This window comes from Roseibium sediminis (assembly GCF_008711325.1).
GTDB classification, from domain to species: Bacteria; Pseudomonadota; Alphaproteobacteria; order Rhizobiales; family Stappiaceae; genus Roseibium; species Roseibium sediminis.
The window spans coordinates 1-219427 of the sequence record NZ_VXDB01000008.1; the positions used below are offsets into that span (position 1 = coordinate 1).

The 219427-nt window shown below is 58.1% G+C and carries 199 protein-coding genes, 3 tRNA genes, 2 pseudogenes and 1 riboswitch; of the genes and pseudogenes, 94 read left to right on the forward strand and 110 right to left on the reverse strand.

The genetic code is table 11. From position 1 onward, the window contains the following. Nucleotides 1-252 (forward strand): hypothetical protein (locus F0155_RS23645; protein ID WP_204934426.1); only part of this gene is annotated, 252 nt, incomplete at its 5' end. Between the two features lie 171 nt (nucleotides 253-423). Here F0155_RS23645 and F0155_RS09490 read toward each other — a convergent pair. The 12 genes from F0155_RS09490 to F0155_RS09545 all read right to left on the reverse strand — a co-directional run bounded on the left by F0155_RS09490 (nucleotide 424) and on the right by F0155_RS09545 (nucleotide 9214). Beyond that, nucleotides 424-499: transfer RNA gene (locus tag F0155_RS09490), tRNA-Phe, on the reverse strand. 414 nt (nucleotides 500-913) lie between these two features. Continuing rightward, nucleotides 914-2524: a bifunctional metallophosphatase/5'-nucleotidase gene (locus F0155_RS09495; protein ID WP_150524273.1), complete on the reverse strand. Its 1611-nt coding sequence runs from the start codon at nucleotides 2522-2524 to the stop codon at nucleotides 914-916. A 263-nt stretch (nucleotides 2525-2787) separates the two neighbouring features. Then, complete coding sequence (gene yacG / locus F0155_RS09500; RefSeq protein ID WP_150524274.1) at nucleotides 2788-3006, reverse strand: DNA gyrase inhibitor YacG; 219 nt, start codon at nucleotides 3004-3006, stop codon at nucleotides 2788-2790. 50 nt (nucleotides 3007-3056) lie between these two features. Then, nucleotides 3057-3683, reverse strand: coding sequence for a Maf-like protein (locus tag F0155_RS09505; RefSeq protein WP_150524275.1), 627 nt, complete (start codon nucleotides 3681-3683; stop codon nucleotides 3057-3059). A gap of 44 nt (nucleotides 3684-3727) precedes the next feature. Then, nucleotides 3728-3946 (reverse strand): translation initiation factor IF-1, encoded by a 219-nt coding sequence (infA, locus tag F0155_RS09510; protein WP_006939340.1) that lies wholly within the window; start codon nucleotides 3944-3946, stop codon nucleotides 3728-3730. Nucleotides 3947-4060: 114 nt separating this feature from the next. Then, entirely contained in the window at nucleotides 4061-4513 is a 453-nt protein-coding gene (locus F0155_RS09515) for an arsenate-mycothiol transferase ArsC (protein WP_150524276.1), read from the reverse strand. Between the two features lie 6 nt (nucleotides 4514-4519). Continuing rightward, nucleotides 4520-5023, reverse strand: coding sequence for a UPF0262 family protein (locus F0155_RS09520; protein ID WP_150524277.1), 504 nt, complete (start codon nucleotides 5021-5023; stop codon nucleotides 4520-4522). A 13-nt stretch (nucleotides 5024-5036) separates the two neighbouring features. Further along, the gene (gene hisD / locus F0155_RS09525) at nucleotides 5037-6332 is read right to left on the reverse strand and encodes a histidinol dehydrogenase (protein ID WP_150524278.1); all 1296 of its coding nucleotides are present in this window, start codon (nucleotides 6330-6332) and stop codon (nucleotides 5037-5039) included. A 77-nt stretch (nucleotides 6333-6409) separates the two neighbouring features. Next, on the reverse strand, nucleotides 6410-6784 hold the full coding sequence (locus F0155_RS09530; RefSeq protein WP_150524279.1) for a hypothetical protein: 375 nt from the start codon (nucleotides 6782-6784) through the stop codon (nucleotides 6410-6412). A 91-nt stretch (nucleotides 6785-6875) separates the two neighbouring features. Beyond that, the gene (locus F0155_RS09535) at nucleotides 6876-7313 is read right to left on the reverse strand and encodes a DUF2948 family protein (protein WP_150524280.1); all 438 of its coding nucleotides are present in this window, start codon (nucleotides 7311-7313) and stop codon (nucleotides 6876-6878) included. A gap of 162 nt (nucleotides 7314-7475) precedes the next feature. Next, nucleotides 7476-8765, reverse strand: a complete 1290-nt coding sequence (gene murA / locus F0155_RS09540; RefSeq protein WP_150524281.1) for a UDP-N-acetylglucosamine 1-carboxyvinyltransferase — start codon at nucleotides 8763-8765, stop codon at nucleotides 7476-7478. Nucleotides 8766-8977: 212 nt separating this feature from the next. After that, nucleotides 8978-9214, reverse strand: coding sequence for a hypothetical protein (locus tag F0155_RS09545; protein ID WP_150524282.1), 237 nt, complete (start codon nucleotides 9212-9214; stop codon nucleotides 8978-8980). A gap of 314 nt (nucleotides 9215-9528) precedes the next feature. Between F0155_RS09545 and F0155_RS09550 the strand changes: the two genes are divergently transcribed. Next, nucleotides 9529-9603 (forward strand) — tRNA-Thr (locus F0155_RS09550). A 566-nt stretch (nucleotides 9604-10169) separates the two neighbouring features. On the opposite strand, the gene F0155_RS09555 is transcribed toward F0155_RS09550, so the two are convergent. From F0155_RS09555 to cuyA, 3 genes are all read right to left on the reverse strand, one after another. Further along, nucleotides 10170-11387 (reverse strand): hypothetical protein, encoded by a 1218-nt coding sequence (locus F0155_RS09555; RefSeq protein ID WP_150524283.1) that lies wholly within the window; start codon nucleotides 11385-11387, stop codon nucleotides 10170-10172. 434 nt (nucleotides 11388-11821) lie between these two features. Further along, complete coding sequence (locus tag F0155_RS09560) at nucleotides 11822-12424, reverse strand: DUF2799 domain-containing protein (RefSeq protein ID WP_150524284.1); 603 nt, start codon at nucleotides 12422-12424, stop codon at nucleotides 11822-11824. Nucleotides 12425-12651: 227 nt separating this feature from the next. Further along, the gene (gene cuyA / locus F0155_RS09565) at nucleotides 12652-13671 is read right to left on the reverse strand and encodes a D-cysteate sulfo-lyase (protein ID WP_150524285.1); all 1020 of its coding nucleotides are present in this window, start codon (nucleotides 13669-13671) and stop codon (nucleotides 12652-12654) included. 118 nt (nucleotides 13672-13789) lie between these two features. Between cuyA and F0155_RS09570 the strand changes: the two genes are divergently transcribed. Further along, nucleotides 13790-14689 carry a LysR family transcriptional regulator gene (locus F0155_RS09570; RefSeq protein WP_150524286.1) on the forward strand — a complete coding sequence of 300 codons (900 nt, stop codon included), beginning with the start codon at nucleotides 13790-13792 and terminating at the stop codon, nucleotides 14687-14689. An 11-nt stretch (nucleotides 14690-14700) separates the two neighbouring features. On the opposite strand, the gene F0155_RS09575 is transcribed toward F0155_RS09570, so the two are convergent. Further along, on the reverse strand, nucleotides 14701-15585 hold the full coding sequence (locus F0155_RS09575; RefSeq protein ID WP_150524287.1) for a LysR family transcriptional regulator: 885 nt from the start codon (nucleotides 15583-15585) through the stop codon (nucleotides 14701-14703). A 243-nt stretch (nucleotides 15586-15828) separates the two neighbouring features. Between F0155_RS09575 and F0155_RS09580 the strand changes: the two genes are divergently transcribed. The 5 genes from F0155_RS09580 (at nucleotide 15829) to mtnA (ending at nucleotide 20720) form a co-directional block, all read left to right on the forward strand. Further along, nucleotides 15829-16812, forward strand: a complete 984-nt coding sequence (locus F0155_RS09580) for a type 2 periplasmic-binding domain-containing protein (RefSeq protein ID WP_150524288.1) — start codon at nucleotides 15829-15831, stop codon at nucleotides 16810-16812. Nucleotides 16813-16893: 81 nt separating this feature from the next. Beyond that, nucleotides 16894-17400 (forward strand): TRAP transporter small permease, encoded by a 507-nt coding sequence (locus F0155_RS09585; RefSeq protein ID WP_150524289.1) that lies wholly within the window; start codon nucleotides 16894-16896, stop codon nucleotides 17398-17400. Between the two features lie 2 nt (nucleotides 17401-17402). Next, nucleotides 17403-18704 (forward strand): TRAP transporter large permease, encoded by a 1302-nt coding sequence (locus F0155_RS09590; RefSeq protein WP_150524290.1) that lies wholly within the window; start codon nucleotides 17403-17405, stop codon nucleotides 18702-18704. Next, nucleotides 18704-19492, forward strand: a complete 789-nt coding sequence (locus tag F0155_RS09595) for an alpha/beta fold hydrolase (protein WP_150524291.1) — start codon at nucleotides 18704-18706, stop codon at nucleotides 19490-19492. The genes F0155_RS09590 and F0155_RS09595 overlap by 1 nt, the downstream gene beginning before the upstream one ends. Before the next feature lie 130 nt (nucleotides 19493-19622). After that, nucleotides 19623-20720 (forward strand): S-methyl-5-thioribose-1-phosphate isomerase, encoded by a 1098-nt coding sequence (gene mtnA / locus F0155_RS09600; protein WP_150524292.1) that lies wholly within the window; start codon nucleotides 19623-19625, stop codon nucleotides 20718-20720. An 11-nt stretch (nucleotides 20721-20731) separates the two neighbouring features. Here mtnA and F0155_RS24115 read toward each other — a convergent pair. The 4 genes and pseudogenes from F0155_RS24115 to dld form a co-directional block, all read right to left on the reverse strand. Next, a pseudogene (locus F0155_RS24115) lies at nucleotides 20732-20791 on the reverse strand (hypothetical protein); the annotation flags it as partial. Between the two features lie 74 nt (nucleotides 20792-20865). Further along, a pseudogene (locus F0155_RS09605) lies at nucleotides 20866-21975 on the reverse strand (flavin monoamine oxidase family protein); the annotation flags it as partial. A 139-nt stretch (nucleotides 21976-22114) separates the two neighbouring features. After that, nucleotides 22115-22777, reverse strand: coding sequence for a L,D-transpeptidase (locus F0155_RS09610; RefSeq protein ID WP_150524294.1), 663 nt, complete (start codon nucleotides 22775-22777; stop codon nucleotides 22115-22117). A gap of 208 nt (nucleotides 22778-22985) precedes the next feature. Further along, a complete protein-coding gene (gene dld, locus F0155_RS09615; RefSeq protein ID WP_150524295.1) occupies nucleotides 22986-24692 on the reverse strand; it encodes a D-lactate dehydrogenase in 1707 nt (568 codons plus the stop codon). A gap of 359 nt (nucleotides 24693-25051) precedes the next feature. Between dld and F0155_RS09620 the strand changes: the two genes are divergently transcribed. From F0155_RS09620 to F0155_RS09640, 5 genes are all read left to right on the forward strand, one after another. Further along, the gene (locus tag F0155_RS09620) at nucleotides 25052-26059 is read left to right on the forward strand and encodes a BMP family protein (RefSeq protein WP_150524296.1); all 1008 of its coding nucleotides are present in this window, start codon (nucleotides 25052-25054) and stop codon (nucleotides 26057-26059) included. A gap of 80 nt (nucleotides 26060-26139) precedes the next feature. Then, nucleotides 26140-27687: an ABC transporter ATP-binding protein gene (locus tag F0155_RS09625; protein WP_150524297.1), complete on the forward strand. Its 1548-nt coding sequence runs from the start codon at nucleotides 26140-26142 to the stop codon at nucleotides 27685-27687. Then, nucleotides 27684-28766 carry an ABC transporter permease gene (locus tag F0155_RS09630; protein ID WP_150524298.1) on the forward strand — a complete coding sequence of 361 codons (1083 nt, stop codon included), beginning with the start codon at nucleotides 27684-27686 and terminating at the stop codon, nucleotides 28764-28766. The genes F0155_RS09625 and F0155_RS09630 overlap by 4 nt, the downstream gene beginning before the upstream one ends. Next, entirely contained in the window at nucleotides 28763-29707 is a 945-nt protein-coding gene (locus F0155_RS09635; protein WP_150524299.1) for an ABC transporter permease, read from the forward strand. Before F0155_RS09630 ends, F0155_RS09635 begins: the two co-directional genes overlap by 4 nt. Before the next feature lie 15 nt (nucleotides 29708-29722). After that, nucleotides 29723-31015 carry an amidohydrolase family protein gene (locus F0155_RS09640; RefSeq protein WP_150524300.1) on the forward strand — a complete coding sequence of 431 codons (1293 nt, stop codon included), beginning with the start codon at nucleotides 29723-29725 and terminating at the stop codon, nucleotides 31013-31015. A 6-nt stretch (nucleotides 31016-31021) separates the two neighbouring features. Here the strand turns inward: F0155_RS09640 and F0155_RS09645 are convergent, their stop codons facing one another. Then, the gene (locus F0155_RS09645; RefSeq protein WP_150524301.1) at nucleotides 31022-32311 is read right to left on the reverse strand and encodes an amidase family protein; all 1290 of its coding nucleotides are present in this window, start codon (nucleotides 32309-32311) and stop codon (nucleotides 31022-31024) included. Between the two features lie 225 nt (nucleotides 32312-32536). Here F0155_RS09645 and F0155_RS09650 point away from each other — a divergent pair, with 225 nt between their 5' ends. After that, nucleotides 32537-33844 (forward strand): UDP-glucose dehydrogenase family protein, encoded by a 1308-nt coding sequence (locus F0155_RS09650; RefSeq protein WP_150524302.1) that lies wholly within the window; start codon nucleotides 32537-32539, stop codon nucleotides 33842-33844. A gap of 225 nt (nucleotides 33845-34069) precedes the next feature. Further along, nucleotides 34070-34819 (forward strand): sugar transferase, encoded by a 750-nt coding sequence (locus tag F0155_RS09655; protein ID WP_150524303.1) that lies wholly within the window; start codon nucleotides 34070-34072, stop codon nucleotides 34817-34819. Nucleotides 34820-34946: 127 nt separating this feature from the next. Here F0155_RS09655 and aroQ read toward each other — a convergent pair whose 3' ends face one another. After that, nucleotides 34947-35396: a type II 3-dehydroquinate dehydratase gene (aroQ, locus tag F0155_RS09660; protein WP_150524304.1), complete on the reverse strand. Its 450-nt coding sequence runs from the start codon at nucleotides 35394-35396 to the stop codon at nucleotides 34947-34949. Nucleotides 35397-35605: 209 nt separating this feature from the next. Here aroQ and F0155_RS09665 point away from each other — a divergent pair, with 209 nt between their 5' ends. Further along, on the forward strand, nucleotides 35606-35815 hold the full coding sequence (locus F0155_RS09665; RefSeq protein ID WP_150524305.1) for a hypothetical protein: 210 nt from the start codon (nucleotides 35606-35608) through the stop codon (nucleotides 35813-35815). Between the two features lie 37 nt (nucleotides 35816-35852). Here the strand turns inward: F0155_RS09665 and F0155_RS09670 are convergent, their stop codons facing one another. From F0155_RS09670 to F0155_RS09720, 11 genes are all read right to left on the reverse strand, one after another. Then, nucleotides 35853-36404 carry a response regulator gene (locus F0155_RS09670; RefSeq protein WP_150524306.1) on the reverse strand — a complete coding sequence of 184 codons (552 nt, stop codon included), beginning with the start codon at nucleotides 36402-36404 and terminating at the stop codon, nucleotides 35853-35855. A 366-nt stretch (nucleotides 36405-36770) separates the two neighbouring features. Next, entirely contained in the window at nucleotides 36771-36914 is a 144-nt protein-coding gene (ccoS, locus tag F0155_RS09675; protein WP_150524307.1) for a cbb3-type cytochrome oxidase assembly protein CcoS, read from the reverse strand. A 40-nt stretch (nucleotides 36915-36954) separates the two neighbouring features. Then, nucleotides 36955-39159, reverse strand: a complete 2205-nt coding sequence (locus F0155_RS09680; RefSeq protein WP_150524308.1) for a heavy metal translocating P-type ATPase — start codon at nucleotides 39157-39159, stop codon at nucleotides 36955-36957. Nucleotides 39160-39167: 8 nt separating this feature from the next. Then, entirely contained in the window at nucleotides 39168-39680 is a 513-nt protein-coding gene (locus F0155_RS09685; RefSeq protein WP_150524309.1) for a FixH family protein, read from the reverse strand. 110 nt (nucleotides 39681-39790) lie between these two features. Further along, on the reverse strand, nucleotides 39791-41245 hold the full coding sequence (ccoG, locus tag F0155_RS09690) for a cytochrome c oxidase accessory protein CcoG (protein WP_192913797.1): 1455 nt from the start codon (nucleotides 41243-41245) through the stop codon (nucleotides 39791-39793). Between the two features lie 284 nt (nucleotides 41246-41529). Continuing rightward, the gene (ccoP, locus tag F0155_RS09695) at nucleotides 41530-42408 is read right to left on the reverse strand and encodes a cytochrome-c oxidase, cbb3-type subunit III (protein WP_150524310.1); all 879 of its coding nucleotides are present in this window, start codon (nucleotides 42406-42408) and stop codon (nucleotides 41530-41532) included. 3 nt (nucleotides 42409-42411) lie between these two features. After that, a complete protein-coding gene (locus F0155_RS09700) occupies nucleotides 42412-42567 on the reverse strand; it encodes a cbb3-type cytochrome c oxidase subunit 3 (protein ID WP_150524311.1) in 156 nt (51 codons plus the stop codon). Between the two features lie 6 nt (nucleotides 42568-42573). After that, the gene (ccoO, locus tag F0155_RS09705) at nucleotides 42574-43308 is read right to left on the reverse strand and encodes a cytochrome-c oxidase, cbb3-type subunit II (protein ID WP_150524312.1); all 735 of its coding nucleotides are present in this window, start codon (nucleotides 43306-43308) and stop codon (nucleotides 42574-42576) included. Between the two features lie 12 nt (nucleotides 43309-43320). Then, nucleotides 43321-44976 carry a cytochrome-c oxidase, cbb3-type subunit I gene (gene ccoN, locus F0155_RS09710; protein WP_204934428.1) on the reverse strand — a complete coding sequence of 552 codons (1656 nt, stop codon included), beginning with the start codon at nucleotides 44974-44976 and terminating at the stop codon, nucleotides 43321-43323. A 193-nt stretch (nucleotides 44977-45169) separates the two neighbouring features. Next, nucleotides 45170-46234: an AbrB family transcriptional regulator gene (locus F0155_RS09715; RefSeq protein ID WP_208999214.1), complete on the reverse strand. Its 1065-nt coding sequence runs from the start codon at nucleotides 46232-46234 to the stop codon at nucleotides 45170-45172. A gap of 137 nt (nucleotides 46235-46371) precedes the next feature. After that, nucleotides 46372-47082, reverse strand: coding sequence for a glutathione S-transferase family protein (locus tag F0155_RS09720; protein ID WP_161599784.1), 711 nt, complete (start codon nucleotides 47080-47082; stop codon nucleotides 46372-46374). Nucleotides 47083-47169: 87 nt separating this feature from the next. Between F0155_RS09720 and hemN the strand changes: the two genes are divergently transcribed. Then, nucleotides 47170-48546: an oxygen-independent coproporphyrinogen III oxidase gene (gene hemN, locus F0155_RS09725; protein WP_150524314.1), complete on the forward strand. Its 1377-nt coding sequence runs from the start codon at nucleotides 47170-47172 to the stop codon at nucleotides 48544-48546. A gap of 84 nt (nucleotides 48547-48630) precedes the next feature. Here the strand turns inward: hemN and F0155_RS09730 are convergent, their stop codons facing one another. From F0155_RS09730 to F0155_RS09750, 5 genes are all read right to left on the reverse strand, one after another. After that, nucleotides 48631-49344, reverse strand: a complete 714-nt coding sequence (locus F0155_RS09730; protein ID WP_150524315.1) for a Crp/Fnr family transcriptional regulator — start codon at nucleotides 49342-49344, stop codon at nucleotides 48631-48633. Between the two features lie 273 nt (nucleotides 49345-49617). Next, entirely contained in the window at nucleotides 49618-49959 is a 342-nt protein-coding gene (locus F0155_RS09735; RefSeq protein ID WP_150524316.1) for a response regulator, read from the reverse strand. 233 nt (nucleotides 49960-50192) lie between these two features. Further along, nucleotides 50193-50786: a response regulator transcription factor gene (locus F0155_RS09740; protein ID WP_150524317.1), complete on the reverse strand. Its 594-nt coding sequence runs from the start codon at nucleotides 50784-50786 to the stop codon at nucleotides 50193-50195. A 50-nt stretch (nucleotides 50787-50836) separates the two neighbouring features. Beyond that, nucleotides 50837-51991, reverse strand: a complete 1155-nt coding sequence (locus tag F0155_RS09745) for a two-component system sensor histidine kinase NtrB (RefSeq protein ID WP_150524318.1) — start codon at nucleotides 51989-51991, stop codon at nucleotides 50837-50839. A 175-nt stretch (nucleotides 51992-52166) separates the two neighbouring features. Beyond that, nucleotides 52167-53342: a pyridoxal phosphate-dependent aminotransferase gene (locus tag F0155_RS09750; RefSeq protein ID WP_244303500.1), complete on the reverse strand. Its 1176-nt coding sequence runs from the start codon at nucleotides 53340-53342 to the stop codon at nucleotides 52167-52169. Nucleotides 53343-53516: 174 nt separating this feature from the next. Between F0155_RS09750 and F0155_RS09755 the strand changes: the two genes are divergently transcribed. Beyond that, the gene (locus F0155_RS09755) at nucleotides 53517-57041 is read left to right on the forward strand and encodes a PAS domain-containing hybrid sensor histidine kinase/response regulator (RefSeq protein ID WP_150524320.1); all 3525 of its coding nucleotides are present in this window, start codon (nucleotides 53517-53519) and stop codon (nucleotides 57039-57041) included. A 73-nt stretch (nucleotides 57042-57114) separates the two neighbouring features. Here the strand turns inward: F0155_RS09755 and F0155_RS09760 are convergent, their stop codons facing one another. After that, nucleotides 57115-57789, reverse strand: coding sequence for a response regulator transcription factor (locus F0155_RS09760; protein WP_150524321.1), 675 nt, complete (start codon nucleotides 57787-57789; stop codon nucleotides 57115-57117). Between the two features lie 456 nt (nucleotides 57790-58245). On the opposite strand from F0155_RS09760, the gene F0155_RS09765 reads away from it, so the two are divergent. Further along, complete coding sequence (locus F0155_RS09765; protein ID WP_150524322.1) at nucleotides 58246-59118, forward strand: acyl-CoA thioesterase; 873 nt, start codon at nucleotides 58246-58248, stop codon at nucleotides 59116-59118. 68 nt (nucleotides 59119-59186) lie between these two features. On the opposite strand, the gene F0155_RS09770 is transcribed toward F0155_RS09765, so the two are convergent. Both F0155_RS09770 and F0155_RS09775 read right to left on the reverse strand, forming a co-directional pair. Beyond that, nucleotides 59187-60053 (reverse strand): hypothetical protein, encoded by an 867-nt coding sequence (locus F0155_RS09770; protein ID WP_150524323.1) that lies wholly within the window; start codon nucleotides 60051-60053, stop codon nucleotides 59187-59189. A 171-nt stretch (nucleotides 60054-60224) separates the two neighbouring features. Next, on the reverse strand, nucleotides 60225-61907 hold the full coding sequence (locus F0155_RS09775) for a cisplatin damage response ATP-dependent DNA ligase (protein WP_150524324.1): 1683 nt from the start codon (nucleotides 61905-61907) through the stop codon (nucleotides 60225-60227). 224 nt (nucleotides 61908-62131) lie between these two features. On the opposite strand from F0155_RS09775, the gene F0155_RS09780 reads away from it, so the two are divergent. After that, nucleotides 62132-64294 carry a DEAD/DEAH box helicase gene (locus F0155_RS09780; protein WP_150524325.1) on the forward strand — a complete coding sequence of 721 codons (2163 nt, stop codon included), beginning with the start codon at nucleotides 62132-62134 and terminating at the stop codon, nucleotides 64292-64294. A 27-nt stretch (nucleotides 64295-64321) separates the two neighbouring features. Here the strand turns inward: F0155_RS09780 and F0155_RS09785 are convergent, their stop codons facing one another. After that, on the reverse strand, nucleotides 64322-64765 hold the full coding sequence (locus tag F0155_RS09785) for a hypothetical protein (protein ID WP_150524326.1): 444 nt from the start codon (nucleotides 64763-64765) through the stop codon (nucleotides 64322-64324). Beyond that, nucleotides 64765-65769 (reverse strand): ligase-associated DNA damage response exonuclease, encoded by a 1005-nt coding sequence (locus tag F0155_RS09790; protein WP_150524327.1) that lies wholly within the window; start codon nucleotides 65767-65769, stop codon nucleotides 64765-64767. The genes F0155_RS09785 and F0155_RS09790 overlap by 1 nt, the downstream gene beginning before the upstream one ends. A 130-nt stretch (nucleotides 65770-65899) precedes the next feature. On the opposite strand from F0155_RS09790, the gene F0155_RS09795 reads away from it, so the two are divergent. Together F0155_RS09795 and pdeM are read left to right on the forward strand one after the other, a co-directional pair. Then, on the forward strand, nucleotides 65900-68407 hold the full coding sequence (locus F0155_RS09795) for a ligase-associated DNA damage response DEXH box helicase (protein ID WP_150524328.1): 2508 nt from the start codon (nucleotides 65900-65902) through the stop codon (nucleotides 68405-68407). Beyond that, entirely contained in the window at nucleotides 68404-69141 is a 738-nt protein-coding gene (gene pdeM, locus F0155_RS09800; protein ID WP_150524329.1) for a ligase-associated DNA damage response endonuclease PdeM, read from the forward strand. The genes F0155_RS09795 and pdeM overlap by 4 nt, the downstream gene beginning before the upstream one ends. Before the next feature lie 103 nt (nucleotides 69142-69244). Here pdeM and F0155_RS09805 read toward each other — a convergent pair whose 3' ends face one another. From F0155_RS09805 to F0155_RS09815, 3 genes are all read right to left on the reverse strand, one after another. Beyond that, nucleotides 69245-70021 (reverse strand): TIGR02186 family protein, encoded by a 777-nt coding sequence (locus F0155_RS09805; RefSeq protein ID WP_150524330.1) that lies wholly within the window; start codon nucleotides 70019-70021, stop codon nucleotides 69245-69247. Continuing rightward, nucleotides 70018-70947 (reverse strand): sulfite exporter TauE/SafE family protein, encoded by a 930-nt coding sequence (locus F0155_RS09810; RefSeq protein WP_150524331.1) that lies wholly within the window; start codon nucleotides 70945-70947, stop codon nucleotides 70018-70020. The genes F0155_RS09805 and F0155_RS09810 overlap by 4 nt, the downstream gene beginning before the upstream one ends. A 160-nt stretch (nucleotides 70948-71107) precedes the next feature. Further along, the gene (locus F0155_RS09815; protein ID WP_150524332.1) at nucleotides 71108-75373 is read right to left on the reverse strand and encodes a peptidoglycan-binding protein; all 4266 of its coding nucleotides are present in this window, start codon (nucleotides 75371-75373) and stop codon (nucleotides 71108-71110) included. Nucleotides 75374-75779: 406 nt separating this feature from the next. On the opposite strand from F0155_RS09815, the gene F0155_RS09820 reads away from it, so the two are divergent. The 8 genes from F0155_RS09820 to F0155_RS09855 all read left to right on the forward strand — a co-directional run bounded on the left by F0155_RS09820 (nucleotide 75780) and on the right by F0155_RS09855 (nucleotide 85063). Further along, nucleotides 75780-76250 carry a MerR family transcriptional regulator gene (locus F0155_RS09820; protein WP_150524333.1) on the forward strand — a complete coding sequence of 157 codons (471 nt, stop codon included), beginning with the start codon at nucleotides 75780-75782 and terminating at the stop codon, nucleotides 76248-76250. Nucleotides 76251-76558: 308 nt separating this feature from the next. Further along, on the forward strand, nucleotides 76559-78355 hold the full coding sequence (locus tag F0155_RS09825) for an acyl-CoA dehydrogenase C-terminal domain-containing protein (RefSeq protein WP_150524334.1): 1797 nt from the start codon (nucleotides 76559-76561) through the stop codon (nucleotides 78353-78355). A 107-nt stretch (nucleotides 78356-78462) separates the two neighbouring features. After that, nucleotides 78463-79101 carry a glutathione S-transferase family protein gene (locus F0155_RS09830; protein ID WP_150524335.1) on the forward strand — a complete coding sequence of 213 codons (639 nt, stop codon included), beginning with the start codon at nucleotides 78463-78465 and terminating at the stop codon, nucleotides 79099-79101. Nucleotides 79102-79128: 27 nt separating this feature from the next. Continuing rightward, nucleotides 79129-80337 (forward strand): acetyl-CoA C-acetyltransferase, encoded by a 1209-nt coding sequence (locus tag F0155_RS09835; protein WP_150524336.1) that lies wholly within the window; start codon nucleotides 79129-79131, stop codon nucleotides 80335-80337. A 3-nt stretch (nucleotides 80338-80340) separates the two neighbouring features. Then, a complete protein-coding gene (locus tag F0155_RS09840; RefSeq protein WP_150524337.1) occupies nucleotides 80341-80724 on the forward strand; it encodes a cupin domain-containing protein in 384 nt (127 codons plus the stop codon). A 15-nt stretch (nucleotides 80725-80739) separates the two neighbouring features. Further along, on the forward strand, nucleotides 80740-82956 hold the full coding sequence (locus F0155_RS09845) for a 3-hydroxyacyl-CoA dehydrogenase NAD-binding domain-containing protein (RefSeq protein ID WP_150524338.1): 2217 nt from the start codon (nucleotides 80740-80742) through the stop codon (nucleotides 82954-82956). Between the two features lie 160 nt (nucleotides 82957-83116). Then, complete coding sequence (locus F0155_RS09850) at nucleotides 83117-84154, forward strand: AraC family transcriptional regulator (RefSeq protein WP_161599785.1); 1038 nt, start codon at nucleotides 83117-83119, stop codon at nucleotides 84152-84154. A gap of 630 nt (nucleotides 84155-84784) precedes the next feature. Next, nucleotides 84785-85063 (forward strand): DUF6460 domain-containing protein, encoded by a 279-nt coding sequence (locus F0155_RS09855; protein WP_150524340.1) that lies wholly within the window; start codon nucleotides 84785-84787, stop codon nucleotides 85061-85063. A gap of 17 nt (nucleotides 85064-85080) precedes the next feature. On the opposite strand, the gene F0155_RS09860 is transcribed toward F0155_RS09855, so the two are convergent. After that, the gene (locus F0155_RS09860; RefSeq protein ID WP_150524341.1) at nucleotides 85081-86001 is read right to left on the reverse strand and encodes a histone deacetylase family protein; all 921 of its coding nucleotides are present in this window, start codon (nucleotides 85999-86001) and stop codon (nucleotides 85081-85083) included. Between the two features lie 112 nt (nucleotides 86002-86113). Here F0155_RS09860 and F0155_RS09865 point away from each other — a divergent pair, with 112 nt between their 5' ends. After that, complete coding sequence (locus F0155_RS09865; RefSeq protein ID WP_150524342.1) at nucleotides 86114-87478, forward strand: MATE family efflux transporter; 1365 nt, start codon at nucleotides 86114-86116, stop codon at nucleotides 87476-87478. An 8-nt stretch (nucleotides 87479-87486) separates the two neighbouring features. Here F0155_RS09865 and F0155_RS09870 read toward each other — a convergent pair whose 3' ends face one another. Continuing rightward, complete coding sequence (locus F0155_RS09870; protein WP_150524343.1) at nucleotides 87487-88581, reverse strand: quinone-dependent dihydroorotate dehydrogenase; 1095 nt, start codon at nucleotides 88579-88581, stop codon at nucleotides 87487-87489. After that, complete coding sequence (locus tag F0155_RS09875; RefSeq protein WP_150524344.1) at nucleotides 88578-88922, reverse strand: DUF952 domain-containing protein; 345 nt, start codon at nucleotides 88920-88922, stop codon at nucleotides 88578-88580. The genes F0155_RS09870 and F0155_RS09875 overlap by 4 nt, the downstream gene beginning before the upstream one ends. Nucleotides 88923-89121: 199 nt before the next feature. On the opposite strand from F0155_RS09875, the gene F0155_RS09880 reads away from it, so the two are divergent. The 5 genes from F0155_RS09880 (at nucleotide 89122) to F0155_RS09900 (ending at nucleotide 93410) form a co-directional block, all read left to right on the forward strand. Next, nucleotides 89122-89778, forward strand: a complete 657-nt coding sequence (locus F0155_RS09880) for a S24 family peptidase (protein ID WP_150524345.1) — start codon at nucleotides 89122-89124, stop codon at nucleotides 89776-89778. Between the two features lie 31 nt (nucleotides 89779-89809). Next, nucleotides 89810-90649 carry a thermonuclease family protein gene (locus F0155_RS09885; protein ID WP_161599786.1) on the forward strand — a complete coding sequence of 280 codons (840 nt, stop codon included), beginning with the start codon at nucleotides 89810-89812 and terminating at the stop codon, nucleotides 90647-90649. Nucleotides 90650-90882: 233 nt separating this feature from the next. Next, nucleotides 90883-92766 carry a vWA domain-containing protein gene (locus F0155_RS09890; RefSeq protein ID WP_150524347.1) on the forward strand — a complete coding sequence of 628 codons (1884 nt, stop codon included), beginning with the start codon at nucleotides 90883-90885 and terminating at the stop codon, nucleotides 92764-92766. Nucleotides 92767-92882: 116 nt separating this feature from the next. Next, on the forward strand, nucleotides 92883-93104 hold the full coding sequence (locus F0155_RS09895; protein WP_150524348.1) for a type II toxin-antitoxin system CcdA family antitoxin: 222 nt from the start codon (nucleotides 92883-92885) through the stop codon (nucleotides 93102-93104). Nucleotides 93105-93116: 12 nt separating this feature from the next. Then, nucleotides 93117-93410 carry a CcdB family protein gene (locus F0155_RS09900; RefSeq protein WP_150524349.1) on the forward strand — a complete coding sequence of 98 codons (294 nt, stop codon included), beginning with the start codon at nucleotides 93117-93119 and terminating at the stop codon, nucleotides 93408-93410. 80 nt (nucleotides 93411-93490) lie between these two features. Here the strand turns inward: F0155_RS09900 and F0155_RS09905 are convergent, their stop codons facing one another. Next, nucleotides 93491-95149, reverse strand: coding sequence for a lysine--tRNA ligase (locus tag F0155_RS09905; RefSeq protein WP_150524350.1), 1659 nt, complete (start codon nucleotides 95147-95149; stop codon nucleotides 93491-93493). A gap of 209 nt (nucleotides 95150-95358) precedes the next feature. Here F0155_RS09905 and F0155_RS09910 point away from each other — a divergent pair, with 209 nt between their 5' ends. After that, a complete protein-coding gene (locus tag F0155_RS09910) occupies nucleotides 95359-95772 on the forward strand; it encodes a tellurite resistance TerB family protein (RefSeq protein ID WP_150524351.1) in 414 nt (137 codons plus the stop codon). Between the two features lie 19 nt (nucleotides 95773-95791). Beyond that, complete coding sequence (locus F0155_RS09915; protein ID WP_150524352.1) at nucleotides 95792-96865, forward strand: alpha/beta hydrolase family protein; 1074 nt, start codon at nucleotides 95792-95794, stop codon at nucleotides 96863-96865. A gap of 9 nt (nucleotides 96866-96874) precedes the next feature. Here F0155_RS09915 and apaG read toward each other — a convergent pair whose 3' ends face one another. Then, nucleotides 96875-97267, reverse strand: a complete 393-nt coding sequence (gene apaG / locus F0155_RS09920; protein ID WP_150524353.1) for a Co2+/Mg2+ efflux protein ApaG — start codon at nucleotides 97265-97267, stop codon at nucleotides 96875-96877. Nucleotides 97268-97462: 195 nt separating this feature from the next. Here apaG and F0155_RS09925 point away from each other — a divergent pair, with 195 nt between their 5' ends. Continuing rightward, nucleotides 97463-98074 carry a CDP-alcohol phosphatidyltransferase family protein gene (locus tag F0155_RS09925; RefSeq protein WP_150524354.1) on the forward strand — a complete coding sequence of 204 codons (612 nt, stop codon included), beginning with the start codon at nucleotides 97463-97465 and terminating at the stop codon, nucleotides 98072-98074. Nucleotides 98075-98091: 17 nt separating this feature from the next. Here F0155_RS09925 and F0155_RS09930 read toward each other — a convergent pair whose 3' ends face one another. Next, nucleotides 98092-99288: an O-succinylhomoserine sulfhydrylase gene (locus tag F0155_RS09930; protein ID WP_150524355.1), complete on the reverse strand. Its 1197-nt coding sequence runs from the start codon at nucleotides 99286-99288 to the stop codon at nucleotides 98092-98094. A gap of 39 nt (nucleotides 99289-99327) precedes the next feature. After that, nucleotides 99328-99407, reverse strand: a riboswitch (SAM riboswitch). A gap of 163 nt (nucleotides 99408-99570) precedes the next feature. Between F0155_RS09930 and F0155_RS09935 the strand changes: the two genes are divergently transcribed. Together F0155_RS09935 and F0155_RS09940 are read left to right on the forward strand one after the other, a co-directional pair. Further along, nucleotides 99571-100671 carry a 2'-deoxycytidine 5'-triphosphate deaminase gene (locus F0155_RS09935; protein WP_150524356.1) on the forward strand — a complete coding sequence of 367 codons (1101 nt, stop codon included), beginning with the start codon at nucleotides 99571-99573 and terminating at the stop codon, nucleotides 100669-100671. A 5-nt stretch (nucleotides 100672-100676) separates the two neighbouring features. After that, entirely contained in the window at nucleotides 100677-101225 is a 549-nt protein-coding gene (locus F0155_RS09940; protein ID WP_150524357.1) for an IMPACT family protein, read from the forward strand. A 116-nt stretch (nucleotides 101226-101341) separates the two neighbouring features. Here the strand turns inward: F0155_RS09940 and F0155_RS09945 are convergent, their stop codons facing one another. Continuing rightward, complete coding sequence (locus F0155_RS09945; RefSeq protein ID WP_150524358.1) at nucleotides 101342-102133, reverse strand: ion transporter; 792 nt, start codon at nucleotides 102131-102133, stop codon at nucleotides 101342-101344. A 201-nt stretch (nucleotides 102134-102334) separates the two neighbouring features. Between F0155_RS09945 and F0155_RS09950 the strand changes: the two genes are divergently transcribed. The 3 genes from F0155_RS09950 (at nucleotide 102335) to F0155_RS09960 (ending at nucleotide 105116) form a co-directional block, all read left to right on the forward strand. Continuing rightward, nucleotides 102335-102408 (forward strand) — tRNA-Gly (locus F0155_RS09950). Between the two features lie 366 nt (nucleotides 102409-102774). Further along, a complete protein-coding gene (locus tag F0155_RS09955) occupies nucleotides 102775-103572 on the forward strand; it encodes an ABC transporter ATP-binding protein (protein ID WP_150524359.1) in 798 nt (265 codons plus the stop codon). Then, on the forward strand, nucleotides 103569-105116 hold the full coding sequence (locus F0155_RS09960) for a permease (RefSeq protein WP_150524360.1): 1548 nt from the start codon (nucleotides 103569-103571) through the stop codon (nucleotides 105114-105116). The genes F0155_RS09955 and F0155_RS09960 overlap by 4 nt, the downstream gene beginning before the upstream one ends. Before the next feature lie 23 nt (nucleotides 105117-105139). Here F0155_RS09960 and F0155_RS09965 read toward each other — a convergent pair whose 3' ends face one another. Beyond that, nucleotides 105140-106852, reverse strand: a complete 1713-nt coding sequence (locus F0155_RS09965) for a glycosyltransferase family 2 protein (RefSeq protein WP_208999216.1) — start codon at nucleotides 106850-106852, stop codon at nucleotides 105140-105142. Between the two features lie 270 nt (nucleotides 106853-107122). Between F0155_RS09965 and F0155_RS09970 the strand changes: the two genes are divergently transcribed. Both F0155_RS09970 and F0155_RS09975 read left to right on the forward strand, forming a co-directional pair. After that, nucleotides 107123-107923 carry a transporter substrate-binding domain-containing protein gene (locus F0155_RS09970; protein WP_208999217.1) on the forward strand — a complete coding sequence of 267 codons (801 nt, stop codon included), beginning with the start codon at nucleotides 107123-107125 and terminating at the stop codon, nucleotides 107921-107923. Nucleotides 107924-108001: 78 nt separating this feature from the next. Then, on the forward strand, nucleotides 108002-108652 hold the full coding sequence (locus F0155_RS09975; protein WP_150524363.1) for an alpha/beta family hydrolase: 651 nt from the start codon (nucleotides 108002-108004) through the stop codon (nucleotides 108650-108652). A gap of 3 nt (nucleotides 108653-108655) precedes the next feature. On the opposite strand, the gene F0155_RS09980 is transcribed toward F0155_RS09975, so the two are convergent. From F0155_RS09980 to F0155_RS10000, 5 genes are all read right to left on the reverse strand, one after another. Next, on the reverse strand, nucleotides 108656-112054 hold the full coding sequence (locus F0155_RS09980; protein WP_150524364.1) for an efflux RND transporter permease subunit: 3399 nt from the start codon (nucleotides 112052-112054) through the stop codon (nucleotides 108656-108658). Between the two features lie 12 nt (nucleotides 112055-112066). Beyond that, nucleotides 112067-113464 (reverse strand): efflux RND transporter periplasmic adaptor subunit, encoded by a 1398-nt coding sequence (locus F0155_RS09985; protein ID WP_150524365.1) that lies wholly within the window; start codon nucleotides 113462-113464, stop codon nucleotides 112067-112069. Nucleotides 113465-113662: 198 nt separating this feature from the next. Then, complete coding sequence (locus F0155_RS09990; protein WP_150524366.1) at nucleotides 113663-114631, reverse strand: Hsp33 family molecular chaperone; 969 nt, start codon at nucleotides 114629-114631, stop codon at nucleotides 113663-113665. A 26-nt stretch (nucleotides 114632-114657) separates the two neighbouring features. Next, on the reverse strand, nucleotides 114658-115587 hold the full coding sequence (gene argF, locus F0155_RS09995; protein ID WP_150524367.1) for an ornithine carbamoyltransferase: 930 nt from the start codon (nucleotides 115585-115587) through the stop codon (nucleotides 114658-114660). Beyond that, the gene (locus F0155_RS10000; protein WP_150524368.1) at nucleotides 115584-116792 is read right to left on the reverse strand and encodes an aspartate aminotransferase family protein; all 1209 of its coding nucleotides are present in this window, start codon (nucleotides 116790-116792) and stop codon (nucleotides 115584-115586) included. Before F0155_RS10000 ends, argF begins: the two co-directional genes overlap by 4 nt. A gap of 419 nt (nucleotides 116793-117211) precedes the next feature. Between F0155_RS10000 and F0155_RS10005 the strand changes: the two genes are divergently transcribed. Further along, nucleotides 117212-117763 carry a GcrA family cell cycle regulator gene (locus F0155_RS10005; RefSeq protein WP_150524369.1) on the forward strand — a complete coding sequence of 184 codons (552 nt, stop codon included), beginning with the start codon at nucleotides 117212-117214 and terminating at the stop codon, nucleotides 117761-117763. 145 nt (nucleotides 117764-117908) lie between these two features. On the opposite strand, the gene phoB is transcribed toward F0155_RS10005, so the two are convergent. The 6 genes from phoB to F0155_RS10035 form a co-directional block, all read right to left on the reverse strand. After that, nucleotides 117909-118601, reverse strand: a complete 693-nt coding sequence (gene phoB / locus F0155_RS10010; RefSeq protein ID WP_150524370.1) for a phosphate regulon transcriptional regulator PhoB — start codon at nucleotides 118599-118601, stop codon at nucleotides 117909-117911. Between the two features lie 50 nt (nucleotides 118602-118651). Beyond that, nucleotides 118652-119353, reverse strand: coding sequence for a phosphate signaling complex protein PhoU (phoU, locus tag F0155_RS10015; RefSeq protein WP_150524371.1), 702 nt, complete (start codon nucleotides 119351-119353; stop codon nucleotides 118652-118654). A gap of 38 nt (nucleotides 119354-119391) precedes the next feature. Further along, nucleotides 119392-120189 carry a phosphate ABC transporter ATP-binding protein PstB gene (pstB, locus tag F0155_RS10020; RefSeq protein ID WP_150524372.1) on the reverse strand — a complete coding sequence of 266 codons (798 nt, stop codon included), beginning with the start codon at nucleotides 120187-120189 and terminating at the stop codon, nucleotides 119392-119394. Nucleotides 120190-120200: 11 nt separating this feature from the next. Continuing rightward, nucleotides 120201-121556 (reverse strand): phosphate ABC transporter permease PstA, encoded by a 1356-nt coding sequence (pstA, locus tag F0155_RS10025; protein ID WP_150524373.1) that lies wholly within the window; start codon nucleotides 121554-121556, stop codon nucleotides 120201-120203. Next, nucleotides 121556-123025 (reverse strand): phosphate ABC transporter permease subunit PstC, encoded by a 1470-nt coding sequence (gene pstC, locus F0155_RS10030; RefSeq protein WP_150524374.1) that lies wholly within the window; start codon nucleotides 123023-123025, stop codon nucleotides 121556-121558. Before pstC ends, pstA begins: the two co-directional genes overlap by 1 nt. Before the next feature lie 62 nt (nucleotides 123026-123087). Then, on the reverse strand, nucleotides 123088-124128 hold the full coding sequence (locus tag F0155_RS10035; RefSeq protein WP_150524375.1) for a substrate-binding domain-containing protein: 1041 nt from the start codon (nucleotides 124126-124128) through the stop codon (nucleotides 123088-123090). A gap of 470 nt (nucleotides 124129-124598) precedes the next feature. On the opposite strand from F0155_RS10035, the gene F0155_RS10040 reads away from it, so the two are divergent. Next, nucleotides 124599-125054, forward strand: a complete 456-nt coding sequence (locus F0155_RS10040; protein WP_150524376.1) for a hypothetical protein — start codon at nucleotides 124599-124601, stop codon at nucleotides 125052-125054. Between the two features lie 98 nt (nucleotides 125055-125152). Here F0155_RS10040 and F0155_RS10045 read toward each other — a convergent pair whose 3' ends face one another. Both F0155_RS10045 and F0155_RS10050 read right to left on the reverse strand, forming a co-directional pair. Continuing rightward, nucleotides 125153-126466: an ATP-binding protein gene (locus tag F0155_RS10045; protein WP_150524377.1), complete on the reverse strand. Its 1314-nt coding sequence runs from the start codon at nucleotides 126464-126466 to the stop codon at nucleotides 125153-125155. A 180-nt stretch (nucleotides 126467-126646) separates the two neighbouring features. Beyond that, nucleotides 126647-127135: an SRPBCC domain-containing protein gene (locus F0155_RS10050; RefSeq protein WP_150524378.1), complete on the reverse strand. Its 489-nt coding sequence runs from the start codon at nucleotides 127133-127135 to the stop codon at nucleotides 126647-126649. Between the two features lie 256 nt (nucleotides 127136-127391). Here F0155_RS10050 and F0155_RS10055 point away from each other — a divergent pair, with 256 nt between their 5' ends. Beyond that, nucleotides 127392-128288, forward strand: a complete 897-nt coding sequence (locus tag F0155_RS10055; RefSeq protein ID WP_244303501.1) for an MBL fold metallo-hydrolase — start codon at nucleotides 127392-127394, stop codon at nucleotides 128286-128288. Nucleotides 128289-128343: 55 nt separating this feature from the next. Here F0155_RS10055 and F0155_RS10060 read toward each other — a convergent pair whose 3' ends face one another. Further along, nucleotides 128344-129303, reverse strand: a complete 960-nt coding sequence (locus F0155_RS10060; protein WP_150524380.1) for a DUF1499 domain-containing protein — start codon at nucleotides 129301-129303, stop codon at nucleotides 128344-128346. Nucleotides 129304-129649: 346 nt separating this feature from the next. Between F0155_RS10060 and F0155_RS23590 the strand changes: the two genes are divergently transcribed. After that, nucleotides 129650-129787, forward strand: coding sequence for a hypothetical protein (locus F0155_RS23590; protein WP_192913798.1), 138 nt, complete (start codon nucleotides 129650-129652; stop codon nucleotides 129785-129787). A gap of 216 nt (nucleotides 129788-130003) precedes the next feature. On the opposite strand, the gene pdxH is transcribed toward F0155_RS23590, so the two are convergent. After that, entirely contained in the window at nucleotides 130004-130639 is a 636-nt protein-coding gene (pdxH, locus tag F0155_RS10065; RefSeq protein WP_150524381.1) for a pyridoxamine 5'-phosphate oxidase, read from the reverse strand. Nucleotides 130640-130822: 183 nt separating this feature from the next. On the opposite strand from pdxH, the gene F0155_RS10070 reads away from it, so the two are divergent. Together F0155_RS10070 and F0155_RS10075 are read left to right on the forward strand one after the other, a co-directional pair. Further along, a complete protein-coding gene (locus tag F0155_RS10070) occupies nucleotides 130823-131185 on the forward strand; it encodes an RT0821/Lpp0805 family surface protein (protein ID WP_208999218.1) in 363 nt (120 codons plus the stop codon). A gap of 187 nt (nucleotides 131186-131372) precedes the next feature. Continuing rightward, on the forward strand, nucleotides 131373-132338 hold the full coding sequence (locus F0155_RS10075; protein ID WP_150524383.1) for a DnaJ C-terminal domain-containing protein: 966 nt from the start codon (nucleotides 131373-131375) through the stop codon (nucleotides 132336-132338). 80 nt (nucleotides 132339-132418) lie between these two features. Here the strand turns inward: F0155_RS10075 and F0155_RS10080 are convergent, their stop codons facing one another. The 3 genes from F0155_RS10080 to F0155_RS10090 are packed head-to-tail and all read right to left on the reverse strand — an operon-like array spanning nucleotide 132419 to nucleotide 135845. Continuing rightward, complete coding sequence (locus F0155_RS10080) at nucleotides 132419-133285, reverse strand: SDR family oxidoreductase (RefSeq protein ID WP_150524384.1); 867 nt, start codon at nucleotides 133283-133285, stop codon at nucleotides 132419-132421. A 19-nt stretch (nucleotides 133286-133304) separates the two neighbouring features. Continuing rightward, a complete protein-coding gene (locus F0155_RS10085; protein WP_150524385.1) occupies nucleotides 133305-134045 on the reverse strand; it encodes a crotonase/enoyl-CoA hydratase family protein in 741 nt (246 codons plus the stop codon). Between the two features lie 18 nt (nucleotides 134046-134063). Then, a complete protein-coding gene (locus tag F0155_RS10090; protein WP_150524386.1) occupies nucleotides 134064-135845 on the reverse strand; it encodes an acyl-CoA dehydrogenase family protein in 1782 nt (593 codons plus the stop codon). Between the two features lie 245 nt (nucleotides 135846-136090). Here F0155_RS10090 and F0155_RS10095 point away from each other — a divergent pair, with 245 nt between their 5' ends. The 17 genes from F0155_RS10095 (at nucleotide 136091) to F0155_RS10170 (ending at nucleotide 153915) form a co-directional block, all read left to right on the forward strand. Continuing rightward, nucleotides 136091-137080 (forward strand): L-threonylcarbamoyladenylate synthase, encoded by a 990-nt coding sequence (locus F0155_RS10095; protein ID WP_150524387.1) that lies wholly within the window; start codon nucleotides 136091-136093, stop codon nucleotides 137078-137080. A 513-nt stretch (nucleotides 137081-137593) separates the two neighbouring features. Further along, nucleotides 137594-138523, forward strand: a complete 930-nt coding sequence (locus F0155_RS10100) for a histone deacetylase family protein (protein ID WP_150524388.1) — start codon at nucleotides 137594-137596, stop codon at nucleotides 138521-138523. A 118-nt stretch (nucleotides 138524-138641) separates the two neighbouring features. Next, nucleotides 138642-138902, forward strand: coding sequence for an exodeoxyribonuclease VII small subunit (locus F0155_RS10105; RefSeq protein WP_150524389.1), 261 nt, complete (start codon nucleotides 138642-138644; stop codon nucleotides 138900-138902). Between the two features lie 193 nt (nucleotides 138903-139095). After that, a complete protein-coding gene (locus F0155_RS10110; RefSeq protein ID WP_150524390.1) occupies nucleotides 139096-140250 on the forward strand; it encodes a helix-turn-helix transcriptional regulator in 1155 nt (384 codons plus the stop codon). Between the two features lie 309 nt (nucleotides 140251-140559). Then, entirely contained in the window at nucleotides 140560-142479 is a 1920-nt protein-coding gene (dxs, locus tag F0155_RS10115; RefSeq protein WP_150524391.1) for a 1-deoxy-D-xylulose-5-phosphate synthase, read from the forward strand. A gap of 158 nt (nucleotides 142480-142637) precedes the next feature. Further along, complete coding sequence (locus F0155_RS10120; RefSeq protein WP_150524392.1) at nucleotides 142638-143993, forward strand: MFS transporter; 1356 nt, start codon at nucleotides 142638-142640, stop codon at nucleotides 143991-143993. 110 nt (nucleotides 143994-144103) lie between these two features. Next, on the forward strand, nucleotides 144104-144466 hold the full coding sequence (locus F0155_RS10125) for a hypothetical protein (protein ID WP_150524393.1): 363 nt from the start codon (nucleotides 144104-144106) through the stop codon (nucleotides 144464-144466). A gap of 78 nt (nucleotides 144467-144544) precedes the next feature. Then, nucleotides 144545-145063, forward strand: coding sequence for a copper chaperone PCu(A)C (locus F0155_RS10130; RefSeq protein WP_150524394.1), 519 nt, complete (start codon nucleotides 144545-144547; stop codon nucleotides 145061-145063). A 7-nt stretch (nucleotides 145064-145070) separates the two neighbouring features. Next, nucleotides 145071-145691 carry an SCO family protein gene (locus F0155_RS10135; protein WP_150524395.1) on the forward strand — a complete coding sequence of 207 codons (621 nt, stop codon included), beginning with the start codon at nucleotides 145071-145073 and terminating at the stop codon, nucleotides 145689-145691. 21 nt (nucleotides 145692-145712) lie between these two features. Continuing rightward, a complete protein-coding gene (locus tag F0155_RS24040; protein WP_280176998.1) occupies nucleotides 145713-145841 on the forward strand; it encodes a hypothetical protein in 129 nt (42 codons plus the stop codon). Between the two features lie 12 nt (nucleotides 145842-145853). Next, a complete protein-coding gene (locus F0155_RS10140; RefSeq protein ID WP_150524396.1) occupies nucleotides 145854-146594 on the forward strand; it encodes a TlyA family RNA methyltransferase in 741 nt (246 codons plus the stop codon). A gap of 48 nt (nucleotides 146595-146642) precedes the next feature. Continuing rightward, on the forward strand, nucleotides 146643-147911 hold the full coding sequence (locus F0155_RS10145) for a class I SAM-dependent RNA methyltransferase (RefSeq protein WP_150524397.1): 1269 nt from the start codon (nucleotides 146643-146645) through the stop codon (nucleotides 147909-147911). Further along, entirely contained in the window at nucleotides 147880-148989 is a 1110-nt protein-coding gene (locus F0155_RS10150) for a class I SAM-dependent methyltransferase (RefSeq protein ID WP_150524398.1), read from the forward strand. The genes F0155_RS10145 and F0155_RS10150 overlap by 32 nt, the downstream gene beginning before the upstream one ends. A gap of 71 nt (nucleotides 148990-149060) precedes the next feature. Further along, nucleotides 149061-150380 carry a 3,4-dihydroxy-2-butanone-4-phosphate synthase gene (ribB, locus tag F0155_RS10155; protein WP_150524399.1) on the forward strand — a complete coding sequence of 440 codons (1320 nt, stop codon included), beginning with the start codon at nucleotides 149061-149063 and terminating at the stop codon, nucleotides 150378-150380. A gap of 46 nt (nucleotides 150381-150426) precedes the next feature. Beyond that, nucleotides 150427-150972, forward strand: coding sequence for a hypothetical protein (locus F0155_RS10160; RefSeq protein WP_150524400.1), 546 nt, complete (start codon nucleotides 150427-150429; stop codon nucleotides 150970-150972). Nucleotides 150973-151107: 135 nt separating this feature from the next. After that, a complete protein-coding gene (locus F0155_RS10165) occupies nucleotides 151108-152067 on the forward strand; it encodes a TAXI family TRAP transporter solute-binding subunit (protein ID WP_150524401.1) in 960 nt (319 codons plus the stop codon). A gap of 69 nt (nucleotides 152068-152136) precedes the next feature. Continuing rightward, complete coding sequence (locus F0155_RS10170; protein WP_150524402.1) at nucleotides 152137-153915, forward strand: TRAP transporter permease; 1779 nt, start codon at nucleotides 152137-152139, stop codon at nucleotides 153913-153915. 52 nt (nucleotides 153916-153967) lie between these two features. On the opposite strand, the gene yghX is transcribed toward F0155_RS10170, so the two are convergent. Continuing rightward, nucleotides 153968-154873 (reverse strand): YghX family hydrolase, encoded by a 906-nt coding sequence (gene yghX / locus F0155_RS10175; protein WP_150524403.1) that lies wholly within the window; start codon nucleotides 154871-154873, stop codon nucleotides 153968-153970. Between the two features lie 143 nt (nucleotides 154874-155016). Here yghX and F0155_RS10180 point away from each other — a divergent pair, with 143 nt between their 5' ends. Continuing rightward, nucleotides 155017-155223 (forward strand): hypothetical protein, encoded by a 207-nt coding sequence (locus tag F0155_RS10180; protein WP_150524404.1) that lies wholly within the window; start codon nucleotides 155017-155019, stop codon nucleotides 155221-155223. Nucleotides 155224-155238: 15 nt separating this feature from the next. On the opposite strand, the gene aroC is transcribed toward F0155_RS10180, so the two are convergent. From aroC to fabI, 4 genes are all read right to left on the reverse strand, one after another. Further along, nucleotides 155239-156324, reverse strand: coding sequence for a chorismate synthase (gene aroC, locus F0155_RS10185; RefSeq protein ID WP_150524405.1), 1086 nt, complete (start codon nucleotides 156322-156324; stop codon nucleotides 155239-155241). A 110-nt stretch (nucleotides 156325-156434) separates the two neighbouring features. Then, nucleotides 156435-157616 carry a DUF3095 family protein gene (locus F0155_RS10190; protein WP_150524406.1) on the reverse strand — a complete coding sequence of 394 codons (1182 nt, stop codon included), beginning with the start codon at nucleotides 157614-157616 and terminating at the stop codon, nucleotides 156435-156437. 95 nt (nucleotides 157617-157711) lie between these two features. Continuing rightward, nucleotides 157712-158356: a histidine phosphatase family protein gene (locus tag F0155_RS10195; RefSeq protein ID WP_150524407.1), complete on the reverse strand. Its 645-nt coding sequence runs from the start codon at nucleotides 158354-158356 to the stop codon at nucleotides 157712-157714. A 103-nt stretch (nucleotides 158357-158459) separates the two neighbouring features. Next, nucleotides 158460-159278 carry an enoyl-ACP reductase FabI gene (gene fabI, locus F0155_RS10200; protein ID WP_150524408.1) on the reverse strand — a complete coding sequence of 273 codons (819 nt, stop codon included), beginning with the start codon at nucleotides 159276-159278 and terminating at the stop codon, nucleotides 158460-158462. Between the two features lie 165 nt (nucleotides 159279-159443). On the opposite strand from fabI, the gene F0155_RS10205 reads away from it, so the two are divergent. From F0155_RS10205 to F0155_RS10215, 3 genes are all read left to right on the forward strand, one after another. After that, nucleotides 159444-160862, forward strand: coding sequence for an FAD-binding oxidoreductase (locus F0155_RS10205; RefSeq protein ID WP_150524409.1), 1419 nt, complete (start codon nucleotides 159444-159446; stop codon nucleotides 160860-160862). Between the two features lie 649 nt (nucleotides 160863-161511). Then, nucleotides 161512-162975, forward strand: a complete 1464-nt coding sequence (dnaA, locus tag F0155_RS10210; protein WP_150524410.1) for a chromosomal replication initiator protein DnaA — start codon at nucleotides 161512-161514, stop codon at nucleotides 162973-162975. A 204-nt stretch (nucleotides 162976-163179) separates the two neighbouring features. Further along, complete coding sequence (locus tag F0155_RS10215; RefSeq protein ID WP_150524411.1) at nucleotides 163180-163656, forward strand: glyoxalase superfamily protein; 477 nt, start codon at nucleotides 163180-163182, stop codon at nucleotides 163654-163656. A 3-nt stretch (nucleotides 163657-163659) separates the two neighbouring features. Here the strand turns inward: F0155_RS10215 and F0155_RS10220 are convergent, their stop codons facing one another. Both F0155_RS10220 and F0155_RS10225 read right to left on the reverse strand, forming a co-directional pair. Next, a complete protein-coding gene (locus tag F0155_RS10220) occupies nucleotides 163660-164484 on the reverse strand; it encodes a class I SAM-dependent methyltransferase (protein WP_150524412.1) in 825 nt (274 codons plus the stop codon). Nucleotides 164485-164582: 98 nt separating this feature from the next. Further along, the gene (locus F0155_RS10225) at nucleotides 164583-165326 is read right to left on the reverse strand and encodes an SOS response-associated peptidase (RefSeq protein WP_150524413.1); all 744 of its coding nucleotides are present in this window, start codon (nucleotides 165324-165326) and stop codon (nucleotides 164583-164585) included. A 141-nt stretch (nucleotides 165327-165467) separates the two neighbouring features. On the opposite strand from F0155_RS10225, the gene F0155_RS10230 reads away from it, so the two are divergent. The 4 genes from F0155_RS10230 to F0155_RS10245 all read left to right on the forward strand — a co-directional run bounded on the left by F0155_RS10230 (nucleotide 165468) and on the right by F0155_RS10245 (nucleotide 167465). Continuing rightward, nucleotides 165468-165980 (forward strand): hypothetical protein, encoded by a 513-nt coding sequence (locus tag F0155_RS10230; RefSeq protein WP_150524414.1) that lies wholly within the window; start codon nucleotides 165468-165470, stop codon nucleotides 165978-165980. Nucleotides 165981-166052: 72 nt separating this feature from the next. Further along, the gene (locus tag F0155_RS10235; protein WP_150524415.1) at nucleotides 166053-166493 is read left to right on the forward strand and encodes an NUDIX hydrolase; all 441 of its coding nucleotides are present in this window, start codon (nucleotides 166053-166055) and stop codon (nucleotides 166491-166493) included. Nucleotides 166494-166597: 104 nt separating this feature from the next. After that, a complete protein-coding gene (locus F0155_RS10240; protein WP_208999219.1) occupies nucleotides 166598-166996 on the forward strand; it encodes a TIGR02301 family protein in 399 nt (132 codons plus the stop codon). A gap of 196 nt (nucleotides 166997-167192) precedes the next feature. After that, nucleotides 167193-167465, forward strand: a complete 273-nt coding sequence (locus tag F0155_RS10245) for a hypothetical protein (RefSeq protein WP_150524416.1) — start codon at nucleotides 167193-167195, stop codon at nucleotides 167463-167465. A gap of 53 nt (nucleotides 167466-167518) precedes the next feature. Here the strand turns inward: F0155_RS10245 and F0155_RS10250 are convergent, their stop codons facing one another. Next, complete coding sequence (locus F0155_RS10250; RefSeq protein WP_150524417.1) at nucleotides 167519-168160, reverse strand: LysE family translocator; 642 nt, start codon at nucleotides 168158-168160, stop codon at nucleotides 167519-167521. A 159-nt stretch (nucleotides 168161-168319) separates the two neighbouring features. Here F0155_RS10250 and F0155_RS10255 point away from each other — a divergent pair, with 159 nt between their 5' ends. Continuing rightward, entirely contained in the window at nucleotides 168320-169039 is a 720-nt protein-coding gene (locus F0155_RS10255; protein ID WP_150524418.1) for a hypothetical protein, read from the forward strand. A gap of 34 nt (nucleotides 169040-169073) precedes the next feature. Here the strand turns inward: F0155_RS10255 and F0155_RS10260 are convergent, their stop codons facing one another. From F0155_RS10260 to F0155_RS10275, 4 genes are all read right to left on the reverse strand, one after another. Continuing rightward, nucleotides 169074-169727, reverse strand: coding sequence for a class I SAM-dependent methyltransferase (locus tag F0155_RS10260; protein ID WP_150524419.1), 654 nt, complete (start codon nucleotides 169725-169727; stop codon nucleotides 169074-169076). A gap of 3 nt (nucleotides 169728-169730) precedes the next feature. Beyond that, entirely contained in the window at nucleotides 169731-170990 is a 1260-nt protein-coding gene (locus F0155_RS10265) for a BtaA family protein (protein WP_208999220.1), read from the reverse strand. A 164-nt stretch (nucleotides 170991-171154) separates the two neighbouring features. Continuing rightward, nucleotides 171155-172399, reverse strand: coding sequence for a L,D-transpeptidase (locus tag F0155_RS10270; protein WP_150524421.1), 1245 nt, complete (start codon nucleotides 172397-172399; stop codon nucleotides 171155-171157). 188 nt (nucleotides 172400-172587) lie between these two features. After that, nucleotides 172588-173436, reverse strand: a complete 849-nt coding sequence (locus tag F0155_RS10275) for a helix-turn-helix domain-containing protein (protein ID WP_192913799.1) — start codon at nucleotides 173434-173436, stop codon at nucleotides 172588-172590. A gap of 148 nt (nucleotides 173437-173584) precedes the next feature. On the opposite strand from F0155_RS10275, the gene F0155_RS10280 reads away from it, so the two are divergent. Further along, nucleotides 173585-173818, forward strand: a complete 234-nt coding sequence (locus F0155_RS10280) for a DUF2061 domain-containing protein (RefSeq protein ID WP_208999221.1) — start codon at nucleotides 173585-173587, stop codon at nucleotides 173816-173818. 52 nt (nucleotides 173819-173870) lie between these two features. Here the strand turns inward: F0155_RS10280 and F0155_RS10285 are convergent, their stop codons facing one another. Continuing rightward, nucleotides 173871-175205, reverse strand: a complete 1335-nt coding sequence (locus tag F0155_RS10285) for a dihydroorotase (RefSeq protein ID WP_150524423.1) — start codon at nucleotides 175203-175205, stop codon at nucleotides 173871-173873. Between the two features lie 151 nt (nucleotides 175206-175356). Here F0155_RS10285 and ygfZ point away from each other — a divergent pair, with 151 nt between their 5' ends. From ygfZ to F0155_RS10310, 5 genes are all read left to right on the forward strand, one after another. Next, nucleotides 175357-176259: a CAF17-like 4Fe-4S cluster assembly/insertion protein YgfZ gene (gene ygfZ, locus F0155_RS10290; RefSeq protein ID WP_150524424.1), complete on the forward strand. Its 903-nt coding sequence runs from the start codon at nucleotides 175357-175359 to the stop codon at nucleotides 176257-176259. Nucleotides 176260-176287: 28 nt separating this feature from the next. Continuing rightward, nucleotides 176288-176944: a YfbR-like 5'-deoxynucleotidase gene (locus F0155_RS10295; protein WP_150524425.1), complete on the forward strand. Its 657-nt coding sequence runs from the start codon at nucleotides 176288-176290 to the stop codon at nucleotides 176942-176944. Between the two features lie 60 nt (nucleotides 176945-177004). After that, nucleotides 177005-177511, forward strand: a complete 507-nt coding sequence (locus tag F0155_RS10300) for a tyrosine phosphatase family protein (RefSeq protein ID WP_150524426.1) — start codon at nucleotides 177005-177007, stop codon at nucleotides 177509-177511. Between the two features lie 33 nt (nucleotides 177512-177544). After that, entirely contained in the window at nucleotides 177545-178540 is a 996-nt protein-coding gene (locus F0155_RS10305) for an NUDIX hydrolase (protein WP_150524427.1), read from the forward strand. Between the two features lie 175 nt (nucleotides 178541-178715). Beyond that, nucleotides 178716-179942, forward strand: coding sequence for a cell wall hydrolase (locus tag F0155_RS10310; RefSeq protein WP_150524428.1), 1227 nt, complete (start codon nucleotides 178716-178718; stop codon nucleotides 179940-179942). Nucleotides 179943-179959: 17 nt separating this feature from the next. Here the strand turns inward: F0155_RS10310 and F0155_RS10315 are convergent, their stop codons facing one another. The 5 genes from F0155_RS10315 to nadA form a co-directional block, all read right to left on the reverse strand. Further along, nucleotides 179960-180481: a YqhA family protein gene (locus F0155_RS10315; protein WP_208999222.1), complete on the reverse strand. Its 522-nt coding sequence runs from the start codon at nucleotides 180479-180481 to the stop codon at nucleotides 179960-179962. A 194-nt stretch (nucleotides 180482-180675) separates the two neighbouring features. Further along, complete coding sequence (locus F0155_RS10320; protein WP_150524429.1) at nucleotides 180676-181593, reverse strand: GGDEF domain-containing protein; 918 nt, start codon at nucleotides 181591-181593, stop codon at nucleotides 180676-180678. Nucleotides 181594-181750: 157 nt separating this feature from the next. Continuing rightward, on the reverse strand, nucleotides 181751-182608 hold the full coding sequence (nadC, locus tag F0155_RS10325; RefSeq protein WP_150524430.1) for a carboxylating nicotinate-nucleotide diphosphorylase: 858 nt from the start codon (nucleotides 182606-182608) through the stop codon (nucleotides 181751-181753). 25 nt (nucleotides 182609-182633) lie between these two features. Beyond that, on the reverse strand, nucleotides 182634-184238 hold the full coding sequence (locus F0155_RS10330) for an L-aspartate oxidase (protein WP_150524431.1): 1605 nt from the start codon (nucleotides 184236-184238) through the stop codon (nucleotides 182634-182636). A 74-nt stretch (nucleotides 184239-184312) separates the two neighbouring features. Further along, on the reverse strand, nucleotides 184313-185395 hold the full coding sequence (nadA, locus tag F0155_RS10335; protein WP_150524432.1) for a quinolinate synthase NadA: 1083 nt from the start codon (nucleotides 185393-185395) through the stop codon (nucleotides 184313-184315). Between the two features lie 338 nt (nucleotides 185396-185733). Here nadA and F0155_RS10340 point away from each other — a divergent pair, with 338 nt between their 5' ends. Beyond that, on the forward strand, nucleotides 185734-186960 hold the full coding sequence (locus F0155_RS10340; protein ID WP_150524433.1) for an MFS transporter: 1227 nt from the start codon (nucleotides 185734-185736) through the stop codon (nucleotides 186958-186960). Nucleotides 186961-187373: 413 nt separating this feature from the next. Here F0155_RS10340 and F0155_RS23405 read toward each other — a convergent pair whose 3' ends face one another. Beyond that, nucleotides 187374-187538, reverse strand: a complete 165-nt coding sequence (locus F0155_RS23405; protein WP_161599787.1) for a hypothetical protein — start codon at nucleotides 187536-187538, stop codon at nucleotides 187374-187376. A gap of 76 nt (nucleotides 187539-187614) precedes the next feature. Next, on the reverse strand, nucleotides 187615-189708 hold the full coding sequence (gene glyS, locus F0155_RS10345) for a glycine--tRNA ligase subunit beta (protein WP_150524434.1): 2094 nt from the start codon (nucleotides 189706-189708) through the stop codon (nucleotides 187615-187617). A 461-nt stretch (nucleotides 189709-190169) separates the two neighbouring features. On the opposite strand from glyS, the gene F0155_RS10350 reads away from it, so the two are divergent. Continuing rightward, entirely contained in the window at nucleotides 190170-191495 is a 1326-nt protein-coding gene (locus F0155_RS10350) for a putative bifunctional diguanylate cyclase/phosphodiesterase (RefSeq protein WP_208999223.1), read from the forward strand. 54 nt (nucleotides 191496-191549) lie between these two features. Here F0155_RS10350 and F0155_RS10355 read toward each other — a convergent pair whose 3' ends face one another. The 4 genes from F0155_RS10355 to F0155_RS10370 form a co-directional block, all read right to left on the reverse strand. After that, on the reverse strand, nucleotides 191550-192515 hold the full coding sequence (locus tag F0155_RS10355) for a glycine--tRNA ligase subunit alpha (protein WP_150524436.1): 966 nt from the start codon (nucleotides 192513-192515) through the stop codon (nucleotides 191550-191552). Between the two features lie 128 nt (nucleotides 192516-192643). Beyond that, nucleotides 192644-192832, reverse strand: a complete 189-nt coding sequence (locus F0155_RS10360) for a hypothetical protein (RefSeq protein ID WP_150524437.1) — start codon at nucleotides 192830-192832, stop codon at nucleotides 192644-192646. Nucleotides 192833-192856: 24 nt separating this feature from the next. Continuing rightward, on the reverse strand, nucleotides 192857-193714 hold the full coding sequence (locus F0155_RS10365) for a S49 family peptidase (RefSeq protein WP_150524438.1): 858 nt from the start codon (nucleotides 193712-193714) through the stop codon (nucleotides 192857-192859). A 91-nt stretch (nucleotides 193715-193805) separates the two neighbouring features. Then, nucleotides 193806-194669: a uracil-DNA glycosylase gene (locus F0155_RS10370; RefSeq protein ID WP_150524465.1), complete on the reverse strand. Its 864-nt coding sequence runs from the start codon at nucleotides 194667-194669 to the stop codon at nucleotides 193806-193808. Nucleotides 194670-195018: 349 nt separating this feature from the next. Between F0155_RS10370 and F0155_RS10375 the strand changes: the two genes are divergently transcribed. Further along, on the forward strand, nucleotides 195019-196698 hold the full coding sequence (locus tag F0155_RS10375; RefSeq protein ID WP_150524439.1) for an electron transfer flavoprotein-ubiquinone oxidoreductase: 1680 nt from the start codon (nucleotides 195019-195021) through the stop codon (nucleotides 196696-196698). Between the two features lie 522 nt (nucleotides 196699-197220). Then, the gene (locus F0155_RS10380) at nucleotides 197221-197622 is read left to right on the forward strand and encodes a cysteine rich repeat-containing protein (protein ID WP_161599788.1); all 402 of its coding nucleotides are present in this window, start codon (nucleotides 197221-197223) and stop codon (nucleotides 197620-197622) included. Between the two features lie 338 nt (nucleotides 197623-197960). Here the strand turns inward: F0155_RS10380 and F0155_RS10385 are convergent, their stop codons facing one another. Next, nucleotides 197961-199247 carry a DEAD/DEAH box helicase gene (locus tag F0155_RS10385; protein ID WP_150524441.1) on the reverse strand — a complete coding sequence of 429 codons (1287 nt, stop codon included), beginning with the start codon at nucleotides 199245-199247 and terminating at the stop codon, nucleotides 197961-197963. A gap of 376 nt (nucleotides 199248-199623) precedes the next feature. Between F0155_RS10385 and F0155_RS10390 the strand changes: the two genes are divergently transcribed. Further along, nucleotides 199624-201207 carry a putative bifunctional diguanylate cyclase/phosphodiesterase gene (locus F0155_RS10390; protein WP_161599789.1) on the forward strand — a complete coding sequence of 528 codons (1584 nt, stop codon included), beginning with the start codon at nucleotides 199624-199626 and terminating at the stop codon, nucleotides 201205-201207. 35 nt (nucleotides 201208-201242) lie between these two features. On the opposite strand, the gene F0155_RS10395 is transcribed toward F0155_RS10390, so the two are convergent. The 4 genes from F0155_RS10395 to F0155_RS10410 form a co-directional block, all read right to left on the reverse strand. Next, nucleotides 201243-202370 carry a PQQ-dependent sugar dehydrogenase gene (locus tag F0155_RS10395; protein ID WP_208999224.1) on the reverse strand — a complete coding sequence of 376 codons (1128 nt, stop codon included), beginning with the start codon at nucleotides 202368-202370 and terminating at the stop codon, nucleotides 201243-201245. Between the two features lie 84 nt (nucleotides 202371-202454). Further along, nucleotides 202455-202811 carry a chorismate mutase gene (locus F0155_RS10400; RefSeq protein WP_150524443.1) on the reverse strand — a complete coding sequence of 119 codons (357 nt, stop codon included), beginning with the start codon at nucleotides 202809-202811 and terminating at the stop codon, nucleotides 202455-202457. Nucleotides 202812-203015: 204 nt separating this feature from the next. Further along, nucleotides 203016-205313: an NADP-dependent malic enzyme gene (locus tag F0155_RS10405; RefSeq protein WP_150524444.1), complete on the reverse strand. Its 2298-nt coding sequence runs from the start codon at nucleotides 205311-205313 to the stop codon at nucleotides 203016-203018. A gap of 59 nt (nucleotides 205314-205372) precedes the next feature. Next, nucleotides 205373-206038, reverse strand: a complete 666-nt coding sequence (locus tag F0155_RS10410) for a ceramidase domain-containing protein (protein ID WP_150524445.1) — start codon at nucleotides 206036-206038, stop codon at nucleotides 205373-205375. Between the two features lie 299 nt (nucleotides 206039-206337). Between F0155_RS10410 and moaB the strand changes: the two genes are divergently transcribed. Beyond that, nucleotides 206338-206895 carry a molybdenum cofactor biosynthesis protein B gene (moaB, locus tag F0155_RS10415; RefSeq protein ID WP_150524446.1) on the forward strand — a complete coding sequence of 186 codons (558 nt, stop codon included), beginning with the start codon at nucleotides 206338-206340 and terminating at the stop codon, nucleotides 206893-206895. A gap of 8 nt (nucleotides 206896-206903) precedes the next feature. Here moaB and F0155_RS10420 read toward each other — a convergent pair whose 3' ends face one another. Beyond that, on the reverse strand, nucleotides 206904-207503 hold the full coding sequence (locus F0155_RS10420) for a glycosyltransferase (RefSeq protein ID WP_150524447.1): 600 nt from the start codon (nucleotides 207501-207503) through the stop codon (nucleotides 206904-206906). Between the two features lie 102 nt (nucleotides 207504-207605). On the opposite strand from F0155_RS10420, the gene F0155_RS10425 reads away from it, so the two are divergent. Together F0155_RS10425 and F0155_RS10430 are read left to right on the forward strand one after the other, a co-directional pair. Next, a complete protein-coding gene (locus F0155_RS10425; RefSeq protein WP_150524448.1) occupies nucleotides 207606-208742 on the forward strand; it encodes a PA0069 family radical SAM protein in 1137 nt (378 codons plus the stop codon). Nucleotides 208743-208779: 37 nt separating this feature from the next. Further along, complete coding sequence (locus F0155_RS10430) at nucleotides 208780-209433, forward strand: ribonuclease HII (protein WP_150524449.1); 654 nt, start codon at nucleotides 208780-208782, stop codon at nucleotides 209431-209433. Nucleotides 209434-209500: 67 nt separating this feature from the next. Here F0155_RS10430 and F0155_RS10435 read toward each other — a convergent pair whose 3' ends face one another. The 8 genes from F0155_RS10435 to F0155_RS10470 form a co-directional block, all read right to left on the reverse strand. Continuing rightward, entirely contained in the window at nucleotides 209501-209980 is a 480-nt protein-coding gene (locus F0155_RS10435; RefSeq protein WP_150524450.1) for a F0F1 ATP synthase subunit B, read from the reverse strand. A gap of 10 nt (nucleotides 209981-209990) precedes the next feature. Then, nucleotides 209991-210548: a F0F1 ATP synthase subunit B gene (locus tag F0155_RS10440; protein ID WP_150524451.1), complete on the reverse strand. Its 558-nt coding sequence runs from the start codon at nucleotides 210546-210548 to the stop codon at nucleotides 209991-209993. Between the two features lie 78 nt (nucleotides 210549-210626). Continuing rightward, nucleotides 210627-210854 (reverse strand): F0F1 ATP synthase subunit C, encoded by a 228-nt coding sequence (locus F0155_RS10445; RefSeq protein WP_008191441.1) that lies wholly within the window; start codon nucleotides 210852-210854, stop codon nucleotides 210627-210629. A gap of 75 nt (nucleotides 210855-210929) precedes the next feature. Further along, the gene (locus F0155_RS10450; RefSeq protein WP_150524452.1) at nucleotides 210930-211679 is read right to left on the reverse strand and encodes a F0F1 ATP synthase subunit A; all 750 of its coding nucleotides are present in this window, start codon (nucleotides 211677-211679) and stop codon (nucleotides 210930-210932) included. A 50-nt stretch (nucleotides 211680-211729) separates the two neighbouring features. Beyond that, the gene (locus F0155_RS10455) at nucleotides 211730-212119 is read right to left on the reverse strand and encodes an AtpZ/AtpI family protein (RefSeq protein ID WP_150524453.1); all 390 of its coding nucleotides are present in this window, start codon (nucleotides 212117-212119) and stop codon (nucleotides 211730-211732) included. Nucleotides 212120-212328: 209 nt separating this feature from the next. Beyond that, nucleotides 212329-215787 carry a chromosome segregation protein SMC gene (gene smc / locus F0155_RS10460; protein ID WP_150524454.1) on the reverse strand — a complete coding sequence of 1153 codons (3459 nt, stop codon included), beginning with the start codon at nucleotides 215785-215787 and terminating at the stop codon, nucleotides 212329-212331. Between the two features lie 90 nt (nucleotides 215788-215877). Continuing rightward, a complete protein-coding gene (locus F0155_RS10465) occupies nucleotides 215878-216516 on the reverse strand; it encodes a thioredoxin domain-containing protein (RefSeq protein ID WP_150524455.1) in 639 nt (212 codons plus the stop codon). Between the two features lie 150 nt (nucleotides 216517-216666). After that, nucleotides 216667-217197, reverse strand: a complete 531-nt coding sequence (locus F0155_RS10470; protein ID WP_150524456.1) for a DUF721 domain-containing protein — start codon at nucleotides 217195-217197, stop codon at nucleotides 216667-216669. A gap of 207 nt (nucleotides 217198-217404) precedes the next feature. Between F0155_RS10470 and mutY the strand changes: the two genes are divergently transcribed. Next, nucleotides 217405-218472 carry an A/G-specific adenine glycosylase gene (gene mutY / locus F0155_RS10475; RefSeq protein ID WP_150524457.1) on the forward strand — a complete coding sequence of 356 codons (1068 nt, stop codon included), beginning with the start codon at nucleotides 217405-217407 and terminating at the stop codon, nucleotides 218470-218472. A gap of 230 nt (nucleotides 218473-218702) precedes the next feature. Next, nucleotides 218703-219188 (forward strand): bacterioferritin, encoded by a 486-nt coding sequence (gene bfr, locus F0155_RS10480; protein ID WP_150524458.1) that lies wholly within the window; start codon nucleotides 218703-218705, stop codon nucleotides 219186-219188. Nucleotides 219189-219427: the final 239 nt, after the last annotated feature.

Genomic DNA, 219427 nt, shown 5'->3' on the forward strand with positions numbered 1-219427 from the left:
CCGGAAACACCTTCTTCAAATGATCGGCCAGCAATCGCCGGGCCGTGCCAACACAATTACAATCCCCGTGCCAAACGGCTCACGCAGGGTCAGAAAAATAACAAGACATTGAAATATATGTCTTTGTCGGATCGAGCTGACGCAAAGGCAGCCAAAACTGACAGCCGACACACGACCATCCCCTTGGCAAAACTGGCCATAAACGGCCAGCCCATCCAGAAAAAGGCACCAAAAAATCGACTAACGTATTGATCTAATGAACAGAACACCCTCTGGCCAAATTTGGCCAGGGCTGGCCATTTTTGGCCAGCGGCGGAAATACGCGGAGAATCGGCGTAGGTGAAGCGCGCAGAACGCCGATAGAATGCAAAGCGCACACTACAAGTGATCGCAAAACACGTTCGAATTTTTCAGGAAGAAGAGTGGTGCCCAGAGCCGGAATCGAACCAGCGACACGCGGATTTTCAATCCGCTGCTCTACCAACTGAGCTATCTGGGCATCTGGCGCTGAACCATGTTGTCCTCGCGCCGGAGTGACGCCCTTATAGTGGGTGGTTTCGGGCTTGTCCAGCACCCCGGCGAAGTTTTTCCAATGCCCCTGCACTTTTTTCACAAGCTGGCGCAACTCTTCTGTAAGCCTCTGTTCCAAAAGGAAAAAGTTTCCCCTTTGCGACCGGGATAACCTGCGGGGCGGTCTGCAATATTTGGGGCAGCGAGCTGATCATTGCTCCGTACAGACGGAGCATTCAGGAGCATGGTTCAGCGGCTTTGTTCAGGGGCTCAGTTCAGGGTCCCGTTCCGCGGACGGTTCTGCCCGGCTGATGCGACGAAGCGGAACGCCATGCATCCCTGCAAATGAAAAACGCGCCGGAGAGACTCCGGCGCGTCGGTATTTCTGCGGTTTTGACCCGGCTTATTGCTCGACGATACGACCGTCGGTGAACGGGGCGTAGCCGGTGTTTTCGGCAAGGTAGTCGGCCACAACGGTTTCAAGACCCGGACCGAAGTCATAGGCGTTCATGCCGTTGGTTGCGAAGACCTTGTAGCCGTCGCCGCCGGAGCGCATGTAGTTGTTGGTTGCGACCGTGTAGACCTTTTCCTGATCGATCGGCACCCACTGGTCGCCTTCCTTGACTTCAACAACAAGGATACGGCCTTGCCCAGCCGGCTTCTTACGGGTCCAGGAGTATTTCATGCCGGCGACCTGCGGGAAGCGGCCTGCGCCTTCCTCAACTTCAGAGACCCCGTTTTCCAGAGCCGCGACCACGTCGGCGCCCTTCAGCTGGAACGTGGCCAGCGTGTTCTGGAACGGAAGAACGGTCAGGACTTCGCCCATGGTGATCTCGCCTTCATCGATGGACGCGCGAAGGCCGCCACCGTTCTGGATCACGATCTGGACGCCCTGCTCCCTGGCGCGAGCGAGCATGGCTTCGGCAACAAGGTTGCCCATGGCGCATTCGCCAGCGCGGCAGGTGTCACGGCTGCCGTCGATCATGCCAGCCGCAGAGGAAACGACCTGTGCCTTGAGAGCCTCGATCGGCGCACCCAGCTCGGCAACGCGGGCCAGAACCTTTTCGTTCGGCGTGACGGAGTTGTCGAGCAGGATCGGGTCACCGGCGACCTTGGTCACGTTGCCCGCATCATCAAAGGTGACTTCCACTTCACCCAGATACTTGCCGTAGGCATAGGCCTGCACGATCGGCACGTCCTTGCCTTCCGGGTTCTTCACCAGAACCGGATACGGGCCCTTGGCCTTCTCGTCGATGTTGGACAGAAGCGTGTGGGAGTGGCCACCAACGATCAGGTCGATACCCGGAACAGCTGCAGCGATTTCCATGTCGCGCGGCAGGCCCATGTGGGTCACGGCGATGATCTTGTTGACGCCTGCAGCTTCCAGGCCTTCAACGGCGCCCTTCAGGTAGTCTTCGCCCTGAATGAAACGCACGCCAGCGCCCGGAGACGAGGTTTCGCCGGTGTCTTCAGCCAGTGCGGACACGATGCCGACCTTCTGGCCGCCCTTTTCAAGGATGATCACGCCCGGAACCTTGCCCTTCAGGAGCGGCTCGCCGGACACGTCGATATTGCCGGAAATGACCGGGAAATTCACTTTGCCGAGGAAGTTGGCAAGACCTGCCGGACCGTCGTCAAACTCGTGATTGCCGACTGCCATCACGTCAAAGCCCATGCCGTTCATGAACTCGGCTGCCGCGTCCCCCTTGTAGGTGGTGTAGAACAGCGAACCCTGGAACTGGTCGCCGGCATCCAGCAGGAGGACGTTCTTGCCTTCGCCTTCCAATGCGGCGCGGCGCTCGTCAATCTTGGACTGGATACGGGCAACGCCGCCGAAGCACTTGCCTTCGGTCTCGGACTCTGCGTCGCAGGTGGAATCGTACTTGTTGATCGATTCAATGCGCGAATGAAGGTCGTTGATGTGCAGCACAGTCAACGAAAAGTCGGCAAATGCCGCGGTGCTCATTGAAGTTGTTAGGGCCAGCGCAGCTGCGCCGAACAGTGTCTTTTTCATAAAAGCCTCGCCAGTCAAGACGGGGTTCGAGGGGCCGGTTTCCGGCTTCGCTCCCTGATATATCCTCTGGAAGAGTGTCATCCCAAATGTGGTTGCAACCATGCGCCCGGCAGAGTGGCAATCTCTCCCCGGCACCTCGTAGCATACAAATCGGATCAGCTCCCCATGGAACCGTCTAGTGCGGTTCCAAGACGCTATTATGACCGTGAAAATTTTTTCACGACAAGCAAAATAATTTAAAAAATTGCCGACGAAGCGTCTGCCTAGCCAGCGGACGGGTCTTCGTCTTCCACGTCATCGGTTTCAACGGCGGGAATGGAGTAGCCCTCGGAAAACCAGCGGTGCAGATCGACCTGATTGCAGCGCTCGGAGCAGAACGGGTAGTCTTCCGGACTGGACAGCTTTGAGCATATCGGACACGGCCGCATGCGCCGCCCGGGGCTGCTGCCCGCGTCCTTTCCGGATGTGCTGTCTTCGGTCATGTCGACCTCCGTATTCTGCATGAAAACCGGTGATTGGGGACAATGGCGCGTCAGCTGACCGCGTCGGCCCAGCCCTTGCGCACGGGATAGCCGGCACCGGCCAGCAATGTGGCGGTTTCAGCCAGGGGCAACCCGACAACCGCGGGATAGGACCCGACCAGCTTCACGACAAAGCTTCCGGCCAGTCCCTGAATGGCGTAGCCACCCGCCTTGCCGCGCCACTCGCCCGACTGCAGGTAGTCATCCATTTCCTGACGCGACAACCGCTTGAAGCGCACCCGTGCCTCGACCAGCTTGGTCCGCAGCTTTCCATCCGGCGCGGAAACGGCAACACCGGTGTAGACGCGGTGGCCGCGCCCGGACAGAAGCGACAGGCACGAAATAGCCTGATCGGTGAGTTCTGCCTTCGGCAGAACACGCCGCCCAACTGCGACCACCGTATCAGCCGCAAGGATGATGCCGGATTTCAGCTCGTCACTCTGGTTGGCAAGGGCACGAACGGATTCGGCCTTTTCCCGCGCAAGGCGCACCGCTAGCGCGCGCGGCGACTCATGCTTTTTCGGCGTCTCGTCGAGATCGGCCGGCATCAGGTGATCCGGATCAAGACCGATCTGCTGCAGCAAGGCCAGACGGCGGGGCGAAGCAGAGGCCAGAATAAGGGGCGGAGCCGATGCCATTTCAGAACAAACCCTCTGCGTCCGCGATAAGTGCGGTCACGAACCTACTTGAAACGATAGGTGATTCGACCCTTGGTGAGGTCGTAAGGGGTCATTTCAACCAGAACCTTGTCGCCTGCAAGCACGCGAATGCGGTTCTTGCGCATGCGTCCTGCGGTGTGAGCGATGATTTCGTGGTCATTTTCCAGTTTGACCCGGAATGTTGCATTCGGAAGCAATTCCGTCACAACGCCCGGAAACTCCAGTGCTTCTTCTTTAGCCATATGTATCCCTGAGATAAGGCTTCTAAACGAGCCGGGAACCTAACGGATCACGTGATGAAAGGGAACCGCTGATTTTCGCTGTTTTGGCGAATTATGCGTCCTGCACCACAGAATTCAGCCGCTCGGGGCAGAAGACCATGCCAAACGCTTCTTGATCTTCATCATCAGCTGGTCGCGCACGGTCCGATAGCTGTCCATGATCTGCTCCCGGCTGCCGGTCGCCAGGGTCGGATCGAAGGTCGGCCAATACTCCACATCAACCGAATCCACGCGAGACATGTCCAGCGCCTTGTGGTGCGCTTCGGGGGCAAGTGTGATGATCAGGTCAAAGCCGGATTCGTCCAGCTGCTCGAACGTCTTGGGCCGATGGCTGGCCATGTCGATGCCGATTTCGGCCATGACCGCATCCACGAACGGGTCCAGCTCACCCTGCCGCACACCGGCGGAGCGGACATAGATCTGGCGCGGGAACAGCGTCCGCGTGATGGCAGAGGCCATCGGCGAGCGGACGGAGTTCATGCCGCACGCAAACAGGATTGCGGATGGACGCTCGGCCGGCCCGTCCACTCTTCGTCAGCCCTTCCAGTGCAGGGCGTAAACGAGGGTGAACAGCCGCCGGGCTGTTTGCATATCGACCGTGATCTTACCCTCCAGACGTTCCATGAGGATCGAGGATCCTTCGTTGTGAACACCGCGCCGCCCCATGTCGATCGCCTCGATCTGGCTTGGGGTCGCGCGCCGAATGGCTTCATAGTAGCTCTGGCAGATCAGGTCGTAGTCCTTCACGACCTTGCGCAGCGGCGTAAGCGACAAAACATGGGTGACCACCTGTTCGCCGCCGTCGGTCTTGATATCGAAGACCAGCTTTTTCTCGACAACCGAGAGGTTCAGGACAAACCTGCCCTCCGGCTGACCGGCTGGCTGAAAGACATTCTCGTCGATGAGATCGTAGATCGCGACGGCCCGATCATGCTCGACATCGGGGGTCGAACGGCTGATCGACGCCTCATCCAATACCACTTCGACAAGCTTTCCGCCTGCCGCCTGTGTGGACTCCTGATCTTCGATCTCAGCCATGCGTCATGTCCGTCTAGAGATTCAGCCTGATGGAAACAGACCGTGCGTGCGCCGACAAACCTTCGGCCTCCCCCAAAGTAATGGCGGCGGGCCCGAGTTCGCGCAAGGCTTCCGGCGTACATTTCAGGATGGAGGTGCGTTTTACGAAATCCAGCACCGAAAGACCGGAGGAAAACCGTGCCGAACGGGCAGTTGGCAGGACGTGGTTGCAGCCACCCACATAATCCCCGATGGCTTCCGGCGTGTGCCGTCCAAGAAACACAGAGCCGGCATTGCGCACCTTTTCAAGCATCGCATCGGGATCTTCAACGGCGAGTTCCAGATGCTCGGCGGCAATCCGGTTGATGAGCGGCAGCGCGCCCTCAAGGCTGTTCACGAGGATCACGGCACCGAAATCTGTCCAGCTGGCGCGCGCCACCTCTTCCTTCGGCAATGTTGTCAGCTGGCGTTCCACCGCCTTTTCGACGTCCGCAGCCAGGCTTGGCGTGTCGGTGATCAGGATCGACTGGGCGACAGGATCATGCTCGGCCTGCGCCAGAAGGTCGGCAGCAAGCCAGTCGGGATTGTTCTCGCCATCGGCCACCACCAGCACTTCGGACGGACCGGCGATCATGTCGATGCCAACCGTGCCGAAAACGCGGCGCTTGGCAGCGGCCACAAAGGCATTTCCGGGTCCGACAATCTTGGCAACAGGGGCAATCGTCTCGGTGCCATAGGCAAGTGCGGCAACAGCCTGCGCCCCGCCGATGCGATAGATTTCGGTGATACCGGCAATCTTTGCAGCGGCCAGAACCTGCGGGTTCAGCACCCCGTCCGGGCTCGGAACGACCATCGCGATGCGCTCAACCCCTGCCACCTTGGCCGGGACGGCGTTCATCAGAACCGAACTTGGATAACTGGCCAGTCCGCCGGGCACATAAAGACCGACCGATTCAACAGCTGTCCACTTTGACCCGAGCTCAACCCCGACAGCATCCACATAGCGGTCGTCTTTGGGGAGCTGGCGCTTGTGATGGGAGGCAATGCGATCATGCGCAAGCTGAAGCGCGTCCAGAACGTCCTGCGGCACCTGCCCGACAGCCGCCTCGATCTCCGCTTGCGAAACCTTCAGCTCGGACATCTTTTCAACTGTCAGCCGGTCGAACCGCGCCGTGTATTCAACGACTGCCGTGTCCCCGCGATGTCGGACATCTTCCAGAATGGTGCGGACCACCTGATCCACATCTTCAGACACTTCCCGCTTGCTTGCCAGCAGTTCGGCAAAGCGGGCTTCAAAATCAGCATCATTCTGGTTGAGGCGGGTGACCAAGTTCGGCTCCTTCATGAGCGATTTGTGCGTTTTCGATTGAAGCGGATAACCTGATATACTCATTTAACAGAGACTGGCTAGTTTTTGAGCAAATCACGCATTTCTGCTTCGTGTCTGATCCAGTGAAAAGCCATCCCAAGTGCCCCATGTATTCGTGCTGGCAATTCGCCTGAAAGGCCATATTGGGGTTCAGCGCTTTCATATTTGTGCGCCCACAAGAACACCTTTGAATCTACGTATTTCACCAATCTGTCACTCAAAACTCCACAATCTGAAACCAATCTGGCTACATGTTTATTATGATCAGCAAGTGAGCCGGGCGTGTACCCGATCACAGCGATTTCGATCAAACATCTAACCTGCCTAGTCTCACTCTCGGAAAGTTCAGAAACGTCGCCAAAAATCGCTTGAATGAGACCACCAATGCGGTCGTGACCTTCCGGAAACATCATTTCATTTGCTCATCAAACTTGGGTGCCAGCTGACTCGGATAATTATCCACGCTTCCCCCTGCGAGTTCCTGCATTTTTAACGGTGTGCCGGTCAGGCGAGATCGTGGCTTGGCTTGTTCGGGGTCGACCAGGCCGCGCCGAGATCGGCAAGCTGAGCCTCGATGCACTCGACCTCCAGAAGAATGGAGGGGCCACCTGCAAAATCAAGACGGACACTGCCAGACGGCTCTTCCCCGGCCTCAAAGGTGATTGCAAGAAGTTCCAGCACCGCGTCCTTGGCATTCTGCCGCAGCTGGTTGGCCTTCATCGAACGAACCTGCGAGAAGGACAGCGCTGAACGGCGGCGTTCATGCGCCTTGGTCCGGCGATCTGCTTCCTTGTCCCAGACAAAACGGTTCATCACGAAGACGGCCCGGTTCTCCTTTGGCAGATAACGAATATCGCCCACGAGGAGAACGGCATCCTGAACATGCGCCGAAAGCACCTGAAGGTCTTCGGCATCAAGGGCGGCAAGCTTCAATTGGTCCATGCTGGTCAAGTCAAACCCGGTTCATTGACGGGGCGCGGAAATCCGCTGCCCCTATGCTCTATCCAAGCCGTTGACCTAACGGGGATTGGCCGATTTGGCAATGCGCAATTCGGCAGAGCTGTCATGCCTTCGGCTGCCGGCGCACTCCTGCGCCCGGCTGGATCAGCCCGAGATGCGCTCGATCTTCGCGCCGCAGCGGTTCAGCTTGTCTTCCAGCCGCTCAAAGCCGCGATCCAGATGATAGACGCGGTTGACCGTGGTCTCGCCTTCGGCCACCAGACCGGCAATGACGAGCGACACGGATGCGCGCAGGTCCGTTGCCATCACCGGCGCACCACGAAGGGTGGAGACGCCGTCAATGGTTGCCGTGCGCCCATCGATATGGATCTGAGCCCCGAGACGAGCCAGCTCCTGAACGTGCATGAAGCGGTTCTCAAAGATCGTCTCGGTAATCCGGCTGGTCCCACCGGCCTTGGTCATCAGCGCCATGAACTGCGCCTGAAGGTCCGTCGGGAAGCCCGGGAACGGCTCGGTGGTGATGTCCACCGGCTGAATGCCGTTGCCATTGCGATAGACGCGGATACCTTCCGACGTTTCGGTGATTTCCGCACCAGCCTGGCGCAATGTCTCCAGCGCATTTTCCAGAAGGTCGGCGCGCGCACCCTTCAGCAGCACTTCGCCGCCGGTCATTGCGACCGCCATGGCGTAGGTGCCCGTTTCAATCCGGTCCGGCAGAACGGCGTGATGGGCGCCATGCAGGCGCTTGACGCCCTGAATGCGAATGGTGGATGTGCCCTCGCCCTCGATCTTCGCACCCATGGCCTTCAGGCACTTGGCAAGATCGGTGACTTCCGGCTCGCGGGCCGCATTGACGATTTCGGTCTCGCCTTCGGCCAGCGTTGCCGCCATCATGATCGTGTGGGTCGCACCGACGGAGACCTTCGGGAACTCGACACGAGCACCCTTCAGGCCGCCCGGAGCCTTCACGACCACATAGCCGCCCTGAATGTCGATCTCGGCACCCAGTGCTTCCAGACCGTCGATAAAGAAATCGACGGGACGCGTGCCAATGGCGCAGCCACCGGGAAGCGATACGCGCGCCTCATGCATGCGGGCAACCAGCGGGCCAATGACCCAGAAGCTGGCGCGCATCTTCGACACCAGCTCATACGGCGCGGTGGTATCCACGATTTCGCGGGCGGTCAGGGCAACGGTCTGGCCTTCCAGATCATCCTGACCGTTGCGCTTGCCGTTGACGGCATAATCAACGCCGTGGTTCGACAGGATCTGGGTCAACTGGGCCACGTCGCGCAGGCGCGGAACATTGGTCAGCGTCAGGGTTTCATCGGTCAGCAGGGAGGCAATCATCAGCGGCAAGGTCGCGTTTTTCGCGCCCGAGATCGGAATGACGCCATTCAGTTGTGCGCCGCCGGTTACCTTGATGCTGTCCATTGTTTTCCAACCCACCCGATGTGTGTGTCCGCCCATCCCGGCAGACTGTCATTTCTTGCAGAACCTAAAGCAGTTGACGGGGTCTACACGCAAGTTTGGGCGCACGCAAGACGAGGCCTTGGCAAGAATGGGGCAATTCGCGGCCTTTTTCTGCCGTTTTGGCTAACGCGGGACCTGTTCTGCGCGCGCAGCATCATCAAGCCCCCGGTTGCTCAAGCTTTTTTGGCAGCCGCCTTCCGCCGACGAAGATTTGCCCGCAAGGCCTCAGCCAGTCTTTCTTCGCGGGACTTCGGGGCTTCCTTGTCACCCTTCGCGCCGGAGCCCTTATCTGAAGCCTCAACCTGCGTCGCCGGCTTTTCCCTGTCGCTCACCCTTGCTCGTCCCCTTGAAGATTTCGCGTCTTCTCCTTCATACTCCTTACCTGTAAGGACCGGAAGCCTCCTTCCCATGGTATCACCTCCCTCACCTCCCCCTTTTTCCACAAGCGGACCTGCAGGCGTCTGCGCCGTCGATGGCGTCAGGATTCCTGCTGTTCAGGCGCAAAATGCCGGGGAACCATACGTCCGCCTGTCCTTGCTCGGGACAGTATCAAGAGCGCCGGGAGCCAGATTGCCGCCTCCAATCAACGCATTCACAAAAAAACCGGAAAACGCCGCTTGCACCCCGGGGCCAGTTGTGGCAAAAGCCGCGTCATTCCGGACGACGGCGTCGGACGGAGACCCCGGTTTGTTGCCAATCACCGCGCAACCCAACCACCGGCTCAGCTGCCGTAGCTCAGGGGTAGAGCACTCCCTTGGTAAGGGAGAGGTCGAGAGTTCAAATCTCTCCGGCAGCACCATATTAAATGCTCCCCAAGCACTTGATTTAAATAGAATATGCAGCCAATCGCGCAATTTGTCATTTTGCGTATTGCGCCTGCCCCTTGCAGTTTCATGCAGGAACATGCAGAGAACAAACAAGGAAGTGCTGCAACATTTCTGCAAAACCCCGACAATTTCGTTCTTGAGCCCTTCATCATGCCCGCAGATAAGGACACATCATTCAAACCCGTCACAATCGTCCGGGCGAAAGATCACTGCACCTGAACCGAGATGCACTGCATGAAATGCGCCTACATGGAGATTGTGGGATATGATGTTTATAGGGACAGCGAAACGATCTCCGATCTGCCGAAGAGCTGGACTTACCGCTGTCCGCGTTGCACATCAACTGAGATCCAGACACACCCGCGCTATCCGCAGGCGCTGGGGACTTGAAGTTGTTCCTATTTGATCATGTTGCTGTAGCCAGGATCATCATTGCGACGATTAGAAATCCAAGACGCATAATCGACCACTGCAACCACTTACAATTGACGCCTTGAAGCCGCCACACATCATAAGGTAAATACTCGCAATTCCTTGCTCAGATTTCAGAAGCTGGATATTTTAACAACTCTTTGCGCTCGACAATATGATTAAGTACATTAAGTATCCACTCTAGATTTCGCATAACCTTTAACTTATCCGCATCGCGCATACGCCGAATTGCTTCTTGGGTACTTTTCACTTCAAAATGGAAGTCGTCTATTAATATACATATTTCATCCAGATGACTTTCAAGCTCGAATATCTCGCAAAAATTCCATAAGGCTAGATTTTGGCGCTCGCCGTTTGCAGCAAGGCGAGTGTAATTCCGAAGAGTATTTGGGGCTGCATCCTTCCCCCCCCCGATCACGCTCGAGTAACACACAAGTATCCCAGAACAGATGTGATTAAAACACTCGTTTGCCAATCGCCAAAATTGAAGATCAGTCTGCTGAGAAGGCATCAAATTTTGCAAATGCTCGACTGCCCGATCAAGATCATGCTTTAACGTCGCCAGCTGGTTGCTTGGATTTACGAACCAAGGATGCGGCAATTGAAGAGCCAAATCTTCTGATATTGCGCATAACGTTTCGTATCGGATCTCATAAATACCCATTCTTCTAACAGAAGAGAGTACCTCCCTTGACATATGGTCGATGTTGCCTCGGGAGAATGCTACATCCCCCCCGCGGTTGCTCACAACCGCCCCACGATACCCTGTCAGCCTCTCTGCAAGGTCTGGAATGAATGTTTTTTCCAAAAACTCATAATTCAGAGGCGTAACGTCGCCACCCTTAAATGCTACCATGATCGCATGGGATGGATTTCCGTAATTTCGAGCATATTTATTCGCTAGATCTCTCCTCTCTTGACGACTAATTTTCAAGGCGTCTGAATGCAATATTGCATTTGACACGCTCCGCCTAATATGTGCTGTCGAGAATGAATTGGTCTCTAACTTCATTTCCTCCGAAATATACTCGCCAATATTGAAAACAAGCCTGTAAGCATACTCTGCACTAATTCCAATATGCACGAGAGACGAAAATAATTTTGCTGATGAGTAAACTACACTCTTTCCACCGGCCGTTGGAGACACTGGATCTCCAACGGCCATTCTAATCTGATTATCTATTTGGGAAAATACTTCTGAAAGATCAATATTCGCTGGGAGAGTTCCGTAATTATGGACGATGTCACGACCTGCTTGTTTGTTATTGCTCCCGACTACCGATTGTGACTTTGGAAGAAGGCTAGGAAGCTTGGTAAAACGCAAAAAAAACCGAAGGATCCGTTTCCGCCTACTAACCATTAATATCGCGCCCTGCTTGTGCGTTGTCTCTCCCGGTTGTGTTTTGGGTGATATTATCTCGCATATTCACGTTGATCTTCATAACCAGCCCAAGCGTAAGCAACGAAATCAGAAGTGAAATGATTGAACAGATGGTTCCAATCGCAGTCAAGTCGATCAACTTCCCCTCCCTTTCCCCGTACCAAAGAACTAGAATCCATCCAAGAGATCGAAATTGTCTTTGTCAACTCGGATTGCACACTAAATTGGAGCCTACTAAGAATGCTCGAAGTGTCCCAATAACTGCACAAGTAGTGTTACCAGACTTTCAGTCTTTGCGCACAAGCCAGATCACCCCGCCCAACCCGTGATCGACTTCAAGTCCGGCAACGGCCGCCTAAGCAAAAAAGGGCAAGTTTTCACCGACCGGCATTGGCGGAGAACAAGTTTATGTCCTCCTCGATCCCGTCCAGTTCGAACCTCAGGCGGTCAATATCGCGCCTGTAATCGCCAATGCGCCGCTCGTTGCTGCGGATGTCGTTGTAGATCTGTTCGAGCCGAAGGCGGTCGCTTTCCTTGCGGGCGTCTTTTTCAAGGCGGGAAATCTCGTATTCGAGGGACCGGATCGAGCTTTCGATCCGCCGGATCTCGTCTTCCTTGGCATAGGCGGACTTGCCAAGATTATAGCCGCGCAGAAAGCCTTCGGAGCTGTTGCCCGGACAGACATTCGCATAGCTCTTTCCGGCGCGGCCAGCTGCCAGACCATTCATCGGTGTGCAATAGTTCCGCAGCCCCTGATCAAACCCGCGTTGCCACAAGGTCTGATCCGGCGCAACGCCAATGCGCGAACAGGCCTTCACATGCCCTGCAAACCGGTCCTGAGGGTTGTAGCCGGCAGCACCGTCATTGCGCCCGATCACTTCCCAATCCGCGATCTGGCATTCTTCCTTGGAAAGGGTCTGGCAGGATGCCACAGCGCCCGTCATGAGGAGGAGCAGGCCAAGGCGGGCAAATCGGGTCATAAAGGTCAGTCCGTTTCGTGCGCAAGTTGTCCATCCAACTTGCGGCAGCGAGGCCGACAAGCAGAATGAGCCGAGATTATCGGCAGGGTGCCGACAAAAAAATGTATGAATCCATACCCCTTCGCGGATCTAGGAACCAGAGTGAAAACCCTGAACTGAAACAAAATTAAAAAACCCGCGCACTGGCCTGTGCGCGGGTCGAATTCTTTCAAGTTGGTCAGAACCGATCAGACGGTCTGCCAGCTTCCGGTGAAGTCGAAGGCCTTGTCGTAACCAAACAGGGCTGCGGAGCCGCCGGTATGCAGGAAGACAACGCGCTCGCCCTTCTTGAAGTGCCCCTTGCGGATCAGGTCAATGAAGCCTGCCGCGCCCTTTGCCGAATAGACCGGGTCCAGCAGGATGCTCTCCAGTGAGGCAAACATCTGAATGGCTTCCATGCCGCTTTCGGTCGGAATGCCATAACCTTCGCCAACATAGTCGGTGTTTGCAACAACGTCTTCGCGTGCAACGACATCGGCGCAGCCGAGCTTTTCAGCCGTGGCGCGCGCCAGTTTGAAGACGTTCTCTTCCTGCGTCGGCTTGGGAGCGCGAACGCCGATGCCCAGGAGCGGGATCTGCGCGTTCATGGCCTTGAGGCCGACAATGAGGCCTGCCTGCGTGCCAGCGCTGCCTGTTGCGTGAACGATGTGATCGATCTTCAGGCCGCGGTCGTTGGCCTGTCCGACCAGTTCGAACGCGCAATTGACATAGCCCAGCGCGCCGGTCGGGTTCGAACCGCCACCCGGGATCGTGTAGACCTTCTTGCCCGTGGCGCGCAGACGATCAGCCGCCTGTTCCAGTTCGGCATTCATATCGCCGCCGCCCGGACGGATTTCGGTGGTCGCCCCATGCAGGTGATCAAGCAGAACGTTGCCGTTGTTGATGTAGTTCTTGTCCTGCGAGCCGGTCCGGTTTTCCAGAAGGATGTGGCAGCCCATGCCGAGCTTGGCAGCGAAGGCTGCCGTCTGGCGGGCATGGTTGGACTGGATGGCGCCCTGCGTCATGACGATGTCCGCCTTCTGCAGCTCGGCTTCCGCCATCAGGAATTCCAGCTTGCGGGTCTTGTTGCCACCGGTGGAAAGGCCGGTGCAGTCGTCGCGCTTGATCCAGATTTCCGGACCACCGAGCTCGGCGGACAGGCGGTCAAGCCGCTCCAGCGGGGTCGGCAGGTGGGCGATGAAACGGCGGGGGAAGCGGGCAAGATGCATGGCACTCTCCAAATTTTGCTTTGCGACAAGTTACGCTGCGAAAATTCACCGCGCCAATTCGAATTTCTTCGCCTAATATGCATTCTCTGCATTTTATAAACCCAAGCTGACGGCGCATATGCGACTGGAATGGATCGAGGATATTCTGGCAGTTCTGGACAGCGGCTCTCTTGTGAGGGCCGCCGAACAACGGTTTGTCACCCAATCTGCCTTCACCCGGCGCGTGCGGATGATCGAGGAAAGTCTTGGTGTCGAGCTGTTTGACCGACGCCGCAAGCCGATCACCCTGCTGCCGGGCATTGCCACTCTTGAGCCGGAACTCCGGGACCTCGGTGCCCGACTGCGCAAGCTGCGTCAGGAACTGCGCATGTCGGCAGGCATGAGTGGCAGACCGGTCACCTTCGTGTGCCAACACGCCATTACGGCAACCGTCTCGCCCGCGATTGTTCGCCTGCTGGCAGATATCAATGAAGACGGCGTGCGCGTCCGCTCTGCCAATCTGGATGAATGCCTCATGCAGTTGCTGGCCAACGAGGTGGACTTTGCCGTCAGCTACGAGGCAGCGGGCACGCCGGTCATCACACCGCCGGAGAGTTTTGACACGGTGACCCTTGCAAGTGACCGGCTGATCCCGGTCTGCACGCCCCGCATTCAGCCATTGGCCTCAGGGTCGGATGTTCCCGTCATTGGTTATCCCTCTGACGTCTTCCTCGGCCGCGTCTTTGACCAGATGATTTCCCCGCAACTTCCCTCTGGCCTGCATCTCGTCACCAAGGCGGAAACGGCCCTGACGCTCGCCATGCAGCAACTCGTCATGAGCGATATCGGGGTCGCCTGGCTGCCCGAGACGCTCGTCTCCTCCCACCTGAAAACCGGGCACCTCGTATCGGTGGAGACAATGCTCCCGAGCCAGAAGCTGGACGTCAAGATGATGCGCGTGAAAGACCGCTCGACCGCCAGAAGCGAAGCCATCTGGGCCCATGTCGTGGACCGGTTCGAGCCACAGTCACTGGCCTGAGGGTTTCGCCTCTACAGGATTTCCCAGACCTTGCGGCCGGTCTCGTCCAACCGGTCCAGCGAACAGAACAGCGAGAGGGTCATTTGCGCGTGCCATTCCTTGCCGCCGGCAAGGGCCAGATCACCGGCAGCGATCTCCTTTGCGACCGAGCTTTCCGGCAACCAGGCAACACCGCTTCCCGCCAGAGTCCGGCGCTTGATGGCTTCTGTCAGCGCATCCATGTAGCGCAAGTTCAAAGGCGGCTTGCGATTGCCGATGGTCTGGTCCACCACGGTTCCAAGAAAACTGGTCGGGTCATAGCCGAGATAGGGAATATCCCGTGCTGCCGTGTCCGACAGGTTCCAGCCATGGTTCTGCACCTTGTCTGCAGCCGCGACCGGGATCAGCCAGTCGATGCCGATGTCCTTTCTCGCGAACTGGGCCTCGTTGAACACCGGTTCGACCTGCTGATGGCGGTAATAGAGCAGGAAATCGCATGTGCCTTCCGACAGAAGCTGACAACAGATGCGCAGGTTGTCGGAATAGACCCGGACCCTGAGATTGGGGATCGATTGCTCGAAAGAGGCGATGCGTTCGGACAGGTAGTTGACCGAAATCGTGTGCAGCACTGCAAAGCGCTGAAAGGCCGTACTGCCCCTCTCCTCCTCACGGATCACCTGCCGGATATCCAGAAGGTTCACGACTGCCTCTTGCGCCACAGGCAGGAACTGCACCCCGGCATCAGACAATTGAACCGGATAGGTGGTTCTCTTGATCAGGGGAACACCTATCCAGAGCTCCAGAGACCTTATCCTGCGACTGAACGCTGGCTGGGATATATTTCGCTCCTCTGCGGCACGTGTGAAGTTCAGCGTTCGCCCCAGACACACGAAATCTTGCAGCCAGTTCAGGTCCAAGCGCCCCTCCCGTTACGATCAACTTATTGATATTTATACGTCATGCAAATCTTGCATATATTTATGATATGTTTCGATTGGCATGATCGCAAGTAGTTCGCCTAGCGTAACTTCGCAGATTGGGAGGTCGACGGGATCCGAAACTGATCGAGTTTTCCCGAAAGCCAGCGGCGATGCCGCACACCGAACGCCGGCGAGGAGGAGTTTGTCGGAGCCCGTTCGGTCAGCACTGGGAGGTGAATTATGAAGAATACCTGGAAAGCAACGGCAAGCGCACTGGCGCTGATTGCATCCTTTGGCGTCGCACAGGCAGAAACGACACTGCGCCTGTCGACCTATGTCAACGAAGCCGATATCCGTTATGAAGGCTTCAAGCATTTTGCGGATCTGGTCGCAGAGAAGACCAAGGGCAGCGTAAACGTTCAGCTGTTCCCGTCCTCGACGATCCACGGCTGGTCCGAAGGCGTCGATTCCGTGCAGGGCGGCGTGTCCGACATCAGCTGGATCAATGCAGACAACCGCCTGCCTTGCTATGCAGTCACGTCTCTCTATCCGGCAATGGTCAGCCTCGACAACCAGCCAGCGCTGGACGCAGCCTATGCGGATTTGATCCGCGAAGAAGCTGCCAACGTCAATCTCGTTCCGCTGATCAACTCCAACTACTCCTATGATCAGGAGTGGTGGTTCCACGATGCCAATATCGATCTTGGCAAGCTGGACGGCAAACTGGTCCGCTCCATCGGCCCGCTCGTCAGCGCAATGATTGAAACCTGGGGCGGCGAGCCGGTTTTCGTTGCACCGAAGGAAGTGTTCCAGGCCAGCGAGCGCGGCGTGGTCGACGGCATCAACATGGGCGTCGCCACCTACAGCTCCTGGAAGCTGTGGGACGTGATGCCTCACATGATCAATGCCAACCTGTTCTACGGCAACATCATCTACATGATGAACAAGTCGAAGTTCGATGGACTGACGCCGGAAGAACAGACTGCCCTGCAGCAGGCTGCCCAGGAAACCGAAATCTGGTTGCAGCCGCGCTACGAAGGCTGGGTTGACGAGCAGGTTGCTGCTGCTGTTGCCGCAGGTGGCACGGAAGTGAACATGCCGAAGGAAAAGAGCCTCGAGCTGATTTCCAGCGTGAAGGGCAAGTGGGACGAAACGGTTGACGCAGCTTGCGGCGCCGATCTTGCTGGCAAGATCCGCTCCCTGCTGGACAGCCACGCCCAGTAAGCCGGACGAACAGACGTTCAGCCTGAAACGAAAAACTTTCAGGCTGAACCATCGCTGGCACCATTTCTTTCGGGGTTTGTCATGGACGAGTTTCTCGACCGGTCCATTCGTCACGTTGAGCGCGCCGTGGTGTGGGCTGCAGGTGTCGGTGGCATCATTGTTCTGATCCAGATGGTCTGGATCTCCTACGGGGTATTTGCCCGCTACGGTTTGGGTCGTCCCGACCGGATGGTGACAGAAGCGACCGCGCTTCTTCTGTTTCCGGTGGCCTTTTTCGGCCTCGCTTTCGCGCTTCGCGAAGACGCCTATCCGAAGGTCACAATGGTGATCGACCATTTCGGCGCCGGCGCACGAAAAATCGTCGACATCATCAATCTCGGCCTAATGCTCACCATCGGCCTCTTCTTTTCCTATGCAGGCATCAGCGCGACCATCCGGTCCTTCAACTCCGGGGTTTCCTCGGAAATCCTGCACTGGCCCCGGTATCTGTTCTGGGCGCCGGGAGCGTTGGCCCTCGCCCTTTTTACAATTTATGCAGCGCTGCGTCTGATCCGTGAGATCCGCACGCCTGCCGGACAAGGACGCTGATCATGGAGTGGTACGTCGTTGGCCTCGGCCTTCTGGGACTCCTGATGTTCTTCATTGTCATCGGTCTTCCCATTCCTTTCGCCCTGGCGGCTGCTTCCTTGCCGTTTCTTTTTCAGATCCAGGGCTTTGATACGTCCATTGTCTCTGCCGAACTGAAGCTCTGGGGCGTGTGGATCGACTATATCCTGCTCGCCGTTCCATTGTTCGTCTTCCTCGGCGAGCTGATCGGAAAGTCGAATATAGGGCCCAATCTCTATCAGTTCCTGCATCAGGGCGTGCGCATCAAGGGTTCCGCTGCTTATGGCTCGATCGGCGCCAGCGCCGGGTTCGGCGCGGTGTGTGGCTCGTCCATGGTCGGTGCGCTGACCATTGGCGGCGTGGCCCTGCCGGAAATGCTGCGCCTTGGTTATGGCAAGCGTCTGTCCAGCGGCGTTCTGGCTGCAGGTGGCACGCTGTCCGTTCTCATTCCGCCGAGCCTGATCCTTCTGTTCTACGGGATCGTGACCGACCAGAGCATTGGCGACCTGTTCATTGCAGGCGTAATCCCCGGTCTTATCCTTGTCTCCAGCTTTGTCGTCGTGGTGCTGGTGTGGGGCATGCTGAAGCCGGAGGATATTCCAGGCAGTGAAGATGCCGAAAAGATGCCCCTTGCCATGATCGCAAGCACGCTTGGTCCCATTTTCCTGATCGGCCTCGTCATCACGGTTGCCATCTATGCCGGCATTGCAACACCGACAGAAGCTGCCGCCGTTGCCTCGTTGCTCACCGTCATTCTGGCCTTCACCGTGGGCGGGCTGACATGGCGCGGGTTCTGGGACTCCCTTTACGCGACCATGCGGACCATGGGCTATCTTGGTCTTCTCCTGTCCGCCGGTGTGCTGTTCGGCTTCGTGCTGACCTATTACCGCGTGCCGCAGCAGTTCACCGAACTATTCCTGTCCTTCGATCTGTCGCCGACGATGGTGCTGATGATCGTGCTGCTGTTCTACATCATCCTCGGCATGTTCCTTGAGCCGGTGTCGATGACCTTCATCACCCTGCCGACCATCTATCCGCTGATGAGCGCTGCCGGGTTCGACCTGATCTGGTTCGGCGTCGTCTACACGATCACCATGGAAATCGCGGTTCTCACCCCGCCTGTTGGTCTCAATCTCTACGTGATACAGGCTATCAGCCGGGAACAAGTGACCATCGGTGACGTGATCATCGGGTGTCTTCCCTTCATCGCTGCAATGGTCCTGCTGATCGCACTTTTGATCGGCTTGCCGGAGATTGCGCTGTGGCTGCCGGAGCAGATGGGCTGATGACTGACGCTCCCCTTCCCTTCCGCAGAGCCGGACAAGGCACGCCGCTTGTCTTTGTGCATGGCTATCTGGGCGGCTCCGCCCAGTGGCAGGCTGAAATCGATCACTTCAGCGACCGCTTCGACGTGATCGCACCGGATCTTCCCGGCTTTGGCGACGCAACACATCTTGAAAGCTGCAACACCATCCACTGCATGGCGACACGTATCATCGCCTTGCTGGACCATCTGGGTGTTGGAACCTTCATCCTGCTCGGCCATTCCATGGGCGGCATGATCGCCCAGGAAATCGCTGCCATCGTTGGAGACCGGATCGACCGGCTGGTGCTCTATGGCACAGGCCCGCTGGGCATCATGCCGGACCGCTTCGAGCCGATCAAACTCTCCCGCGAACGGCTGGAGAGCGATGGAGTTGCCCGGACCATTTCAAGGATCGGCGCCACATGGTTCTATCACGGGGCAGCCGCCCCCGGTTTTGCCCTCGTCGAGAAAATCGGCACGGGCGCAAACCCGAATGCGGCGCTCAATGCCCTTGATGCAATGGAAAGCTGGGACGGACGGGCAGCCCTTCCGACCTTGACCATGCCGACGCTGGTTCTGTGGGGCCACGAAGACCGGTCCTACCGCTGGCCGCAGGTGGAAACCCTCTGGAAGACCCTGCCCAACGCCACGCTCTCTGTCGTGCCGGGCACCTCCCACGCTGCGCATCTGGAAAAACCGAAGCTCTTCCACGCCATTCTGGACGACTTTTTGGGAGACTGCGCCGTCAGCACGGCTCAGGCATCATGACCCTTGTCGGCATTTTCCCTGCAGATCATTGACTGCAGGGCTTTCGTCTGTAGTCCAACTCTGGCATGGGAAGGCATGAGATCGGTTCAACCGGAACCGCCTGCACCCTGATCCAGTCTGGGGAGACGACATGAAGGTCAATGGTCAGCACTATCGCTCGCTGTGGTGGGACGAAGGGGCAAAGGCCCTGCAAATCATCGACCAGCGGTGGTTGCCACATGACTTCAGGGTCCAGCAGGTTGACAGCTTGCAGGACTTTGCCGATGCCATCGTGGAAATGCGGGTACGTGGTGCGCCGCTGATCGGGGCGACAGCCGCTTATGGCATGGCGCTGGCAGCCCGGCTTGATCCGTCCGATGCCCATCTCAACTCGGCGTGGGAGCAGTTCAACAAGACGCGCCCCACGGCCATCAACCTGCGCTGGGCGCTCAACCGCTGCCGCGATTACCTTCTGCCACTGCCAGAAGCGGCGCGGGCGGATGCGGCATTGAAACTGGCGCATGAAATTGCTGACGAGGATGTCGAGATCAACCGCAATATCGGTTTGAACGGGCTGAAGCTGATCCGGGAAATTTCGGCCCGCAAACCGGCCGGTGAGCCGGTGCGCATCTTGACCCATTGCAACGCAGGCTGGATTGCCACCGTGGACTGGGGCACGGCAACCAGCCCGATGTACCATGCCCATGACGAAGGCATTGCGATCCACATCTGGGTGGACGAGACCCGCCCGCGCAATCAGGGCGCGCTGACCGCGTGGGAGCTTGGCAGCCACGGCATTCCGCACACCTACATCACCGACAATGCCGGTGGGCACTTGATGCAGCACAGCCTCGTGGATCTGGTGATAACCGGCACCGACCGAACCACCCGGCGCGGCGATGTGTGCAACAAGATCGGCACTTATCTGAAGGCGCTTGCGGCGAAGGACAATGGCGTGCCGTTCTACGTGGCCTTGCCCTCCCCCACGATTGACTGGACCGTGGATGACGGCGTTGCCGAAATCCCGATCGAGGAACGCAGCACGAGCGAAGTCACGCACATCATGGGCCGGGATCAGGCTGGCGCAATCGGCACGGTTCAGGTGACCCCGGATGGAAGCTCAGGCGGCAATCCGGCCTTTGACGTGACTCCGAACCGGCTCGTCACCGGCCTTATCACCGAGCGCGGCATCTGCGACGCCTCGCCGGAAGGACTGGCTGGTCTTTTCCCGGAATTTGCAAAAGCCTAAACAGGCCGCGCTCATTTCAAGGTTTCGGCTGCGGTCAGACCCGACAGAAACGCCCCATGTGCGGTGCCGGGATATGCATCATGGCAGGCCTCGCCTGCAAAGACGAGCCGCCCGTTCCAGTCTGCGCCGGAAAGCTCGAACCGAACATGGCTTTCAACGCACCATCGGCTCGTGCCATGATCTCCTTGTCGGACAGAGCTTCGATGTGCCTGGCTTCATCGCCGCCATGAAAGGCCAGCAACACAGGAACCTGCTTTATTCTCGCAAGGCTCAGCCATTGCGACCAGTAACCGGGCTGCGGGCCGACCCATTCGATCCAGTCAACGTCATCTGGCCAGGCGATTTCATCAAAGAAAAACCAGACCTTCGATAGAAGGCCCATTCCAATTGCCTCAATGGCCTTTTGCCGGGCAATTGACAGTGGTTCAGCAAAAAGCAGTCCGCCTGCCTTGAGCACGCCAAGCGGAACTGTCACCACCGCATGATCAGCGCTTAGCACCTCGCCCCCGGCAAGCGTTGTTGCGACACCCTCGCCATCAGGAGAGAGCGCTGTTACCGGCGCATTGGTACGTATGTCCAGACCTTTTGCCAGATAGGAGATGATCTGGTCATACCCGCCGGGAAACACTGCATCATTGCCGCCGAAAACATCCCCTTCATCATAATGCCAGGCCGAGGTTTCAGCCCAGCTGCTGCCAAATTCGGTCGTGATCTCGCCATCGATCACATGCCGAACCAGCCGACGTTGTGCCTCGTTTGCAGAAGACCAGCCTCTGCTTGCCTCAATCGCAGCCTGAAGTGACAAATCGTGGTTCTGTCTCTCGGACGTCCTGCGGGCCGACTCCATGATTTTCTCGGCCAGGTCATAAGCTTCATCGAGATCGATGGCCGAGCCGGAGGCATCCAGCGCCATGTCTGCGTCGAAGCTTGTTTCGACATAGTCGGCCCCGGCTTGACGCGCCAATTCGGTTATCGGGTTGCCGTTCAGACCATGTATCCAGCTCGCCCCCATATCCATGGGCAAACCGGTCCATGCACGCGAGGTCCAGACACGCCCGCCAATCCGCTCACGTCCTTCAAGCACTGTCACGCTGGCGCCTGCAGACGCAAGAGCCCGGGCGGCAGCAAGTCCTGCAAGCCCGGCTCCGACAACCACGATCTTCCGCCCGCCGGAGTTGGCATGCACCGGCTGCGCGATCAATGTTGATAGACTGGCCATCAGGGCGGCCAATGTGCTGCGGCGTGTGATCTTCATAATGCCAACCTGTTCGGGCACACCTTCAGATCATGGTGTCAGGCAGATCATGGTGTCAGGATCGCAACAAGCCGGGATCATGAAGCAATACGGGCGCTTCAGTTTCCTAACGCCCGACTGCTCCACATTTGAAGCTTCGTTACCCCAGAACGATGACCTTCGTGCCGACCGGGACCCGGTCATAGAGGTCGATAATGTCCTGATGCCACATGCGGATACAGCCGCTGGACGCGTTCGTGCCGATGCTGCTTGGCGCGTTGGTACTGTGAATGCGGTAGAGCGTGTCCTTGTTGCCCTGCCACAGATAAAGACCGCGTGCGCCGATCGGATTGGACGGACCGCCGGGCTGGCCGTCCTTCCACTTGGCGAGTTTCGGGTCACGCTCGATCATTTCCGCAGGCGGGAACCATTTCGGCCACTCCTGCTTGACCTTGATGACCGCCTCGCCATTCCAGGCAAAGCCGGCGCGACCAACGCCAATGCCATAGCGGATGGCGCGACCACCGGGTTGGATCAGGTAGAGGAACTTCTTCTTCGGATCGACGACAATCGTCCCAGACGGATAGCGCGAGGGATAGAACACGGTCTGACGCAAGTATTTCGGATCGAAATTCTGGTACTTGATGGCTGGCAGTGAGAACCCGCCGTCCCGAACCGGCGCATAGGCGGTTGCATAATCCGGCGTACCGTCTTCAAGCGGTTTCAGTCCCGCCTGCAAAGTCGCTCCGGACTGGCTCTGGCAGGCTGCCAGAAACAGGGGCATTCCCAACAAGAAACCGCGTCGGCTCAGATTTCCGGCCATTCGTACCTTCTCCCCAATGACGACTTTGCGTCGCCCCTCCCGGCTATCTGCCCCAGAGGATCAAAACCAATAAACAATTCCCATTCGGGTTGTCGGCACTAAACACGCCGAATCTGATCGATGGCAACTCATTTTATGGCAAATATTCGCCCAAGTGAGCAGGCAGTTTCACTCTGAGGCGAAAAGAACACACACGCCCCGAACGGGCTCAGGCATAGTCCTTCCGCTTCGACATCTTCCCGATGCCCGGATTGAAGGAGTTGGTCGGATCGCAGCAGCGGTAGTGCTCGGCAAGAGCCGGTTTTGCCGGATAAAGGTGACCGACATTGTGTTCAGCCGGATATTCCGCGCCGCGCTGATCCAGGATCTTCAGCATGTCTGCCTTCAGAGCCTTCGGGTCATTGCCCTTTTTCACGATATAGTCCTGATGCAGGACATGGCACATGAAATGGCCGTAGTAGAGTTTGGAGACGAGCTTGTCCTCGATCTCCTTCGGCAGGCGCTCGTACCATTCCCGATCATTGCGGCGCAAAGCGATATCGAGGGCCAGAATGTCCTCCACCTCGTTTCTGTGGATCGCCATGTAGCGCACGGCGGCCCCGGCTGCCGCAAAGCGGTGAAGACCAGCGATCTTGGCCTCCCGGTCCGTGCATTCAAAGAAGTCACCGTCCCGGCCCTCGAAGTGGGTTTTCAGATAGCTGGACGCTTCCTCGATGCCGCCATCCCGCATCTTCAGGATCAGATGATGCCGGTATCTACCGCGAAAGTCGCGCATGCGTCTGGGCAGGATGTTTGGCGTGATCCGCGAGACCAGCTGCATCACCCGGTCTGTCAGGTTCGACAGACCCGGCACATTGCGCAGATAGGCATCGACAGCCCCTTTCAGCGCAAAGAACATCGGCAGGCGGTCCGTTCCCAGCCAGTCGATCATCATCACCGTGTCCTTGCCATAGCGCTCGGTGATGTCGAACACCTCACGTTCCATGTATTCTGCCGAAACGGGAAGGGTTTCGAAGTTGGCGAGGATATCGCGGCGAAGCTCTGTCAGGTCCGCTTCGCTGTTGGTTCCGATGTAAAAGGTCTTTTGCGCGGCAGGTTTTTTGTAGGTGTCCAGCCGGACTGCAAACACACCGAGTTTGCCCGCACAGCCCGATGCCTCATACAAACGTTTCTTGTCGGCATTGAACCGCGCTGGTGTCTGCGCATCGACATTGCGAACTTCACCGGCATAGTCGGTCGCGGAAGCCTTGCGGTTCGTGTCGGGGGCTGCTCGTTCGAATGTACCCTTTTCCAGATTGGAGAGGATTTCTTCCGGCGTTTCTCCAAGCTCCAGCCCAAGATGATTGACGAGCTTCAGGCTGCCGTCTGCCTGCTTTTGGGCAAAGAGCGCCAGCTCCGTATAAGACGGGCCGCGTTCCACCAGAGAGCCGCCGGAGTTGTTGCAAACACCACCGATGATCGAAGCCCCGATGCAGGACGAGCCGATGACCGAGTGAGGTTCGCGGCCAAGCGGGGCAAGCAACTTTTCGAGCCCGAACAGAGTCGCACCCGGAAAGGCCAGCACCTGCGCTCCGTCATTCAGCGGCACGATCTTGTCCATCCTGCGCGTGTTGATCAGCACGACATCGCGGTCATAGGTTCCCGACGGCGTAGAGCCCTCGGTGAGCCCGGTATTGGCTGCCTGCATGATGACGATCTTGTCTGCTGCAACACAGGCTTCAAGCACCTTCCACTGCTCCAGCAAGGTGCCGGGCTGGATGACACATAACGCCTCCCCCTCACCGGACCTGAAACCGCGGCGAAAGCGCTCCGTGGCGCGGGCGCCGGTCAGGACATGGCCTTTGCCAACAATGTCGCGAAAGCGGTCGATCAGATCGGCATCAGACAGGGGAACCGGGTGTGCGGAGGATGACATGAGGATATCCGGGATCTCTTCCAAAATCGCTGCCTTTTAGCCAATTTGCAGGCCCCTGTACCCGGTAGTACTACCTAATTAGACGAAAAGACCAAGCGTTACCCTCTGTGCATGCTCTATTCGTCGGACACCTGTGCTGTGCTGTTTTTTTCACCGCCAGCACAAATTTTCAAATACCCTATCAAAGGCTGCATTTTCAGTGGTTGCATGAACGCAAGAGATGGATGTGACCATTTCCTGATCAAAAAATTTTTCCAATTGTTCAAAATTTTAGCCGTAACGTGGGCTGACCAACTTGTGAGCACGTTGGAACTGTGATCCTCTTGAAGGTGTAAAAAATCACACTCCAGGGGATTCCAATGGCGCATATCAAACAGGGTTCCTGGCACCGCCGGGCCTTTCTGACGGCGGCCGTGGCCGCGACCACCGCATTTGGACTTTCACTCCAGCCCAGCTTCGCAGCGGACCCTATCAAGGTCGCAGCGATCTACACGGTGCCTGTTGAGCAGCAATGGGTCAGCCGCATCGACAAGGCGCTGAAAGCTGCCGAGGCACGGGGCGAGATCACCTACACGTTCTCCGAAAACGTTGCCAACACCGACTATGAGCGTGTCATGCGCGAATATGCCGAACAGGGCATGAACCTGGTTGTCGGTGAAGCCTTTGCCGTGGAGCGGGCGGCGCGCAAGGTGGCTGCGGAATATCCTGACACCGCATTTTTGATGGGGTCGTCCTTCGGGGCTGCCAAGCCGAACTTCTCTGTCTTCGACAACTGGATCCACGAGCCGAGCTATCTCTCTGGCATGATCGCGGGCAGCACCACCAAGTCCAACGTGATCGGCATGGTTGGCGGCTACGCCATTCCGGAAGTGAACCGCTTGATGCATGCCTTCATGGACGGGGCACGCGAGGTCAATCCGGATGTGAAGTTCCTCGTGACCTTCATCAACTCCTGGTATGACCCGCCCAAGGCCAAGGAATCCGCCTTTGCAATGATCGACAAGGGTGCGGACATTCTCTACGCCGAGCGTTTCGGCGTGTCTGACGCGGCCAAGGAAAAGGGCATTCTGGCCATCGGCAACGTGATCGACACGGCCGGTGACTATCCGGGCACCATCCTGTCTTCCGCCCTGTGGCACATGGAACCGACAATCGACAAGGCAATTGCAGCCGTCAAGGCCGGGAACTTCGAGCCTGCCGATTACGGCCCCTACAGCTTCATGGGCTATGGCGGCGGCAGCTTCGTCGTCGACGAAAGCCTTGCATCCGCTGAAGCTGTTGCTGCGGCCAAGGCCAAGGAGCAGGACATTCTTGGCGGCCTCTTCCGGGTGAACGTGAACGACACGGAACCCAAGTCGACCATGTAACGACTGCAAGAGACCCTGTGATCGGCGGCCTGTGCTGCCGATCCACCTCTCCTGATATTTCCGACATTGCGGAGACCCTGATGGCTTCCGACGCCTCTACTCGTCCTGTTGTCCTGCAACTGACCGGCATTACAAAACGCTTCGGCTCACTCACCGCGAATGAAGACGTCTGCCTCGACCTTCGCCAGGGCGAAATCCTTGCGCTGCTGGGCGAAAACGGTGCCGGTAAGACAACGCTCATGAACATTCTCTTCGGGCACTACGTGGCAGACGAGGGAACGGTTCAAGTTGGAGACGGAAACGGCGGGCTTGTTGCGCTGGAACCCGGCTCTCCCCATGCGGCGCTGGAAGCCGGCATTGGCATGGTGCACCAGCATTTTACGCTGGCCGAGAACCTGTCGGCCTTTGACAACATCATTCTGGGCACCGAGCCCTTGTTCGCCGCCCGTGTTAGCCGCAGGCAAGCCCGCTCAAAGCTTGAGAGCCTGATGGAGCGCTCAGGCCTCACCGTCAATCTCGATATCCGCATATCGAGCCTCTCGGTGGGTGAAAAACAGCGCGTGGAAATCCTGAAGGCGCTTTACCGGGATGCACGCGTTCTGGTGCTCGATGAACCCACGGCAGTTCTGACGCCGCAGGAATCCGATACACTATTCCAGACCTTGAAGAAGCTCTCCGACAGCGGCCTCGGCATCATCTTCATATCGCACAAGCTGGCAGAGGTTTTGGCCTCTTCCCACCGGATTGCCGTGCTGCGTTTGGGCAAAAAGGTCGCCGATCTGCCCACAGGCGGTTGCGACCAGCGCCAGCTTGCCGAACTGATGGTTGGTGCCAAGGTCAGCGAGACAATCCGCCCCCCTCAAGAGCCGGGCGCGCCGTTGTTTGTCCTCAACGGCATTTGGGCAGGCCAGGGCCGTAATGCCATTGAAGGCGTCTCCCTGACGCTCAAGAGCGGCGAAATTCTCGGTATCGCCGGTGTCTCCGGCAACGGCCAGACGATGCTGGCGAAGGTGATTTCCGGTGTGGAACGTCCCGAGCGAGGAACCATCAAACTTGGTTCCGTTGATCTCAGCCATGCCAATGCACGGGTGATGATCGATAACGGCATCGCCCGCATCCCTGAGGACCGGCATCATGATGGCATTGTCGGCACCATGACCGTCTGGGAAAATCTGGCATCAGAAAGCGTTCGAAAGCCGGAGAACCAGCGGTTCGGGCTGCTGCGCTTTGCTGCCATGAAGGAGCGGGCACGAGCGGCGATCAAAGCCTACGACATTCGCTGCCAAAGCGAGGAAAGCCCTGCCCGGCTCCTGTCAGGCGGAAACATTCAAAAGATCGTGCTTGCCCGAACCCTCGACGGCGCACCTCAAGTGGTGCTCGCTGCCCAGCCCTCGCGTGGCCTTGATGTCGGTGCGACAGCCGACGTTCACCGCCGCCTTCTGGAAGCGCGCGCACGCGGCGCGGGTGTCATCCTGATTTCTGAAGACCTTGATGAACTGATGCGACTTTCCGACCGGATTGCGGTGATCCATCGCGGCCATCTGTCGGAAGCTGATCCCACTGAAACCCTCGATCGCAGCACATTGGGCCTTCGCATGGCCGGACACAGCGGGGCAGATGCAGCATGATCCGTTTTGAACCCAGAGAACCGGCCTCCCTTGGTCGCCTTGTCCTGTTGCCGGTTATCGCTGCCGTTGCCGCGCTTCTGCTGGCCGCTATTCCCATGGCCTTTGCGGGCCTCAACGTCTTTTCCGCCTATGGATTGATGATCAAGGGCGCCTTCGGTTCGCCCTTTGCCTTTACCGAGATGCTGACCCGGGCCACGCCGCTCATCCTCACCGGTCTGGCGGCAGCGGTGGCCTTCAAGGCCAAGCTGTGGAACATCGGCGCGGAAGGTCAGCTTTATGCGGGCGCTCTGGCGGCGGTCGCAGTTGGCACCGGCCTTATCGGTGGCCCCGCTTTCATTCAGATCCCGGCTGTGGTCCTTGCCGGGGCGCTGGCGGGTGGTCTTGTCATGCTCGGACCGACCCTTTTGAAGACACGGCTTGGTGTCGATGAAGTGGTAACGACGCTGCTCTTGAATTTTGTCATCATCCTGTTTGTCCAGATGATGCTGGAAGGCCCGATGAAGGATCCGATGGGCATGGGCTGGCCGCAGTCCGAACCCATTACGGATGAAGCTGCGTTGCCAAAGCTCATGGCGCGCATGCGCATCCATGCCGGTCTCATCATTGCGCTGGTGGCCGCACTTGGCGTCTATTTCCTGATGAAACGCACCGTCTGGGGATTTGAAATCCGGGCGGTTGGCGAAAACGCGGCCGCTGCCCGGCACGCAGGTATGCCGGTCACCGCCACCTTCATCCGTGTCGGCCTGCTTTCAGGCGCACTGGCGGGTCTTGCCGGCGTTGGCGAAGTTGCAGGTCTGAAAGGCTATCTCACCGCCGATATTTCTCCCGGGTTTGGCTACACGGGCATCGTCGTTGCCATGCTTGCCGGTCTCTCGCCGATTGGCGTGATCTTCGCAGCGCTTTTCATCGCCAGCATTTTTGTCGGTGCGGATTCCATGTCGCGGGCGACCGGCGTTTCGAACTATCTGGCGGATCTGATCGTGGCCATGGCGCTGTTATGTGTGTTGGTTTCCGGTCTCTTTCTCAGGTTCAAGGTGCGCTTTGTCGGCGTGAAAACAGTGCAGGAGGCCGCCGAATGAGCGACATTCTCGACATCCTCCTGGCAGCCAATTTCTGGGCTGCAGCGCTTCGCATCGCGACCCCGCTCATCTTCGGCGTGATCGGTGCCCTGATCTGCGAACGCGCCGGGGTCTTGAACCTTGGCATTGAGGGCATCTTCACCGCAGGTGCCATGGCGGGCTGGATGGCCGTCTGGCTTGGTGCCGGGCTCTGGGGCGGCGTGATGGTCGCTGCACTTGCCGGAGCCTTTTTCGGGCTCATCCATGCCATCCTGACCGTCCCCCTCGGCCTGTCGCAGCATGTGTCGGGGGTCGGCGTCACCCTCTTTGCGACGTCGCTGAGTTATTTCATCTACCGGACAGCGCTGCCGGAAGTGTCCTCCCCTCCCCGGATCGAGGCGTTTCAGCCGCTGAATATTCCAGGGCTCTCAGATCTTCCGTTCATCGGCACCGTCCTGTTTCAGCAGACCGCGCTGACGATCCTTGCGCTCCTGTTGGTCGGCGTGACCGGCTATGTGCTCTACCGCACGCCCCTCGGCCTTGCGATCCGCGCCGTGGGCGACAATCCGTCTGCGGTCGAATCGCAGGGGCTTTCGGTCTACGGCCTTCGCATTGGCGCAGTTGTTGTCGGCTCGGCCATCATGGCGCTGGGCGGAGCGTTTTTGACCATGTCCGCCTTTGACGCTTTCTTCTTCGGCATGGTCAACGGACGCGGCTGGATCTGCATTGCGCTGACCGTGTTCGCCTCCTGGCGACCGGGCAAGGCGCTGATCGGCGCGCTTCTGTTTGGGGCGTTCGACGCCTTTCAAGTGCGCCTGCAAACGGAAGTTGGCAGTTTCATTCCGGGGCAAGTGTTCCTGATGATGCCGTATATCCTCTCCATCCTCGCGTTGATCATCGTGGCCCGAAAGGCCGACTATCCGCGCGCCATGCTTGTTCCCTATTTCCGCGGCCAGCGATAACCCCGTGAGGCACTCATGAGTTTTGATCTGATCGTCAAGAACGCAAACCTGCCGGATGGGCGCACAGGGATTGATATCGCCTGCCTGAACGGGCGGATCGAGGCTGTGGAGGCCGGGATCACGGCTGAGGCTGGCAAGGTGATTGATGCCGCCGGGCAACTTGTGTCGCCCCCCTTTGTCGACAGCCACTTCCATATGGATGCAACTCTCTCGCTTGGCCTGCCGCGCATGAACAAGAGCGGCACCCTGCTGGAAGGCATCGCGCTGTGGGGTGAGCTGAAGGAGATCCTCACCGTTGAGGCCGTTGTCGAACGGGCGCTGAGATATTGCGATCTGGCCGTTTCACAGGGACTGCTCGCCATCCGCACCCATGTGGATGTCTGTGATGATCGTCTCACGGGCGTGAAGGGCCTTCTGGAAGTGCGCGAGAAGGTGAAGGACTACATTGACCTTCAGTTGGTCGCCTTTCCGCAGGACGGCCTCTATCGCTCACCCAATGCGGAGAAGAACCTTCTCACCGCGCTCGACATGGGCGTCGATATTGTCGGCGGGATTCCGCATTTCGAGCGCAGCATGGAAGACGGGGCACGCTCTGTCAAAAGACTGTGCGAGATTGCTGCCGAACGCGGCCTGATGGTCGACATGCATTGCGATGAGACCGACGATCCAATGTCCCGGCATATCGAGACGCTGGCCTATGAAACACAACGCCTTGGACTGCATGGCCGTGTGGCTGGCTCGCATCTCACTTCCATGCACTCCATGGACAATTATTATGTCTCCAAGCTCCTGCCACTGATTGCCGAAGCCGAGGTGCATGCGATTGCCAACCCCTTGATCAACATCACCTTGCAGGGGCGGCACGACACTTACCCCAAGCGCCGGGGACAGACACGGGTTCCTGAACTCAGATCCTATGGGGTCAACGTTGCCTTCGGCCATGACTGCGTGATGGACCCTTGGTACTCGATGGGCTCCGGCGACATGCTGGAGGTCGCCAGCATGGGGCTGCATGTGGCGCAAATGACCAGCCGCGATGACATCCGCTATTGTTTCGAGTGCGTGACTTCGCATCCGGCAAAAGCCATGAGGCTGGACGGATACGGGGTGAAAAAGGGCGGCAAGGCGGACTTCGTTCTGCTGCAGGCCCGCGACAGCATCGAGGCCATCCGCCTGAAGGCAACACGGCTTAGCGTTGTGAAAGGCGGCAAGGTGATCTCGGAAATCGCCCCTCGCAAGGCAAGGCTCTCCCTCACCGGTCGGCCAGAAATGGTCGATCCGGCGAGCTATGCCCCAAACGAGGGATAAGAAGCGTCACTCAGCCTGAGGGAGCGCTGCTTCAACGGTTTTGGCAACGGCCAGAAGCTTCTGGTCCGAACCACCCTTGGCGACCAGCATCACGCTGAGCGTGTGGCCATCGTTCTTGTAGGGCATGGCAATCGAACAGGCGTCGGTCACGTTTGCGAGCGAAGGATTGCGCAGGGCCAGAAGGTTGAGGCGGTTGAAATCCGCATCGTCCGTCACCGCCTCCAGTCTTGGTGGCAGGATCGGCGTTGTGGGCAGGATCAGGAGATCATCCCCCAGCTCCTCACGGAATGCTGCAATCAATTTCTGGCGACGATTGATCGTCTGGCGATATTCGACGGCCGAGATTTCATTTGCTCGCGCCATTCTGGAATGGACACGGCGATCCATCTGGTCGGCTGCGGTCTGAAAGAGGGCCTCATAATGCGCCCGTGATTCTACGGATGTCATGTGCCAGGGCGGCACCTGCTCATAGAGCGAAATGCACTCAAGATCGCGCTCCACGATCTCAAAGCCGACATCGCGCAGCTGAACCAGCAGATCCTCAAAGCCATCGGCGATGACCTCATCCATCTCGGAGAAGCCGAAATTGCGCGGGACAACAAGACGGGCCTTGGCAGGTTCTGAAGGTACGACAGGTTGACCTGCCATCATCTGCCAGACGAGTTCACACTCGGCAACAGTCCTCGCCATCGGACCGAAACTGTCCAGACTGTCGGACAAGGGCTTGCCGCCTTCCCTCGAAACCGAGGCTTGCGTTGGCTTGAACCCGGTAATCCCGCAAAAGGCCGCCGGAATGCGCAAGGATCCGCCGGTGTCGCTGCCAATGGCGATATCGACAAGCCCCTGAGCTACGGACGCTGCTCCGCCACTTGTCGATCCGCCGGGCACGCATCCAGGATAGGTCGGATTGTGCGGCGTCCCGTAATGGGGATTGAGGCCGAGGCCAGAATAGGCAAATTCAGACATGTTGGTGATGCCAACAAAAACGCCTCCGGCATCATCCAAACGGGCAATGGCAGGCGCATCCGCACTGGCCGGTGCTTCGTTCTGCAGCACCTTGGCCGCGGCTGTCGTCGTTTCCCCCTTCACGTCAAACAACGCCTTCACGCTGATCAGGGCGCCAGACAAGGGTGAGGCCTTGGCAGCTGCTGCCTTGGCTTGCGTGCGGGCACGATCCGGCAGGGCTTTCGTGAAGACCGCAGACGCGGTTGCTTCTGCCTCCAGACGGGCAAGGCTCGCCTCAAGGCGAGTTTCGCTGTTCTGGCCTGACCATGGGAAGCGGGGAGCGTGCGACATGCTGACCTCGGGAAGAATGCAATATGCGTCAGTTCTGCCAAGTGCCTTTCGGTTTTGCAAGCCGCGTTCCCGCCGCCCCCGGAGCCTCTCGCAACCCTTTGTCCTGACCGTAACATCGCCTTGAGGTGGTGCGCGTCATTTGCCTGTGTTATGGGCACGGCATGAAGTGAGTGAGGTGAGTCCGTTTTTCCGTTGGCTCGCCATCAGGAATTGGGATTTGAATCCATGCGCGTTGCAATGATTGGCACCGGATATGTCGGCCTTGTTTCAGGAGCCTGCTTTGCCGATTTCGGCCATACTGTCACCTGTATCGACAAGGCAGTCGACAAGATCGACGCTCTCAATGCCGGAGATATCCCGATCTACGAGCCGGGCCTCCAGCAGCTGGTTGCCAAGAACGTTGCCGAAGAACGCCTGTTCTTCACCACAGACCCGACCGAGGCAGTGAAAAACGCCGATGCGGTTTTCATCGCCGTCGGCACACCGACACGGCGCGGTGATGGCCATGCGGACCTCACTTATGTCTATGCGGCTGCCGAGGAAATTGCGGGCCTGATCGAGGGCTTCACGGTCATCGTCAACAAGTCCACCGTTCCGGTCGGCACGGGGGATGAAGTCGAAGCCATCATTGCCCGGACGAACCCGGACGCGAAGTTCGCGGTTGTCTCCAATCCGGAGTTCCTGCGCGAAGGCGCTGCCATCAACGACTTCAAACGCCCGGATCGCGTTGTCGTCGGCACGGACAGCGATGCCGCCGTCAAGGTGATGCGAGAGCTTTACCGCCCGCTTTATCTCAACGAAACGCCGATCATCGTCACCAAGCGCCGCACGTCCGAGCTGATCAAATACGCGGCCAACGCCTTCCTTGCCGTGAAGATCACCTTCATAAATGAAATCGCCGACCTTTGCGAAAAGGTGGGCGCCAATGTGCAGGAAGTCTCGCGCGGGATCGGCCTCGACAACCGGATCGGCGCAAAGTTCCTGCATGCCGGACCGGGCTATGGCGGCTCGTGTTTCCCGAAAGACACGCTGGCGCTTGCCAGGATCGGTGCGGACGCAAATGTCGATCTGGATATCGTCAATTCGGTGATTGAGGTCAACAACCGGCGCAAGGGCCGCATGGCTGACAAGGTGATCGAGTTCCTCGGTGGCGATGTCTCCGGCAAGACGATTGCCCTTCTTGGTCTGGCATTCAAGCCAAACACGGACGACATGCGCGAGGCCCCTTCCATCGAGATCGTTTCAAGGCTGCAGAAGGCTGGTGCCAGGATCCGCGCCTATGATCCGGCAAGCATGAAAGAAGCCGAACAAGTGATGTCGGACGTCCTCTTCTGTGATGGTCCTTACCACGCAATCGAGAACTCCGATGCGGTTGTGATCGTGACCGAATGGGATCAGTTCCGCGCTCTCGACCTTGACCGGATGAAGTCGTCGCTCAAGCAGCCGAACGTCATTGATCTCCGCAATATCTATGAACCGGACTACATGATCGAGCGCGGCTTCAACTACACCAGCATCGGGCGCGCATACTGACGTTTCTGACTTGCGCATATTTACGCAACGTCATCCCTGTTCTTCAAACTTACTATACAAACTTCTCCCCGGCGCAGCTGCTTGCGTTGGGGAATTTTTCAATCATTTGTATACATATCGTCAAACCTCCCCTATTAACCCTTTGTAAACTAATCCTTGGCGTCGACCACCCAGTCCGGTGTATAGAGGTTGCAGGGACGAGTGAGGCTCTGACGAGACCAGTAAATGTCGGACGAGTATTTGACATATGAAAAGAAGACACCTGGCATTTCTGCCAGTGGGCATCTTTTGAAATTGTGGGACTCGTCACCGACCCCCCTCGGCTATCGGGACTTTCAGGTGCAGCGGGCTGGCAGCCTTGGTCGCAGAAGCCAGCGCAGACCTTTCAAGCGGACTTTCGATCTCGTTCTGGCCCTGTTCGGCACGGCACTCTTGATGCCACTGCTGCTGGGCATTGCCATTGCCATCAAGCTGACAAGCAAGGGCCCTGTTCTCTTTCACCAGCATCGCTACGGCCTGTTCGGACGCACCTTCCGGACCTACAAGTTCCGGACAATGTATCTGGATGCCTGCGATGAAAGCGGGCGCCAGCAGACAACGAAGGATGATCCCCGCGTCACCCCCGTTGGACGGTTCCTGAGACGAACGAATTTTGACGAACTGCCGCAGCTCCTGAACGTCATACGAGGCGACATGTCGCTCGTCGGGCCACGCCCGCACGTCCCAGGAATGCTGGCCGCAGGTGTTCCCTATGAGGAATTTGACCAGCGCTACATGGCCCGCCATCGGGTTCTGCCGGGCATTACAGGCCTGGCTCAGGTCAAGGGTTGGCGCGGTGAGACAACAGACCCGCATGCCGCCAAGATGCGTCTCGAATATGACCTGGAGTATATCGAGAACCAGTCCATGCTTCTGGACGTGAAGATACTGGCGAAGACGGTGGTTAGCGAATTTGTTCGCGGCTCTGGATACTGATCCCAACCTCAAAAGATCATCGTGACCAGCGCATTATTTGGCGCTGGCCACCTGGAGCATTTCCAAACGGCGAACCGGTATCCCCTTTGTCGGGAAATAGCCTAATCGGTGAACAGGAGCCCTTGGTTCAGGCCCCGGACCTGTTCAGCAGTCGGGCAAGCCGCAACAAGGCCAGTTCATATCCTTGCGTGCCGAAGCCTGCAATGACGCCTTCTGCACGCGCAGACACGAAAGAATGATGACGGAACGCTTCGCGGGCATGGATGTTGGAGATATGAACCTCCAGAACAATGCCATCAAAGGTGTTCAACGCATCAAAGATCGCAACAGATGTGTGAGAATAGGCTGCAGGGTTGATCACAATGGCCGCAGCTTCATGGCGGGCCTTGTGGATCAGGTCGATGATCTCATGCTCCGCGTTGCTCTGGAAGAATTTGGGCGCCAACCCAAGATCTTTTGAAAGCTTAACGCAACGCTCTTCCACATCAGCCAGCGTTTCCGAACCATAGATTTCGGGTTGCCGCAGGCCAAGCAGGTTCAAATTCGGTCCGTTTATGACAAAAACAGTCTGACTCATGGCCTCTCTACACGCCTTCGCTCATTCTTGAAGCTTCCATCGGCTTCGACTCGTATCGTGAATACGAGCGGCAAACAATAAACACTGAATAATGTGGATTTCAACTTGCGTTCCGCCGCAGGTGAAGGGAAAACTCATTTAGTTAAAATTAACCATAATCCGTGATGTTTCGGCATAGCCAAAACAGTTCGGAAGGATGGCGTGTGGAAATGGTCAAGGTTCGTAAATCACTCACAAGTCTGGACGAATTTCTTGCGGCCATTGAAGGGTACGAGCATCTGGACAGTAACCTGCTGATCCAGTTCCTGATCGACAATTATACCCTGGACCTCGATCTTGTTCCCGAATTCGTATCCGCTCTGGCCGGAATGGCTAGCCAGATGCAGGACACGCGTCATCAGGACACTCTCGCCGCCTGATGTGGCTGGGTCGGTCAATCGGTGAATTGGCAGGTGCCTAGCCTGCCGAGGCTTCCGAATTCTCTTCCTTGCCCTTTTGCCCGGGCGCTCCCTGCCAGATCTTCTGACGGTTGCGGATTTCACGCGGAGCCGGACCAAAATAAGAGCCGGTCTTGATGAAGTCCCGCGGCTGCAGGATCACGCTGGAAACACGCTGATAAAGCGCCTTTGCCGAGATAGGTTTGGACAGAAGCTCGTGAACACCCAGTCGGCGGGCTTCCACGATGCGGCTGCGCTCTGTATGCGCAGTCACCATGATGATCGGGATATAGGCGAACGGATTGTTGGGTGAGCGTATCATGCGCACCATATCCGCGCCGTCCAGAATGGGCATAACCCAGTCGAGGATTAGAATATCGGGATTTGCGCGATCCATGGCCTCAAGACCGGACGCACCATCTTCTGCCTCAACAATCCGGCGTGCGCCGAACCCCTGAAGCATCGTACGAATGATCGTACGCATGTATGCGCTGTCTTCCACCAACAAAAATGTCAGTGAGGCCAAGTCCAAACTCACAAATCCCTCCTTGTTTCGTCTTATTAGTGTCATGAACTTCTAAAAAGAGGGTTAGTGTTTCCACGGTATTTAATTGTAACTTCTACCAAATAACCGTCTTCTTCTTCCCTTTCTAAATAAAACAAAATGACCCACAAAGCGTGCTGTCTCAGCTATTTAATCCGAAAACGTAAAAGAAACAGTAAATCGTCACTACGGTAATTTTACCGAACGAAATTGCCCGCATTTCGGCGAGAAACTCGGAAATAATCACGAAAAGATTGGATTTCTGAAATATGCACTTTTTGATTGAAATCGATATCTAACGTATCATCGCCCAGACGAAAAAGGGGCACTCGACATGCCCCTCACTTCATCTTCAATCATCCGGCAGGTCCCTTTGTCAGAACCCTTGCCTGTCTAGAGATCGTCATCCTGCAGGATACGCCACTTCGCGCCCTCCAGATCATCATACTGACCTGTCTTGAGCGACCAGAGGAAGGCCACGAGACCGAGGAGCCCCAGCAGCAATGCGATCGGGATGAGGTAGAGCAGTACGTCCATGTGCCAAGTTTCCAAACCTGGGCCAATTGCCCGTGAGGTCCTATATAACAGATTTCGAGGTATCACCCCAACGCAATCGCAGGGCATTGGCTGTGACAGCGACCGACGACAGCGACATGGCCACCGCAGCAACAAGCGGCGTCACGAAGCCCGCGACGGCAATCGGCACGGCGATGACATTGTAGATCGCCGAAATCCAGAGGTTCTGTTCAATCGCATTGCGCGCCCGGATCGAAATCCGCAAGGCATCGGCCACAGGTGACAACTTGTTTCCGAGGAAGACGGCATCTGCGGCGGCCTGACTGAGATGCACAGCGGTGACCGGTGACAGCGACACATAGGCACCAGCAAGCGCCGGTGCGTCGTTGAGGCCATCGCCGACCATCAGGACCTTGCGCCCTTCGGCTTTCAGCTCCTCAAGGCGGGCGATCTTGTCGGCAGGCTTGACCCCGGCTGTCCAAGCATCAATTCCAAGCTCGCGCGCGACACTCTCGACCGCGCCGGTCTGGTCGCCGGAGAGGATTTCAATCCCGTAGCCACGCGCCTTCAGATCCGCGACCACATTCTTGGCATCCGGGCGGATTTGCTGGCGCAAGGGCAAGAGGCGCAGATCCTCACCATAGCGGACCCCGAGCAAGGACGCGCCCGGGTGAGCCGCCAGCGCTGTCTCAAGCATCTTGTCATCCGCGCCGCAAAAGGCAGGGCTGCCAAGACGCAGGACCTTGCCATCAACTTCGGCCTCGATCCCTGCCCCACTGACTTCCTGGACCATATCGAATGGCACCATTGCATGGGTGGCCTTCACCATGGCCTGCGACAGCGGATGGCGGCTTGAGAGCGCCAGACGACCGGCGAGAGCCACTGCCGGATCCTTGAGGTCCAACGCCTCGCAGAACTCGGCTTCCGCCGATGTCAGGGTTCCTGTCTTGTCGAACACGATCATGTCCGCATCCGAAAGACGCTCGATGGCATCGCCCGAGTTGAGCAGGATGCCTGCCCGGAACAATTGACCGGAGGCGACCACCTGAACAGCAGGAACAGCAAGGCCAAGCGCGCAGGGACAGGTGATGATGAGAACGGAAATGGCGATGACAAGCGATGGCTGCCAACCAAGGCCCCAAAGTGTCCAGCCAAGGAACGTAAGTGCTGCGGCCGTGTGGACCAGCGGCGCATACATTTGCGCGGCCCGATCAGCCAGCCGGACATAAAGCGACTTTGCCTGAGCAGCGGTCTCCAGCAGACGGTTGACCTCGTCCAGAAGGGTTGCGCCGGTTTCTGCCGAGACCCGAACCTTCAGCGGCCCGTCACCATTGACGGTCCCTGCATAGACCCGTTCACCGGCGGTTACCGGAACAAGTACGCTTTCACCGGTGACAAGGCTCTGGTCGATCTCGGATCGACCATCCTCGACCACGCCATCGACAGGAACGCGCTCGCCCGCGGCGACCAGAACGAGATCGCCGGTGACGATCTTGGACAAGGGCACTTCCCGAACAAGGCCATCATCGCCAATTCGGGCGGCTACTTCCGCCTTCAATGCGGCGATATTCTCCGCAAAGGAACGGGTCTTGCCGCGCATGTTGTGATCAAGGTAGCGCCCGACAAGAAGGAAGAACAGCAGCATCACTGCCGATTCAAAATAGGCATGGCTGTGGTGCTGGATCGTCTGGACCAGCGACAGGATAACCGCCAGAGAAACGCCGATGGTGATCGGCACATCCATGTTCAGGCGGCCAGACCGGATGGCCTTGAACGCGCTATAGGCGAAGGGACGGCCGGCATAGACGACGGTGGGAAGCGCAATGAGCGCAGATACCCAGTGAAACAGATCCCGGGTCTCGGGTGTGATGTCGGTGACATTGCCAGACCAGACCGAAATGGACAGGAGCATGATGTTCATACTGGCAAAGCCGGAAACGGCCATGGCCCGCAGCAACATCTGGCCGGTCTTGTCCTTGCGCTCGCGGGCGCTGGCCGGGTCAAAGGGATGCGCGGTATAACCGAGGCGCGATAATTCGCTGACAATGTCATCGGCGGCCGTTGCAGACTGATCCCAGTCGACTGCAAGCCGGTGCGAGGTCAGATTGACACGGGCCTTGGCGATTCCCGGCAAGCGGGACAGGCCGCGTTCGATCTCACCCATGCAGGCAGCACAGGTAATCCCCTCCACGGCCAGATCCATATGGGCGTTGCCATCCTTGCCGGGAGTGATAAAGGCATCCCAATCGCGCATATGCACGGTCATAACACACCCTATTGCGCGAGATAAACGCGGTTTTGCGAGCGGAACACCCGTTCCGATCCGGAATTGGCCTCAAGGCTCAGCGTCCAGTTTCCCGCATCAATGCCGGAAATAAGCCCGCTGTACTTGCCTGCCTCGCCTTCCAGAAGACGAACGGTCTTGTCGAGGTTTTCGGTGGCCGGACGCTCAAGGGTCGCGGCGAAATCGAGCCCGGAAATCGGCCGCCCGGTCTTGTCGAGCGCATTGACGGAGATCTCGGCACTGCCATCTGCGAGACGTTCAACATGTGTTGCCACATCCCACGCACGGGCGCCTTGGGCCTTGGCTGCCGCAATATCCTCGTTATAGGCCTGCCCCGCCTTGTAGGAGCTTTCGACAGCCACACCGGGGAACGTGCCGAGCGCGAAATAGAGGAACACGCCATTTGCCGCAAAGATGACAGCAAAGAAAGACACGAGGTAAAGCAGCACCCTCTTGCCGGTGAGGGGTTTGGGGCTGTGCATGTCCGGATGGGTCATGGCCATCTTGAGCTCCTAGCGGAATTGGTGTCAGGGTTCGGTCCATCCGGGACCTGTCCCCGCTGTTGTTCTGGACGGGGGCGGACTTGGGGCCCGCCCTCCGGTTATCAGCTCCCTCAGGGAGCCTTGAAGAAGTCCTTGGTCGTGACGACCTCCCCCATCACGGAATCGGTGATGCGGAAGATCACCGGCGTGCTGGGGTCCATCTTCGCCCCGACAGGGGATGTCACCAGAACCCGGACTTCCCGGGTTGTGTCCGGTCCGACCGGAATGATCGGGCGACCGGCTATGACCATCTCGACACCAACGACCTCTACCTTTGCATTCGGCGGCATGCCTTCGACATGCAGGATGAAATTGCGAAGGTGATGGCGCTTGTTGGACAGGCGCACGGCATAGCCGTTACGCACCGTGCCATCGCTCTGGGTGACAAAGATCGGATTGCGATCATGCACCACGCTGATATTCGCGAAGCTCCGTGTCAGCAGGGCATAGAGCATGATGGCACCGACAATCGCGATCACCGCCGCGTAGATCACCGTTCTCGGGCGAACGATGCTGTAGATCGGCTCCTTGCCCTCAACCCTACGCTGGATATTCTCGTCCGTGTCATATCCGATCAGGCCCGTCGGTTTTCCAACCTTGGTCATGATGTTGTCGCAGGCATCGATGCAAAGGCCGCACTGGATGCAGTCTAGCTGCAGGCCATTTCGGATATCGACCCCGGTCGGGCAGACCTGAAAGCACTGATAACAGTCTACACAATCGCCAGCTGGCATCCCCTTCGCTTCCAGCGCCTTGTTCTGCTTCAGCGAACCACGCGGCTCCCCCCGATCCCAGCGATAGGTGACGTTGAGGGCCTTTTCATCGGTCAAGGCGGCCTGAATGCGCGGCCACGGGCACATGTATATGCACAGCTGCTCGCGCATGAAACCGGCAAGCAGATAGGTGGTCGCTGTCAGAATGCCGATCCAGATATAGGCAATCATCGGCGCCTGAAACGTTGCCAACTGATAGACCAGCGTCGGGGCGTCGTTGAAATAGAGCACCCAGGCGCCGCCGGTCCACCAGGCGATCATGATCCAGAGGAAGTGCTTTGTGGCGCGTTTGGCGACCTTGCCCGCCGTCCAGGGCTGCTTGTCCAGGGCAATACGCTCGCGGCGGTCACCTTCGACCTTGCGCTCGACCCACAGATAAAGGTCCGTCCAGACGGTTTGAGGGCACAGATAACCGCACCACAAGCGCCCGGCGATGGCGTTCATCAGGAACAGCGCCAGTGCAGCAATGATCAAAAGACCGGTGAGGTAATAAACTTCCTGCGGCCAGATTTCGATGAAGAAGAAATAGGCACGCCGACCTTCCAGATCGACGAGCACAGCCTGTCCGGGCGCGTCCGGGCCCCGGTCATAGCGAATGAATGGCAGGAAATAGTAGATACCCAGAGTGAAGAACAGCAGTCCCCACTTGATCCTGCGAAACAGCCCATGGGTTGCCATGGGATAGATCTTCTTGGCAGACTGGAACCACTCTTCCGGGTGTTCACCTGATCCGGCTTCGGTTTGCGAACCCATGCCGTCCGTCCTTATCTCTGGCGGACCCTGCCCCAATAGGATCCTGAAACATCTCAGGGCCGGTCTCCTTCCCCGGTCCTGTCGAATTCTCTTGTTTAGAGCACGTCTCGTTTTTACTGAATTGCTCGACGCGCCCTAATTATTTGATGTGCCGCGTTTCCTGACGGCGAACCGGTATCCACTTCGCCTGGATACGCTTCTAGCGATACCGGCCTTAAAGCCATAAGGCATTGCGCCGCATCAAATCGGCGCCGGGAAATTGCTTCCCCGACGCCGGTTGTCAGTTACTGACCGCCACCGAACGAATGGACGTAGACAGTCAGGGACTTGATGGTTGCCGGATCAAGACGCGCTTCCCAGGCAGGCATGACGCCGTTGCGCGGGTTGCGGATCTGGGCCGTGATGGCATCCAGCGTCTTGCCATAGAGATAGTTGGCAGAGACAAGGCTCGGCGCACCAACATCCTGAATGCCCTTCAGGTCATCGCCATGGCAGGCCGCGCAGTTGTCCGCATAGAGCGTTTCACCTGCAGCAAGGTCAATGCCTTCCTTGGGCTCAAGACCAGCCTTTTGAGCCACGAAGCTTGCAACCTGATCAATCTCTTCGCGAGACAGAAGTTCGTCCCGACCGAAGGCCGGCATGTCACCGACATGGGCTTCGTCATGACCAGAGCGGATACCATACAGGATCGATGTCTGGATCTTGTCCAGCGAACCACCCCAGATCCAGGTGTCATCCTGAAGGTTCGGGTAGCCTTCGAACCCGGTGGCACCCGTGCCATGGCACGGGGCACAGTTGTCACCGAAGGCCGCTGCGCCGTTGGCCGATGCGAACTCAAGGAGGCTCTGGTCCGCCTTGATTTCCTCCAGCGAGGCCGCAACGATCTTGTCGGCAAACTCCGAGCGGGCCTCGATGCCGGCTTCATAGGCGGCAATTGCATCCGCGCGCTGGCTGTTGCCCAGTACACCGCTGGTGTAGCCGCTGATCATCGGCCAGGACGGGTAGAGAACCCAATAGCCGATTGCCCACACGATGCAGATATAGAAGCTGTACAACCACCATTTCGGCAGCGGATTGTTCAGTTCTTTCAGCCCGTCCCATTCATGACCGGTGGTTTCCACCCCGGACAGCTTGTCGACTTCCTTGTTGTGAATGTCAGCCATTGATCATTCCTCCCGAAACGGGATCTGTGCGGCATCGTCGAACTTCTCGCCGTTTTTCGGCCAGAGAGCATACGCAAGGACAATGCCAAAGAGAGTCATGAAGTAGAGAAGACCCCAGGTCTGCGCGAAACCTGCCACGGCCATATATGTCTCGTTCATCGCCGCCTACCTCAAGTTTGCCTTGTTGTCGTAGATCGAGAAGTCCACGAGAGTGCCGAGCATCTGCAGATAGGCGACGAGTGCGTCCATCTCGGTGACGGCTTTCGGGTTCCCGTCGAAGTCGCGGATCGCGATCTCCGGCCAACGCTCTTCAAAGCCGTCGGCTGCATCGGTATCCGGCGAGGCCTGACCCATAATGTCTTTGGCCGCTTCTGCGATCTGCTCTTCCGTGTAAGGCACACCCACGATGGAGTTGGCCTTCAGCAGGGACGAGATCTCACGCGTGTCCAGCTTGGTCTCCGCAAGGAACGGATAGCCGGGCATGATCGAGGTCGGAACAACCGAGCGCGGATCTACAAGGTGAGCCACGTGCCAGTCGTCGGAGTATTTTCCGCCGACACGAGCCAGATCCGGACCGGTCCGCTTGGACCCCCACTGGAACGGGTGGTCGTACATGGATTCAGCCGCCAGCGAGAAGTGACCGTAGCGCTCCAGTTCGTCGCGCATCGGACGCACCATCTGGGAGTGACAGGTGTAGCACCCTTCCCGGATGTAGATCTCGCGGCCGGCCAGCTCCAGCGGAGTGTACGGACGCATGCCTTCGGTCTTTTCGATCGTGCTCTTGAGGTAATAGAGCGGAGCGATCTCCACCAGGCCGCCGATGGCGACCATCACGAGGATGCCGACGAGAAGAACAAGCGAGTTCTTCTCGAAGACTTCATGTTTTGCCCAAAGTGACATTCTTAGTCTCCCTTATTCGGCAGCGGCCAGGGAGCCGGCAGGCACAGTGTCAGCTTCTTCAGCTTCGCCATGACGAACCGTCATCCAGAGGTTGTAAGCCATGATCAGAGCGCCAACGACGAACAGTGCGCCACCCAATGCCCGGATCACATAGAACGGGTACATCGCATCTACGGATTCGATGAACGAGTACTCAAGGAAGCCAAGAGCGTCATAGGCACGCCACATCAGGCCCTGCATGATACCGGACACCCACATCGCGGTGATGTAGAGAACGATACCGATCGTGGACAGCCAGAAGTGCCAGTCGACCAGCTTCAGCGAGTACAGGCTCTTCTTGTTCCACAGCCACGGGATCAGGCAGTACAGAGCTCCGAAGGAGATGTAGCCAACCCAGCCCAGGGCACCGGAGTGAACGTGACCGATGGTCCAGTCCGTGTAGTGTGACAGCGAGTTCACGGCGCGAAGGCTCATCAAGGGACCTTCGAAGGTGGACATGCCGTAGAAGGCAACGGACACCACCATCATGCGCAGAACCGGATCGGTCCGCAGCTTGTCCCATGCACCCGAGAGGGTCATCAGGCCGTTGATCATGCCACCCCAGGACGGCATCCACAGGATGATCGAGAAGGTCGCACCCAGCGTTGACGCCCACTGCGGCAGAGCCGTGTAGTGCAGGTGGTGAGGACCAGCCCAGATGTAGATGAAGATCAGCGCCCAGAAGTGCACGATGGACAGGCGGTAGGAGTAAACCGGCCGGTCAGCGCGCTTGGGAACGAAGTAGTACATGATGGCAAGGAAGCCGGCGGTCAGGAAGAAGCCCACCGCGTTGTGGCCGTACCACCACTGCACCATTGCGTCCTGAACACCGGACCAGACAATGACCGATTGGGTCGAGAAGATCGACACCGGAATGGTCAGGTTGTTGGTGATGTGCAGCATTGCCACGGTGACGATGAACGCAAGATAGAACCAGTTCGCCACATAGATATGCGGCTCCTTGCGCTTCCAGAGCGTGCCGAGGAACAGGAGAAGGTAAGCGACCCATACAATCGTCAGCCAAAGGTCAGCATACCATTCCGGCTCGGCATATTCCTTGCCCTGCGTCGCGCCCAGCAGGTAACCGGTACCTGCGATCACGATGAAGGCGTTGTAGCCCAGCACCACGAACCACGGCAGAACACCACCCGGCATCCGCGCACGGCAGGTACGCTGGACGACATACATGGACGTTGCCAGAAGGACGTTACCGCCAAACGCAAAAATCACCGCGGAGGTGTGCAGCGGGCGCATACGGCCGAAATTGGTCCAGGGAAGGTCGAAGTTCAATGCAGGCCATGCCAGCTGGCTTGCAATGATCAGTCCGACCAGGAAGCCTGCGACACCCCAGAACATCGCCGCCACGGAGGCGAACTTGATCGGTCCCAGGTTGTAATTCGGCTTTCCGTCGATCTCCTGCGGAACCGCTTGCTGGTCCCCCTCGAAATAGTTCTTGAAGATGTAAAACACGCCGGCAGCCGCGAAAAGCGCCCCAATCCCGGTGTGAAATGCCATCACTTGGTCAAATGTTTTGCCTGCAATGATCAGGCAGACGAATGCAATTACGGTCAGGAACAGGGCAAAGAACCCCTCCTCGATCGTAATCATTCTGGCATGTGATTTTGCCATTTTCAGCGCCCCAGTTCTTTCAATCGTTACAAGGTGCCAACGATATGAGAGACCATGTGCACGCCCCCCGGCGCGGTGCGTTGATTCAAATCAAGAATCGACCAAAGGCCGGGGAGGAACAGGGCAAAAGCGGCCTGTGATTTGTGATTTTGGCATTATTGTCGCAGGCATCGCCCGAAATGCGGCTGACAAATCAGAGGATGGGGTCAGACTGCTTGCGTCCAAGCACGATGATCGTGACCCAGGGCAGCAAAAGGATCATGGTGACGAATCGGAAGATCTGGTGAACGGCGACATAAACCGGGTCCAGTTCCAGCATGAAGGACAGGAGCGTCATGACCTCAAGTCCGCCGGGCGCATAGGCCAGAAGTGCCTGACCAAAGGGGACGTCGAGCCAGTAAGTCGTGATCGACGCTCCGGCCACAGCCACGGTCGTCCCGGCCAGAAAGGCAGCCAGCGAGATCTTTGACAGCTGAACGAGATCGCGAAGCGTGATGTTCTCGAACCGGCTGCCGATCATTGCGCCAAGGAGGACAAAGGCCGGAATTTGTGCGTTTCCGGACAGGCTCAGCGGCAGGTATCCGCTTGCATTGCCAACCAGACTGACCAGAAAACTGCCGACCATCCAGCCAGCCGGAATCCCGGCACGGTTGGCCAGATATCCGCCAAGCGCACACAGGACCAGCCCCAGCATCAGATGCTCGGGTGACGAGGTGGGTACGGCAAGCCCTGCCTCAGCGGAAAGTTCTGTTGTTCCGGCCACCAATGTTGGCAGGACCGCCACGAGAATGAGAAGGCGTATTGTCTGGGTGGTCGCAATGCGCGCCAGATCGACGCCGCGTTCGGATGCAAGGGCCAGCACAAAGGACAAGGCGCCGGGGATCGCGCCGTAAAACGCGCTGTCCTTGCTCCACCCCCCGAGATATCTCAGGACAGCAAAACTGGCTGCGGTAATCCCGACGACGGTGATGGCCAAAATGGCGATCGATAGCGGCCAGTGCATGACCTGCTGCAGGAAGTCCGGCTGGACACCCGCCCCCATTGTCAGGCCTAGAAGAACAAAGATGCCGTTTCTTACCGAGTTGGGGATGCCGGTGGGAACTCCGCCGAGCGTCGCAAGAGCCACAAACACCATCGCGCCCGACAGCCAGCCAGCCGGAAGCCCGAGGGCCGTGAATACGCCGCCACCAAGTGTTCCAATCGCTGCCGAGACCGCAATCTTGCGAACGGCGTCCCAATGTCCGTGCATCATCGCCATGGACCGTTTCCTGCTGACCAGTGCCTGCAGCCAGCCTGCAGGGCGCGATCAACTGCTATGTCATGTTGAAAGCAAAGGCATGATTGATTGATGCAATCAACATGTCATGCCGTTTTGGACATGAGAAAGGGCAGTTGTCAGTCGGTAATTCCCGGCAAGTCCGGCCTTGAAGGGTGAGTAAACGGCTCCGGCCCAAGCCCTTCCAGCGCGGTTGCCCGAAGGACTTCCGGCATTGCTTGGAGCCTTTCGCACAAGGCCTTGATGCCGGGAAGGACACCAATATTCATGGTTCCTCCGCGCATATAGAGCTGTGCCCAGCGGGCGCAGGATGCAAGATAGGGATCAAGGACCGTGATCTTCGAACCAAGGAGGAACGGACCACCGCTGCGCGCGATCTCCTGCTCCAGAAGCTCGAAGTGGCGCTGCACGCGGGCGGCGACCACCAGACCGACTTCATCAGAAGCACTGGCAGTGTGCGTATAACGTTCAGGGCGGAAGGAAATACGTAGATCCGATTGGACCGTGTTTGAGAGAAACAACAGCCATTTCAGGAACCTGCCGCGAGCAGGAGCGGCAACATCCGGCGCAAGCCCTCCATGTTTGTCGGCCAGATGAAGCAGGATCGCAGCCGTCTCGAACAAGGGAGCGTCCTGATCCGGATCGACAAGAACAGGCAACAGGCCTTGCGGGTTCATGGCCAGGTAGGCCTTCGACTTGTGTGCCTGTGTGCTGCGGTCGACCGCCACGTACTCATAAGGCACATGCAGGATTTCCAGCACAAGGCGGATGACAAGGTTCGCGCTGTCCGGAGACCCGTACAGCTGATACGTCATATTCACCTGTGTCATGCCTTCTGCCTCCCCTTTCCTTCCTGCATGAAAGGCGGATTGAGAAAAATCAAGGCGCGTCAGACCGGAAATGACGATTGTTCGGGCATGAGCAAGATCGATCTTTCCTATGCGATGCGGACCGTCCCACGATACACCAGCTATCCGACGGCCCCGCATTTTCATGATGGCCTGACCGCCGACACCTATGCGCAGTGGCTTGAAAGCCTTGGCGCCGATGACAGCCTGTCGCTTTATCTTCACGTGCCTTATTGCCGGGAGATCTGTCATTATTGCGGCTGCCACACGAAGGCGACGCGCAAAGACGCTCCGCTTGTTGCCTATGCAAAGACCTTGCGCGAAGAGATCGATCTGGTTGCCGGGCATCTGTCGAAGGCAGGACCGGTCAGGCACATTCATTGGGGAGGCGGCACTCCGAGCCTGCTTCCGGCATCAGAGCTGCGCGCGATCGCCGAAGAGCTGAAGTCCCGGTTCCGGTTCAGCGACGCCATAGAGCACGCCATTGAACTTGATCCGCGCAATGTCACGGCGGAACTGGCGCGAACCCTGGCCGAGATCGGCATCAACCGTGCCAGCCTTGGCGTGCAGGATTTCGATCTGACCGTGCAGAAGGCCATTGGCCGTGTGCAGCCTTTCGAGCTGGTTGCCAAGGCCGTCGCGGACCTGCGCACAGCCGGGCTGACGGAACTCAATTTTGATCTGATGTACGGACTTCCCGAACAGACATCACAGACCATTCTCGACACGATTTCCAAGACGCTTGAGCTGAATCCCGGGCGTATTGCCCTCTTCGGCTATGCCCATGTTCCCTGGATGCGCAAGCACCAGACCCTGATGGACGAAAGCCGACTGCCGAATGCAGCCGAGCGGCTGGAAATGGCCGATCTTGCGCGCACAACGCTGCAGCAGGCGGGCTATATTCCGATTGGCCTCGATCACTTCGCAAGGCCCGATGACAGCATGGCAATCCATCTTGCCAACGGAACCCTGCGCCGGAATTTTCAAGGCTACACCACCGATCAGGGCGAACAGCTTATCGGGTTTGGCGTTTCCTCAATTGGCCGTCTGACTCAGGGCTATGTTCAGAACCTGCCGGATGTCGGCAACTGGAAACGGCAGATAGAAGCCGGAAACCTGCCAGTCAGCAAGGGATTGGCCTTGTCGACAGACGATCTGGTCAGGGGCCGGATCATTGAGCAGTTGATGACCGAATACCGGTGCGACGTGGCTGCCGCTTGCGCTGCCCATGACGTTTGCACATCCACCCTCTCCGGCAGTTTTGACACCTTGAGCGAGCTTGTCGAGAACGGACTGGTTGAGCTATCGCCCTCCGGAAGCGGCGATTTTCTGGTGACCATAACCGAGGCAGGCACACCCTATGTTCGCCTCGCGGCTGCGGCCTTTGACGCCTATCTGCAAGACAGCCTGTCGTCCGGCAAGGCGCGGCATTCAACAGCGGTTTGATCGATCGCCAAAAACCAAAAAAGCCGACAGATCCTGTCGGCTTTTTCGGCTTGGGAGGAGCATCGCCAAGGGCGAAATGAGCTGTCAGTGCATGCCTGTCATCTGGCAGAGACTGCAAACCTTGCGCAGGTGGATCTGGTCCGACCGATCGACCCGGATGACCCCGCGGCGCTTGAGATCGGAAACAACCCGGCTGACGGTTTCGATGGTCAAGCCGAGATAGTCCGCGATTTCCTGCCGGGTCATGTGCAGCTTGAGGTCATAACCATCGTCGTCTTCATTTTCCGGACCCAGACAGCCAACGCCACCTCTGTTCGGAATGAGATACATGAGGAAGCTGGCAACCCGCTCAACGGCAGACTTACGGCCCAGAAGGACAGCATGTTCGTGCAGAATGCGCATCTGGTTCGCAAGGCACTTGGCCAGCTTGCGCTGGACATCCAGATTGGAGTCCACAAGGCGAAGGTCGAGTTCGTGGATCGATGCATCGGTCAAGGTTTCTGCCGTGCACTCGTATTCATTGCTTCCGGCCAGACCGAAAATCTCGCCCGGACGAAGAACTTCAACAACCTGACGACGTCCGTCGGGAAGCAGCTTGAAGAGCATTACAGTGCCCGACGCGACTTCAAACAGGCGCTGGGCTGCATCACCTTCATAATAGATCACATTATGGGCAGAATACGCGGAAGTCTTCGCGCCAAAATCGGCGAACGTGTCGCCGGTATCTTGAACGCCCGGACGAACCGGACGCACCCGACGTGCAAACCTGATGCTTTCTTGAGTATCAAGATAAGCCATATTCCCTCCTTGGCCCAAACGGACCGCGCCCAACGGGCAACATGTTTAAAAGCAGGGCATTCAAGACACTGAGGGAGAGAATTTCAGACGCGTAACAAGCGGAAAGCCAACAAACCCCGTCGTGTGAGCAGCTGTCCCGTCCGACAGCTACGCCCTTCAACACAACCAAGGTAACCGCATGACTTAAATCAATAAATTCGTTCGAATGCGTAAGTCGTACTACTTAGCGGCGTATTGTCTCATGCGTCACTAATGCCATTAGCCCATTTGGCCTTACGAAAAATGCTCAGCCAGAGCGGTGAAGGAAATGGGTTTGCGCAGAACTGTAAGTTCTGAAAATCCTTCAATGATTTTCTTCAGCTGGTTTTTCGGCTTGCCGGAAATGACAATAACCTTTGGCGGCGTGACCATGGCCACCATCTGACTGATAACCGAGGTCCCTGCCTGTCCGGGCAATCCAAGATCGACAACAACGGTGTCGTTTGGCTGTGGCAAGGCGGTTTCAAAGAAGATTTCGGCTGTGGAATACGCAGCAACCTCGTGACCCAGTTCACTCAAGAGCATGGTCAACGCATCGCAGACAGCGTAGTCATCCTCTACGATATGAACGGTCAAACGGGTTTACTCCGGCTGCGGACAGTTTTGGTGGTGTAATAAATACCGAAAAAACAGATGCAGACCAGTACGCAAAAACCCTACTTCTCAGGCAGATTTTAACCGATTCTTGGCCGCAGAAGCAGAACTTCTGCTGTCGATAAATCTTTAAGTTGAATCTATTCACAAAACACGCAATCCGATCGTCAGTTTGAACGCCACGGCAAGCCCAATCCGACACCGGGAAATTGCGATTAATGCCCCAGCACGATCCTCACGAGATCAGCGGCATTTCGCGCACCCAACTTTTCCATGATGCGCGCACGGTGGACTTCTACAGTCCGCGGGCTGATGCCCAATTTGCGCCCGGCTTCCTTGTTGGAAGCACCGCCCGTGATTTCGGTCAGGACTTCGCGCTCGCGCCGTGTCAGATGCTCTGCGCCCTGGAAGGTTCCGGAAACATCGAGTGTTGTGCGATTGCTTGCGGATATGCCCTCTTCCACCCGCTGCACAACAGCGTCGGCCGTGAAGGGCTTCTCGATGAAATCATAGGCGCCGTTACGGATCGCCTCCACGGCCATGGGAATATCCCCTTGACCGGAAATGATGAAAATCGGCGCCGGATAGTCTTCCGCATTCAGCGCCTTGAGGATCTCGATGCCGGATCGTCCGGGCATGTGAACGTCCAGAAGAACGCAGGCAGGATGTTTGCGGCTGGCAGATTCGATGAACTTGTCGCCGTCCGAAAATGACTCGACAGTGAAACCTTCGGCCTCGAACACAACGGACAGGGCATCCCGTACTGCGGGGTCGTCATCGACAATGTAGAGTGTCTTGTCCTGTGCCATCTTACTGCTCGATCCTCATACCCATTCCAATAATTACCTGATCGCAAAGATCAATCGTTTTCCGCGTTTTTCGGTCGATTTATGGGGAGTTTCAGCACGAATGTCGCTCCCGCGCCTTCGTTGTCCTGATCAAGGTAAAGGTCTCCACCGTGGTTCTGGGCAATCGAGCGGGATATTGCCAAGCCAAGGCCAAGCCCCTTTTTCTTGCCGCCACTAAAGGCGCGGAAGAGTTCCGACCGCAAGTGGTCGGGCACACCGGGCCCTGTGTCATGTATCCGGTACAGGGTCACCTCGTTGTCCTGGACAAGGTCCACCGTCACCAGCTTCTCGTCCGACTTTCCGACCGCCTCGCGAGCGTTGCGCAGAAGGTTCACCAGAACCTGCCGTATCTGAACCGGATCGACATGCAGGCTTGCAAGGTCAGCTCCTGTGTTCAGGGCGAAGGTAACCCGATCTTCCGATGCACCAAGTTTCACAAGCTCAATGCACTCCCGGCACAATTCGGCGGCATCGACCTCTTCGCGCTCGGGCTCCTTCTTCTCCACGAAGTATCGCATCCGCTGGATGATGTCGCCTGCGCGCTCCACTTCACCGATTGCCTTGTCGATGATCGTAACGACGGGCGCATCCGTGTCGCTGGCGCGAATCTTTTTCGAGATCGTTTGCAGGTACAGCATCATTGCCGTCAGTGGCTGGTTCAGCTCATGCGCAATTGCCGCCCCCATCTCGTCGAGGGCGCTGATGCGGGTCATGTTGACGAGCTGTGCCTGAGCTTCGGCGAGCTTTGTTTCTACCGCCTTCTTGGCACGCAGATCCCGCAGGATACCAATGAACTGGCGCCCTTCGGCTGTCGCGGCCTCGCCGACTGACAGTTCGATCGGAAACTCGGTGCCGTCCTTGTGCCTGCCTTCAACCTCGCGCCCGATCCCGATGATCCTGCGCTCGCCGGTTTCCCGGTAGTTGTTGATGTAGCCATCATGGGCAGTGGCATATCTCTGCGGCATAATCTTGTTGACGTTGCGCCCGAGCAGCTCGGCAGCCTTGTAGCCAAACAGGGTCTCGCAGGCCTGATTGAAGGCCAGCACCTGTCCCTTTTCGTTGATGACAATGATGCCATCCACGGCCGTTCCGAAGACGCTCGCCAATCGCGCTTCGGAAACGGTTGAGGCGACCTCGTGAAGATCGGCATGATCGTTTTGATCCATGTCCTCTCCCTGACTGCCCCCGCCTTCACTTGAACGGGAACAGGATGTTCCGGCGCTTCGGTATCGATCAGACTTGAGATCGTCGATCGGTTCCAAATGATGATCCGATGATGCAGATCCCTAGTTTTCCCAACCTTTAAGGGTATTTACTTAGGACAGCAAGCCTAACGATCCACTATCCACGCTTGAGGAATTCACGGATCCGATCAACCGCCATTTCAAGGTGGTCGTGCCGCCGCGCAAAACACAGCCGAACGAAATTGCTCCCCGCATCGCCAAATGCGGTGCCCGGTGCCAGGCCCACTCCCGTCTGCTCAAGCAGGTCGAGCGCGAACCGGCGTGTGTCCGTCACCCCGTCAACGGAGAAGAAATAATAGAATGCGCCAGCAGGGGCCGATGCCTGGATACTGTCGGCAGATGCAAACCCGTTCAGCAGAATCTCGCGACCCTTCGCCGCCTTGGCGATCTGTTCCTCCAGAAAGTCCTGTCCGTTCTGGAGCGCGGCGACTGCAGCACGCTGGTTGAAGGCCGGAACTCCGGACGTCGAATATTGCACGAGGTTCTCCAGCACCTGCCCCAGCTGGGCGGGCGCTGCAATCCACCCCAGACGCCAACCCGTCATGGCCCAGTTCTTGGACATCGTGTTCACGTAAATGACCGGGTCATCCGGCGTGCTGATTGTCAGGAAGGACGGCGCGGTTTTGGCATTGCCATAGTGAAACTGACCGTAGATTTCGTCCGCGATGATCCAGACGCCGCGCTCGCGGGCAATCTGAAGAACATCCTTCAGGAACTCTTCGCTCGCAACCCAACCTGTCGGATTGCAGGGCGAATTGAGGAAGATCGCGCGGGTGCGCGGCGTTATCGCCGCTTCCAGCCGAGCCTTGTCCAGCTGCCACCCGGTCGCTTCGAAGGACATCGGCACAGTGACGGCCTTTGCTCCCCGCAACTCGACAGCTGCGGCCATGTTGGGCCAGGCAGGGGTCGGGACAATGACTTCATCTCCCGCACTGGTGACAGCGGCAACCGCCAGCTGGATCGCCTGCATTCCCGATCCGGTCACGCAGATACGGTCCACTCCGACCGGCACATTGTAGGTCTGTGAATAGTAGTCTGAAATCGCCTGCCGCAGTTCGGGGATGCCCCGCTGCCAGGTGTAGAAGGTCTCGCCCTCTTTCAGGGATTTGATGGCGGCCTCGCAGATGAAGTCCGGCGTCGGAAGGTCTGCCTCTCCGGCCCAGAGCGGGATCAGATCCTTGCGCAACCGTCCTGCATTCACGATCTCGATAATTCCGCTCAGCGGCGCATTGCGGGCTTCATGGCTCAATGCATTGATCAAATCAGTACTCACCAGCGTCCTCGTGATCAGCGTGTCGGAGAATGCGTGGCAGACCAGCACACGCGGCTTATCTGATGGCATGAATGGACAAGGCTTGCCAACTATGATCCGATTGCAGCGAAGAAAAACGGCAATATAACCGGTAGTCGCAATCGGACAGACCGGTGGGGGCTTCAGCGCGATCACATGATGTATGAGTGGCTATTCGTTTTCGCGGCAATTGCCTACATCCTGCTTCTGTTCGCCATCGCAAGTTATGGCGACCGCATGTCGGGCAATGCCTTGCGGCGCGGCCACAGCAGACCGCTCATCTATGCCCTTTCGCTGTCAGTCTATTGCACCTCGTGGACCTTCTTCGGCTCGGTCGGCAATGCCAGTCGAACCGGCTTTGAATTCCTGACGATCTATATCGGGCCATTTCTGGTCTTCGCGCTCGGATATCCCCTGCTTCGCCGGGTTGTCCGGCTGGCCAAGGCCGAGCGCATCACCTCGATCGCCGACTTCATCGGTGCGCGTTACGGAAAGAGCCAGTCCGTTGCCGCGGTCGCAACGATGATCGCCGTGATCGGCATCATTCCCTATATTGCCCTGCAGCTCAAAGCCGTTTCCCAGTCGATCACTGCCCTTGTCGGTCCGCCGGACCTGCCCGCCGTCCTGTCGCTTGTCGGATTTGATGACATTGCCTTTGTCATTGCCCTGAGCATGGCGGTATTTGCATGGGCCTTCGGCACCCGCCACGTGGACACGACCGAACATCAGGACGGGCTCATGCTGGCGGTTGCCGCCGAAGCCGTGATCAAACTCGTTGCGTTCATGGCAGTGGGGATCTGGGTCTGTTTCGAGCTCTATGACGGACCGGTTGATCTGGTGCGGGCCATCGTCGCAGCCCCGGAAGTGTCCCGCGTCTTCGAGCAACCGATCAATACCGGCAACTGGATGATCATGATCATCCTGTCCACCTTCGCGGTTCTGCTTCTGCCTCGCCAGTTCCATGTCACTGTCACCGAGAACAACACGGAATCGGAGCTGAAACGCGCGGTCTGGCTGTTCCCGCTCTATCTGGTCCTGATCAACCTGTTTGTCGTGCCGATTGCGGCAGCAGGCCTGCTGCGGTTCGGACAGGACGTCAATCCGGACACGTTCGTTCTCGCTCTGCCGGTTGATGCGGGCCAATACTGGCTGGCCCTCTTTGCCTTTATCGGCGGCCTGTCGGCAGCAACGGCGATGGTGATCGTGGCAACGGTCGCCCTGTCGGTGATGATCTCCAATGACATCGTGATCCCGCTCATCCTGCGGCGGCGCAAGGATGGCGAAATCCTTGCTGCCAGCCAGCAGGACATGAGCCGCCACCTGCTCACGATCCGGCGACTTTCGATCTTCGGCATCCTGCTGCTGGCCTATGCCTATTACCGGGCAGCGGGCGACACCGCCGCGCTGGTCTCCATTGGGCTTTTGTCCTTTGCCGCAATCGCCCAGTTCGCCCCCTCGTTCATTGGCGCCCTTGTCTGGCGGCGGGCAACCGCACGCGGCGCGATCTGGGGGATGGTCGCCGGGTTTGGCTGCTGGTTCTACACCCTCCTGCTGCCGACATTTGCGGAATCCGGCATCATCTCCGGCGCCATTTTGGAGGTCGGCCCCTTCGGCATTGCCATGCTGAAGCCGCAGGCCCTTTTCGGGCTTGAATTGGACCCTTTCATTCAGGGCAACATGTGGAGCCTTGTCGCCAACGTTGCGTTCTTCATTCTCGGGTCCCTGTCCCGCCAGCCGCATGCTGCTGAAACGCTTCAGGCCAACATCTTCGTACCGGCTGCGTTCAAAGCGACGCCCAGCCTGCGCCTGTGGCGGACCTCGGCGACGGTTGGCGACCTGCAGACAACCGTTGCCCGCTATCTGGGTGAAGCCCGAACCGAGCGGTCCTTCCAGCGCTATGCCCGCGAACGCGGTGTGGAGTTGTCGCAAACGGACTCCGCGGATGCCGGGCTGCTCCGCTTCTCCGAACAGCTTCTGGCGAGCGCCATCGGCGCGGCCTCCTCGAGGCTGGTTCTGTCGCTGATGCTCAAGCGGCATACCCTGTCCACCAAAGGCGCGGTGAAACTGCTCGACGATGCATCGGCTGCCTTGCAATATAACCGCGACCTGCTGCAAACCGCGCTTGATCAGGTGCGTCAGGGCATTGGCGTGTTTGATCGGGACTTGCGCTTGATCTGCTGGAACCGCCAGTTCCGCGAGCTTTTGGGCCTTCCCCCCGAATTCGGACAGGTCGGCATTGCACTCGACAATATCATCCGCTTTTCCGCCGAACAGGGCGAATACGGGGGCGGTAATATCGACGAGATAGTCGAAAGCCGTATCGATCTCATGGCCAATCGCTATGAGACCTTTCAGGAGCGGTTGGCATCAACCGGCACGGTTCTGGAAGTTCGCGTGAGCCCGATGCCTGCCGGTGGCATCGTGACGACCTATACCGACATCACGGAGCGGGTGATGGCGGAAGAGGCTCTGGCGCGGGCCAATGAGACGCTGGAACGCAGGGTTCGCGAGAGAACCGAAGAGCTGACCGAGGTCAACAAGCAGCTTCGCGAAGCCACCAGAGCGGCCGAAGACGCAAATATCGGCAAGACACGCTTTGTTGCCGCTGCCGGCCATGACATTCTCCAGCCCCTCAATGCCGCACGGCTTTATTCCTCCATTCTCGTTGGCAAGCTGAATGAGGGCGAAAACGGCGAACTCGTTCGCAATGTCGAGGCGGCGCTTGAATCGGTCGAGGACATTATCGGCGCGGTTCTCGATATCTCGCGCCTCGACACAGGGGCCCTGAAGCCGGAAATCAGCGAGTTTGCCCTTGATGACATTCTCTCGCCGCTGATCCGCGAATTCGAACCGATTGCAAAGGAAAAAGGCCTGAAGCTGCGGATGGTGCCGACCAGCCTGACCGTGCGTTCAGATCGCCGCCTGCTGCGCCGCCTCATTCAAAACCTTGTCTCCAATGCGCTGAAATACACCGCAAAAGGCAAGGTTCTGGTTGGCGTGCGCCGCAAGGGCAACGTACTGCATCTGGAAACCTACGACACCGGCATGGGCATCCCGCCGCGCCAGCAGAAACTGATCTTTCACGAGTTCCAGAGACTGGAAGAAGGCATGCGGGCGGCCAAGGGTCTTGGTCTGGGCCTTTCCATCGTGGATCGCATCAGCCACGTTCTGGATCATCCGGTCACCTTGCGCTCACGCGTGCAAAAGGGGTCTTGTTTTTCCGTCTCCATTCCAACGGCAAAACGTGTCGAGAAGGCAGCCCCTGCGCCGGTCATCAGCGCCCCGCTTGGCCAGCTGCAGGGCTTGTGCGTCGTTGCAATCGACAACGAACCGGACATCCTCAATGCGATGCGGCATCTGCTGCAGGGATGGCAATGCACCGTCATCACCGCACCCGACGATATCACTGCGCGCGAACTGCTGGACGATGCTGGGCTGCTCCCGGACATCTTCCTTGCGGACTACCATCTGGACGATGGAACGGGGATTGAAGCGATCGGACGCCTGAGAACCACTTATGGTGACGGCATCCCGGCCATTCTGATCACTGCAGACAGAAGCCGCCCGGTTCGGGCCGACGCAGAATCAAGGTCGATACATGTCCTGAACAAGCCTCTGAAACCGGCGGCTCTCAGAGCTCATCTTACCCGCTGCAAGGCAGAGCAAACCGCCGCGGAGTAACACCAACCTCAAAAAGACAATCGGCGCCTGACGGCGCCGAAAAACAATGGATGGTAAGCTCAGCGCACCTGGTTTAGGCGGACGCCTGATCTTCTTCACTGAGCTGCCACTGCCCAATCTCGATCTTGGAGGCGGCAATGACCGCCTGGGTTCGGCTTTCGACGCCAAGCTTTTGCAGGATCGCAGACACGTGCGCCTTGACGGTAGCCTCCGAGACAGACAGCTCATAGGCGATCTGCTTGTTCAGCAAGCCTTCGGACAGCATCATCAGCACCCGCACCTGCTGCGGGGTCAGAGTGGACAGGCGTTGCACAAGATCGCCAATGCCGTCGTCCGCTGTCAGCTCGATTTCCGGCGGGGTCCACAGATCCCCGGCCATGACGGCGGAGATTGCATCGCGGATCACGTCGATGCCGTGAGACTTCGGTATGAAGCCCGAAGCACCAAACTCGATGCAGCGACGAATGACCTGCGGCTCCTCGTTGGCCGAGACGATGACCACCGGAACACTAGCGTGCTGAGCACGCAAATACATCAAGCCGGAAAAACCGCGCATGCCGGGCATCGTCAGATCAAGAAGCACGAGGTCCGCCTCGCCGCTTTCGTCCAGCCGTGCAGTTACATCTTCAAGCGCACCTGCCTCGAGGATTTCTGCACCGGGATAGAGCGCTTCAAGTGTCTGCCGCAGCGCCCCGCGAAACAAAGGATGATCATCCGCAATTACAAACCGGTAGTTTGTTTCAGCCACGCCCAATAACCTCCCTCACCCGTATTACCAGTTCGGCACTCGTGACGATCTGTGCGCAGACAAAAGGCAGCTCCGCCCGCCGACAGGGTGTTTTACTTTTCACGAAAGTATGTTCGCTGAACCTAAAAAGCGCAAGCGCGAGTGCAGATAAAACCCAATTGCAATCACAGGGGAGACAATGTATGCATTATTTCACATCAGTAATACTGACGTGAAAATGAATGGCGACTACCTATAATTAGAGAAGCAAGCAATTAACGCCCGATTTTGAACAGAAAAAAGCCACATTCCAGAAAAACACAGAAAATAAAACCCGTATTTTCAACAATCTTTCAATACCACATATGAATATGTTATTGAATATTTTTCTAGACCTACTATTTCTTCGATCCAATCATTAATTCTTCCGTTACGCCATTACAAATAAAACACGCGAATGAAGGCCAATACATTATAATGCCGAAACCGATAGTCACACTATATTCTTTTGTAAACAGATGGGAATGCGATGAGAATGATCATCTCAACGTTCAGTTTTATTTTTCCAGATTCGAGGAAGCCGACCGCCAATTCCGCCTGACGACGGGCCTGAGTGAAACGCTCGTCGGCGCACGCCGTGTCCGCCATGTCCGCTATCACAAGGAACTGCGCACCGGCGACCTGATCCACGTTACCTCTTATGTTGCCTTCGACGGCCCGCACATGCTGACCGTTGTTCATCAGATGCACAATGCGACAACCGACGTGCTGGCTGCGACGGCGATTGACGGATATGAGCCAAACAGCAGTTCGGTGAAGTCTCTTCGCACACGGTTCAAGGACTTTCATCGCCCGATCCCGGATGAGGCAACCCCGCGCGGACTTCCGGCCTCCCCGACCCAGTTCCGCTCCACCATGGAAGCCCTGATCCAGTCCGGCGGGGATATCTGCTTCCGCGGCACCGTGCTTCCGCGTCATCTGGGCGCAGACCAGAAAGCGGACGACGGCTTTGCTCTTTCCTGCTTTACCGACGGCGTTGCCCATATCTGGCAGCGCACGCCAATGACCCACGCCTACCTGACGAACAATCAGTTTGGCCGGGTCGCAGCTGAAATGAAGCTGACATGGTTCAGCCCGTTGAAAGTGGGCGATGCGGTTACCGTGGTTAGCGGCGTGACGAACATGGCGGAAAAGGTTTTCACGCTTCGCCATCACCTGTTCGAGACACGCACTCAAAGGCTTGCGGCCATATGTGACGTCGTCGCCCTGATGATAGACTTGAAGGAACGCAGGGCTGTGCCGCTCCCGACCGATGCATTGAAGGAAACAGAACGGCTGGTTGCCGACTGAACAGTTAGAACATACCGGAAGCATAATTGATCACAGTTGGGCCTGTACACGTACAGGCCCAACTGTTTTTACTTGTCGCCCTTGCCTTCAAGCTCGGATTTCAGATCCTGCATAAGGCCGAAGAAGCGGCGCATTGCGCTTTCACTGAACTGCAGCATTTCCTCCAGCTCTTTCTCTTCGGCAGCAAACTTGGAACCTGGAGCCTTGTCGGGAGCATCTGAAGGCGCTGAGGTTTGATCCTGCTCAGGCTCTTGCCTTTCCGGCTCGTCGGACTTGTCGTCCTTTCCGGATTGATCGGGTATTTCTGTTTCGCTTTGCTGCGGCTCGGCAGAAGTCTCAGGCACCGCTTGAGGTCCCGTCTGCGAAGGCGAACCGGCTGCCGCAGCTTCCAGCTCATCCACCCGCTCCTGCAAACGATCAATCTCGGCGGAAAGGTCCTCGATCTCCTGAAGATAGGCGTCTTCGGCCATAGGCGCCGGCACACATCTCCAGGCGCCGTTTGCAGTCTTGCAGAAATTGATTGTACCGCTTTCGCGGTCCACGCGCAGGATGTCCTCACCCGCTTTCAGCAGGACGTACCGGCCATCCATATTGTCCGGCAAGACGTCTGCCTTTTCAGCAACGGTTTCCGTTTCCGCTGCTTTTTCCGGGGGAGACGACGGCACAGCTTCGGCAGTCTTTTCAGCCACGAACTTGGCACGCGGTGTTTCGCTCACAACAAGAGGTCTGCGCGCAGGAACCTTGGCCACGGCGGCAACCACCTTGGCAGCAGCTCGCGGCTTCACCGCAACTGCCTTTTTCAGGTCAGCCATGTGAACGATACTCGACCACTGCACGACGTTCTGGCTGAACCCGGCAGCCTGTCCTGGCGCAGCGAGTGCGAGCATCCCGGACGCTGCGATCCCGATGGCGAGCGGGGCATGGCGAAATGTCATGGCGGCCTATCTCCTTGGGAAGTTTCCGCACCAATCAAATTGCTTCAATAAATTACGTGACACAGTTCCATGGCCAAAGCACGGCCAAGCGGAAAATAATCGCCCGTCATGCACAGGCGACCCGATTTCCGATGCCCGCAAGATTACGTTACGTCATTTTTTTTCGATGTTTCAGGCTTTTCCAGAAGTCTTCTGAGAAGCAGTGTCAACGCCCTGAAGCAGGGATTCAAGAAGTTCAAGCTTGTCTGCATCGACCGGCTTCTTGTCCCATCTCAACCGCGAGATTCTTGGAAACCGCATGGCCACGCCTGACTTGTGCCGTGTGGACCGGTTCAGCCCTTCAAAGGCCACTTCCAGCACCAGTCCATTGTCAGGGGCATGGGCGACCTCACGAACCGGGCCGAATCGATTGATCGTGTTGGCCCTCACGAAGCGGTCAATTTCGCGCAGCTCGTCGTCGGTGAAACCGAAATAGGCCTTGCCGACAGGCACCAGCTCCTCTTCTGCCCCGGCCTGTTTCCAGACGCCAAATGTATAGTCCGAATAGAAGGACGAGCGCTTGCCATGGCCGCGCTGCGCATACATGAGCACCGCATCGACGATGAACGGCTCCCGCTTCCATTTGAACCATTCTCCCTTCGGCCTGCCCGGAAGATAGGGGCTCAAACGACGCTTGAGCATCAGGCCTTCAACGGCCCCGGCGTCCTTGGGCTCAAGCAATGTGTGCGGGTTCTTGCGGGCATCCGCCCACGCCGTCCATCCCGAGACGTCCAGCTGCGGCGACAAGTCGATGCGCGGGTCCTTGAGGTCAGTCACGAGACTCTCGAGTTTCTTTCGCCGCTCGACAAAAGGTTCGGCGCGCAGGTCCTCTCCCTTTATTGCCAGAACATCATAGGCGCGGATTACAGCCGGAAAGTCGCGCATCAGCTTTGGCCCTGCCTTCTTTCGGTTCAACCGCTTCTGCAGATCGGAAAAAGGCTGGATCGCGCCGTCGCGGCGGATCAGCAACTCTCCGTCGATGGCTGCATCAAAGGTGAGGCTTTCCAGCACATCGGGAAAGGCTGCGGAGATGTCTTCTCCGGTTCGGCTGAACAGCTTTCGTTGCTGCTGCCCGTTTTCATCAACCGCCCCGACAGCCTGCACGCGGATGCCATCCCATTTCCATTCAGCGACGAAATCGGCGGCATCCAAGGAGGCTTGATCCTTCTGCTCATCCAGCGGATGGGCCAGCATGACGGGCCTGAACGGAACCGGGTCGCTAACCTCGGGTCGTCCCGATTTTCCCTCAACCCAGGCAAAGAGATCCGTGTAGGGAATATCCAACCCGTGCCAGATTTCTTCCAGATCGTTGGGCTCCACATCTCCCATACGGGCAATGGCCGTCTTGGCGAGACGGGCGGAAACGCCAACACGCAAGCCACCGGTCACGAGCTTCAACAATGCCCATCGCCCCGTTTCATCAAGCCGGTCCAGCCAGTCGGACAAAGTTCCCGGAACATCCTGCTTGCCAAGTTTCTTCAGGGTTTCGACGACAGTGGCCAGTTCCGGGGCGGGTGTTTGCGTTCCCGCCGGGTCACAGCCCGCCTCAGGCCACATCAGGGCAATCGTCTCGGAGAGATCCCCGACAAAGTCATAGGACAACGCAAAGAGAACCGGATCTGCCTTTTCACTGATCAACCCGCGCAACAGGGCCGGTTTGGCATGGCGAAACGTCAGGCTTCCGGTCAGTGCCGCGAGGGCGTAACCGCGATCCGGGTCGGGCGTACGGCCGAAATAGTCCCGCAGCAGTGCTTCCTTTGCAGACCTGCGCGGCTCAAAGGACAATCTGTCGAGAAGGCAGGCAAAGGCATGCATGGGCGGCGGTTTACATTGATGAAATTGCAGATCTTGACCAGTCTAACGCAACTTGATGCAGTGTGCCGGGATTTCAAGCCCTTCGAAAACCGGTGAACTGCCATGCGTGAATGCTCTGGACGCAATCCCAAAGGACGCCTATACAGGGCGCAACTTACACGCAAATCCTATCATTGGGCCAGACGTGCAGCCCGGATCTGCGTTTCCTTTCATGAAAGTAGACTATGACAGACGTGAGCTCTCTCCCGCAGCCGCTTCAGGCCGCGTTGGAGAAACGGGGATATGAAACCCTTACACCGGTTCAGGAAACCATCCTGAAGGACGCCCCTGCGGAGGCCGACCTTCTGGTTTCCGCACAAACAGGATCGGGAAAGACCGTTGCCTTTGGTCTGGCGCTTGCCCCAACCCTGATGGGTGACAGCGACAACCTGGGCCCTGCGGATGCACCGGTTGCACTGGCCATTGCGCCGACCCGAGAACTTGCCCTGCAGGTGAAGGAAGAACTGTCCTGGCTTTACAAGGAAGCCGGAGCAACACTGACTTCCTGTGTTGGCGGCATGGACCCGCGCACCGAACGCCGGGCCCTTGAACGCGGCGCTCATATTGTAGTGGGCACGCCCGGCCGTCTTCGCGACCACCTTGAGCGCGGCGCTCTTGATCTTTCCCGCATCAAGGCAATCGTTCTTGATGAAGCGGATGAAATGCTGGACATGGGCTTTAGGGAAGATCTGGAATTCATTCTGGATGCTGCCCCCGCCAGCCGGCGGACGCTGCTCTTCTCCGCCACGGTTCCCAAATCGATCGCCGAACTGGCGAAGCGCTATCAGCGGGATGCCCTGCGCCTTTCGACGATCTCCGCGCGCGAACAACATGGCGATATCGAATATATCGCCCATCCGGTTGTTCCTAATGAACGCGAGAACGCGATCATCAACGTGCTGCGTTGGTACGAAGCTGAAAAATCCATCATCTTCTGTTCGACACGCGAAGCCGTCAAACGTTTGACGGCGCGCCTCGGCAATCGTGGGTTTTCCATCGTTTCACTTTCCGGCGAACTGAGTCAGGAGCAGCGCTCTGCGGCGCTTGCGGCAATGAAGAACGGCACAGCCCGCGTCTGTGTTGCAACCGACGTTGCTGCCCGTGGTATCGACCTGCCGAACCTTGATCTGGTGATCCATGCCGACCTGCCGACAGGCAAGGCCGCCCTTCTGCACCGCTCGGGCAGAACGGGCCGTGCGGGGCGCAAGGGCACCTGTGTGCTCATGGTCCCGTTCCCGCGCCGCCGGGCTGCCGAACGCACGATGCAGTTTGCCGGCGTCAGCGTGAAGTGGACCGGCGCTCCGACGGCCGATGACATTCGCGCGAAGGACAAGGAACGCCTGTTTCATGCGCCTGTCCTCACGGCGGAATACGAGCCGGAAGAACTGGCGATGGCCCGTGAGCTACTGGAAAAGCATGATCCGGAAAAGCTGGCAGCTGCATTCGTGAAGCTTCATCATGATCGCCTTCCGCCGCCGGAAGATGTCAGCGAAACAAACGACGATTATGTGCGTGGCCGCGATCCCGGCTCCCGCGGTGGCCGCGTTGCGGAAATTCAGGGCAAGTTCGACGAGGGCGTCTGGTTCCGCCTGTCGCTCGGTCACAAGCATCGTGCGGACCCGCGCTGGCTGTTGCCGATGATCTGCCGCGCTGGTCATGTGACCAAGGGCGAAGTGGGTGCCATCAAGATCTTCCAGACCGAAACCCGGTTCGAGATCGCAGGTGATCACGCAGAACGCTACGCAGCCAAGCTGAAGCGCGACGGGTCGGGCGAGGAAAACGTCACCATCGAGCTTCTGGACGCACGCAAGGGCAAGATTCCGCCTCCCCCACGCTCGGAAGGCGGCGGATGGAAGAAACCCCGCCGGGGCCCAGGCACTCCTGACTATGAAAACCTTGGCCCGGAAGACCGGCTGGACGGCGACAAGCCTCGCCGGGGGCGGCCAAATGACCGTTTCAGTGACAAGAAGCCGCCGAAAGGGAAGAAGCGTGGCAAGTTCGGCGATGATGAGGCCGCTCCGCATCATCCGGCCTATGAACCGCTGGACATGAAGGCACTTGCCGGTGACCGTCCGCAGCGGGAAGACCGTCCGCAGCGCGAAGAGCGCCCGAGACGGGATGACCGCCCGCAACGGGATGATCGCCCCCAACGGGACGACCGCAAGCCGCGCGATGGAGACGACCGTCCTGCGTTCAAAGGCAAGAAGCCTCCTCGTGGCAAGGCGCCTGCCGGCAAGGCGTTCGGCGGAAAGCCCTTCGGCGACAAGCCGGCTCCGGGCAAGGGAAAGCCGAAGAAGGCCAAACCTTCCAGAGCCGCCCGCAAGGAAGCTCGTACAAAGACAAGTTAAGGGATATTGGGCCGGAGTTTCCGGCCCTTATTCGTTGATGATCAGCGCAATCGACCAGTCTTCACCGTCATGGATGAGATGGTAATGGCAGGTGAAGTCGCGCACGACTTCGCCGTCATCGTTTTCCTGGCTCCAATCCAGTGTGATCATGGCTGAATTGCCGCTGATATGACTGGACGACACATGGAAGTCGGACTGGGTGATCCCCTCCTTGTCCATGCTGAGCAGAAGCGCCTCGATATTGTCGATGAGATCTTCCTCGTCGACAAAGACATGCCCGTCATCGTTCTGCCAGATCGTCACCGGCAGAGCGAAACAATCACAAATCCGATCGCCCTCGTAGTTGTTGAAGCCGGCCTGATAATCATCGAACAGTCGCGCAATTGCAGCTTCCGCTTCCATTTCGGCCTCTGACGCGGTTGCCCGCGACTGGCCGTTTCCGTTGGACACGGAGTGATTGTCATCCGACATCAACTGGCTCCCTCTTCGCCGTCGTCATAGCCGATCATATTGAGCGGACGCGCGGTTCGTCCATTCATTTCGCACCAGTGAACCAGTGCTTCTTCCGCTCCATGAGTGACCCAGATATTCCGGGCACCCGTTTCCAGAATGGTGCGGCACAGGTCATCCCAGTCGGCATGGTCGGAAATGATCAGCGGCAACTCTGCGCCCCGCTGCCGGGCCCGGGCGCGAACACGCATCCATCCGGAGGCCATCGCGGTTACCGGATCGCCAAACCGCCGCGCCCAGCGGTCGGTCAGCTGTCCCGGCGGACAGAGAACCAGTTCGCCCTGAAGCTCCTTGCCGCGCGATCCAACCGCCTCGACCGGTCCAAGCTCGACACCTTGCGATTGATAATAGTCCGTCAGGCGCTCCAGTGCCCCGTGCAGATAGATGGTCCGCTCAAATCCGGCAGCTCGCAGTTCCGCAATCACCCGCTGTGCCTTGCCAAGCGCATAGGCTCCCACCAGATGGGTCTGTTCAGGAAAGAGCGCCATGGAGGTCAACAGCTTTTCCATTTCGCTTCGCGCAGGCGGGTGACGAAACACCGGCAGACCAAATGTCGCCTCGGTTACGAAAGTGTCGCAGGGCACAAGCTCGAATGGTGCGCAGGTCGGGTCCTCCTGGCGCTTGTAGTCGCCTGAGATGACGGTGCGTTGGCCGTCCGCTTCCAGAAGGATTTGTGCTGACCCAAGAACGTGTCCCGCCGGATGCAGCGATATGGCGACAGGACCAAGGTTCACCGCCTCACCATAGGATATCTCCTGCGCCCGGCCGCAGAAATTCTCGCCATAACGGATTGCCATGATGTCGAGTGTCTGGCGCGTTGCCAGAACAGCTCCATGTCCGGCACGCGCATGGTCCGCATGGCCATGCGTGATCACCGCGCGCTCCACCGGCCTGACAGGATCAATATGAACCTCGGCTTGCGGACAGTAGAGACCCTCGGGCGAAAGCGTCAGAAGACTGGACATTTTGAATAGCTAAGCATCCCCACGGCAATGTCCAGCCCCGAGCGGATTGAAACAAACCGTGTTGAGGTCAAAAGACTACCACCACCTTGCCCCCTCGCCTTTTTGACAAATGCGACCTAAAACTTGGGGCATGGATTCTGCGGTTCTGCCCCTCCGGTTTCAAGATTGGTTTTCCTCCAGAGGATGGTCGCCGCGGCCGCATCAGCTTGCCCTGGTCGATCATCTGGGACGCGGGGACTCGACCCTGCTGATTGCTCCGACCGGGGCAGGCAAGACACTGGCCGGCTTTCTGCCGAGCCTTGTCGAGCTGGAGGCACGGGCGAAACTGCCGCCCGATTCTCCCGGTTCCAAGGGACTACACACACTGTACATCTCGCCGCTGAAGGCCCTTGCGGTTGATATTGCCCGCAATCTGGAGGCTCCGGTCAGCGAAATGGGCCTGCCCGTCACGCTGGAAACCCGCACCGGTGACACGCCTTCCCACAAGCGCCAGAGGCAAAAGCGCAACCCGCCGGATATCCTGCTGACAACCCCGGAGCAGATCGCACTGCTCTTGTCCGACCCTGTTTCCATGGAGATGTTCCGGACACTGAAGACGGTTGTTCTTGATGAACTTCATGCGCTGGTCACGTCCAAGCGCGGCGACCTTCTGGCTCTCGGGCTGGCACGACTTCGGCAGATTTGCCCGAACCTTCGCACCATCGGTCTTTCGGCAACGGTGGCCGAGCCGGATGATCTTCGCGCCTATCTGGTCGCTCAGGACGTCTGCGGAGAAAGGCAACTTTCCAAGGTTGTCCAGATCGCGGGCGGGGCTGAGCCCGACATTGCCATTCTGGATACGCAGGAGCGCCTGCCATGGTCCGGACATTCCTCGCGCCACGCCATCGGCGAGATCTACGAGCTGATCAAGCAGCACAATGTGTCGCTGATTTTCGTCAACACCCGCAGTCAGGCCGAAGTGATCTTTCAGGAGCTGTGGCGGATCAACGACGACACGCTGCCGATCGCGCTTCACCATGGCTCGCTCGACGTCGGCCAGCGCCGCAAGGTGGAAGCGGCCATGGCATCGGGCGTGTTGCGCGCTGTCGTTGCCACCTCGTCACTCGACATGGGCATCGACTGGGGTGACATCGATCTGGTGATTAATGTCGGTGCACCGAAGGGGGCAAGCCGCCTTGCCCAGCGGATCGGCCGCGCCAATCACCGCATGGACGAGCCGTCCAAGGCCATCCTCGTTCCTGCGAACCGGTTCGAGGTCTTGGAATGTCAGGCCGCGCTTGCTGCCTCGCGGCGGGGGGAGCAGGACACGCCTCCCCTTCGCAAGGGCGCGCTGGATGTTCTTGCCCAGCACGTGCTTGGACTTGCCTGCGCCGCCCCATTTGATCCGGTGAGTGTCTTTGATGAAATCCGGTCCAGCGAGACCTATCGCCATTTGACTTGGGAGACGTTCGAGAAGGTCCTGAATTTCGTTGCAACCGGCGGGTATGCGCTGAAGACCTATGAGCAATATGCCAAGCTGCGAAAGGGTCCGGACGGGCTTTGGCGGATTGCCCACCCCAAGATTGCCCAACAGTACCGGCTCAATGTCGGCACCATTGTGGAAGCGCCGATGCTGAAGGTTCGGCTGGTCAAGTCGAAGGCCGATGGCCGCCGCAATCCGATCGGGCGCGGGGGCCGGGTGCTCGGTGAAATCGAGGAATGGTTCATCGAGCAGCTGTCACAGGGCGACACGTTTCTCTTTGGCGGTGAAATCCTGCGGTTCGAGGGATTGAGGGAAAACGAGGCCTTTGCCTCGCGCTCCAAAAGCGAAACCCCGATGATCCCTTCCTATCAGGGCGGCAAGTTTCCCCTATCCACTTATCTCGCTGAAAGCGTTCGGGCGATGCTGGCCGACCCGGCCAGCTGGCAGCACCTGCCGGATCAGGTGCGCGACTGGCTGCAGTTGCAGCAGACCAAGTCAAAGCTCCCGCCTCGCGATGGCCTTCTGGTCGAGACGTTCCCGCGCTCGCGCTACAACTACATGGTCTGTTATCCGTTCGAGGGACGGCTTGCCCACCAGACCCTCGGCATGTTGCTGACCAAGCGGCTAGAGCGGCTGGGCGCAAAGCCCATGGGATTTGTCGCCAACGACTATGCCCTGTCCATCTGGGGACTGGGCGATCTCTCGCTTTTGTTCGAAACCGGCAGGATCGATCTGGATGCATTGTTCGAGGAAGACATTCTGGGTGACGACCTTGACGCGTGGCTGGCAGAATCCTCGCTGCTCAAGCGCACCTTCCGAAACTGTGCCGTCATCGCCGGCCTTATAGAACGGCGGCATCCGGGCAAGGAAAAGTCCGGACGGCAAGTCACCGTTTCTTCCGATCTCATCTACGATGTACTGCGCTCGCACGAGCCGGATCATATCCTGCTGCAGGCCACCTGGAATGACGCAGCTGAAGGACTTCTGGATATTTCGAGATTAAGCGAACTTCTTGCACGCATTAAGGGCAGAATCACGCATACTCGCCTTACGAAAGTTTCGCCTCTGGCCGTACCTATCCTGTTGGAAATTGGAAAGGAACCGGTCTACGGCGAGGCTATTGATGATATCCTTGCCGAAGCAGCGGACGATTTGATTCTGGAGGCCATGGAATGAGTGCACTGACGTCGTATCTGGACGACTTCGCAATTGCGCCGGTGTGCCATGACATCCAAATCAACGGAGAAACGGTCGGACTTCACGAAAGCGGTATTCTGTGGTGGCCGGACCAGTCGGTCATGGTCGTGTCCGACATGCATCTTGAAAAGGCGTCGTCCTACGCGCGGCGCGGCGTGATGCTGCCGCCCTATGACACCGGAATCACGCTTGAACGCCTTGCAGCTGCAATCGAGACCTTTGATCCGGCCTGCGTGATCTCGCTTGGAGACAGTTTTCATGATCCCGATGGCTCGGACCGGTTGCCGCCAGTCTACCGGGCCATGCTGACCTCCCTGCAGCTCAATCGGGACTGGATCTGGGTGACCGGAAACCATGATCCGATTGCGCCGGTGCGCCTGTGCGGCGAAACAGTGGACGAGATCTCCATCGGTCCACTGACCTTCCGCCACGAACCGCTGCAAAAAACCGACAGGGACGTGATTGCGGGCGAAATCTGCGGACACTTGCATCCGGCCGCCCGCGTACGCCGCTATGGCCGCTCTATCCGCCGCTCCTGCTTTGCAACGGACGGCTACCGCCTCGTCATGCCCGCCTTCGGCGCCCTGACCGGAGGCCTCAACGTCAATGACCCGGCCTTCCATCTGGTTTTCCGCCGCAGGCAGTTTTCGGTCTTCATGCTCGGAAATGACCGACTTTATCCGTTCACGGCCTCTCGCCTGATCGAAGACTGACACCGATTAGCTTTGGCGAATGACAAGACATGGGTTGCCCCGTGCGCGGCCCTTGGCATATGCACGGCCCTTGGCATTTCGGCCTCATCGACACCCTGAAAAATCAGTCTTTCTTGAAGATCACCCCGGCCAGCCAGCCGGTGAGAATGGCCAGAACAACGGCAATCAGTCCGTAGACGAGCGAATAGCTGCGCGACATCTCGAAGGTGAACTGCTCAAAACCCGTTTTCGCCACCGACAGCTCTTCTTCCGTCTCAGACAGCATGACACCATCCTGAAAGAGATAGCTCTTGATCTTGTAGGCGCCGACCGGAATGTTCGCCGGGAGCGGGACATTGGTCCGGAACATTGTGTCGGTCAGAAAATGGATCGCTTCCGCGCGCTCCGAATACAGCCCCTGTTGGGTGCGCAGCCGCAGGAAAGCCTGTCGGAAATCATCCCGGTCAGACAAGGGAACATCGGATTTGCCGGAGACGGCGAGATTCAGGTGATTCAGCCCGATCTCGTATTCATCCAGAAGGTTCCGGTGCGCCAACTCATTGATGTTTGACGTGCTGGCCGCTGCATAGAAGGACGGAACGCCCAGGAACCTTTCATAGTAGCGGTTGACCCACACACCCAGGAAACGCCCCTTGCGACGGGTGGTAATGTCCTGCGTCGGGCCTTCAACAATGATCGCGATATCGTAATTGCCCCGGCGGCTGATCGTATTGTTGTCGCGTGTCACCTGACCGAAAATGACAATCTCGGTTCCCGTGAAGTTCGACTTGATCGAGACCTTGTCCGATGACAGGGACGTCACCAGATCCTCGGCCAACGCGGCACCACTGGCGAGCGCGAGCATGATTGCCATCCAGCAGGGAAGCGCGCGACGGATCATGCCCCTGCTCCCTTGGTGATGGCGATCGAATAGAAATCGCTCGGGGTCAGCAGAAGATCGATGGCAAAGCGCATACCGACCGACAGAACCAGCAACCCGAGCAACAGGCGCAGTTGGTCACCGCGCAGTTTCTGCCCCATCCGGGCGCCGAGCTGCGCGCCGATAACGCCGCCCACCATCAGCGTCAGTGCCAGAACGATATCAACCGTCTGGGTGGAGACCGCGTGGAAGATCGTGGCAGCCGCCATGGTGAAAAGGATCTGGAACAGGGACGTCCCGATAACGATGCCGGTCGGCACCCGAAGAAGATAAATAAGCGCGGGAACCATCATGAACCCGCCGCCAATGCCCAGAACGGTTCCCAGAAAGCCGATGGCAGCGCCCAGGCCAAGTACCGGGATCACGCTGACATAGAGTTTGGAGCGGCGAAACCGCACCTTGAAGGGCAGCCCGTGGATCCAGTTGTGCTGGCCGGGACGTTTGGCACTGACCACAACGCCTGATTTTCTGCGCCGGATCGCCTTGATGGATTCCACCAGCATCAACGTGCCAACGGTTCCAAGGAACGTGACGTAGGACAGCGAAATCACGACGTCCAGCTGGCCGAGTGATTGCAGGATGTCAAACAGAATGACACCTGCCAGCGAGCCGGCAACACCGCCAGCCAGAAGATAGCTGGCGAGCTTCAGGTCAATTGCCTTGCGGCGCAGATAGGTGACGACCGCGGATGCGGAAGACGCAACAACCTGTGTCGTGACCGTGGCCACTGAAACCGCTGGCGGAATACCGGAAAAGATCAGAAGTGGTGTCAGCAGAAACCCGCCGCCGATCCCGAAGAGACCGGACAAGAAGCCGACAGCGCCCCCCATTCCCAGAATCAGGAATATGTTGACCGGTATCTCGGCGATAGGCAGGTACAGTTGCACGATGTTTACCGAATAGAAGCGGACGCCACTGGGGGCGTCCGTTGTCGCAAAGGATCAGCGAGTGTTCCTTAGGTTAATCCCCCGGTGTCGCCGTAGTGTCAACCGGGGGTTAGTCTTGTTTTACCGAGTGTTGCATGCATGCCTCGGCATTTCCACACGCCTAGATTGATTGACCGTTAAGTTCCTCAACCAAACGTGCGTCAATGTTTCCTGTTTCAGGCAATCCGAGGCTCTTCTGGAACTCGCGAACTGCATTGCGGGTGCGCGGTCCGGCCTGCCCGTCCGGTGATCCGGCATCAAACCCGAGTGCATTGAGCTTCGACTGGGCCTCGCGAATGAGACCGGAGTAATCAACAACACTTTCCAGCGACGAGGACGCATTGGTCGACAGGGACGGAGCCGTAACCCATTCGGGGTTGGTGATGACCTTGTTGGCTGCCGGGTCCGGCGTCAGGACACGGAAGTTCTCGACGGCAAGACGTGCTGCGGCCAGATCTGCCGGGCTCATAGTGTTGGCAACATCATCGCGGCGCTGTGCAGCATCCCGGTCGCCCTGATCAGCGGCAATTGCAAACCACTTGTAGCTTTCGATCAGGTTCTTTTCGACGCCGAGACCCTGAGCGTAAAGGATGCCGAGGTTGAACAGGCTGTCCTGAACGCCGTGGGTGGCGGCTTGCTGGAACCAGTGCGCAGCCTGACCAAAGTCCGGCGAACCATTCTGGCCTTCTGCATAGAGAACCGCCAGATTGTGCATGGCCTTGGAGTTGCCTGCAGAAGCGGCCTTCTCGTACCAGGCGCGGGCCTTTTCGAGATCCTTTTCAACGCCCCGGCCCTTTTCATACAGGCTGGCAAGACGATATTGCGCGGGCGGTAAACCACGATCCGCCGCAATCTGATACCAGCGGGCGGCTTCCGCCAGATCTGCCTCGATGCCGCTTCCTTCGGTGTATTTCACACCAACAAGAAAAGCTGCTTCCGGATTGCCACCGGCCGCCGCGCTGCGCAGGGCAATCGGTCCAATTTCTTCCGGCGGCATGCTTGCGATCAGGTTCGCCGGCTGTGAGAGCGGAGTGGTCACTGCGTTGGCAGCTGCCTTGAATCCTTCGGCAACAGTTGCTGCCTGCTCGGCAAAGCCGTTGGCAACACCGGCCGGAGGTGCGAAGGCGACATTCGGAGCCAGATCACCTGGCGCTTCCAGTTGCGGCTGGCCTTCAATTGCTGTCAGGTCCATCGGCAGACCGTCTGCCGGACCGTCAAAGCTCTCATCGAGGGTCACGGTTCCGTCGCCGGACCCGTCCATCATGTCCTGGGCGCCCATACCATCGATGGGGCCGTCAACCAGCGCGACATCACCCTGCACATCACCGGGGACTTCAACTGTCTCGTCGGAGGTCACATCGGTGTAGGTGCCATCGATGACGTTTCCATCCGGACCGATCATTTCCTCGGTGTTCACCGAAATCTGGTCCTCGGCAACATCAGACGGAGAGACCATCTTGAAGACCTGCAGGGTGCCGATCGCAAGAACGACAGCTGCGGCGGCATAGACAAGGGCCTTGCGGCGTCCACCACCTGAAGCCTGCTCTTCCGGCTCGGCGGTCGGACGGTCACCGGCAAGAACCGGTGCGACCGTGTCTTCCGCGTCCATGGCAACAGAAGCGAGTTCGGCTTCGGCCTCACCCTTCTTGCCACGGCCCAGAACCTTGCGGAACCAGCCGGCACGTTCCTTGGTGCGCTCGCCTTCATCGTCAACAAGGTTGACCATCGGCTCCGGCGCATGATGTCCCATGCGGGCAGCTTCCACCGAGGCGGCCTGTGCGGCGCGGCGTGCGGCGGCGATAAAGTCGGCCTTGCGATCACGACCGCGATCGCCCTGGTCTGCCTTCTCGCGCATCAGGGGATGGCCTTCTGCACGCCAGGGCTTGCGACCCTCATCCATAGCAGGCTCGTCCAGCGGCTCTGGCTCAAGGTCGGGCTGCGGGATGCGTGTGGTGGCAACAGCCTGTGAGGGACGCGCAACCGAAGACCGCTCCAGGCTTTCCAGCCGCTCGGTCAGAGAACCGAGTACGGACTGAACACCGCTAAACGTGTTGCGTGTGCGCTCCTCACTGCCTTCAGCAGCATCAAGCAGGCGCTTCAGGTCGGATTGCAGACCCTCGATCGCCTTGTCGTATTCCCCGGTCGGGGCTGCAGCAACGGCCTTCGGCTGCTCGGCCAGAACTTCCTTGGCCGCATTGCGGGCGATGTCTACGACATCACTACGCGTATCCTGCAGGCCCTTTTCGATCCGCTCGAGCGCAGTAGCGACCTTTTCCATTTCGCCAGCATGGCTGGAGGCATTCTCCATCTGCTCGGCGAGCGCAGCCACCTTCATGCCGATCTGCTCGATCCGGCCATCGTCAAGGTCGTCACCACCGCGGGTAACAGCTTCGGCGAGTTCGTTGATGCGTTGCTCGAGAGCTGCAGTGGACCGCGGCTCCTCAACGGCAGCCCGCATCGCACCAATTTCGGCGCGAAGGCGGTCAAGATCTGCGGTCGTCACACCGCCCCTCGGCGCGTCAAGGCGGTTGCTCAGATCGTCCATGCGGTTCTGGAGCTGGGTGAACAGCATCTTGTCCGCGTCGGAGACTTCGAACTTGCCGTCCGCAACGATCGGCTGACGATCTGCCTTTTTCTCGATCACTTCGATCTTGTCGGAAATCGCCTCAAGACGGCGCTCCAGCGAGTTGAAGGCTGCCTTATCCGAAGACGCGGGAGCAATACGCTCCATCCGCTCCAGACGATTGACGATCTCGTCAAGGCGCGTATCCATCATGCCAAACTGGTCGGCCTGCACATTGGCCGCACGATCATCCGACATCATGCCGACGATGTCTTCCAGACGCCCCTGAAGACGAGAAATCGTCTCGGGCTCCGGCATGCGCTGTTCCATGGCACTCAGACGGCTGTCGAGGCCACGCTGCTCGCGGGCAAGCACTTCCAGATCGTCCAGACGACCGGAAACGAACTTCATGCGGTCATCGATGCCTTCGACAAGACCTGCCACGTCGATATGCTCGACTGCCTGGCGAACTTCACGCAGTTCTGCGCGCAGCGGCTCGATTTCCGTGTGGTTCTTGCGATGCAGCAGCTCTTCCATGCGCTCGGAAATGCTGCCGATCCGCTCATCGAGAATCAACAGGTGTTCCGACTTCGGCAGGGATGCAAACGCATCCTCGATCTCGTTCAGACGAACGGTCACGCCGCGCAGCACACGTGGATCAATCGAGCCACGGCTGAGCTCATCGAGACGCTGCAGAATATGGGCATAGCCATGCTCAAGTGTCTGCAGGGCACCTTCCACATTGGAGCGTCCGACAATCGACTTCAGCTCGGCAACTTCCCGGCGCACGTCCTTGGCAAACTGATCGTTGGACTTGTCAGCCCGCAGACGGTCAACCATGTCGGCCAGTCGGCGCAGTTCCGCATTCTGGCGTGTGACACGATCCTGCGTCCCCTTGGACAAGCCGCCAAGCGCGTTGCGCAGGGAGCCCAGCTCCTCGCGAACATGCTCGAATGCTTCTTCCTGAGGTTTTCTCAGGGCGTCGATCCGGCGACCAAGTTCCTTGTAGAGCTGCAATGAGGGATCGGCCGATGCCTTGCGGGCCGGGCGGGCACGCGGCGGACGGATTTCCTCATACTCATCTTCATCGTGGTAGTCGCCGGCGAAGTCGTCATACTCCTGACCACGATCAAACCGGGCAACCTCGGTGAAATAGGCATCGCTTCTGCGGCGAGGTGCCGGACGCGGCGGTTGGCGGAACTCTTCCTGACGATACTCTTCGCGAGCACGCGGTGCAGGTGCGACCGCACGGGGTGCTGGTGCCGGTGCCGGAGCCCGCCGCGGCCGATCATACTCGGCCTCATATTGGGGTTCGTCAATATAATCGTCGTCTACTGGACGTAGCCTTCTGCCTGACATGTCCTGAACCTGCTGATCCAACCTGTCGAGCGCTCCCATCACCTCGTCGACACGCTGATCGTCTTGCGGTGCATAGGCGGGCTCGTCATCATAATAGTCTTCGGCATGTGCCTGGGCGCGTGCAGCCGGACGAGATGCTGCGCGTGGCGGTGCCTTGCGGGAAGGTGCACGTGAAGACCGGTCGCTCCGCTCCGAAAGCAGGCGATCCAGTTCGTCAGCAACTGCTTCCAGATCGTCTTCGTCGCCATCATATGCCATGGCAGGTGCCCGTCCTGCAGGCGGCGCCGCATGTATCGGGCGCTCAGCACGCATGTCGGGATGTTCGTTGGCCTTGCGTACATGACCTCGGGATGGTCCACGCCGACGCCCTTCCGGTTCGTCCATGTAGCGATCCTCATCATATTCATGAGGTTCGTGTCGGTCGCGACCGCGGCGTCCTGCCTCGCGGTTTTTCCAAGCCGGCATTTCTTGACCCTGACTTTACGGTCTGATGACCGCGGTAAAATTTGGCCTGCAAGGGTCCCCACGAAATACACCCGGTCCTGCAGTATTTTGAAAATCTTTGTCCAGTCAGGGTAAACAGCACGTTAATTCAGTTTGCGTTTTGCATTTTTCCTTTGAAATCGTGACTCTTCGCGCTCCGGATTTGACACATTACTTTAACACTTTGGAAAGTTTTTCAGGGGTTTTCCATCCGTCTACTAGACGTTTACGCGAACGTTAGCTAAACATACAATCAAGTTCAGGCGGACCGCATTTCGCCTGTAAGCACTTGCGACCTTGGCAGAAATACTGCACTTACCACCCATAGCAGACGCAATGACGTGGTAAACAAAATCAAAATCCTGCCACCCAGAACGAGCCAGACAGAATGAGTGAAGCGTTATCCATATTGAACGAACAGGAACTTGTGGATGTCGTAGCGGCACGCGACGAAAGCACAAAGAAAACCCAGTTCACTATTGGAGAACTTGCAAAGGAATTCGACTGCACGTTGCGTACCTTGCGGTTTTACGAGGACAAGGGCCTGATCAACCCGAAGCGCGATGGCCTGAATCGGGTCTATACCCGCAGGGATCGTGCGCGGTTGAAGCTTGTCCTGATGGGCAAGCGCGTCGGCTTTTCCCTCAGCGCCATTCGCGACATGCTTGATCTTTATGACCTTCGGGACGGTCAGGTGACGCAACTGCGAGTCGCCCTGAACAAGTTCAATGAGCAGATCGATGTGCTCAAGGTTCAGCAAAACGACATCCAACAGGCTATCGATGAGCTGAGCCGGACGGTCGAGATCGTTTCCGGCATGCTCAAGCAGAAAGAAGCCGAAGAGGCAGCCGAGCAATAGGCTGCTCTCCTCTTTCAACCTTCCAGATTGCCGCTAACACGAACCCCGAGGCTTGCTTCGGGGTTTTGTCGTTTTTGCGCCAAACCTCCCAAAACAAGCTAATTTGATCAAAAAACGGCTTCTCAGCATCGCGATTGGTGCTACCATCAGCCCAAATTTCAAGAAAAACACGCCAATTCGACATTTTTTGAACGGGTTCCCCAACGACACCACTTGCCGCAAGCGTAACCTGGTCGTATATAGCTTGCAGTTGACGTTTACGGAAACGTCAGGTCACATCTCTCAATGGCAGATCTGGGAGGATACGGATGCCGAGTTACAGTGCCCCAGTCGAAGACACGCTTTTCCTGTTGAAGGACGTTCTTGGGTTCGAGAAGCTTTCCACCCTCCCCGGCCTTGAAGAGGCGACACCGGATCTCATTGAAGCCGTGATCCGCGAAGGCGCCAAGTTTGCCGAGGAAATCGTCCATCCCCTGAACCAGTCTGGCGATCTTGAAGGCTGCAAGCGCCATGACGATGGCCGCGTCACCACGCCCAAGGGCTACAAGGAAGCCTATGACGCCTTCTGCGAAGCTGGCTGGGGTACGATCTCCGCCGACCCGAACTACGGTGGTCAGGGCTTGCCGCACACGGTCGGGACGCTTTTGAACGAGTATCTGTCCTCCGCCAACATGGCGTTTTCCATGTATCCGGGACTGACGGCAGGCGCTGTTGCAGCCCTGACGATCCATGGCACCGACGAGCAGAAGCAGACCTATCTGCCAAACATGATCGCCGGCAAATGGTCCGGCACCATGAACCTGACCGAGCCCCATTGCGGCACGGACCTCGGACTTATCCGCACCAAGGCGGCACCTCAGGGCGATGGCAGTTACAAGATTTCCGGCACCAAGATCTTCATCTCCGCCGGAGAGCACGACCTTTCGGAAAACATCATCCATCTCGTTCTCGCCCGCATCGAAGGGGCGCCTGAGGGTGTGAAGGGCATCTCGCTGTTTGTCGTTCCGAAATATTCGATCAAGGAAGACGGATCGAACGGCGAGCCGAACGGTGTTTCCTGTGGCTCCATCGAACACAAGATGGGCATTCACAGCAACGCGACCTGCGTCATGAACTATGACGAGGCAACCGGCTGGCTGATTGGCGAGGAGAACAAGGGCCTCAAGGCCATGTTCGTCATGATGAACGAAGCCCGCCTTGGCGTTGCCGTTCAGGGTCTGGCCCAGTCGGAAATCGCCTATCAGAACGCAGTTGCCTATGCCAAGGACCGTCTGCAAGGCCGCTCGCTCAGCGGGCCGAAGAACCCTGAAAAGGCAGCAGACCCGATCATCGTGCATCCGGATGTACGCCGCGTACTGATGTCCATTCGATCCTTCAACGAGGCTGCCCGCGCATTGGTCCTTTGGACCGCCATGCATGGCGACATTTCCCATCATGCGGAAGATGCCAAGGAACGCGAAGCTGCCGACGACATCATGGGCCTGATGACCCCGGTGCTGAAAGGCGTCCTGACCGACACCGGCTTTGCCAACACGGTCAACGCCCAGCAGTTGTTCGGTGGCCACGGCTACATTCAGGAATGGGGCATGGAGCAGTTCGTCCGCGATGCCCGCATTGCCATGATCTACGAGGGAGCCAACGGCATTCAGGCGCTCGACCTTGTCGGCCGCAAACTGCCGGCAAACGGTGGCCGCGCGGTCATGGCCTTCTTCAAGGAAGTCGGTGACTTCCTGAAGGCGAACAAGGAAAATGCAGATCTTGCCCCGTTCACCGGACCGCTGAAGAAGGGTCTTGATGACCTTCAGGCTGCGACCATGTGGTTCATGAACAACGCCATGGCCAAACCGGACAACGCCGGTGCGGGCTCGGTCGACTACATGCATCTCTTCGGGCTCGTCGGGCTTGGCTACATGTGGGCGAAAATCGCCAAGACCGCGCAGGACCAATTGGCTGCAGGTGCTGGAGAGAAGGCCGACTGGCTCTCCAACAAGGTAGCCTTCGGCACGTTCTTCATGGAACGCCTCATGCCGGAAACATCTGCGCATCTGGCCCGGATTTCTGCCGGTTCCGATACGCTTATGAACATCTCCGCCGACGCGTTCTAGGATCACCGCGGCCCGGTTTCGACCGGGCCTTCTCCACCCGCGCATTTCTGCATGGATGCGGCTAAGCTCGCCTTCCTTTCAGATGAAATGCCAGGGAGAATCATGAAATGGCAGACTACATCCTTCACTGCATGGCCGAGTCAGGACACTCCTACAAGGTTGCCCTGATGCTGCAGCTGTGCGGGGCGGACTGGAAACCGCGCTGGGTGGATTTCTTCAACGGCGAGACCCGGACGGACGAATTCCGCACCACCTATAACGAACTGGGTGAAGTGCCCGTTCTGGAAACCGGCGGACAGATGATGACGCAGTCAGGCGTCATTCTCGACTTTCTGGCAGAAAAGCTGGGCCGCTTCGGTTGGGAAAATGAAACCGAGCGCCGGGAGATCCTGCGCTGGACCCTGTTCGACAACCACAAGATCTCGTCCCAGCTTGGCGTTCTCCGGTTCCTCAGAACCTTTGCCAAGACCGGCGAAACCGACACGACGAAATGGCTCGAAACCCGGTGCCGGAGCGCGCTCGCCATTTTGAACAAGCATCTGGCACGCAACGCGTTTGCCATCGGCGACAAGCCGACAATCGCCGACTTTTCCCTCTGCGGCTACATGTTCTACGAGGGCGAGCTCGGCATTGACCTGAACGAATACGGCAATGTTGCCGCCTGGCTGGAGCGGATCAAGTCCCTTCCCGGCTGGGACCATCCGAACAACCTCATGCCTCGGCAGGCGACGCCGGGAGCAAGTTGAGGTCACCCGTTTCTTGAGGAGGATCTGATGCCTGAAGCCTATATTTATGATCACGTCCGCACCCCGCGCGGACGCGGCAAAAAGGACGGAGCCCTGCATGAGGTTCCCGCCGTTCGCCTTGCTGCGACCGCGCTGGAAGCCATCCGGGACCGCAATGGTCTGGACACCAAGACAGTTGATGACGTGGTTCTGGGCTGTGTTGACCCTGTCGGCGAAGCGGGCGGCGACATCGCGCGCGCTGCCGTGTTTGCAGCTGGCTACGACACTGCCGTTCCAGGCATGCAGATCAACCGTTTCTGTGCGTCCGGCCTTGATGCGGTAAACATGGCTTCTGCACAGGTCATGTCCGGTCAGCACAAACTGGTGATCGCAGGCGGTGTGGAAAGCATGAGCCGCGTCGGCATCGGTGCGTCGGGCGGTGCCTGGCCGATCGAGCCTCAGGTCGCGATCCCGTCCTACTTCATGCCACAGGGTGTTTCCGCCGACCTTATCGCCAGCAAGTACGGCTTCACCCGCGACGACTGCGACGCCTATGCCGTGGAAAGCCAGAAGCGCGCCGCGCAGTCCTGGAAGGAAGGCAAGTTCAAGAACTCCGTGGTTCCGGTGAAGGACATCAACGGTATCACCATTCTTGACCACGACGAGCACATGCGCCCGCAAACGGACATGCAATCGTTGGCTTCCCTGAATGCTTCTTTTGAACTGATGGGCAACATGGGAGGCTTTGATGCTGTCGGCATTCAGGCGCATCCGGAACTGGAGAAGGTTCGCCACGTCCACCACGCAGGCAACTCTTCCGGCATTGTTGACGGTGCGGCGGCTGTCCTGATCGGTTCGCGTACGGCAGGTCGCTCTGCCGGTCTTAAGCCGCGCGCGCGCGTCAAGGCCTTTGCCAATATCGGCTCGGACGCCGCACTCATGCTGACCGGCCCGGTCGATGTGACCAAGAAGCTCCTGAAAAACGCCAAGATGGAGCTGAAGGACATTGATCTCTTCGAAATCAATGAAGCCTTTGCGTCTGTTGTCCTGCGGTTCGAGCAGGCCTTCGATCTTGATCCCAAGGTCGTCAACGTCAATGGCGGTGCCATTGCCATGGGCCATCCGCTGGGCGCGACCGGTGCGATGATCCTCGGCACAGTTCTGGACGAGCTGGAGCGCCGTGACCTCAACACCGCTCTTGTGACGCTGTGCATTGGCGCGGGCATGGGCACGGCTACCATCATCGAGCGGGTCTGATCGATGATCGCCAATATCGAACAGGAATTTGCGCAGATCACAGACTACTGGTCGCCTCGGGTCGTTGCTGACGTGAACGACCAGTGCGTGAAACTGGCCAAGCTGAAGGGCGAGTTTGTCTGGCACGACCATGCCAACGAGGACGAACTTTTCTTCGTCTACAAGGGCTCGCTGACAATCCGCTATCGGGACCGGGACGACGTCGTCCTGTCCGCTGGCGAGATGTACGTTGTTCCCAAGGGCGTTGAGCACAACCCCTTAGCAGGCGACGAGTGCTGGGTGATCCTGTTCGAACCATCCGAGACCAAACACACGGGCGATGTGGTTGTCGCCGGAACGAAATCGCTTGCCGAACAACGCGCCCATCAGGGCAGCGCATCGGCTTGAGCGGGAGGAATTGTGATGAGCTATACAAACTTCAAGATTGAAACTGACGCCGACGGCATTGCTGTCATCACCTGGGACATGCCGGAAAAGTCCCTGAATGTCATCGACATGAGCGTGATGGACGAACTGAGCCAGATCGTTGATCAGGTTGCCGGTGACGAGGCCATCAAGGGCGCCATTATCACGTCCGGCAAATCCGGTTTTTCCGGTGGTGCAGACCTGACCATGCTGGAAGGCCTGCTCAAGGAATACCACGTCAAGAAGGGATCTGATCCGGAAGGCGCTGCGAAGATCGTCTTTGAAGGCTCCCGGAAACTCTCCCTTGTCTATCGCAAGCTGGAAACTTGCGGGAAGCCGTTTGTTGCAACATTGACCGGCGTTTGCATGGGGGGCGGCACGGAACTCGCCCTTGCCTGCCATGCGCGCATCGCCGCCGATGACGACAGCTTCAAGATGGGTCTTCCGGAAGTGAAGGTTGGCCTCTTCCCGGGTGCCGGTGGCACGCAACGTGTCATGCGTATGGCCGATGGCCAGCAAGGCATGCAGTTCCTGCTGCAGGGCAAGACGCTGCGCACGAAGCAGGCCAAGTCCATGGGTCTGGTGGATGACGTCGTTCCGGCCAAGAAGTTGATGGAAGCAGCCAAGAAGCTGCTCAAGGACGGCCTGGACCCTGTGAAGGCCTGGGACAAGAAGGGCTACAAGCTGCCGAATGGCAAGATCTATTCGCCGCAAGGCTTCCAGTTCTGGCCAGCCGCCAATGCGATCTATCGCCGTGAAACCCATGACAACTACCCCGGCGCCCGCTATCTGTTGCATGCGGTCGTTGAAGGGCTTCAGCTGCCGATGGACCTCGCGCTTCAGGTAGAAAGCCGCTACTTCGCCAAGGTGCTGCAGACACCGGAAGCCGCCAACATGATCCGCTCCCTGTTCATCTCCATGCAGGAGTTGAACAAGCTGGCGCGCCGTCCGCTTGACCAGCGTCCGAACAAGATCAAGAAGCTTGGTGTTCTCGGTGCCGGTTTCATGGGCGCGGGCATTGCCAATGTCTCCGCGCAGGCAGGCCTTAGCGTTGTTCTGATCGATCGCGATCAGGAAGCTGCCGACAAGGGCAAGGCGCATGCTGACAGCATCCTGAGCAAGTCGGTTCAGCGCGGCCACATGAGCGAAGACCAGAAGGCAAAGGTTCTGGAGCGCATTACGCCGACCACCGATTACGACCAGTTGGCAGAGTGCGACCTTGTGATCGAGGCCGTGTTCGAAGACCGCGAAGTCAAGCGTCAGGTGACCCAGAAGGCGGAAGCGGCGATGAAGAGCCGGGCCGTTTATGCCTCCAACACCTCCACTCTCCCGATCTCATCTCTGGCCGAAGCTTCCGAACGCCCGAAGAACTTCATCGGCATTCACTTCTTCTCACCGGTAGAGAAGATGATGCTGGTCGAGGTGATCATGGGCAAGAAGACGTCCGATCGTGCGCTGGCTGTTGCCCTCGACTACATCAAGACGATCAAGAAGACGCCGATCGTCGTCAACGACAGCCGTGGATTCTACACATCGCGCGTTGTCATGACTTATATCCGCGAAGGCCTGATGATGCTGGCCGACGGTGTTCCGGCAGCGATGATCGAAAACGCGGGCAAGATGGCCGGCATGCCGGTTGGACCGCTGTCGCTCGGCGATGAAGTTGCGCTTGATCTGGCATGGAAGATCGTCTCGGCAACCCGCAAGGACCTTGGCGTGAAGTATGTCGAGGGTCCGCTGGACAACATCCTTGAAGAACTGGTGGTCAAGCGCGAACGCTTTGGCCGCAAGAACGGCAAGGGATTCTATGACTACAAGGGCAAGGACAAGAGCCTCTGGCCCGGCATCACCGATGTAACCGGCCAGCCCAAGCCTGCTGAAAGCTTCAACATCGAGGAACTCAAGCAGCGCCTTCTGGTCATGCAGGCCCTCGAGACCGCCCGCATCTTTGAGGAGAAGTGCCTCACCGATGTGCGCGAAGCGGATGTCGGCTCGATCCTCGGTTTTGGCTTTGCGCCTTATACCGGTGGCACGCTCAGCTATATCGACATGATGGGCACTGCGGAATTTGTCGAGCTTTGCAAGAAGTTCACCCGCAAGTGGGGCCCAAGGTTCAAGCCGAACAAGCTTCTGCGTGACATGGCGAAAAACAACGAATCCTTCTACGGCAAGTTTGCTCCTGAGAACAATTCAGCGACCTCTCAAGCCGCCTGACGCAGTGGTATTTATATCTATCACCAATAAAACCGCCGCTTTCGAGCGGCGGTTCTCGCATATTTTCTGATTTTTTTGCAGTTTACGCCGCAAATTTGATACGAAGCGCCAACTTTTGCATGATATGCATGCACTTATATGTTGTGCCGGAGCCAATTTGATGCGGTCTATGAAATTCTGGGTGCGTTCCGACTTCATAAAGTTCCTCAAGACACAACCGTACACACGTACACTTGATTGGAAACAAATCGAGGATCGCCACAGCCTGACCGAGGAAGCGACGGACAATCCGCTCGGCATCGTGGCAGCTGACATCTATTTTTCCATCTTCGAGGAAACCGCCAAATCCCTTGGCAGCGACGCGCTCTATTTCGATCTGATGTATGAAGCGCCGGTCGGCCCGTTTTCCGCTTCCGACTATCTCTTTGTTTGCGCACCGGATTTGCGTACATCCCTGCAGTCGATGGTCGACTATGCCCCTGCCCGTACAAACGCGGTCGACTTCATTTTCGAAGAGAATGAAAACTACGGCGTGTTCGAGTGGCGGATGATCGAGGGACTTGGGGAATGGCGCCAGAGCATGTTCGGGCAGATGGCCATCACTGTTCGGCATATCGAGCTGGTGCTTGGAGACGACAAGCCCCCACTGACAATGGAGCTTGCGGCAGAACCGCCCATTTCCAAATCAGCGTTCTTGGCCAAATACGAGAACCGGGTCACCTTCAACACGCTCAGAAACAGAATTCTTATTCCGCGGCATATGCTTAGCAGGCCGAACAACCGGCACGAGGAAAACCTCTACCAGATTATTCTGCGCGCATCGGCACAGGATCTGGAGACGTTCCGGGAGTACGATTCCGACATTTCGCGCGTCACGACCCAGATTGTCGAGAACCTGAAAGCCGGAAACTGCACCCTTCCGGAAGTCTCCAAGGCGCTTGGCATGTCCCAGAGAACCCTGCAGCGCGTGCTGGAAACGGAAGGCTCCTCCTTCCGCACCCTGGTGGACAAGGTTCGCAAATCGGCTGCACGCCGCTACATCGTGAACAGCAATTTGCCCTTCAAGGAGATCGCCTATCTGCTTGGGTTTTCCGAACTGAGCACTTTTTCAAGGGCTGTAAAGGCCTGGTACGGCGTGTCACCGCGCGGCCTCAGGGACAAGAAGAAAACCGAATTGAGCAGGAAGCTCAACAGGTAATCTACCCGCAAAACAGACTGAATTAATTCACCTTTTTACAAAAATAAAAGTCCCGGCCTTGCCGCCCCTGAAGGCGGCAAAACCGGGATCTCGAAAGTCTATTCGCTAAATTTCAAAAAAAAGCACGGGACCGGCAAAACCGCTTTCCCGTGCAATTACATCCGAAACCTTTTGGAAGCACGTGGGATGCTCCGATCGGGTACTCATGCGGCCCGGATGCCGGACCAAGCCTTTGTTCTATTATCACAACCATGTGTTCCGATGCGCAACGCTCCAACCAATTTGGGGCTGATTGAAGCGCTCTGCAGAGTACCGGGACACCCAGTTGCAGGCTTAGGACCTGAGGCTCAGAATCGAAGTTAGGTGGGAACAACCGCAACCCTGAGGCACACAACCTGTGTCTACGGTATAAATACCCCATTGTAATTGGCAGGATTTGATTAAATTTATCACTTTACGCCATTCTTTACCGTAACGTAGCTTTAAATGCGGACAGTACCCGTAAAGATTGCGGATGCCAGCTACGCATCTTTTCAATTGATGTTACGTAGTCAGGGCATTGTAAGTGCCAGTTTCCTGTACTACCTAAGAATCAACAACTGGATACATTGAACAACCGGGAAAAATGACATGACACAACAAGGCCTGACCCGTCTTCTGGGCGGCTCCCCCGGGCAGGTGGTTCTTCGGCTGGTGTTTCTGTCCTTCGTGGTTGGTGTCATCCTCTCGGCGCTGGATCTGAACCCCCTTGATATCTTTGACATGATCCAGACGTTCTTCTCGCGCCTGTGGCACATGGGCTTTGATGCTCTGGGGTCAATCGGGCGGTATTTCCTGCTCGGCGCAGCAGTGGTTCTGCCAATTTGGCTGATTTCCCGGCTACTTAGCGTTTTCGGACGCTCTTCCTGACACCTTTGCCGGCTCGCTCAACCAGCAGCACAGTCGTTGCCGACTGCGAGCGCCGCGCGATGGAGCGTCAAATGGCGATCCGCCAGTTCGTCAATATCCTCGCCGTATCCGCCGCCGAGCACACCGGCGAGCGGTATCCCGAGTTTGCGCACAGTCCCTATCACGAAAAGATCCCGGCGCTTCAGCCCGTTTCTTGACAGACCAAGTCGGCCAAGCCGGTCGCCCTCCCAAGGATCAACGCCCGCATTGTAAAAGACGATATCCGGTCTGCTTGCCTCCAGGATCGACCTCAGACGCGCCTCCAACAGGGCGAGATAACTGTTATCTGGCATGCCGTCGGGCAGCTCTGCGTCATGGTTGGAAGGCACCTTTCGGACAGGGTAGTTCTTGCGGGCGTGCATGGAGAAGGTGAAAACGCTTTCATCCCGTCGGAAGATATCCGCAGTGCCATCCCCCTGATGCACATCGAGATCAATCACCAGCGCCCGCTTGATGACACCGTCCGCCTGCATGACGCGAATGGCAACAGCCACGTCGTTAAAGACACAAAAGCCGGCGCCATGCGCCCATCTTGCGTGATGGCTGCCGCCTGCGGTGTTGCAGGCCAGACCATGTTCCAGCGCAAGATATCCGGTTAGTACCGTTCCCCCCGTCGCATAACGGGCACGAGCTGCAATATCCTCAAGAATATCGAAACCGATCTCCCGTGAAACGGCCTTTGGAACACTTAAGGAAAACACCTGATCGACATAACGGGGGTCATGCGCCAGCGCGACCCACTCAAACGGGGCTGCACGCGGTTTGTGGAACGGCCTACCCTGCAACAGGTCTTCCTGCAAAATGAAGTCTGCCACCGCCCGAAACTTGTCCATCGGGAAGCGGTGATTGGCGGGCAGGACGGCGCAGTACCCCGGATGGTGCACAATCGGAACAGTCATGGGATCAGTTATAGCGGGCGCTGCCTGCGTGGAAAGCTCCGCTGCACCCTTTGATGCGCTTGACGAACGGGCACATTGAGCCCAAAGACAGGGTTTGAGAAAGTCTCCCTCCATGAATGCCCCGACACGACCGACCCTTCCTTTTGACGTCACTTGGCGCACGGTGCTGACGATTGCCCTGCCGATGACGATCGCCTATCTGTCCACCCCGCTGCTGGGACTGGTGGATACGGCCGTGATCGGCCAGCTGGGAGACCCTGTTCTTGTCGGCGGCATTGCAATTGGCGGCATCATTTTCGACCTTGCCTTCACCACTTTCAATTTCCTGAGGTCCGGCACAACGGGGCTGACTGCGCAGGCCGTTGGCGCGAACAACAGCCGCGAAATTCCAGCCATCCTGATGCGGTCCCTCTGCATTGCCCTGATTGCAGGCATTGCGATCATTCTTCTACAGGTGCCGATCCGCGATGCAGGGCTGTTCTTCCTTGGCGGCAGTGATGCGGTTCAGGCCGCCACGGCAAGCTATTTCGATATCCGCGTCTACAGTGCGCCCTTCCTGTTGGCGAATTACGCCATTCTTGGCTGGTATATCGGCCTCGGGCGTGCGGGCGCAGGTCTTGCCCTGCAATTGTTTCTGAACGGATTGAACATTGCCCTCAGCCTCTGGTTCGTCATGGGGCTTTCCCTGGGCGTGGAAGGCGTTGCCGCAGCCACCGTCATCAGTGAAGCCGCAACCACTCTCCTTGGCGGTGCTGCTGTGCTGTGGACCCTAAAAGGGTCGCCATGGCCCAGCCGGGCACATGTCTTTGACCGCGAGCAATTTCTCAAGACGATGGCGTTGAACCGGGACATCATGATCCGATCCTTCACCCTGCTGATCGCGTTTTCCTATTTTGTTGCCCGCTCAGCCGATCAGGGCGAGGTCATTCTGGCGACAAACACCATTCTTGAAAAGTTCATCATGACCGCCGCCTTCTTTCTGGACGGGCTGGCGACTGCGGCAGAACAGCTGGTGGGCCGGGCTGTCGGGGGAAACTATCGTCCCGCTTTCCGCAAGACCGTTCGTCTGACTGTTTTCTGGAGTTTTGTTATCTGCGGGCTGCTTTCAATCCTGATTGCCCTGTTCGGGCCGCAGCTTCTGGATCTCATGACCACCTCCGATGAAATCCGAGCCACCGGGCGCGAGTATCTGGTCTGGGTGATCATCGCGCCAGTCTTCGGCGTTCTGGCCTATGTGATGGACGGTGTGTTCATCGGCGCAACATGGTCGAGAGACATGCGGAACATGATGCTGGTGTCGCTGGCTGCCTTTCTGGCAGCCTATCACCTGTTCTTCCCGATCTGGGGCAATGACGGACTCTGGCTGGCCCTGACCATCTTTCTTGGCATCCGCGGCCTGTCGCTCAGCGTCATGTGTCGCTGGCGTGCAGACCGCACCTTTTCGCCTGACCCCATCGCCCTTTCGAACAGAGCCTGATTAGCGTTTTACGGATTTGCGGAGGCCCAGGCGGACATTTCCGTATCGCGAACCTCACGCAGGGACGCAATGCCCTCGCGGTCAAGGCGGGCAATCAGGCCCTTGACGATGGTGTTGGCAAGGCGCGGTCCCTTGTAGACCATGGAAGAATAGAGCTGCAGCAGGTCCGCACCCGCCGTGATCTTCGTCCACGCGGTTTCCGCGCTATCGATCCCGCCAACGCCAATCAGGGGCAAATCCGGCCCGACGCGCTTGCGGGTCTTGGCCAGCATGATCGTTGATTTCAGAAACACCGGGCGTCCCGAAAGACCGCCCGTCTCATTGGCAACGGCTCCGGACCGCAATCCTTCGCGGCTGATCGTCGTGTTGGAGACGATCATGCCGTCGACTTTCTTGGCCAGCACCACTTCACAGACATCGTCGAGCGTGACCTCGTCCACATCCGGAGCAATCTTCAGCAGAACCGGCACCATGCGGCCAACCCGGTTGGTGGCGGCATCGCGTGCTGCCATCACGCCGCTGAGCAGCTCTTCCAGCGAGGCGCGTGCCTGCAGGTCGCGCAGTCCCGGTGTGTTGGGCGACGAGATGTTCACGGTGAAATAGGACGCGTGATCGGCGAAGGTCTCAATGCCCTTCACATAGTCGGCGATGCGGTCGCTCGCATCCTTGTTGGCACCCACATTAATGCCGACAATGCCCGGACGCCCTGCCCTTGCCTGCAGTTTGGCAAGCAAGGCCTGGTGGCCCTTGTTGTTGAAGCCGAAGCGGTTGATGACACCCTCATCGGCGGCAAGGCGAAACACGCGCGGCTTGGGGTTTCCCGCCTGCGGCAGTGGTGTGACGGAGCCGATTTCGGTGAAGCCGAAACCAAGTCGCAGAACCTCGTCGGGAACATCGCCGTCCTTGTCGAAGCCTGCGGCCATTCCAACCGGGTTTTCGAAGTCCAGATCCCATAGGGTCTGCTTCAGGCGTGCATCCCTCGGGCTGTCACAGGCCGGAAGAAGACCGGATTTCAGCGCCTTGATTGTCACACCATGGGCGGTTTCCGCGTCCAGTTTGTGGAGAGCGGCCAGACCAAACTGATCGATGAGGGACAGGATCATTGGGAAAGTTCCGGAAATTGGTGCACACCGTCATCCCCCAGCGGCAGGTCCTTGACCCACAGGGCAGTATCGACGGGCATGGTGTCAAAAAGATGCGGGAACAGCGCGCCGCCGCGGGACGTTTCCCACTTCATCGCCGGTCCGAAGGCATCGGCATCGCAGGCAATCAAGACAAGGTCCGTTTGCCCTGCAAAGTGCTTGGCAGCCGTTTCCTTCACCTGATCTCCCGCCGAAAAATGGATGAAGCCGTCGGCGAGATCGACCGGCGCGCCCTTGAACTCTCCGTCCCGGACGGCGATATCCCACATGGATTTCGGCATTATCTTGAAAATCAGCGACATCACCCGCTCCCGGTGGCATTTCAGGCGGACCAGCTCCACCAGCAAGAAACTCGGCGCGGACCCTATAGGCACCGACCGGGCAAGACAACCACCGGGATGCGCAATCCCCACGCCTAGGAATATTTTGACAGGATTCCCGGGCCGGAACATAGTGAACAGGCGACAGCTCCCCCTGTCGCCGGCACATTCGGAGAACAGCATGCTGTCGCATGAACAAATCTGGACGGCGATTGACACCTTGGCCGCAAGAAACGGGATGTCTCCTTCCGGATTGGCGCGGCGGGCAGGTCTTGATCCGACAACGTTCAATCCGTCGAAGCGCTTCGGCGGCGATGGCAGGCCACGCTGGCCCTCTACCGAATCCCTTGCGAAAATCCTTGAGGCGACCGGGGAAAGCCTCGACACGCTGCTGGATGTCCTGAAGGGTCGCCTGCCCGGGAACACCCGCTCCGCCCCCTATGCCGATCAGGTTCAGATGGTGCCCGTTGCCGGGTTTTCCGAAGCCAGCCAGCAGGCGGCTTTTGACAAGGATGGTCGCCCGTCCAGCAAGATGTGGGACCAGATGCAGTTTCCCGATCCCAAGGCGAAGGGGCTGTTCGCACTGGAGATCAGCAATTCGGAGCTCAGCCCGTTTTATCGGCAGGGCGACATTCTGATCGTTGACCGCCAGCAGGCCATTCGCCGTGGAGACAGGGTTCTCGTTCGTCTTGCAGACGGCAATCTCAAACTCTTTGTCATGGCGCGACAGAACCCGTCTGATTTCGAGTTTCATTCCCTGTCACCGCCCGTCACACAAACCAGCATCAAGCGCTCTTCGATCGCCTGGGTCGCCCGGATCCTTTGGGCAAGCCAATAGACCGATGTATTGCCGAACTCTCGCTCGCCTGATGTTGACCCTCGCCGCGCTGGCCCTGGTGCCTCTTGTGGCATCAATCGGCCAGAGCAGTGCCCAAACAACCAGTCAGGCAACCGGCCACGGCCCGGCCCCCGATCCGTCACGTATTCGCAATGTGTCGCCGGAAGGCGTCACGCCGCCCCCCGTCACAGGCCCCTTGAAGCGGATCGAGCCATCCAGGAGGTATCAGGAGCTGGTTAATCCCCCGGTGGAACCGGTTCCGGACGGTCCTCTTGTTCTGCGCCGTGTCCATGTCCTGAGCGCGGCCGATCTGGCGACGGATGAGCTCAAGGTCCGTCTTGCGCATGTTCAGCCGCTTGTCGGCGATGCGACTTGCGAGATATCCGGCTCGACCAGCTGGCCATGTGGAGCAAGAGCCCGAACCTTCCTGCGTGGGTTGGTGCGCCAGTTCCAGATCACCTGCACTAAGGAAGCGGATGCGGGACCCAAGGCGATTATCGCCAACTGCCAGCGCGGCACGATGGATCTCTCCGAGGCGCTGATCCGCAATGGCTGGGCGGATGTGTCAGAAGCAGCGCCCCCGGCACTGGTTGCCCTTCGAGACGAGGCCAAAGCCGAAAAGCTCGGCATCTGGCGGCAGGAATGGTCCTCCCCCTATTCTGCAGTTACGACAGACCCCGAGCCGGGAACGGAGGTCACCTCTCCTGCTGCGAGCCTGACGGTTGAGGAAAGCGGGTTGATTGACCTTGGCATTCCTGGCCTCGACCCGGCCAGTTCCGATCCGGTCAATCCGTTCGACTTTCCCTCAGGTGTTGCCACCGACACCGAGGACACACTCTTGTCAAATTCGAGTGAAAACCCGCGCCCCTGACCACATTTGCGCCGCGGAATCATCCGTTTATCACCCTTCTGCGCTCACAAGATGCCCCAACTCCTGCGCCGTAATGACCCATGGGCACATGCGCGAAACGCCTCTGCCCGATCACTTAGATCAGCGGGCGCTAAATCGGGATCGATTGAGCGCCCGAAGCTGATCGATTCAACAGTGAACGAGCATCGGGCGTTTCTAGCAAAACGCCCGATGCTCTTGGGCAGGAGTTGATCATGATACATAAATCGAAGAACTGGTTTGTAGCAGGGTTCCTTTCCCTGCTGGTCCTGGTGGGCCTTGTGTGGAGCTATGTCGGCGACAGGTTGGGTACTTCCCATATGTTCGGGCAACCCAAGGAGACGGCCGATGCCTCACAAGACGCTTCGGAAAAAGCTGAAAATCGAAACCCGACAATTTTGACACAGACCGGGCAACCTCAATCTCCCACCAAACCATCCGATACGACGACGGCTCAGACACCTGCGCATCCACCTGTCGAGCCCGAAGCTGCTTCGGAGAGCATGCAGATGGCAGATCAGGCTGTTCAGGAAAACCCAGTCATCAGGATGTACAGCGGGGGGGAGCCGGGTGGACTGTCGGCACCAGCAGCACCCCTTGGGAAAACCAGAATGCTCTTGCAGCCCAGCGGTGCCTCGGTTTCGGTCTCCCCCCAACTACCGAACACCGAACGTTTTCCGGAAGCTGAGAGCAATCCGCTGAAACAGGTCAAGGCGGACCCGGTTTCGACCTTCTCGGTCGATGTGGACACCGCCTCCTACGCCTTTATCCGCTCCGAGCTGGTCAATGGCCGCAAGCCGAACCCCGAAGCAGTGCGCATCGAGGAAATGATCAATTATTTCCAGTATGATTATGCAACGCCGGACAGCCGCGAGGCCCCGTTCTCGACCAATGTATCCGTCGTCGAAACGCCGTGGAATGCGGATACCAAACTCCTTCACATTGGCCTCAAGGGCTACACGGTTCCCCTTGCAGATCTTCCGCCGCAGAACCTTGTCTTCCTGATCGACACGTCCGGTTCCATGCAGGATGAAACCAAGCTGCCGCTTCTGCAGCAGGCCTTCCGCCTGCTTCTGTCGACGCTGCGCAGCGATGACACGGTTGCCATCGTCACCTATGCGGGCAATGCCGGTGTGCTGTTGGAGCCGACCGCTCTTGCCGACAAGAGCAAGATTGCAGAGGCCATAAACTCGCTGACCTCCGGCGGCAGCACGGCTGGCCACGCAGGTCTGAAGGAGGCCTACAAGCTTGCCGAAACGATGCAGGGCGACGATGCCAAGACGCGCATCATTCTGGCAACCGATGGCGATTTCAACGTCGGCCTGTCCAGCGCGGATGAAATGAAGCAGTTCGTGAAGGAAAAGCGCGAGAGTGGCATCACCCTCTCCGTCCTCGGCTTCGGCCGCGGCAATTACAATGACGAGCTGATGCAAGCGCTGGCCCAGAACGGCAACGGCGTTGCGGCCTATATCGATACGCTTTCAGAGGCCCGCAAGGTTCTGGTCGATCAGATCGTCAGTTCGATTTCCACCATCGCCCAGGATGTGAAGATCCAGGTGGAGTTCAACCCGGCAACCGTCGCCGAATACCGGTTGGTCGGCTATGAGACCCGCGCGCTGAAAACAGAGGACTTCAATAACGACAAGGTTGATGCTGGTGACATCGGTGCTGGCCACACCGTGACAGCGCTCTACGAGGTGACGCCTGTTGGCTCGCCCGCTGTGCGGATCGATGACCTTCGCTACGCCGCCCCTTCCCCTTCCGAGGGTGACGAGGCACCGGCGGAGTTTTCCGACGAACTGGCCTTCGTGAAGCTGCGCTACAAACTGCCGGGTGAAGCCAAGAGCACGCTGATCTCAACGCCCGTCACGCTTTCGACGTCTGCCATCCCGCAAGGTGAAACGGAGTTTGCAGCGGCTGTCGCAGGGTTCGGCCAACTCTTGAAAGGGACGGATTATCTCGGCGCTTGGACGGCAGCCGATGCACTGAAATTGGCTGAAGCCAATGTCGGTGATGATCCCTTCAACTACCGAAACGAGTTCCTCTCCCTCCTGCGCCTGTCTTCCATCGCGCAGACATCAAGAGGCACCAGATTTTAAATGAAAAGGGACGGCTCCCGATGGGGCCGTCCCATTATTTCGAGTTCGAGCGAAGTTGAGCGCTTCATACTCCTTTGATATACTCCTGTATGATAGGGATATATAAAGAGGACACTATGGCCCGGATAAAGGTGAACCTGACCATTGACTCCGAGGTCGCTGAAGCGGCTCGTTCGCTTGGCCTGAACATGTCCCGGCTTGCAGAAACGGCGATCGCAGAGGCGACAAAAGCTGAACGCAATCGGCTGTGGCGTGAGGAAAACAAGTCTAAGATTTCGTCCTATGCAGAAGAGGTCGAACGGGAAGGCTTGGCCCTCGCAAAGTACAGAAGCTTCTGAGTGCCGTAGGCCATGGCCCAGTTCGACCTCTATCGCCTCAAAGGCGGGCAACTCGTTGTCGATTTGCAGACAGATCTGATCGGTATCGATGCGTCCCGCATCGTCGCGCCCCTTCGGGAAGCCGGCGCTTATACATCCTTTCCCGGACTGACCCCGGAAGTCGAATTTGACGACCGTGTGTGGATTGTCAGAGTGCAGGAACTGGCTGCTGTCCCGGGGCGCGAGCTGGAGGATCGCGTTGGCTCACTTGCAGCGCATCGCGACATGTTGAAACGGGCGCTGGACATTCTGATCGACGGTTTTTAAGGCTGGAGCAGGCAGATAAAAAAGGGACGGCTCCCGACGGGGCCGTCCCTTGGTGTTTTTGGAGCAAAGACTGGAGTTGATTAAGCTGCCAGTTCTCCGGAAAGGGCCTTCCTGATCAGCTCCCGGGTCTCCGTGATGCCGTAAAGCGCCACGAAAGAGCCGAAGCGCGGGCCCTTTTCCTGACCGATCAACAACTGATAGAGCGCGGAGAACCAGGCAACAGAAACGCCCGGGCCGCCATCAGGGCCCTTCTTCTTTTCGTCCTGATACCGCTCGATCGGGCGGGCAACATCCAGAACCGCGTCCTGAATGGTGTTGCCGTCCGCATCCGCCGGAAGCGCTGCAAGGCTGGCATCAAGGGCCTCAAGCGCAGCACGTTCGACATCGTCCGGGGTCTTGAACGACTTGGTCGGTTTGACGAAGTCATCAAAGTAGCGGATCGCAAAGCCGACAAGTGCATCCAGATGCGGATGGGTCTCGGCCGTTACTCCCGGCGCGTAGCGGGAAATGAATGCCCACAAAACGTCCTTGTTTTCCGCGTTGGAGGCCGACACGAGGTTCAGCAGCATCGCGAATGGAACAGGCATATCGATGGCCGGAACAGCACCGGTATGAATGTGCCAGGCCGGATTCATCAGCTTCTGCTCAACCGGCATTGCCGCGTATTTTTCCGCAAAGGTGTAGTATTCGTCGACTGCTTTCGGGATCACGTCGAAATACAACTTCTTTGCCGTCTTGGGCTTCTGGAACATGTAGAGCGCAAGGCTTTCGGTCGGAGCGTAGGTCAGCCACTCGTCGATGGTCAGGCCATTGCCCTTGGACTTGGAGATCTTGGAGCCATCGTCTGCAAGGAACAGCTCGTAGACGAAATGCTCCGGCGGCTTGCCGCCCAGAACCTTGCAGATCTTGTCATAGAGTTCCATGTTCGGGCCGTGGTCCTTGCCGAACATTTCAAAGTCGACATTCAGGGCTGCCCAGCGCGCACCGAAATCCGGCTTCCACTGCAGCTTCACATTGCCACCCGTAACCGGAAGCGTGACATCCGTCCCGTCTTCATCGGCGAAGGTGATCGCGCCGTCCTTGGCATTCACATCCTTCATAGGGACATAGAGAACCCGGCCGGAAATCGGGGAGATCGGCAGGAACGGCGAATAGGTCGCCTGACGCTCTTCACCCAGTGTCGGCAGCATGACCTTCATCAGGTCATCGTATTTCTCGACCGCCTTCAAAAGAATGTCGTCGAACTTGCCGGACTTGTAGTACTCGGTCGCGCTGGCAAACTCGTAGTCGAAGCCGAACGTGTCGAGGAAGCGGCGGAGCATGGCGTTGTTGTGATGGCCAAAGCTTTCGTAATCGCCGCCGAACGGGTTCGGCACGACGGTCAGCGGCATCTGCAGATACGGCTTCAGCGCTTCCATGTCCGGCACGTTTTCCGGAATCTTGCGCATGCCGTCCATGTCATCGGAGAAGCAGAGCAGCCGGGTCGGGATCTTGTCTTCGGTCAGCAAACGGAACGCCGTGCGCACCATTGTGGTGCGGGCCACTTCGCCGAAGGTGCCGATATGCGGCAGGCCGGACGGGCCATATCCGGTTTCAAACAGAACCGGCACCGACGGATCCCGTTTCTCGACACGTTTGACCAGTTTGCGTGCTTCTTCAAAGGGCCAGGCTTTGGAAGTCCGGGCCGCCTCAACGAAGTCAGACGAGAGGTCAAGCGGTGGCAAAGATCGTTCGGTCATGATGATTGGTTCGGTTCTGTTCTTGTTAGAGAAAGTCGCAAAGGCGGGCTCAAAAGAAGTTCAAAAGCCTGCAGCGAGCGGCGCGACACTAGAAAAGCAAGCGGCCCGCGTCAACGAAATGTCGCACTGCACGGCTTGAAGACTGGGCCTTGAGCGGATATCCCTCGTTTTATTGTCAATCCGCGTCGACCGAGAGGCCCATCGAGAAGATGAAAAAAGACGTCAGCATCCAGGAAGCCCTTATCTATGTCATGGTGATCATGTCGGCCGCCGACAGCAGCATGACGGACAGCGAACTGGCCTCGATGGGAGACATCGTGAAATCCCTGCCGGTCTTCAAGGGCTACAACGAAGACGACATCATCAGCGCTGCCCAGCGCTGTGGCCTCGTGCTGCAAGAGCCGAACGGACTGGATTCCGTTCTGACGCTGATTGCAGACACCCTGCCCTCCAAGCTCTATGACACCGCCTATGCAGTCGCAGTGGAAGTTGCGGCGGCAGACCTGAACCTGCGTCAGGAAGAACTGCGCCTGCTGCAAATGCTGCGCGACCGCTTCAATCTGGACAAGCTGACCGTTGCTGCGATCGAGCGCGGCGCGCAGGCCCGTTACCGCACCATCTGATCTCGCAAATCGAGACTTGATGTTCAAAACCCTCTTCAAGCGCCCGATCCGTTGGGCGCTTTTTTCTCTTGGTATTTTATCGGCAATAGGCCTTGGCCTTGTTGCCCTCTCCGGACTTGCGGATTTTGATTTATCGACACGCTCCGGACAGGAAGTCACTTTCGAACATGCCGGATCGCAAATTTCCGGAAGCCTTCATGTTCCGGACGGTTCCGCCAACCCACCGCTTGTCATCCTGATTCACGGCGATGGACCCCAAGACCGATATTCTGGCGGCGCTTTCCTGCCCTTGATCAGCTTCCTGCTGGATCAGGGCATTGCGGTCTTTTCCTGGGACAAACCCGGCGTCGGCAAAAGCACGGGCGATTGGCTCGCTCAATCCATGGATGACCGGGCTCGACTCGCGATCAAAGCCCTAAATACGCTGCGAAAAGTCGATGGCTTCTCAAATGCAATCATGGGCTTCGTCGGATTTTCCCAGGCCGGGTGGGTTGTCCCTCAGATAGCGCTTCAGGATGGCTCTGCGGATTTTCATGTTCTCGTCGGGCCTGCGGTCGACTGGATCAATCAAGGTCGATACTTCACACGAACACGCCTGAAACTGGAGGGCATTGACGAAAACCGGATTGATATCGAGCTGGCGGAGTTTGAACGGGAGGTCGCCCTGCTTCTCGAGCCTGAACTTACCCATGAAGCCTATGTCGATGCTTTTCCCTCATCGGCCGACTTGACACGCGAGCGGTTTGACTTCATCCGCAAGAACATCGCATCAAATTCGACAGCTGCGCTATCCCGAACGCCAGCACCCTTTCTCGTTCTGCATGGCGCGGAGGATCTGAATGTTGATGCGAGAGGTGAGAACAGACGTTTTAAAGAGCTGTTGGGCCAGCGGCATCCAGCGACAGAACTCCACCTGATTGACAACGCCACCCATGCCCTGCTGGACGCGCGCTTCTTCAATCACCAAACCCCGGATGGAGCTCCCCTCTGGACGGGCTGGATGTTTATGTCGCTTGGGCGTGAGGCCTATGCGCAAGACGCTCTTGAGCGAATGGCTGATTGGATCAAGGCGAGAGCGCTGGCAGTTCAATAATACCTATGATCAATTCAAGCTGCGTTTGCCGTCCGGCAGGTCGAGTGAGAACGCAGGAATGTCGACATCAAACATGCTGCCGTCCGGGCGCTCCATTCGATAGGACCCGACCATGAAGCCGGAATCCGTCTTAAGCGGGCAACCGGAAGAATATTCATAGGATTCACCGGGCTGAATGATCGGTTCTTCACCGATCACCCCCGGACCGGAGATTTCCTCGACGCGGCCGAGCGCGTCCGTGATCTTCCAGTAGCGCGTGCGCAGCTGCACGGGCCCTTCGCTCTCGTTGCGGATTTCGACCATGTAGGCCCAGATGAACTGGCTGTCCTCGGGACTGGATTCGTCGTCGAGGTAGAAGGGTTCCACCGTTACCTGGATGCCATTTGTTATTGCGCGATACATTCTGCGGTATCCTGTTGACTATCGGTATCGTAGCAACACCCAAAGGCGGCTCGATCCGCCAAGGGTGTTGTTCTGCCCTGAACCTGTTTATAGGCCCAATAACGCAAGCTTGAAAGAGTTTGGGTTGCCCTGTGTAACGTCGTGTTCCATTTATGAATCAATGCCCAAGTCGGGAACCTCTTAAAAAGTGCAAGAATGTTCGACGCCCAGATCCGTCCCTATATAGATCCACCCCTTGATCGGGCCGGACGACTTGTGGCGCAGGCGGGCATCTCCGCCGACACGGTGACGCTTGTCGGATTTGCACTTGGCATGGGTGCTGCGGTGGCCATTGCAACCGGTCTCCTGCTTCTCGGCCTTGTGCTGATAGCGCTCAACCGGATTGCGGATGGATTGGATGGCGCTGTCGCCCGTGCGACCCACAAGTCCGACCGAGGCGGCTATCTGGACATCGTGCTGGATTTTGTCTTTTACGGCTCGATCCCCATGGCGTTCGCCATTCTCGATCCAGCGCAAAACGCCTTGCCCGCGGCAGCCCTGCTTCTCAGCTTCTATGCCAATGGTTCGGCGTTTCTGGCCTATGCGATCATGGCGGAGAAGCGTCGGATCACCACGACCTCGCAGGGCATCAAGTCGCTCTATTATGTGGCTGGCATCGCAGAAGGGGCCGAAACAATAGCCCTCTTCGCGGTCATGTGCCTCTGGCCAGCCGGTTTCCCGATCCTGGCCTGGGGTTTTGCGGCGGTGTGCTTCGTATCAGCTGCCGCACGCATCATCGGCGCGGCAGCCAGCCTGAAAGGCAATTGATACTGGTATAACCTCAATCAGATCACGGTCAGCGCCTGCTCGATGTCTTCCAGAAGATCAAGCGGGTCTTCCAGTCCAACAGACAGACGCAGCATGCCGCCGGAAATATCCAGCTCGGCGCGTGCTTCCTCGGTCATCGACTGGTGTGTCGTGGTCGCCGGATGGGTGATCAGGGTCTTTGCATCACCAAGGTTGTTGGAAAGCTTGATGATTTCCAGCGCATTCAGGAAACGGAAAGCCGCATCCTTGCCGTCGCCGATTTCGAACGCGACCATGGTGGACCCACCGCGCATCTGGCGCTTGGCGACTTCTGCCTGAGGATGATCGTCGCGGCCCGGATAGATCAGGCGCGAGACCTTGGACTGTTCGGCAAGGAAATCAGCGATCTTCGAGGCGCTTGACGTCTGCTGGGCAACGCGCAGCGGCAGGGTTTCCAGACCTTTCAGAAGAACCCAGGCATTGAACGGGCTCATGTGCGGGCCGGTATGCTTGACGAAGGGCATCACTTCATCGGTGATCCATTCCTGATCGGAGAGAACCACACCGCCGAGGCAGCGCCCCTGCCCGTCAATGTGCTTCGTGGCGGAATAAACGACCACATCCGCGCCCAGTTCGAGCGGCGACTGATACATCGGCGTTGCAAAGACGTTGTCGACGATCAGGCGTGCGCCAACTGATTTTGCGATCTCCGCAACGGCGGCAATGTCGATGATTTCCAGCGTCGGGTTGGTCGGGCTTTCCAGAAACAGCGCCTTGGTGTTCGGCTTGACCGCAGCTTTCCACTGCTCGATGTCCGTGCCGTCCACCAGCGTGCTTTCAACGCCAAAGCGCGGCAGCAGGATTTCGCAGATATAGCGACAAGAGCCAAACAGCGCCTTGGCCGCCACAACATGGTCCCCCGCACGCACAGACGCCATCAGAGCAAGATTGACAGCCGCCATGCCGCTGGCGGTGGCCCGTGCAGCTTCCGCCCCTTCAAGCGCCTTGATGCGATCCTCGAACATGGCCGTCGTCGGATTGGCGTAGCGGGAATAGACGAAACCGGGATCCTCGCCGTTAAAACGCGCTTCTGCCGCCTCGGCGGAGCTGTACACAAAACCCTGTGTCAGGAACATTGCCTCGGAAGTTTCCCCATATTGGGAACGGGTTCCGCCGCCATGGACGAGCGTTGTTGCCGGGCGCAGTTTCTTCTGAGTTTTTGTGTCGGTCGTCATTTCCTGTAACTCCAAATGCAAAACCCCGGCCTGAGCCGGGGTTTTCGCAACCCGGCCTTTTTAGCGACTTCTTTAACGTGGCTGCAAGCCGGCCGGCTCAAATCACCACGGAGTTGACGCTCATTTATTCCAAAACCGGACCGCCGTCAAATCGTGGAAATACCATATATCCAACGAACCTTGACGGAATGCCCAAGTGCAAAAGGCACGAATTGCGGTTGGCGTTCGAATATCAATCCGCTAAGCACAAGGGAACAGTGAATTTTATCCAGGGACAGGCGCATGAGTAACCGGCAGACCGGCATTTTGCCCGCGCATATGATTGAAACCATGTTCGAGCATGGCTCCATCGCGGCAGAGCGCCCTCCGGTCGACGGCCAGATTCAACCCGCCAGCCTTGACCTCAGGCTGGGGCGTACGGCGTTTCGTGTGCGGGCAAGTTTTCTTCCCGGGCCAGATGTGACAGTTGCGGCCAAACTGGACGCGCTGGAACTTCATACGGTTGATCTGAAGGAAGGCGCGGTTCTGGAAACGGGGTGCGTCTATATCGTGCCGCTGCAGGAGAGCCTTGACCTGCCGGACGACATATCCGCAACCGCAAATCCGAAAAGCTCGACCGGGCGCCTCGATGTCTTCACCCGTGTGATCACCGATGGTGGCATTGCCTTTGACACGGTGCCTGCGGGATATCAGGGGCCGCTTTACGCGGAAATTTCTCCCCTCACCTTCCCGATCCTCGTGCGTACCGGCTCGCGTCTCAGCCAGATCCGCTTCCGGCGCGGCGTGTCTCTCATTCCCGATGCCGAACTGGAGCAGGTCCACAAGAACTACACGCTTGTCAGCGGCGGCAACGAGCGCATTGGCGGCGGCGTCCAGCTTTCCATCGATCTGGAAGGTGACGGCCCGGGGGCTCTGGTCGGTTATCGCGCCAAGCACCATTCCGGCCTGATTGACGTTGATCTGGTGAATGCCCGCGATCCGCTGGACTTCTGGGAACCGATCTACCGGCGCAATGCCGCCGAGCTTATTCTGGACCCGAACGAGTTCTACATTCTGGTCAGCCAGGAAGCGGTGCATGTTCCGCCGGATTTTGCTGCGGAAATGGTGCCGTTCGATCCGCTGGTTGGCGAGTTCCGTGTCCATTACGCAGGCTTCTTCGATCCGGGCTTCGGCCATGAGCATGCCGGCGGCATCGGCTCACGCGCTGTTCTGGAAGTCCGCTCGCACGACGTTCCCTTCATCGTGGAACATGGCCAAACGGTTGGCCGCCTTGTCTATGAGCGCATGGCAGAACGCCCGAAGACGCTTTATGGCGAGGGCATTGGCTCCAACTATCAGGGTCAGGCGCTCAAACTCTCCAAACACTTCAAGGTGCCAAGCTAACCGGCATGGGGTTCAAGACGGTCACGCGGGAGTTTGAAGGCTATCTGGAGGACCGGAAATCCCGCTTCCTGAGCTTTCTTGTTCCCGTTGACCTGTTCGACCAGCGCCTCGGCGAGTTGAAGGCCGAACACAAGAAGGCGGCCCATGTGGTGACCGCCCATCGCCGCCTGCTGGACGATGGCCGGGTCGAGGAAAGCGGCAAGGATGACGGTGAGCCCGCCGGAACCTCGGGCATGCCGACCTTGCGTGTCCTGCAAGGGGCGGAGCTGATCAACTGCGCTGTCTTGATCGTGCGCTATTTCGGCGGAACAAAGCTGGGTGGTGGCGGGCTCGCTCGGGCCTATTCCGGGGCTGCGCAAGATGCCATCAATTCCGCCGAACTGGTGCCTTTCCAACAACTTAGGCAAAAGACGCTCACGATGGATTTCGCCAAAAGCTCCGAGCTGGAGCGCCGTATAGCCGAGCTTGGCCTTGTGGTGATCGCCCGGGATTTCTCCGAAGCCGGGGTCCAGCTGATCGTCGAGGGGCCAGAAGACGGAATCGACGCCCTCTAGAGCACCTCTTGCGTTAGCTGACTCACCAGACGTGCTCTAACTATCTGATTTATCTCGTTTCCTGACGACGAACCGGTATCCACTTCGTCTGAAAGCGCTCTGGCGCGTCTTGCTGTCTATTTCCCGACCTGATCGCGAAGTTCCTTCAGTTCCTTCCTGAGGGCCTTGACCTCTTCAAGGATCAGGCCCGTATCGTCATGGATCGCCTGCCGGTTTGCATCCGCTTCGGCTTCATGTTCCTCCTGCATGGCTGAGACGATGATACCGATGAAGAGGTTCAGGACCGTGAAGGCCGTGCACAGGATGAAGGGCACGAAGAACAGCCACGCCCAGGGGTAGACTTCCATAACGGGGCGCACGATGCCCATGGACCAGCTTTCCAGCGTCATCACCTGAAACAGCGTGTAGACAGACAGGCCGATATTCCCGAACCATTCTGGGAACGCTGAACCGTAGAGCTTGGTCGCCATCACGGAGAAAACGTAGAAGACCAGTGCCATCAGCACGACGATGGACCCCATGCCCGGCAGGGCGGCAATAAGGCCACCAATCACGCGGCGAAGCGAAGGGATCACCGAGATCAGGCGCAACACGCGCAGGATACGAAGGGCACGCATCACCGCAAACGGCCCGCTTGCCGGAACAAGGGCGATGGCCACAATGGTGAAGTCGAAGATGCTCCAGGGATCGCGGAAGAACTTCAGCCCGTGTGCATAGAGCCGCAAGATGATCTCGATCACGAAGACGGCGAGGATGAGGTTGTCGAAGGCAACCAGAAATCCGCCGATATGCGCCATTGCTGTCTGGCTTGTCTCCAGACCGAGCGTAACCGCATTGATGACGATCAGGCCGATGATCGCCATTTCCCAGCGTTTGGATGTGACCAGTGCCTTGATGGTGTCGCGCATGGTTCCCCGCGTGCAGTAAATCTCCACTACAGGCTGCAGTGGCAGGTGTGCTGGCGGGAAAATGGCTGTTCACTTGCCCATTCGCAAGATGCGGACCCCAACCTTTTTCACCCCTTTGCCCAGTTGCTCACATCCTTCAACGCCAGACGTCCGGGAAGCCTCTTGACAGTCCCCGGGACCGGGAGCAGAAGTGACAGTATCGCGGGTGTAGCTCAATGGTAGAGCAGAAGCTTCCCAAGCTTAAGACGAGGGTTCGATTCCCTTCACCCGCTCCAATCCCCCAACAGCCAGTCTGAAATTCGGTTTTCCTTCCATTTGTCGGGAAGGCGTGTGGCCGCGTTTTGCCAGCTGCTATCGCCCATACTATTCGCCCGAAACCGGGTCAGGGGCTCCCCTCCGACGCTGTTGGAGACGATCCACCTCCCCCTCCCCCTTACGATCACCCAATGTCAGTTTGTCATTGCTGTTTCGAGGGATCGGGAGTTCAGCGAAGTGCCCAAACGCCCTATTCTAAGGTTTCGATCAGCCGCGCGAAGGCCTTATGCGCTCAAGATGCCTCGGCACAGGACCCTTGACCAATTTTACACTAACTAAACATCCCATACGTAAGGTGCCCCAAACGTCTTTGAAACGAGTGACTGATGCCGCCCTCCAGCCCCGCCGCCCTCGATATTCTCAATCTTCGCAAGCACTTCACAGAGCCCGCAGTAGACGGACTCTCGTTGACTGTGCGGGCGGGCGAGTTTTATGCCCTGCTGGGGCCAAACGGGGCGGGAAAGACAACGACCCTTCGTATGGTCGCGGGGTTGCTTGAGGCCGACGCAGGCTCGGTGAGGATCTGCGGCATCGATGCCTTCGCAGAGCCGATTGCGGCAAAACAGGTCTTGGCCTGGGTTCCGGACGAACCAATGGTCTATGACAAGCTGACACCGCTTGAATACCTTGAATTCGTATCAGGCCTTTGGAGCATGGACGTGGATTTCGCACGTCATAAGGCCGATACCCTGCTCGATGCTTTCGGCCTTGCCCCCCACGCAAACGAGCGATGCGGCGGGTTCTCGAAAGGCATGCGGCAGAAAGTGGCGCTTGCGGGTGCCTTGATCCATGAACCGCGCCTGATCATCCTTGATGAGCCGCTCACTGGACTTGATGCAGGATCCGCCCGACAAGTGAAACGGGTGTTGACCGACCTCGTGGCACAAGGCGTGACGGTCATCATGACAACGCACATCCTCGAAGTTGCAGAGCGCATGGCCGACCGGATCGGGATCATCGCTCGCGGACAGCTCGTTGCCGAAGGGACGTTGGAGGAATTGCGTGCGCGGGCCAGCGCTGATGGCAATTCCCTGGAAGATATCTTTCTTGAAATCGTTGGTGGCGGCTCAAAAGGTGAACTGCTGACGGGAGCTCCCCTGCACATTGACGAGAAAGTGGCATGAGCCAGACAATGGCACTGCCTGCCCTGATGCGCTTTACGCGGCATGAACTAAGGCTCGCCTGGCGCGACTGGGCCTGGATATTCTCGGGATGGCGCAAGACAGGTCTGCGGCGGACACTCATCGGCATGGGCGCGTTCTACGCGATCCTGCATTTTGTCGCTTACGCCGTGTTGTCACCCCATTTTGCCGACGGGTTTGTATTCGACCAAACCGCGCTGGCCGTGATTTCGGTCACTGTGGTGCTCAGCTTCACCATGATGCTGTCGCAGATGATCGAGTCCGTGACGCGTGCATTTTACGCCCGCGATGACCTTGATCTGATCCTGTCCTCGCCTGCGCCTTCCCGAGACTTGTTTCTCGTCCGTATCGCCATGATGGCCGCAACCAATTGGGTGATGTCTGCGCTGGTCATTTCGCCATTCCTGAACGTTGCAGCATCGCTCGGCGGGGAACGGTGGCTTGCAGGCTATCTGGTCATCCTCGCCGCTTCGCTGACCGCCACCGGTTCGGGCGTGTTGATGACACTCGCATTATTCAGAACGGCTGGGGCCCGGCGCACGCGGCTCTATGCGCAGATCCTGGCTGCGGTCGTCGGCGCGGCCTTCCTGATCGGAATGCAGGTGGTTGCAATCCTGTCCTTCGGGTCAATGTCGCGGTTCGCGCTGTTTGATGCAGACTTTCTGGCCGTTCATGTGCCAGCCGCAAACTCGATCTGGTGGTTCCCGGCTCACGCAGTGGCCGGACAAGCGGATATCGTGGTGATGATGCTCGGAGCATCCCTTGCGTTTTTTGCTGCGGCTGCCTGGTGTGGCGCAGTCCAGTTCCCACGCATTGTCGTGATGGCGCTCGGCGTTTCTGAAAATACACCTCACAAACGCGCAGCGGAGCAACCCTTTCGCCGCCGCCCGGTGCTCGGCACGCTCATTCACAAGGAACTTAAACTGATCACTCGCGATCCCTGGCTTGTTTCCCAGACGCTGATGCAGGTTCTCTATCTCATCCCGCCTGCCGTGATGCTTTGGATCAGTTTCGGCGAAACTGCCGAGATTTCCGTCCTCGTCGCACCCGTTGTCGTCATGGCAGTTGGCCAGCTTGCGGGCGGTTTGGCCTGGCTCACGATCTCGGGTGAGGACGCCCCCGATCTTATCGCGACGGCCCCCATCTCTGCATTCACGCGCCTTTGTGCGAAAGCGCTGGCTGCTCTGGCTCTCATCGCAGCAGTGCTGCTGCCAATTACCGTCGGGATGGCAGTCGTTTCTCTTGCGGGCGCAGTCGTGACCTTCATCGGGGCAATGATCGCCGCAGGAAGCGCGATCCTGATTCAACTCTGGTTCCGTGCGCAAGCCAAACGCACGACCTTTCGCAGGCGTCAGGTCGCCTCAAAAGCCTCGACATTTGCCGAGGCTGGAGCGTCTATCGCCTGCGCAGGCGGGACAGCACTCGTGGCGGCGGGTAGCCCGTTGGCGCTATTGCCTCTCGCCCTGCTTTTTATCGTGCTTGGAATTTCATGGAGCATCAGGCCGAAGCATAACGCAACAAACTGAGGCGCTCATTGCGAAGGCTTGTCTTACGTCCTTACCCGAACGCGGTGGCGCGCCTGACCGTGGCTTGTCTTGTTCCAGCGGTAGGGATGCGCGAATAGTTCCCAGACCGCGCGATAGAACGCGATGCCGGTGAAGAACCAGTAGAGCGGCAAGCTAACCATGTCGAAAAGCTGTGGCCCAAACTGTCGACGGTCTCCGGCCTTCCAGATCGCAATAACCGACCCGAGATAGCCGATGGCTGAACCGCCGAAGGACAGGCCCAGCATGACGATCTCGACGCCGGTCTCCGGGCCTGGCAGCTGCACCAGACCGATGAGATAGGCAAACAGCAGAACAAAGAACACCGGATGAAGGGCGATAAGCGATAGCGCCCCGGCAAAAAGCGCGGCCAGCGCCAGAAAGTTTCTCGGTCCGACATCGCGCAGCAAGTCTGCGGGCTGGCGCATATGCACCCCGATTGTCTGGAGCCATCCCTTGTACCAGCGGGTCCTTTGGGCCAACCAGCCGGACAGGGTTACGGGCGCTTCCTCGTAGGTTGAGCTGGTCATCACCCCCAGCCGCAACCCGAAGCGGGCAAGACGAACGCCCAGATCCGCATCCTCGGTGACATTGAACCGGTCCCAGCCGCCGACTTGATCGAGCGCCCGCTTGCGGAAATGGTTCGACGTGCCGCCGAGCGGAAACGGGATGCCGAGGCGAAACAGCCACGGGAGCATTTGATCGAACAGGCAGGCATATTCGAACGCAAACTGGCGGGAAAGGAACCCGTCATTTGCATTGTCGATGGTGAGCCGCGCCTGAAGACAGGCAACCGTTTCTGGGGTCTGGGCGAACATCACGGCCGCCTTCTTCAGTTGGTCCGGCTCGGGCCGGTCCTCGGCATCGAAAACGGTGATGTAGTCGCCGGTAGCTTCGGCCAGCCCATAAGACAGCGCCCGAGGCTTTGTTCGCGGATAACCATCGGGAACAACGAGGATATCCATGGCTGACGAGAGGCGCTCGCCCCGCAAGGCATTGAGCGTCTCGCGATCGTCGGATTCAACGAGAAAGAGGACCTGAAGGCTTTCCATCGGGTAGTCGAGCTGGGCGAGCGAGGTCACCAGCTCGGGCACGACATTTGCCTCGCGGTAGAGCGGCACGAGAACCGTATAACCCGGCCAGATGATGTTCCGGCTGGCGAGCGATCCGGGCAATTTGTACTCCATCGGATCGTGCCAAGTGGACACCGCACTGGCGATCCGCGCGCCGCCCATCATCAGGCAGGCAAGAGCCATGAACATCATGAACGTCCAGAACCAGGCCATCACCGGCAGGTTCATTCCGACGAGCGCGGTCGTGAGCCCGAGAGCAAACCCGCCCCATCGCAGGCCGCGCCCTTCTTTACGCGCAGATAGGCGCGGATAGCGACACTCGAGGTCTGACGCCGGTGAGTTCATGATTTCCGCCGCCAAGGCCATGGCTGACGGCTCGACAATCCGGATTTGGCGCCTGATTTCCGGATGACGGTCGAGATGATCCTTGACCAGCTCGAACCGGTTGTAGTCCGGAGAGATGACGTAAACAGGTTTGCCCGAATGAATTCCGACAAGGATCGGACCACAATTGAAGGACCCGAGATGAACCGGTACGTCATTGACGGTGCTGACCCGAAAACTCCCCTTGGGCAGAAACAGAACGTCACAATGTTCGGCAAAGGCGCTGTAGACCGCCGCTTCCGACAAGAGGTTTCGCTGCACGAGATACTCGCATGCAGACACACCCTGAGAGGGTGCGTATCGCATTGCGGTTGTGACTAATGACTTTGATATTCCCCGTGCTAAAAGTACCTGTAGTTCACCGGAAATCTGGATCGTCATGCAACTGTCCCCCACTGTGCAAGACTTGAAAAATTCTGGTGGGCGCATTGGCGCCGAAAAACTTTGAAGATTACCCTGCGGCGGGAAGTTAGGCATAAAACGAAGATGCACTCAATGGTTGTATTTCAAAAGTTTTCAGTATTGTTAATTTTGACAATCTCGAGTGCATTTCTTGGGGCTCCTCTGGGGCAGGCCGAAACCATTCCCAATTTCTGGGACCCAAAGGCAGTCGTCGACAAACCCGCGAACATTCCGGACAAGATCCAGTTCGTCTCCACCGATGAACATCCCCCATTTGTATTTCGGGATACCGATGGCCGCTTGACCGGTTTTCACATCGATCTGGCGCGAGCGCTGTGCAATGTGCTGGAAAGCTCGTGTTCGCTGCGGATCAAGCCGTTCTCCGAATTGATCCCGGCCCTTGAGGAAGAAGAGGCGGATGCCGTCATCGCAGGGCTCGCCCAAACGCAGGAACGTGCAATCGTCCTGTCCTTTTCCGACCCCTATTTGAAGCTTCCCGCAAGATTTGCAGTGCGCGAGGATCCTTCTTCCACCTTCAATCCCGCCTTTCCGGAAGGCCGAAAGATTGCAGTTGAAACCGGGTCCCGGCATGAAGCTTTCATCCGCAGGTTCTGGCCCGGAGCTGACATCGTGACATTCGATCAGGTTTCAGATGCCCGTCAGGCCCTGAAGGATGGCACGGTCGACGCGCATTTCGGCGACGGATTGTCGCTTTCCTTCTGGCTGCGCGGAGAAGAATCTGCCGGTTGCTGCACCTTTGTCGGCGGTCCGTGGCTGGAGCCCGGTTTCTTTGACGAAGGCCTGTCCATTGCGCTGCGCAAGGACGACCGGGACAGGTTGGAAGCAATCAATTACGCGCTTCGGCAGGTTTACCAGAACGGCACCTATCGCGAGCTTTACCTGCGTTATTTTCCGCTGAGTTTTTTCTGAAACTCCATTGCGCCGGGCGGTTCCAACCTTTAACCGCACACCTGTGCCTACCCTCAAACCATGAACGGCCTATCCTCCATGACCGACTTCCTCTGGACACGACCTGACGCGGACCCTGTTGCCACGGTTCTTCTGGCCCATGGAGCGGGTGCGCCCATGGACTCCACCTTCATGGAGAAATTGGCTGGCGCTCTGGCCAAGGAAGGAATGGCCGTTGCCCGTTTTGAATTCGGCTACATGGCCCAGCGCCGCAAGGGCGGCGGCAAGCGCCCCCCGCCAAAGGCCGAAAAGCTGATCGGCGAATTCCAGACGGCCTTGCAGACCCTGATGAAAGAGGCCGATGGACCGATCCTTATCGGCGGAAAATCCATGGGCGGTCGCGTTTCGGCCATGCTGGCGGGTGGAGCCTCCCTGCCCGGCCGGGTCAAGGGCGTTGCCTGTTATGGCTATCCCTTTCACCCGACAGGCAAGGCAGATGCCCCGTGGCGGATGGAACCGCTTGAAGGGGCTCAGCGCCCTGTCCTCATCCAGCAGGGCGAACGCGATCCGTTCGGCTCACAGGAGGAACTGGGGTCGCTTACTCTGCCGAGCCATGTAACCATTTCCTATCTGGGCGACGGCAACCACGACTTCGGCCCGCGAGGCAACCACCCGGCGACGCTGGACGGCAATATCCACATTGCCGCCCGTAACACCGTGGAGTTCGCCAATCGGTTGCTGTCCGTGTGACCCTTATTCGGCGGGTGTCAGCTGACGCCCGTCGGACCTTGGCTCGCCGACACCTGTTCGCCGCAGCAAGACAAGACCGGATATATCGTCGGAAATTGCCAGAAGCGCCGGAACCAGGACGAGCACGAGAACAGTGGCCGTTGCCAGACCGAACACGATCGTAATAGCCATCGGCAGCAGGAACTGGGCCTGAAGACTGGTCTCGAACATCAGCGGCAATAGCCCGCCAATCGTGGTCAGGGATGTCAGGAACACCGCCCGCAGACGATCACAGCTCGCTTCAACTGCCGCCTGCCTGAGACCTTCTCCAAGCGCCTGCCGCTCTTCGAAACGGGCGACCAGAATGATCGAGTTGTTCACCAGGATCCCCGCCAGGCCCAAAAGACCGATCATGCTCAGGATGGTCAAGTTGTAGTCCATCACATAATGCCCGACGATGGCCCCCACCACTCCGAAGGGGATGATCGACATGACGATGATCGGCCTGAAATAGCTTGAGAAAATCCCCGCCAGAATGATGTAGATCCCGGCAACGGCCATGATCACGCCGGTGAGCAGATCGGAGAAGGCATTGGCCTGTTCTTCGGCCTTACCTGCGAAGGAATAGGTGAAGCCATATTGCTCTGCCAGATCAGGCAGGAATGCTTCCTTGAGATTGGCGATGATCTCGCTGTTGGAGGTCACCGTGCTGTCCACGTCGGCCACCACGGAGACGACCGTTTTGCCGTCGCGCCGCAGAATGACGGAGAAACCTTGCGCATCGCGAAGGTTCACCACCTCTGTCAGCGGCACGAACTCGCCGCCCGGTGTCCGAAGAGAGAGCTGACGAAGTGCCGCGGTGCCGCCGCCCTCGAAAACCTGCCGCACACGGACGGTCACTTCCTCATCGCCTTCAGCAAAGCGCCGGGCGATGTTGCCCTCAAAGGCATCACGGATCTGGCGCGCCGCGCTTTGCACGGTGAAGCCCAGCGCCCGACCGCGCGGCGTCAGTTCAACCAGAAGCTCCGGCTTGCCAAACGGCAAGTCGTCGGTCACGCCACTGGTGCCCGGATAGGAGGCCAGCTCATCCTGCAGCTTCATCGCCGCGGCCTTCAGGTCACGAAGAGACGGGCCGGTCAGACGAATATCGAGATCGCGCCCCGGAGGGCCGCCACGTCTTTCGGAAATGGCCACGCGGGACGCACCGGGAATATCCGGCACTGCCTTGCGCCAGGCACGAACGATATCAGGCGTGCGCACATGGCGCACTTCCGAGCGGGTCAGCTGGACATTGATGTTGGCAACGTTGTCGCCTCGATTGTTCCCGGCCTGTCCCAAGGTCGCATAGGCCGAGACAACAACGCCTTCTCCGGTTTCCCTGGCAAAACGATCCGACACATCCCAAAGCGCCTGCTCGATCTGGCGGATGCCCTCAATCGCCTGTTCTTCCGGCAGACCGGCATGGAAGAAGATCGATGCGGACAGGTTTTCCGCTTCCGGCGACGGGAAGAATGTGAACCCGACCCGGCCACCACGCATCAGGCCCACCGCCAAAATCATTGCGGCGACCGCGAGGGCAAGTGTCACATAGCGCCAGTTGACCGCGAGACGGACGGTGCCGTGGAAGGGATTGTCGCGAACCCAGTCAAAACCGGCATCAAAGCGCTGGCGGAACCAGCTTGGCTGGCCGGACATGCCCAGCTTCTCGTTGCGATGCCGACGTCGCTGGAAGAGGATTTCAAGTCCAACCGCCAAAAGGAAGCAGCCAAGGACAACGACGCCCTGGAAGGCGATCGGGCCCAGCATTTCCAGCGCCGTTCTTGCGGGAACAGCCACGCCATCAAGATAGGGCGGAACGGACGCATCCGGCTGATGGGCCAGCGCACTGACAAAGACGGCCGGAGACGCGGCCAGAAGCACCACACGCCACCAGTTCCAGGCAGGTTGCTTTCCAAGGGAATGCGCCAGATGGCCCGGAAGGATAAAGAAGCATTCGACCAGAGAGGCGATAACCACAGCCACAACAACCACGGGCAAGGTGCCCATGATCTGGCCAAGCACATCGCCGATCATCAGGATCGGAACAAAAGCGGCAACGGTGGTCGCGCCTGCTGCCAGAATGGGGGCGAGCATGAACTTCGCGCCATTGATCGCCGCCTCGTCGGGAGTATCCCCCATGGCCTGACGTGTCGCCGTATGCTCTCCCACCACAATGGCATCATCCACGATCACGCCGAGCATCATGATCAACGCGAACATGGAGATCATGTTGATGCTCTCCCCCATCAGCCACATGATCCCGAGTGTTGCCATCATGGCAACGGGAATACCTGCGGCAACCCAGAAGGCAATGCGGACATTGAGGAACAGGAACAGGATCGCGACGACGAGGATGAGGCCCGTCAGGCCGTTTTCGACCAGAAGCGAAATGCGGTCCTGCACCAGCTTGGCACCAACGTCATATTGCAGCAGCTCCAATGTGGGCGGCAGCTGCGGACGCAATTCATCCAGATAGGTGTTGAGGATTTCGGCCGCCTTGAGGGTGTCGGTCGCTTCCACGCGCAGCACCTCGATCTCGATGGCGCGGGTGCCCTTCGAAAAGCCCTGATTGTCTCCGTCATTATAGTCGCGGAAGACCGTGCCGATGTCGGAGATCGTGGTCTTTTCGCCGCTTGCAAGAGACTTGACCTCAACCCGGCCAATGGACCCGGAAGAGCGTTCTTCCGCGATCGCGCGGATCTGGCGTTCCACACCGCCGTCCAGCGTGCCAGCGGGAAGATCCGCCGTATTCCCGGAAACGGCGCGGGCAATATCTGAAACTGTCAGGTCGAGCCGGCGCAGCTCGCGCTCCGGCACTTCGACAACGTATTCAGGCGAGCGGTATCCCTTGAGCGAGACCTTGTCGATGCCGCGTTCCAGAAGGTCATCGCGGATCTTCTTTGCAAATTGCTTCAGCGCTTCCTCGGAGAATGGGCCCCGCAGGGCAAGCTTGGCGACACCATCGGTGAAGGTGACCGCCGAAATCGTCGGCGTTTCACTGTCCTCCGGCAGGGTCGTGATGCCCGCCATGGCCTGTTCGGCATCCGACAGGGCCTTTTGCAGATCTGTTCCCTCAATATATTCCAGCACCACCGTGCCGCTGCCTTCTCGGCCATAGGAGGTGACTTGATCGAGATTGTCGAGGAACCGCAGCTCAGGCTCGATGACTTCCAGAATATTGGCGGTCACATCTTCCGCGCTGGCCCCGGGCCAGGGCACCGTGACGGTGATCGTGTCGATCTTCACCGTGGGGAAGAACTGGGTGTTCAGCTTTGCAAGACCATACACACCAAACAGGACCATGAGCACCATGATCAGGTTGGCCACATTGGCGTGATGAACGATGACCTCGATGAGGTTTCGGGAGGACTTACCGGCGATCATGGCAGCCTCCCCTTACTTCGTGCCTGAGGATTGGGCGTCGGACGGTTGGGCAGCGCCCGCTTCCGGCGTTCCTGCCGGACGAACCAGCAGACCGGCCCCGGCCTCGGGAATGCGGGTCGACAACAAGCTCTCACCGTTGGCAAGGTCACCGCTCACGATGATTTCGGCCCCGTCAAAGGCAAGCGGCGTGACAGTTCGGGGGACCAGACGCTCCTCGACCACGACATAGACCGTGTCATTGCCGTAGATCGAGGTTTCGGGAATGCTGAAGGACTGGACATAGGTCTGGTCCGGAACCAGCACCTCGACAAAGGCACCCGGACGCAGTGGCGTCTGCCCCTCCCCCTTGCGGATCTTGGCAAAGACATCGACCCCACCTCGGGTGCTGGCAACATCGGCGCCGATCCGGTCGATGACGGCATCATATCGGACAGTCTTGTTTCCAAGCTGCCACTGCACCTTAACCTTGCGGCCAACGACAGTGCCTGCTTCGGAGACCAGACGGCCATATTGCTCGTCCGACAGGGTGAAGCGGACTTCCAGCTCGTCGCTGGCAAAGATCGAGGCAACCACATCATTGACGTTGATCAGTCGCCCAACCTGCGCCCCCTCGGAGCGGACAACCGCATCAAACGGGGCTTTCAGCACTGTGTCATCCAGCTGGCGGCGGGCATTTTCGAGCCGCCATTTCAGGCGATCGATCACGGCTTCCTGCTGGTCGACCTTGGCGCTTTCAAGGGTCAGGGCATTCTGGCGTTGCTCAAGGTTCTGCTGGCGCTGCGAGACAAGCAGGCGACGTTCGTCAACGGTTCGCTCGGTCATCGAGCCGCGTTTCAGAAGGTCTTCTGCCCGCTCCAGATCCTTCTGGGCAAATTCCAGTTGCTCGCGGGCACGGATGACATTGGCGGTCTCCAGCTCGACCCGCCCCTTGCGCTCGACAAGAGTTGCCTGAGCTTCAACAAGGCTTGCCCGGGCTTCGGTCACTGCCCCTTCATAGTCGAACCGGTCGATGGAGATAATCACGTCGCCCTTGGCGATCTGCCCACCTGCCTTCAGTTCCGGATGGACGGAAACAACTTCACCGGCAACAAGCGAGCGCAGGTCAACGGTGCGGCCTGCTGTTGCCTCGCCATAGACAAGGATGGTCGGCGTATGATCGGCCTGACGAACGGCAACAACGTCAACGGGATAGGATTTTTCGCTGAAGGCACGCTTTGGAACATCGGGTTTCGTCGCCACGAGATAGTTCATGCCCTGCACCGCGAGGAACAGGACCAAGAGCGCGATGAGGGTCTGCAATCCCGCCTTTGCAACGAGTTGCACAGGGCTGGTTTTACGGCGCTCGGAGGGCAAGTCATACTCAACCGGAGGCGAAGCTTCACTGCGCGGTTGATCTACAGACTTCAACATCAATCCCCCTTGGCCATTTCCGGCATGCATTCTTACCGGAGACCTATACGGATCAAAGAGGAAATTGGCTCACTTGAACCTGCCACCGGCATTGGGAAATGTATGGTTATTCCCGTGGGGTAATACAACCAAGGAAATTGTATCAGACTGTATCGCTCGAGCCGGAAAACGTGCCGAAATCCGCGCTGATCCAGAAGATCAGAATTCGTAGCGGGTGCTGCAGAATTCGCAGGTTACAACGACCTTGCCGTCTTCCTTCATGTCTTCAAGCTCTTCCTCGCCAAAGCTGGACAAAATGCCCTCGACCTTTTCACGCGAGCACTGGCACTTGTCCGCAATCACCTGGGGTTCATAGAGGCGAACGCCGCGCTCATGGAAGAGGCGATAGAGCAAGGTTTCGACGGACACTTGCGGATCGGTCAGTTCCACGTCCTTGACCGTCTCGACAAGCGCCTTGGCTTCGACCCAGGCATCGTCCTCATCCAGCTCATGTGTCGATGTCCCGTCCGGCGCGTCTCCGGGGTCCATGTCGGCCTTCTTCATGCGATCCGGTGCTTCCGGCAGGAATTGCACGATGATGCCACCGGCTTGCCAGCTGTGTCGCGGCTCATGCCCTTCTTCACGGGTGAAAAGCTCGCTCACCGCAAGACGAATTTGGGTGGGGATCTGCTCGGAGCGATCAAAATAGCGACGGGCAACCTCCTCCAGGGAGACGCCGTCGAGTTCGACAAGCCCCTGATAGCGCTGCATGTGGCGCCCCTGATCAATTGTCAGGGCAAGATGGCCACGGCCAAGCAGGTTTTCCGGAGAGGCGGTTCCGTCTGCAACCAGAGCCTCGACCGAGGCCTGATCATAGGCGGCATAGGCGCGCAGCGCGTCGGGAGAAGAGAAATCCACGACCAGCATGTTGACCGGACCATCGGTCTTGGTCTGAAGCGTGAAACGGCCGGAGAACTTCAGGGACGTTCCAAGCAGGCTGGTCAGGACCATTGCCTCGGCAAGGAGGCGGGAGACCGCCTCCGGATACTTGTGCCGGGACAGGATCCGGTCAATGACCGGACCAAGGGAAACTGCGCGACCGCGAACATCAAGGCCTTCCACCGAAAAAGGACGAACCGCATCCGGTCCGGCGGGTGTCACGCCAAATTCCTCGAGATTCACTGCCACGCAAGTATCCTATTGTTGTTTCGCCATCAGGCCGCGTTGAAGCACCAGGCGAGAATGCCTTTTTGTGCGTGTAGCCTATTTTCGGCCTCGTCGAAAACCACTGAATGCGGGCCATCCATAACTTCCGACGTTACTTCCTCTCCGCGATGCGCTGGCAGGCAGTGCATGAAGAGGCTGTCCGACTTGGCTTCCTTCATCAGGCGTCCATTGACCTGATAGGCACCAAGCAGGTTGTGACGCTGCTCCTCGTCGTCATCTCCCATGGAGACCCAGCAGTCGGTGACGACACAATCCACGCCCTTGACGGCTTCAAACGGATCATCGGTTACGATGATCTCGCCACCAGCAGCGCGTGCCTTTTCGATGAGGTCCATCGGCGGGGCGAGTTCCTTCGGGGTCGCGATGCGCATTTCAAAGTCGAAACGCGGGGCGGCATGCACCCACGACGCCAGCACATTGTTGCTGTCGCCGGTCCAGGCAACCTTCTTGCCGGCAATCGACCCGCGATGCTCTTCGTAGGTCATGATGTCGGCCATGATCTGGCATGGATGGGAAAGCTTGGTGAGGCCGTTGATGACCGGCACAGTAGCTGCATCCGCCAGTTCCTTCAGATCATTGTGATCAAGGATGCGGATCATGATCGCATCGACGAAGCGGGACAGAACACGCGCGGTGTCAGCGATGGTCTCGCCGCGACCAAGCTGCATTTCCGCGCCCGTCAGCATCAGGGTTTCACCGCCAAGCTCACGCATGCCGACATCAAAAGAGATACGGGTCCGGGTGGAGGGCTGTTCAAACACCATGGCCAGCACCTTGCCAGCCAGAGGGCCCTGACCGCGATGCACACCGTTGCGTGTTTTCTTGATTTGCTTTCCAAGATCCAGAATGGCGCGAAGTTCATCGCCGCCAAATTCTGTCAGATCCAGAAAATGCCGAAGTTCGCCGTTTGCGTTCATCCTGCGGCTCCTCCCACGGATATTGTTTTTTCTTCAAGGGTGGAAGCGGCTGCATCAAGGCGGTTCACCACCTCGTCCAATTCCTCTTCCGTGATTGTAAGCGGCGGCAGGATACGGGCTACGTTGTCGCCTGCCGGGACAATCAAAAGCCCTGCCTCGCGCGCAGCAGAAACAAGGTCACCTACGGGCGCAGCGCATTTCAGGCCCAGCAACAAGCCCTTGCCACGCACTTCCGCGAAAATCGCCGGATGGCTGTCGACCAGCCCCGCCAGTTTCTGCTTCAGCAACAGGCCCTTCTTTTCAACGCTGTCGAGGAAGCCCTCCTCCAGCACAACGTCGAGAACGGCATTTCCGACGGCCATGGCCAACGGATTGCCGCCAAAGGTCGTTCCGTGTGTTCCCGGCGTCAGGCAGGCTGCAACTTCCTCGGTTGCAAGGCACGCCCCCATCGGGAAACCACCACCGATGCCCTTGGCGATGGCCATGAGATCCGGGTTCACACCGGACCACTCGTGAGCAAAGAACTTGCCTGTGCGGCCAACACCGGTCTGGATCTCGTCGAAGATCAACAAGATGCCATTGTCGTCGCACAGCTTGCGCAGATGGCGCAGGAAATCTGCCCCCTGCTCGCGAATGCCGCCTTCACCCTGAATGGGCTCGATGGCGATGGCAGCTGTTTGCGGGCCGATGACGGCAGCAAGCGCTTCCAGATCCCCGGCAGGCACCTGATCAAAGCCCGGAGCCTTGGGTCCGAAGCCTTCCAGATATTTTGCCTGACCGCCTGCAGCAATCGTTGCAATCGTCCGGCCATGGAACGCCCCTTCAAAGGTGACGACATGGAACCGGTCCGGGTTGCCATTGTTGTAATGATACCGCCGTGCGGCCTTGATGCAGGCCTCCATGGCTTCCGCCCCGGAGTTCACCATCAGGACCTTGTCGGCAAACGTGGCCTTGGCCAGCCGCTCGCCAAGTTTTTCCTGCCCCGGCACCGTGTGCAGGTTGGAGACATGCCAGAGCTTTTCAGCCTGCGCCTTCAGCGCCTCAACCAGATGCGGATGCGAATGACCCAGCGAATTGACCGCAATCCCGGACCCGCAATCGAGGAATCGTCGGCCGTCTCGCGTCACGAGCCAGACCCCATTCCCGTGATCGAACTGCAAATTCGATCTTGCGTAGTTCCCAAATAGCGATGACGCCGATGTCATGTCATAAACTTTCCGTCGGTTTGAGTAATTGAGGGTCGGGTTGCCCGGCCTTGGCCGCAAAAAGAAAACCCGGGGCTGAAACGCAGCGTGCCGCCCCGAAGAGGCGGCACACGCATCGGCGGACATATAGAGCGTTTTGACAGGCATCTGTCAATTGAAATGGCGCATTCCCGAGAGATTCGGAAAGTTACTCATCCGTTTACATTTGATGGGGAAAAGTCATTTCATCCCCAACTGCTTTTGGCCCACTTATTGCCCTTGCATTTCCCACTATTGTAATCTTCATCCAGTCAGACACGATATCTCGTGCAGGAAGTCACTTGTAGGCACAACATATGCCACAGTGGGGCGCGCCTTTAGTGCCCTAGCGAAGAAATACTGCCTGATGACCGTTAGGTCACAGACTAGAGGTGCGGCAAATGAGTTGGACGACAGAACGCGTGGAGCTTCTCAAGAAGCTCTGGAGTGAGGGACACAGCGCAAGCCAGATCGCCGGTGAACTGGGCGGTGTGACCCGCAACGCAGTTATCGGCAAGGTTCACCGTCTTGGACTGTCCGGACGGGCAAAGACGACGACAACCGCTGCGCCCAAGGCCAAGCGCACGCGGACAGCATCTGCACCTGCACAATCTGCAAAGACCCCATCACCAAAGTCCCATCAGCCGACAACGCAGGGCGCCACCGCTCTGAAGATGGACATTGAAGCAGCCCCGATGGCTGTTCCGACCCCGCGCGTCGAGCCGATTGCGGAACTCGTGCCGATTTCCGAGCGTGCCTCGATCCTCACCTTGACCGAGCGTACCTGCAAATGGCCGATCGGTGACCCGAGCACCGACGACTTCTACTTCTGCGGCCGCCAGTCGGATGCAGGCGTTCCCTATTGCGCACATCACTGCAAGATCGCGTATCAGCCGGTCAACGACCGTCGCCGTGATCGCCGGGCCGCCCCGCAGATCCGGGCTGCCTCCTGATCCGGAATTCCAATTTGCTGCTTGACTTCAAACCCGGCTCCTACGCCGGGTTTTCTTTTTTCAGATCAAGATGTGCAGAAATGCAAATGGCCGCGAAGCCAATCCGCCATGCGGTTTGAACTCGCAGCCATTCAGATATTGAAAATCAGCACGCGAACTGGTCGTTGAAGGCGTAACCGGCACCGCGAACTGTGCGGATCGGATCCTTGTCCTTGCCGCGATTGAGCGCCTTGCGCAGGCGGCCGACATGCACGTCGACAGTTCGTTCGTCGACATAGACATCATGTCCCCAGACGCCGTCCAGAAGCTGCTCGCGCGAGTAGACCCGTCCGGGTGATGTCATGAGGAATTCCAGAAGGCGGAACTCGGTGGGCCCAAGGTGAATTTCCTTGGCGCTGCGACGAACGCGGTGGGTCTCGCGGTCGAGTTCGATATCTCCGGATTTCAGCAGTGTGGAAACCACTTCCGGGCTGGCACGGCGTAGGATCGCCCTGACGCGGGCCATGAGCTCCGGCACCGAAAACGGCTTGACCACATAATCATCGGCCCCGGTCGAAAGACCCCGAATGCGTTCTGCCTCCTCACCGCGCGCCGTCAGCATGATGACAGGCAGCTGGGCTGTTTCCTCGCGCCCGCGGATGCGACGGCAAAGCTCGATGCCGGAGAGGCCCGGCAACATCCAATCGAGCAGCAGCAGGTCAGGCAGGGTTTCCTTCAAGCGCAGGTCGGCCTCATCGCCCCTTGCGCAAACTTCAACCTGATATCCTTCCGCTTCCAAGTTGTACTTCAAAAGTAGGCTGATGGGTTCTTCGTCTTCTACGATCAGTACCTTGGGCATTCCAGTTGGCTCCAGAAAAATGAGCGGGACGGGTTCTAGAGACCCGTTGCTTAACTGACCTTGTCGCCTAGCTCGTCCACTTTCGGACGGTCTTCACTGAGACGGTCGCCGGAGACCATGTAGTAGACGTTCTCGGCGATGTTGGTGGCATGGTCGCCAATGCGCTCGATGTTCTTTGCGCAAAAGAGAAGATGCGCGCATTGAGTAATGTTGCGCGGGTCTTCCATCATGTAGGTCAGCAACTCGCGGAACAGGGAGGTGTAAACGGCATCCACTTCCGCATCGTCTTCCTGAACCTTCGCTGCCATGTCTGCGTTCTGGCTGGCATAGGCATCCAGAACGCGCTTCAGCTGGTTCAGGGCCAGTTCGGTGAGGTGCTCCAGACCGATGGCCAGCTGCTTGGAATTGAGGCCTGCATCAATTGCAATGACCCGCTTGGCGATGTTCTTCGCCATGTCGCCAACGCGCTCCAGATCGTTGGCAATGCGGCCTGCAGAAACGATCTCGCGCAGATCCTTGCCCAGCGGCTGACGGCGCGCGATGATCTCGATCAGGCGCATCTCGATTTCCTGAAGCAGGTCATCGATCCGCTTGTCCTGCGCAATCGTCTGGCGCGCCAGCTCCAGATCCTGGGTCACCAGTGCAGAGACGGAGTTGTTCACGATCACTTCCGCCAGACCACCCATTTCGGCAATCTTGCCGGCAAGGGCGGACAGTTCTTCGTCATATGACTTAACAATATGGTCAGCCATTCCAGTTCCTTCGTTAAATTCACCCGCCGCGCGAATGCTCAGCCAAAGCGGCCGGTGATGTAATCCTCTGTCCGCTTGTCGCGCGGACTGGTGAAAATATCCTGCGTCAAACCCTCTTCCACGAGAACCCCGAGATGGAAGAATGCGGTGCGCTGCGACACGCGTGCCGCCTGCTGCATAGAGTGGGTCACGATGACGATCGTGTAGTTCTCGCGCAGCTCGTCGATCAGTTCTTCGACCTTTGCCGTTGCAATCGGGTCCAGCGCGGAACAGGGCTCATCCATCAGGATCACTTCCGGGCTGACTGCAATGGCGCGGGCAATGCACAGGCGCTGCTGCTGACCACCGGACAGGCCCGTGCCGGGCGCATGCAAGCGATCCTTCACTTCCGCCCAAAGTCCGGCCTTCTGCAGGCTGGACTCGATGATCTCGTCCAGCTCCGACTTGTTGCGGGCAAGGCCGTGAATGCGCGGACCATATGCGACGTTATCGTAGATCGACTTCGGGAACGGGTTCGGCTTCTGGAACACCATCCCGACTTTGGCACGCAGCTGGACCGGGTCGACTTTTGGATCGTAGATGTCCTCGTCGTCGATCAGGATCTTGCCCTCGACACGGCAGATATCGATCGTGTCGTTCATGCGATTGATCGTGCGCAGGAAGGTCGACTTGCCACAGCCGGACGGGCCGATGAAGGCTGTCACCGCTTGTGGCTTGATGTTGATGCTCACGTCCTTGATGGCATGGGTGTCGCCATAATAGACCTGAACGTTGCGGGCGGTGATCTTGCTGTCGGTCATATCGTTCGTTTCGTCGAAACTGGAAATCTTGTTCATCGGTTACGTCCTTACCAGCGGCGCTCGAAGCGACGGCGCAAGAGGATGGCCAGAATGTTCATGGTCAGGAGGAACACGAGCAGGACAATGATACCGCCCCAGGCGCGTTCGTAAAATGCCGGGTCCGCCCGCTTGGCCCATTCGTAGATCTGGGCCGGCATTGCAGAATTCGGAGAGAAGAACCCGTCCGCCAGACCATCGGGATAGTTGGAGGCAATGAAGCCCACCATGCCGATGAGAAGCAGCGGAGCCGTTTCACCAAGCGCCTGTGCAAGGCCGATGATGGTGCCGGTGAGAATACCCGGCATGGCAAGCGGCAGGACGTGGTGAAAGGTTGCCTGCATCTTGGAAGCACCGATCCCCAGAGCGGCATCACGAATGCTCGGCGGAACCGCCTTGAGCGACGCACGGGTGGAGATGATGATGGTCGGCAGGGTCATCAGCGTCAGCACCAGACCGCCGACAATCGGCGCGGATTGCGGCAGGTGCATGAACTGGATGAACACAGCCAGACCAAGGATACCAAACACGATGGACGGAACCGCGGCGAGGTTGGAGATATTCACCTCGATCAGGTCGGTAAACCGGTTCTTCGGGGCGAATTCTTCCAGATAGATCGAAGCTGCAACCCCAATCGGCAGGGCAAGAAACAGCACCACCAGCATCATGTAGAAGGAGCCGAGCATGGAGGCGCCGATACCGGCCTGTTCCGGGCGATTGTCCGACGCGTCCGTGCCGAGGATGAAGTCCCAGTTGAACGACTTGACCATCGTGCCCTTGGCGACGAGCTGATCAACGATATCAAGATGGGCTGCGTCCAGGTTCTTGTCGCGCGCAAGGGCTTCACGGGTAACACGGCCCTTGAGGTAACCATCGACGCGGGAAGACGCGAGCACGTCATACTGCATCACCTGACCGTCGCGGGCCTTGATGGCGTCCCAGTTGGCCAGAACATCATCGCGGATCGTGGCGGCTGCGCCCGATGACAGCATCTTGCGCAGGTCCTTGCCTGACATTTCCGTCTCGACACCCGCATCCTTCATCTTGGCAATCAGCGCCTCATCGATGATGGCGTTGTATTTGGATGTCTTGACGATGGACTTTTCGGCGGCTTCAAGTCGCGCAACATCAATTGTGATGTTCAGCGAGACGACCGTCTGCTGGAAGGCGGACATCCCGTTCGAAAGGATCGCCCACAGGAGTGCGGCAAGGAAGAACACGCCGATTGAAATCGCCACGACGCCATAGGCCTTGAAGCGGGTCTCGGCTGCATTGCGTTTCCGGGTCAGGGCATCGACCGTGAGGAGGGATGTCTTTTTCCGGGAGGCCGGGGTTTCCGACGCCGGATTGGTCGTTACGTCGGTCATCAGTCGTACTGCTCCCGATATTTGCGCACGATGTAGAGCGCAATGATGTTCAGGCCGAGGGTTATGACAAAAAGGGTCATGCCGAGTGCGAAGGCAACGAGAGCTTCAGGTGAAGCAAAGTCGGCATCACCGGTCAGCTGGCTCACGATTTTCGCGGTCACCGTCGTCATCGCCTCGAACGGATTGACGCTGAGCCGGGCAGCTGCCCCTGCCCCGAGCACCACAATCATGGTCTCGCCAATGGCGCGGGAAGCGGCCAGCAGGATGGCGCCCACAATGCCGGGAAGTGCGGCGGGCAGGATCACCTGCTTGACGGTTTCGGAATGGGTTGCCCCAAGGCCGAGCGACCCGTCACGCATTGCTTGCGGCACGGCGTTGATGATGTCATCGGAAAGCGAGCTGACGAACGGGATCAACATGATGCCCATGACGAACCCGGCAGTGAAGACAGAAGATGCACCCTGCATCCAGCCAACACCCAGCAGACCATCATTTCCGAGCACATCCACCAGCAACGGACCAACTGTCAAAAGGGCAAACAGGCCGTAGACGATGGTCGGGATACCGGCAAGCACTTCCAGAAGCGGCTTTGCAATGGCGCGCACGGCAGGCGTTGCGTATTCGGACAGATAAATCGCCGCGAAAAGGCCAATGGGAACCGCGACAGCCAGCGCGATGAAGGAAATGTAGAGGGTTGCCCAGATCAGCGGAAGGATACCAAGTTCAGATCCGCCGCCGAAGCTGGGGCTCCAGACGGTTCCGAAGAAGAACTCGGAAGCGGGATAAATCTTGAAAAACTCGACCGTGTTGAAGATCAGCGACAGGATGATCCCCAGCGTCGTGAGGATCGCAATCGAGGCCGCAGCTATCAGGATCCACTTGATGGCCTGCTCGACAACGTTTCGGGCCCGGAAATCCTTGTGCGTCCTCGCGATGGCAAGGGCGAACCCCGCAATGGCCACGGCAAGAACGAGGATTGCGCGATAAAACTCCCCGCTCGCGTTGATATCGCGATAGGCCTGAGCGGCATGCAGGATTTCATCGGTCACCTCGGAGGCGAGCGCCACCCCCAGATCGCCAAGAAGCGCCCTGACATCAACCGATCCGGCAGACAGGGCTTGCGCTTTTTCCTGGGAAAGTGCGCCGCTTTCAACGGCAACATCAAGACCATCGGCAACCCGCAGAACATCGCTCAGAACGAGGTCGAGCGAGCTCTTGGCAACCGTTTCCTGCGAAATGAGAGAGGCAACCTGCGTGTTGATATAGGCCGGCTGAACGAACAGCCACACGACAAGCACCAGCAGTGATGGTGCAAGAGTGGCCAGGACGACGTTCCAGCCATAGTAACCGGGCAACGAGTGCAACCGGCGACCGTCACCTCCGGCTGAACTGACAGCCTTGCTGCGACCCAGCACATAGCCGATGACGGACAGGACGAGCAGCGCGAGCAGGATATATCCAAGGGACATGAAAAGGTCCTGAAACAAAAGGAAAGAAGGGGTGGCAGCACCACCCCTTCGACTGGGCAAGATCAGTTGCCGAGGGTCTGTTCAGCTTCGACAGCGGCCTGGACGTCTGCCAGAGCCGGGTCGGAAACGAGACCGTACTGGGCCAGCGGACCTTCAGAACCTGCAATTTCGTCAGAGACGAAGAACTGAGCGTATTCCTTCAGACCCGGGATCACGCCGATATGTGCCTTCTTGATGTAGAAGTACAGCGGACGGGAAACCGGATACTCGCCCGAAGCGATGGTCTCGGTGGACGGGGTTACGCCAGACATGGTCGCGACCTGCAGCTTGTCGGTGTTGCCTTCGTAGAAAGCCAGACCGAACACGCCGATGCCGTTCTTGTTGCTGTCGATGCGAGCAAGGGTCTCAGTGTAGTCGCCGTCGATGTCAACGGAAACACCGTCGGTGCGAAGGGCCATGCAAGCCTTTTCAGCGGCCTTCTTGTCATCGCCGTTTGCAGCCTTGATGACATCGAAGTCGCCGGATGCTTCACAGCCTGCGAGGATAACCTTTTCCTCGAACACTTCACGGGTGCCGTGCTTGGTGCCCGGAATGAAGGCTGCAAGTGGCTGCGCCGGGAATTCCGGATTGACGTCGGCCCAGGTCTTGTTCGGGTTGGCAACGAGCTTGCCGTCGACAACGATCTGATCGGAGAGTGCGCGGTACCAGTCAGCCGGGGTGAACTGGAAGGAGGTGCCGTTGATGTCGGAGGCAAACACGATCCCGTCGTAACCGATGCGGACTTCGATGATGTCCTTCACACCGTTTTCGGCGCAGGTTGCGATTTCCTTGTCCTTGATCTTGCGCGAAGCGTTGGCAACATCAATCGTGTTCTCGCCAACACCGGCGCAGAACTTCTTCAGACCAGCGGAAGACCCACCGGATTCAACAACCGGTGTCGGGAAGTCGGTGTTTTCGCCGAAGGCTTCGGCAACGATGGAAGCGTAAGGCAGCACGGTGGAGGAACCGGCGATCTGGACCTGATCACGGGCCTGAGCGGCGCCAACGAAGGAGACAGAAGCAGCAACGATGGCAGTTGCACTAACGAGGGTCGTAAATTTCACTTGACCACTCCCTTTGAATGTCAAGGTTTGAACATCAATCGTCGGACTGTTCTGTCCGTTCGATGGCGCGACCGTATTTCCTGCGCATGAGACTTCTATGACAGTTAGATATCAGTTTTATGACAATTTATGCCTTTGTATTTGCTCATACTTTTTAAGGAGCACCGGCCACTCTACCGGTCATGGGCTGAGTCCCGTCATATTTGATGGACGAAATCTTTCTGCGGGATGCCCGCGCTCCCGACTCTCTCGTCTATTCTTGCTGCGACATTCAAGCAGCCAATACATTGCCGAGGATCAGAAACCGGCCCGGTCCGGACATCACCGCCTCGACACTTTCATAGTAAACAAATAATAAATCATATTTTCTAAATTGCACTCATTCGACCAACGAGCTGTTTTCTACTTTCCCTAACGTAATTTATACATGTCACTGCTAGTTTTACCCTGTATTTCTTTTGGAGGGTAATATGTTTGGTCGTCTTGTAACAAAAGCAGTCGTTTTCGGTGGCGTCACTATCGGTGCATATGGATTGAACGCCTACGATAATCACGACTTGAATACCAATTACACGCTCGTTGAAGCCAAGGTCGTTTCCGTGAAGAAAGACTGCTTCATCAAGGCAGGTAAGAGCAAGGTCGTCTACAAGGATACAAGTGACCTTGCCTACATGCCGTGTGAAATTGCGCCAGCGGTTGCTGCCGACAATGGCTTTTCCAAGACGGCTATTACCGAACATGCGGTGGTGACCTATTCCTACCGTTCACCGGTGGACAAGCGCAGTTACCAGGGGACGCTCGAACGTTCCGGAGACATCAAAGCAATCAAGAACGGCAAAAAGTTCCAAGTTCACGCCCACAAGACTGATGCCGACAAGTCCAGAGCCCCTAAGGGCAATCCATTCTCCGGGAAAGCCGGAGTCTGACCTTTTCTTCCTGAGTTTTTTCCCACCCATCACAAGAACGGACCTCGCCGGGCACCACCCGGCGGGGTTCAAACCTGCTTTTTCTTGACGTTCAGCGCCTAAAACACCACCGAGAACACAGATCCCTCACCCACCTTGCTTTCAACGGTGAGTTTCGCTCTGTGGCGGGCAAGGATGTGCTTCACAATCGCCAGACCAAGACCCGTTCCCTTCTGGCTTCGGCTAGTCTCCACATCCACCCGATAGAACCGCTCGGTCAATCTGGGTATGTGTTCGTCGGCTATCCCCTGCCCGTAATCTCGCACTTTCATGGCAAAGCCTTGCGCGTCGCCATTTGGCACCTGCTCCACGATCAGCTCGACCTTCTTGCCTGAGCTTCCATATTTGAGAGCATTCTCGACGAGATTTTCGGCCACCTGGATGAGTTCATCGCGGTCCCCCTTGATGAGCGCGGGAGTGTCGGGAACAACGATCTCGATGTCCACTTCCAGGTCACGTGCGAGAGGTGCCAGCGCATCGGCGGTGTGGCGGACAATCTCGATCAAATCGACATCCTTGTCCGGACGGACATGGGCCTTCAGCTCAATCCGCGAGAGCGACAGGATGTCGTCAATCAGGCGGCGCATCCTGCCGGCCTGTTCAAACATGATGGCAAGGAACCGCTCCCGCGCCTCCGGGTCATTCTTCGCCGGTCCCTGGAGGGTTTCGATGAACCCGGCCAAAGATGCGAGCGGCGTGCGCAGCTCATGGCTGGCATTTGCCACAAAGTCGGTGCGCATACGCTCCAGGCGCCGCTGCTCGGTCATGTCGGTGATCGTGACGAGCACGAAATCCGGCCTCGGTCGGCGCGGCAACGCTCTGGATGTTCCCGGCAAGTAGATCGGTGCCAGACTGGCTTCATACCAGGCCTCGGTCGGCACCTTTTCCATCCAGACAATGCGCTCGAAGGATGCCGATGACGTTGCCCGGTCGAACGCTTCCAGAAGGCTGGGAGCCCGCAAGGAGAAGGAAAGCGGATCGCCGACGCGTCCATGTCCGAACGCTTTTTCGGCAGCGTCATTCATGTAGCGGATCGCACCTTTGCCATCTGCGAGAAAGCAGGGCGAGGCTAGCGCATCCACGGTGACTTTCATGCCTGTGCTCGGCCAAACGCGCCCCTTTTCCTGAAGCTGCGACACCTTCCGCTGACCAGGCTGCACGTCTTCCGGGGCATAAAGCAGCGCAGCCGCCAGCACTCCTGCGGCCAGCAGAACGTGGATGATCGGGACGTCGTAGAAGGTGACGGCAAGGATCGCCAGAGCCGCAACGACAACAAGCGCAGGCCTAGCCGTTCGCAATCTGCTCGTTAGACCGGACTGCAGACCGTCTTGTGACACAGACCCGGCAATTTCGCCGTTCTCGGAACTCGACATCTGGAAAACAGCTCCCTTTACCGGGTCAGGATCCCGCTCGTTCGCCGACTAAGCAATAACCTTCAGAACACAATCACAATATCGAAATGGAATCGAGTGACTCCCCTATCATGATTTGCGTGTCAGGTAGATGACAGGCCTGCGGATGGCCGCCTGACCCACCAAGGGAGTTTCACCGGATCAGGCGCGCACGCACTCCCGCGCTGTGTGGGAGAGATTTGCAAGCATCAGGGGCCAGCCATGTTCGCTTGCCATGAAGTCGCGAAACTGATCACCGGCAGGTCCGTGGCGAATGAATTCGCCATGGGTGACTTCAAGCCGCGTTACTTCGCCCGCCTCACGAAACTGGATCACCACCCGGCTCGCCGCGCCCGGATCGGCGATGCGATCGCAATTCGGGGCAACCTGCCAGGCAATACGGATGTAGAGCGGCTTCTCGATGGACAGGATCGTGCCCCAGATCCGGCGGCTTCCGTCCATGCCGATTTCGTAGCAGACCCCACCGGGATAAGGCTCGATAGCCACTTCCCGAACCGGGTCCGGTGTAGCCGGATTGCGACTGAAAGGGCTCGTCCACCAGCGATCAAGCTGATCCACGACGAGGCCAAACGCCATCTCGCGAGGAACAGGTAGAAAACACTCGAAATGACAATTGTCTCCGCCGGACATGAATACCCTTGTTGCCTGCAGCAATTTTGAAAACGATCAATGCGAACCGAAGCCGTCACTACTCTAAATCGATTTAACACCTACAGCAGCAATGTTGCCGCTTTCAGTTGCAATTTTGTGTCGATTGCGGCGTTTTCAACTTAAATCTGAACATACCTCACTGCCTTGCTCGAAAGAGGATAAGGAATTCGGGGGTGACAAATTCCGGAAGTCACGCGATAGAAAAAGCGCATCGGACAAACATGAAGGCAGCGCCTTGAAGCACGACCGCGAATTTGATCCCAATTATGGTTTGGCCACCGAGGTTGCGGACGGCATTCGTCGCCTGACTGCCAACAATCCGAGCCCGTTCACTTTTCACGGGACCAACACCTATCTTGTGGGACAGAAATCCGTCGTGGTCATCGATCCGGGCCCGGCCGACGCGCAGCATCTGGAAGCGATACTAACCGCCACAAAAGGCCAGACGGTTGAGGCCATTGTCGTGTCCCACACCCATGTGGACCACTCGCCGGGAGCGGCTCTTTTGAAAGAGCGGACCGGAGCTCCCGTGATTGGCTGTACGCCCCATCGACCCGCACGCGCCCTCGTTGATGGAGAGATCAATGCTCTGGATGCGAGCGGCGACAAAGCCTTCCGCGCAGACAGGGAGCTGGAAAACGGAACAGTCGCGCGGTTTGGAGAATTCAGCCTCGAAGCCATCGCGACGCCGGGCCATACGGAAAACCATCTGTGCTTTGCGCTTGAGGGCAGCGCGTATCTCTTTTCCGCTGACCATGTGATGGCTTGGTCGACATCCATTGTCGCGCCTCCTGACGGAAACATGCGGGCCTACATGGTGTCTCTCGACAAGATGCTCGAGCGCTCGGAGACGATCTATTTCCCGGGTCATGGCGGACCTGTCGGGGATGCCGCGACCTATGTTGGCGACCTGAAACACCATCGCCTGCAGCGTGAAGCGGCCATTTTGGCCAGGCTCGGTTCAGAGCCGATCTCCATTCCGGAACTGGTCGACGCCATATACGAAGGACTGCCGCCGATGCTGAAACCGGCGGCGGCGCTCTCCGTCTTTGCGCAGCTTGAGGATTTGGTGGACCGGAGACTTGCAAAGGCAGATCCGGTCATCGGACTGAATGCGTTTTACACCCGCTGACAGGGTATGAGCCCCATCTTAAGGTCCACACAGCCTAGCCATCGAGGGCTGCCGGCTACAGATCCTGTTCCGGTTCGATCGTATCTTCCCCTTCGAAATAGGGCTTGAATCCCGGCACCGGGAGTGCGTCCTGGGCATCCTGCGATCCGTCCGCCGCTTCGGGTTCGGGCTCCAGATCGCCACCTTCCAGAACAGTCAGCTGTTCAAGGTCGCCATAGGTCGACAACAACACGCCGTCGATGCGAGCAAGGAGCTTTCGTATCCGTCCAGCATTGCCGGTCAGGTCCGGCAAATGCCCGCGCGACACAGCCCGTACATCCATGAGGGAACCAACAGCATCGGGCCTGATACGCACGGCAATATCGGAGACAAAGCCAAGGACAGGCGACCGGCTTGCCACCTGCAGGCGGGTCGCATCATCCAGAAGATCCGGCGGTGTTTCGCCCGTCAACTCCCACCCTTCCAGTTTCACCGCTTCAAGGACAGCGGCGTGCAGGCGTGCGGGCGGGATGCGGTAACGCCTCGGCACAATGTCAGGATAGGCCTGCCGTTGCAGGGTCAGGCGGTCTTCCGCCGCGGCTGGTTGCAGTGCCAGTTTGTCGATAATGCCCGCGAGCGCAGCTTCAAGCGGATGAACGCCGTCGTTCCCAACGCCTTCAATTTCGGGCGGGTTTTCCGGATTGGTCGCCAGATCCTGCACGGGCGGTGCGATGCGGAACAAGATGATGATGGCGATGACCGGGGCCAAAGCCAATAGTCCGGCCAGACTGCCCCAGATTGCAGATGCCCATCCGGTGCCCCCTTTCACCCAGAGGCGATAATAGGCCCAAACGGCAAGGGCGATGGCGATCACGCCAAACAGACCACCTGCCAATATCGAGAGCGCGGTGGTGCTTGTTTCAGTTGCACCCAATCGCTGGAGAAGGATTGCAAGAATCACAACGGGGACAGCAAGGTTGCCCATAGCCCTGCTGTAGGAGGCTGCCGATGACCGATAGACGGGATAGCGCTTCATGTGCCGTTTTCACGTCCTTCATTCCATGCCATCTCGTAGCATCTGCAGCGGAAATTCCGAAGGCAATTTTGAACAGGATCGGTATTTTGGCACCGCCCCGCAGAAGCCCCGAAGCTACCCTTACGGAAACATAGCTCGCCAAACTTCAAGGAATCCATGCAAGTGTATGCAATCGAGTAACAAACCGTTATCGGAATTGACTGGCATTGTTTTCCTCAACGCTGCATTTTTAACGACGTTAGATGGCAACAGTCTAACCGGACTTTTTTTCTCGGCTGCCACAGGAAGGTCGTAATCGGGGAGCAAAAGCCCGTCCACCCGAAACCAGTATCAGGCAAAAAAGTCGATGTCTGCAAAAGCAAACCAGTCCTCTCAAGCGGTTTCCACCGCCAACTCGCTTCTCAATCTGTACAAGCCGGTTGGTATTCAGGCCATCACCGCTGCAAGCCTTTGCAAGAAGGGCGCGGCAGTAGCTGGCAAGTAAGACATCGATCTTTCCGGCGCGGTTATTTTAGGTGCAGGAAAGACCGTGATGCGGGCGATATGCACCGCATCCTCATTGCCAAACTGTTTGACGGCTCCACCTTTTTTCGGAGCCATTTGAGAGCCGCAGCTGCGTTTCAGCGTTTGCCGTCTTGCAGCTGCCTCTCCCAAAACTCTCTCACATCACGGCTGGCACCTAGATCCGCGACAAACACGATCACGGATAAAGCCGATCCTTGCTCCAGTCATCCGTGACATTGGCGCGGCTGAACACGATTCGGTCGTGCAGGCGGAACGGACGGTCATGCCAGAACTCGATCTGCAGCGGTTCCAGACGGAAGCCTGACCAATGCTCGGGACGAGGGATTTCACCGATGGCGAATTTCGCCGTGTATCGCGCCACTTCTTTTTCCAGCGCAAAACGGCTTTCCAGTGACCGGGATTGCTTGGACGCCCAGGCCCCGATCCGGCTGCCTCGCGGGCGTGACTGGTAATACTCGTCGGCCTCGTCATTCTCCACGACGGTTATAATGCCGCGAATGCGAACCTGCCGGCGCAGGCTCTTCCAGTGGAAGCACATGGCCGCCTTGGGGGTCGCCAGCAGCTCCCTGCCCTTGGCACTTTCGAAGTTCGTGTAGAAGACGAACCCGCGCTCATCGAACCCTTTCAGCAAGACCATCCGCACATTTGGCATTCCGTCAGGGTCAACTGTGGACAGCGCTAACGCATTCGGATCGTTGATTTCTTTGCCCTTTGCATCCTCAAGCCATTCTTCAAAAAGGAGAAATGGCTTCGATGCTTCGGTGAAATCACCATTTGTTAACTCTTTTGCCGAAAGATCATTTGTTGTCATGGGAAACCTGTCGAAGGACTCGATGGCAGAGGCCTCGCCAGTATGGCGGGCACGAAAGGTCAGTCTATGTTTCGTAGTCAGTCATATACTGCGGCACTCCGAAAGATCCAGTGGTCTTCGGGCACAATCCTCGGCGCAGCACTTCTAATAGCACCCGTCATCGCGGGCTGCAGCAGTGCGCCCTTGGGCAGCAATGATGTGGACACGCCCACCATCCTGACCGGTTCCATTCCGTCAAATACCGATGTTGCCTATGCCGACGTGGATGAGCGAGATCGCGAGATCCTTGCGCTCACCCTCGATTCGGCGTCCGTTGACCCCGCTGACCAGATCAAGCCGGACCAGACCCTTGCATGGACAAACCCGGAAAGCGGCAACTCCGGCACGATATCGAACGTCAATCTTTCGGCCCTGACAGACACGGGCTGTCTCGAGTTCGACACGACCGCGAATACCATCGCAGGCATCAAGATTTATCATGGGACCGCCTGCCGGGATATTTCCCAGCGCATGGTGATCACCGCTCTTGCTGCCAACAACGCTTGAACCTCACCGCAATACCGGTAAAAGGGCTCAAGGAGCTTGAAACTCCGCATGGACGCGGGTGGTCTGGAATTTTTTCCTAGCAATCCCGATATATGGTTCAAGTAAGTCTCGGCACACCGGTCCTGACGATCTGCCAGTGTGGCAAGACCGAGGGACTGGCGGCCCAAACCGATTTTGGTGACACAACATGCGTGACCCATATTCAGTTCTTGGTGTCTCCAAGGGCGCAAGCGAAGGCGAAATCAAAAAGGCCTTTCGCAAAATGGCCATGAAATATCACCCGGATCACAACAAGGACGATCCGGGAGCACAGGCTCGCTTTGCCGAAGTGAACCAGGCCTACGAGATCGTTGGCGACAAAACGAAACGCGCGCAGTTCGACCGCGGCGAGATCGACGCTGAAGGAAAGCAGAAGTTTCAGGGCTTCGAAGGGTTCGGCGGCTTTCGCGATGCAGGCAATGCCCGTAGCGGGTTCGGCCAGCAGGGCGCGGGCATGGGCGGCGGCGCGTTTGATGATATTCTGAGCGACATTCTCGGTGGCTTTGGCGGGCGCGGGTCCCGTGGCAGCAAATCCGGCTTTGGCGGCAGTGGCGGTGCGCGCACCCAGAGCGCTCCGGTCAAAGGCAACAATGCCGACATCGTTGCACATGTGACGCTTGAGGATCTGGTCCGCGACGCCAAGGCGCAAGTCACCCTTCCCTCAGGCAAGACCGTCAGCGTCAACATTCCGGCAGGAACCGTGGAAGGCGAAAAGATCCGCCTGCGCGGACAGGGCCATCCCTCTGCCAATGGCGGTCAGGCAGGCGATGCCATGGTGGAAATCCGCCTGAAGCCGCACAAGCTGTTCGAGGTTCGCAGCGCGGACCTGCACCTTGACCTGCCGATCACGCTGTATGAGGCGGTTTTGGGTGCCAAGGTGCGGACCCCGACCCTGACGGGTGCCGTAAACCTGACCATTCCGGCGGGCAGCTCCAGCGGCAAGGTGATGCGCCTGAAGGGCAAGGGCTTGCCGACCAAGGCAGGCGGCCATGGCGATCTTCTGGTCAAGTTGCAGATCGCGCTGCCTCCGCATGAAGACCGGGAGCTTTCCACCCTGATGAAGGCCTGGCAGGAAGTGACGCCTTATCGGGCGCGCGGACCGGAATTCGATTAAATCACTCTGGTCTTTTGAATTGAAAAAGGCGCGGGAATTCCTCCCGCGCCTTTTTTTTGTTTCGCTTGAGCGGCTCAGCCTCAGCTGTTTTCTAGAGCCTTCAGGCTGGCTGGAGCAACACTGTCATCGGGGACAAAGAAATCCGGTGCCAGTGCCTCGGACGGATCCATCCGATACTGGTCGAAATCAGTCACGCCGCGACTTGCGAGGAACGTGTCATCGATCAGGAACTGACCAGTCAGTTCCTTTGAGGGAGACGTGAAGATCTCATAGGCCGCGTCCGCCAGGATCTCCGGCGAGCGGCTCTGGCGCATCAGCTTGTCACCACCAATGATGTTCTTGATGGCGGCAGTGGCGATTGTGGTGCGGGGCCACAAGGCGTTGACCGCAATTCCCTTTGGCCGCAACTCGCCTGCAAGGCCAAGGACCACAAGGCTCATGCCGTATTTGGCGATTGAGTAGGGAGTGAAGGGCGCAAACCACTTTTCCTGCATGTCGAGCGGCGGTGACAGCATGAGGATATGCGGGTTCCCGGATTTGGCCAGATGGGGAGCAGCATACTTGCTGCACATCAGCGTGCCGCGCGTATTGATCTGGTGCATCAGATCAAACCGCTTCATGTCGGTTTGTGCGAGCGGCGTTAGCTGGATTGCGCTTGCATTGTTCACCAGAATGTCGAGGCCGCCAAAGGTCTCAACGGTCTTGTCGATGGCCGACTTGACGGAGTCCTCTTCGCGCACGTCGACAATCAGCGGCAGCGCCTTGCCGCCTGCAGCTTCGATTTCCTCGGCTGCCGTGTAGATCGTGCCTTCCAGTTTCGGGTGCGGCTCTGCCGTCTTTGCGGCAACGGCAATGTTCGCGCCGTCACGGGCCGCACGAAGTGCGATGGCTTTGCCGATCCCACGGGAGGCGCCGGTAATGAACAGGGTTTTTCCTGCAAGTGTCATGAAATCTCTCCCGAAGGCGTTATTTGCTTTTCTTCATCATGAAGGCCTGAAAGGCCGCAATGGTTTCCGGAGCGGTCAGGCGGCTTGCGAAGATTGCCGCTTCTTCCTCAACCCGATCTTCCAGATGCTGTGTGTTTCCGCGCAGCAGCTTGCGCGACAGGCGCATGGCCTCTGGCGGCTTGGCAGCGATCTCCTCAGCGCATTGACGGGCTGCCGCTTCAGCGTCTTCGACAACCTCGTTCACCAGCCCAGCCTGCAACGCCTTTTCGGCAGAAAAGGTGCGGCCAAGGCACAGAAGCTCGAATGCACGGGCATGGCCCATGATCATCGGCCCCAGCAAGCTGGACCCTGCCTCCGGCACCAACCCCAGATCAACAAACGGAGAGCGAATGACCGCGTTTGGAGCTGCGAACACCATGTCGCAATGCATCAGGAGTGTGGTGCCGATACCGATCGCAACACCGTCGACAGCGGCGACAAGTGGCTTCTCGTTGCGTGCAAGGGCGCGCAGGAACCGGATCACCGGCGTCTTGCCCATTTCCACCTTGCCGGCATAGGACAGGAAATCGCCAATGTCGTTGCCGCCAGTGAACGCGCCGGGGTGCCCGCAAAGAAGCTGGCAGCGAACCTCAGGATCATCATTGGCAGTCTCGAACGCTTCGGCAAGCGCGGTGTACATGTCGCCGGTCAAGGCGTTCTTCTTGTCAGGCCGGTCCATGCGGAGAATGCGAACGCCGTTCTCCAGTGATTGACTGATCATACTTTCATCCTTGCCCGTTCAGGAGGCGAGTGCTTCTGGATCAAAATCCAAAATGGTGCTGGCGGCGCCCTCAATGTCCTGTTTGAGACCTGACACTTCGCCAAGCAGTGTGCTGCAATAATTGCGTGTCATGAGAGCGCGCAGATCCCGAGCCTTCGGATTGTCCATTCCCGAGCGCAGTGCTCCCTTGGCCAGCAGCGCTGCCCCGAGGGTGACACCGGCGAGGCGCAGATAGGGCGTTGCACCAGCGAGGGCGTCATCGACCCGGCCTTCGGATTGCGCCTTGAGCATCCACTCGGTCGCGTCTTCAAGATCGGACAGAGCTGCGTTCAACCGGTTGCCCGCATCGCCAAGGTCAGCGCGGTTGGACTGGATCACTTCATTTGCAATCTCGCGAAGTTCCGCGATGAAGCCGCGCACATGCTCGCCGCCTGACAAGGGCAGCTTGCGCATCACCAGATCGATGGACTGGATGCCGTTGGTGCCCTCGTAGATCGGAGCGATACGCGCATCGCGCAGATGCTGGGCCACACCGGTTTCCTCGATATAGCCCATGCCACCATGGATCTGGACGCCGATAGAGGCAACTTCCACCCCGAAATCGGTCGACAGTGCCTTGGCAATCGGTGTCAGCAATCCGGCGCGCTCCGACCAGAACACCTTTGCGTCGGCATCCTGTGCCGTGTTGGCCATGTCGATGGCATGCGCACAGGAATAGCAGATGGCCCGTGCCACTTGCGTACGGGTCCGCATGCCCAGCAGCGAGCGCTTGATGTCGGGGTGGAGCGCGATAGGTGCCATGCCTTCGCTCTTTTGACCCGCGACACGGCCCTGCTTTCGGTCCATCGCGTAGGCCAGTGCCGCCTGATAGGCCCGCTCGGCGACGCCAAGACCCTGAATGCCGACGGCTAGGCGTGCGTTGTTCATCATGGTGAACATGCAGGCAAGGCCCTTGTTTTCCTCGCCGACAAGCCAACCGATGGCCCCTTCACCGTCACCGTAGATCATGGTGCAGGTGGGCGATCCGTGGATGCCCATCTTGTGCTCCACACCGGCGCAACGAACATCATTTCTTGCACCAAGCGTTCCGTCCTCATTGACGAGGAACTTGGGTACGAGAAACAGCGAAATGCCGCGGGTTCCAGCCGGTGCATCGGGCAGGCGGGCAAGCACCATGTGGACGATATTGTCCGTCATGTCGTGCTCGCCATAAGTGATGAAGATCTTCTGCCCGAAGATGCGATAAGTGCCGTCTCCTGCCCGTTCGGCCTTGGCTTTCAAGGCGTTGAGGTCCGAACCGGCCTGCGGTTCGGTCAGGTTCATGGTGCCCATCCACTCACCGGACACCAGCTTTTCCAGATAGATGGACTTCAGCTCTTCCGAGGCATGCTTTTCCATGGCCTCAATGGCGCCAATCGTCAGTGTCGGACCTATGGCAAAAGCCATGGAGCCGGAATTCCACAATTCCAGCGCAGCCGAAGACAGCATTTGCGGCAGGCCCTGACCACCGGCGTGTTCGGGCGCGGAAAGACCATTCCAGCCGCCTTCGATCCAGCGGTGATAGAGCTCTTTCCAGCCGGGAGGCGTTGTCACCTTGCCGTCATTGAGCGGTGTTCCGTGGGCATCTGCGATCTTGTTCAGCGGAGCGATTTCCTCCTGTGCAAACCGCCCTGCCTCGGCCAGAATGGCATCGACAAGATCGTCAGATAGGTCCGGAAAGCTTCCACCGGACAAAAGATCCCCTAGTCCGCAGACTTCCCTAAGCGTGAATGCAATCTCGTCGACTGGTGCGCGATACACGGTATCCTCCCGATACACCGTTGATATGCTCCGCCTTACATCCGCCAGACATCTGCCTGACATGGCTTGACGTTGGCGCGTCCACACCGCACAAGGCAATTATTGGACGGCAGCGGAACAGGTTGACATCAACCTACCTCCGTTTACGTAAACGTCAACCCCGATCTTGCGGGCTCGTCATGGCAAGCCTGTAAATCGTGGACTGACAGGCAGACCAAAGCAGGCTAGCCCTACCGGAGCATGTGATGCAACGCTGGAAACTGGAGAGCGACAAGACCGACTTTGCGGATGATCCGATGATCCGCGACGTTGCGCGTGCATTGCTCGACGGCGAACTGGCCGGTGTTCCCACGGAAACTGTCTATGGACTGGCGGCGGATGCCACCAATCCGGCAGCGTGTGCCCGCATCTACGAGGCGAAGGGGCGTCCGCAATTCAATCCGCTTATTTCGCATGTGGATTCGCTTGCGACGGCACGCAGGCATGGCGACTTCAATGCCGATGCGATGTGCCTTGCAGAGGCGTTCTGGCCGGGCCCTTTAACACTTGTCGTGCCGCGACTTGCCTCCTCCGGCATCAGTGATCTTGCAACGGCAGGACTGGACACCGTAGCGCTTCGCGTTCCCGCAGGTCCGATCATGCGAGCGCTGTCTGCCCAAAGCGGGCGACCGCTGGCAGCCCCCAGCGCCAATCTGTCGGGTAAGATAAGCGCGACGACTGCGGACGATGTCGTGAAGGATCTGGCCCCCTCCCTTGCACATGTCATTGATGCAGGGCCTTGCCCGGTAGGCATTGAATCCACGATTGTCGCCTGTGTCGGGGAAGAGGTTCGCCTGCTGCGTCCGGGCGGCATTGCACTGGAAGAGCTGGAAGCTGCAATCGGGCGTCCGCTTGCGGTGACCCACACCCCGAATGACACCAATCCGCAAGCCCCCGGCATGCTGACTTCCCACTATGCCCCCGGTGCTAAAGTGCGGCTGAACGCCATCGACGTTCATCCCGGTGAAGCGTTTCTGGGGTTCGGACCAACGCCCCTGCCCGGCCAGGACCAGGCCGCCGGCATCTTCAATCTCAGTCAGGATGGGGACCTGCGCGAAGCGGCAGCTCGTCTTTTCACAGGATTGCGCACTCTCGACGCGACCGGAACGGGCATGATTTGCGTTCAGGCGATTCCCGAAACCGGTCTTGGAGCGGCGATCAACGACCGCCTTCGCCGGGCTGCCGCGCCGCGCTGACAAACGTTAATTTCCGTTAACACTTCAGGCAGAGCGATAAACCAGAGGTTACATTACCCTGAAACCGCGCGGGCAACTGATACCTGCGGCGGAATTGACAAATGCGCCTTTCCAACTTTCGTCAACACGATCAGAACCTTATGAACAAAGGGGGCTGAAAGCCGCAGATATCCGCCCCCGACTTCCACCTTTATGCACAGGGTGCACCTTTTTCTAACGGTAAGTCACTCGTCTGAGGCCGCCCAAATCGCCTATCTTTAATCTAACGATTGGGAATGCGGCGGACCTCCCTACGAGCTAACCCTAGGCTCGCACCTTCAAGGACCCTTCCACCACGGGTGGCAGGGTCCTCTTTTATTTTCCCCTCCAAAGACAATTGAATTGCTGTGCGAGGGGATCGACCAATCGATTACCTGAATGTCGTATCCGCGAAGACACGTACTCATGTTGACACTGTCAGTGGTTGCAGGCTTGGATGGGCGCCCTTACTTGCCCGTACATGGATTCTGACATTTGTCGACGCTTCTCCTTCAGCACCCGTCCTATCTCGATCACCTTACCCCGGTCGGCCATCCGGAAAGACCGGACCGACTGCGATCAGTGGATCGCATTCTGGAACATGAACGCTTTCAGGCGCTGGAACGCGATGTGGCGCAGATCGGCAGACTGGAAGACATCGCGCGCGCGCATCCAATGGCCTATATCGACGAGCTGCACAGCCTCTCTCCACAGGAAGGTCTTGCGCGGGTTGATGCAGACACGACCATGTCGCCCGGAACCTGGGAAGCAGCATTGAGAGGAACGGGAGCTGCCTGTCAGGCCGTTGACGAGGTTGTCACGAAGAAGGTGCGCAATGCCTTCAGCGCCAGCCGCCCACCCGGCCATCATGCAGAAAAAGATCGGGCCATGGGCTTTTGCTTTTTCAACAATGCGGCAGTTGCCGCTCGCTATGCGCAGGAGAAACACGGCATCGACCGTGTGGCCATCGTGGATTTTGACGTCCATCACGGCAATGGAACACAGGACATCTTCTGGGCTGACCCGAGTGTCATGTACTGCTCGACCCACCAGATGCCCCTTTATCCAGGTTCGGGCGCAGCCGACGAGACGGGCGATGCCGGAACGATTGTCAATGTCCCGCTCAATGCCGGTGACGATGGCGCGATCTTCAAGGAAGCCATGGAGGCGGTCATCCTGCCGCGACTGGAAACATTCTCGCCGGAACTGATCATCATTTCCGCGGGCTTTGACGCGCATTACCGTGACCCGCTGGGCGGCCTGAACCTCGTGGAGGCGGACTTTGCCTGGGCCACCAAGGCGTTGATGGATGTTGCCGACAAGCATTGTGACGGCCGCGTCGTGTCGCTTCTGGAAGGCGGATATGATCTGGAAGGACTTGCACGGTCAGTTGCCGCCCATGTCATGACGCTGATGACAGGATAGTCTGCAGGCAGCGAGCCAATTCCTCACCATGAATCTGTGCTCCTGCTCTTGACTGGGACGCCCTGACCAGCGACGGTCTGCCCTCGATTCAATGAACCAGAGCGGATCCGATCACGCCATGTCCGAGACTCCAACGGCCACCGATATCAGCAGCCTTTCCTTTGAAGATGCCCTCAAGCAGCTTGAGAGAATCGTGCAGGAGCTGGAACAGGGCAACGTGCCGCTGGAGCGCAGCATCGACATGTATGAGCGCGGCTCTGCCCTTCGCAAGCATTGTGACAAACTGCTGCAGGCTGCAGAAGCAAAGGTCGAGAAGATCCAGCTCGACCGGGACGGCAATGCTTCCGGCAAGACACCGCTGGACGCTGGCGAAGTCTGATCGCGCCACTTTTTTCTCCATGTGAGAAAAATCAATGTCGCCTACACTAAAAGATTGTATCGTTCCGCAGGAGTCGGAGCGCGAAACCTCTGTGTTTACTCACTATCGCCCTTCGATGATGTGAAGAACAGAAGGCGTCGTGTCCCGTACCTTTCGGCATTCGTCTTCGCTGCGATAGTTTTCCGGGTGGTCGATGACGTGGATGAATGTTCAGGACGAGTTTGAGCTTTACCATAGTGTTCAGGCCTGTGCGACGGCACCTGAATTGTGGGATCCAACTCTGGAGAAGATCGGCAAGGTCTTTGGCGGAGAAGCCTGTCTGCTGGAAGTGGATGCAGCAGGTCGCCTGACGGATCAGTTTGCGTCCGGCAATTCCTTCGGGGCACTAGTCGACTTTCTGGGCGCAACAAAGATCGAGAGTGGCGTCAGTCCTCTCACCTTCCTGATCCACGAAGCGCCTTTGAACTATCTCTTCTGCAAGTCGAACATCGCGCTGGAATATTCCAACGCGGCTGTTGCCGGTCGGTTCTCGGATCTGGAGAAGAAAATTGGCCTGTTCACCCCCGTGGCTCGTCCGGCGAACAGAACCGTGATCATGGGCATCTTGTTCGACACGCTTGATCCTGCGGAAACGCACAGGGACCGCGTTCGCGGGTCTTTCGGCAGACTGTCGAGAACCGTGTCCGGGGCACTTGCGATAACCTCGTCCCTTGATCAGTCAGAAACGCAAAACCGCATTCTGGAACTCCAGGCAAGCGCTGCCCATCACTGCTCGGCCATCGTGGACAGGAACATGGCTCTGGTATCAGCCACGCCGTCCTTTCGAGAACTCCTGTCGCAATCCGACCTTTTCAGCTTGAAGGGCGACGTCCTTGCTGCCACGGATCTGAAGCTGGAAAACGCGCTTAATGCCATGACCTTTGGCCCGGCATTGGGAACTGCGGACAAGCGCACGCGCAACAAGCCACCATCTGAAGCCGAGGATGTCCTGTTCGTTTCGGGAGGCGGAAACACGTTTACGCGCGTTGCCCTTCGTCTTGTTCGCAATACCGCCCGCAGGAAAACTGGCATTCCGGGCCCTTTCCTCCAGATTGAAATATGGCGAAACCGGGATCTCTCGCGAAAGGTTGTCGATGTCTTGCGCGAAATCTACGCCCTGTCAGAGCGGGAAGCCGAGCTGGCCTACCTTCTTGCGGCGACGGGATCAGGTCCTGAAACAGCCGATCAGCTCGGGATCACGCGAAATACGGTCAAAACACATCTCAGACGGATTTTTGACAAAACCGGAACGCAATCACAACTTGAAGTCTCGAATTTACTCTACATACTCTCTCAGTTGTACTCATGAAAATGCGGATAAATCCGTAGGGTTTTCAAGGCAAAAAAAAGGGCCGGAAACCGGCCCTAAGTCAATCACTGTGCACGTGGCCCCATCGACCACGCCAAATCTACTATGCTAGTTTGCACCTAAATTCATCACCCAAAAGGGTGATTATCGATTTTAATTTTGGTTTCAGATAAAATTCTGCACAACCTGTCGATTACTTCGACGTGCGACCTATGTAGTTCTCCTTAGTATCATTGCCTACAAGTTTGCACAGTTCCCCTGCATGGTGTAATCGTGCCCGCTTGAAAGCAAAAATGGAGCTCAGGTCGCGTGACTTCGAAGCCGCAAACCCCGTTACTGGACCAAATCAAGACGCCAGCCGACATGAAGTCGCTCTCCGACAGCGAACTTTTGCAGCTTGCGGATGAATTGCGCGCCGAAACCATTGACGCCGTCTCCGTGACCGGCGGCCATCTTGGGGCTGGCCTTGGGGTGGTGGAACTGACCGTAGCCATCCATCATGTTTTCAACACACCTGACGACAGGCTTATCTGGGATGTCGGTCACCAGTGCTATCCCCACAAGATTTTGACCGGTCGGCGGGACCGCATTCGCACCCTGCGCCAGCCGGGAGGCCTATCGGGCTTCACAAAGCGCGACGAGAGCGAGTACGACCCGTTTGGCGCAGCTCATTCCTCCACATCCATTTCAGCCGGTCTCGGCATGGCTGTCGGACGTGACCTGAAGGGCGGATCAAACAATGTCATCGCGGTGATCGGCGACGGCTCGATTTCTGCGGGCATGGCCTATGAGGCCATGAACAACGCCGGGTCGCTGGATTCACGCCTCATCGTCATCCTGAATGACAATGATATGTCGATTGCTCCACCTGTCGGTGCGATGTCTGCCTATCTGGCGAAACTGGTGTCCGGCCCGACCTATCAGTCCCTGCGCGGGGCTGCGAAAAGCGTTGCCAATCACCTGCCGAAACCCCTTCAGGAGAAGGCGGCCCGCGCCGAGGAATATGCGCGCGGGTTCTGGACTGGCGGCACCCTGTTTGAGGAAATGGGCTTCTACTATGTGGGCCCGGTTGACGGCCACAATCTGGAACACCTCCTGCCGATCCTTCGAAATGTCCGTGACAATCATCGCGGACCGGTTCTGGTCCATGCGGTCACCCAGAAGGGCAAGGGCTACGCTCCGGCGGAAGGCGCCAAGGACAAGTATCACGGCGTAGCGAAGTTTGACGTCGTGACCGGCAAGCAGGCCAAGCCAAAGGCCAATGCGCCCAGCTATACGAATGTCTTTGCCACGTCCTTGATCAAGGAAGCCGAGGTCGACGACAAGATTGTCGCCGTGACAGCGGCCATGCCGGATGGAACGGGTCTGAACCTCTTTCAGGACGTTTTTCCAGACCGGATTTTTGACGTCGGCATCGCCGAACAGCATGCGGTGACCTTTGCAGCCGGTCTTGCGACGGAAGGTTTCAAACCCTTCGCTGCGATCTACTCGACCTTCCTGCAGCGCGCCTATGATCAGGTCGTGCATGATGTAGCCATCCAGAACCTGCCGGTCCGCTTCCCGATTGACCGTGCTGGTCTCGTTGGCGCTGACGGCCCGACCCATGCAGGGGCTTTCGACACGACGTATCTGGCCTGCCTGCCGAATTTCGTGGTGATGGCCGCCGCCGACGAGGTGGAACTCCGCCATATGGTTGCAACCGCTGCCGCCTATGATGAAGGCCCGATCTCTTTCCGTTATCCGCGCGGCGAAGGCGTTGGCCTCGACATGCCGGAGCGCGGCTCCATTTTGGAAATCGGCAAGGGCGTTGTCCGCCGTGAGGGCACGAAAGTTGCGCTGTTCTCGTTTGGAACGCGCATGGGCGAATGCCTGAAGGCGGCAGAGGAACTGGACGCAGCCGGACTTTCAACGACTGTTGCCGATGCCCGTTTTGCAAAGCCGCTGGATGTCGACCTGTTGCTGCGCCTTGCCCGTGAACACGAGGTACTGGTGACGGTTGAGGAAGGCTCTGTTGGCGGGTTCGGCAGCCATGTGCTTGGCGCACTTGCCCAACACGGCGCCCTCGACAAGGGCCTGAAGGTTCGCACCCTTTGCCTGCCCGACACCTATATCGACCACGGCAAGCCGGAGGTGATGTACGCAGAAGCGGGTCTGGATTCTGCCGGTATTCTTCGGACGGTTTTCGCCGCCCTTGGTCAGGAAGGTCTCGACAAATACCGCTCTGCCTGACGGTGCACTTATGCACAGTCGTGCCAGCAGTTACGTCAGCTATGCGACCGCATTGATTGACAAACGCCCCAGCAATTGAAAAAGCTTGAAAAAATCATGGAAATGCGCTGGCCCGTAGCCAGCGCATTTGCTTTTGGGAATCCCGCAGGAGAAATCAAATGGGCCAGTTGATTGCGCCGATATCCGCGCTGCTCATGGCAGTTGCGCTTGTCGTGTTTGGCCACGGCCTCCAATCGACCCTGCTGCCGCTGACCGCATCGGAGGCGCAGTTTTCCGATCTCGCGATTGGTATGATTTCCTCCGCCTATTTCGCCGGGCTGGTTCTCGGGTGCCTTGGTGCGCCTCACCTGATCATGCGTGCAGGGCATATTCGCGCCTTTGCCGCCATTGTCTCGCTGATGTCTGCAGCAGCCATCTTCCACCCGATCCTTGTTGATCCGGTCTCCTGGTCGGTCATTCGCGTAATCTCCGGCTTCTGCCTTGCCGGGTTTTACATGATCATCGAAAGCTGGCTGAACGAGCGGGCAACCAACGAAAACCGTGGCACCATCATGTCGATCTACATTGTCGTGCTGTTCGGCGCGACCATGATCGGACAGGTCTCCATCTCCACGATGGACATTTCCTCCTTTGTGCCCTTCGCCGTCGCCTCCGTCATGGCCAGCCTCGCGGTGATGCCGATCGCCCTGACGACCACAAACCAGCCGGCGCCTATCGCCCTTGTCCAGTTTCGCCCAGTCAAGCTCTACCAGACGTCTCCTGCCGCGTTTGTCGGCTCCCTGCTCGTCGGCGTTGCCAACGGAACCCTTTGGACGCTGACACCCCTCTATGGAACGCAGATCGGACTGTCGACAAACCAGTCGGCCATCTTTGCTGCTGCGATCATTGCCGGCGGGATGCTGTCCCAATGGCCCGCAGGCAAACTGTCTGACATCATGGATCGTCGTATCGTTCTGCTCGGCCTCGCGGCACTCACAGCAGGCGTTGCCGTCGCCATCTTTCTTCTCAATCCGACAGGTTTCTGGGTCGCAGCCGGCTTTGCATTTGCGATCGGCATTTTCTCCCAGCCCTGTTATGCCGTAGCAGTCGCGCACGGTTTCGACTATGCCTTGCCGGAAGATTTCGTAGAAACGTCTTCCGGTCTTCTGCTTGCCTTCGGCATGGGCTCAATCGCTGGTCCGTTGATCGCGTCATACCTTATGGGCCTTACCGGTCCGGGCGGCATGTTCCTCATGGTTGCCGTTGTCGAGGTTGTTCTGGTTGGCTTCCTGCTGACACGTCTGGTTGCCCGCAAGGCCGTCGAACAGGAAGACAAGACAGACTTCGAGTACGCAACCACCGCACAGGTCGGCACAATCATCACGTCCGAACCGCTGGATGTCGAAGCTGACAACGTCATCCCGCCGGAAGACTTTCCTGCCTATGAAGACGATATCTACAATTTCGATTCATCGTCGACCGACACGGAGCAAAGCGAAACTCCGGCATCCGAGGACAAGAAGGCCGTGAGCTGAACTCTCAGGGCCAGCGCTCAACCATCGCCGCAGATGCGGCAATTCGAACCTCGACGCGTGCGGAAAAACCAAACATATTTGCGGCCATGTATTTGAGGCGACCATCACTGTTGCAGCTGCTGCGATTGGAGCGGACACCGCTGGCCTTCCTGGCCGGTCTGTCTTTGATCGCGCAGATACTGGTCGTTGCCTTGACCCTTGCCACGACACCGGCGATCTCCTCCGAACTCGGACTTCTCTGCCAACCGTCTCTTAACGGCAAAGCCCCAGTCTCCCGGCACGACCCGGCAGATTGTGTCTGCGGTCCGGTCTGCCCGCATGGGGCCAAACTCCTTGCAACAGAAGCACCGCGCCATCTTCTTGCTGCTCCTCCCGCTCACGACAGTGCAGAGACCTGCGGATCGGAAGGCGATTTGCCTGGAGCAGCTCGGACAGGCCAAGGCATTCGGGGGCCACCCCTATTCTCGATCTGAACCGATTGATCGATCCGTGCCGAGCAGGAACTTGACCGGATCTTCTCCCAAAAAACCAAAAGACTGATCGAGTAGAAAATGACCTTTTTCAAGACCCTTGCGACAGCCGCCGCTTTCACACTGCTTTCCGTTTCCGCGCAGGCAGAACACATCAAGGTTGGCGACCTGACCGTTTCCAAGGCATGGACGCGCGCCACGCCGCCGAATGCCAAGGCTGGCGCTGGCTTCGTAACCGTGACCAACAATGGCTCCGAAGCTGACCGCCTCGTCGGCGTCAGTTCTGCCGTTGCCGAGCGGACCGAAATCCACGAAATGGCCGTTGTAGACGGCGTGATGAAAATGCGGGAACTGGAAACCGGCGTCGAGATCCCGGCAGGCGAGACCGTGACGCTGAAACCCGGCGGGCTTCACATCATGTTCATGGGACTGAAAGGCAAGTTCATCGAAAACGAAGATGTTCCGGTTACACTGACCTTCGAGAAGGCCGGAACCGTTGACGTACATCTTGCAGTAGCTCCGATGGGCTCCAAGGAAATGTCTCACGACCACGGCGGTGACCACAAACATGACGACCACAGCGGTCATGGCAAGAACTGAGGGCTGAATGTCTGGACTGAAAATCCTTCGCTATGGAGCTTGGGCGGCGGTAGCCGCCCTTGCCGTAGCCTCCGGTGTGCTGGTCTACCAGCAGACGGCCTCGGGGCCTGACAATTCCGCGCTGATCGATCCAATCGCGACCATCGGCGGTCCCTTCGAGCTGGTGAGCGGCGACGGCACAACCGTGACCGACAAGGATCTGGCCGACCGTCCCAAGGTGATGTTCTTCGGTTTCACCTTCTGTCCTGATGTCTGCCCGACCACCCTTGCCGAGGTTCAGGGCTGGATCCAGAAACTGGGACCGGACGCGGACAAACTCCATTATGCCTTTGTCACCGTTGATCCGGAGCGCGACACTCCAGCCGTCATTCGCGATTATGTGGCTGCCTTTGATGACCGCATCCTCGCGCTGTCCGGCTCTCGCGAGCAGGTCGACGCCATGACCAAGGCCTACCGCGTTTACGCAAAGAAGGTACCGCTTGACGACGGCGACTATACGATGGACCATTCTGCCGCCGTTTTCCTGATGAACAAGGACAACAAGTTCGTCGGCACCATCGCCTATGGCGAAGCGGAAGAAACGGCCATGGCGAAATTGAAGCGCCTGATTGCCAACGCTGGAAGCTGACCGGATCTGAAGACTATGCGCATGCCGCTATATGCAGGATTGGCAACCGGAGCCGGGCTCTTGATCCTGGCTTCCGGCTTCCTGTGGATGCAGGCTGGCGAGCGCGTCTTTGTCGACAAGCTGCTGGCCGGCATCGCCGGTTGTTTTTGATCGAGCAGCGGCATGACCTCCAAACGTCTGGACCAGCTTCTGGTCGATCTTGGCCATTTTGAAACGCGGGCGCGGGCTCGGGATGCCGTGTTGCGCGGGGCTGTGACCGTGGATGGGGCTGCGGCAAAGAAGCCTGCGCAAAAGGTCGCCGATCCCGCCTCCATTTCCGTTTGCGACCCGGCTGCCCGCTATGTGTCCCGCGCTGCGCTGAAGGTGATCGAAGGACTGGATGCTTTCGGTGTCGACGCAGCGGATCGGATTTGCCTTGATATCGGGGCATCCACCGGCGGCTTCACGCAGGTTCTGCTGGAGCGTGGAGCGGCAAAGGTTCATGCCATTGATGTTGGTCATGACCAACTGCACGCGTCCTTGCGCAGCAATCCGAAAGTTCTCGTTCGCGAGGGGCTGAATGCCCGCGAATTGACAGCCTTTGATCTCGACGGGGATCAGCCGGATCTTCTGGTCTCCGATGTCAGCTTCATCTCGCTGAAACTCGCCCTGCCCCCGGCCCTTGCCCTGGCGGCTCCGGGTGCGGAAGGGGTGTTTCTGGTCAAGCCGCAATTCGAGGCAGGCAAGGACGCCATCGGCAAGGGCGGGCTCGTGCGACCTGACATTGCCGAGACAGTTGCCCTCTCCCTGAAGGAGTGGCTCGGGACAGTCCCCGACTGGCAGGCCGGTGACCTTGTTCCCTCTCCCGTCCTTGGCGGCGATGGCAACAAGGAGTGGCTGCTTTATGGAAAAAAGACGCTGTAACACAGTGAGCCTTGTGTCTTGACCCAAAGGCGGCTATCGCTCGCCCCCATGACCCAGACAGAGCTTACAATTCAAAGCCTCGGCCACCGGGGCGACGGTATCGTTCAATCAGATGGCCGGACGATTTATGTCGCAGGTGCCCTGCCCGGCGAAGTCGTGTCCGCCGAAGTGAAGGGCGACCGGGCCGAAAACATCCGCATCCTGAGCGAAAGCGCTGATCGCATTGCCCCTGTCTGTCGGCACATAAACGATTGCGGCGGTTGTAACGTGCAGCATCTCGCCGAACCTGCGTATCTCTCCTGGAAACGCGAGCTGGTTGCCAAGGCCCTGTCTGATCGCGGCATCCAGCATGAGGTCCAGCCGGTCGTACCGTGCCAGCCGGGCACGCGCCGCCGCGCAGTCTTTTCCGCAGCCCGCGCCGGTCGACTTACCCTGCTCGGGTATCACGAAAAGTCGAGCCACCGTCTGGTCGACATCAAGGAATGTCCGGTTCTCGATCCGGCTATCACCAAGGCGCTGCCGGACCTGAAACGTCTGGCAACAGATCTCCTGCCGAAGAAGGGCGAGTTGCGCCTTTCTGTCCTGTCGACCACAGCCGGACTGGATGTGGCTTTCGACAAGGCAGACCGGACCTACGAAAAGAAGATCGCAAATCTCTCTTCCATGGCGGCGCAGGCGAACTTTGCGCGTCTCAGTGTGAATGGTGAAACGCTTCTGGAAATTCGCCCGCCCATTCTCGACATGGCCGGCGCCGCCCTTGTTCCGCCGCCCGGAGGCTTCACGCAGGCAACCCAGGATGCGGAAACGGCCTTGTCCCGACTGGTTCTTGACGGTGTTGGCAAGGCCAAGCAGGTTGCGGACCTCTTTGCCGGTTCCGGCACCTTCGCCCTGAGGCTAGCTCACAAGGCGAAAGTGCACGCGGTTGAAAGTGACGCGCACGCCCTACAGTCGATCGAAAAGGCCATCCGCCGCTCGCAAGGGCTCAAGACCCTGACCCGCGAGAAGCGCGACCTCTTCCGCAGCCCGCTGGTGCGCGAGGAGCTGGAAGCTTATGACGCGGTGGTGTTTGACCCGCCGCGCGCCGGGGCTCAGGCACAGGCAGAGCAACTGGCGAATTCGAAGGTGAAGACCATCGTTGCCGTTTCCTGCAACCCGGCCACCCTTGCCCGAGACCTGCGCCTTCTGATCGACGGCGGCTACGAACTGCAATCCATCACGCCAGTGGACCAATTCCTCTTTTCGCCCCATATTGAAGTCGTAAGCATCCTGAAACGGAGTGCAGACGATGGCGAACGAAAGCCAAGCTGGCGTATGTAACGACGCAGTCCCGCGGAACGGGCTTGCATCGCTTGCCCGCCGCTCCCGCTATGTCCTGAACCAAGGCAGCCGGGTCGCGCTTTATACCTTGCATTCGGAAGTCATGCGCCGGATGACCCGGCGACTGCAGGAGACCCTGCCGCCGGTGGCTGATCCGGTTCCCGATGGCCCCGTGCCCAGCCAACGCCGGATGCTGGCCGATATCGTCAAACTCTTTGCAGATGATCTGGCGTCCGTGGAAGCCGGGCATTATCCGCTTCCACGCGACGGGCGCATGAGCCCCCGCGAGCTTCTGTCGACCAGCCGCGCCTTCTTCAAGGACGTTCCTGAAGTTGCCCGCAGACGGGCGACAGGCGCGCATCAGGAAGTGTTTGAGGATGAGGAACGGTTCGCAACCTCACTGCCGCGCTACTATCGCCAGAACTTCCATTTCCAGACAGATGGCTGGCTGAGTGAAGACAGCGCCCGACTTTATGACTTTCAGGTGGATGTGCTGTTTTCAGGGGCAACAGCTGCCATGCGGCGGCGGGCGCTGGTGCCCTTTGCCGAGTTTCTGAAGGCAAATGACCAGCGCAAGGTGCAATATGTGGATCTTGCCTGTGGGACCAGCGGCCTTTTAGGCCCGGCCCTCTCGGCCTTTCCGCGCCTTTCCGGTATCGGGCTTGACCTGTCAGAGCCCTATTTGAACGTTGCCCGTGACCGGATTGCCAATCGGCGGGCAAGTTTTCTCACCGCCAAGGCGGAACAATTGCCCTTTGCGGACAATAGCGTGGATGTGCTTTCCAGCGTCTTCCTGTTCCACGAATTGCCGCCGAAGATCCGGAAAGCTGTCTTTGCCGAAATCGGACGTGTCCTGCGTCCCGGTGGACTTTTCCTTTTTGTCGACAGCCTGCAGAAGGGTGATGTTCCGGATTATGATGGTCTGCTGAGCCTCTTCCCCCAGCTCTTCCACGAGCCTTATTATACCAGCTACCTCACCGAGGATTTTGCGGCTATGGGAGAGCAGGCCGGACTTGTTGAGCAAACCGTCCTACCGGCCTTCGTCTCCCGCATCGCCACCTATCGAAAATCAACCTGACATTTCAGTGATACTGAAATTTCGTCTTTCGTTCTCTTGAGGTGGCCGGGTTTTGCCCTTAAACAGGGCAAATGAGACTTGACCATTGGCTCCTTCAAAAGGGCGAAAGCCGAAGCGCCTTTGCGCGGCGAGCACAGCTCTCGCCTGCCTCTGTGACCGCCCTGTGCAACGACCCCAACGCGTGGGTGTCGCGCGATATGGCACGCAAGATTGCAGCGGCGACCAATGGTGATGTCACCCCCAACGATTTTCTCGGACTTTCCATAACCAAGGAGCACCCCGTGTCCCAGGCCCGTGTTGCAGAAGCCATCCGCGCATTCGAGCGTGGGGAGATGGTGGTTGTCACCGATGATGACGACCGCGAAAACGAAGGCGATCTGATTGTTGCCGCGTCCAAGGTAACGCCCGAACAGATGGCCTTCATGGTGCGCCATACGTCCGGCATCATCTGTGCGCCGATGACTGTGGCCAATGCCCGCCGCCTGCGGCTTGATCCGATGGTCGCGGCCAATGATGCGCCGTTGGCCACCGCTTTCACCATTTCGGTAGACTACAAGCAGGGCCTCACCACCGGCATCTCGGCGGACGAACGTTGTGCTACCGTTCATGCCTTGGCCAATCCCAATGTGGGCGCTGCCGACTTCGTTCGCCCCGGCCACATCTTCCCGCTGATTGCCAAGGAAGGCGGCGTTCTCATGCGCTCCGGCCATACGGAAGCTGCCGTTGATCTTTGCCGCCTTTCCGGCCTTGAAGAAGTTGGCGTGATCAGTGAGCTGGTCAATGATGACGGTACTGTCAAGCGCGGCGATCAGGTCGCGAACTTTGCTGCCGAACACAATCTGAAAATGGTCTCGGTTGCCGATCTGATTGCCTGGCGCCAGCGGACAGAACGCCTGGTGGAGCGGATCAGCGAACAGCCGATCGACACCGCCGTCGGCCCGGCCTATGCGATGACCTATTCCACCCCTTACGACCCGATGCACCATGTGGCCGTTGTCTATGGCGACATTCTGGATGGTCGCAACGTGCCGGTTCGCCTGCATCTGGAATCGGTGCTGGATGATGTCTTTGGCGAGGAAAAGCCGCTCGACGCCATCATGAAGCACTTTGCAGAGCGCGGACGGGGTGTCATCGTGTTCCTGCGGGAAGGCTCCGTCGGTGTTGCGCGCCAGTCACAACGCTCTCGTGATGATCTGGAGCTTGCAGAAACCGAAGAGCACGGCTCGGCCCAGAACCGTCAGGAACAGTGGCGCGAGATCGGACTTGGAGCCCAGATCCTGAAGGATCTCGGCGTCACCTCCATCCGGCTCCTCTCCTCCCGCGAGCGGCACTATGTCGGGCTGGAAGGCTTCGACATCAAGATCGAGGAAACGGAGATCCTCGATAGCTAGAGGGACAGGCTGACTATTGGCAAGGGCAGGCGCGGCAACATCTTCTTTGAGCGGACGATCGGATGCCGGCGCTGCCTTCGCCGTCGGTTTTGACCGCTCAAGCGGAGATCTCTTGGTCTATGGCATGGCGATGGTCGGGGCCGTCCTGCTTGTTTCGGGCATTGGTTCCGGCAACACCATGCTGACGGCAGCAGCCCTCCTGCCCCTTGCTCTCGCCTTTCGCAATTATCCGCTGATCGACCGCAGCGCGCCCCAGCTCGGGGCCAATGGTCAGGGCCTTTTTGTCGAACGCCTTGGCTTTATCAGCTGGGCGGAAATCGCCGATCTGGATCTGCAGCAGACCTCCGTTCGCAACATGCTGCTGGCGCGCCTCGTCGTGACCCTGCATCGCCCGTTGAACGAGACCGCCGTTCAGCCTCATGCTGTCCCGGTCTGGAAGCGGTTCATGATGAAAAACTGGCGGCATCGAAAAGCACCGGATGGTTGCTGTCGCCTGATCATCGACTTGCATCCGTTGACCGAAAAGGCGGAAGACGTGATGACCGGGCTGGGCAGATTTCTCCCGCCAAGATCCGGCGCTCCCGCAAGCTGAAAAGACACGACTTCAATCCCTGCAAGTGGCCTTGCCGAATTTCCCGTTTTCGGGGCAATCTTTCCGAGTCGTATTTCAAAATGAGGTTCCCAGCCGCTTTCTTCGGCCAAGCGGAACCATTTCGGGAGGAAAATCATGGAACATGTTCTGGCCACCGCCAGCGCCATTGCTGTCACCGCTCTTGTCGGCATGACATCGGCACAAGCCGAAACGCGCATCACCTACAAGTCCGCAAAGTCCTCTTCATCCTACTATCAGATGGGCGTGCAGATCGCCGAAGCCCTGAAGGCCGGATCGGATGGCAATATCATTGTCACGGTCGAGGAAAGTCAGGGCTCTGTCCAGAACGTGATGGAAGTGCGCGCACGCGGTGCCGACTATGTGTTCACCACGCCGCCCGCACTCGTCGGCCTTGCTCAGGGTGGCAAGGCGATGTTCGAAGGCAAGGGCGATCCTAAATTCGACGAGATCCGCGCGCTCTTCCCGATCCCCTCGCTGACCATGCATTTCGTGGTGTCCAGCAAAGCCGGTGTCGAGACCTTTGCGGATCTGGAAGGCAAGACGATCCTGCTTGGCAAAGGCTCTTTCGGGGCAACGGAGGGTGAAAAATACCTGGCGCTCTTCGGGCTTGAAGGCAAGGTGACCCTGTCTGAGGTGGAACTTTCCAACGCGGTTCCGGCGCTGAAGAACGGTCAGATCGACGGTTTCGTGACCGCAGGCTCATGGCCGGCACCGAACGTCATCGAGGCCGCAGCTTCCACATCTGTCACCGTGCTTTCGCTCTCTGATGACCAGATCGCACAAACCAAGCGCACCAAGACCGTCATCCCGGCAGAGACCTATGCCGGTCAGGCAAGCCCGATCACCACAACGTCCCTTCCGGTCGTTGCCTACACGACGTCGGCCATGGATGACGACACGGCCTATGCCCTGACCAAGACCTTCTGGGACCAGAAGGCCGAAATGACCAAGGGCGCACCGTGGTGGAAAGGCGTTGACGAAAGCCTGATGGGAACGATCTCAGGCAAGATCCATCCAGGTGCGGTCCGCTTCTACGAGGAAGCCGGTTTCGCGCTTACCGACGCGCAGAAGTAATCCGCGCCCAAGAAGCCCGGCACGCATGTGCCGGGCCTGTTCCTGCCCCTTTCAGCCTTCAAGGCCGGTATGTCGTCGCAATTCCCCATTCTGCGTCTGGTCAAGCTTGGACTGGCGTTCATTCTTGTTGCCTTTCACCTTGGCCTGATCTTCTCCGGCCTTGTTCCCAATCTTGTCAGCCGCCCGCTGCACATGGCATTGGCGCTGCCGTGGATTTTCCTGTTCTGCGGCCCGCAAAAACCCGTAGCACTGGCATCAGGACTGGTGCTGACACTGGTTGGCACATCTGCCTGTCTCTGGATCGCGCTCAACCGCGACATGCTGGCAGATCAGTACGGATTTCTTGAAAGCCCGCTCCAGACCGGCGTCGCCATCATTCTTGTGGTCACGGTTCTGGAAGCGGCCCGCCGCTCCATCGGCTGGCCACTGCCCATCGTCGCCGCTCTTGCCCTCGCCTATGGCCTGTTGGGGCAACATATTCCCGGCGAGTTCGGTCATTCGGGAACCCCGCTGAACAGTTTCCTCGGCACGCTCACCATTGCCGAAGGCGGCATCTGGGGCAGCCTGACCGGGGTATCCGTCTCGGTCGTCGCCATCTTCGTGATCTTCGGCGCGGTGCTGAATGCGGGCGCTGCCGGGCGTGGGTTCATGAATGTTGCAGCCGCTGCAGCCGGGCACCTGACAGGCGGGGCGGCCAAGGTCTCGGTCCTGTCCTCGGCCCTCTTCGGCTCGATCTCCGGGTCTGCCTCCGCCAATGTCGCCTCGACCGGGGCAATCACGCTTCCGGCGATGACCAAGCTTGGCTACCCAAAGCGCCTGTCGGCGGCCGTGGAGGCCGTTGCCTCGTCCGGCGGCCAGATCATGCCACCGCTCATGGGCGCGGGGGCCTTCGTCATGGTGGAGCTGACAGGTGTTCCCTACACCTCCATCATGGCGGCAGCCGCCCTGCCCGCCCTTCTCTATTTTCTGGCTGTCTGGGTCGGCATCAATGCCTATGCAAACCGCTATGACCTGAAGCCGATTGATGCGGGAAGCCGCCCGTCGGGCCGGGACGTTGCCATCACCTCCGCCTTCTTTCTGGTTCCCTTCACCGTCCTGCTGTTCGGGATGTTTGTCACTCAGGTCACCCCGCAATATGCTGCCGCCCAAGCCATCTTGGCGGGTGCCGTGTTGCTGCTGTTTGATCAGAACCTTGCGATCAACTGGCGTGATGTCGCCGACCGGCTGGAAGAGGCGCTGCTGGGGTCCGCCCGTCAGGTTGCGCTGATTGCCTCCATCATTCTCTGCGCCTCAATCATCATCGGTGTCCTGTCGATTACGGGCCTTGGGGTGAAGATCACCTCCCTGATCCTCTCCGGATCGGGCGGGCTGCTCTGGCCATCCCTCATTTTGACGGCTATCGCCTGTCTTGTGCTGGGCATGGAAGTGCCCACTACCGCGGCCTATGTGATCTGCGTATCGGTTGCCGGGCCAGCTCTGGTCCAGCTGGGGCTTGAACCGCTGCAGGCCCATCTTTTTGTCTTCTGGTTTGCGCTTTTGTCCACGATCACCCCACCGGTTTGCGGCGCGGTCTTCATTGCCGCCGGCATGGTGGAGGAAAACTGGCTGAAGGTCGCGCTGACGGCGATGGCGCTGGGGGTCGGGCTCTACATCATCCCGCTGGGCATGATCGCCAATCCCGCCCTGTTGCAGGTGGTGGATCATCCGGCCCTTGCGGGTCTTGCTTTCCTGCGGCTCGCAATTGGCCTTAGCGCAATTTCCTACGGCCTGATCTCGCCACGGTCGCTACAAGCGCGACTGGGACTGGTGCTCATCGGCGCTGCTGTCATTTTCGTGCCGGCGCCATAAGCACGAGAGCGAAGCAAAGGGCCGGAAGATGATCCTTCTGGCCCCTTTCATTTTACATCAGATGTTCCTTGAAGAAGGCAATGGTGCGCTCTTCGGCGAGCTTGGCCGTGGCTTCGTCGTAGCGCGGAGTCGTGTCGTTGTGGAAGCCGTGGTTCACACCGGGATAAATGTAGGCGGTGTAGTCCTTGCCCGCAGCCTTGAGAGCCGCCTCGTAAGCTGGCCAACCTTCGTTGATGCGCTGGTCCATCTCGGCATATTGCAGGAGCAGCGGCGCCTTGATCGCGGCAACGTCCTCGGCAGCAGGCTGACGTCCGTAAAATGGAACACCGGCGCTGAGTTCCGGATAGGCAACCGCAATCGCGTTTACTACGCCGCCGCCATAACAGAAGCCCACAGCGCCGACCTTGCCGGTTGAATCGTCATGCTTCAGCAGGAACTCGAACCCGGCAAAGAAGTCGTTCATCAGCTTGGTGCCATCAACGGTCTTCTGAAGCTCGCGGCCCTTGTCATCTGAGCCCGGATAGCCGCCGACCGACGTCAGGCCATCAGGTGCCAGGGTCAGGAACCCGGCCTTTGCCATGCGGCGGGCCACGTCTTCAATATAGGGATTGAGGCCACGGTTCTCATGGACAACCAGAACGGCGGGCAACTTGCCGGTCGCGCCAGCCGGGCGCACGAGATAGCCGTTCACGTCGCCATGGCCATTCGGCGAAGGATAGGTGATGCGCTCGGCCACAATCGCCGGGTCATCTTCTGCCACCTGCTGGGCAAGCGCATAGTTGGGGGAGAGCTGGTCCAGCAGCATCGCCGCCGTAATTCCGGCAACGGTGAACTTGCCCGCCTTTTCCAGAAACTCGCGTTTCGTGATCCGGCCATGGGCATAAAAGTCATAGAGATCAAGCAATTCCTGCGGAAAATCCTTTGCGGTTTTCCGTGTTACTGGCGTCATGTCATTCATGAGGACCTCCCGATCTTGCGCATAAACACGCAACAAGAAGATAGGAGGTTCCCCAAAAAGGTCCATTCCTTTAAGGAAAAGCTGTTTTCACGAAGCTGTGCATGTCGAGATGCACACTCCTCCCAATTGGTCAGGAAGCCTCGATGCGAGATAATCTGGGCGGACTACCAGTTACCGCCGTGCTGGCCGGATTCGCCGTTGCCATAGCCCTTGCGAGTTTCGCCCTCGCTCCCTTTGTGGGCGAGAGCTATTGGCAGGGATACTGGATATCCGTCCTGTGGCTCAGCGGATGCGCACTCGCCTCAGGCATTTTCCGGTTTATCTATCGGGAGTTTCTGCATCGGCCGTGAGACAGCTGTCCTGTTTCACCCAACCTGCCCGCGATGCCGAAGCAAATGATCGGCGAGGACGCAGGCCATCATGGCTTCGCCGACGGGAACAGCGCGAATGCCGACGCACGGGTCATGACGCCCCTTGGTCATCACATCGACTTCCTCACCATGGCGGGTGATGGACTTGCGCTCTGTCAGGATCGACGAGGTCGGCTTGACGGCAAAGCGGACAACCAGCGGATCGCCGTTTGAAATGCCGCCGAGAATGCCACCTGAATTGTTCGACAGGAACACCGGCTGGCCATTGCCGCCAATGCGGATTTCGTCGGCGTTCTCCTCGCCCGTCAGGGCAGCGGCATCAAAGCCATTGCCGATCTCCACGCCCTTCACCGCGTTGATGGACATCATGGCGGCGGCAAGATCCGTATCCAGCTTGCCATAAAGCGGCGCACCAAGACCGACCGGCACGCCTTCGGCAACCACCTCGATCACCGCTCCGACGGACGATCCCTTCTTGCGGATGTCATCCAGATAGTCGGCCCAGTGGTTGGCTGCCTTGGCATCGGGTGAAAAGAACGGGTTGTTGTCGACTTCGGCCCAGTTCCAGTTGGCCCGGTCGATCTTTTCCGTTCCGACCTGAACCAGTGCACCGCGAATGGTCATGCCGGACAGGATCTTGCGGGCAACAGCGCCCGCAGCAACACGCATCGCCGTTTCGCGGGCAGAGGACCGTCCACCGCCGCGATAGTCGCGAATGCCGTATTTTTCCATGTAGGTGAAATCGGCATGGCCCGGACGGTAGCGGTCCTTGATCTCGGAATAATCCTTTGACCGCTGATCGGTGTTTTCGACCATCAGGGAGATCGGCGTTCCGGTCGTCTTCTGCACGCCGTCCTCATCCACCATCACGCCGGACAGGATCTTTACCTCGTCCGGCTCGCGGCGCTGGGTGGTGAAGCGGGACTGGCCCGGCTTTCGCTTGTCCATGAAGCACTGAATGTCGCTTTCGGTCAGCGGGATCAGCGGCGGACACCCGTCCACCACACATCCGATCGCCGGTCCATGGCTTTCCCCCCAGGTGGTGACGCGAAACAGGTGACCGAACGTATTGTGTGACATCAGGCAGCTTCCGGTATTGCAGACAGGGCCCTTCGACCCCGGAAAATTTGACGGGTCAGCGATACGGCATCACACATCATTCGGCAAGGCCAGTTGGCTGATAACGGCGGTCAGATGGGTTGCTTGGCAGGCTGCTTGGCGGACCGATGCTTCATGTCTTCAGCAGCCATGGCAAAGCCACCATCTGCGCCGTCGATGAAGTGAATGTGCTGACCCGCGCCGATGTCGGACACAAAGCAGGTCATGATGGCATGATCGGAAACATGCATGCCGTAGGTCAGCTCGCCCCTTTCTGAGGCCCGATCCAGCACGGAGCCAAGTTCCAGCAGCTCGTCTTCCGTTAGATCCAGCACCAGTCTCAGGGAATCATCCAGTTTTCTGTGATCGGTGTTGCGGGACAATTCTGCCATGTATTTTTGTGGCACAAGCGGGCCCACACGCTGTCCGGTCAACTGACCCCACTTGATCGCGAGGCTCTCGAAAATTGCCCTGAGGATGTATCGTCGTCCCTTGCCTGCGCCGCGCATGAGCAGCGTTTCGAAACGCAGTGACTTCGGAGGAAAGCGAAAACGCAACCGCCGAGACGTCGCAATCAGCCCGGCCTCTCCATCTGACAAGACATGCTTGCCGACTGCCGAAGCGACATGGTCCAGTGCAAGGGACAGCTTTTCCGGCGAGCGCGGTCTGATGATCACGGCTGCAATTCGTCCGCGATCGGCAGGCAGGGCATCCCAACGGCAGGACAACCCGTCCAGCGGCGCTTCAGTGTCGGGCGCGGGAGGGATGATAAATGAGGCCGACCGATCAGCGTCTTTCAGGATAGTTTCCGCCAGCGCCAGGCCATCGCCAACAGCCATGGCAAGATGATTGCCCCTGGTCAGCTCAAGCTTGCGCAAGCGAATGTCCGCGCCTTCGTTTCTCAGATGAGAAACCGGAATGGCCGCAATCCTGAGGGTCATGTCTGCAGCGGCACGGGCAAGGGAAGCCACGCTCGCAAGCGCTTCGCGCCCTTGCTTTTCACGGGAACCCGGCACCAGCAGAAGGGCACCGTCACCACCGAAGACGAAGGGGGTGTTGTCGCGCCCGAGCGTATTGAGCACTGCCGCGATCACGGCGGCTCCAATCATGTTGACGTTCTTGTAGTGGCCGGCCGCAATGGCCTTTCGTGAATCCACGATATCCGCCGCCAACACGACCCAGTCGTTTGGCACCGGTTCATAGGATTCCATGTCGGCGATCCCGGCAAAATCGGCAAAAGCGGGCAAGGACTGATAAAAGCTATCGGAAGACATCACACTTCCTCCTGGAAATACCTGCAGTCCCTACGTCTTGGCCACTGCACCGGATGACGAGACCGGTTCACGTTTGCGTGCGCTGACCCTTGCGGTCAGATCCAGCTGCCAGTGCCGTTGCGCCAAAGGAACATGCGGTCCTGAGGAGCTTCAAGTTTCGGGACATGGCGGGTTTCAAGTCCCTCAAGCAAGCCCCGGACGATCCGAAACACGCCGCCATGCGCAACAACGACGGTCGGTTGCCTGACCGTAGCCAGCCATGCACCGATCCGCCCGGTCAGCATCTCGTAGCTTTCGCCGTTGGGCGGCACGAAGCCCCACTTGTCAACCCGCCGTTCTGCGACCTTTTCAGGAAACTCCAGTGCCAGCTCTTCCAGCGTGCTGCCTTCCCAGTCGCCGAACGTGATTTCACGTACTTCCGGCTCAAGACGATAGTCATGCCCGGCAAGGCCGAGCTCTGCGCGAACGAGATCCATGGTCCGGCGGGTTCGCCCCAGAGGGGAGCTGACAAAATCCAGCGACAGCGGATCCATGCCTTCCGCTTTCAGGAAGGCCGCCAACCGCTTGCCATTTCCGGAGGCCTGACCTTCCCCAACCTGATTGAGAGGGATGTCCTTTTGCCCCTGCATCCGCCCTTCCGCATTCCAATCTGTCTGGCCATGGCGAATGTAAACGAGGAAATCCGGTCCAGGTACCTGAGCCAGTCGTTGAGACGGCGAGGCATCAGACGAAAGGGACATTCATGTCTCCACAAGCGCAAACAGTTGGGGCAGAAGCCAGATCAGGGTGCGGTGGGCACCCTAAACAAAAAAGGCCGGTTGAACCGGCCATTTTTCATCAAGATCAGTCCTTGACCACAGATATATCCGGGGCATCCACGGCTTTCATGCCGACGATGTTGTAACCGCAGTCAACATGCTGGATTTCGCCGGTAATACCACGGCTGAGATCGGACAGGAGGAACAGGGCGCTGTCGCCAACTTCCTCGATGGTGACCGAGCGGCGCAGCGGCGCGTTGTATTCGTTCCACTTCAGGATATAGCGGAAGTCGCCGATGCCGGAGGCTGCCAGCGTCTTGATCGGACCGGCGGAAATCGCGTTGACGCGAATGTTCTTCGGACCAAGGTCCATGGCCAGATATTTCACGCTGGTTTCAAGAGCAGCCTTTGCAACGCCCATGACGTTGTAATGCGGCATGACCTTTTCAGCACCGTAATAGGTCAGCGTCAGGATGGACCCGCCGTCGGTCATCAGCTTCTCGGCGCGCTGGGTAATCGCGGTCAGCGAGTAGCAGGAGATGTCCATGGTGCGGGCGAAGTTTGCCGAGGTCGTATCGACATAACGACCGGTCAGTTCGTCCTTGTCGGAGAAGGCAACGGCATGAACGATGAAGTCGATCTTGCCCCATTTGTCCTCGATCGCCTTGAAAACGGCATCGATGCTGGCTGCATCGGTTACGTCGCAATGACCGGCAACAAAGGCATTCAGCTGTTCGGCGAGAGGTTCCACGCGCTTCTTAAGTGCATCCCCCTGATAGGTCAGGGCGAGCTCGGCACCGGCATCGGTCAGGGCCTTTGCAATTCCCCAGGCAATCGACCTGTTGTTTGCAACGCCCAGGATCAATCCGCGTTTGCCGTTCATCAATCCGCGCGTTTCCGCCATCGTATTCTCCAGAAATTCTTAACTACCCGAACGGGCTGGCATCGTATGGCACAGCCCCCCCAATCCTTCAAGACTGTGGTTAGCGGAATGAACCATCGACGGATCACGATCGACGCCCTATGTTGTCGCCGATTTTTTTGCCCCTGAAGTTGAGGATCTGCGCTCATGGAGCGGAATACCCATGCCGACCAATTCGCCACCCTGATCGGCGAAGCCAACGTTTTGACCACCGCCAACGACAAGGCCCCCTATCTTGTCGAATGGCGGGATCTCTACCAGGGCGTGACGCCGATGGTGCTGCGTCCGGGTTCAACGAAGGAAGTCAGCGCGGTGATGCAATATGCCTATGAGAATGGCATCAAGATTGTCCCGCAGGGGGGCAACACCGGTCTTGTGGGTGGTCAAATTCCGCAGGAATCCGGCGATGAGATCGTTGTTTCGCTCTCTCGCATGAACAAGGTCCGCCATGTCGATCCGGAAGGCTTCACGATCACGGTCGACGTCGGCGTGGTGCTGGAGACGCTCCAGAACGAGGCCGACAAGGTGGATCGCCTGTTCCCACTTTCCCTTGGGGCACAAGGCTCCTGCCAGATCGGCGGAAATATCTCCACGAATGCCGGCGGCACTGCTGTCCTGTCCTACGGCAACACCCGCGATCTGGTTCTTGGACTGGAAGTCGTGCTGCCAACGGGCGAGATCTGGAACGGCCTCAGGACGCTCCGCAAGGACAATACCGGTTATGATTTGAAACAATTGTTTATCGGTGCGGAAGGCACTTTGGGGATTATCACGGCCGCCTCGCTGAAGCTTTTCCCCAAGCCCAAAAAACTGGAAGCCGCCTTTGTCGGGCTCTCGTCGCCTGAAGCTGCGCTCAGCCTCTTTTCCATTGCTAAGGCACAGGCAGGCCCGGTCCTAACCGGATTTGAAATCATGCCCCGCGAAGGCGTTGAATTCTGCCTGCGCCATCTGGATGGTGCACGCGATCCGCTGGAAGGCACACACGCCTGGTATGTGCTGATGGAGCTCTCCAGCGGCTCGGAGGCATTTGAGATCCGCGACCTGCTGGAAGCCATTCTTGGTGAGGCCTTTGAGGCTGAACATGTGGAAGATGCAGCCCTCGCGCAGAACATGAGCCAGGTTCAGGATTTCTGGCATATCCGCCATGGCATGTCGGAAGTCCAGAAAGCGGAAGGCGGCTCCATCAAGCACGATGTGTCCGTCCCCGTTGCCCTGATCCCCGAGTTCCTGAACAAGGCCATTGCTGCAGTGGAAGCCTTCGTCCCCGGCTGCCGACCGATCCCGTTCGGGCATCTGGGCGATGGCAACATCCACTTCAACGTGAGCCAGCCTGTTGGCGCGGACAAGGAAGGCTATCTGGCCAAGTGGGACGAGATGAATGAAATCGTCCACGGCATTGTGGCAGACCTCAACGGCTCCATTTCCGCCGAACACGGGATTGGCCGCCTGAAGCGGGATCTCATGAAAGAGGTCAAGAGCGATATCGAGCTGGACCTGATGTGGCGCATCAAGACGGCTCTTGATCCAAAAGGCCTGCTGAACCCGGAGCGCGTCCTGCCTCGATAACATTCCCACTCCGAGTCATTCTTTACGCGTCTTCGTGAGGGCCTGCAGTCGCATTCGACTGCGGGCCTTTTTTCTGCGCCGAAACGGCTCGAGTCGCATTGCGGCGGAAATGTGTTTGTCCAAACGGGGAGCATTTCGAGAGCCGGATTTTTTAAAAATTCACCGGCGGCCGTTCACAGGATTAACCATTCTACCTATACGGTAAACGCCCGCCATTGATACAATTTACGATACCCAAGGGGCCAATTGAAGAAAAATGCATTCGATTTCGCCTAATGCATTAATTTTCTTTTGAAAAATAACTTAAAAGACCCCAGAGTTATGAAACAGCGTTAACACTTGTTAATGGCGGACTAACCAAACAGCTGACACCCCTGCGTTCTTAGGGGCAGCTGATGAAGAAGGAGACCGACACCAACGGCAGGCACCACCACAAACGCAACAATAAACGTAGGTGATGACTACCGCGAACAACAACAACAACAAGACATGCAACTTGCTGTTTGAGTTGCCGACTGCAGTTACCGGACTTTGAGATGCCGGTCCCGGAATTTCCGGGAAATGAGTCAGAGCACGGCAATAAAAAAACCGCCGGCTCTTAACGCAGCAAAAGCGGGTGTATTTGACCGCTCCTTGAATGGAGGCGAAAATGCATGTTCACGGTGCACGTGGAACAAATCGATGGGAAAGTGTAAAGACACAGCTCAGGGCTGAGCTTGGGGAAGATGTATTCTCCAACTGGTTCGGACGTGTCATGCTCGAGGAAGAAGGCGACAAGATCGTTCGCCTGTCAGTCCCGACGCGCTTTCTGAAAAACTGGATTCAATTACATTACAAAGATCGGATCGTCAGCCTCTGGAAAAAAGAGGGTGAGAATATCGACCGTCTCGAACTGACAGTTCGTGGGGCCATGCGGCCACGGGCGGTTGGAACTCTCGACCCGGCCAAGCAACTGACGGCATCCAACCTGAATTATCGGGCTACCACCCCGAATGTCGGGCGCCATGCCATCCCTGCCCTGACCAAGGCCCTGCGGGGTGAACTGAACTCGGGCATGTCGGACCTGCAACTGCAGTTTCTGCAGGGCGCGGCCATCAATCCGAACCTGACCTTCGACAGTTTCGTTGAAGGCGCGTCAAACGGATTGGCCTTCAGCGCGGCACGCCAGATGGCAAACGACCAGTCTCGGGCGCTTGACCTGCTGTACATCCACTCCGGTATCGGCATCGGCAAGACCCATCTCTTGCATGCTGCTGCCAGCGATGCACGGGCTGCTGGCCGCAAGGTGCTTTATGTGACGGCGGAATACTTCATGTATCACCTCGTTCCGGCCCTGCGGACCCGCTCCTTCACAGCTGTGAAGCAGACACTGGACTCGGTCGATCTTCTGTTGATCGACGACATCCAGCTGCTGCACGGAAAGCAGCACCAGCAAGAGTTCTGCCAATCCTTGCGGATGCTTCTGGAATCCCCGAAGCAGGTTATCGTTGCTGGAGACCGCCCACCGGAGCAGCTGGACACGATGGACGAAACGCTGCGCCAACGCTTCATGAACGGCGTTGTCGCGGGCATCCAGCATCCTGACTACATGCTGCGCAAGAACATTGTGCAAAAGCGGGTCCAGATTGCCCGCCGCCACTATCCGAACTTCGACATTCCGGAACCGGTTGTGGATCACATTGCGCGCTATGTAACGTCTTCTGCCCGTGATCTGGAAGGTGCGGTGAACCGGCTGATTGCCCACAATCAGCTGACCAACCAGCCGATCACGCAAGAGCTGGCGGACAAGACGTTGCATGACCTCGTCAAGCCGACCGAGATCCGGTCCGTGCGCATCGAGGATATCCAGCACGTGGTTTGCAAGCACTACAGCGTGACGAAGAACGACCTTCTTTCGTCCTGCCGGGCGCACACGATCGTCAAACCGCGCCAGATCGCCATGTATCTGGCAAAGGTCATGACACCGCGCTCGCTTCCAGAGATCGGACGCCGCTTCGGCAACCGGGACCACACAACGGTTCTGCACGCCGTTCGCAAGATCGAGAAAATGGTCAAGGCAGACAGCAGCCTTGCCGCTGAAATCGACCTGCTCAAGCGTCTGACCCACAGCTGATATCAGTCAGCGAATTACTCGCATGAAGGCCGACAGTTTCCCCCTGTCGGCCTTTTTCCTTTCCGATCATGCGGTTTCCCGGAGTCGAATCCAAACTTCGAATTTTCCTCAGAAACGACTCTTGAATAACCCCGCTTTCAACAAGCAGATGCTCGGCCTCGGCGGTAGTGTGCTGGAGATTTCCAGCCCTCGTGAGACCGCATCATGCCCCGGCCCGACCTTGTTGAACTTGCTGCCACTGCCCGGCGACTGCGCAGCGCCATTCCCGAACCTGATCGGTGCGCGATCTCGGACGAAGCCATCCAGAACCTGTTTGAAAGACTGAAAGCCCTACAGGGTTCAGCGTGTCGCGAACATGGTGTTGCAGAAGATTTTCCGCCTCCTGCCGGACAGCGGATCTCCGGGACCTATTTGGACCATCCCATGACCGGAGTGGTGATCAGTCTCGTCAAGCTCGCCGATACGGACGTCTACCGCGTTGCCATCAAGTTTGACGAGGCGATTGATGCTGCCACGTTTCCCGGTCAATCGGTTCACAGGGATCGTATCAGCTGCCTGATCGATGGAGCGGGGGTCTCCATGGCACGCACATCGAAAGACCAACCCTATCTGGTTCTCGACCGCTGCCCGCCGCCCGGCAAGAAAAAGCGAGCGATGAAGCTGACCATTCAGCGCATGTGACGCCTAGCGCTTTTGTGCGACGACCAGATGCCCTGGCACCGGATCCCCTTCCTCAAGGCGGACGGTGATGTCGTCCATGAGAAGGATTTCAAACCCGTTTTCGGACAATTGATCCCGAATGTAGCTGGTCTTGTGAGCAAAGCGGCGTTTTTCGCCAACCTTGTACGGCGCTGGCCCGAAAGCCTCATCGGGAAGCGTTTCGGTCGAGAAGGCAAAGACACCCTTGCCAGCCAGTCGCTCAGCCGCTCCCTTCACGAGGGGCGCTACATCACCGACATAGGGAAAGACATCGGTTGCCGTGATCAGATCCCAGATCGGGCAGCCATCGTCGTCTTCGAACTCTTCAAGGAACTCGACAGCCTCGCCCACATAAAGGTCGTCATAAACCTCCCGGTCAAAGGCGAGCTCGATGATGCGCTCCGACAGGTCGACACCCGTGCGATGGGTCGTGCAGTCACTCAGGGCAATGCCGGTCAGCCCGGTCCCGCAACCCAGATCCAGCACCCGTTCGAAGTGGTCCAGCGAGAGCGTGCGAAGTGCTTCGCGAACCATGAGTGGCACGCTGTATCCCAGCTGGTCCACCAGGATCTCGTCAAACACATCTGCGTGCTGGTCGAACAAGGTGGAAACATAGGCATCGGGCATCTTGGACGGTGACGGATCGCGCCCCATGGCGGCAAGGCGAATGCTCACACCTGCCGGATCTGTCGGATCGAGCTCAAGCGCCTTGCGGTAATGGCGTTCTGCGGCATCCAGATCGCCGGACTTTTCCAGATCCAGCCCGGTGTTGTAGGCCTCTGCCAGTTGGTCGTCGCTGTCCTGATCCATTGTTTATGCCTGCGCCTGTTTTCGCTTTTCCAAGGTCCGATGCTCATAAGGACAGGGCTGTGCAAAGACCAGCATTTTGTTTCCCGCCATCCCGACAGCTAGAAAAGATCCAGCTGCCCGCCGCCCGCTTTCTTCTCACGTGAAGAACCAGCCTTGCGCATGTCTTCGCTGGCCTCCACTTCAACCGCGGTCTGCAGATCCGGATCGTCATTGACGACCTTGTTCACACGGTCTGAGACCGGGTGAGCGACCAGATAGTCATCAGGAGCGGGAACAAGCATGCGAACCGCCTCCTTCACCGACACGTTTCCAGTGTCCAGCCAGTCTTCGAACTGTTCCTTTTGCAGGATGACCGGCATTCGGTGATGGATGGGCGCCATCATGCCGTTTGCTTCGGTGGTCAGCATGGCGCCCGTGTCGATATCGCCGCCGGACGGGTCCGACCAAGTGTTCCATAACCCCGCTATCGCCATGATGCCGCCATCTGCCGGCGCGATCCAGAAAGCTTGCTTGCCTTCCGGTGTTCTGCGCCACTCATAAAAGCCGGAAGCCGGAACGAGGCAGCGGTGGTGGCGCATGGAAGCGCGAAACGACGGCTTGTCCGCGGCTGTCTCACTCCGGGCGTTGATGAGCAACGTGAAACTTGCAGGATCCTTGACCCATGACGGAATGAGCCCCCAGCGCACCAACTGGAACCGCCGTTTTCCGCTGTCCTTTCGCACGGTCGCTATAGGCTGGGTGGGAGCAATATTATAGCGCGGGGGGAAGTTCGGCAGATCGATGTACTCAAAGAGAGCTTTCACATCCTCGGGCGTTGCTGTCAGGCTGAATCTGCCACACATGGCATTCCCCTTGTCGTCACTCAGTGTTCTGCCATTTGTCACTGCAAGAATGACCGTTGGCGATTCGCTCGCTCCGGTTAGGTAATTAGCAAGGAAAAACCCTTATAACAGAACGATCGGGCAATACAGCAGGGGTTTGAGATGAGTGGTGACACTCCAGTTTTAGGCGTCGGTCCGTTGGCCGCTGACAGGCTGGAAACCGCAAATATCAATCCGAGCACGGGGTTGGCTACGGATTATCTCAACCACTTCAACGAAGTGATGATGCTGCTCGAAATGCTTCCGGCCATGCCGGATTGTTCGGAAGACGTGCTCGCATGGGAGCCCTTGTCTTACGAACAACACTTCATGCAGTCCGGTTTCACTGAAAAGCAGCTTGCGGTCATGGCCTATGAGGCCGCTCCGGAAGAATTGCGCAACGAACTCCTGTCCGTTGTTGGTGAAATCAACCACACGGTGATCCTCGCCCAGGAAGCGTTGATGACGTCCCTGAACCCGGCGGACATTGCCGCGATGGTGGCAGAAAAGGCGACATCCCAGATCCGTCCGCTGATTTCTCAAGCCAGCGGGATCATCCATGGCCACGTCACGCCGACGCTGGAATCCAAGGAAGGCGAAGCTGCGCAGGCGGAAATCGACGCGCTTTTTGCCTGATCCACTTTTCCGGACACTCACAAGACCCTATCCTGCCGAAGACCCGAGACCCGTTGGCCGGATTCCCACGCAATGAGCATTTCCCGAAAATATCCCCCCGTCCCGCTTGTGGGAGTAAGTGTCCTGTGTAGCCGGGACGATCGGGCCCTTTTGATCCAGCGATCCAAACCACCTTATGAAGGAGCGTGGAGCCTGCCCGGTGGTCTGGTTGATGTGGGTGAACCCCTGCAAGTGGCTGCCACACGCGAGGTTCTCGAGGAGACCGGTCTGAGTGTCACCGTCGGCGAACAGCCGGTGGAAGTCTTCGACAGCATCCATCACGATGAGGGTGGGCGCACCGAAGCGCACTATGTTCTCTGCGTCTTCCTGGCGACCTCGGCCAAGGGCACGATGATGGCCGCAGATGATGCACGCGATGCCCGGTGGGTGACTGCGGCGGAACTTGAGGTGCTGACTTGCACGCCCGGCACGAAGGAACGGGTCTGTCGTTTCCTTGGATGGGACAGGCCATGAGCAACGACAAGATCTGTTGAGGTGTGCTACATCCTGTGATGTTCGCAAGCCGCTTGGCGTGAACACCTGATAACTGGAACGATCCGGAACCCTTGCCCGTCACCATGCCGCTTCCACGTCTTATCCTCCTTGTCCTTGCCGTCCTGATGTGCAGCGCCTTTTGGGCGTCCTCCGGTCAGACTCAGGCTCGCAGAGACGATGCTCCTCCTTATGAACAGGACCTGATGCGGCTATCGGAGATCCTTGGCGCACTTCATTTCCTGCGCCCTCTTTGTGGTGCCGAAGACAGCCCAAGCTGGCGAACCCAGATGGAAGATCTTCTGGAATCGGAAACGGAGGACGAGAACCGGCGCCGCCGGTTTATCGAGCGTTTCAACCAAGGTTATCGTGGTTTTTCAGCAATTTACCGCGACTGCACACCTTCCGCTCGTCTCGCTATGGGACAATATATCGAGGAAGGTGGGGCAATTGTGACGAGAGTTACCAGCCGTTTCAGCCGCTAAGTCAGCTTACCCCGACGTCACTCCTTACCGAGTAGTTAACGCTGACAATCTATTCTGTGGGTTGGTGTTAAGATTGTTTTCATGATCGCTATGCGCGCGCTGAGAGCGCGGCTAATCTTGAACTCAGAGATTCGGCGGCAAATGATTTGCAAACCCGGACGTCAGTACCTGTCTTTTATGATCGGTTAGGAAGCGAATGACCAATGATGAATACGGTGACTTCGTCACTGAAGTAGAGTACGCCGAGGACGAAGACATCCGGCGCGCGGCATTGGGTTTTATCTCTGATGCCTGGGCAGAAGCTGTTGCGTGTGGTGTGGATACGGACGCCGTTGCTCATGCGGCGATGTTTACTGCCTTGGCAGATCTTGTTGCCACCTATGGCGAAGATGCTGTTGCAAAACTGGCAGAAGGCCTGCCAGAGCGCATCCAGCGCGGCGACTACACGGTCAACCGCGTGCTTCAATAAGCAGTATTGCCCGAGAATCGCGAGCCGGCACAGTCGGCTCGAAGACGCCCAAACTACCCTCCGACCAACAGATCCAGATAAATGGCTCCGCCGAATGCGATCAAGACCGCACCGGCAACCCGGTTGGCATTTTCAAGCCAGCGATCGTTGATCCGGCTTCTGTAGCGAGCGACCACCGCCGACAGACCCGCCCACCAGGCGGTCGCCCCCAGCGCCACACCGGCAACCATCGCCGCTGCCCCGGCATGGTCTCCATGTTCCGGACGCAACTCGCCCAGCGCACCCATGATGGCGACGAAACCGAACACAGCACCGGGATTCGTCAGAACGAGGAAGAAGGCGACAGCCGCATCCCCGCCGATGGAAGAGGCTTTTTTCACGCTGAATTCCTCCCCCCCGTGCAGATGCGGCTGAGCTTTCAGCACCTTCCAGCCGAAGAGGATCAGAACGAGCCCGCCGACAATCCGGATCAGGTCATACTGGCTGTCTATGAAATTCGTGATGGCGGATACGCCGAAGATTGCGACCGCCGCATAGATCACATCCGCAGCAACGGCCCCGAGACCGACTGACAATCCGCTGCGAAATCCGCGCTGAGCGGCGTGTTGCACAGCCAACACATTCACCGGGCCGACGGGCGCGGTCGTCACGACACCAATTCCAAAGCCGATCGCGGCAAACTCCACTAAACTCACACGACCGTCCTTTGGATGCTTGGCTCTTTGCGCATTCTCGATACTTGGCGCAGCGGGCAGTTGCAAGAACCATGGATCACGCAACATTGCCTGTCGCACCCAAGCCACGAACATGTATAACAATGGCCACATGACACGGGTTGTTCGGGAGTTGACGGAATGCGTTCGAAACTGGTGATTGCCGCATTGTTGGCGGGCCTTCTACCGGGCGCAGCTGTTGCCAAACCGGGCAACGTGCCGGAAGGCGAGACCAAGCCGCTGCAGGTTCCGACGACGACCATCATTCCAACGGATGAAATTGCTCCCCCTTCATCGGCGGCCACCGATTCCCATTCTGCGTCCGAGGAAGAGCCGCAGGCGGACGGCCCCGAAGAGGAGCTTCAGGACGCGGCAAAGAGCGCTCCTGTCGGCCCAGCTCCGGAGGTGCTTTATGACACCAGCGTGTTGCCCAAACCGGTGGCGCGCATGCGGTCTCAGCTGATGGATGCAGCTCTCAGCGGCGACGTGGAACGCCTGCGGATGGTACTTGAGAGCAACGAGGTACCGCCAACCCTCTCCCTCACAGACATTGACGACCCGATCGAATTCCTGAAGCAGAGTTCAGGCGATGGCGAAGGGCGTGAGGTGCTGGCCATCCTGGCAGACATACTGGATGCCGGCTTCGTCCACATGGATGCGGGAACTGCGCAGGAAATGTGGATCTGGCCCTATTTCGCCCGTTATCCGCTCGCCGAACTGACCCCAGAGCAAAAGGTGGAGATGTTTCGGATTGTCACCTCAGGTGAGGTTGCGGAAATGGAAACCTACGGCGTCTGGCTGTTCTATCGCGTCGGCATCGGGCCTGATGGAACACTGCACTATTTCGTGGCCGGGGAATGACCCTTCACACAGGTCGTAGTGACCGGGCGCGCACTCAACTGCGCCGGAGTTCGGCATATAGCGCGTAGTTGCGATAGAATGACTGCGTCGACAAGGATGCGTCATGGCGCTCAGCAAGAGCGCTCAGCTCGTCCACCAACTCGGCTCGGGGGCTGACATGATATCTGGCCAGCCATCCAAGAAGCAAGGAACGGAACCAACCGGGCAGCCTTTCCTGTTGGCCGAAATCGACCACGAGGATCGTGCCGTCGTCGGACAGATTGCTGAGACCCGTGGCAAGGGCTTCGCGCCAGATGGGCATCATGGACAAGGTGTAGGAGAAGAAAACCCGGTCATAGGGCGCTCCCCCGAGTTCACGCACTGACGACGGATCGGAGGCATCTCCCTTGATGAGGGAAATCCTGTCCCCCAGACCGGCCTTTCGGACTTTCTCCGCGGCCGTTTCAAGCATCCGCTCGGAAATATCGAGACCATGGAAGCGGACACCCGGATACCGGTTTGCTGCCTGAATGAGATTTCGGCCTGTCCCGCAGCCCAGCTCAAGCACGGCACTCCCCTGCGGAGGTCTCAGGTTTTCAATCAGGTGATCTCGTCCGAGCAGGTAAAATTTTCGGGTCAGGTCATAGAAGTGGCGCTGGTTCCGATAGATGGAGTTCATCAGCTCAGCTGTTTGGACAGTCTCGTTCATATCTCACCCGTTATGGACGTAGAGGTGAAAGCCACCATAGATCGACGAGCGATCCTGCAGCCCGAGGCGAAGGCTTTCCGCCTCCTCGTATGTCCAGCGGGAAAGGACACTCTCCGTCAGCCGGCCCGGAAGGAGCGTCGGCTCTGCAGCCGTTCTGAAGATCACCCTTGCGCCCGGTCTGGCCGTGCGTGTGATTTCCGACCAGAGGGCATTGAGCTGACGATCCGTCATCCAGTCCTTTGCGTCAAGCAGGACATATGCGTCGAGGCTGTTTGCCGGCTCGCCCTGCAAATGTTCGGTGAAGTTCCGGTTCAGAACCCGCACACGACCTGCACGAGCGCGGATGGTTTCGAAATGTTCGCGCTTCAGATAGGGCGGCAGAGGACCGGCATCCTTGTCTCCGGTCGAAGTGGCGGGCGCGTAGGTTCGGGAAAAGGCCTGCCAGGCAAAATAATTGTCCTGCAAGGAGAAATCGCAGCTGAGTTTCTCCAGCCTGCGGCGAAGGACTGCTGACATGTCGCGCTCGGTGCTGGCCGTCACCAATGCATCATATTGCGCAGGCGGTATGCCCAGCCCGTAGAGCGACATCTTCTTCGACGTTGCCCACCGGATCAGACGCTTGTCGAAGAGCGGTGCAAGGGCGGTATCGAAGAAACTGCGCTGTTCTTCCATCGAGCGTGCCTGAACCATATGGCTCGGGTCGATGCCGTAAAGCCGCGCAACAAGATGGCCAAGTCCGATGTAATTTCCAAGCAACCCGTGACGATACAGATTGCGGGCAAAGAGCGTGATCCGCTTGCGGCCCATTCCACCAAGGCCCCGTCCCTCCCAATAGGCTCTGGTGTCCTCGTCCAGCGCGTCTTTCAAGAACCGCTTGTAGGCTGCGATATTGGCCTTTTCATCGGCCTTCCCGAAGAAGCGGTAGAACGTGTCATAGGTTGGCAGCCTTTGAGCCGCGGCAAGCTTCAGGCGACCAAGGGCGACATGCGCACGGTTGAGATCAACTGCGGTGATCTGCGCCGGGTTGGCCGTGAGGTAGGACATGACATTGCAGCCACCCGACGCGATCGTAACCATCCGGCTTTGCGGGGTAAGTTTCAGGGCCTGCAGGTCGACTTCCGGATCTTCCCAGATTTGCGGATAGACCAGCCCCTTGAAGGCAAAGGTGAAGAGCCGTTCCAACATGCCTTCACGCGACGTGGCGCTGGAGCGATGAACCGCCCCATTCAATCGAGCCTTGGAAGCAGCCAAAGTGCCTTTCATTATCGTCACCCTTCTCATCACATGCGCGAGCAGATGAGCCGATGCGATACGCCAGACAGACGACAGTATGGTGACGATTGCCCGTCTGCAGTGTGTTGCCGACAGGAAAATGGCTCCGGCAGAACCGGAGCCATTTGAGATTTTTTGGCTTTGGCAGAAGGCGGTCAGCGTGTGACGACCACGAAATCCGTTCCAAGGCCGGTGTTTCGGGCATATCCGCGATCGGTCATGATCAGCGAGCTCCCGGGTGTCAGCATTTTGGAGAGCTCTGCGCGGGCAGCTTCCGGAATCTCCAGCCGATCCAGAATATCGAAGGACGTCCCGCCGCGCTCACCTTCCGCAGACAGGGCAATCCAGTCGACAGACAGGTCCCCTTCCGCAAAATCCAGTGCCGTGAAAACATGGGTTCCAATTTCGCGTTCGGGATTGGCAACATGGACGGAGGTTTCATAAACGTCCCTGAACTTCCGGCGCACCCGCAAAGTGGCGTTTTGCGGCTGGTCGTAACCGGCTTCACGGTAGATGTGATGGACCAGCTCCTCGGTCAGGTTTCCCGTCACGGGCAGGTCGTAACCTTCCTGAAACAGACTTAGCGCCGCACGGGTCTTGCGACCGATGACACCATCGACAGGGCCTGCATCAAAACCGAGGTCATTCAGCATGCGCTGCAGGGACCGGGCCTGCTCGCGCGGATCGTTCAGGGTGACAATCATCCGCAGCGGCTTGTCGAAATGCGGGTTTCTGGCAACCTGATCGTCGACCGCGTCGGTCTTGGAACCTACATCCATGCTTCCACGAAGCGGATCTCCCGATGTGCTGCCGGAAAGGCTCGCCACATCCGTGCGATATTCATGGGGCTGGATCAGCGCGAGGTGGCGAATGACTTCGGGTCTTGCCTGCTCATCTGTAATGATCACATGCATGCCGCGATCGGTCTGGGAGAAGATGCTTTTTGCAAACTCATGCGGCAGGCGCACACAGCCATGGGAAGCCGGGTAACCGGGCAGCTTGCCTTCATGAAGCGCGATCCCCGACCATGTGAGGCGCTGCATGAATGGCATGGGCGCGTCATCATAAAGGTTCGAGAAATGCTTCTTTCGCTTTTCCAGAATCGAGAACACGCCGGTTGGCGTGGAATGTCCGGCCTTGCCTGACGAAATCGGCGTCACCTCGACCAGCTCGGCTCCGCGATACACATTCAGCTTCTGCTCCTTGAGAGAAACCACCATGTGCAACGGGGCGTCGTCCGAAACAGTTTGCACGACCGTTTCGCGTTTGGTCTGCTCAAGCGTTGGAAGCGGCGCTGCATTTGCAGCAGCCAAACACGCCACGGACATGACCCCGGAGAGCAGAAGCATGCCGACAGGCTTTGCAAGAAGCCTATTAATTGCTGGATTTGTAGTACGCATCACAAAACACTCACCCGAAGGAATCCGAACTCTCTGGCACGATTTATCTCAAACAAAAGCTTAAGCGGTAGTCCTGTATTTTGAGTTATTGGACAAGGTTACTGAAACCTTTGCCAATGGGATTTTCCTTAAGGTTTTATGAACCAGAGCTGAATGGCTCAAGTCACAATGTCCGGCGTGGCGCAATTTCACCGGGCGTTGGACAGCAGACCTGCGATCGCATCAGCTGCACTTCGGGCATCAACGCCGCAATCGCGCACCAGTTGATCGAAGTGCCGTGTCAGGGCTTCCACCTGCCGCTTCTCCCGAAACACGAGATAGTGCTGGCCAATGTAAACAGCCGCGAGAAGAGGCCCGAAGATCGTCACCGGCGCGGAATAGACACGCTTTGGATCCCAGAAATAGAGCCGCAGGGACGGATAGAGCTTTGCACAGCGCTCGGCCATTACCTCAAGCTGCTCCATACGGGCATCTGCAGGCAATTCCTTCCAGTATCCCTCCCCCGCAGCCAGGCTCCTGATTTGCTGGATAGAGCAGCAGATTTCATAATCGGACCCTGGTCGCAGAAGCCAGTTCGCCTTGGCGCGCATGGCGGTGACGGCCTGTGCCGGCGTCTTGTCGAGAAAGTGGGCGTACTCGTATTCGAGCACCGTGTCGGTTTTCAAAATGTCCGGGATGGTCGACGGCACATGGCGGATCTTGTAGCCCGCCGCTTCGCGGTGCCACTCCTCGATCTGGATGTCGGCAAAGGTCTTGTCGGCTTCCGTGACGCGGAATGAGGATTCCAGAAGGTCTGCTGTCGTCTCGCTCCGGTCGCTCAACCCAAGCAACCAGTCGGAACTGACCGAGAGAGCCATGGCACATTCAGCGGCCAGATGGGCATTGGGGACGCGACCATCATCCTCAGACAGGATCTGGGCAATCGTCGAGCGATCCACGCTGCACTGACGGGCCAGCGCGCTCTTGCTGAGGCTCCGACGTTCCATCGCTTCGGTAAGTCGAAGCCGGAACAATGCTGACCTTTCCCTCTTATCCATGTATTTTCTCCCGTTTGTTTGATATTATCAGCAAACGGGAGCTTTTGCAGCAAATATACAGAATTCCCGCGATCATAGGCGCGAGCTATCCTGTGTCCAATGCTTGGGGAATGCGGCGGACGATATGGAATCTTCTAAGAGAACATTGATGAAATGCGTGACTTGGCAAGCACTTGGCGTGCTGACCATGACGGCCTTGAGTTACCCGCATACGGGCTCTCTTGCTGCTGCGGTCACGCTGGCCGTTTCGTCCTGTTCGCTCGGCTTTGTCACATTCTTTCTGCACGAGCGGGTCTGGAGCCGCATCCGCTGGGGCATGTCACTCCCCAGCGAACGCGATCATGCAATACATCCGGAGCCACGGTCCGCCCAGTTCACGTGATTTGGCGCGTTTCCTGACAGCGAACCGGTGTCCGCTTCGCCCAAAAGCGCTTCTAGCCGCGCGGGAGGCCGTCCTGGAAAAGGACTGCTTCGCCCTTTGAGGGCTGCGTCAGTTCATCTTCCCACATCACCTGCTGGCCGCGAATGATGGTGCCAACCGGCCACCCGGTCACGGACTTGCCGTCATACGGCGTCCAACCACACTTGGATGCGATCCAGTCATTGGTGATGGTTTTTGTCTTCTTCAGATCGACCACGGTGAAATCGGCATCATAGCCGATGGCGATCCGGCCTTTGCGCGCCGTCTGGAAAAGGCGGGCCGGTCCTGCACTCGACATGTCGACAAAGCGGGCAAGCGACAACCGGCCCGCATTGACGTGATCCAGCATAATCGGAACCAGCGTCTGAACGCCGGTCATGCCGGAGGGCGACTTCGGATAGGGCTGCTGCTTTTCTTCCAGAAGATGCGGCGCGTGGTCAGACCCGAGAATGTCCAGAATACCCTGTTCAAGGCCATACCACAGGCGTTCGCCATGGCGGGCAGCGCGAACCGGCGGGTTCATCTGCACCAGAGTTCCAAGGCGCACATAAGCCTCATCCGTCAGGGTCAGATGATGCGGCGTCACTTCGATGGAAGCTACATCCTTGTGGTCGACTAGATAATCCACTTCCTCTGCCGTGGAGAGGTGCAGGATGTGGATCTTCGCGCCGACTTCACGCGCGATGGTCACAAGGCGCTGGGTGCACTGAAGAGCCGCGATCTCGTCACGCCAGATCGGGTGCGAGCGCGGGTCGTTTTCCACCCGCAGGTTTGCCCGCTCGCGCAGACGAAACTCGTCTTCGGAATGGAACGCGGCGCGGCGGCGGGTGACGGAGAGGATATCCCGAACGCCCTTGTCATCCTCGACCAGAAGGTTGCCGGTCGACGAGCCCATGAACACCTTTATGCCGGCAGCGGCAGGAAGCCGCTCAAGCTCGGGAATGTCCTTCACGTTGTCGCGTGTCCCGCCCACCCAGAAAGCGAAGTCGCAGTGCATGCGGTGATGCGCCCGGGAGACCTTGTCGGCAAGTGTCTCTTCCGTGGTCGTCAATGGATTGGTGTTGGGCATTTCAAAGACGGAGGTCACACCGCCCATGACAGCGGCCCGCGAGCCGGATTCCAGATCTTCCTTGTGCTCGATGCCCGGCTCGCGGAAGTGAACCTGACTGTCGATCACGCCGGGCAGAACATGCAGGCCGGTACAGTCGATGACTTCGCCCGCCTGTGAGGGATCAAAACTGCCCAGTCCGACGATCCGGCCACCGCGCACGGCAACATCACGTTGCCCTTCGCCGTCCTGATTGACGACGGTGCCGCCCTTGAGGATGAGATCGTAGGTGTGTGCCATTGAATGTCTCCGCCAAAGCTTGAATGTCTGCGCGGCTTATACTCGGGCCAACAAGCAAGGGCCAGCAAAACCGAAACCGTTTCATCTTGTTCTGGCCAATTGCAGGCCATATGTGCCATTGAACCACTTCACACGTTCAACGGATGGAATCATGGGCCTGTCAAAATACGCAAGTTTGACTGATCGCAGTGTCATCCGCCTGTCTGGCGCTGACGTTCATCACTTTCTGCAAAATCTGGTGACGTCCAATATCGACAAGGTCGATGAGAGCGGTGCGGGATTTGCAGCTTTGCTGACGCCGCAGGGAAAGATCCTGTTTGACTTCCTGATCATCAAGGACGGCGCGGACTATCTACTGGATACGCCCTCTGCAACTGCGGCTGATCTCGTCAAACGCCTGACGTTCTATCGCCTCAGGGCCAAGCTCGATATTACCGACATTTCTGCAACGCATCAGGTGATTGCTGCCTGGGGCGGTGAGGCTCCTGTTGCCGCCACACAGACCCGCGCTGCAGACCCCCGCCTTGCTGCGCTTGGATCGCGCTTCTATGGCAATGCGGATGAAATTTCGTCTGCGCTGGAAGCATCGGGATTTGCAGCGGCAGACATGGATGCCTATCGCGCCTATCGTGTCACTCAGGGTGTGCCGGAAAGTCTTTCCGATTTCGACTATTCGTCCATTTTTCCGCATGACGCAGACATGGACCAGCTCAACGGCGTTTCCTTTTCCAAAGGGTGCTATGTCGGGCAGGAAGTTGTCTCCCGCGTCCATCATCGCGGCACGGCGCGCAAACGCTTCATTCAGGTCTCGGGCTCTGCCCCGCTTCCCTCCCCCGGCGCTGATCTGGAGATTGACGGGGCAAGCATTGGAACCCTTGCCTCTACTGTTGATGCCGGGGACCGGTTCCAGGGCATTGCATTGGTACGCCTGGACAAGGTCGCACGCGGCCGCGCTGAGGGACATCAGGTCACCTGCAACGGGGCCATAGTCGAGCTCACCATTCCTGACTGGGCCACATTCGACTGGCCCGCCTCGTCAGACGACGACGCCTGAAAACAAGACGAAACACACCAAACTGAACATGCCCAGCTCATCCAAAGATCAATCCCCCCGCGCATGGCAGCGCATGTTGTCCGGCAGGCGTCTCGACCTGCTCGATCCTTCGCCGCTTGATGTTGAAATCTCCGACATTGCGCATGGCCTTGCGCGTGTTGCGCGTTGGAATGGCCAGACGATGGGCGATCATGCCTTTTCCGTCGCCGAGCACTCCCTTATTGTCGAGGACATCGCCCGCCGCCTTAAACCTGACCTTTCCGCAGACTGGCAGATGGCTGTGCTGCTGCACGATGCCCCGGAATATGTGATCGGCGACATGATCTCTCCCTTCAAGGCAGTGATGGGCGGGGCCTACAAGGCGGTGGAAAGCCGACTTCAGGGAGCCATTCATCTGCGCTTTGGCCTTCCGGCGGAAATCCCGCAATGGGTGAAAAAACTGGCCAAACGGGCAGACACGATATGCGCCTATTTCGAAGCCGTTGAGCTGGCCGGTTTTGATGATGTGGAAGCAGGCAAGATTTTCGGCCGCCCTCGCGGTTTTCATCCAAATGAAAACGGCGTCTTCAGGATGGGATTATCCCCCCTGCCGGTCGCTCAGGCGCAGGAGCGCTTCCTGGCGCGGTTCACTGAAATCGAGGTGGCTCGCGAAGCTGGGCAAAAACCGGGTCGCAGCACAGGTTAACGGGTGACGCGGAGCCGGTCGGCAGGTACGATTCGCAAATTTCCAAATCAGCGGCGATCGATGCTCCACGTCTGTTCCCTTTCAAAACTGACCGAAACCGTTCGAAAAACGGGCGCAACCCATCTGGTTACGCTGATCAATACTGAAATGGATGTTCCAACGCCGGACGGCATCGCCCCGGGAAAGCACCTGTTTCTCGGGTTCAATGACATTGTCGCACCGGTCAAGGGACTGACACCGCCCACCGATGACCATGTTCTGCGCCTCGTGGACTTCGTTCGGAGCTGGGATCGACAGTCTCCGCTTGTCATCCACTGCTGGGCGGGTATCAGCCGGTCAACGGCGGGTGCCTATATCACCGCTTGCGCCTTGAACCCTGACCGGAACGAGTTCGCCCTTGCCGAACGTCTGCGTCATCAGGCGCCTTCCGCCACCCCCAATGCTCGTCTGGTGGCGATTGCCGACAAATTGCTGGAACGCGACGGGCGAATGATCGATGCTGTCCGCGCCATGGGCAGAGGGGCAAATGCCTATGAGGGTGTCCCCTTCGTCATGCCGCTTGATTGATCCTGAACCGGCCCGGAGAGTGCGAAACACAGAATGGACAGCACGGCAACACTGCAGATCGGCCTGAATGCGGTCATCGTTTCAGTGGCAGGCGGCATGCCTCAGATCGTTCAGGTGTCCGACCCGCATTCGGGAGCTGCCGACAGCCTGCCCTTCGGTCCATTCGATCCTATCCGCCACCGCACATTCGAGATCGGCCTGCGGTCGTGGGTGGAAGAGCAGACCGCCTTGCGCCTCGGCTACATCGAACAGCTCTACACATTTGGCGACCGCGGCCGACACCGGGTTCGTGGCGATGCCGGACCACATATTGTTTCCGTCGGCTACCTCGCCCTGACACGCCAGACACCGGATTCCGAAAACGTTCTGGCCCGGCACGATTCCAATTGGCGCTGCTGGTATGACTACTTCCCGTGGGAGGACTGGCGAAACGGCAGACCTTCCATTCTCGATGCCAAGATCTTGCCGGAGCTCAAGACCTGGCTGGCAGCCGAACCGCCCGAGGGAAGTCCGCTACGGGCCCTTGGAAGAGAGGAACGGGTGAACCTGGCCTTCGGCGCTGATCCCTCAAAATGGGACGAGGAACGTGTCCTTGAGCGCTATGAGTTGCTTTATGAGGCCGGTCTTGTGAGTGAGGCCCTGCAGGACGGCAGACCGGCGGCGCTGGAACGGGCAGATCTTCCCGGACTAGGGCGTCCCATGCAGTTTGACCATCGCCGAATACTGGCAACAGCCTTGTCCCGCCTGCGTGGCAAACTGAAATACAGGCCGGTCATTTTCGAATTGATGGCCGACACCTTCACGCTCACCGAGCTTCAGACATCAGTCGAGGCGATTTCCGGCAGGCATCTGCACAAGCAGAATTTCCGCCGACTGGTGGAGAATGCCGATCTGGTGGAACCCACAGGCGCCACGTCAACGGCAACCGGAGGGCGACCAGCAGCCCTCTTCCGCTTTAAACGTGCACTCTTGAGCGAACGTCCCGCTCCGGGATTGAAAGTTGGCGGCCGCCAACCCGGTTATTCTTAACCTTAACTGATTTTTACTTTTGTCATTTTTAGCAGTTTCTCGAGCTTTTTTCTTAAATTAACTATCTCTCAAGGTTAAAGAGACACAATCAACTCATTCACCGCCTTTTACTTGGCGTTAACCATGTTCCTGCCCAGAAGAATTTGGGCACATGTACGAGTTGGAGTGGCTGCGTATGTTTGGCCGGAAACATAGCCCGAAGCGGCATTCTTCTTCGTCATCGACCAATCAGTCAGGTCGCCAGACAATCCGCTGGAAACGCATGGCGCGCATTCTTGCCTGCAGTCCGGCGGTTTTCGCCCTTCTGACATCTGCAACCGGCAATCAGGACATCCTCGATCTTCTGTCTTCCCAGAAGGCTGAAGCGCCTCGCTGGGCGCTCGCCCTGGAACCAGCCAGCTTCACTGTTTCCATCCCGGCGAAATACCCGATGAAAATGGAAAGCGGCCGTGCCCCGCAAGATGAAGTCCAGTTGAAACTGACGTCCGGTGTAAACGACATGAAGCCAGCCAATGTCGAAGGGCTGGGCGACATCGTCAAGGCGAGCCTGCCGGAGAAGATCCCGCAAAATCTTCGTGTTAATCGCTCGTCCAAGGGCGATCGATACATGTCCATGGCGCCGGATCGCAATCTGGTGGATCGCGCTGCAGGTAACGTCTATGCCATGCGCAGTCTTCTTTCCAATGACAAGAAGAAAGAGGAGATGCCGCGGGTTGCCTTCGTGAAGCCGGAGCCTCTGGACGCATCCAATCACAAGGGACAGCACGGACAAGGAGGCCCACTGGATCTGCAGAAGGTCATGATGGCGCGCAACGCAGCAGCCGCCAGTTTTTCCCTGATCTCGGCTTACGCGCCTGACAGTGTTCAGGACACCAAGGAACCGTTCGACGCCCTGTTTGGCGCGTCAAAATACGAACAGGAACTGCCGCCACCGGAAGATCCGAACAACCCGCACTGGTGGGCGCAAAAGCCACTGCCGCTCTCTGTTGCATCAGACAAGGAACAGAAGTGCCTTGCCGAAGCGATCTATTTCGAGGCTCGCGGTGAAAACGAGGAAGGCCAGATTGCGGTCGCGCAGGTGGTGTTGAACCGAGTCAAGAATCCGTCCTACCCGAATTCGATCTGCGGTGTGGTTTACCAGAACCAGCACAAGCGCAATCGCTGCCAGTTCTCCTTCGCCTGTGACGGCATCAAGGACACGATCGCCAGCCCGAAAGCATGGGACCTTGCAAAGCGCCTTGCCCGCGAAGTTTCAGATGGTGAGAAATACCTGAAGATGGTCGATGCTTCCACGCACTACCATGCCACCTATGTGAACCCGCGTTGGGCAAAGTCCATGGCCAAGCGTGGCCAGGTCGGCCTTCATATCTTCTACAAGACTTATGCAGGCGGCTGGAACTGATCCAGCCCCCTCTCCGGCTATTCGGCTGACCGGCACACATTCGTTGCAACATAGGTCAGGAGCAACACCAGATGCAGGCCGATCAGGGCCGCCAGGTGTGTGACCGAAAGCTGCGAAAATTCCAGCAATTCGCTCAGGACATGGATCGAGGAGATGATGATGATCGTCGAGACGATGCGATGCTTCATGCGGCGATAGGCCGTTTGGCCCTCCACCATCACGTGCTCACCGCTGTGCTGGCGTTTCAGACGAAACGTGTTGTAGGTGTTCGTCGCGACCATGATGACGAGATTGGCAATGAAGACCATGTCCAGCATATTCAGGATCAGCAGGATGGTCTTCTTGCGATCGAGAAATTCCAGAGAGGCGACCGCCTCGTAGATATCTACGAAAAAGGTGATCAGAAACAGCGCCATGCCGATGGTCAGCCCGATCAGGATCGGCACCTGAGCCATGCGGGCAAAATGGGATGCGGCGTCAGGTCCGAGCCCATGCCCTTGCGCCGCTGTTTCCACGTCCCGGTCGTTGCTGGATGACACGATAAGCGCCCTTCTGCTGGTCCTGGTGAGAAGTCAAGAGCTCTGACCTCTGCCGTCTTGAAACACCTATCTGGGGCAAAATACATTGACCCGGCTCAACAAGGCCGGGCATTCCACTTTTTCCAACGCGAAAATGAAAACACCCGCTGCGTGCGGGTCTATTGGGGGCTTAGAGGTATTAAAGGGAAATCGTTTCAGGCAGACCGCAGTTCCAGCTTGACGGGCTTGGATCCCGCGCGTTTGCCAATGCAAACCCTGTTGCGGCCGCTTTCCTTGGCCCGGTAAAGGGCCTCATCGGCATAGCCATAGAGCTCATCGATGTTGAACGCCACTTCCGCCGGCTTGAAGGCAAGTCCGATACTGACTGTGAACTTGATCTTCTTGCCCTGAAAGTCCACTTCAATCTGCTGAACAGCCTCACGAAAACGCTCCGCTGCCCGCAGGCCGAGTGCTTCAGGCGTGTCATGCAGATAGATCGCGAATTCCTCACCGCCCAAACGGCTGACCAACCCGATATTCTGGTCCTTGAGCTTGGTAGCCGTCGCCACGAGAGCCATGTCGCCAGCCTGATGGCCATAGGTGTCATTCACGCTCTTGAAGTGGTCGATATCAAGGATCAGCAAACAGGAATCCATGCCGCCCGGAAGTTTTCCAACTTCCTCCATGAAACAACGGCGATTGCGCAATTTTGTAAGCGGATCGCGCGTCGCGTAGAAGCGCAGTTCCTGCTGGGCAGAGAGCATCTTCTGTGCGGAGCGCATCTTGGCATAGAGTTCTTCGGCAACCGGAGGCTTGCGGATGAAGTCGTCCGCGCCGCAGTCCAGCGCTTCGATTGCCTTGGACAATTCAGTGCTGGATGACATGGCTATGATGTAAAGCGCCCGTGTTCCCCCGGCAAGCAAACGGGACTGCCAGACAAGATCCAGGCCGTGCATACCGTCCGTTTCGAAGCTTGTAAGCAGAATGACTGGGTTTTCTTCGGATTGTAGATAATCCAAAGCGTCCATTGCGGATGTAAAATACTTTGCTAAATAGCCTCGATCCTCAAGAATTTTCTTGAGGATTTTTTGCCCAATCGCGCTGGACTCCACTACGGCAATTTGAAGCTGCATCAACCGCCCACACCACTTGCAAGAACATAACACAACTACCGTAGGGTGAATTAGTGAATAAATCTTTCAACTTGCAGCGACTTTTTGGACATAAATGTCCTATACGGGAATCTACATACCCCGCAAGTCTTGCTTTCTCCAGGTGAAATACAGCCGCTCAGCGGACGTTTATATCCAAGCCCAAGTCAAGGATGGGAGCTGAATGGGTGATCCATCCGCTTGAGATGAGATCCACACCACTTTCGGCAACGGCCCTTACGGTATCAAGCTCAATTCCACCTGATGCTTCGAGCAGCACCTGCCCGTCAGCCATCTTCACGGCCTGCGCCAACTGACTTAGTGTCATGTTGTCCAGCATGATCACATCAGGACGTTCCGGCAGGGCTTCTTCAAGCTGCTCCAACGTGTCGACTTCGAGTTCGATCTTGACCAGATGACCTGCAAAGGCCTTGGCAGCGCGAACGGCGGCCACGACACCACCGGCCACAGCCACGTGATTGTCCTTGATCAGGATCGCGTCATCCAGACCAAAGCGGTGGTTCATGCCGCCGCCGCAGCGCACGGCATATTTTTCGAATGCGCGCAGGCCCGGCGTGGTCTTGCGGGTGCAGACGATATGCGCCTTGGTGTGGGCAATGGCCTTGGCAAACCGCGATGTTGCCGTGGCTATTCCTGAAAGATGGCACGCATAGTTCAAGGCAACACGTTCTGCCGACAGGATTGACCGGGCAGATCCTGAGATCCGTGCAACAACGGTCCCTGCGCCAAGTTCCGCCCCATCTTCCAGCTCGGCAGTGAACTGAAGGTTCTTGTCTGTCTGCCGGAATGCGCTTTCCGCAAGCCCGATGCCGGACAGAACTCCAGCTTTGCGCGCAACCATAAGCGCTTCTGCTTGCGCCGTTGCAGGCAAGGTCGCCTGACTGGTCACGTCGCCTGCCCGCCCCCAATCCTCAAGGAGAGCTTCCTTCACCTTGTCATCAATCATCAAGGTGGGCAGGACTGGGAGATTGGACATTCAAACGTCTCCGGCATACGCGGGGTCAGGCAGGTTCCTGGGCGATGGAACGCGAAACCTCGTTCACATCGGCAAGGGTCATGTAGGAGCGATGTTGCTGGGCGGCATCCTCATTGGGATAGTCGGACCGGCAATGGCCACCACGGCTTTCCGTGCGCAGCAAGGCGGCGGTGGCGACGATCCGCCCGGCAAGCATCATGTTTTTGATGGATTCGCGCACGCAGACTTTTTCGACCCTGGAAATGTCACGCAGCGCCTGCTTGAGGCTTTCCTCGCTGCGCACAACGCCCACATTGCGGGACATCGTTTCGCGCAGGATCGAAATCGCATCGCGCTCCTCGACATTTCGTCGGCTCGGCAAGCCGATAGCCTCATCCATCTCGGCCCAGTGGGTAGCCCGAGGTGTCGGCATCAGACCCTGAATGTCCTCGGCAATGCGGGCTGCAAAGACGACGGCTTCCAGAAGCGAGTTGGATGCAAGCCGGTTTGCGCCGTGTGCGCCAGTGGAGGCCACCTCGCCAGCCGCCCAAAGACCATCCAGTGATGTACGCCCGTTGGCATCGGTCAGGATACCGCCCATGTGATAATGCTCGGCAGGAGCGACCGGTATAGGCTGGGTTACCGGGTCTATTCCGGCTTCCTTGCAGGCGGCATGGACCGTGGGGAACAGGCTTTCAAAGCGGTCACCAATCGCCTTGGTGCAATCGAGAAACGCTCCGCGCCCCGACACCACTTCCTCGTGGATCGCTCTGGCGACGATATCGCGCGGGGCCAGTTCGCAATCGGCATGAATGCCGACCATGAAACGATGTCCGGCAGAATTGATCAGCGTCGCTCCGTCACCGCGCAAGGCTTCGGTTGCCAGAGGTGCCGGATCCCGTCCGACATTGAGGGCCGTCGGGTGAAACTGAACGAACTCGGCATCCGCGATCACGGCACCAGCGCGCGCTGCCATGGCAAGCCCGTGTCCGTTGGCCTCGCCCGGATTGGTCGTGACCGCATAAAGGTGCCCGATGCCGCCTGAGGCCAGCACAACGGCCTTTGCCGGCAGGGCCAAACGGCGCAGGCCACCACGCTGACGGGTCAAGAGACCGGTGACATACCGACCCTCGGTCATCAGGCTTTCGCCCATGTAGCCTTCGATGATTCGAATGGACGGTGTCTCGCGGGCAGCCTTGATCAGAGCTCCCATGATGGCCGACCCCGCCATGTCGCCGCGCACGCGCACCACACGGTTTTCCGAATGGGCAGCTTCACGGGACAATTGCAGGCGGCCTTCCAGATCGCGATCAAAGGGAACGCCGAATTCCAGCAGGTCGCGCACCCGCTCCCCGGCCTCACGCGTCATCTGATCGACGATAGCCGGTTCGCAGATACCGCAGCCCGCTACAAGTGTATCGGCTGCATGCTTGTCGGCGGTGTCATGCTCGGAAACGGCGGCCGCGATGCCGCCCTGCGCCCAGACAGAAGACGCTCCCTGCCCGATCGGGGCATTGGAAACGATGGTGACAGGACGGGGGGCGAGTTTGAGGGCACAAAAGAGGCCGGCCAGCCCGCCTCCCAGAATGACGACGTCATCGACGTCCCTTCCCGTCAAAGCGGGCACGAAGTCAGCAACCGTAATGGCCATGGGCGTAGTCCTGCAAACGCAGTCAGAAATGCGCTGCCCGGCCGCCCGGGCAGTCACAGGGTACCGGCGGCTGATCAGCTGTTCAGATTGATCATCCGTTCTACGGCTGTCCGGGCTTTTTCTGCAATAGCCGGATCGACAATTACTTCCTCTTTCATCTCAAGAAGCGTGTCGAGGATCTTGGACAGCGTGATCCGCTTCATGTGCGGGCAGAGGTTGCACGGGCGAATGTAGCTCACACCCGGTGTCTCGCTGGCGACATTGTCGGCCATGGAGCATTCGGTGATCATCATCACCTTCGCCGGACGCTTGGTCTTCACCCAGTCGATCATATGCGCCGTTGAGCCTGCAAAGTCCGCCTCGGCCACGACTTCCGGCGGGCACTCGGGGTGGGCGATGATCTTCACGTCGGGTTCGATCTGGCGATAGTCGCGCAGCTCCTGTGCCGTGAAGCGCTCATGCACCTCGCACGCACCATCCCATACCAGAACTTCCACATCGGTCTTGTTACCGACATTGGCAGCCAGATACTTGTCCGGGATAAGGAACACCTTGTCGACGCCGAAGCTTTCGACGACCTGCAGCGCATTGGACGACGTGCAGCAGATGTCGCACTCGGCCTTCACGTCGGCAGACGTGTTCACATAAGTGATGATCGGAATGCCGGGATTGCGCTCGCGCAGGGCGCGCACATCTGCACCGGTGATGGATTCTGCCAGCGAACAGCCAGCCTTCATGTCCGGAATGAGAACCGTCTTTTCCGGGCTGAGGATCTTGGATGTCTCGGCCATGAAGTGCACACCGCATTGCACGATGACATCAGCATCGGTGCGCGTTGCCTCGATGGCGAGCTGCAGACTGTCCCCCACGATGTCGGCAACACCGTGATAGATATCCGGCGTCATGTAGTTATGCGCCAGAATAACTGCGTTCCGCTCCTTCTTGAGCTTGTTGATCGCGTGGATCATCGGCGCAAGAACGGCCCATTCGATTTCAGGGATGAAGTGCTTCACCTTCTCGTAGACCGGAGCGGTTGCTTCGCGGACTTCGGCAGTGAAGGACAGGTCCGGCCGCGCAATGGGAGCGAAACGACCAGATGGGCCAACTCCGGCTTCCGGATTGAAACGACGCTCGGCGGCTGCTTGGTTCAGGGTCATGATGACCTCCCTGATATCAAACGGAACACTCTTTTGCTCACTTTGAGCATATTCGACACAAAAGAAAACGGGCACTACGCCCTTCAACTCTTTTGCTCGACATGAGGTTATATAAGTGGCCCAACCCCAAAAATCCAGCGCAAATTGGGATTCCGGGGAAAATATTACAAGGCCCTTTTTGTTTCAGATGCTTACCGGTCCGCTGGCAAAGATTCTCTGAAATTCCGTCAGGTTTCCGGAAACACATCAATCACCTTGATCAATTGATCAGAAAAAATCGCTTTTCCAAATAATAACAGCAGCATACCCTCCGGCAACTTTCATGGATGGTTCCGACAATGACATCTTCAACACTCCGTGCACGCCCCAATGTTCCCTTGGTCATCGTCTGCGGCTGCCTGATCGCACTGCTATCCTTTGGACCGCGCTCCACAATGGGCTTCTTCTTTCAGCCGATGACCGAGGCGAGAGACTGGAGCCGCGAAATCTTCGCGCTCGCCATTGCCATCCAGAACCTGATCTGGGGCGCAGCGCAGCCCTTTGCCGGAATGATGGCCGACCGTTTCGGGACCTGGAAGACACTCACGCTTGGCGCGGTGCTTTATGCCTCAGGTCTCTACCTGATGACGGATGCAGAAACGCCGCTGGCGCTGCACATGACAGCGGGCGTTCTGGTCGGGCTCGGGATTGCCTTCTCGTCCTTCTCGCTGGTCATCGCGGCCTTTGGCCGGGTTGTGTCGCCGGAGCAAAGATCCATCGCCTTCGGGATCGGCACGGCCTCCGGATCGCTCGGACAGTTCGTGTTTGCGCCGCTTGGCACGTCCCTGATCGCAAGCATGGGGTGGCAGGATACCTTGATCATCTTCTCCGGCCTGATGGTTGCCGTGCCCATTCTCGGAATGGCGCTGAGGGGCAAGCCAGACACCAGTACGGCCTCCCCGGCTGTTGCCAACCAGAAAATGGGGGCCGCCATCGCCGAAGCCTTTGGCACGCGCGGCTACATATTGCTGACCTTCGGCTTTTTCGTCTGTGGCTTTCACGTGGCCTTCATCACGGTCCACTTGCCGCCCTATATCTCCGACCTTGGCCTTGATCCCACCTGGGGCGGCACGGCGATTGCCCTGATCGGCCTCTTCAACATCGCGGGATCGCTCATCTCCGGATATGTGGGCGGGCGTTATTCCAAGCCCATCTTCCTGTCGCTGATTTATCTCGCCCGAGCCGTTGCCATCACGATATTCATCATGGTTCCGGCAACCCCGTTCACGGTGCTCACCTTCTCCGCCGTGATGGGTCTGCTGTGGCTGTCGACCGTGCCGCCGACGTCAGGACTTGTGGCGGTGATGTTCGGCCCGCGCTACATGGCCACCCTCTTCGGCTTCGTGTTCTTCTCCCACCAGGTCGGTTCCTTCCTCGGCGTCTGGCTGGGCGGCAAACTCTATGATGAAACCGGGTCTTATGATGCGATCTGGTGGCTCGGCATCGCCCTCGGCATCTTCGCCGCCGTCGTCCACTGGCCGATCAAGGAACAGCCGGTTCCACGTCTTGCAGAAGCTGCGGAATAGTTGGGAGCCCAAACATCGGTCTGGTGAAATCGTCAGCCTTGTGGCTGTGTTTCCTTTAGTCATTCCGGACGAGAGCAGCGAAGCTGCCCGAAGATCCGGAATCCAGCGCATCAGCATGAGCACAAGCGAATGCAATACCAAATTGTTTGGCCACGCTGCGCGTGAATGATGTCTGGATTCCAGATCATCGCTTCACATGCGTTCAGCTTGTCTGGAATGACAAAGGAACTGCGTTATTTTTCATGAGACCCACTACAATCTCGGTCTCTGGTCGCCCGTCGTTCCTATAACATGGAAGATTGCTGGAATTGTCATTAATTCAGCATCTTACACTCAATATATGAAAACCAAACGGACAGCAGAGGCTAAAGACCGAGCATGACGATGATGGCAAAGGAAGCGGGCTCAACGCGTCACTTGCCAAGCGTTTTCATCGTGGCAGCGAAACACTTGTTGTTGGCCTTGACGATCTCGCGAATGGGCCTGTGTCCGCTTTCGAGATCACCATCACGCGGAGAAACAGCCGGAACGTCCGGCTGCTGATCAGCGGATGCCGAGTCGTCTTTCTTCGGTTTCATGACTGATCCTGTTCACTTGGCTGGCGCCGAGTGTAGTCTATCTGCTCGCAGGACCCAAACCGAGGGCGAAAATGCCCTATCCCGCTACCTTCGAAAAATCTGCAACCACATGCGTTGCGTTGCGGATTTCGGCGAGGAGCTGCAGGCGGTTCTTGCGCAGGGCGGGATCGTCGGCATTTACCAGAATGTCCTCGAAGAACTTGTCGACCGGCGGGCGCAGCTTCGACAGAGCGGCCATGGCGCCTTCGAAGTCTTCGCTTGCAACTGCACTTTCAGCCGCCGCGCGGGCCGTATCGATGGCGGCAGCCAGATCGATTTCAGCCTGCTCCTTGAAGTGGTCGGCATGCGGACGGCCCTCGACCGGCGCACCGTCCTTCTTTTCCTCGGCGCGCAGAATGTTGACCGCACGCTTGTAACCAGCGAGCAGGTTTGCCCCGTCATCGGAAGAGACAAACGAGCCCAACGCTTCCACACGCTTGACGACCAACAGCAGGTCATCCTGTCCACCGAGCGCAAACACGGCGTCAATCAAGTCGTGCCGCGCGCCTTCATCCTTCAGGTGGACCTTCAGGCGGTCCGCGAAGAAGGACAGGAGGTCGTCTACCAGCGCCTTGGCTTCGGCAGAAGCCAGCTCCGGCTTGATCTGGCGAAGACTTTCGGTCAGCTTTCCGCCAAGCGGCAGGCGCAGATTGTTTTCCAGCGCGATGCGGATCACGCCGAGAGCGGCGCGGCGCAGGGCAAACGGATCCTTGGAGCCTGTCGGCTTTTCGTCAATCGCCCAGAACCCGGCCAGAAGATCGAGCTTGTCGGCAAGGGCGGCGGCTACAGCGACCGGATCGGTCGGCACGCTGTCACTTGGCCCCTGCGGGCGATAGTGATCCTCAATGGCAATGGCGACGCTTTCGTCCTCGCCCTGCTTGGTCGCATAGGTGCGGCCCATGAGACCCTGCAATTCAGGGAACTCGTAGACCATCTGCGAAACGAGGTCGGCCTTGGCGAGACGTGCGGCGCGAACGGCCTTGTCCTTGTCGGCACCGACAATCGGGGCCAGCTCGGCGGCAAGGGCCTCCAGACGCTTCACGCGTTCGCCTTGCGTGCCCAGCTTTTCGTGGAACACGATGCTGTCGAGCTTGGGCAGGTTGCTGTCGAGCCTGGTCTTCAGATCCGTTTCCCAGAAGAAGCGGGCATCGGACAGACGGGCACGAATGACCTTCTCGTTTCCGGCCACGATCAGCTTGCCGCCATCCGGGGCTATGATGTTGGAGACAAGAATGAACTTGTTCGCAAGACGACCCGTTTTCGGGTCTTTCATCACGAAGCATTTCTGGTTCGCGCGAATGGTCAGGCGAATGCACTCGTCCGGGATTTCCAGAAAGGCTTCGTCAAAGGAGCCGGTCAGAACGACCGGCCACTCGACCAGACCGGCAACTTCTTCCAGAAGACCGGCATCCTCGACCAGCTCAAGGCCCAGCGCCAATGCACGGTCTTTTGCGTCAGCGAGGATCATGTCCTTGCGACGATCGGCATCCAGCACGACCTTGTGCTTCTCCAGCTGCGTCGCATAATCATCAAGGCGGCGCACCTTGAACGCTTCGCCGGCCAGAAAGCGGTGACCACGGGTCATGTTTCCGGCAACAATGCCCTCGACCTCAAAGCCAATGACATCCGGTTCTTCGGTTTCCGGTCCGAAGGTAGCGATGATGGAATGCAACGGGCGGACCCAGCGCATGGAGCCTGAGCCCCATTTCATCGATTTCGGCCACGGGAAATTGCGCACGATACCCGGCATGAAGTCTGCGATGATTTCCTTGGCATCGCGGCCCGGCTTTTCGATCACGGCCACATAGAAGTCACCCTTTTTGGGATCGTTCTGAATGGTTGCCTCGTCGATCGAGCTCAGGCCTGCGCCGCGCAGGAAGCCTTCCAGCGCCTTTTCCGGCGATCCAACACGCGGACCCTTGCGCTCCTCACGGGTCGCGGCTGATCCGGCCGGAACACCTGCCACATGCAATGCAAGACGGCGCGGGGTGAAATAGGCCTTTGCGCCTTCATAAGGCAGACCCGCATCCACAAGCGCGTTGGTCACCAGAGACTTCAGGTCCTCAGCCGCACGCCGCTGCATGCGAGCCGGGATTTCCTCGCTGAAAAACTCAAGCAGGAGATCGGGCATGGGAAGCACAAACCTTTTGGCAATACAGGGCAGATTTGCCCCGTTCAAACGTTGGAATGTCCGTTAGCAATTCGAAGGGAAAAAGTCACCCCCCGCCTTGGAGGATTGCGGCCCGCGGCAGTGGCCCAAACGAAGAACGCCTTCACCTTTCCTCAAGACTTAAATGGGAGCCTCCATAATAATCATGAAGTACTGAGTCACATATACCTATGAAAAAAGCTCACAAAACGCTGCTTTCTTTCGTAATTTTCGTTACGCTGGTAGTTTCTGGTGGTTCTGCCATTGCAATTTTTCACCCTATCGAGTTCTTTCTGAATGAAAGAACGATAGGCCATTCGTCGGCTGAATTCACTTTCGGAATGGTTCTTTCCTCATTACTTGTCCTTACGGCATATGGATGCTGGTCCATTCCACGCCTGCATAACGAAGTTGACCAACGAAAAAAGGCGCAGTCGGCAGCGTTGGAGCTTGCCAAGCACGATCCGCTGACGGGCCTGCCGAACCGCCGCAAGTTTCACGATAATTTCCAGTGCCTCAGTCGGTCCACTTCTCCGGGCAAGTTCAGGGCCGTGATGATGCTCGATATTGACGGTTTCAAGCCGATCAATGATGTCTACGGACACGCGTTTGGCGATGCCCTACTGGTGGCTTTTGCCGAAAGACTGGATGCCCTGATTGACGGAGACGGCTTCGTTGCCCGACTTGGCGGCGACGAGTTCGCCATCGTCAGTGCAGAATTTTCCAGCAAGGCGGAAGTCGCCGGCCTTGCCAGACGATTGCTGTTGAAGGTTCAGCAAACATTTGAAATCGACGCAAAAAGCGTTTCCATAGGTACGGGGATCGGCATCGCCCTTTTTCCCGAAGACGGGTTTTCCACGGCCGAACTTTTGCGCCGTGCAGATATCGCGCTTTATCGGGCAAAGGTTTCCGGCCGTTCCTCCTTCCGGTTTTTCGAAGTGGCGATGGATGCCTCCATTCTGCACCGGACCCTGCTGGAACAACGCCTGAGAACGGCGATCGCCAAGAACGAGGTGGAGGTCCACTATCAGCCGATCCTCAACCTCAAGACGCGCGCGATAACGGGGTTTGAAGCTCTGGCACGCTGGAAAGACAAGGATTTCGGTCAGGTTCCGCCGGACGAGTTCATTCCCCTTGCCGAGGATTCCGGCCTCATCACCGATCTCACCTTTTCCCTGCTGGCCAAGGCTGCGTCTACCGCGGCCCGATGGCCAGACGAGATGACACTGTCATTCAATCTCTCCGCCATTTTGCTTGCCGACACCACCTTGCCTTTGAAGGTCCTCAGAACGCTGAACGACGCCCGCTTTCCGCCAGACCGTCTGACCCTGGAAATCACGGAGACCGCCATCATCAAGAACCCGGCCCTCGCCCGCCACACGCTGGAACAGCTGTCCGGTGCGCGGATCAGGATTGCTCTGGACGATTTCGGAACGGGTCACTCCAGTCTCAACTATTTGAGGGATTTTCCGATCCACACGGTCAAGATCGACAAGTCCTTCACCATGCGAATGTCGGACAGCGCAGAATGCCGGGCTATCGTGGATGCCGTGCTGGTGCTTTCCAAAGGCATGGGCTTTGACACGATTGCCGAAGGGATTGAGCAAAAGGACATTCTGGATGATCTGAACGCCTCCGGCTGCCACCTCGGTCAGGGGTTCCTGTTCGGCGCGGCAACATCAGCGGAAGCCGTTGACCGTTTGATCGAGGAAAACAGGACACCCGGCGCAGTCGAATATGCAGGCGACATGGAAGTTGTCGCAAACTGAAAAGCCGCTGGCGTAGACCAGCGGCTCGTTGCTCGGTTCAATAGCCGGTGAAACTCAGGCGTTTCGGTTTTCGTATCCGACGCCGCCAGCTTCCGTTTCCAGGAAGGCCGCTCCACAGGCCTTGGCAAGTTCACGCACCCGCAAAATGTAGCTCTGGCGCTCCGTGACAGAGATCACGCCGCGCGCATCCAGCAGGTTGAACACGTGGCTGGCCTTAATGCACTGGTCATAGGCAGGCAGCACGACCTGATGAACGTTTGCGCCTTTTTCCTCACGCTGCCGCGCGCCTGCTTCCAGAAGGGACTTGCATTCGCCTTCCGCGTCCTTGAAGTGACGGAACAACATTTCAGTGTCGGCGTGTTCAAAATTGTGCCGGGAGTATTCCTGCTCGGCCTGAAGGAACACATCGCCATAGGTGACCTTCTGGTCGCCTTCCATGCCGTTGTAGTTCAGTTCGTATACGTCATCGACGCCCTGAATATACATGGCAAGGCGCTCAAGACCGTAGGTCAGCTCGCCGGAGACCGGAGAGCATTCAAACCCTGCAACCTGCTGGAAATAGGTGAACTGCGAGACTTCCATACCGTCGCACCAGCACTCCCAGCCAAGTCCCCATGCACCAAGGGTCGGGCTTTCCCAGTCATCTTCCACAAAACGCACATCATGAAGGGACGCATCAAGACCAATTGCCTTGAGGCTGTTGAGATACAGCTCCTGCAGATTGGGCGGCGAAGGCTTCAACAGGACCTGAAACTGATAATAATGCTGCAGACGGTTCGGGTTCTCGCCATAGCGGCCATCCGTCGGACGGCGCGAGGGCTGCACATAGGCTGCCTTCCAAGGGCGCGGGCCCAGCGAGCGCAGCGTCGTTGCCGGGTGGAACGTCCCTGCCCCGACTTCCATGTCGTAAGGCTGAAGAACCACACAGCCCTGATCCGCCCAATAGCGTTGCAAGGTCAGGATCAGGCCCTGAAAGGAGTTTTCCGGGCGCATGTGGGCGGGAAGCGCGTCACTCGACATGGATCAATGTTCCGTCAGTATCTATGCGTTGGCACGAAGGCAACTTGTGTGCGGACTGGTGCCATGGAGGCGCAGCAAGGTCAAGGCGGTCATGGCCGCCTTGAGGAAATTCGGCATGCGAAAGCAGCCTATTCCGGTTTCGGGCGATACTTGCCGGTTGTCGGGTCAAGCACGAGTTTCTCACCACGACCAGCAGGGTCCGCTTCGGCGGCGGCGCGCGAAAGGCGCGCTTCCACCTCGGCCATCTTGCGCTTGAGCCGACGGACGATCCAGTAGCCACCAACGGCCAGCGCTGCAACTCCGAACAATTCCGTCATCCTGCCCTCCCGCAATCTCCCGGTTTAAAGACCGTAGCGCATCCACAAAGCGCGCTCTTCGACGCTCGACACAAGGTCATCGGCCATCGACTTGTCCATGCCGAACAGTGAGGATATGCCGTTGCCGCCGCTCCTGCGGCCAAACAGCCCCTTGGGAGCCGAGATCAGCTTCATCTCTGTCTTTTCGCCGTATCTGGCCTTCAAGGTTCCGCGCAGATCGCCAATTGCATCGACCAGCCCGAGATCGCGAGCCGTCTTGCCTGCCCAGAACTTGCCGGTGAAAAGATCCGGATTGTCGGACAGAACATCGGCACGGCGGGATTTCACCAGATCGATGAATGTCTCGTGGATTTCGAGCTGCAGCGACTTCAGATGTTCAATATCCGCAGGCTTTTCATCCTGAAACGGGTCAAGCGTGACCTTGTTTTCGCCAGCGGTATAGACCCGGCGTTCAACGCCGATTTTCTCGATCAAACCTTTCAGGCCGAATCCGGCAGAAACAACGCCGATGGATCCGAGGATCGAGGACGGGTCGGCGATGATCTCGTCTCCGGCAACCGCGATCATGTAACCGCCACTTGCTGCCACGTCCTCGACAAAGACGAGCACTTCCTTCTCGTGTTCTTCTGCCAGATCGCGAATGCGCTGGAAGATGAGCCTCGACTGGACCGGCGATCCGCCCGGCGAGTTGACAACCAGTGCCACCGCCGGGGCCTTCTTCATGGAAAAGGCCTTTTCCAGTTGTTGGGCAACACCGGCGAGCGAGAGGCCCGGACGAAGCGGTGTGGCCATGCCGATCGCCCCTTGCAGGCGTACGACGGGAACAATCTGGCCCTCTTTTCGGAACTTGGCGGGGAGAAACTTGCGAAGCTTGTCTAACACGTCAGGATCATTTCTTTGTTGGTCAATTCTGGGAACATATAAGTGCCCGCGGCGTGAATAAAAGCCGCAGACAGCCCGACACGCCGAGAAATCAGCTGGACTTGCCCGGAGACAGTTCGGCCATTCGTGCCTTGATCGAGAGGAAGTCACGCCAGGACAGGCGCTTTTCCAGCGGGCTTCTCAAAAGATAGGCCGGGTGATAGGTCGCCATGCAGGCAATTTTCCGCCCGCCCGTATCATACTCCATCCAGCGACCGCGCAGGCGCCGAATGCCATCCTGCACTCCCAGAAGCGATTTTGCGGAAGCTGCGCCAAGGAAAACGAGGATATCCGGATTTGCCAGCGCAATCTGGCGCTGGATAAACGGCTTGCAGAGTTCGGTTTCCTGAGGCGTCGGTGTGCGATTTCCGGGTGGGCGCCAGGGGACGACATTTGCGATATAGGCATTTGTCCGATCGAGGCCGATGGCCATCAACATGCGATCGAGAAGTTGCCCGGACCGCCCGACAAAGGGTTTGCCATGAATATCCTCGTCACGGCCGGGAGCTTCTCCGACGAACATGAGTGAGGCTGTCGGGTTTCCGTCAGCAAAAACGAGGTTCTTTGCTGTCAGCCGCAGATTGCAGCCGTCAAAGGTTCCAAGGATCTGCTGCAGCTCTTCCAGCGAGGCGGCAGTCAGCGCTCTTTCGCGGGCCGAACTGATTGCGGCCTGATCGGGAATGACCGCATTCCCCTGCGCACCGGCTGCAGGCATTACCAAAGCGGGGCTTGGCGGCTGGCGTCTTTCGGCAGGCTGGGCAGGACGGGTTTGCGGGTGCGGCGCACCGGTGGGCGCGGCTGGAGGGGCTCCTCCTCCGGACAGAAAGGCCAGAGAGCTGGAGGCGGACGGAGCCGCAGGCATGACAAAGCGGTCAACGGCCTCTTCTTCCAGAAACCCGTCGACACCCGACGCCATGTAGAAATCCAGCAGCGCTTCAACTTCGCGCCGGGACAATGCCTGTTGATCCAAAGTGTTGCCTCCGTGGGCACTTTAACGCGGCCAATCTGCGAAACAAGCCTGACGAAGACCATCCGGCCGTTTTACCCGCTTTCCCCCACGGATCGGCATGACATTGCGACAAATTATATCTTACGCTTACGTAAACGTAATTCTTGCGTGTGCGGCACGGGCGGTTTATCACGGATAACAAGTCAACTTGGCCAAAGGTTCGCGTCATTCAGACACAAAATGTCGTATTTCTGCGGATCAAATTGTGGCAATAGGGGTTACCTGCCAAGGCAGCTGAAGAATGAGGGAGAACTTGATGGCGGACGAGGACGCTTTGGGCGAACGCGAGAGCATGGACGTCGACGTTGTAATCGTTGGCGCAGGCCCTGCCGGTCTGGCGGCAGCCATTCGGCTGAAACAACTGGCGGACGCGCAGGATCAGGAAATCAGCATCGTCGTTCTGGAAAAGGGCTCGGAAGTGGGGGCGCACATCCTGTCCGGCGCCGTTATCGATCCGGTCGGCCTCGACAAGCTCCTGCCCGAGTGGCGCGAGGAAAGCGACACGCCTCTGAAGACGCCGGTCACAGCTGACCACTTCCTGCTGCTTGGCCCTGCGGGCTCCATGCGTCTGCCGAACCTGTTCATGCCCAAGCTCATGAACAACCATGGCAACTACATCGTTTCGCTCGGAAATGTCTGCCGCTGGCTGGCTGAAAAGGCCGAGGCGATGGGCATCGAGATTTTCCCGGGCTTTGCTGCTGCCGAACTGCTCTATGATGATGAAGGCAAGGTCGTGGGTGTGGCCACCGGCGACATGGGGATTGGCCGTGACGGCCAGCCGAACGCCATGTTCACCCGGGGCATGGAACTTCGCGCCAAATACACCCTTATCGGTGAAGGGGCGCGCGGCTCGCTCGCCAAGCAGCTGATCGAAAAATATGATCTGGACCGCGACAGCGACGTCCCGAAATTCGGGATCGGCATCAAGGAGCTCTGGCAGGTTGATCCGTCCAAGCACCGTCCGGGTCTTGTGCAGCACTCCTTCGGCTGGCCGCTTGACGGCAAGACCGGGGGCGGCTCGTTCCTTTATCACCTGGAAGACAATCAGGTTGCCGTCGGCTTCGTGGTTCACCTGAACTACGAGAACCCGTGGCTGTCCCCGTTCGACGAGTTCCAGCGGTTCAAGACACATCCGACCATTCGTGAAACGTTCGAAGGCGGCAAGCGCATTTCCTACGGCGCGCGCGCGATCACGGAAGGCGGCTATCAATCCGTTCCCAAGCTCTCGTTCCCCGGCGGCCTGATCATGGGTTGCTCCGCAGGCTTTGTGAACGTGCCCCGCATCAAGGGCTCTCACAACGCCATGCTGTCCGGCATGCTGGCTGCGGAAGAAGTCATGGCTGCGCTTGGCCGCGGCGAAGAACATACCGAGCTTGCGAATTACAATACCGCGTGGCGGGAAAGCGAGATCGGCAAGGACCTGAAAACGGTTCGCAACGTCAAACCGCTGTGGTCGAAGCTCGGCACCGTCGCCGGGGTCATGCTGGGCGGTCTGGACATGTGGACCAACGAGCTGTTCGGCTTCTCGTTCTTCGGCACGATGAAGCATGGCAAGAGCGACGCCAAATCGCTGAAGCCTGCCAAGGACTGCAACAAGATCGACTATCCGAAGCCGGATGGCGTGATCTCCTTCGACAAGCTGTCCTCCGTGTTCCTGTCCAACACGAACCACGAGGAAGATCAGCCGATCCACCTCAAGGTCACAGACGAGGCCTTGCAGAAATCATCCGAGCATGACGTCTTCGCCGGACCGTCCAACCGCTATTGCCCGGCGGGTGTCTATGAGTGGGTCGAGGAAGGTGAAGGGGCTCCCCGCTTCCAGATCAACTCGCAGAATTGCGTTCACTGCAAGACCTGCGACATCAAGGATCCGAACGGCAATATCACCTGGACGGTGCCGGAAGGCGCTGGTGGACCCAACTACCCGAACATGTAGTCTCGCGAAATCAAGCCTCCCCCCTGACAAGCGCCGCCAAAGCATTAAGATCTTTGGCGGCGTTGTACATTGAATTGCCACTTATCAGCACACTTTCTCCGCATTATTCCCTAGGTTGTATCAGAAGACATCACGCCATACGTATGGGCTGCCCATATGTACTCGTGAAAAAGTGATGACAATGATACGAAATTTAGCTCTTACCGCAGGCCTTGCCGCCGCAGTTTCAGTAACCGGATTACCTTTGCCGCAAGGCTTTTCCTATTCATCTTTGCAGTTTTCTTCTGCGCAAGCCCAGACCGATAACGGGTCTGCCAGGCGGACGGCCCGACGAACCGCTCGCAGAGTCGAGCATCGGCATCACCGCTATTACAACACCCTGCCCGCAGGATGCGTAAAACTCGTGATCAACGGCGTCAGATACTATCGATGCGGAACCATCTACTACGAGCCGGTCATACACAATGGCGCTAATGTATACATCATTGTTACTCCATGAATTCGACTTATAAGGCTCCAAAGATGCGAAATGCGATTTACACGACAACCCTGATTTCTTGCCTGCTGTTTGCGCCTGCCGCTTTTGCTGAGGGAATGGTTGAGGCTTGCGAAATGGACGTCGAAACTTACTGCAGCGACGTTACGCCGGGAAACGGGCGACTTGCCGCGTGCCTCTATGCCCATGAAGATAAGGTCAGTGATAGGTGTGTAAGCTCAATCGAGGACTTCGCCCTTCAGATGAGTTGGCTTAGTGGCCAAATTGATCAAGCGATCGACACCTGCATCGAAGATATCAATGCCCATTGTGACGAAGTCCAGCCAGGTGAAGGCCGTCTCTTCATGTGCCTGAAAGAAAAACAGCCTCTCTTGACAAAGGCATGTCAGAAAGTTGTGACGGAGTTCGAGACACGCCTGACGAATTAAGCCATCGTAACACGAAAAAAACGGCGCCGAAGATTACTCTTTGGCGCCGCTATCTTGTCTTCAGGCAAGATTGTGATCCGATCCATGTGGGTGGATACAGACCACCGAAAACGAACGGTTTCAGAACCGCCATTCCAGTGCAAAATCGATCAAACCCGTTTCAGGTCCTGCGTCCTGCCCAGACGCTGAACCCTGTTCCGGGTGCCCTTTGACCCCTTTTGCATCCTCAGCCTCTATGGCAGAGAAAGCGCTTGCACAAGCCTTAAAACGCTAAAATTTCAGGGACTTTTGGCCCAAATTTATTGCCCTAGCGGCATAAAATTGACCTTACCCCTTAATCACGCGGCGTGAGCCGCCCGAGATTGACGACGCGGGCGACGTTTGAATTTGGCCTGACGATTTTGGTTGTCATTGTCGCCGCCAGCAGCCTTGGCTTTCTCCGGCTGACGCTTGCGGCTTCTTTGCGTGCGCATCTTCCCGACCGGAAGCGCCTTTGCCGGAACATCGCCGCTTTCCACCTTCACCGACACACCCGTCAGTTTTTCGATCTGACGCAGCAGGCCGTATTCTTCCGGGCTGCAGAGGGAGACCGCATCTCCATCAGCGCCCGCACGGGCCGTCCGGCCAATACGGTGGACGTAAGCTTCCGCAACTTCCGGCAGCTCGAAATTATAGACATGGCTGACGCCGGGAATATCGATCCCGCGCGCGGCAACATCTGTTGCCACGAGAACCTTGATGGAGCCGTCACGAAGGCCCTTGATCGCACGGTCGCGCTGGCTCTGGCTCTTGTTGCCATGGATCGAGCCAGCAGATACGCCAGAGGCGACCATCTTTTTCATCAACCGCTCGGCACCATGCTTTGTCCGGCAGAAGACAAGGCATGTATCATCCGGTCGTCCGATGATCATATCGACGAGGAACTGTGTCTTTTCCTTCTGGCCGACGAAATGCACCGACTGGGCGACCTTGTCCGCGGTGCGACCGGCCGGAGCCACTTCGACACGCTGAGGATTGTTCAGGTACGTCCCGGCCAGATCTTCAATCTGCCTCGGCATGGTCGCAGAAAACAGAAGGGTCTGGCGCTTCTTGGAGACCAGTCCGGCGATCCGGCGCAGCGCGTGAATAAAGCCGAGATCAAGCATCTGATCTGCTTCGTCCAGCACGAGATAGGATGCCTTGTCGAGGTGCACTGCCTTGCGGTCGACCAGGTCCAGCAGGCGCCCGGGCGTTGCAACCAGAATGTCCGTTCCGCGACCAAGGCGCTTGATCTGCGGATTGATCGACACTCCACCAACGACGGAGGTGACGCGCAGAGGCGTCTCGCGGATGAACGATACCAGATTGGCGGCAATCTGGTTCACCAGCTCTCGGGTCGGCGCGAGAATGAGCGCGCGAGCCGCCTTGGGCTCAGGGCGCTTGTCTTCCTCAAGCAGGCGGTGGGCAAGCGGCAGGCCGAATGCCGCCGTCTTCCCGGTCCCGGTCTGGGCGAGACCAAGGAGGTCCTTGCGTTCAAGAATGTGCGGTATGGCCTGTGTCTGGATCGGAGTCGGGGTCGTATACCCCATTTCCTCGATAGCTTTGATCAGCGTGTCGGAAAGGCCCAGAGATTGAAACTCAGTCAATATTTTTCCTTTTGGTGCCTGTTGCTGCCTTCTTGGCCAGCTCGACACCCTGCGCGGGCTCGTTTCCTGCGGCTTTCGCGGGAAAGCACGACCCGGATGAATTCGTTGTAAGCATCATGCTTGCGGTCAGACGCAAATGACGGCCGCCCCTTAAACTCTGTCTCATCTTTGGACAATGGACGACGGTGCATCGAAACCAAGGCGTCAGTACCGCATATCGGGCTGCAACGCAAGATAATCAAGGGCGGTGCAACCTTCGCAACTTCTACAATGCATTTTATACGTTCTGTAAATCTCTGATTTAGCGCTATACTATTCCCCACAAGAACAATAGGCTTTTTCTGTGCCGTGCATGCTCCATCGGACGGGGTTTACAGTGAAATTATTCAATACGCTTTCCGCTGCCCAAAAGGATGCGATATTCATCGGCTTGGCTTCGGTGGTCCTTTGGCTGACTGCCGTCGAAATGGATGCGTATGAGGCATTCCATGACTTTCTGGAAGCGCATGAGGATTGGGAACTCGACGAGATCCTGCTTGCGCTGATCCTTGCCGGGATCGGCGGCTTCGTGTTCGGGCTTCGCCGTTATCTGGAAAGAACCAAGGAAGTCCTTCTGCGCCGCGAAGCACAGGCGCGCGCTGACTGGCTATCAACCCATGACCCGCTGACGGCCCTGCCGAACCGGCGCTACTTTTCCGTTCTTAATCTGGCAGAGCTTCAGGCGGACCTGCAAGCAGATCAACTTGCCTTTCTTGCCATCGATCTCGACGGCTTCAAGAAGATCAATGATCTCATTGGTCATGGCGGCGGAGATCAACTGCTGAAGACGACTGCCTTGCGGCTCATGAACCAGTATCAGGACTCCATCGTCATTCGGCTGGGCGGCGACGAGTTTCTGCTGATCGTCGACGCTGACCAGTTCGGACGGGCAAGTGGGGTTGCAGCAGCCAAGGACCTCATCAAGTCCCTGTGCGCGCCCATGACGATCTCGGGTGTACAGGTCGAGGTCGGGGCTTCCGTCGGCATTTCGATCTATCCCGAAAACGGATTGGAAATGGCCGACCTCCTTCATGCAGCCGATGTAGCGCTCTATTTTGCCAAGCGCTCCGGACGCAATACGGCTGCCTTCTTCGAACTCTCCATGCATCAGGATGTTGCCCGGCGGGCGGAGCTGGAAACAAAAGTGCGCACAGCCCTGCAACAACGGACCATCATGCCGCATTACCAGCCGATCATGGATCTGGCGACCGGCAACGTTGTTGGCGCAGAGGTGCTTGCGCGCTGGTCCGGCGATGATGGCACCATGCTACCGCCCGATGTGTTCATTCCGGTGGCTGAAGAAATCGGAGGCATCGTCAACCTCTCGGAGCAATTGCTGCGCAAGGCGACCGAGGATGCCCTCAAATGGCCCGCTGACATCACCCTGGCGTTCAACATCGCTCCAACCATGTTGTCCGACCGACTTCTCGGCAAGCGCATCCGGCGCATCCTCGCGGAAACCGGGTTTCCTGCCTCACGGCTTGAGGTCGAGTTCACGGAAGGGGCGCTGCTGCGTGAAACGGAAGCGGCTACGACCGTCATCAAGGATCTTGTCGCTGGCGGAACGCGCATTGCGCTTGATGATTTCGGCACCGGTTACTCCAACATCCTGCAGCTTTCCGAACTCTCCTTCAGCACGATCAAGATTGACCGGAAATTTGTAGACCGCGCCGTGCGCGATGACACCCAGAAGGCGGTCGTCAAGACGATGATCGATCTGGCTGGTCGGTTGGGTGTTGCAACGATTGCGGAAGGAATCGAGACCGCAGAACAACGTGATGCGGTTTTGAACCTCGGCTGCTCTCTTGGTCAGGGTTATTATTTCTCCCGCGCTGTTCCGGCTTGGAAATTCGAACGGCTGTTTGTTTCCCCCGAAACCGTGCCTCATCAGGAAATGGACCGGGTGAAGCAGGTTCCTTGACGGCTAGCCCGGCATCCACTTGGCCGGCTGCCGCTTTAGCGCGGTTTCATCCGGATCAAACGTCCTTCGTCGCTGTCTGTCAGGAAATAGATGTAGCCATCCGGGCCTTGCCGGACGTCGCGGATTCGCTCTTCCAGATCGACCAGAAGCTGTTGCTCGGTAACCACCTTGCCGTCCTTGAACTCCAGCCGGGCAATGTGTTGCCCGCGCAAGGCCCCGACAAGCAACGAGCCGTTCCATTCGGGAAACAGCGGGCTGTCGACAAATGCCATCCCGGAGGGAGCAATCGACGGGTCCCAATAGTGAACCGGTTGTTCCATACCATCTTTCTGCATTCCCTCGCCGATCTTGCCGCCGCTGTAGTGGCGGCCAAAAGAGATGACCGGCCAACCATAATTCCGACCAGCCTTGGGTCGGTTGATTTCATCCCCGCCGCGCGCGCCATGTTCCACGGTCCAGAGTTCCCCGGTTTCCGGGTGAAGCGTCGCGCCTTGCGGGTTGCGATGTCCAATGGACCAGATCTCGGCGAGGTGACCGGACACATTGGAGAAGGGATTGTCGTCAGGTGCCTTGCCGTTTCGGTCAATCCTCAGGACCGCACCGGCATGATCTCCCGGGTTCTGCGCACGCTCGCCTTCGCCCCTGTCACCCGTTGTGACGAACAGGGTTTCGTCCGGCGCGAAGACGAGACGAGAACCGAAATGGCGACCACCATGCGAACGATTGTTTCCCGAAAAAATGACCTGCCCGTCTTCAAGGGCATAACCACCCCCCTGCTCAGTCAGGCGCCCACGAAAGACCGAGGTCCCTGCTCCACCGGCAGACCCTTCTGAAAAACTGAGATAAACTTCCCTTGTCCGCTCAAAATCCGGAGCAAGGGCGATGTCAAGCAGGCCGCCCTGACCGTTGGCAAAGACCTCGGGCGTGCCGGGGACCACACTCTGGTTTCCATCGCCATCCACATGCTTGAGAACGCCGTCGCGCTCGCTCACCAGAAAGCCGCCGCCGGGCAGGAAAGCAACACCCCATGGATAAACCAGATCTTCGGTGACAACTTCGAGTGAGAACTGCACTTCAGCCGACCCGGATTGCGCGCTCATTACCTGAAAGGCCAGAAGAGCTGTGGCGGTTAGCCAGAAGCGTTTTGCAAGTGGTGCTGCCATTCCGATCTCCATCTGCAGGGCCGTCATCTTGCACAGATAGATAGGGCCGTACCAAGGCGGGAACCAGATGAGCGGGATCTTTGCCTAGTCCGATTTGGTGGCTTCGTTGCCCGATGCGTTTTTCTGGTTTGCCTCCAACCGCGCGGCAATGGTGCGCTCCTCATAGGCAACATTCCAGTCGATCAGCGTGCGCCAGACCTTGTCCACCTGCTCCCCTTCAAGCCCGAGCTCCTCTGCCCGCACAGTCAGGCGATGGACCATGGTTTCAATACGCTCGGCATCAAATGCCTGATCGGGATGTGTCTTCAGCTCTGCCATCCGCCGGATATAGCCCTGCCGCACCACAAACAGCCGCAGCAGCTCCTCATCAATCAGGTCGATTGAAGTTCTGATGTCCTGGCGTGTTGAACATTCAGATGGCGGCTTCAAATCTGGAAGCATGGGATGAAAATATTCCAAGTTGAAAATGAATGAGCCAGAGCGCCGGGCGTTTTTTTAGGAACGCCCGATGCTCGTTCACTTCTGGATCGATCAGCTTTGGGCGCTCTATCGATTTCGATATAGCGCCCGTTGATCTCGCCGGGAATCCCGGCTGGTAAATCCGCTGGCGGTAATGAAGAAACGGCGGCTTGCGCCGCCGCCTCCTTATGAGGATACGCGAGCGGTCTGGGCTTCGACGCACGCCAGAGCCGACATGTTCACCACGCCGCGCGACGTCACGGACGGGGTGAGAATATGTGCCGGTTTGGCTGCTCCCAGAAGGATCGGACCGACATGCAGTGCATTCGTCGACACTTTCAGGAGGTTCAGCGCAATGTTTGCCGCATCCAGATTCGGGAAGATCAGAAGATTGGCTTCGCCCTTGAGCTTGCCGTCCGGCATCACACGTTCGCGCAGCGCATCGCTAAGTGCTGAATCGCCGTGCATTTCTCCGTCAACTTCAAGCTCGGGATACTTGGACCACAGGATCTTGAGCGCTTCCCGCATCTTGCGGGATGACGGCGTGTCGCGGGATCCGAAATTCGAAGACGACAGCAGCGCGGCTTTCGGCTCGATGCCAAATCGTTGAATTTCGCGCGCAGCCAGAGACGTCATTTCCGCCAGCTCCTCCGCAGAGGGGTCTTCAGATACGAAGGTGTCCGACAGGAAAAGAGCCCCGCGGCTGCTGATCAAGAGCGAGAGAGCCGACAGATCCCGTGTCTCCTCGCAAAGCCCGATCACCTGGCGAATGTCGCGCAGATGGCGGATGTAGCGCCCTTCCAGACCACAAATCAGCGCGTCCGCATCGCCTCGGCGCAACGCAAGCGCGGAGATGACCGTCGTATTTGTGCGCACAATCGTTCTGGCAGCATCGGGCGGCAGCCCCTTGCGGCCGACACAGGCGAAATACTCGTCTACATATTCGCGATAGCGCGGATCATCCTGCGGGTTGATGAACTCGAAGCTCTTGCCCGGACGGATCTTCAGACCATAGCGCTCGCAGCGCGCTTCCAGAACATCGGGACGTCCGACAAGGATCGGCTGGGCAATACGATCTTCCAGCAGAACCTGAGCAGCACGCAGCACGCGCTCGTCTTCCCCTTCTGCGAAGATGATCCGCTTGGGATCCTGCGAAGCCTTCTGGATGATCGGTTTCATGATCAGGCCAGACCGGAAAACGAAGCGATTCAGCCGGTCCTTATAGGCGTCGAAATCCTCGATCGGGCGGGTTGCGACACCCGTGTCCATTGCCGCCTTTGCGACAGCGGGGGCGATGCGCAGGATCAGGCGCTGATCGAACGGAGACGGAATGAGATAGTTCGGACCAAAGGTTTCCGTGCGTCCACCATAGGCTCTGGCAGCCACGTCAGACGGCTCTTCCTGAGCCAGTTCCGCGATCGCCTCAACGGCGGCGCGTTTCATTTCCTCATTGATCGTCGTGGCGCCAACATCCAGAGCACCGCGGAAGATATACGGGAAACACAGAACGTTGTTGACCTGGTTCGGGTAGTCGGACCGGCCGGTGCACATGACCACATCCGGGCGGGCAGCAAGGGCGTCTTCCGGCGTGATTTCAGGGTTCGGGTTGGCCAGGGCAAGGATCAAGGGCCCCTTGCCCATCTTCTTGACCATCTCCGGCTTCAGAACGCCCGCAGCCGAAAGGCCGAGGAACACGTCCGCGCCGTCGATCACATCGCTCAACGTGCGGTGATCGGTTTTCTGGGCAAAGATCGCCTTGTATTCGTCCATCAAGGCTTCACGGCCCTCATAGACGACACCTTCGATATCGGTGACCCAGATGTTTTCGCGCCGCGCGCCCAGAGACACCAGCATATTGAGGCAGGCAAGCGCCGCTGCGCCTGCACCCGAAGCCACGATCTTCGCGTCCTCGATCTTCTTTCCGGCAAGCGTCAAACCGTTGCGGACGGCGGCACCAACGATGATTGCCGTGCCGTGCTGATCGTCGTGAAAGACGGGGATATTCATCCGCTCGCGGAGTTTTGCCTCGATCTTGAAGCACTCCGGCGCCTTGATGTCCTCAAGATTGATTCCGCCAAAGGTCGGCTCCAGAACGGCAACAGCGTCAACGAACCTCTCCACATCCAGTTCGTCCACTTCGATATCGAATACGTCGATGCCGGCAAACTTCTTGAAGAGGACGGCCTTGCCTTCCATAACCGGCTTGGAAGCAAGCGGGCCAATAGCCCCCAGACCAAGAACCGCCGTGCCGTTGGAAATCACAGCAACAAGGTTGGCGCGGCTGGTATAATCGGCAGCTTTTGAAGGATCCTTGGCGATCTCAAGACATGGCGCAGCAACACCGGGAGAATAGGCAAGCGCCAGATCTCGCTGGTTTCCAAGCGGCTTGGTTGCCTGGATTTCCAATTTTCCGGGACGGGGATGCTGATGGTAAAAGAGAGCGGCTTCCGCCAGATCGCTGCCAGTGCTTTTTTCTTCGCTCATGTCCGTCCTGCATTATCTATTTTCGGAGGACACAGCATATCCGGAAAATTGGCGCCAGGTCACCCGACTTCGAACTCTTCACTGGTGTAACCGGCGCGCTGGCAAATGAGAACCCTGAGCAGAAGATAGACAGTTATGCCATTGAAGATATGCCACAGAAAATGCGTACCCGATGGCACAGCTTCACACATGAGCGGGTCGAGAATGCGAAATGTCAGGGAAGTGGCGAATGTGCAACCGGCGGCAAAGATGAGCACGGCCAATTCGCGATTGCGCTTGAAGTAGACGGAACCGACCACGAAAATCGTCACGAGCTCCGGCATATAGATGGCAGCATTGCCCATCATTGGCGCCAACAGGCGGCTGGTCATCGGCACGACACCGATGAACAGGAAGAGAGCAGCTGCGCAAGCCAGCCAGCCGAGCTCCAGATATCTTCGCAGCCCGATCATCAGATAGGTCAGGATGAAGATGGCAATCGGGAGCACATCTGCCAGACCGGCCCAGCGGGTTGCGTAGGTGTGGAACAGAAACGAGCCAACACCCTGCATGACAACGAGCAAAATGAAGAAAAGAGCCACAAGATCATCGGGCGTTCTTTTACGCCACAGGTCAGCAACGGCAGTAGCGGAAATGAAAAAGGCCAGATTCGACCATGCATTAAATGGTTCGGCCCAAAAGTCGGGACTGGTGCGCTCGCAATATAGAAATACCTGCTCTTTCATGCTTTCCTCTTACAGGCCATTGCAACCGGCGAAGTCTATCCAGCCCTTAAGTATTGCCCACTTCCCTCAATGTCGCGAGATATTTTCACATTTTCTGTAATACCTTTAGGTCATTGCGTTATTTCGGCCAGAACAACACTAATTAGATGCATTTTTATACCTTGCTATTCATGATTGCCGCCCCTTAACTCACCCAGCACGCTGTATGGATGGATTGGTGAAATAAATCGCCCATCCGTCCACTCAGCCTAGCGCTCCCTACCAGTCCGAAGTATGTGATGTATGGAAGGAGACAGCTGATGCACCGGATTGATGAGAGTCGCCCGTTCATTCCCCTGAAGATTGCGGTTTTGACCGTTTCAGACACCAGAGTGTTGGAAGACGACAAGTCAGGCTCTACTCTGGCTTCGCGCATTGAAGGGGCCGGACATGTGCTGGCCGATCGAAAGATCGTCACTGATGATGTGCTTGCGATCCAAAGTGTCGTGAATGGCTGGATTTCCGATCAGAGCGTCGATGTGATCATCACGACGGGCGGAACGGGTTTCACGGGTCGTGACGTAACTCCTGAAGCCATCGAACCGCTCTTCGAAAAGCGCATGGACGGATTTTCCGAAGTGTTTCACCGGATATCCTACGACAAGATCGGAACCTCGACGATCCAGTCGAGAGCAACCGGCGGCGTCGCTGGAGCGACCTATATTTTCGTCCTGCCCGGGTCTCCGGGAGCATGCAAGGATGCATGGGACGGCATTTTGAAATGGCAGCTCGACTATCGCCACATGCCGTGCAATTTCGTGGAAATCATGCCGCGGCTAGATGAGCACCTGAAGCGGGGAAAACTGCAGGGCGCGTGATGCGCCTTTTAGGGAAGTGACTGGACGATAGCGGCAGATTTCAACCGGATCTGCCGACCTCGCCCCAGTTTCCGCCGGAGTCCGGACAGGCCCCGCTCCTGCAACACGCGCTCACCCGAAACCTCGTCAAACAGCCTCCGGGACAGCAGAAGCGCCTCCAGATCGGAGCCTGATCCGAATAGGGCCGCCTTTACCTCCTGAAACGCTTCCACCAACCGCGCCCTTGTGCCGAAGGCATCATTGCGCGTTCGAAATACGAGTCCCAGCTGATCCGCTTGCCCGCTCCGGCTCAAACGATCCAGTATGCTCTGGACCTCGTTATGCCATGGCATCTCGAGATGCACATTGGGCGCCAGAAACATGAGCCATTGCCCTCGTCCGGCGTTGCGAACACCTTCAGCCAGGCGCATATCGGGGTTGCTGTCCACGGCCACCCAGCTGCAGCCAGCTGCGTCGGCGACCCGGTGTGTTCCGTCCTGCGACCCTCCATCCACAACAATCACTTCCCGAACAACCCCTTCCGCCGCCGCAGGAACGAGCGAAGAAAGGCATTGAACAAGGCTGGTTTCGGAATTCAGGGTGGGAATAACGACGCTGATCATGCCCATGACCTATCGCCTTTTTCGGGATTTGGCGAGAAAAAGGGCTTGCTGCGGATGTGATTCCGCTACATGTTCCTGTTATGTTCTCACCCTAGAGATCGGCAGATCATGGCGCATACGCTCCCACATCCTGATGGACATTCACCTCAAGTTGGTCCGGCGCCAGACCCCGGACAGCGGATTCTCGAAGACAGACGGCGCGGGCGTGGAACGGCAACCAACAAGAGCGGGCGCTTCGAGCGGTTAAGCGCCGAACCCTATGATGACGGCTGGAATACGATCGATGATCTGCCGCCCCTGAAAACCGAAGTTCAGGAAGAACGCGCCAGAACCATCATAACACGCAATGAATCGCCGGACATTTCCTTTGATCGGTCTATCAATCCCTATCGGGGCTGCGAGCACGGCTGCGTCTATTGTTTTGCCCGCCCCAGTCACGCCTTCATGGGCCTGTCACCCGGACTGGACTTCGAGACCCGTCTGTTCGTCAAACCCAATGCAGCTGAGCTTCTGGAACGGGAACTTGCGCGGCCCGGCTATATCCCACGGCCAATCGCCATCGGCACCAACACCGATCCCTACCAGCCGCTTGAACGCCGTCACAAGCTGATGCGCGAAATTCTGGAAGTGCTGGACAAATACAATCACCCGGTCGCCATCGTGACGAAGTCGGCGCTGGTGGCGAGGGACGCGGACATTCTTGGCCGGATGGCGGAGCGCAATCTGGCGAAGGTCGCCCTCAGCATCACATCGCTCAATCGAAAGCTCTGCCGTTCGCTGGAACCACGCGCTTCTGCTCCGCACAAGCGGCTGGATGCGATCCGCGTTCTTGCAGAGGCCGGCATACCGGCGTCAGTGATGATCGCGCCCGTGATCCCTGCGCTCAATGACAGTGAGATCGAAAACATCCTTGAAGCGGCCCACGAACATGGGGCGCAGTCCGCAGCTTTCATCCTGCTTCGCTTGCCACTTGAAGTGTCAGAGCTTTTCCGCGATTGGCTGCTTCGCGAAGAACCGGGCAAATACCGGCATGTCATGAGCCTCATCCGCTCCATGCGCGGCGGAAAGGATTATGATGCCAAGTGGGGTGAACGGATGCGCGGTCGCGGGCCCTATGCGGACCAGATAGCAAAGCGGTTCTCTCTCGCAGCGAAACGGATCGGCCTGAACCTCCGACAAACCAAACTGTCGACCGACCAGTTTGTTGCCCCTCAGAAAGGCGGCGTTCAGCTCAGTTTGTTCTGATCTTGCACTTGAAGACCTGACGAGGCATCAAGGGGCCATGACAGGTTACGCCCCTTCCCTCTTTGATCTCCGCTTTCCGGAGGATGCCGACCTCCGGCTTGAGCGCCGGTATGCCGCCCAGTTTGGCGACCTTCTCGCAGGGGTGGACGAGGCTGGGCGCGGGCCCTGGGCAGGGCCGGTGGTCACTGCTGCCGTGATCCTCGACTATGACAAGGTTCCACAGGGCCTGACGGATTCCAAGAAGCTTTCTGAGGCCAAGCGGGAGGAACTCTTCCCACTCATATGCCAATCCGCTCTGGTTTGTGCGGCAAGCGCCTCACCTGCAACAATCGACCGAAGAAACATTCGGGGCGCTACGCTCGGCGCGATGGTGCGCGCAGTTCGGGGGCTGGCCGTTGTTCCGCGTTATGTCGTGGTGGACGGGCGGGATATACCGTCCGGGCTTGATATTGAGGCACAGGCACTGGTGAAGGGCGATAGCCGCTGTCTGGCGGTGGCCGCAGCCTCCATCGTTGCCAAGGTTCTTCGCGACCGCATGATGGTTCGGTTGGACAGTCATTTGCCGGAATATGGCTTTGCGCAGCACAAGGGCTATGGCGTACCCGCGCATCAGGCAGCGCTCACCGAACATGGGCCGAGCGAACACCATCGAATGAGCTTCAAGCCCGTGCGCCTTTGCTCCGAGACGTGACCGGTTTGAACCGGGCAATAAAAAAGCGGCCCGGAGGCCGCTTTTAAAGAACCGCTGGTTCGGCACCTCAGTTGAGGTTGGCCTTCACCTGATCAATGCTCTTGGCGAGAATGTCGTCTGCCACCTTGTCCTTGATTTTGGAAGACAGGATATCCTCGGCGGCGCGGACAGCGATGTCTGCAGCTTTCGAACGAACTTCCTTGACGGCCTGGGATTCAGCCTGGGCAATCTTGTCTTCGGCAGCCTTGGTCCGGCGCGCGATCATTTCTTCAAGAGCCTTGTTGGTCTCAACTGTCAGGCGCTCGGCTTCTGCAGTGGCTTCGGCAACAATGTTTGCTGCTTCTTCCTCGGCTTCATGGCGCTTGCGCTGATAGTCGGACAGAAGGGCCTGCGCTTCTTCACGAAGACGGCGGGCTTCTTCAAGCTCATCACGGATGTCATCGGCGCGCTTGTCGAGAGCTCCACCGATCTTGCCCGGTACCTTGAGGTACGCAATCAGGGCGATGAAAAGAACGAGACCGATGAGGGCCCAAAAAGTAGCGTCCATCGTCGTCTCCTCAGTTCATTGCCGACTTCAGGGCCTTCGTCAGATCGGTCTTTGCCGGAGCCCTGCCTACGAGCGCTTCAACAAGCGCAGAGGCAGTGTCACCTGCAATTTCCTCGATCTGGCCAAGGGCCTCGGATTTCACGCCTGCAATGTGCTTTTCAGCAGCAGCAAGCTTTTCGGACAGCTCGGCTTCCGCCTTTTCGCGGCGAGCATCCTGGTCGGCTTTCAGCTTTTCGCGGGTCTCGCTTGCGATGCCATGCGCCTTGGCGCGAGCTTCGGAAAGAGCCTGCTCGTAAGCTGCAATCGCTTCGTCGGTTTCCTGCTTCAAGCGGTTTGCTTCAGCAAGGTCACCTGCAATGCGATCCTTACGGTCTTCAAGAATGCCGGCGATCCGCGGAACCGCGACGTTCTTCATGATCCAGTAGAACACGCCAAATGTCAGGGCGAGCCAAAGGATCTGCGACGCGTAGGTCGTGCTGTCGAACGGCGGAAAGCCCGCACCATGTTCTTCAGCCGGAATGCCAACTTCCGTGTTGTGTTCGGCGTTGGAATGGGTGTCGCCTGCCATGTCCTATCTCCAAAGTCCGATTGGGCGGCGTCATCGCCGCCCTCGGAGTCGCGTCAAAAGTCTCTAGCGAACCAGAGATTAGACTGCGAAGAGAAGGAGAAGTGCGATCAGCAGCGAGAAGATGCCGAGAGCTTCGGTAACGGCGAAGCCGAAAACCAGGCGACCGAACTGACCGTCAGCGGCAGTCGGGTTGCGCAGAGCGCCATTCAGGTAGTTACCGAAGATGGTGCCGAGTGCGATTGCTGCACCACCCATGCCGAGGCATGCGATACCAGCGCCGATGTATTTTGCTGCTTCTGCTTCCATGACACGTGCTCCTACGTAGTGTTTATGCAGAGGTTTCATGCGGCAGCTTCATGCCACCGCGTGATCAGGTGAAACTTAGTGAGACGGGTGAAGGGCGTCGTTGAGGTACATGCAGGTCAGGACCGTGAACACGTAGGCCTGCAGGAACGCCACCAGGAACTCCAGAGCGGTCAGTGCAACCGTCATGCCGAGCGGCAGGATGGCACCAACTGCAGACAGACCGCCTGCTGCACCCATGGAGACGATAAACCCGGCGAAAACCTTCAAGGTGATGTGCCCGGCCAGCATGTTCGCGAAAAGACGAACGGACAAGCTGATCGGACGGGACAGGAAGGAAACCACTTCGATCGGCGCAACGATCAACAGGAGAACCGGCGGCACTCCGGACGGCGCGAAGAGGTGGAAGAACTTGGTACCGTGGCGCATCAGGCCGTAGATCGTCACTGTTCCGATGACGAGCATGGCGAGCGCAAAGGTCACGATGATGTGGCTGGTCACCGTGAAGAAGTACGGGAACATGCCAAGCAGGTTTGCCACGAGGACAAACATGAAGAGGGAGAACACGAGCGGGAAGAAACGCATTCCTTCCGTGCCCGCCGAGCTTCGCAGCATGCCCGCCACGAACTCATAGGCCATCTCCGACATGGACTGCGCACGGCTTGGAATGAGGCCGCGACCGCTTGTCGTGAAAATGAGGAACGCCGCTGCGGATGCTACGGTCAGCACCATGAACAGCGAAGAGTTGGTGAAAGAGAGGTCCATACCCCCGACTTCAATCGGGAAAATCTTTTGGATCTGGAACTGATGGATCGGATCGTTCGCCACCGGTCAGCCTTCTTCGCTTATAAGCCCATGCGCAAAACGCGCGTTAAATCTCAAGTCGAACTGCCATCGTCCGGTTTTTTGCGGTCGAGGCTTGCTTCTGGCTCAGCGACATACCCCGCCGACCGCAAAACATTCAAGACCCCAGCTGCAAAACCCAGCAACAAAAAGACAATGAGCCCAAAAGGCGTCGTCCCCAGCCACTGATCGAGAAGCCAACCGATTCCCGTTCCGGTCACAATCCCGGCAATGAACTCAGAAGAGAGTTTCATCGCCTGAGCGTATCCGGAGGTGTTGGCAGGTTTGCGAGCCGCGGCACTTTCTTCCGCCTTGGTCCGCCCTTCCAGCACCCGGTTCAGCCGGTCCCGCCGTTCAGACAGTTCCGCTTCGGAGAGTTCCGGTCCGTTCCCTGATCCGTCACCATTTTGTGCAGAGCCAGTCATGCGCCCCTCACACCGGGTTTCGTTTCAGATCCGGTTACTGGAATAGCCCCCGTAAGCCGCGCGCACCATAGTCGGCACCCTTGCCCCTGTCAAGAAGGGGTAACAAGTTCTTACTTCATTGTTTTTATTGATTTTTTTGACTTTTCAACGACTGAAAGAGACCATAGTCGCATAGTGTCGCAGGTGGCGACGCGGCGGAAGGACGATTTCTAGCCTGCTTCCCGAAACCGTTCTGCGGTGTCCAGATCGACCGAGACAAGCTGGGAAACGCCTCGTTCTGCCATGGTCACCCCAAACAGACGGTTCATGCGCGCCATTGTTATGGGATTGTGGGTGATGACCACAAACCGCGTCTCGGTCCTCCGCGACATTTCATCCAGAAGGTCGCAGTAACGCTCGACATTCGCATCATCGAGCGGTGCATCCACCTCATCAAGAACGCAGATGGGTGCAGGGTTGGTCAGGAACACCGCAAAGATGAGTGCCATCGCCGTCAGGGCCTGTTCACCGCCCGACAGAAGCGTCATGGTCTGTGGTTTTTTGCCCGGCGGGCGGGCGATGATCTCAAGACCTGCGTCCAGAGGGTCATCCGAATCAACCAGCTGCAATTCCGCCGTTCCTCCACCGAAAAGATGGGTGAAGAGCCGCTGGAAGTGGTCATTGACCACCTGGAAGGACGCCAGAAGCCGCTCCCGCGCTTCCCGATTGAGATTCGATATTCCGGTTCTGAGACGGCGAATGGCTTCGATCAGGTCATCCCGCTCGCTCGTCAGCGTCGCCTTCTGCTCGTCAATTTCCTTGAGCTCTTCTTCCGCGCGCAGGTTCACGCCGCCAAGCCGCTCGCGTTCCGATTTCAGCCGCTCCAACCGTCTTTCAAGGGATTCGGGGTCAGGAAGCGGAGCCCCTTCCCTCAAGCCAGCCATTTCCGGCAAGGCTGACACCGCCACTTCGAGATCCTCGGTGATGCGCCGCTCGAGATTCGATTTTCTCTCGCGCGCAGCTTCGAGACGCTCCTCGGCCCGGATCTTTTTCTCGCGCGCACCGGACATGCCTTCAAGCGCATCCTTGGCAAGACGATCCACCTCAGCCTGATCCAGCTCGGCCTGCTGAAGCTCGTCGTCCTTGTGCCGTTTCTCCTCTTCCGCCTTGGCGATTGCCGAAAAGAGGTCCCGACGCTTCAGCTCGATTTCTTCCGGCGCTTCCAGAAGCTCCTCGCGTTCTTCAGCTGCTTCCTCGCGGCGGGCGACGAGGATTTCGATCTGCTGGGCGGCATTGGCGGCACGGGTGCGCCAGCTTTCATGCTCGCGGGCAATTGCTTCAAGCCTGCGGTCGCGCATCTGCTGTTCTCTGGCGAGGCCCTCGGCAACCGCCCGTGCTTCGGCGAGAGCGGACCGCGCTGCGGAAACGTCAGCCTGCACTTTCGCGATTTCTTCTGCAAAGCCGGAGACATCAGGAGCAGCTTCCAACTGCTCTTCTGCCTCCAGAAGATACTCCCGCGCTTCGCTGGCTTCTTCCGTGAGCTGGGCAAGGCGTTCTTCTGCACTGGCCTTTCGGGCGGCGAGTTGCGAGAGCGCGCGTTCTGCCTGTGTCAGCGCATCCCTTGCTGCTGTCACCTCGCGCTGCGCTTCGCGAACCCTGCCGCGCGCAGCCTGTTCAAGATCGACGGCCTGACGAACTGCGCTCGCCGCCTGTTCCATATCGGCCTGCTTGTCAGATACCGTGCGACGAACACCTTCGATCTGATCGGCAAGTTCGGAAAGACGGTTCTTCTGGGCAAGGCGTTGTGCGGCAGGGGTCGGAGCATCGGCGCGCACCACGAAACCGTCCCAGCGCCACAAGTCCCCTTCTCGGGAGACAAGCCGCTGCCCCGGCTTGAGCTGTCGCTGCAGTTCCTGCCCTTGCGCCTTTTCAACGAGGCCGATCTGGGCAAGACGGCGGGCAAGTTTCTTCGGAGCCTCGACGACATCGGATAGCGGGCGGACACCGGCTGGCAAGGAAGGGTCATCTATGAGGACCAGCACATCCCCCCAATGAACCGGCGCGTCTTCCGTGTCTGCCGCCTCAAGGTCTTCACCTAATGCTGCGCCCAACGCCGTTTCGGAGCCGGTTTCAACCTTCATTGTATCGACGATGGGAGACCATTCCGAACCGCTTGCTGCGGACAGGATGCTTTCAAGCGTGCGCGCTTCCGTTTCCAGACTGGAAAGCGCCCGCTCGACTTCCGACAGTCCGGAACGGCTCACCTGTTCCCTCTCGCGAGCGCCGGTTGTGGCTTCCTCTGCGCTCTCTACGGCCAGTTCGGTTTCTGCAAGGCTTTCTTCGGCCAGTTCCACGGCCTCGCGCCGCTCGGCAACCCCGTCCACCTGATCCAACTCGGCCGTAATGGCAGCAAGAGCCGTCTCCGCATCACCTGCCTGCCCGGCCAGACGCTCACTCCGCTGACGGGCATCGGCGACCATTCGATCCAGTTGCTGGCGCTCTGCCACGGCCCGCGCCTGCGCAGACGTGCGTTCGCCTAGCACGCTCTCCAGTTCGCGTACCCGCTCTTCGGCTTCAAGAACCTTTTCCCTGGCCCCTTCGGAGCGCTCCAGCACCGTCTCGTTTTCTTCCAGCAGTTCAGCGCGCTCTTCGGCAAGGCGTTCAAGAACCTCGTCGTTTTCACTCACCATCCGCTCTTCGCGGGAAATGTCCTCGGCCAGTTGCGCCAGTCGCCGCTCGATGTCCTGCAGGCGCTCCTTTATGCGGCGTTCGTCGGCATCGAGATCGTTTCTCGCCAGAACCAGCCGCTGCAAGGTGGCCGCCGCGCGCGCAGCAGCATCGCGCAGTTCTGGTAGCTTGTGGGCAGCAATCGCCTGAACACGAGCTGTTTCGGCCTGAATGGCCGTTGCCTCGTTGACGGCCTTTTGTGCCTCATGAAACTGGGCCTCGGCCGTTTCCAGCGCCGTGCGGGCATCTTCCCAGCGCAGATAAAGAATGGCGGCTTCCGCGCCCCGGATTTCTGATGAGAGGTTTCGATAGCGCGTCGCCTGACGCGACTGGCGGCGCAGGCTGTCCAGCTGGCCGTCGATCTGCACGAGCACATCTTCCAGACGCTCAAGGTTCTGCTCGGCAGCGCGCAGCCTGATTTCGGCTTCGTGCCTGCGCGAATGCAGCCCGGAAATGCCGGCAGCCTCCTCCAGAATCTTGCGGCGGGAGGTCGGCTTTGCAGAAATCAGCTCGCCGATCTGCCCCTGCCGCACCATGGCCGGAGAGCGCGCACCGGTGGAGGCGTCGGCAAAGAGCAGCTGCACATCACGGGCACGCACATCCTTGCCGTTGATCTTGTAGTTGGATCCAGCCTCACGTTCGATCCGGCGGCTGACCTCCAGCATGTCGGCAGCATTGAAGGCCTGCGGCGCGGTGTGGTCATTGTTCTCCAGAAACAGGACCACTTCGGCCGTGTTGCGCGCGGGACGGTTCAGACTGCCGGAGAAGATGACATCATCCATGCCGGAGGCGCGCATGTTCTTGTAGGAGTTTTCCCCCATCACCCAGCGCAGCGCCTCGACAAGATTGGACTTGCCGCAGCCGTTCGGGCCGACGACCCCCGTCAGCCCGTCGCCGATGACAAACTCCATCGGCTCCACAAAGGACTTGAACCCGGCAACGCGCAGCTTGGAAAACTTCATCGGCGCGCCCCACGGTGTGCGGGACGCGCCGATATTTCAAACCTGCCGGTCAAGCTCTCGCCCCCACCGATCCGTCGGCGGGGATCAGCCTCAAAGTTCGGCGTCGATGAGCTTGGACATCTGATCAAACGGCAAGGCTCCCGGGTGCTTTTCACCATTGATGAAGAAAGTCGGAGTGGAGGTTACCTTGAATTCGCCTGCACCGCGCTCCCTGACTGCGTTTATTGCGTCAAGAAGCTTCTGGTTTTTCAAGGCCTCTTCGAAAGACTCTTGTGTAAATCCGATCTGCTTGGAGAAATTCAGCAGTGAATTGTAGGGATTGTCGCTGAACGCCCATGCACGCTGGTTTTCGAACATGGTGTCCACGATCTCGAAATACTTGTCAGCAGGGGCAGACCGGGCCAGCATGAAGGCGGCTGCAGCAACCGGATCGAGCGGGAATTCACGGAATATGAACTTCACCTTGCCGGTCTCGATATAGTTCTTCTTCAGTTCCGGATAGGTGTTCTTGTGGAAATTCGCACAATGGCCGCAGGTCATGGATGCATATTCCACGATCGTGACCGGAGCATCCGCATCGCCAAGGATCTTGTCACCCAGCGGGCCCGGCGTCAGCAGCGCCTCCAGATCAACGCTTTCGGCAAGAGCAATTGCGGGCATGCCCACCAGTCCGGCAGCAGCGGCCAATCCGACCGAGGTTTTCAAGAACGTTCTGCGAGATACGGTCACGTGTCGGTTTCCTGTCACTATTAATAGGCGCCGTTCGGGCTTTCCTCTGGATGTGCCCCTTCCGGCCTTCGACGTCAACCAAAAGCGGAAATTATGGCAGGAAACAGGATGGCGCTTTCGCAAAGCATCACAGAGGTGTGAAAACGTCGGCTAACCGGCAGATTTTCTGGCGATAACCTGTGCGCCAAGTTTCTGCAGCGCCGTTTTCAAGCGATCATTCTCAACGTTTGAGAGCTTGCTGTCGAGCGCACGGCGCTCATCGTCAGTCAACTCACGCAGCTTGCGTCTGGTCGGTTGGGAGGGAACAACCACCGGCTTTTGCACAATCTTGATCCGGGAAACGGCCGACCAACCGAAGAACGTGTTGATGTTTGACAGGATCTGGCCGGTTTCGTGGCTCAGCATCAGGGCAGTTGCCCCGTCCGTGTAGACTTGCAGTGTCGCTGACGGAATTTCGCCTGTCGTCCGATCTCCATTGTCCATCTGCCGTGGCCAGATCAGTCGAACGGGACGGACCCGAGTGGCATACCGCGGCCCGACAATATCGGGCCAGGAGGCGAGCAGTTCGGCGGAAGCAAAGCCGCGCTTCTTGCAAGCAGCAGAAACCGCATCGCCGACAAGGTCGGCGAGATTCCGGGCGTTCCTTGAACGCCGATCCTTTCGGCTTGCGTTCGCTCTCAAGTGGCTTCAGCCTTGTTTGCAGCACGTTTTTCAAGACAACCATGCCGCCGCGTTCTTGCTGCTTCGTTCGTAACGATACATCGCTTAATGCGACAAAAAGAAGACGTGGCCAGTTAAGTACAAGCTATGCCTATGTTTTCCCCTGCTTTTCCCCAGCCAGATCAAGATCCCACTTGAATTTGCATCCGGCAGATACAGGTTTGCTGCATGCCAGATCAAAGTGAAACTCTTGCCCTTCTCAATTGGTACGATCGCAACGCAAGGGCCCTGCCCTGGCGAGTGTCACCATCCGACCGCGCTGTTGGTGTGATACCGGACCCCTATCAGATCTGGTTGTCAGAGGTCATGCTGCAGCAGACCACCGTTGCGGCAGTGAAAGACTATTTCATCAAGTTCACGCAGTTGTGGCCATCAGTTCTGGATCTGGCGGCAGCCGATGAAGAAGACGTAATGAAAGCCTGGGCCGGCCTTGGGTATTACTCACGGGCGCGGAACCTGAAGAAATGCGCCGAGACGGTTGCTGCCGTCCATGCAGGCAGGTTCCCGGATACGGAAGAGGAGCTGCTGGCGCTTCCGGGTATCGGCCCCTATACGGCAGCTGCCATTTCTGCAATCGCATTTGACCGGCCATCCGCCGTGGTCGACGGGAATGTGGAACGGGTTCTTGCCCGCCTGCTTGAAATTGAAGAGCAATTGCCCGCGGCAAAGGTTCCGATCAAGGCCGCAATGGCGACGCTCACACCCGATGATCGGCCGGGAGATTTTGCGCAGGCCGTCATGGATCTTGGTGCCACGATTTGTACACCTCGGAGACCCGCCTGTGGATTGTGCCCATGGATGAAGCAATGCCGGGCCCGCGCAAACGGCACAGCTGAAAGCTTGCCACGCAAGGCGCCCAAGAAAGCAAAGCCAACCCGTTACGGCGCAGCCTTTGTTTTCAGACGGGAGAGCGATGGAGCGGTTCTCTTGCGCCGACGCCCCGCCAAGGGACTGCTCGGCGGAATGAGCGAAGTGCCGGGGACCGAGTGGAGCGAGACATTCGACACGGCAGATGCCCTATCCCAAGCCCCTGCCCCGCTGGGCTGGCGCAAGAAAGTCGATGTGGTTCGCCACACCTTCACCCATTTCCATCTGGAACTGAGCATTTATGTTGCCGTCGCGCCAAAGAGCCTTCCACTGCCGGATGGGTGCTGGTGGTCAGAGATCGATGCCCTTCCTGGAGAAGCGCTGCCAACCGTCATGCGCAAGGCGGTGGCGACAGGGCTGGACGGTTAGATCGGCACTATTTACAAGACCACCGACACACGAATTAGTTATTATTTACCAAGCGACAAGACTTGAATTGACGCCTATAAATGTGGCCCAACCCACCAAGGCCGCTGCGTCAAAAAATTAATTTGGAAACTGACAATTTTATCCCTTTTCGGGCTTGGCGGGGCTTACATGCAGTCTAGAATTATTCTAAACTATAATCCGCATAACCACACAGATGGAGGCACCGCGCCATGAAGGGTAGTGAAAAAGTTATCGAACGTCTGAACGAAGCTCTGTTCCTGGAACTGGGGGCAATCAACCAGTACTGGCTGCACTACCGTCTGCTGGCCGACTGGGGCTATACGCGCCTTGCCAAGAAGGAGCGCGAGGAATCCATCGAGGAGATGCAGCACGCCGACAAGCTGGTGGATCGCATCATCTTCCTTGAAGGCCACCCGAACATGCAAAAGGTTGCGCCGCTGAAGATCGGCCAGAACATCAAGGAAGTTCTGGAAGCCGATCTGGCTGGTGAATACGAAGCCCGCACCTCCTACAAGAAGTCCCGCGATGTGTGCCGTGATGAAGGCGACTATGTCTCCATGGCCATCTTCGAGGAACTGCTGAAGGACGAGGAAGGCCATATCGACTTCCTTGAGACCCAGCTGGAGCTTCTCGGCAATATCGGCGAAGAGCGCTACGGCCTGTTGAACGCCCACCCGGCTGACGAAGCCGAATAAGCAATTTCACGGCGCGCGTTGCGCCGATTAAAAACAAGAAAAACGCACGGCCTTCCAGCCGTGCGTTTTTTGTTTGCTCCATGGCTGGGGCTTGCAGCCCCTTTGCCTCGTTACTGGAACGCGGTCTCAGCAAAGCTTCTGAGCTTGCGGGAATGCAGCCGGTCGCCTTCAGGACTTGTAGACAAGCTGGACACCCGCAAAAACCTCGCGCTGTTGGATGATTTCTGATTCACTGGCTT

Excerpts from the sequence above, each read along its gene's own strand:
- F0155_RS09495 (WP_150524273.1), bottom strand. The coding sequence starts at position 2,524 with ATGAAAAAGACACTGTTCGGCGCAGCTGCGCTGGCCCTAACAACTTCA.
- yacG (WP_150524274.1), bottom strand. The coding sequence starts at position 3,006 with ATGACCGAAGACAGCACATCCGGAAAGGACGCGGGCAGCAGCCCCGGG.
- F0155_RS09505 (WP_150524275.1), bottom strand. The coding sequence starts at position 3,683 with ATGGCATCGGCTCCGCCCCTTATTCTGGCCTCTGCTTCGCCCCGCCGT.
- infA (WP_006939340.1), bottom strand. The coding sequence starts at position 3,946 with ATGGCTAAAGAAGAAGCACTGGAGTTTCCGGGCGTTGTGACGGAATTG.
- F0155_RS09520 (WP_150524277.1), bottom strand. The coding sequence starts at position 5,023 with ATGGCTGAGATCGAAGATCAGGAGTCCACACAGGCGGCAGGCGGAAAG.
- F0155_RS09530 (WP_150524279.1), bottom strand. The coding sequence starts at position 6,784 with ATGATGTTTCCGGAAGGTCACGACCGCATTGGTGGTCTCATTCAAGCG.
- F0155_RS09535 (WP_150524280.1), bottom strand. The coding sequence starts at position 7,313 with ATGGACCAATTGAAGCTTGCCGCCCTTGATGCCGAAGACCTTCAGGTG.
- murA (WP_150524281.1), bottom strand. The coding sequence starts at position 8,765 with ATGGACAGCATCAAGGTAACCGGCGGCGCACAACTGAATGGCGTCATT.
- F0155_RS09545 (WP_150524282.1), bottom strand. The coding sequence starts at position 9,214 with ATGGGAAGGAGGCTTCCGGTCCTTACAGGTAAGGAGTATGAAGGAGAA.
- F0155_RS09560 (WP_150524284.1), bottom strand. The coding sequence starts at position 12,424 with ATGACCCGATTTGCCCGCCTTGGCCTGCTCCTCCTCATGACGGGCGCT.
- cuyA (WP_150524285.1), bottom strand. The coding sequence starts at position 13,671 with ATGCATCTTGCCCGCTTCCCCCGCCGTTTCATCGCCCACCTGCCGACC.
- F0155_RS09570 (WP_150524286.1), top strand. The coding sequence starts at position 13,790 with ATGCGACTGGAATGGATCGAGGATATTCTGGCAGTTCTGGACAGCGGC.
- F0155_RS09580 (WP_150524288.1), top strand. The coding sequence starts at position 15,829 with ATGAAGAATACCTGGAAAGCAACGGCAAGCGCACTGGCGCTGATTGCA.
- F0155_RS09585 (WP_150524289.1), top strand. The coding sequence starts at position 16,894 with ATGGACGAGTTTCTCGACCGGTCCATTCGTCACGTTGAGCGCGCCGTG.
- F0155_RS09590 (WP_150524290.1), top strand. The coding sequence starts at position 17,403 with ATGGAGTGGTACGTCGTTGGCCTCGGCCTTCTGGGACTCCTGATGTTC.
- F0155_RS09595 (WP_150524291.1), top strand. The coding sequence starts at position 18,704 with ATGACTGACGCTCCCCTTCCCTTCCGCAGAGCCGGACAAGGCACGCCG.
- mtnA (WP_150524292.1), top strand. The coding sequence starts at position 19,623 with ATGAAGGTCAATGGTCAGCACTATCGCTCGCTGTGGTGGGACGAAGGG.
- F0155_RS09610 (WP_150524294.1), bottom strand. The coding sequence starts at position 22,777 with ATGGCCGGAAATCTGAGCCGACGCGGTTTCTTGTTGGGAATGCCCCTG.
- dld (WP_150524295.1), bottom strand. The coding sequence starts at position 24,692 with ATGTCATCCTCCGCACACCCGGTTCCCCTGTCTGATGCCGATCTGATC.
- F0155_RS09620 (WP_150524296.1), top strand. The coding sequence starts at position 25,052 with ATGGCGCATATCAAACAGGGTTCCTGGCACCGCCGGGCCTTTCTGACG.
- F0155_RS09625 (WP_150524297.1), top strand. The coding sequence starts at position 26,140 with ATGGCTTCCGACGCCTCTACTCGTCCTGTTGTCCTGCAACTGACCGGC.
- F0155_RS09630 (WP_150524298.1), top strand. The coding sequence starts at position 27,684 with ATGATCCGTTTTGAACCCAGAGAACCGGCCTCCCTTGGTCGCCTTGTC.
- F0155_RS09635 (WP_150524299.1), top strand. The coding sequence starts at position 28,763 with ATGAGCGACATTCTCGACATCCTCCTGGCAGCCAATTTCTGGGCTGCA.
- F0155_RS09640 (WP_150524300.1), top strand. The coding sequence starts at position 29,723 with ATGAGTTTTGATCTGATCGTCAAGAACGCAAACCTGCCGGATGGGCGC.
- F0155_RS09645 (WP_150524301.1), bottom strand. The coding sequence starts at position 32,311 with ATGTCGCACGCTCCCCGCTTCCCATGGTCAGGCCAGAACAGCGAAACT.
- F0155_RS09650 (WP_150524302.1), top strand. The coding sequence starts at position 32,537 with ATGCGCGTTGCAATGATTGGCACCGGATATGTCGGCCTTGTTTCAGGA.
- F0155_RS09655 (WP_150524303.1), top strand. The coding sequence starts at position 34,070 with ATGTCGGACGAGTATTTGACATATGAAAAGAAGACACCTGGCATTTCT.
- aroQ (WP_150524304.1), bottom strand. The coding sequence starts at position 35,396 with ATGAGTCAGACTGTTTTTGTCATAAACGGACCGAATTTGAACCTGCTT.
- F0155_RS09665 (WP_150524305.1), top strand. The coding sequence starts at position 35,606 with ATGGTCAAGGTTCGTAAATCACTCACAAGTCTGGACGAATTTCTTGCG.
- F0155_RS09670 (WP_150524306.1), bottom strand. The coding sequence starts at position 36,404 with ATGACACTAATAAGACGAAACAAGGAGGGATTTGTGAGTTTGGACTTG.
- ccoS (WP_150524307.1), bottom strand. The coding sequence starts at position 36,914 with ATGGACGTACTGCTCTACCTCATCCCGATCGCATTGCTGCTGGGGCTC.
- F0155_RS09680 (WP_150524308.1), bottom strand. The coding sequence starts at position 39,159 with ATGACCGTGCATATGCGCGATTGGGATGCCTTTATCACTCCCGGCAAG.
- F0155_RS09685 (WP_150524309.1), bottom strand. The coding sequence starts at position 39,680 with ATGGCCATGACCCATCCGGACATGCACAGCCCCAAACCCCTCACCGGC.
- ccoG (WP_192913797.1), bottom strand. The coding sequence starts at position 41,245 with ATGGGTTCGCAAACCGAAGCCGGATCAGGTGAACACCCGGAAGAGTGG.
- ccoP (WP_150524310.1), bottom strand. The coding sequence starts at position 42,408 with ATGGCTGACATTCACAACAAGGAAGTCGACAAGCTGTCCGGGGTGGAA.
- F0155_RS09700 (WP_150524311.1), bottom strand. The coding sequence starts at position 42,567 with ATGAACGAGACATATATGGCCGTGGCAGGTTTCGCGCAGACCTGGGGT.
- ccoO (WP_150524312.1), bottom strand. The coding sequence starts at position 43,308 with ATGTCACTTTGGGCAAAACATGAAGTCTTCGAGAAGAACTCGCTTGTT.
- ccoN (WP_204934428.1), bottom strand. The coding sequence starts at position 44,976 with ATGGCAAAATCACATGCCAGAATGATTACGATCGAGGAGGGGTTCTTT.
- F0155_RS09715 (WP_208999214.1), bottom strand. The coding sequence starts at position 46,234 with ATGGCGATGATGCACGGACATTGGGACGCCGTTCGCAAGATTGCGGTC.
- F0155_RS09720 (WP_161599784.1), bottom strand. The coding sequence starts at position 47,082 with ATGACACAGGTGAATATGACGTATCAGCTGTACGGGTCTCCGGACAGC.
- hemN (WP_150524314.1), top strand. The coding sequence starts at position 47,170 with ATGAGCAAGATCGATCTTTCCTATGCGATGCGGACCGTCCCACGATAC.
- F0155_RS09730 (WP_150524315.1), bottom strand. The coding sequence starts at position 49,344 with ATGGCTTATCTTGATACTCAAGAAAGCATCAGGTTTGCACGTCGGGTG.
- F0155_RS09740 (WP_150524317.1), bottom strand. The coding sequence starts at position 50,786 with ATGGCACAGGACAAGACACTCTACATTGTCGATGACGACCCCGCAGTA.
- F0155_RS09745 (WP_150524318.1), bottom strand. The coding sequence starts at position 51,991 with ATGGATCAAAACGATCATGCCGATCTTCACGAGGTCGCCTCAACCGTT.
- F0155_RS09755 (WP_150524320.1), top strand. The coding sequence starts at position 53,517 with ATGATGTATGAGTGGCTATTCGTTTTCGCGGCAATTGCCTACATCCTG.
- F0155_RS09765 (WP_150524322.1), top strand. The coding sequence starts at position 58,246 with ATGCCGAAACCGATAGTCACACTATATTCTTTTGTAAACAGATGGGAA.
- F0155_RS09770 (WP_150524323.1), bottom strand. The coding sequence starts at position 60,053 with ATGACATTTCGCCATGCCCCGCTCGCCATCGGGATCGCAGCGTCCGGG.
- F0155_RS09775 (WP_150524324.1), bottom strand. The coding sequence starts at position 61,907 with ATGCATGCCTTTGCCTGCCTTCTCGACAGATTGTCCTTTGAGCCGCGC.
- F0155_RS09780 (WP_150524325.1), top strand. The coding sequence starts at position 62,132 with ATGACAGACGTGAGCTCTCTCCCGCAGCCGCTTCAGGCCGCGTTGGAG.
- F0155_RS09785 (WP_150524326.1), bottom strand. The coding sequence starts at position 64,765 with ATGTCGGATGACAATCACTCCGTGTCCAACGGAAACGGCCAGTCGCGG.
- F0155_RS09790 (WP_150524327.1), bottom strand. The coding sequence starts at position 65,769 with ATGTCCAGTCTTCTGACGCTTTCGCCCGAGGGTCTCTACTGTCCGCAA.
- F0155_RS09795 (WP_150524328.1), top strand. The coding sequence starts at position 65,900 with ATGGATTCTGCGGTTCTGCCCCTCCGGTTTCAAGATTGGTTTTCCTCC.
- pdeM (WP_150524329.1), top strand. The coding sequence starts at position 68,404 with ATGAGTGCACTGACGTCGTATCTGGACGACTTCGCAATTGCGCCGGTG.
- F0155_RS09805 (WP_150524330.1), bottom strand. The coding sequence starts at position 70,021 with ATGATCCGTCGCGCGCTTCCCTGCTGGATGGCAATCATGCTCGCGCTC.
- F0155_RS09815 (WP_150524332.1), bottom strand. The coding sequence starts at position 75,373 with ATGCCGGCTTGGAAAAACCGCGAGGCAGGACGCCGCGGTCGCGACCGA.
- F0155_RS09820 (WP_150524333.1), top strand. The coding sequence starts at position 75,780 with ATGAGTGAAGCGTTATCCATATTGAACGAACAGGAACTTGTGGATGTC.
- F0155_RS09825 (WP_150524334.1), top strand. The coding sequence starts at position 76,559 with ATGCCGAGTTACAGTGCCCCAGTCGAAGACACGCTTTTCCTGTTGAAG.
- F0155_RS09830 (WP_150524335.1), top strand. The coding sequence starts at position 78,463 with ATGGCAGACTACATCCTTCACTGCATGGCCGAGTCAGGACACTCCTAC.
- F0155_RS09835 (WP_150524336.1), top strand. The coding sequence starts at position 79,129 with ATGCCTGAAGCCTATATTTATGATCACGTCCGCACCCCGCGCGGACGC.
- F0155_RS09840 (WP_150524337.1), top strand. The coding sequence starts at position 80,341 with ATGATCGCCAATATCGAACAGGAATTTGCGCAGATCACAGACTACTGG.
- F0155_RS09845 (WP_150524338.1), top strand. The coding sequence starts at position 80,740 with ATGAGCTATACAAACTTCAAGATTGAAACTGACGCCGACGGCATTGCT.
- F0155_RS09850 (WP_161599785.1), top strand. The coding sequence starts at position 83,117 with ATGCGGTCTATGAAATTCTGGGTGCGTTCCGACTTCATAAAGTTCCTC.
- F0155_RS09855 (WP_150524340.1), top strand. The coding sequence starts at position 84,785 with ATGACACAACAAGGCCTGACCCGTCTTCTGGGCGGCTCCCCCGGGCAG.
- F0155_RS09860 (WP_150524341.1), bottom strand. The coding sequence starts at position 86,001 with ATGACTGTTCCGATTGTGCACCATCCGGGGTACTGCGCCGTCCTGCCC.
- F0155_RS09865 (WP_150524342.1), top strand. The coding sequence starts at position 86,114 with ATGAATGCCCCGACACGACCGACCCTTCCTTTTGACGTCACTTGGCGC.
- F0155_RS09870 (WP_150524343.1), bottom strand. The coding sequence starts at position 88,581 with ATGATCCTGTCCCTCATCGATCAGTTTGGTCTGGCCGCTCTCCACAAA.
- F0155_RS09875 (WP_150524344.1), bottom strand. The coding sequence starts at position 88,922 with ATGTCGCTGATTTTCAAGATAATGCCGAAATCCATGTGGGATATCGCC.
- F0155_RS09880 (WP_150524345.1), top strand. The coding sequence starts at position 89,122 with ATGCTGTCGCATGAACAAATCTGGACGGCGATTGACACCTTGGCCGCA.
- F0155_RS09885 (WP_161599786.1), top strand. The coding sequence starts at position 89,810 with ATGTTGACCCTCGCCGCGCTGGCCCTGGTGCCTCTTGTGGCATCAATC.
- F0155_RS09890 (WP_150524347.1), top strand. The coding sequence starts at position 90,883 with ATGATACATAAATCGAAGAACTGGTTTGTAGCAGGGTTCCTTTCCCTG.
- F0155_RS09895 (WP_150524348.1), top strand. The coding sequence starts at position 92,883 with ATGGCCCGGATAAAGGTGAACCTGACCATTGACTCCGAGGTCGCTGAA.
- F0155_RS09900 (WP_150524349.1), top strand. The coding sequence starts at position 93,117 with ATGGCCCAGTTCGACCTCTATCGCCTCAAAGGCGGGCAACTCGTTGTC.
- F0155_RS09905 (WP_150524350.1), bottom strand. The coding sequence starts at position 95,149 with ATGACCGAACGATCTTTGCCACCGCTTGACCTCTCGTCTGACTTCGTT.
- F0155_RS09910 (WP_150524351.1), top strand. The coding sequence starts at position 95,359 with ATGAAAAAAGACGTCAGCATCCAGGAAGCCCTTATCTATGTCATGGTG.
- F0155_RS09915 (WP_150524352.1), top strand. The coding sequence starts at position 95,792 with ATGTTCAAAACCCTCTTCAAGCGCCCGATCCGTTGGGCGCTTTTTTCT.
- apaG (WP_150524353.1), bottom strand. The coding sequence starts at position 97,267 with ATGTATCGCGCAATAACAAATGGCATCCAGGTAACGGTGGAACCCTTC.
- F0155_RS09925 (WP_150524354.1), top strand. The coding sequence starts at position 97,463 with ATGTTCGACGCCCAGATCCGTCCCTATATAGATCCACCCCTTGATCGG.
- F0155_RS09930 (WP_150524355.1), bottom strand. The coding sequence starts at position 99,288 with ATGACGACCGACACAAAAACTCAGAAGAAACTGCGCCCGGCAACAACG.
- F0155_RS09935 (WP_150524356.1), top strand. The coding sequence starts at position 99,571 with ATGAGTAACCGGCAGACCGGCATTTTGCCCGCGCATATGATTGAAACC.
- F0155_RS09940 (WP_150524357.1), top strand. The coding sequence starts at position 100,677 with ATGGGGTTCAAGACGGTCACGCGGGAGTTTGAAGGCTATCTGGAGGAC.
- F0155_RS09945 (WP_150524358.1), bottom strand. The coding sequence starts at position 102,133 with ATGCGCGACACCATCAAGGCACTGGTCACATCCAAACGCTGGGAAATG.
- F0155_RS09955 (WP_150524359.1), top strand. The coding sequence starts at position 102,775 with ATGCCGCCCTCCAGCCCCGCCGCCCTCGATATTCTCAATCTTCGCAAG.
- F0155_RS09960 (WP_150524360.1), top strand. The coding sequence starts at position 103,569 with ATGAGCCAGACAATGGCACTGCCTGCCCTGATGCGCTTTACGCGGCAT.
- F0155_RS09975 (WP_150524363.1), top strand. The coding sequence starts at position 108,002 with ATGACCGACTTCCTCTGGACACGACCTGACGCGGACCCTGTTGCCACG.
- F0155_RS09980 (WP_150524364.1), bottom strand. The coding sequence starts at position 112,054 with ATGATCGCCGGTAAGTCCTCCCGAAACCTCATCGAGGTCATCGTTCAT.
- F0155_RS09985 (WP_150524365.1), bottom strand. The coding sequence starts at position 113,464 with ATGTTGAAGTCTGTAGATCAACCGCGCAGTGAAGCTTCGCCTCCGGTT.
- argF (WP_150524367.1), bottom strand. The coding sequence starts at position 115,587 with ATGAACGCAAACGGCGAACTTCGGCATTTTCTGGATCTGACAGAATTT.
- F0155_RS10000 (WP_150524368.1), bottom strand. The coding sequence starts at position 116,792 with ATGACATCGGCGTCATCGCTATTTGGGAACTACGCAAGATCGAATTTG.
- F0155_RS10005 (WP_150524369.1), top strand. The coding sequence starts at position 117,212 with ATGAGTTGGACGACAGAACGCGTGGAGCTTCTCAAGAAGCTCTGGAGT.
- phoB (WP_150524370.1), bottom strand. The coding sequence starts at position 118,601 with ATGCCCAAGGTACTGATCGTAGAAGACGAAGAACCCATCAGCCTACTT.
- phoU (WP_150524371.1), bottom strand. The coding sequence starts at position 119,353 with ATGGCTGACCATATTGTTAAGTCATATGACGAAGAACTGTCCGCCCTT.
- pstB (WP_150524372.1), bottom strand. The coding sequence starts at position 120,189 with ATGAACAAGATTTCCAGTTTCGACGAAACGAACGATATGACCGACAGC.
- pstA (WP_150524373.1), bottom strand. The coding sequence starts at position 121,556 with ATGACCGACGTAACGACCAATCCGGCGTCGGAAACCCCGGCCTCCCGG.
- pstC (WP_150524374.1), bottom strand. The coding sequence starts at position 123,025 with ATGTCCCTTGGATATATCCTGCTCGCGCTGCTCGTCCTGTCCGTCATC.
- F0155_RS10040 (WP_150524376.1), top strand. The coding sequence starts at position 124,599 with ATGTTTGGTCGTCTTGTAACAAAAGCAGTCGTTTTCGGTGGCGTCACT.
- F0155_RS10045 (WP_150524377.1), bottom strand. The coding sequence starts at position 126,466 with ATGTCGAGTTCCGAGAACGGCGAAATTGCCGGGTCTGTGTCACAAGAC.
- F0155_RS10050 (WP_150524378.1), bottom strand. The coding sequence starts at position 127,135 with ATGTCCGGCGGAGACAATTGTCATTTCGAGTGTTTTCTACCTGTTCCT.
- F0155_RS10060 (WP_150524380.1), bottom strand. The coding sequence starts at position 129,303 with ATGAAGCGCTATCCCGTCTATCGGTCATCGGCAGCCTCCTACAGCAGG.
- F0155_RS23590 (WP_192913798.1), top strand. The coding sequence starts at position 129,650 with ATGTCTGCAAAAGCAAACCAGTCCTCTCAAGCGGTTTCCACCGCCAAC.
- pdxH (WP_150524381.1), bottom strand. The coding sequence starts at position 130,639 with ATGACAACAAATGATCTTTCGGCAAAAGAGTTAACAAATGGTGATTTC.
- F0155_RS10075 (WP_150524383.1), top strand. The coding sequence starts at position 131,373 with ATGCGTGACCCATATTCAGTTCTTGGTGTCTCCAAGGGCGCAAGCGAA.
- F0155_RS10080 (WP_150524384.1), bottom strand. The coding sequence starts at position 133,285 with ATGACACTTGCAGGAAAAACCCTGTTCATTACCGGCGCCTCCCGTGGG.
- F0155_RS10085 (WP_150524385.1), bottom strand. The coding sequence starts at position 134,045 with ATGATCAGTCAATCACTGGAGAACGGCGTTCGCATTCTCCGCATGGAC.
- F0155_RS10095 (WP_150524387.1), top strand. The coding sequence starts at position 136,091 with ATGCAACGCTGGAAACTGGAGAGCGACAAGACCGACTTTGCGGATGAT.
- F0155_RS10105 (WP_150524389.1), top strand. The coding sequence starts at position 138,642 with ATGTCCGAGACTCCAACGGCCACCGATATCAGCAGCCTTTCCTTTGAA.
- F0155_RS10110 (WP_150524390.1), top strand. The coding sequence starts at position 139,096 with ATGACGTGGATGAATGTTCAGGACGAGTTTGAGCTTTACCATAGTGTT.
- F0155_RS10120 (WP_150524392.1), top strand. The coding sequence starts at position 142,638 with ATGGGCCAGTTGATTGCGCCGATATCCGCGCTGCTCATGGCAGTTGCG.
- F0155_RS10130 (WP_150524394.1), top strand. The coding sequence starts at position 144,545 with ATGACCTTTTTCAAGACCCTTGCGACAGCCGCCGCTTTCACACTGCTT.
- F0155_RS10135 (WP_150524395.1), top strand. The coding sequence starts at position 145,071 with ATGTCTGGACTGAAAATCCTTCGCTATGGAGCTTGGGCGGCGGTAGCC.
- F0155_RS24040 (WP_280176998.1), top strand. The coding sequence starts at position 145,713 with ATGCCGCTATATGCAGGATTGGCAACCGGAGCCGGGCTCTTGATCCTG.
- F0155_RS10140 (WP_150524396.1), top strand. The coding sequence starts at position 145,854 with ATGACCTCCAAACGTCTGGACCAGCTTCTGGTCGATCTTGGCCATTTT.
- F0155_RS10145 (WP_150524397.1), top strand. The coding sequence starts at position 146,643 with ATGACCCAGACAGAGCTTACAATTCAAAGCCTCGGCCACCGGGGCGAC.
- F0155_RS10150 (WP_150524398.1), top strand. The coding sequence starts at position 147,880 with ATGGCGAACGAAAGCCAAGCTGGCGTATGTAACGACGCAGTCCCGCGG.
- ribB (WP_150524399.1), top strand. The coding sequence starts at position 149,061 with ATGAGACTTGACCATTGGCTCCTTCAAAAGGGCGAAAGCCGAAGCGCC.
- F0155_RS10165 (WP_150524401.1), top strand. The coding sequence starts at position 151,108 with ATGGAACATGTTCTGGCCACCGCCAGCGCCATTGCTGTCACCGCTCTT.
- F0155_RS10170 (WP_150524402.1), top strand. The coding sequence starts at position 152,137 with ATGTCGTCGCAATTCCCCATTCTGCGTCTGGTCAAGCTTGGACTGGCG.
- yghX (WP_150524403.1), bottom strand. The coding sequence starts at position 154,873 with ATGAATGACATGACGCCAGTAACACGGAAAACCGCAAAGGATTTTCCG.
- F0155_RS10180 (WP_150524404.1), top strand. The coding sequence starts at position 155,017 with ATGCGAGATAATCTGGGCGGACTACCAGTTACCGCCGTGCTGGCCGGA.
- aroC (WP_150524405.1), bottom strand. The coding sequence starts at position 156,324 with ATGTCACACAATACGTTCGGTCACCTGTTTCGCGTCACCACCTGGGGG.
- F0155_RS10190 (WP_150524406.1), bottom strand. The coding sequence starts at position 157,616 with ATGTCTTCCGATAGCTTTTATCAGTCCTTGCCCGCTTTTGCCGATTTT.
- F0155_RS10195 (WP_150524407.1), bottom strand. The coding sequence starts at position 158,356 with ATGTCCCTTTCGTCTGATGCCTCGCCGTCTCAACGACTGGCTCAGGTA.
- fabI (WP_150524408.1), bottom strand. The coding sequence starts at position 159,278 with ATGGCGGAAACGCGCGGATTGATGAACGGCAAACGCGGATTGATCCTG.
- F0155_RS10205 (WP_150524409.1), top strand. The coding sequence starts at position 159,444 with ATGGAGCGGAATACCCATGCCGACCAATTCGCCACCCTGATCGGCGAA.
- dnaA (WP_150524410.1), top strand. The coding sequence starts at position 161,512 with ATGCATGTTCACGGTGCACGTGGAACAAATCGATGGGAAAGTGTAAAG.
- F0155_RS10215 (WP_150524411.1), top strand. The coding sequence starts at position 163,180 with ATGCCCCGGCCCGACCTTGTTGAACTTGCTGCCACTGCCCGGCGACTG.
- F0155_RS10220 (WP_150524412.1), bottom strand. The coding sequence starts at position 164,484 with ATGGATCAGGACAGCGACGACCAACTGGCAGAGGCCTACAACACCGGG.
- F0155_RS10225 (WP_150524413.1), bottom strand. The coding sequence starts at position 165,326 with ATGTGTGGCAGATTCAGCCTGACAGCAACGCCCGAGGATGTGAAAGCT.
- F0155_RS10230 (WP_150524414.1), top strand. The coding sequence starts at position 165,468 with ATGAGTGGTGACACTCCAGTTTTAGGCGTCGGTCCGTTGGCCGCTGAC.
- F0155_RS10235 (WP_150524415.1), top strand. The coding sequence starts at position 166,053 with ATGAGCATTTCCCGAAAATATCCCCCCGTCCCGCTTGTGGGAGTAAGT.
- F0155_RS10240 (WP_208999219.1), top strand. The coding sequence starts at position 166,598 with ATGCCGCTTCCACGTCTTATCCTCCTTGTCCTTGCCGTCCTGATGTGC.
- F0155_RS10245 (WP_150524416.1), top strand. The coding sequence starts at position 167,193 with ATGACCAATGATGAATACGGTGACTTCGTCACTGAAGTAGAGTACGCC.
- F0155_RS10255 (WP_150524418.1), top strand. The coding sequence starts at position 168,320 with ATGCGTTCGAAACTGGTGATTGCCGCATTGTTGGCGGGCCTTCTACCG.
- F0155_RS10260 (WP_150524419.1), bottom strand. The coding sequence starts at position 169,727 with ATGAACGAGACTGTCCAAACAGCTGAGCTGATGAACTCCATCTATCGG.
- F0155_RS10265 (WP_208999220.1), bottom strand. The coding sequence starts at position 170,990 with ATGAAAGGCACTTTGGCTGCTTCCAAGGCTCGATTGAATGGGGCGGTT.
- F0155_RS10270 (WP_150524421.1), bottom strand. The coding sequence starts at position 172,399 with ATGCGTACTACAAATCCAGCAATTAATAGGCTTCTTGCAAAGCCTGTC.
- F0155_RS10275 (WP_192913799.1), bottom strand. The coding sequence starts at position 173,436 with ATGGATAAGAGGGAAAGGTCAGCATTGTTCCGGCTTCGACTTACCGAA.
- F0155_RS10280 (WP_208999221.1), top strand. The coding sequence starts at position 173,585 with ATGAAATGCGTGACTTGGCAAGCACTTGGCGTGCTGACCATGACGGCC.
- F0155_RS10285 (WP_150524423.1), bottom strand. The coding sequence starts at position 175,205 with ATGGCACACACCTACGATCTCATCCTCAAGGGCGGCACCGTCGTCAAT.
- ygfZ (WP_150524424.1), top strand. The coding sequence starts at position 175,357 with ATGGGCCTGTCAAAATACGCAAGTTTGACTGATCGCAGTGTCATCCGC.
- F0155_RS10295 (WP_150524425.1), top strand. The coding sequence starts at position 176,288 with ATGCCCAGCTCATCCAAAGATCAATCCCCCCGCGCATGGCAGCGCATG.
- F0155_RS10300 (WP_150524426.1), top strand. The coding sequence starts at position 177,005 with ATGCTCCACGTCTGTTCCCTTTCAAAACTGACCGAAACCGTTCGAAAA.
- F0155_RS10305 (WP_150524427.1), top strand. The coding sequence starts at position 177,545 with ATGGACAGCACGGCAACACTGCAGATCGGCCTGAATGCGGTCATCGTT.
- F0155_RS10310 (WP_150524428.1), top strand. The coding sequence starts at position 178,716 with ATGTTTGGCCGGAAACATAGCCCGAAGCGGCATTCTTCTTCGTCATCG.
- F0155_RS10320 (WP_150524429.1), bottom strand. The coding sequence starts at position 181,593 with ATGCAGCTTCAAATTGCCGTAGTGGAGTCCAGCGCGATTGGGCAAAAA.
- nadC (WP_150524430.1), bottom strand. The coding sequence starts at position 182,608 with ATGTCCAATCTCCCAGTCCTGCCCACCTTGATGATTGATGACAAGGTG.
- F0155_RS10330 (WP_150524431.1), bottom strand. The coding sequence starts at position 184,238 with ATGGCCATTACGGTTGCTGACTTCGTGCCCGCTTTGACGGGAAGGGAC.
- nadA (WP_150524432.1), bottom strand. The coding sequence starts at position 185,395 with ATGACCCTGAACCAAGCAGCCGCCGAGCGTCGTTTCAATCCGGAAGCC.
- F0155_RS10340 (WP_150524433.1), top strand. The coding sequence starts at position 185,734 with ATGACATCTTCAACACTCCGTGCACGCCCCAATGTTCCCTTGGTCATC.
- F0155_RS23405 (WP_161599787.1), bottom strand. The coding sequence starts at position 187,538 with ATGAAACCGAAGAAAGACGACTCGGCATCCGCTGATCAGCAGCCGGAC.
- glyS (WP_150524434.1), bottom strand. The coding sequence starts at position 189,708 with ATGCCCGATCTCCTGCTTGAGTTTTTCAGCGAGGAAATCCCGGCTCGC.
- F0155_RS10355 (WP_150524436.1), bottom strand. The coding sequence starts at position 192,515 with ATGTCGAGTGACGCGCTTCCCGCCCACATGCGCCCGGAAAACTCCTTT.
- F0155_RS10360 (WP_150524437.1), bottom strand. The coding sequence starts at position 192,832 with ATGACGGAATTGTTCGGAGTTGCAGCGCTGGCCGTTGGTGGCTACTGG.
- F0155_RS10370 (WP_150524465.1), bottom strand. The coding sequence starts at position 194,669 with ATGGCGTCGGGTGTCGACGGGTTTCTGGAAGAAGAGGCCGTTGACCGC.
- F0155_RS10375 (WP_150524439.1), top strand. The coding sequence starts at position 195,019 with ATGGCGGACGAGGACGCTTTGGGCGAACGCGAGAGCATGGACGTCGAC.
- F0155_RS10380 (WP_161599788.1), top strand. The coding sequence starts at position 197,221 with ATGCGAAATGCGATTTACACGACAACCCTGATTTCTTGCCTGCTGTTT.
- F0155_RS10395 (WP_208999224.1), bottom strand. The coding sequence starts at position 202,370 with ATGGCAGCACCACTTGCAAAACGCTTCTGGCTAACCGCCACAGCTCTT.
- F0155_RS10400 (WP_150524443.1), bottom strand. The coding sequence starts at position 202,811 with ATGCTTCCAGATTTGAAGCCGCCATCTGAATGTTCAACACGCCAGGAC.
- F0155_RS10405 (WP_150524444.1), bottom strand. The coding sequence starts at position 205,313 with ATGAGCGAAGAAAAAAGCACTGGCAGCGATCTGGCGGAAGCCGCTCTC.
- F0155_RS10410 (WP_150524445.1), bottom strand. The coding sequence starts at position 206,038 with ATGAAAGAGCAGGTATTTCTATATTGCGAGCGCACCAGTCCCGACTTT.
- moaB (WP_150524446.1), top strand. The coding sequence starts at position 206,338 with ATGCACCGGATTGATGAGAGTCGCCCGTTCATTCCCCTGAAGATTGCG.
- F0155_RS10420 (WP_150524447.1), bottom strand. The coding sequence starts at position 207,503 with ATGGGCATGATCAGCGTCGTTATTCCCACCCTGAATTCCGAAACCAGC.
- F0155_RS10425 (WP_150524448.1), top strand. The coding sequence starts at position 207,606 with ATGGCGCATACGCTCCCACATCCTGATGGACATTCACCTCAAGTTGGT.
- F0155_RS10430 (WP_150524449.1), top strand. The coding sequence starts at position 208,780 with ATGACAGGTTACGCCCCTTCCCTCTTTGATCTCCGCTTTCCGGAGGAT.
- F0155_RS10435 (WP_150524450.1), bottom strand. The coding sequence starts at position 209,980 with ATGGACGCTACTTTTTGGGCCCTCATCGGTCTCGTTCTTTTCATCGCC.
- F0155_RS10440 (WP_150524451.1), bottom strand. The coding sequence starts at position 210,548 with ATGGCAGGCGACACCCATTCCAACGCCGAACACAACACGGAAGTTGGC.
- F0155_RS10445 (WP_008191441.1), bottom strand. The coding sequence starts at position 210,854 with ATGGAAGCAGAAGCAGCAAAATACATCGGCGCTGGTATCGCATGCCTC.
- F0155_RS10455 (WP_150524453.1), bottom strand. The coding sequence starts at position 212,119 with ATGACTGGCTCTGCACAAAATGGTGACGGATCAGGGAACGGACCGGAA.
- smc (WP_150524454.1), bottom strand. The coding sequence starts at position 215,787 with ATGAAGTTTTCCAAGCTGCGCGTTGCCGGGTTCAAGTCCTTTGTGGAG.
- mutY (WP_150524457.1), top strand. The coding sequence starts at position 217,405 with ATGCCAGATCAAAGTGAAACTCTTGCCCTTCTCAATTGGTACGATCGC.
- bfr (WP_150524458.1), top strand. The coding sequence starts at position 218,703 with ATGAAGGGTAGTGAAAAAGTTATCGAACGTCTGAACGAAGCTCTGTTC.